Annotated in this window: 198 protein-coding genes and 3 pseudogenes (2 of these 201 only partly in view); 64 read left to right on the top strand and 137 right to left on the bottom strand. The window is 64.5% G+C overall.

The genetic code is table 11. The features are described from left to right. Both THL1_RS19355 and THL1_RS19360 read left to right on the top strand, forming a co-directional pair. Positions 1-355 carry the end of a patatin-like phospholipase family protein gene (locus THL1_RS19355; protein WP_069084743.1) on the top strand. It extends 1,826 nt beyond the left edge of the window, so 355 of the gene's 2,181 nt are visible here — the last part of the coding sequence; its start codon lies beyond the left edge, outside the window; its stop codon occupies positions 353-355. Between the two features lie 202 nt (positions 356-557). Then, positions 558-1,556 (top strand): sulfate ABC transporter substrate-binding protein, encoded by a 999-nt coding sequence (locus THL1_RS19360; protein ID WP_069084744.1) that lies wholly within the window; start codon positions 558-560, stop codon positions 1,554-1,556. 48 nt (positions 1,557-1,604) lie between these two features. On the opposite strand, the gene THL1_RS19365 is transcribed toward THL1_RS19360, so the two are convergent. The 3 genes from THL1_RS19365 to THL1_RS19375 all read right to left on the bottom strand — a co-directional run bounded on the left by THL1_RS19365 (position 1,605) and on the right by THL1_RS19375 (position 4,533). After that, positions 1,605-2,270: a hypothetical protein gene (locus THL1_RS19365; RefSeq protein WP_069084745.1), complete on the bottom strand. Its 666-nt coding sequence runs from the start codon at positions 2,268-2,270 to the stop codon at positions 1,605-1,607. 235 nt (positions 2,271-2,505) lie between these two features. Further along, positions 2,506-3,162, bottom strand: coding sequence for a P1 family peptidase (locus THL1_RS19370; RefSeq protein WP_069084746.1), 657 nt, complete (start codon positions 3,160-3,162; stop codon positions 2,506-2,508). A 15-nt stretch (positions 3,163-3,177) separates the two neighbouring features. Further along, complete coding sequence (locus tag THL1_RS19375) at positions 3,178-4,533, bottom strand: APC family permease (RefSeq protein ID WP_069084747.1); 1,356 nt, start codon at positions 4,531-4,533, stop codon at positions 3,178-3,180. A 201-nt stretch (positions 4,534-4,734) separates the two neighbouring features. Here THL1_RS19375 and THL1_RS19380 point away from each other — a divergent pair, with 201 nt between their 5' ends. Beyond that, positions 4,735-5,538: a helix-turn-helix transcriptional regulator gene (locus THL1_RS19380; RefSeq protein WP_069084748.1), complete on the top strand. Its 804-nt coding sequence runs from the start codon at positions 4,735-4,737 to the stop codon at positions 5,536-5,538. Between the two features lie 247 nt (positions 5,539-5,785). Beyond that, positions 5,786-6,436, top strand: a complete 651-nt coding sequence (locus tag THL1_RS19385; protein WP_069084749.1) for a hypothetical protein — start codon at positions 5,786-5,788, stop codon at positions 6,434-6,436. A gap of 34 nt (positions 6,437-6,470) precedes the next feature. On the opposite strand, the gene THL1_RS19390 is transcribed toward THL1_RS19385, so the two are convergent. The 11 genes from THL1_RS19390 to ccmA all read right to left on the bottom strand — a co-directional run bounded on the left by THL1_RS19390 (position 6,471) and on the right by ccmA (position 14,668). Continuing rightward, on the bottom strand, positions 6,471-7,013 hold the full coding sequence (locus tag THL1_RS19390; RefSeq protein WP_069084750.1) for a DUF4124 domain-containing protein: 543 nt from the start codon (positions 7,011-7,013) through the stop codon (positions 6,471-6,473). 316 nt (positions 7,014-7,329) lie between these two features. Next, positions 7,330-7,776, bottom strand: coding sequence for a hypothetical protein (locus THL1_RS19395; protein WP_069084751.1), 447 nt, complete (start codon positions 7,774-7,776; stop codon positions 7,330-7,332). Then, positions 7,773-8,984: a c-type cytochrome biogenesis protein CcmI gene (ccmI, locus tag THL1_RS19400; protein ID WP_069084752.1), complete on the bottom strand. Its 1,212-nt coding sequence runs from the start codon at positions 8,982-8,984 to the stop codon at positions 7,773-7,775. Before ccmI ends, THL1_RS19395 begins: the two co-directional genes overlap by 4 nt. Continuing rightward, the gene (locus THL1_RS19405; protein ID WP_069084753.1) at positions 8,981-9,469 is read right to left on the bottom strand and encodes a cytochrome c-type biogenesis protein; all 489 of its coding nucleotides are present in this window, start codon (positions 9,467-9,469) and stop codon (positions 8,981-8,983) included. Before THL1_RS19405 ends, ccmI begins: the two co-directional genes overlap by 4 nt. Further along, positions 9,466-10,002 carry a DsbE family thiol:disulfide interchange protein gene (locus tag THL1_RS19410; protein ID WP_069084754.1) on the bottom strand — a complete coding sequence of 179 codons (537 nt, stop codon included), beginning with the start codon at positions 10,000-10,002 and terminating at the stop codon, positions 9,466-9,468. The genes THL1_RS19405 and THL1_RS19410 overlap by 4 nt, the downstream gene beginning before the upstream one ends. Then, entirely contained in the window at positions 9,999-11,972 is a 1,974-nt protein-coding gene (locus THL1_RS19415) for a heme lyase CcmF/NrfE family subunit (RefSeq protein WP_069084755.1), read from the bottom strand. The genes THL1_RS19410 and THL1_RS19415 overlap by 4 nt, the downstream gene beginning before the upstream one ends. Positions 11,973-11,976: 4 nt before the next feature. Then, on the bottom strand, positions 11,977-12,423 hold the full coding sequence (gene ccmE, locus THL1_RS19420) for a cytochrome c maturation protein CcmE (RefSeq protein WP_069084756.1): 447 nt from the start codon (positions 12,421-12,423) through the stop codon (positions 11,977-11,979). Next, entirely contained in the window at positions 12,420-12,596 is a 177-nt protein-coding gene (gene ccmD, locus THL1_RS19425) for a heme exporter protein CcmD (protein ID WP_069084757.1), read from the bottom strand. Before ccmD ends, ccmE begins: the two co-directional genes overlap by 4 nt. Continuing rightward, positions 12,596-13,351 (bottom strand): heme ABC transporter permease, encoded by a 756-nt coding sequence (locus THL1_RS19430; RefSeq protein WP_177343862.1) that lies wholly within the window; start codon positions 13,349-13,351, stop codon positions 12,596-12,598. Before THL1_RS19430 ends, ccmD begins: the two co-directional genes overlap by 1 nt. A gap of 13 nt (positions 13,352-13,364) precedes the next feature. Next, positions 13,365-14,036 (bottom strand): heme exporter protein CcmB, encoded by a 672-nt coding sequence (gene ccmB / locus THL1_RS19435; protein WP_069084759.1) that lies wholly within the window; start codon positions 14,034-14,036, stop codon positions 13,365-13,367. After that, a complete protein-coding gene (ccmA, locus tag THL1_RS19440) occupies positions 14,033-14,668 on the bottom strand; it encodes a cytochrome c biogenesis heme-transporting ATPase CcmA (protein WP_069084760.1) in 636 nt (211 codons plus the stop codon). Before ccmA ends, ccmB begins: the two co-directional genes overlap by 4 nt. Positions 14,669-14,819: 151 nt before the next feature. Between ccmA and THL1_RS19445 the strand changes: the two genes are divergently transcribed. Both THL1_RS19445 and THL1_RS19450 read left to right on the top strand, forming a co-directional pair. Next, positions 14,820-16,358, top strand: a complete 1,539-nt coding sequence (locus tag THL1_RS19445; protein ID WP_069084761.1) for a flagellar hook-length control protein FliK — start codon at positions 14,820-14,822, stop codon at positions 16,356-16,358. A gap of 121 nt (positions 16,359-16,479) precedes the next feature. After that, a complete protein-coding gene (locus THL1_RS19450) occupies positions 16,480-16,809 on the top strand; it encodes an EscU/YscU/HrcU family type III secretion system export apparatus switch protein (protein ID WP_069084762.1) in 330 nt (109 codons plus the stop codon). Here THL1_RS19450 and THL1_RS19455 read toward each other — a convergent pair. From THL1_RS19455 to flgF, 49 genes are all read right to left on the bottom strand, one after another. Next, a complete protein-coding gene (locus THL1_RS19455; protein ID WP_069084763.1) occupies positions 16,790-17,227 on the bottom strand; it encodes a rhodanese-like domain-containing protein in 438 nt (145 codons plus the stop codon). The two genes, THL1_RS19450 and THL1_RS19455, sit on opposite strands and share 20 nt — an antisense overlap. Before the next feature lie 183 nt (positions 17,228-17,410). Beyond that, a complete protein-coding gene (locus THL1_RS19460) occupies positions 17,411-17,821 on the bottom strand; it encodes a DUF2802 domain-containing protein (protein WP_145928344.1) in 411 nt (136 codons plus the stop codon). Position 17,822: 1 nt separating this feature from the next. Continuing rightward, positions 17,823-18,302, bottom strand: a complete 480-nt coding sequence (locus THL1_RS19465; protein WP_069084764.1) for a chemotaxis protein CheW — start codon at positions 18,300-18,302, stop codon at positions 17,823-17,825. Positions 18,303-18,396: 94 nt separating this feature from the next. Further along, the gene (locus THL1_RS19470; protein WP_069084765.1) at positions 18,397-19,254 is read right to left on the bottom strand and encodes a CheW domain-containing protein; all 858 of its coding nucleotides are present in this window, start codon (positions 19,252-19,254) and stop codon (positions 18,397-18,399) included. Between the two features lie 87 nt (positions 19,255-19,341). Beyond that, on the bottom strand, positions 19,342-20,130 hold the full coding sequence (locus THL1_RS19475) for a ParA family protein (protein WP_069084766.1): 789 nt from the start codon (positions 20,128-20,130) through the stop codon (positions 19,342-19,344). 50 nt (positions 20,131-20,180) lie between these two features. Continuing rightward, positions 20,181-21,068 (bottom strand): flagellar motor protein MotD, encoded by an 888-nt coding sequence (gene motD, locus THL1_RS19480; protein ID WP_069084767.1) that lies wholly within the window; start codon positions 21,066-21,068, stop codon positions 20,181-20,183. A gap of 10 nt (positions 21,069-21,078) precedes the next feature. Continuing rightward, a complete protein-coding gene (locus THL1_RS19485) occupies positions 21,079-21,819 on the bottom strand; it encodes a flagellar motor protein (protein WP_069084768.1) in 741 nt (246 codons plus the stop codon). 16 nt (positions 21,820-21,835) lie between these two features. Then, positions 21,836-22,924 (bottom strand): protein-glutamate methylesterase/protein-glutamine glutaminase, encoded by a 1,089-nt coding sequence (locus tag THL1_RS19490; RefSeq protein ID WP_069084769.1) that lies wholly within the window; start codon positions 22,922-22,924, stop codon positions 21,836-21,838. Between the two features lie 44 nt (positions 22,925-22,968). After that, the gene (locus THL1_RS19495; RefSeq protein ID WP_069084770.1) at positions 22,969-25,176 is read right to left on the bottom strand and encodes a chemotaxis protein CheA; all 2,208 of its coding nucleotides are present in this window, start codon (positions 25,174-25,176) and stop codon (positions 22,969-22,971) included. A gap of 23 nt (positions 25,177-25,199) precedes the next feature. Next, the gene (locus THL1_RS19500; RefSeq protein ID WP_069084771.1) at positions 25,200-25,988 is read right to left on the bottom strand and encodes a protein phosphatase CheZ; all 789 of its coding nucleotides are present in this window, start codon (positions 25,986-25,988) and stop codon (positions 25,200-25,202) included. Between the two features lie 19 nt (positions 25,989-26,007). Then, positions 26,008-26,382: a chemotaxis response regulator CheY gene (locus tag THL1_RS19505; RefSeq protein ID WP_003083073.1), complete on the bottom strand. Its 375-nt coding sequence runs from the start codon at positions 26,380-26,382 to the stop codon at positions 26,008-26,010. Positions 26,383-26,464: 82 nt separating this feature from the next. Then, positions 26,465-27,211, bottom strand: a complete 747-nt coding sequence (gene fliA, locus THL1_RS19510) for an RNA polymerase sigma factor FliA (protein ID WP_069084772.1) — start codon at positions 27,209-27,211, stop codon at positions 26,465-26,467. Further along, on the bottom strand, positions 27,208-28,041 hold the full coding sequence (gene fleN, locus THL1_RS19515) for a flagellar synthesis regulator FleN (RefSeq protein WP_069084773.1): 834 nt from the start codon (positions 28,039-28,041) through the stop codon (positions 27,208-27,210). Before fleN ends, fliA begins: the two co-directional genes overlap by 4 nt. Positions 28,042-28,108: 67 nt before the next feature. Further along, entirely contained in the window at positions 28,109-29,446 is a 1,338-nt protein-coding gene (gene flhF / locus THL1_RS19520) for a flagellar biosynthesis protein FlhF (RefSeq protein ID WP_069084774.1), read from the bottom strand. Between the two features lie 15 nt (positions 29,447-29,461). Then, entirely contained in the window at positions 29,462-31,585 is a 2,124-nt protein-coding gene (gene flhA, locus THL1_RS19525) for a flagellar biosynthesis protein FlhA (RefSeq protein WP_069084775.1), read from the bottom strand. A gap of 270 nt (positions 31,586-31,855) precedes the next feature. Continuing rightward, entirely contained in the window at positions 31,856-32,992 is a 1,137-nt protein-coding gene (flhB, locus tag THL1_RS19530; RefSeq protein WP_069084776.1) for a flagellar biosynthesis protein FlhB, read from the bottom strand. Between the two features lie 44 nt (positions 32,993-33,036). Next, entirely contained in the window at positions 33,037-33,813 is a 777-nt protein-coding gene (fliR, locus tag THL1_RS19535; RefSeq protein WP_069084777.1) for a flagellar biosynthetic protein FliR, read from the bottom strand. Positions 33,814-33,815: 2 nt separating this feature from the next. Continuing rightward, the gene (gene fliQ, locus THL1_RS19540) at positions 33,816-34,085 is read right to left on the bottom strand and encodes a flagellar biosynthesis protein FliQ (protein WP_069084778.1); all 270 of its coding nucleotides are present in this window, start codon (positions 34,083-34,085) and stop codon (positions 33,816-33,818) included. Positions 34,086-34,098: 13 nt separating this feature from the next. Further along, positions 34,099-34,854: a flagellar type III secretion system pore protein FliP gene (gene fliP, locus THL1_RS19545; RefSeq protein ID WP_069084779.1), complete on the bottom strand. Its 756-nt coding sequence runs from the start codon at positions 34,852-34,854 to the stop codon at positions 34,099-34,101. Then, positions 34,854-35,294 (bottom strand): flagellar biosynthetic protein FliO, encoded by a 441-nt coding sequence (fliO, locus tag THL1_RS19550; RefSeq protein WP_069084780.1) that lies wholly within the window; start codon positions 35,292-35,294, stop codon positions 34,854-34,856. The genes fliP and fliO overlap by 1 nt, the downstream gene beginning before the upstream one ends. Before the next feature lie 4 nt (positions 35,295-35,298). Further along, complete coding sequence (gene fliN, locus THL1_RS19555) at positions 35,299-35,760, bottom strand: flagellar motor switch protein FliN (protein WP_069084781.1); 462 nt, start codon at positions 35,758-35,760, stop codon at positions 35,299-35,301. Positions 35,761-35,802: 42 nt separating this feature from the next. Further along, a complete protein-coding gene (gene fliM, locus THL1_RS19560) occupies positions 35,803-36,774 on the bottom strand; it encodes a flagellar motor switch protein FliM (RefSeq protein ID WP_069084782.1) in 972 nt (323 codons plus the stop codon). Positions 36,775-36,787: 13 nt separating this feature from the next. Next, positions 36,788-37,309: a flagellar basal body-associated protein FliL gene (fliL, locus tag THL1_RS19565; RefSeq protein ID WP_069084783.1), complete on the bottom strand. Its 522-nt coding sequence runs from the start codon at positions 37,307-37,309 to the stop codon at positions 36,788-36,790. A gap of 312 nt (positions 37,310-37,621) precedes the next feature. Continuing rightward, on the bottom strand, positions 37,622-38,899 hold the full coding sequence (locus THL1_RS19570) for a flagellar hook-length control protein FliK (RefSeq protein ID WP_069084784.1): 1,278 nt from the start codon (positions 38,897-38,899) through the stop codon (positions 37,622-37,624). 83 nt (positions 38,900-38,982) lie between these two features. After that, complete coding sequence (locus THL1_RS19575) at positions 38,983-39,336, bottom strand: Hpt domain-containing protein (protein ID WP_069084785.1); 354 nt, start codon at positions 39,334-39,336, stop codon at positions 38,983-38,985. A 32-nt stretch (positions 39,337-39,368) separates the two neighbouring features. Next, complete coding sequence (locus THL1_RS19580; RefSeq protein ID WP_069084786.1) at positions 39,369-41,063, bottom strand: ATP-binding SpoIIE family protein phosphatase; 1,695 nt, start codon at positions 41,061-41,063, stop codon at positions 39,369-39,371. 11 nt (positions 41,064-41,074) lie between these two features. Further along, positions 41,075-41,380, bottom strand: a complete 306-nt coding sequence (locus THL1_RS19585; RefSeq protein ID WP_069084787.1) for an STAS domain-containing protein — start codon at positions 41,378-41,380, stop codon at positions 41,075-41,077. Between the two features lie 202 nt (positions 41,381-41,582). Further along, the gene (gene fliJ / locus THL1_RS19590) at positions 41,583-42,032 is read right to left on the bottom strand and encodes a flagellar export protein FliJ (protein ID WP_069084788.1); all 450 of its coding nucleotides are present in this window, start codon (positions 42,030-42,032) and stop codon (positions 41,583-41,585) included. Between the two features lie 6 nt (positions 42,033-42,038). Further along, entirely contained in the window at positions 42,039-43,391 is a 1,353-nt protein-coding gene (gene fliI / locus THL1_RS19595) for a flagellar protein export ATPase FliI (protein WP_069084789.1), read from the bottom strand. After that, a complete protein-coding gene (gene fliH / locus THL1_RS19600; protein WP_069084790.1) occupies positions 43,381-44,178 on the bottom strand; it encodes a flagellar assembly protein FliH in 798 nt (265 codons plus the stop codon). The genes fliI and fliH overlap by 11 nt, the downstream gene beginning before the upstream one ends. Before the next feature lie 10 nt (positions 44,179-44,188). After that, positions 44,189-45,205 carry a flagellar motor switch protein FliG gene (fliG, locus tag THL1_RS19605; protein WP_069084791.1) on the bottom strand — a complete coding sequence of 339 codons (1,017 nt, stop codon included), beginning with the start codon at positions 45,203-45,205 and terminating at the stop codon, positions 44,189-44,191. Next, positions 45,198-46,988, bottom strand: coding sequence for a flagellar basal-body MS-ring/collar protein FliF (fliF, locus tag THL1_RS19610; RefSeq protein WP_069084792.1), 1,791 nt, complete (start codon positions 46,986-46,988; stop codon positions 45,198-45,200). The genes fliG and fliF overlap by 8 nt, the downstream gene beginning before the upstream one ends. Positions 46,989-47,002: 14 nt before the next feature. Next, positions 47,003-47,335, bottom strand: coding sequence for a flagellar hook-basal body complex protein FliE (gene fliE / locus THL1_RS19615; RefSeq protein ID WP_069084793.1), 333 nt, complete (start codon positions 47,333-47,335; stop codon positions 47,003-47,005). Between the two features lie 236 nt (positions 47,336-47,571). Next, a complete protein-coding gene (fleR, locus tag THL1_RS19620) occupies positions 47,572-48,966 on the bottom strand; it encodes a sigma-54-dependent response regulator transcription factor FleR (RefSeq protein WP_069084794.1) in 1,395 nt (464 codons plus the stop codon). A 6-nt stretch (positions 48,967-48,972) separates the two neighbouring features. After that, positions 48,973-50,178 (bottom strand): sensor histidine kinase, encoded by a 1,206-nt coding sequence (locus tag THL1_RS19625; protein ID WP_069084795.1) that lies wholly within the window; start codon positions 50,176-50,178, stop codon positions 48,973-48,975. Positions 50,179-50,288: 110 nt separating this feature from the next. Then, positions 50,289-51,761, bottom strand: coding sequence for a sigma-54 dependent transcriptional regulator (locus tag THL1_RS19630; RefSeq protein ID WP_069084796.1), 1,473 nt, complete (start codon positions 51,759-51,761; stop codon positions 50,289-50,291). Positions 51,762-51,979: 218 nt separating this feature from the next. Then, positions 51,980-52,276, bottom strand: coding sequence for a flagellar protein FliT (locus THL1_RS19635; RefSeq protein ID WP_069084797.1), 297 nt, complete (start codon positions 52,274-52,276; stop codon positions 51,980-51,982). 28 nt (positions 52,277-52,304) lie between these two features. Continuing rightward, a complete protein-coding gene (gene fliS, locus THL1_RS19640) occupies positions 52,305-52,685 on the bottom strand; it encodes a flagellar export chaperone FliS (protein WP_069084798.1) in 381 nt (126 codons plus the stop codon). A gap of 84 nt (positions 52,686-52,769) precedes the next feature. Continuing rightward, positions 52,770-53,168 carry a flagellar export chaperone FliS gene (fliS, locus tag THL1_RS19645; protein ID WP_069084799.1) on the bottom strand — a complete coding sequence of 133 codons (399 nt, stop codon included), beginning with the start codon at positions 53,166-53,168 and terminating at the stop codon, positions 52,770-52,772. Next, positions 53,168-54,610, bottom strand: a complete 1,443-nt coding sequence (gene fliD / locus THL1_RS19650) for a flagellar filament capping protein FliD (protein ID WP_069084800.1) — start codon at positions 54,608-54,610, stop codon at positions 53,168-53,170. Before fliD ends, fliS (THL1_RS19645) begins: the two co-directional genes overlap by 1 nt. Before the next feature lie 95 nt (positions 54,611-54,705). Further along, positions 54,706-55,071 (bottom strand): flagellar protein FlaG, encoded by a 366-nt coding sequence (locus THL1_RS19655; RefSeq protein ID WP_069084801.1) that lies wholly within the window; start codon positions 55,069-55,071, stop codon positions 54,706-54,708. A 77-nt stretch (positions 55,072-55,148) separates the two neighbouring features. Then, entirely contained in the window at positions 55,149-56,675 is a 1,527-nt protein-coding gene (locus THL1_RS19660; RefSeq protein WP_069084802.1) for a flagellin, read from the bottom strand. Positions 56,676-56,993: 318 nt separating this feature from the next. Then, positions 56,994-58,244: a flagellar hook-associated protein FlgL gene (flgL, locus tag THL1_RS19665; RefSeq protein WP_069084803.1), complete on the bottom strand. Its 1,251-nt coding sequence runs from the start codon at positions 58,242-58,244 to the stop codon at positions 56,994-56,996. An 11-nt stretch (positions 58,245-58,255) separates the two neighbouring features. After that, positions 58,256-60,328: a flagellar hook-associated protein FlgK gene (gene flgK / locus THL1_RS19670; protein WP_069084804.1), complete on the bottom strand. Its 2,073-nt coding sequence runs from the start codon at positions 60,326-60,328 to the stop codon at positions 58,256-58,258. A 10-nt stretch (positions 60,329-60,338) separates the two neighbouring features. Then, the gene (flgJ, locus tag THL1_RS19675; protein WP_069084805.1) at positions 60,339-61,493 is read right to left on the bottom strand and encodes a flagellar assembly peptidoglycan hydrolase FlgJ; all 1,155 of its coding nucleotides are present in this window, start codon (positions 61,491-61,493) and stop codon (positions 60,339-60,341) included. Between the two features lie 10 nt (positions 61,494-61,503). Further along, the gene (locus THL1_RS19680) at positions 61,504-62,604 is read right to left on the bottom strand and encodes a flagellar basal body P-ring protein FlgI (RefSeq protein ID WP_069084806.1); all 1,101 of its coding nucleotides are present in this window, start codon (positions 62,602-62,604) and stop codon (positions 61,504-61,506) included. An 11-nt stretch (positions 62,605-62,615) separates the two neighbouring features. Beyond that, positions 62,616-63,329: a flagellar basal body L-ring protein FlgH gene (flgH, locus tag THL1_RS19685; protein WP_069084807.1), complete on the bottom strand. Its 714-nt coding sequence runs from the start codon at positions 63,327-63,329 to the stop codon at positions 62,616-62,618. A gap of 18 nt (positions 63,330-63,347) precedes the next feature. Beyond that, on the bottom strand, positions 63,348-64,133 hold the full coding sequence (gene flgG / locus THL1_RS19690; protein WP_069084808.1) for a flagellar basal-body rod protein FlgG: 786 nt from the start codon (positions 64,131-64,133) through the stop codon (positions 63,348-63,350). A 45-nt stretch (positions 64,134-64,178) separates the two neighbouring features. Continuing rightward, the gene (flgF, locus tag THL1_RS19695) at positions 64,179-64,922 is read right to left on the bottom strand and encodes a flagellar basal-body rod protein FlgF (RefSeq protein ID WP_069084809.1); all 744 of its coding nucleotides are present in this window, start codon (positions 64,920-64,922) and stop codon (positions 64,179-64,181) included. Positions 64,923-65,283: 361 nt separating this feature from the next. Between flgF and THL1_RS19700 the strand changes: the two genes are divergently transcribed. Next, complete coding sequence (locus THL1_RS19700) at positions 65,284-66,423, top strand: IS481 family transposase (protein WP_069081451.1); 1,140 nt, start codon at positions 65,284-65,286, stop codon at positions 66,421-66,423. 143 nt (positions 66,424-66,566) lie between these two features. On the opposite strand, the gene flgE is transcribed toward THL1_RS19700, so the two are convergent. From flgE to THL1_RS19745, 9 genes are all read right to left on the bottom strand, one after another. Continuing rightward, positions 66,567-67,904 carry a flagellar hook protein FlgE gene (gene flgE, locus THL1_RS19705; protein WP_069084810.1) on the bottom strand — a complete coding sequence of 446 codons (1,338 nt, stop codon included), beginning with the start codon at positions 67,902-67,904 and terminating at the stop codon, positions 66,567-66,569. Positions 67,905-67,949: 45 nt separating this feature from the next. Beyond that, entirely contained in the window at positions 67,950-68,633 is a 684-nt protein-coding gene (flgD, locus tag THL1_RS19710) for a flagellar hook assembly protein FlgD (protein ID WP_069084811.1), read from the bottom strand. 16 nt (positions 68,634-68,649) lie between these two features. Then, on the bottom strand, positions 68,650-69,096 hold the full coding sequence (flgC, locus tag THL1_RS19715) for a flagellar basal body rod protein FlgC (RefSeq protein ID WP_069084812.1): 447 nt from the start codon (positions 69,094-69,096) through the stop codon (positions 68,650-68,652). A 14-nt stretch (positions 69,097-69,110) separates the two neighbouring features. After that, a complete protein-coding gene (flgB, locus tag THL1_RS19720) occupies positions 69,111-69,518 on the bottom strand; it encodes a flagellar basal body rod protein FlgB (protein WP_069084813.1) in 408 nt (135 codons plus the stop codon). A gap of 306 nt (positions 69,519-69,824) precedes the next feature. Beyond that, a complete protein-coding gene (locus tag THL1_RS19725) occupies positions 69,825-70,529 on the bottom strand; it encodes an NAD(P)H-dependent oxidoreductase (RefSeq protein WP_069084814.1) in 705 nt (234 codons plus the stop codon). A 16-nt stretch (positions 70,530-70,545) separates the two neighbouring features. Then, positions 70,546-72,183, bottom strand: coding sequence for an ABC transporter ATP-binding protein (locus tag THL1_RS19730; RefSeq protein ID WP_069084815.1), 1,638 nt, complete (start codon positions 72,181-72,183; stop codon positions 70,546-70,548). A 2-nt stretch (positions 72,184-72,185) separates the two neighbouring features. Further along, positions 72,186-73,016, bottom strand: a complete 831-nt coding sequence (locus tag THL1_RS29815) for an ABC transporter permease (RefSeq protein WP_069084816.1) — start codon at positions 73,014-73,016, stop codon at positions 72,186-72,188. A 3-nt stretch (positions 73,017-73,019) separates the two neighbouring features. Then, positions 73,020-73,979: an ABC transporter permease gene (locus tag THL1_RS29820; protein ID WP_069084817.1), complete on the bottom strand. Its 960-nt coding sequence runs from the start codon at positions 73,977-73,979 to the stop codon at positions 73,020-73,022. Between the two features lie 14 nt (positions 73,980-73,993). After that, positions 73,994-75,595 carry an ABC transporter substrate-binding protein gene (locus THL1_RS19745; protein ID WP_069084818.1) on the bottom strand — a complete coding sequence of 534 codons (1,602 nt, stop codon included), beginning with the start codon at positions 75,593-75,595 and terminating at the stop codon, positions 73,994-73,996. A gap of 253 nt (positions 75,596-75,848) precedes the next feature. Here THL1_RS19745 and THL1_RS19750 point away from each other — a divergent pair, with 253 nt between their 5' ends. Continuing rightward, positions 75,849-76,283 carry an RrF2 family transcriptional regulator gene (locus THL1_RS19750; protein WP_069084819.1) on the top strand — a complete coding sequence of 145 codons (435 nt, stop codon included), beginning with the start codon at positions 75,849-75,851 and terminating at the stop codon, positions 76,281-76,283. 69 nt (positions 76,284-76,352) lie between these two features. On the opposite strand, the gene THL1_RS19755 is transcribed toward THL1_RS19750, so the two are convergent. The 12 genes from THL1_RS19755 to THL1_RS19810 all read right to left on the bottom strand — a co-directional run bounded on the left by THL1_RS19755 (position 76,353) and on the right by THL1_RS19810 (position 92,595). Continuing rightward, entirely contained in the window at positions 76,353-77,651 is a 1,299-nt protein-coding gene (locus THL1_RS19755) for an MFS transporter (protein ID WP_145928345.1), read from the bottom strand. Further along, the gene (locus THL1_RS19760; RefSeq protein ID WP_069084821.1) at positions 77,533-78,951 is read right to left on the bottom strand and encodes an aldehyde dehydrogenase family protein; all 1,419 of its coding nucleotides are present in this window, start codon (positions 78,949-78,951) and stop codon (positions 77,533-77,535) included. Before THL1_RS19760 ends, THL1_RS19755 begins: the two co-directional genes overlap by 119 nt. Continuing rightward, positions 78,944-80,134 carry a pyridoxal phosphate-dependent aminotransferase gene (locus THL1_RS19765; protein WP_069084822.1) on the bottom strand — a complete coding sequence of 397 codons (1,191 nt, stop codon included), beginning with the start codon at positions 80,132-80,134 and terminating at the stop codon, positions 78,944-78,946. The genes THL1_RS19760 and THL1_RS19765 overlap by 8 nt, the downstream gene beginning before the upstream one ends. A gap of 21 nt (positions 80,135-80,155) precedes the next feature. Beyond that, positions 80,156-81,766, bottom strand: coding sequence for a 5-guanidino-2-oxopentanoate decarboxylase (locus tag THL1_RS19770; RefSeq protein ID WP_069084823.1), 1,611 nt, complete (start codon positions 81,764-81,766; stop codon positions 80,156-80,158). 105 nt (positions 81,767-81,871) lie between these two features. Then, on the bottom strand, positions 81,872-83,965 hold the full coding sequence (locus THL1_RS19775; RefSeq protein WP_069084824.1) for an acetate--CoA ligase family protein: 2,094 nt from the start codon (positions 83,963-83,965) through the stop codon (positions 81,872-81,874). A 154-nt stretch (positions 83,966-84,119) separates the two neighbouring features. Further along, positions 84,120-85,280: an acyl-CoA dehydrogenase family protein gene (locus THL1_RS19780; protein WP_069084825.1), complete on the bottom strand. Its 1,161-nt coding sequence runs from the start codon at positions 85,278-85,280 to the stop codon at positions 84,120-84,122. Between the two features lie 28 nt (positions 85,281-85,308). Then, positions 85,309-86,091 carry an enoyl-CoA hydratase/isomerase family protein gene (locus THL1_RS19785; RefSeq protein ID WP_069084826.1) on the bottom strand — a complete coding sequence of 261 codons (783 nt, stop codon included), beginning with the start codon at positions 86,089-86,091 and terminating at the stop codon, positions 85,309-85,311. A 458-nt stretch (positions 86,092-86,549) separates the two neighbouring features. Beyond that, entirely contained in the window at positions 86,550-87,947 is a 1,398-nt protein-coding gene (locus THL1_RS19790) for an amino acid permease (RefSeq protein ID WP_069084827.1), read from the bottom strand. Positions 87,948-88,125: 178 nt separating this feature from the next. After that, on the bottom strand, positions 88,126-90,372 hold the full coding sequence (locus THL1_RS19795) for an ATP-binding protein (protein ID WP_069084828.1): 2,247 nt from the start codon (positions 90,370-90,372) through the stop codon (positions 88,126-88,128). Next, positions 90,369-91,142, bottom strand: coding sequence for a substrate-binding periplasmic protein (locus THL1_RS19800; protein WP_069084829.1), 774 nt, complete (start codon positions 91,140-91,142; stop codon positions 90,369-90,371). The genes THL1_RS19795 and THL1_RS19800 overlap by 4 nt, the downstream gene beginning before the upstream one ends. A gap of 4 nt (positions 91,143-91,146) precedes the next feature. After that, entirely contained in the window at positions 91,147-91,860 is a 714-nt protein-coding gene (locus THL1_RS19805) for a response regulator (RefSeq protein WP_069084830.1), read from the bottom strand. An 84-nt stretch (positions 91,861-91,944) separates the two neighbouring features. Then, entirely contained in the window at positions 91,945-92,595 is a 651-nt protein-coding gene (locus THL1_RS19810) for a TetR family transcriptional regulator C-terminal domain-containing protein (RefSeq protein ID WP_069084831.1), read from the bottom strand. A gap of 151 nt (positions 92,596-92,746) precedes the next feature. On the opposite strand from THL1_RS19810, the gene THL1_RS19815 reads away from it, so the two are divergent. The 4 genes from THL1_RS19815 to THL1_RS19830 all read left to right on the top strand — a co-directional run bounded on the left by THL1_RS19815 (position 92,747) and on the right by THL1_RS19830 (position 96,696). Then, complete coding sequence (locus THL1_RS19815) at positions 92,747-93,841, top strand: polyamine ABC transporter substrate-binding protein (RefSeq protein WP_069084832.1); 1,095 nt, start codon at positions 92,747-92,749, stop codon at positions 93,839-93,841. 31 nt (positions 93,842-93,872) lie between these two features. Then, positions 93,873-95,291 carry an aminotransferase gene (locus THL1_RS19820; RefSeq protein WP_069084833.1) on the top strand — a complete coding sequence of 473 codons (1,419 nt, stop codon included), beginning with the start codon at positions 93,873-93,875 and terminating at the stop codon, positions 95,289-95,291. A gap of 43 nt (positions 95,292-95,334) precedes the next feature. Beyond that, positions 95,335-96,183: a helix-turn-helix transcriptional regulator gene (locus THL1_RS19825; protein ID WP_069086572.1), complete on the top strand. Its 849-nt coding sequence runs from the start codon at positions 95,335-95,337 to the stop codon at positions 96,181-96,183. A gap of 87 nt (positions 96,184-96,270) precedes the next feature. Then, a complete protein-coding gene (locus tag THL1_RS19830; RefSeq protein WP_069084834.1) occupies positions 96,271-96,696 on the top strand; it encodes an organic hydroperoxide resistance protein in 426 nt (141 codons plus the stop codon). Between the two features lie 45 nt (positions 96,697-96,741). Here the strand turns inward: THL1_RS19830 and cheR are convergent, their stop codons facing one another. Next, on the bottom strand, positions 96,742-97,569 hold the full coding sequence (gene cheR, locus THL1_RS19835; RefSeq protein WP_069084835.1) for a protein-glutamate O-methyltransferase CheR: 828 nt from the start codon (positions 97,567-97,569) through the stop codon (positions 96,742-96,744). Positions 97,570-97,608: 39 nt separating this feature from the next. Continuing rightward, complete coding sequence (locus THL1_RS19840; RefSeq protein WP_069084836.1) at positions 97,609-98,541, bottom strand: chemotaxis protein CheV; 933 nt, start codon at positions 98,539-98,541, stop codon at positions 97,609-97,611. Between the two features lie 76 nt (positions 98,542-98,617). On the opposite strand from THL1_RS19840, the gene flgA reads away from it, so the two are divergent. From flgA to THL1_RS19860, 4 genes are all read left to right on the top strand, one after another. Next, positions 98,618-99,379 (top strand): flagellar basal body P-ring formation chaperone FlgA, encoded by a 762-nt coding sequence (gene flgA / locus THL1_RS19845; RefSeq protein ID WP_069084837.1) that lies wholly within the window; start codon positions 98,618-98,620, stop codon positions 99,377-99,379. Between the two features lie 128 nt (positions 99,380-99,507). Further along, complete coding sequence (gene flgM / locus THL1_RS19850; RefSeq protein ID WP_069084838.1) at positions 99,508-99,846, top strand: flagellar biosynthesis anti-sigma factor FlgM; 339 nt, start codon at positions 99,508-99,510, stop codon at positions 99,844-99,846. Positions 99,847-99,893: 47 nt separating this feature from the next. Next, positions 99,894-100,361, top strand: a complete 468-nt coding sequence (locus tag THL1_RS19855) for a flagella synthesis protein FlgN (protein WP_069084839.1) — start codon at positions 99,894-99,896, stop codon at positions 100,359-100,361. An 89-nt stretch (positions 100,362-100,450) separates the two neighbouring features. Further along, positions 100,451-101,200 (top strand): flagellar brake protein, encoded by a 750-nt coding sequence (locus tag THL1_RS19860; RefSeq protein WP_069084840.1) that lies wholly within the window; start codon positions 100,451-100,453, stop codon positions 101,198-101,200. A 225-nt stretch (positions 101,201-101,425) separates the two neighbouring features. On the opposite strand, the gene THL1_RS19865 is transcribed toward THL1_RS19860, so the two are convergent. From THL1_RS19865 to THL1_RS19880, 4 genes are all read right to left on the bottom strand, one after another. Next, positions 101,426-102,046, bottom strand: a complete 621-nt coding sequence (locus THL1_RS19865; protein WP_069084841.1) for a TIGR04282 family arsenosugar biosynthesis glycosyltransferase — start codon at positions 102,044-102,046, stop codon at positions 101,426-101,428. A 99-nt stretch (positions 102,047-102,145) separates the two neighbouring features. After that, positions 102,146-103,465, bottom strand: a complete 1,320-nt coding sequence (locus THL1_RS19870) for an MFS transporter (protein WP_069084842.1) — start codon at positions 103,463-103,465, stop codon at positions 102,146-102,148. Between the two features lie 60 nt (positions 103,466-103,525). Continuing rightward, positions 103,526-104,767 (bottom strand): glutamine synthetase family protein, encoded by a 1,242-nt coding sequence (locus THL1_RS19875; protein ID WP_162493752.1) that lies wholly within the window; start codon positions 104,765-104,767, stop codon positions 103,526-103,528. A gap of 282 nt (positions 104,768-105,049) precedes the next feature. Further along, positions 105,050-116,248, bottom strand: a complete 11,199-nt coding sequence (locus tag THL1_RS19880) for a peroxidase family protein (protein ID WP_335720847.1) — start codon at positions 116,246-116,248, stop codon at positions 105,050-105,052. On the opposite strand from THL1_RS19880, the gene THL1_RS31210 reads away from it, so the two are divergent. Further along, complete coding sequence (locus THL1_RS31210; protein ID WP_335720848.1) at positions 116,174-116,635, top strand: hypothetical protein; 462 nt, start codon at positions 116,174-116,176, stop codon at positions 116,633-116,635. The two genes, THL1_RS19880 and THL1_RS31210, sit on opposite strands and share 75 nt — an antisense overlap. A gap of 693 nt (positions 116,636-117,328) precedes the next feature. Here THL1_RS31210 and THL1_RS19885 read toward each other — a convergent pair. Beyond that, the gene (locus THL1_RS19885; protein ID WP_083245951.1) at positions 117,329-128,761 is read right to left on the bottom strand and encodes a peroxidase family protein; all 11,433 of its coding nucleotides are present in this window, start codon (positions 128,759-128,761) and stop codon (positions 117,329-117,331) included. A gap of 949 nt (positions 128,762-129,710) precedes the next feature. Here THL1_RS19885 and THL1_RS19895 point away from each other — a divergent pair. Together THL1_RS19895 and THL1_RS19900 are read left to right on the top strand one after the other, a co-directional pair. Then, a complete protein-coding gene (locus tag THL1_RS19895; protein ID WP_069084846.1) occupies positions 129,711-130,370 on the top strand; it encodes a gamma-glutamylcyclotransferase in 660 nt (219 codons plus the stop codon). A 145-nt stretch (positions 130,371-130,515) separates the two neighbouring features. Continuing rightward, entirely contained in the window at positions 130,516-130,788 is a 273-nt protein-coding gene (locus THL1_RS19900; protein WP_069084847.1) for a hypothetical protein, read from the top strand. A gap of 95 nt (positions 130,789-130,883) precedes the next feature. Here THL1_RS19900 and nirD read toward each other — a convergent pair whose 3' ends face one another. After that, positions 130,884-131,258 carry a nitrite reductase small subunit NirD gene (nirD, locus tag THL1_RS19905; RefSeq protein ID WP_069084848.1) on the bottom strand — a complete coding sequence of 125 codons (375 nt, stop codon included), beginning with the start codon at positions 131,256-131,258 and terminating at the stop codon, positions 130,884-130,886. After that, positions 131,258-133,819 carry a nitrite reductase large subunit NirB gene (gene nirB, locus THL1_RS19910; RefSeq protein ID WP_069084849.1) on the bottom strand — a complete coding sequence of 854 codons (2,562 nt, stop codon included), beginning with the start codon at positions 133,817-133,819 and terminating at the stop codon, positions 131,258-131,260. The genes nirD and nirB overlap by 1 nt, the downstream gene beginning before the upstream one ends. 603 nt (positions 133,820-134,422) lie before the next feature. On the opposite strand from nirB, the gene THL1_RS19915 reads away from it, so the two are divergent. Then, on the top strand, positions 134,423-138,541 hold the full coding sequence (locus THL1_RS19915; protein ID WP_069084850.1) for a sulfite reductase subunit alpha: 4,119 nt from the start codon (positions 134,423-134,425) through the stop codon (positions 138,539-138,541). A gap of 322 nt (positions 138,542-138,863) precedes the next feature. Beyond that, positions 138,864-139,109 carry a hypothetical protein gene (locus tag THL1_RS19920; RefSeq protein ID WP_083245952.1) on the top strand — a complete coding sequence of 82 codons (246 nt, stop codon included), beginning with the start codon at positions 138,864-138,866 and terminating at the stop codon, positions 139,107-139,109. Between the two features lie 9 nt (positions 139,110-139,118). Here THL1_RS19920 and THL1_RS19925 read toward each other — a convergent pair whose 3' ends face one another. The 4 genes from THL1_RS19925 to THL1_RS19940 form a co-directional block, all read right to left on the bottom strand. Continuing rightward, on the bottom strand, positions 139,119-139,790 hold the full coding sequence (locus tag THL1_RS19925) for a class I SAM-dependent methyltransferase (protein ID WP_069084852.1): 672 nt from the start codon (positions 139,788-139,790) through the stop codon (positions 139,119-139,121). 196 nt (positions 139,791-139,986) lie between these two features. Continuing rightward, positions 139,987-140,196 carry a cold-shock protein gene (locus THL1_RS19930; protein ID WP_069084853.1) on the bottom strand — a complete coding sequence of 70 codons (210 nt, stop codon included), beginning with the start codon at positions 140,194-140,196 and terminating at the stop codon, positions 139,987-139,989. Positions 140,197-140,703: 507 nt separating this feature from the next. Then, on the bottom strand, positions 140,704-141,489 hold the full coding sequence (gene hisN, locus THL1_RS19935; RefSeq protein WP_069084854.1) for a histidinol-phosphatase: 786 nt from the start codon (positions 141,487-141,489) through the stop codon (positions 140,704-140,706). Between the two features lie 42 nt (positions 141,490-141,531). Beyond that, entirely contained in the window at positions 141,532-142,464 is a 933-nt protein-coding gene (locus THL1_RS19940; RefSeq protein ID WP_069084855.1) for a LysR family transcriptional regulator, read from the bottom strand. Between the two features lie 122 nt (positions 142,465-142,586). Between THL1_RS19940 and THL1_RS19945 the strand changes: the two are divergent. Next, positions 142,587-143,324: pseudogene (locus THL1_RS19945) on the top strand (SDR family NAD(P)-dependent oxidoreductase); the annotation flags it as partial. Between the two features lie 62 nt (positions 143,325-143,386). On the opposite strand, the gene THL1_RS19950 reads toward THL1_RS19945, so the two are convergent. Further along, entirely contained in the window at positions 143,387-143,944 is a 558-nt protein-coding gene (locus tag THL1_RS19950; protein WP_069084856.1) for a cysteine hydrolase family protein, read from the bottom strand. A gap of 105 nt (positions 143,945-144,049) precedes the next feature. Here THL1_RS19950 and THL1_RS19955 point away from each other — a divergent pair, with 105 nt between their 5' ends. Continuing rightward, complete coding sequence (locus THL1_RS19955; RefSeq protein WP_069084857.1) at positions 144,050-145,030, top strand: GlxA family transcriptional regulator; 981 nt, start codon at positions 144,050-144,052, stop codon at positions 145,028-145,030. A 118-nt stretch (positions 145,031-145,148) separates the two neighbouring features. Here THL1_RS19955 and THL1_RS19960 read toward each other — a convergent pair whose 3' ends face one another. After that, a complete protein-coding gene (locus THL1_RS19960; protein WP_069084858.1) occupies positions 145,149-145,526 on the bottom strand; it encodes a hypothetical protein in 378 nt (125 codons plus the stop codon). 117 nt (positions 145,527-145,643) lie between these two features. Between THL1_RS19960 and THL1_RS19965 the strand changes: the two genes are divergently transcribed. Continuing rightward, on the top strand, positions 145,644-146,300 hold the full coding sequence (locus tag THL1_RS19965; RefSeq protein WP_069084859.1) for a methyltransferase family protein: 657 nt from the start codon (positions 145,644-145,646) through the stop codon (positions 146,298-146,300). Between the two features lie 139 nt (positions 146,301-146,439). On the opposite strand, the gene THL1_RS19970 is transcribed toward THL1_RS19965, so the two are convergent. Beyond that, positions 146,440-146,760 (bottom strand): DUF2025 family protein, encoded by a 321-nt coding sequence (locus THL1_RS19970; RefSeq protein WP_069084860.1) that lies wholly within the window; start codon positions 146,758-146,760, stop codon positions 146,440-146,442. A gap of 165 nt (positions 146,761-146,925) precedes the next feature. Further along, positions 146,926-148,251, bottom strand: coding sequence for an MFS transporter (locus tag THL1_RS19975; protein WP_145928347.1), 1,326 nt, complete (start codon positions 148,249-148,251; stop codon positions 146,926-146,928). 173 nt (positions 148,252-148,424) lie between these two features. Between THL1_RS19975 and THL1_RS19980 the strand changes: the two genes are divergently transcribed. From THL1_RS19980 to THL1_RS20015, 8 genes are all read left to right on the top strand, one after another. Further along, positions 148,425-149,339 carry a LysR family transcriptional regulator gene (locus THL1_RS19980; RefSeq protein ID WP_069084861.1) on the top strand — a complete coding sequence of 305 codons (915 nt, stop codon included), beginning with the start codon at positions 148,425-148,427 and terminating at the stop codon, positions 149,337-149,339. A 198-nt stretch (positions 149,340-149,537) separates the two neighbouring features. Then, positions 149,538-151,628: an LTA synthase family protein gene (locus tag THL1_RS19985; RefSeq protein WP_069084862.1), complete on the top strand. Its 2,091-nt coding sequence runs from the start codon at positions 149,538-149,540 to the stop codon at positions 151,626-151,628. Between the two features lie 280 nt (positions 151,629-151,908). After that, positions 151,909-152,541 (top strand): maleylacetoacetate isomerase, encoded by a 633-nt coding sequence (gene maiA / locus THL1_RS19990; RefSeq protein ID WP_069084863.1) that lies wholly within the window; start codon positions 151,909-151,911, stop codon positions 152,539-152,541. 143 nt (positions 152,542-152,684) lie between these two features. Then, positions 152,685-153,761: a 4-hydroxyphenylpyruvate dioxygenase gene (gene hppD / locus THL1_RS19995; protein ID WP_069084864.1), complete on the top strand. Its 1,077-nt coding sequence runs from the start codon at positions 152,685-152,687 to the stop codon at positions 153,759-153,761. Positions 153,762-154,006: 245 nt separating this feature from the next. Beyond that, positions 154,007-154,528: an RNA polymerase sigma factor gene (locus THL1_RS20000; protein ID WP_069084865.1), complete on the top strand. Its 522-nt coding sequence runs from the start codon at positions 154,007-154,009 to the stop codon at positions 154,526-154,528. Further along, entirely contained in the window at positions 154,525-155,544 is a 1,020-nt protein-coding gene (locus THL1_RS20005) for a FecR family protein (RefSeq protein WP_083245954.1), read from the top strand. Before THL1_RS20000 ends, THL1_RS20005 begins: the two co-directional genes overlap by 4 nt. A 160-nt stretch (positions 155,545-155,704) precedes the next feature. Continuing rightward, entirely contained in the window at positions 155,705-158,317 is a 2,613-nt protein-coding gene (locus tag THL1_RS20010; protein ID WP_069084867.1) for a TonB-dependent receptor, read from the top strand. A 90-nt stretch (positions 158,318-158,407) separates the two neighbouring features. Further along, entirely contained in the window at positions 158,408-158,986 is a 579-nt protein-coding gene (locus THL1_RS20015; RefSeq protein WP_069084868.1) for a biliverdin-producing heme oxygenase, read from the top strand. A gap of 358 nt (positions 158,987-159,344) precedes the next feature. On the opposite strand, the gene THL1_RS20020 is transcribed toward THL1_RS20015, so the two are convergent. Then, positions 159,345-160,730, bottom strand: a complete 1,386-nt coding sequence (locus THL1_RS20020; RefSeq protein WP_069084869.1) for an MBL fold metallo-hydrolase RNA specificity domain-containing protein — start codon at positions 160,728-160,730, stop codon at positions 159,345-159,347. 174 nt (positions 160,731-160,904) lie between these two features. On the opposite strand from THL1_RS20020, the gene THL1_RS20025 reads away from it, so the two are divergent. The 7 genes from THL1_RS20025 to THL1_RS20055 are packed head-to-tail and all read left to right on the top strand — an operon-like array spanning position 160,905 to position 167,190. Then, positions 160,905-161,582: a thermostable hemolysin gene (locus tag THL1_RS20025; protein ID WP_069084870.1), complete on the top strand. Its 678-nt coding sequence runs from the start codon at positions 160,905-160,907 to the stop codon at positions 161,580-161,582. Continuing rightward, entirely contained in the window at positions 161,572-163,041 is a 1,470-nt protein-coding gene (locus THL1_RS20030; protein ID WP_069084871.1) for an AMP-binding protein, read from the top strand. Before THL1_RS20025 ends, THL1_RS20030 begins: the two co-directional genes overlap by 11 nt. Continuing rightward, positions 163,038-163,712, top strand: a complete 675-nt coding sequence (locus THL1_RS20035; protein ID WP_069084872.1) for a TenA family transcriptional regulator — start codon at positions 163,038-163,040, stop codon at positions 163,710-163,712. The genes THL1_RS20030 and THL1_RS20035 overlap by 4 nt, the downstream gene beginning before the upstream one ends. Continuing rightward, complete coding sequence (locus THL1_RS20040; RefSeq protein WP_069084873.1) at positions 163,699-164,505, top strand: SDR family oxidoreductase; 807 nt, start codon at positions 163,699-163,701, stop codon at positions 164,503-164,505. Before THL1_RS20035 ends, THL1_RS20040 begins: the two co-directional genes overlap by 14 nt. Continuing rightward, positions 164,505-165,146: a hypothetical protein gene (locus THL1_RS20045; protein ID WP_069084874.1), complete on the top strand. Its 642-nt coding sequence runs from the start codon at positions 164,505-164,507 to the stop codon at positions 165,144-165,146. The genes THL1_RS20040 and THL1_RS20045 overlap by 1 nt, the downstream gene beginning before the upstream one ends. Positions 165,147-165,154: 8 nt before the next feature. Further along, positions 165,155-165,817, top strand: coding sequence for a response regulator (locus THL1_RS20050; RefSeq protein ID WP_069084875.1), 663 nt, complete (start codon positions 165,155-165,157; stop codon positions 165,815-165,817). Then, the gene (locus tag THL1_RS20055; RefSeq protein ID WP_069084876.1) at positions 165,814-167,190 is read left to right on the top strand and encodes an ATP-binding protein; all 1,377 of its coding nucleotides are present in this window, start codon (positions 165,814-165,816) and stop codon (positions 167,188-167,190) included. The genes THL1_RS20050 and THL1_RS20055 overlap by 4 nt, the downstream gene beginning before the upstream one ends. 429 nt (positions 167,191-167,619) lie before the next feature. Here the strand turns inward: THL1_RS20055 and THL1_RS20060 are convergent, their stop codons facing one another. The 4 genes from THL1_RS20060 to THL1_RS20075 form a co-directional block, all read right to left on the bottom strand. After that, a complete protein-coding gene (locus THL1_RS20060; protein ID WP_069084877.1) occupies positions 167,620-168,909 on the bottom strand; it encodes a sensor histidine kinase in 1,290 nt (429 codons plus the stop codon). Continuing rightward, positions 168,896-169,588, bottom strand: coding sequence for a response regulator transcription factor (locus THL1_RS20065; protein ID WP_069084878.1), 693 nt, complete (start codon positions 169,586-169,588; stop codon positions 168,896-168,898). The genes THL1_RS20060 and THL1_RS20065 overlap by 14 nt, the downstream gene beginning before the upstream one ends. Positions 169,589-169,677: 89 nt before the next feature. Continuing rightward, entirely contained in the window at positions 169,678-170,199 is a 522-nt protein-coding gene (locus THL1_RS20070) for an ATP-dependent zinc protease (protein ID WP_069084879.1), read from the bottom strand. Positions 170,200-170,840: 641 nt separating this feature from the next. Next, positions 170,841-171,116: a metal/formaldehyde-sensitive transcriptional repressor gene (locus THL1_RS20075; protein WP_069084880.1), complete on the bottom strand. Its 276-nt coding sequence runs from the start codon at positions 171,114-171,116 to the stop codon at positions 170,841-170,843. A 67-nt stretch (positions 171,117-171,183) separates the two neighbouring features. On the opposite strand from THL1_RS20075, the gene dmeF reads away from it, so the two are divergent. From dmeF to THL1_RS29170, 3 genes and pseudogenes are all read left to right on the top strand, one after another. Next, a complete protein-coding gene (gene dmeF / locus THL1_RS20080; protein ID WP_069084881.1) occupies positions 171,184-172,125 on the top strand; it encodes a CDF family Co(II)/Ni(II) efflux transporter DmeF in 942 nt (313 codons plus the stop codon). Positions 172,126-172,264: 139 nt separating this feature from the next. Next, positions 172,265-172,615, top strand: a pseudogene (locus THL1_RS29165) (transposase); the annotation flags it as partial. A gap of 76 nt (positions 172,616-172,691) precedes the next feature. Then, complete coding sequence (locus tag THL1_RS29170; protein ID WP_083245955.1) at positions 172,692-173,093, top strand: GFA family protein; 402 nt, start codon at positions 172,692-172,694, stop codon at positions 173,091-173,093. A gap of 533 nt (positions 173,094-173,626) precedes the next feature. Here the strand turns inward: THL1_RS29170 and THL1_RS20090 are convergent. Both THL1_RS20090 and THL1_RS20095 read right to left on the bottom strand, forming a co-directional pair. Next, the gene (locus tag THL1_RS20090) at positions 173,627-174,541 is read right to left on the bottom strand and encodes a response regulator (protein WP_069084883.1); all 915 of its coding nucleotides are present in this window, start codon (positions 174,539-174,541) and stop codon (positions 173,627-173,629) included. A 4-nt stretch (positions 174,542-174,545) separates the two neighbouring features. Then, positions 174,546-175,850 carry an ATP-binding protein gene (locus THL1_RS20095; protein WP_069084884.1) on the bottom strand — a complete coding sequence of 435 codons (1,305 nt, stop codon included), beginning with the start codon at positions 175,848-175,850 and terminating at the stop codon, positions 174,546-174,548. 147 nt (positions 175,851-175,997) lie between these two features. On the opposite strand from THL1_RS20095, the gene THL1_RS20100 reads away from it, so the two are divergent. Continuing rightward, positions 175,998-176,888, top strand: coding sequence for a neutral zinc metallopeptidase (locus THL1_RS20100; protein WP_069084885.1), 891 nt, complete (start codon positions 175,998-176,000; stop codon positions 176,886-176,888). 116 nt (positions 176,889-177,004) lie between these two features. On the opposite strand, the gene THL1_RS20105 is transcribed toward THL1_RS20100, so the two are convergent. Next, positions 177,005-177,793, bottom strand: coding sequence for an IclR family transcriptional regulator (locus tag THL1_RS20105; RefSeq protein WP_069084886.1), 789 nt, complete (start codon positions 177,791-177,793; stop codon positions 177,005-177,007). 104 nt (positions 177,794-177,897) lie between these two features. On the opposite strand from THL1_RS20105, the gene hmgA reads away from it, so the two are divergent. Further along, entirely contained in the window at positions 177,898-179,193 is a 1,296-nt protein-coding gene (gene hmgA, locus THL1_RS20110) for a homogentisate 1,2-dioxygenase (RefSeq protein WP_069084887.1), read from the top strand. Between the two features lies 1 nt (position 179,194). Further along, complete coding sequence (gene fahA, locus THL1_RS20115; RefSeq protein WP_069084888.1) at positions 179,195-180,499, top strand: fumarylacetoacetase; 1,305 nt, start codon at positions 179,195-179,197, stop codon at positions 180,497-180,499. A 41-nt stretch (positions 180,500-180,540) separates the two neighbouring features. Here the strand turns inward: fahA and THL1_RS20120 are convergent, their stop codons facing one another. Then, entirely contained in the window at positions 180,541-180,990 is a 450-nt protein-coding gene (locus THL1_RS20120; protein WP_069086575.1) for a hypothetical protein, read from the bottom strand. Between the two features lie 275 nt (positions 180,991-181,265). Here THL1_RS20120 and THL1_RS20125 point away from each other — a divergent pair, with 275 nt between their 5' ends. Continuing rightward, positions 181,266-181,679 (top strand): anti-virulence regulator CigR family protein, encoded by a 414-nt coding sequence (locus THL1_RS20125; protein ID WP_069086576.1) that lies wholly within the window; start codon positions 181,266-181,268, stop codon positions 181,677-181,679. Positions 181,680-181,865: 186 nt separating this feature from the next. Here THL1_RS20125 and THL1_RS20130 read toward each other — a convergent pair whose 3' ends face one another. Next, positions 181,866-182,624, bottom strand: a complete 759-nt coding sequence (locus THL1_RS20130; protein WP_069084889.1) for a hypothetical protein — start codon at positions 182,622-182,624, stop codon at positions 181,866-181,868. Positions 182,625-183,051: 427 nt separating this feature from the next. Here THL1_RS20130 and THL1_RS20135 point away from each other — a divergent pair, with 427 nt between their 5' ends. After that, on the top strand, positions 183,052-184,218 hold the full coding sequence (locus THL1_RS20135; protein ID WP_069084890.1) for an HPP family protein: 1,167 nt from the start codon (positions 183,052-183,054) through the stop codon (positions 184,216-184,218). Between the two features lie 190 nt (positions 184,219-184,408). Here the strand turns inward: THL1_RS20135 and THL1_RS20140 are convergent, their stop codons facing one another. The 6 genes from THL1_RS20140 to THL1_RS20165 form a co-directional block, all read right to left on the bottom strand. Further along, the gene (locus tag THL1_RS20140; protein WP_069084891.1) at positions 184,409-185,269 is read right to left on the bottom strand and encodes a LysR family transcriptional regulator; all 861 of its coding nucleotides are present in this window, start codon (positions 185,267-185,269) and stop codon (positions 184,409-184,411) included. A 101-nt stretch (positions 185,270-185,370) separates the two neighbouring features. Beyond that, on the bottom strand, positions 185,371-185,814 hold the full coding sequence (locus THL1_RS20145) for a YybH family protein (protein ID WP_069084892.1): 444 nt from the start codon (positions 185,812-185,814) through the stop codon (positions 185,371-185,373). Positions 185,815-185,935: 121 nt separating this feature from the next. Continuing rightward, positions 185,936-187,159, bottom strand: coding sequence for an RNA polymerase sigma factor (locus THL1_RS20150; protein WP_145928437.1), 1,224 nt, complete (start codon positions 187,157-187,159; stop codon positions 185,936-185,938). Between the two features lie 31 nt (positions 187,160-187,190). Continuing rightward, on the bottom strand, positions 187,191-187,568 hold the full coding sequence (locus THL1_RS20155) for a YciI family protein (protein ID WP_069084894.1): 378 nt from the start codon (positions 187,566-187,568) through the stop codon (positions 187,191-187,193). A 193-nt stretch (positions 187,569-187,761) separates the two neighbouring features. Continuing rightward, complete coding sequence (locus THL1_RS20160; protein ID WP_069084895.1) at positions 187,762-188,289, bottom strand: SRPBCC family protein; 528 nt, start codon at positions 188,287-188,289, stop codon at positions 187,762-187,764. 62 nt (positions 188,290-188,351) lie between these two features. Next, positions 188,352-189,245, bottom strand: a complete 894-nt coding sequence (locus THL1_RS20165; protein WP_069084896.1) for a LysR family transcriptional regulator — start codon at positions 189,243-189,245, stop codon at positions 188,352-188,354. Positions 189,246-189,346: 101 nt separating this feature from the next. On the opposite strand from THL1_RS20165, the gene THL1_RS20170 reads away from it, so the two are divergent. Together THL1_RS20170 and THL1_RS20175 are read left to right on the top strand one after the other, a co-directional pair. Continuing rightward, positions 189,347-190,054, top strand: coding sequence for a CTP synthase C-terminal region-related (seleno)protein (locus tag THL1_RS20170; protein ID WP_069084897.1), 708 nt, complete (start codon positions 189,347-189,349; stop codon positions 190,052-190,054). Further along, positions 190,051-190,371, top strand: a complete 321-nt coding sequence (locus THL1_RS20175; protein ID WP_069084898.1) for an antibiotic biosynthesis monooxygenase family protein — start codon at positions 190,051-190,053, stop codon at positions 190,369-190,371. The genes THL1_RS20170 and THL1_RS20175 overlap by 4 nt, the downstream gene beginning before the upstream one ends. Positions 190,372-190,612: 241 nt before the next feature. On the opposite strand, the pseudogene THL1_RS20180 reads toward THL1_RS20175, so the two are convergent. From THL1_RS20180 to THL1_RS20200, 5 genes and pseudogenes are all read right to left on the bottom strand, one after another. Then, a pseudogene (locus THL1_RS20180) lies at positions 190,613-191,578 on the bottom strand (group II intron maturase-specific domain-containing protein). A 507-nt stretch (positions 191,579-192,085) separates the two neighbouring features. Beyond that, complete coding sequence (locus THL1_RS20185; protein ID WP_069084899.1) at positions 192,086-193,399, bottom strand: OprO/OprP family phosphate-selective porin; 1,314 nt, start codon at positions 193,397-193,399, stop codon at positions 192,086-192,088. A 282-nt stretch (positions 193,400-193,681) separates the two neighbouring features. Then, the gene (locus THL1_RS20190; RefSeq protein ID WP_069084900.1) at positions 193,682-193,915 is read right to left on the bottom strand and encodes a zf-HC2 domain-containing protein; all 234 of its coding nucleotides are present in this window, start codon (positions 193,913-193,915) and stop codon (positions 193,682-193,684) included. Next, on the bottom strand, positions 193,909-194,520 hold the full coding sequence (locus THL1_RS20195) for an RNA polymerase sigma factor (RefSeq protein ID WP_069084901.1): 612 nt from the start codon (positions 194,518-194,520) through the stop codon (positions 193,909-193,911). Before THL1_RS20195 ends, THL1_RS20190 begins: the two co-directional genes overlap by 7 nt. Next, positions 194,520-195,641: a beta-ketoacyl-ACP synthase III gene (locus THL1_RS20200; protein WP_069084902.1), complete on the bottom strand. Its 1,122-nt coding sequence runs from the start codon at positions 195,639-195,641 to the stop codon at positions 194,520-194,522. Before THL1_RS20200 ends, THL1_RS20195 begins: the two co-directional genes overlap by 1 nt. A 399-nt stretch (positions 195,642-196,040) precedes the next feature. Between THL1_RS20200 and THL1_RS20205 the strand changes: the two genes are divergently transcribed. Continuing rightward, positions 196,041-196,475 (top strand): HIT family protein, encoded by a 435-nt coding sequence (locus THL1_RS20205; protein WP_069084903.1) that lies wholly within the window; start codon positions 196,041-196,043, stop codon positions 196,473-196,475. Between the two features lie 99 nt (positions 196,476-196,574). Here the strand turns inward: THL1_RS20205 and THL1_RS20210 are convergent, their stop codons facing one another. The 4 genes from THL1_RS20210 to fadD2 form a co-directional block, all read right to left on the bottom strand. Beyond that, positions 196,575-197,102, bottom strand: a complete 528-nt coding sequence (locus THL1_RS20210; RefSeq protein ID WP_069084904.1) for a DUF3087 domain-containing protein — start codon at positions 197,100-197,102, stop codon at positions 196,575-196,577. A gap of 17 nt (positions 197,103-197,119) precedes the next feature. Further along, a complete protein-coding gene (gene hrpA, locus THL1_RS20215) occupies positions 197,120-201,133 on the bottom strand; it encodes an ATP-dependent RNA helicase HrpA (protein WP_069084905.1) in 4,014 nt (1,337 codons plus the stop codon). Between the two features lie 257 nt (positions 201,134-201,390). Beyond that, a complete protein-coding gene (gene fadD1 / locus THL1_RS20220) occupies positions 201,391-203,097 on the bottom strand; it encodes a long-chain-fatty-acid--CoA ligase FadD1 (protein ID WP_069084906.1) in 1,707 nt (568 codons plus the stop codon). Positions 203,098-203,441: 344 nt separating this feature from the next. Beyond that, positions 203,442-205,130 (bottom strand): long-chain-fatty-acid--CoA ligase FadD2, encoded by a 1,689-nt coding sequence (fadD2, locus tag THL1_RS20225; RefSeq protein ID WP_069084907.1) that lies wholly within the window; start codon positions 205,128-205,130, stop codon positions 203,442-203,444. Between the two features lie 184 nt (positions 205,131-205,314). Here fadD2 and THL1_RS20230 point away from each other — a divergent pair, with 184 nt between their 5' ends. The 3 genes from THL1_RS20230 to THL1_RS20240 all read left to right on the top strand — a co-directional run bounded on the left by THL1_RS20230 (position 205,315) and on the right by THL1_RS20240 (position 207,543). Next, positions 205,315-206,052, top strand: a complete 738-nt coding sequence (locus tag THL1_RS20230; protein ID WP_069084908.1) for a substrate-binding periplasmic protein — start codon at positions 205,315-205,317, stop codon at positions 206,050-206,052. 64 nt (positions 206,053-206,116) lie between these two features. After that, the gene (locus tag THL1_RS20235; protein WP_069084909.1) at positions 206,117-207,076 is read left to right on the top strand and encodes an alpha/beta hydrolase; all 960 of its coding nucleotides are present in this window, start codon (positions 206,117-206,119) and stop codon (positions 207,074-207,076) included. Next, positions 207,073-207,543 (top strand): MaoC family dehydratase, encoded by a 471-nt coding sequence (locus THL1_RS20240; protein ID WP_069084910.1) that lies wholly within the window; start codon positions 207,073-207,075, stop codon positions 207,541-207,543. The genes THL1_RS20235 and THL1_RS20240 overlap by 4 nt, the downstream gene beginning before the upstream one ends. 127 nt (positions 207,544-207,670) lie before the next feature. On the opposite strand, the gene THL1_RS20245 is transcribed toward THL1_RS20240, so the two are convergent. The 3 genes from THL1_RS20245 to THL1_RS20255 are packed head-to-tail and all read right to left on the bottom strand — an operon-like array spanning position 207,671 to position 210,718. Beyond that, positions 207,671-208,525 carry an HlyD family secretion protein gene (locus tag THL1_RS20245; RefSeq protein ID WP_069084911.1) on the bottom strand — a complete coding sequence of 285 codons (855 nt, stop codon included), beginning with the start codon at positions 208,523-208,525 and terminating at the stop codon, positions 207,671-207,673. 11 nt (positions 208,526-208,536) lie between these two features. Further along, the gene (locus THL1_RS20250; protein WP_069084912.1) at positions 208,537-208,743 is read right to left on the bottom strand and encodes a DUF1656 domain-containing protein; all 207 of its coding nucleotides are present in this window, start codon (positions 208,741-208,743) and stop codon (positions 208,537-208,539) included. After that, on the bottom strand, positions 208,730-210,718 hold the full coding sequence (locus THL1_RS20255) for an FUSC family protein (protein WP_069084913.1): 1,989 nt from the start codon (positions 210,716-210,718) through the stop codon (positions 208,730-208,732). Before THL1_RS20255 ends, THL1_RS20250 begins: the two co-directional genes overlap by 14 nt. Before the next feature lie 184 nt (positions 210,719-210,902). On the opposite strand from THL1_RS20255, the gene THL1_RS20260 reads away from it, so the two are divergent. From THL1_RS20260 to THL1_RS20280, 5 genes are all read left to right on the top strand, one after another. Further along, entirely contained in the window at positions 210,903-211,550 is a 648-nt protein-coding gene (locus tag THL1_RS20260) for a TetR/AcrR family transcriptional regulator (RefSeq protein WP_069084914.1), read from the top strand. Beyond that, complete coding sequence (locus tag THL1_RS20265; protein ID WP_069084915.1) at positions 211,547-212,509, top strand: HlyD family secretion protein; 963 nt, start codon at positions 211,547-211,549, stop codon at positions 212,507-212,509. The genes THL1_RS20260 and THL1_RS20265 overlap by 4 nt, the downstream gene beginning before the upstream one ends. Then, the gene (locus THL1_RS20270) at positions 212,496-213,443 is read left to right on the top strand and encodes an ABC transporter ATP-binding protein (protein ID WP_145928350.1); all 948 of its coding nucleotides are present in this window, start codon (positions 212,496-212,498) and stop codon (positions 213,441-213,443) included. The genes THL1_RS20265 and THL1_RS20270 overlap by 14 nt, the downstream gene beginning before the upstream one ends. Then, on the top strand, positions 213,440-214,519 hold the full coding sequence (locus THL1_RS20275; RefSeq protein WP_069084916.1) for an ABC transporter permease: 1,080 nt from the start codon (positions 213,440-213,442) through the stop codon (positions 214,517-214,519). Before THL1_RS20270 ends, THL1_RS20275 begins: the two co-directional genes overlap by 4 nt. 105 nt (positions 214,520-214,624) lie before the next feature. Next, positions 214,625-215,770 carry an IS110 family transposase gene (locus tag THL1_RS20280; protein WP_069082015.1) on the top strand — a complete coding sequence of 382 codons (1,146 nt, stop codon included), beginning with the start codon at positions 214,625-214,627 and terminating at the stop codon, positions 215,768-215,770. Positions 215,771-216,168: 398 nt separating this feature from the next. Here THL1_RS20280 and THL1_RS20285 read toward each other — a convergent pair whose 3' ends face one another. The 5 genes from THL1_RS20285 to THL1_RS20305 form a co-directional block, all read right to left on the bottom strand. Next, positions 216,169-217,299: a TIGR03364 family FAD-dependent oxidoreductase gene (locus THL1_RS20285; protein WP_069084917.1), complete on the bottom strand. Its 1,131-nt coding sequence runs from the start codon at positions 217,297-217,299 to the stop codon at positions 216,169-216,171. Between the two features lie 94 nt (positions 217,300-217,393). Beyond that, on the bottom strand, positions 217,394-218,413 hold the full coding sequence (locus THL1_RS20290) for a putative 2-aminoethylphosphonate ABC transporter substrate-binding protein (protein WP_069084918.1): 1,020 nt from the start codon (positions 218,411-218,413) through the stop codon (positions 217,394-217,396). Between the two features lie 40 nt (positions 218,414-218,453). Continuing rightward, a complete protein-coding gene (locus THL1_RS20295) occupies positions 218,454-220,175 on the bottom strand; it encodes a putative 2-aminoethylphosphonate ABC transporter permease subunit (protein ID WP_069084919.1) in 1,722 nt (573 codons plus the stop codon). Position 220,176: 1 nt separating this feature from the next. Continuing rightward, positions 220,177-221,238, bottom strand: a complete 1,062-nt coding sequence (locus tag THL1_RS20300) for a putative 2-aminoethylphosphonate ABC transporter ATP-binding protein (protein WP_069084920.1) — start codon at positions 221,236-221,238, stop codon at positions 220,177-220,179. A gap of 244 nt (positions 221,239-221,482) precedes the next feature. After that, positions 221,483-222,349, bottom strand: a complete 867-nt coding sequence (locus THL1_RS20305) for a LysR family transcriptional regulator (RefSeq protein ID WP_069084921.1) — start codon at positions 222,347-222,349, stop codon at positions 221,483-221,485. Positions 222,350-222,682: 333 nt separating this feature from the next. On the opposite strand from THL1_RS20305, the gene THL1_RS20310 reads away from it, so the two are divergent. The 4 genes from THL1_RS20310 to THL1_RS20325 all read left to right on the top strand — a co-directional run bounded on the left by THL1_RS20310 (position 222,683) and on the right by THL1_RS20325 (position 226,275). Continuing rightward, on the top strand, positions 222,683-223,192 hold the full coding sequence (locus THL1_RS20310) for a DUF2165 family protein (RefSeq protein WP_202969608.1): 510 nt from the start codon (positions 222,683-222,685) through the stop codon (positions 223,190-223,192). Between the two features lie 430 nt (positions 223,193-223,622). Next, positions 223,623-224,567 carry a chromate resistance protein ChrB domain-containing protein gene (locus THL1_RS20315; RefSeq protein WP_069084922.1) on the top strand — a complete coding sequence of 315 codons (945 nt, stop codon included), beginning with the start codon at positions 223,623-223,625 and terminating at the stop codon, positions 224,565-224,567. Beyond that, entirely contained in the window at positions 224,560-225,924 is a 1,365-nt protein-coding gene (chrA, locus tag THL1_RS20320; protein WP_069084923.1) for a chromate efflux transporter, read from the top strand. The genes THL1_RS20315 and chrA overlap by 8 nt, the downstream gene beginning before the upstream one ends. A gap of 30 nt (positions 225,925-225,954) precedes the next feature. Further along, positions 225,955-226,275, top strand: coding sequence for a rhodanese-like domain-containing protein (locus THL1_RS20325; RefSeq protein ID WP_069084924.1), 321 nt, complete (start codon positions 225,955-225,957; stop codon positions 226,273-226,275). A gap of 145 nt (positions 226,276-226,420) precedes the next feature. Here THL1_RS20325 and THL1_RS20330 read toward each other — a convergent pair whose 3' ends face one another. The 3 genes from THL1_RS20330 to THL1_RS20340 all read right to left on the bottom strand — a co-directional run bounded on the left by THL1_RS20330 (position 226,421) and on the right by THL1_RS20340 (position 228,604). After that, positions 226,421-227,086 carry a TraX family protein gene (locus THL1_RS20330; protein WP_414703762.1) on the bottom strand — a complete coding sequence of 222 codons (666 nt, stop codon included), beginning with the start codon at positions 227,084-227,086 and terminating at the stop codon, positions 226,421-226,423. Between the two features lie 78 nt (positions 227,087-227,164). Beyond that, entirely contained in the window at positions 227,165-228,310 is a 1,146-nt protein-coding gene (locus THL1_RS20335) for a nickel/cobalt efflux protein RcnA (protein ID WP_069084926.1), read from the bottom strand. 6 nt (positions 228,311-228,316) lie between these two features. After that, the gene (locus THL1_RS20340; RefSeq protein WP_036991877.1) at positions 228,317-228,604 is read right to left on the bottom strand and encodes a metal-sensing transcriptional repressor; all 288 of its coding nucleotides are present in this window, start codon (positions 228,602-228,604) and stop codon (positions 228,317-228,319) included. A 101-nt stretch (positions 228,605-228,705) separates the two neighbouring features. Between THL1_RS20340 and THL1_RS20345 the strand changes: the two genes are divergently transcribed. Further along, a complete protein-coding gene (locus tag THL1_RS20345) occupies positions 228,706-229,059 on the top strand; it encodes a hypothetical protein (protein WP_069084927.1) in 354 nt (117 codons plus the stop codon). 47 nt (positions 229,060-229,106) lie between these two features. Then, on the top strand, positions 229,107-229,409 hold the 5' end (the start) of the coding sequence (locus THL1_RS20350) for a HupE/UreJ family protein (RefSeq protein ID WP_069084928.1). It continues 435 nt past the right edge of the window; the window shows 303 of its 738 coding nt (coding positions 1-303); it begins with the start codon at positions 229,107-229,109; its stop codon lies beyond the right edge, outside the window.

The following is a 229,409-nucleotide window of genomic DNA, read 5'->3' on the forward strand; positions in this document are numbered from 1 at the left end:
CACCCTGGACGATGCCGAAGTGATCACGTCCAGCTTCCTGCTGGGTGGCGCGCGCCAGCTGTCGGGCTTCCGCCAGGATTCCATCGCCGGGCAGAACATCAGTCTGGCGCGGGCGATCTACTATCGTCGCCTGACCCAACGCTCCTTCCTGCCGCTGGATTTCCCGGTGTACCTCGGTGGCAGCCTGGAACGCGGACGTGCCTGGAACAACGACAACAGCTTCGACAGCGGCTACATCAACGCTGCCAGCGTCTTCATCAGCTTCGATACGCCCCTCGGCCCGCTGGACTTCAGCTACGGCCTGAACGACGAAGCCGAGCGAGCGCTCTACCTCAACCTCGGCCGGGTGTTCTGAGGAACTGCCGTAGGTTGGCGCAGAGCGAAGCGAAGCCCAACATTTCAAACCTCGGCTTCGCGTGTTGGGCTTCGCAAAGCTCAGCCACAACCTACAAGAGCTGACTGCGCGAATGGAAATAACCAAATGACTTTTCAGTATTAAAAGGAAATATGCCATTCCGTTATAGTCCAGCGCTCACACTGCCCAGAAGGAACGCCCAGTGAAACGACTGTTCTCCGCCTCCCTCCTCGCCGCCGGCCTCGCCCTGGCTAGCGCCGCCCAGGCCGCGCCCACCCTGCTCAACGTTTCCTACGACGTGATGCGCGACTTCTACAAGGACTACAACGCCGCCTTCCAGAAGCACTGGAAAGCAGAGAACGGCGAGAACATCACCCTGCAGATGTCCCACGGCGGCTCCAGCAAGCAAGCGCGCGCAGTGATCGACGGCCTGCCCGCCGATGTCATCACCATGAACCAGGCCACCGACATCAACGCCCTCGCCGACAACGGCGGCCTGGTGCCACAGGACTGGGCAGCCCGGCTGCCGAACAACAGCGCCCCCTTCACCTCCGCCACCGTGTTCATCGTGCGCAAGGGCAACCCCAAGGGCCTGAAGGATTGGCCGGACCTGCTCAAGGAGGGTGTACAAGTGGTGGTTCCCAACCCCAAGACCTCCGGCAATGGCCGCTACACCTACCTCTCCGCCTGGGGCTACGTGCTGAAGAACGGCGGCGACGAGAACAAGGCCAGGGACTTCGTCGGCAAACTGTTCAAGCAGGCGCCGGTGCTCGATACCGGTGGCCGCGCCGCCACTACCACCTTTATCCAGAACCAGATTGGCGACGTGCTGGTGACCTTCGAGAACGAAGCCGAGATGATCGCCCGCGAATTCGGCCGTGGCGGTTTCGAGGTGGTCTACCCCAGCGTTTCCGCCGAGGCCGAACCGCCAGTGACCGTGGTCGACAAGGTGGTGGAAAAGAAAGGCACCCGCGCCGCCGCCGAGGCCTACCTCAAGTACCTGTGGAGCGACGAGGGCCAGACCATCGCCGCCAACAACTACCTGCGCCCGCGCAACCCGGAAATCCTCGCCAGGTTCGCCGACCGCTTCCCGAAAGTGGAATTCCTCTCCGTGGAGAAGACCTTTGGCAACTGGCGTGACGTGCAGAAAACCCACTTCAACGACGGTGGTGTGTTCGATCAGATCTACAGCGGCCAGTAAGGCCGGTGGAAATGAAAGAGAGCAGCCTGGGCCGCTCTCTTTTTTTGGTCAGGAAGCCATCTGCCGGCTGGCGTCCGGCCCGGCCGCCATCGCGACGATCCGCTGGCGCCGCTGCGAAGCCCAGCCGACCAGCAGGCTCATGGCGACGTAACCGGCAAGGATCAGCAGCGGATAGGCCACCATCAGCTCGGCCAGGCTGTACTTCCACGCCAGCGGCCGGCCCACGCCCAGCATCGCGGCGTAGAACCAGGACACCGCAGACACGGTACCGGCGAACAGCGCCAGGCTGCGCATGGCCGGGGGCAGGCCGAGCAGCGAACCGGCGCGCGCCAGTGCCGGCAGGACAGCCTGGTGCAGCAGCATGCCGTTCAGGGTCAGCAGCGCAACGATCAGTACTTTGGCCTGCAGCTTGGGATTGAGCAGATAGGTCCAGCCCTTGACCGACATGTCGAGCAGGATGATGACGGCACCCGTCACCCAGAGCATCAGCAGGGCAAGAGAAATGGTGCGTTGCAGGGATTCCAGGTGGGACGGCCGGCAGTGCGCGGAGTCGTCGCCACGCAACAGTTGCCTGGCCATGGCCAGATCACTGGTCAGCACCAGGCCCACGGCGACGCAGCAGGCAATCAGATGCGCGTAGACGACGGCGAGTCGAACCAGCTCCTTGGTCGTGTCCTGCTCCAGAAGCGAATTGATCAGATGAAAGAATTCCACGATGGGTCCCGTTCGAAGTGGCTGTGCGGAGCCGGCGCCAGGCTGCAAGGGCAAACTAAAACACGAAGCCTTGGCGCCAACTGGTTGACGGCATGAAGAATGCAGGTCGCGTGTTTCAGTTGCGGGTAGCGCCATGCGCCACAGGTCCGATTCCGGGGACTCACCGACGAAAGGAAATGTGAATCAACAATGAGACAAAGGAGCCTGCGGGCTCCTTCGCTTCTCGCCACCGGATTCAGTGACCGGGCTTCCAGCCCGGGCCTTTCAGGGCTTCCAGCAAGACATCGCACCCCAGCGTCGGCACCCTCCGGCCATCCGCACAAACCATGTCGCGTCCAGCCAGCAGCGCGTTGACGATGGCCTCTTCCACCGCTTCCGCCGCCGCCGCGAACAACGGCGAGATGTGATCGTTATTGACCATGGCGAGCGGCGTGCTGAAGGGCAGGTCCTTGCGTCCGTAGTCCGCCGGCGGCAGGTCGCGGTTGCCCGTGGCGAAGGCCAGGAAGATGTCGCCGCTGGAGTCCTCGGTGCCGCCGCCGGTGCGAGCGATGCCGATGGACGCGCGCTGGGCCAGGCGCTGACACTGGTGCGGCAGCAACGGTGCATCGGTGGCGAGGATGACCACGATGGAGCCCATGCCGGGGGTATCGCGTTCGGCGAAGGGCGACTCGATTTCCTGCAACAGCCGCCCCACCGGATAACCATCCACCCGCAGCTCGCGGCGCACGCCATGGTTGGCCTGCACCAGGGCGCCCACGGGCCGAACCGGCTTGCCGCCGCGATCCTTGCGGAGGGTGCTGTGGCCGACGCGCACTCCCGGTACATCGGTGATGGCGTTGAATTCGCCCGGCATTCCGAGCCCGATGCTGATTCCCAATTGACGTGCGCGCATATCGAATCCTGTATTTCAGAGTTTCTGGAAAGCGGGGCTGAACTTGCCGCAGGTGCCGTAGAGGATCACCGATACCGCCAGCAGCCCGACGATGATCAGGAGGTCCTGGCTGGACGCTTCCAACGCTAGGTTCAGCAGCAGATAACCTGCGCCGGTCACCGCCAGCAGAGCCGGCAAGGGCCAGAGCGGCATGCGGTAGCTGTGCTCGACATCGCGCCGCAATACCCGGCTGAACAGGGCGCAGAGGGCGATGATCAGGTAGACCAGGACGATCAGCAGCACGGTAAAGGACGTCAGTTCCGCCAGGCTCGAACTGAAGCTGAGCAGGGCCGAGGGTACCGCGAGGAACAGAGTCGCCAGCCAGGGCGATTCCCAGCGCGGGTGGATGCGCGTGAAGGCGCGGTTCAACGCCGGCATCCACAACTCGTCACGGCCGCTGCTGAAGATCACCCGGCCGATCTGGATGACGATGGCGATGATGGCGTTGAACACTGAGAGGAAGATGCCGGCGCTGACCAGCCGCGACAAGGTTTCGTTGCCATGACTGGAAAGCAGGTAACCAATGGGGTCCGGGCTGGCGATCAGTTCGCTGAGCGAAGGCGCGCCGATCAGCACGGCTGTCAGCGGGACCAACTCGATGGCGACCACCAGCAACAGCGACCAGAGCACCGCCCTCGGAAGGCCGTGACCACCGTCCTTCATGTCTTCGGAGAGCAGCACGGCGCCGCCAAAACCATTGTAGGAAAACAGCGCGACACCGACCGCCCCGAACACCAGCGCCATGGGTGCCGCGCCCAATACACCGTTCTCCACCAACTGCGGCTGCAGCAGCACGCTCGCCGGCTGCTCCGCGTTGCCGAAGCCAAGGGTGACTATCACCAGAAGGGCCGAGACTTCCAGCAGCAGGCAGATGCCGGTGACCCAGGCATTGAGTTTGATATTGAGGATGCCCAAGAGGTAGCTCGCGGCTACGACCACCAGGGCCACCAGCTGTGAATCGAACTGGGTGCCCAGCGCGACATTGAGGTAGGTCGCCGCGCCGGTCGCCAGCACCGGAGGAACGAAAATCATCGCCGCCAGCACCATCAGGAAGGTGGCGTAGCCGGCCATGCCGCCGAACACGCGCTTGGCGTAGACGTACTCGCCGCCCGCCGTCCGGTGGGCACGACCAAGTTCGGCGTAGCACCAGGCGAACATCAGTGCGAGCACGGCGGCCAGGACGAAGGAGAGAAAGGCGCCGCTGCCGGCCTGCTGGATGGCGAAAGGAGCGATGACAAACACCGAACTGGCCGGGGTGACCGAAGAAACGGTGATGGCGACTACATCGAAGGTACCCAGGGTGGGTTTCAACGACCCAGTGGAAGAGCCCATATCCTGATCCTCTTGCTTGTTATTGGAGTGAGGCAGAAACGAAGCGGGAATCCGCCATGACGGCGGCAGATGTTGTTGTGGGACGCATTCTGGGAGTGGCCGACCGGGGCGCCAATCACCCTATTGGAGTACGCCCCTTGACGGGAACGGGCCCGGATAGGCCAAGCTTGCGCACCCTCCCCCACACAATCGGAGAACCGGATGGACAGTCTGTTCAGGGAAGTCGGCCTGCACGCCAGCCTGGGCCGCACCATCGAGCAGATCGGCGGCGATCGCTTCTGGAAGCAACTGACCCTGCTGTTGCACCAGTGGCTGCCCTTCGACAATGCCCTGGCCACCTTCTACCCGGCCGACGGCGCGCCACAGCCCCTGGAGGAATACGACGCCGAACCCCAGGCGGGGCCGGGCTCGATGCCCGTCTACCTGGACGGCCTTTACCTGCTCGACCCCTTCTACCAGGCCTGCCGCGAGGGCCTACCCAGTGGCTTCCATCGCCTGGAGGAAATCGCCCCGGACCATTTCCGCCAGAGCGAGTACTACCTCAGCTATTTCCACGACAACGTGCTGGAAGACGAGGTGCAGTTCATCGCCCAGTTTCCGGGACAGGGCAGCCTGTCGCTGTCGCTGGGCATGCGCCGGCGGTTCAGTGCCGACGAGTGCGGCATGCTGGGGCTGCTGGCGAGCTGGGTACTGGCGCTGATGCAGCAACACTGGCAGCAGCGCACCCGCTCGCCGCTACCACCGCGCCAGGACGAGATGGCCTCGCAGGTGCGCGATGCCCTGAGCCAGTTCGGCGCGGGCGTGCTGTCGGAGCGGGAGCTGGAAATCGCCCGTCTGATCCTCCGGGGCTATTCCTCCAAGGCCATGGCCGAGCGCCTGGCCATTTCCCCGGAGACGGTGAAAGTTCACCGCCGCCATCTCTACGCCAAGCTGGATATCTCATCCCAGCCGGAGCTGTTCTCGTTGTTCATCCAGGCCCTGGGCCATGATCCGGAGAACCCCTGAGATCCCAGCTCCGGCGCCCGTCCCTCATGCCTTCCGACCATTTGGTAACCGCTCGCTCTCGTCCGCACAACTTGGAACGAGCGTCACCCTATATTCCTTTGACATTAATAATTATTTACAAATAATATCGCCACCCCTGCGTTAATGATTCCGATTCTGCACGCCATCTCGTGCCGCACGAACCGCCGCAGCCCGCGCGCCCCACAGGCGGAACGGGGTGGCGATTTCATAGAACAAGAGATAAAACATGGAATTCTTTCACCTGGTCACTGCGCTACTGAAGCAGGAAGCCAACCTCGAGTTGGTGCGCCTGGCGGTCGTCTACATGCACCTGATCGCCTGCTGCGTCGCCGTGGGCCTGGTGCTGACCAGTGATCTGGCCATGGCCAGGCAACTGTTGCGTGGCGACGACTCCGCGCACTGCCGGCCGTCCCACCTGGAATCCCTGCAACGCACTATTTCTCTTGCCCTGCTGATGCTCTGGGTGACGGGTGCCGTCATCATCCTGCTCGACATGTCGGTCAAGGGCTGGACCTATCTGCTCAATCCCAAGCTGCAGGCCAAAGTACTGATCGTTGCGCTGCTGACCCTGAACGGCATGCTGCTGCACCAGGCTGTCCTGCCGGCACTGGCGCGCGCCGGTTCGCTGCTCGGCCTGCCCCCGGCCATGCGCAGCCTGGCGCTGTTCGCCGGCTCGGTCTCTGCGGTGTCCTGGTTCTACGCGGCCCTGCTGGGCGTTGGCCGGCCGCTGGCGTGGAAGTACAGCCTGTCCGAGCTGATGGCGGCATACCCGCTACTGATCGCAGCCGGCTACGGGGCCATGTGCCTGCTGGTGGCCACGGCCCGGAAACGCTGCAAGACAGAGGTCTCCGCCGCCAGCCTTTCCGAACGTCATTGACGAGCGCACCAGGCGCGGCTGCGCCTGGGGTCTCTTAGTTGAAGGTCTCAGCCCACTCGGCGAATTGCATGCACTGCCCGAAGCTGAGCACATCCGGGGTATCGGCCAGGCAATCGACGGAGTTACGCGCCTTCTCGCTGGCGACGTACTCGCTGACGCATTCGCGCTCGTTACGCTTCAGGCCCTTGTAGAAGTCGTCCATCTTGTACATGGCCTTGTCCAGCTGGTTCTGGCTGATCTTTTCCTGGCGTACCGCAGCGCGGCCCAGCTTCTGGGTCTCGTTGATCAGCGAGGGCATCCGGGCAATGGCGGTGGAACACTGTTGCAGGCCCTTCTGATGCAACTGGCCAGGATTGAGCGTGGGCTCGTGTGACTCGGCAGCAGGCTCCGGCTGCGGAGCCTGCACAGGCTGCATGCCATTGACCTGCAAGTCTTGCGTTTCGACCGAACGGCTCTGGGGTGGCGGAGTGTCGGTGAAATGCACCTTCCCATCCGCATCGCGCCATTGGTAGACCTGGGCGGAAAGGGGTTGAGCCAGCAGCAAGGCAAGGGTGACAAACGCAAGACGGGGCAGCATCCAGGACCTCCGAGATGGCTGAATGCCAGCACACTACAGAAGGCGTTTGCCAGGGGCAACCGGCGTTCAGCTTGAACGGGTAGGGTGCGCCGCGCACCGGTCGCTGAGCGCGGCGCCGTACCTGATACGGCTCGGTGCGCATGGCGCACCCTACCGCGGGCCTGGCGCGGGAATTGGGCCTTGATTGCCACCCCAAGGGTGGACATCGCTTTTCATGTCCACCAGACGGAGCTCAGGTCGGCACCGATGGTGGATGAAAGAGCGCCATCCACCCTGCAGACTGCGCTCAGTAACCATCCGCAGGCCCGTGCAGGGCTCAGTGGAACTTTCGCCCCAACCCGGCCGGTACGCCGCTGGCGTCGGTGGGTTGCCAGGGGCCTTGCGGGCCGTTGGAGTAGCTCCAGCCGTTGTCCCAGCGGTAGTAGACGCGCTCGCGATAGAACAGGTTGCGCTCGCCCTCGAGCACGTAGACGCCCAGGCCGGTATCCCAGTAGCAGTTGCCGCCCGGCGGCGGGGCGAAGCGCGGATGGGCCTTCATGCGCGGCGCCTGCTTCGGTGGTTGCGGCTGCACAGGGGGCATGGGGCGACTCTGCGGCGGGGGAGTCTGAACCGCTGGCGGCTTGTGGGAGGGCTCCCACTCGGGCTCGTCGGGTTCATGGTAAGGGCCCTGGCCGGCACAGCCGGCCAGGGCCAGGAGGAGGCAGATCAGGGGCAGGCCGAAGCGGGTGCTCGGCCCTGCCGGAAGCGCGGTGTGAGTGGTCATTTCTTGTCCGGGCTGTCGATGGTCAGTCGTTGGGTATCCGACGAACCAGTAGACAGCGGCGAACTGCTTCCTATCCATTCACCTGCGGTCGCATTGCCACTACGGGAGATCCGCGCGACCAACTGCACCTGCGGGAAATTGGAGATCTTGAGCTGCGGCATCATGGCGTCCGCGTCGCTCAGGCTGACTTCCACCGGGAGGTCGGCCACGGTCATGCGTTTGACCGCCAGCGGCATGGGCGGGCCGGAGGTGGCACGGGCGAATATGAACACGCTATCGCCCGGCTGCACCTTGTCCTTCAGCGCCGCCGCCAGGTCGACACGGACCTTGAGCTGCGCACCGGCCGTCGCGGGTGCGGCAGCCGGCGCTTCAACGGCCACGCCGCTCTCCTTGAGCTTCTCGCGGGCCTTGTCGATGCCACCCTGCAGGGCGCCACGGGACGGATCATCCGCCGGCAACTGGGTGATCAGGCGCGACCAGTAGGCGATGGCGTCCTGGAAGCGCCCCTCTTCGAAGCCTGCAATGCCCAGCAGGCCGAGGCTGGTGACCTCGTTGGGATCAGCCTTCAGCGCTTCTTCGGTCAGCGCCTTGACCTCGGGGGTCAACTTCTTCTGGCTGGCGAAGTACAACGCCTGGGCCCACTGGCCAAGCAATTCGGGTTCACGGCCACCGCGTTTGACGGCCTGCTCATAAGCACGCGCGGCATCAGCCGGGCGATCCTGCGCCATATAGGTACGAGCGAGGAAGTACCAGCCTTCAGCGGATTCCGGCTGGGCTTCCACGACGCGCTCAAGACGCGAGGTCATTTCCTCGATGCTGCGTGGTTGCTCACGCAGCTCACGGGCCAGTTCTACCTTGTCGCTAGCGCCCCAGTGCAGGTAGAGGCCGAAGCCGAGCAGCGGCACGATGATGGCGGCCAGCAGCGGCAGCGCCTTGCCCAGGCGGTACGAACGAGCGTTGTCGGTGCCTTCGGTATCGGCCAGGAGTTCGCGGGCAGCCTCGGCGCGGCCGGCTTCGAACTGCTCGGCGGTCAGGGTGCCGACACTGTGCTGGGATTCCAGCTCGTCCAGGCGTTCCTGATAGAGGGCAACGTTGAGAGAAGTGCGGTCTTCCTCGGTCTGGGCCTTGCGGCCGCGCAGCACGGGAATCAGCAGGAAAGCCAGGGCGGCCAGCAGAAGCAGGCCGGCGGCGAGCCAGAAATCGATCATGAGTCTTTCTTGTCCTGGTTCTCGGATTTCAGCAGGGCATCGAGACGCGCCTGCTCATCGGCGGAAAGCGACACCTGGGCCGGGTGGTTCTCTACCCGGCGACGGCGCACGACGATGATGCCCAGCACCACGAGACCACCCACCAGCAGGCCGGCAGGGCCGTACCAGAGCAGCAAGGTGCGAGCGTTGACCGGCGGTTTGTAGAGCACGAAGTCGCCATAGCGGGCGACCAGGAAATCGACGATGTCCTGATTGCTCTTGCCCTCTTCCAGCATGCGATAGATCTCGCGACGCAGGTCAGTGGCGATGGGCGCATTGGAGTCGGCGATGTTCTGGTTCTGGCACTTCGGGCAACGCAGCTCTTCGGTCAGGGTGCGGAAGCGCTCGCGCTCGGCTTCATCCTTGAACTCGTAGGTGTCGATAGCGGCGCGGGCGCCACCGGCCAGGGCCAGGCCCAGCAGGGCGGCGGCGATCAGGCGCTTCATTTGCCCGCCTCGTCTTCCAGGGAGTGGTAAAGCGGCGCCAGCTGCTCGCGCCAGACGGTCTCGTCGATCACGCCGACGAACTTGTGGCGGATGATGCCGTCCTTGTCGATCAGGAAGGTTTCAGGGGCACCGTACACCCCCAGGTCCAGCCCGAGGCTGCCCTGCTCGTCACGGATATCGAGCTGGTAGGGGTTGTGGAACTCCTTCAGCCATTTCAGCGCGGCGGCATTGTCGTCCTTGTAGTTGACGCCGTAGATGGTCACGCCCATCTGCGCCAGCTTGTTCAGTACCGGGTGTTCCACGCGGCAGGACACGCACCAGGTCCCCCAGACGTTGACCAGCGCGGGCTTGCCCTTGAGGTCGGCCTCGGTGAGGGTGCGCTCGCCGGTGACGCTCGGCAGGGAGAACGCCGGGAACGGCTTGCCGATCAGCGCCGAGGGCAGCTCCGCCGGGTCGAGGAACAGGCCGCGATAGAGGAATACCGCAATGGCCAGGAAACCCAGCAGGGGCAGGACGAGGATCAGACGCTTCATGCTTGGACTCCAGCCATGCCCAGCGCCTCACGGACGCGGGTCTTCACTTTCACGCGGTAGCGCCGGTCGAACGCGGCCATCAGGCCGCCCAGGCCCATCAACAGACCACCGAGCCAGATCCAGCGGACGAAGGGTTTCACGTGTACACGCACCGCCCAGGCACCGCTGTCCAGGGGCTCGCCAAGGGCCACATAGAGATCGCGGGTGAAGCCCGCGTCAATGCCGGCCTCGGTCATCACGGACTGCTGCACGGTGTAGAGGCGCTTCTCCGGGTGCAGCACCGACACTTGCTTGTCGCCGTCGAAGACGATGACGGTGCCTTTGTCAGAGGTGAAGTTCGGACCTTCATGATGCACCGCCCCCTCGAAGAGGAAGCGGTAACCACCCAGTTCTATCGATTCGCCCGGCGCCAGGCGCAGGTCGCGCTCGGCACTGTACTGGCTGGAGAGCACCACACCCAGGGCGCAGAGGGCGATGCCGGCATGGGCCAGTTGCATGCCCCAGTAGCTGCGGGTCAGGCCGGCGGCGCCCTTGAGCAGGCCCTTGTGGCGAGTCTTGTCGATCAGGTCGCGGACGCCGGCCAGCACCACCCAGGCGGACAGCGCGCCCACCGCCAGCACGGCCCAATGGAAGTCGCCGTAGAGGAAGGCCGCCAGCACGCCGAGCACCAGGCTGCCGATCAGCACCGGGCCGAGCATGCCCAGCAGCCACTTCAGCGGGGTGTCCTTCCAGCGCACCAGTACGCCCGCAGCCAGGGCCAGCATGAGGATGCCCATCAGCGGCAAGAACAGCGCGTTGAAGTACGGCGGGCCCACCGACAGCTTGGCACCGGTCAGGGCGTCCAGCACCAGCGGGTAGAGGGTGCCGAGCAGGATCATCGAGGCCGCCACCACCAGCACCAGGTTGTTCACCAGCAGCAGGGTTTCTCGGGACCACAGGGCGAAGCCCACCTGGCTCTTGACCACGGGGGCGCGCACGGCGAACAGCGCGAGGGAACCGCCCACCACCAACAGCAGGAACGCGAGGATGAAGACGCCGCGCTCCGGGTCGGAGGCGAAGGCATGCACCGAGGTCAGCACACCGGAGCGGACCAGGAAAGTGCCGAGCAGACTCAGGGAGAAGGCCGCGATGGCCAGCAGCACGGTCCAGCTCTTGAACACACCACGCTTCTCGGTGACCGCCAGGGAGTGGATGAGCGCAGTGCCCACCAGCCAGGGCATGAAGGACGCATTCTCCACCGGGTCCCAGAACCACCAGCCGCCCCAGCCCAGCTCGTAGTAGGCCCACCAGGACCCCAGCACGATGCCGATACCGAGGAAGGCCCAGGCGATGATGGTCCACGGACGCGACCAGCGTGCCCAGGCTGCGTCCAGGCGACCGCCCAGCAGCGCGGCGATGGCGAAGGCGAAAGCCACCGAGAAGCCCACATAGCCCATGTAGAGCATCGGCGGGTGGACGATCAGGCCGAAATCCTGCAGCAGCGGGTTGAGGTCGTTACCGTCAGCCGGCATGTTCGGCAGCAAGCGGTTGAAGGGGTTGGAGGTGACGATCAGGAACAGCAGGAAGCCGATGCTGATCATCCCCATCACCGCCAGCACACGGGCCAGCATCACTTCCGGCAACTGCCGGGAGAAGACCGACACGGCGAAGGTCCAGCCCCCCAGGATCAGCGCCCAGAGCAGCAGCGAGCCTTCATGGGCACCCCAGACGGCGCTGAACTTGTAGTACCAGGGCAGCGCGCTGTTGGAGTTGCTGGCGACGTAGGCAACGGAGAAGTCATCCACCATGAAGGCGTAGGTCAGGCAGCCGAAGGCGAAGGCCAGGAAGGCGAACTGCCCCCAGGCGGCCGGCTGGGCCAGGCTCATCCACTGGCGGTCGCCACGCCAGGCGCCGACCAGCGGCAGGCTTGCCTGCACCAGGGCCATGCACAGGGCGAGAATCAGGGCCAGGTGGCCAAGTTCAGGAATCATCAGATCAACCCTCTTTCCTGGGTAGCTGGCCGCTTTCCTTGAGGGCCTTGGTTACTTCGGGCGGCATGTAGTTCTCGTCGTGCTTGGCGAGTACCTCGTCGGCCACCAGCACACCGTCGGCATTCAGTTTGCCGAGGGCGACAATGCCCTGCCCTTCACGGAACAGGTCGGGCAGGATGCCGTGATAGCGGATGGTCACGCTCTTGGCGAAGTCAGTGACCACGAACTGCACGTCGAGGGAATCACCGGAGCGCTGCACCGAGCCCTTTTCCACCATCCCGCCGGCACGGATGCGCGTGTCCTGCGGGGCCTCGCCATTGGCGATCTGGGTCGGGGTGTAGAACAGGTTGATGTTCTGTTGCAGCGCAGACAGCGCCAGCGCCACGGCGATACCCACCCCCGCCAGGATGGCGATGATGATGTACAGACGCTTCTTGCGAACCGGATTCACTTCGACTCCTCCCGGCGCAAACGGCGCGCCTCGTCGTGCAGATAACGCCGCCGTGCGATCAGTGGCATGGCGACGTTGATGGCCAGTACCCCGAGGCTGATGCCGTACGCGGTCCAGACATACAGGCCATGGTCACCCATGGCGAGAAACTCGGTGAAGGAAGAAAAACTCATCAGACCTTACCCACTTGTGCCTGAATCTCGGCCTTGGCCCAGCTGCTGCGTGCTTCGCGCCTCAGCACTTCCAGGCGCATGCGCATCAGCACCACGGTGGTGAAGAAGCAATAGAAGCCGACCACCATGATCAACAGCGGCACCCACATCTCCGGGGGCATGGCCGGCTTCTCGGTGATCTTGAACGTGGCCGGCTGGTGCAGGGTGTTCCACCACTCCACCGAGTACTTGATGATCGGAATGTTGATCACGCCGACGATGGCCAGTACTGCGCACGCCTTGGCGGCGCTGTCACGATTGCTGATCGCCTGGCCGAGGGCAATGACACCGAAGTACAGGAAAAGGAGGATGAGCATCGACGTCAGTCGGGCATCCCACACCCACCAGGCGCCCCAGGTCGGCTTGCCCCAGATCGCGCCAGTGAGCAGGGCCACGAAGGTCATCCAGGCGCCGATGGGTGCGGCGGCCTGCAAGGCGACGTCGGCGATCTTCATCTTCCAGACCAGCCCGACCACGCCGCACACGGCCAGCGTGATGTAGCAGGACTGGGCGAGGAAGGCCGCCGGTACATGGATATAGATGATGCGGAAGCTGTTGCCCTGCTGGTAGTCCGGCGGCGCAAACACCAGGCCCCAGACCAGGCCAACGGTGATCAGGATCAGTGCGCCCCAGGCGAACCAGGGCAGCCAGCGGCCGCTGATCTCGTAGAACCACTTCGGTGAGCCGAGTTTGTGAAACCAAGTCCAGTTCATCAGGCAACTCTATTCTTTATTCGCCGACGCTGATGGTCAGGCCGGCGGCTATGGCAAAGGGTGTCAGGGTCACCGCCAGGGCGGTGAGGCTGGCCAGCCACAACAGGTGGCCGACAGCCGGCAGTCCTTGCAGGGCCGCTTGCAACGCTCCGCTGCCGAGGATCAGCACCGGGATATACAGCGGCAGGATCAGCAGCGCCAGGAGCAGGCCACCGCGCTTGAGCCCCACGGTCAGGGCGGCGCCCACCGCACCCAGCAGGCTCAGCACCGGGGTGCCGAGCAGCAACGAGAGCAGCAGCACCGGCAGGCAACGTGCCGGCAGGCCAAGCATCAGGGCCAGCAGCGGCGCCAGCAGCACCAGGGCCAATCCGGAAAAAAGCCAGTGTGCCAGCACCTTGGCCAGGACCAGAAGCGGCAGGGGGTGCGGCGAAACGACCCACTGTTCCAGCGAGCCATCTTCGAAATCACTGCGGAAAAGCCCGTCCAGCGAGAGCAGGACCGCCAGCAGGGCCGCCACCCAGACCAGGCCAGGGGAAAGGCTTTGCAACAATTGGGTCTCGGGGCCGACTGCCAGCGGAAACAATGCGACCACTATGGCGAAGAACACCAGGGGATTGGCCAATTCCGCCGGACGGCGTACCAACAGGCGGGCTTCACGGGCGACCAGCAAGGTAAAGACATTACTCATGCGCGGCGCTGCCCCAGGTCAAGTTCGCGGTAGCCGGAAGGCACGGTGCCCATACTGTGGTGGGTGGTGAAGACCACCAGGCCGCCCTGCTCGCAATGCCGCGCCAGGTGCGCTTCGAGTTGGGCGACGCCCTGTTTGTCGAGAGCGGTGAAGGGTTCGTCGAGGATCCAGAGCGGCGGCGCGTCGAGGTATAGCCGTGCCAGGGCGACGCGGCGCTGCTGGCCAGCCGACAGGGTGTGACAGGGCACATCCTCGAATCCACGCAAGCCCACGGCCTCCAGGGCTTCCCAGATCGCCTCGCGACCGGCGGGCTGATGCAGGGCACAGAGCCAGCGCAGGTTTTCCTCGGCGGTCAGCAGGCCCTTGATGCCAGCGGCATGGCCGATCCACAGCAGGTTGCGCGCCAGCTCGCTGCGCTGGCTGGCCAGTGGCTTGCCGTTCAGGCGCACTTCCCCGGCGGTGGGTTGCATCAAGCCGCAGAGCAGGCGCAGCAGGCTGGTCTTGCCGCTGCCGTTGGGGCCGGCGACCTGGAGCATCTCGCCACGGGCAAGCTGCAGGTCCAGCCGCTCGAACAGCAGACGCCAGTCCCGCTCGCAGGCGAGGGCCACGGTCTCGAGATAGGGACTGGTCACGGCATGGGTACCCGGGAAGCATTCAAGTCAGGGAGGTGCCGGCCGCTATACTGGAGAACTCCAAAGCTCGCGGTCGGCCCGGACGGGGCGGCATTATACATGCCATACCGCACCCCCGAAGTGAGCTTTTTCGACAGGTTGTAACCCCTCGATGACCGAAATCAGCGGCACGCGCCCTCTTCCCCCCAGCCAGCCCACTGTCCGTCCCGCGCAGAACGCCGTGGACATGGCGCTCAAGCTGTTGCAGCCCCTGGACGGCCTGCTGGCGGCAGGGGAAAGTGCCGACGCCGAAGTCATCGCCCTGAAAGAGACGGCACAGAGCTTCCAGTTGCTGCTGAAACTCACGCTGGGCAATGGCAGCCAGACCACGCTGGAGGCCAGCAGCCCGCGCCCCCTGGTGCAGGGCACCCTGCTCAACGTCACGGCCCTGTCGGACAACCGCCTGGCGATGGCCCTGAAAGGCGGCACGCGCGCCCTCGGCAGCCTCGATCTCGACCTCCTGCCCATCGGCACCCTGGTCCAGGGCAAGGTGGTCGCCAGCGAGCTGGCCACCCAAGGCAAGGTCCAGGCGGCGGTCTACAAGGTGCTGGTCAACCTCCTCAATACCCCGCTCGCCGGGAACCAGCTGAGCATTGAAAGCCCGCGTCCGCTGCCCATCGGCAGCCTGCTCAGCGCCCAGGTCCAGGGCAGCCAGATGCTGCAGTTCCTGCCTCTGGCCGCACAGCTGGACCAGCTCGAACTCACCCAGCAACTGGCTGGCCAGCAGAGCCGCCAGGGCTCGCTCGATGCGCTGATCGGCGCAATGCAGAGCGCCGGACGGGACAACCTGCCGGAGAACCTGCACGCCGCCATGGACAGGCTGCTGGGCGCCCTGCCCGACATCCGCCAACTGGGTGACCCCAAGATGCTGGCGCAGGCCCTGGAGAACAGCGGTGCCCTGTTGGAGTCGCGACTGCTGGCCGGCCAGACCGGCGCCCTGCCCCAGGATTTCAAGGCCAACCTGTTGCGCCTGGTCGCCCAACTGCTGCCGGCCCTGCCAACGCCCACCAGCTTGCCAACCACTGGTACCAGCAACGCCATGGCCCAGGCGCTGCCAGCCTTCATCCGCAACGCGCTGGGCGCCCTTGGCCAGGCCAACGCCCGCCAGCAGGCCCTGAGCTTCCCCCTGCCCTCGCGCCTGGCCCAGGCGGCCGAGGACGAAGGCGACCTGGAAACCCTGCTGAAACTCGCCGCCGCCGCCGTATCCCGGCTCCAGACCCATCAGCTCTCCAGCCTCGCCCAGACCCAGATGACGCCCGACGGCAACCTGCTCACCACCTGGCAGCTGGAAGTGCCCATGCGCAATCAGCAGGACATCGTCCCGCTGCAGATCAAGTTGCAGCAGGAGCAGGAAGGACGACAGGAAAAGAACGAGCGTAAGGAGAGCCTCTGGCGCATCGAACTGGCCTTCGACCTGGAACCGCTTGGGCCATTGCAGGTCCAGGCGCAACTGGCGCAGGGCAGCCTGTCCAGCCAGCTGTGGGCGGAGCGCGCCGACACGGCCGGATTGATAGACCGCGAACTGCCGAACCTGCGTGAGCGCCTTCAGGCAGCGGGTCTCACCGTCGGCGAGCTGGCGTGCATCCAGGGTCAGCCGCCACGCGGCCACCGCACCACACTCGAACAGCGCTGGGTGGACGATACCGCATGATTCCAACTCCCTTGCATGCGTTCAGCTTTGTCGGCTGCGCTCCCAGCTCCTCACCGTACTATTCGTACTGCCTCGTCGCTGCTCGCTTGCCTTCGCGCTGCACATTTGCAAGGAAGCCGGAATGAACAAAAAACCGCGCCAGGCCATCGCCCTCTCCTACGACGGAGTCAGCGCCCCCAACCTCACTGCCAAGGGCGACGACGAGCTGGCCGAAGCCATCCTCGCCATTGCTCGCGAGTACGAAGTACCGATCTACGAGAACGCCGACCTGGTGCGCCTGCTGGCCCGTCTGGAACTGGGCGACGCCATCCCCGAGCCACTCTACCGCGCCATCGCCGAGATCATCGCCTTTGCCTGGCACCTGAAAGGCAAATGCCCGGCAGGCTTCGACCCCGGTGCCGAGCGCGAGATCGCACCGGCCCTACCATTGCTCAGCGGACCGGGCGATTGAACACCACACGTTCGCCCTCCAGCCCCTTGCCTTGGGGGAAGTCCTGCAGCTGCCAGGCGAAATACCCTTCACGGAAGTAGAACACCTGCCGGTAGCCCCAGCTCACCGCCATCCTCACCGCCTCCGCGCCATGAGGGCAGACTTCGCTGTCGCAGTAGATCACCAGCGGAATCTGGCGCGGCCATTGCGGTTGCTCCAGGTCGCTGAAGCGGTCGAGCAGGTCGAGATGCAGGGCGCCATGGATATGGCCCCAGGTCCATTCGCGGGTGGGTCGCACATCGATGAATATCGCCCCGCGTTCATACAGGTAACGCGCCTGCAATACGTTGACCGTCATTGCGCCCTTCACTTCCATGGGGGCTTCCTGGGCGTGCAGAAGCGGCACCAGGCAGAAGAACAGCAGTGGAAGTAGACGCATCGCCGGACCTCCCCGGAGAGAAGCCCCGGAATTTCAGCTTAGGTCAGGCGCACACCTGAGAATTGGAACAATTGGAATGGGGCGGGGATGGGTTAAGAACAGCGGGTACTAAAACGGTTTGCAGGACTCAAGGTGGGCACTGCGCTCCACCTCTCCCACGGAATCAGGGAACAGGAACGAGCGTCAGCCGCGATCCTTCTGGGCCTGGTGCAGCTTGCTCACTAGCTCGGCCTCGGCCTTGGTCAGGCCGCAGGACTGGGTCAGGTCGTCGACACTGGCACCCAGCCCTACCAGACGCGCGGCCTGGCTGAAGGAAACGCTGTTGGGGTCGCGCTGTTCGATCTGGTTCAGCTTGTCTGGCAGCGGCGCTACTACGCGGCGCAGCTCGTGGAGCTCTTCGCCCATGCGCACGCTGCCAGCCAGGTAGGTATCCAGGCGTTTGCCCAGCTCCTTGAGCTTCTGGTCGCGCACCGCATCGCGTGTAGCCTGGGCCTCCACTTCCTGGCGCAAGCGCTTGGCGAGCCAGTAGCAGGCGCCCCCCAGGCCGATGCAGGCCAGGGCAAGCGCTGCCGCGAGCAGTGCGATGCCGATCAACTCAGATGCACTCCAGCTCCGACCACTCTTCCTCGCTCATCATCTTGTCCAGCTCGACGAGGATCAGCAGTTCGCCGTTCTTGTTGCAGACGCCCTGGATGAACTTGGCGGATTCTTCGTTACCGACGTTGGGCGCGGTCTCGATCTCGGATTGGCGCAGGTAAACCACCTCGGCCACGCTGTCGACCAGGATACCGACCACTTGCTTGTCGGCCTCGATGATCACGATGCGGGTGTTGTCGGTCACCGGCGCCGGGCCGAGACCGAAACGCTGGCGGGTGTCGATCACGGTGACCACGTTGCCGCGCAGGTTGATGATGCCCAGCACATAGCTCGGCGCCCCCGGCACCGGCGCGATCTCGGTGTAGCGCAGGACTTCCTGCACTTGCATCACATTGATGCCGTAGGTTTCGTTGTCCAGGCGGAAAGTCACCCATTGCAGGATGGGATCTTCGGCACCTTGAGCGGACGATTTCTTCATGTTCCCTAGCCTCTCTTGAGCCACCCGGGGCGGCATTCGCGGGTAAACCCGCTGTCATATTCACAGGGTCCCGCAGGCTGCGGGACCTCTCCCCTCAATTCAGCGACATGCGCTTGATGGCGCCGCTGGCGATCAGTTCGGCCAGTGCCGAGACATCCAGCAGCGCGCACATATGTTCGATGACAGTACCGGCCAACCAAGGCCGCTGGCTACGCTGGCTGCGCCACTTGATCTCGTTCGGGTCCAGGCGGATGGAACGGCTGACCTGGTGCACCGCCAGCCCCCACTCGTAACCTTGAACCGAAATCACGTACTGCAGGCCTTCGCGGAAGTCATCGCGGTAGCGCTCGGGCATCACCCAGCGCGCGGTGTCCAGCACCTTCAGGTTGCCAGCCTGACACGGCAGTATGCCGAGGAACCAGTCGGGCTGTCCGAACAAGGGTGTCAGTTCCTGCCCGGCCAATGGGTAGATGGAGCCCAGCGACACCAGCGGCACCGCCAGGGTCAGGCCCGCGACATCGAACAGCAGGCACTCGAAGGGCTCTTCGCCCCAGGCTGGCCGCCCCTCGGCGATCAGCGCGGGAATATCGGATTGGTGGGTGCCAGGAACGCTGAGCTCCACCAGTGGCTCGACCCGCATCAGCACGGGCTCGGCTGCAGGCTCGACCGGTGCCAGGAACTCGGGCTCCAACACCAGCAGCGGCTCTACCTCGAACGCCGGCTCGACCGCTGCCAGGACGGGCGTAGCCAGCGGCTCGGGCACCTGCACCGACACCTCGGCCAGCACGTGGGTCAGGCGCGCATCGCGGACCTGCTCTTCCAGCACCGCGGCTTCGAACTCTTCCCGGCTAATGCTTTCGGCCAGCTCGACCGACGCCTCATGCAGCAGCGCATCCAGGTACGACTGCAGGGCCAGTTGCGGGCGGGTAGCGGTGGCGAGGGGACGACTCATGTTGGGAACCCAAGGGATTGATCTGTAGAGCCTATCGGCAGACGACGCCTTTCACTTGAGCCCCTGCGGTCGGCAACGCAACGCATTTCAGGCCACCTGGGCAGCCAACTGCCGGCTGAGCAAATGCTTGAGCAGGGCCCGGTAGGCGATCACACCACGGCTGTTGGAATCGTACTGCGACGGCGTGACACCCGCGCGGCTGGCGTCGCGCAGGCGAGTGTCCACCGGGATGTAGGCCTGCCAGAGGTGATCCGGGTAGTTGTTGCGCAACACTTTCAGGGTATTGAGCGAGGCCTGGGTCCGCCGGTCGAACAGGGTCGGCACGATGGTGTAGGGCAGCGCCTGCTTGCGAGAACGGTTGACCATGCTCAGCGTGCTGACCATGCGCTCCAGGCCCTTCACCGCGAGGAACTCGGTCTGCACCGGGATGACCAGTTGCTGGCTGGCCGCCAGGGCGTTGACCATGAGTACGCCGAGCAAGGGCGGGCTATCGATGATGGCATGATCGAACTGCTGCCAGAGCTGGGCCAGGCTTTTGGCGATCACCAGGCCGAGACCGTTCTGCCCCGGCGACTGGCGCTCCAGGGTCGCCAGTGCGGTGCTGGACGGCAGCAGCGAGATGCGCTCATGGCTGGTCTGCAGCAGCAGCTCGCGCGGCAGGCCGTCTGGCACGCTGCCCTGGTTCAGGAACAGGTCGAAGCAGCTGTGCTCCAGGGTGTCCGGGTCGTGCCCGAAGTAACTGGTCATCGACCCGTGGGGGTCGAGGTCGACCACCACCACGCGCTTGCCGGCATCGGCCAGCAGGCCCGCGAGGGCGATGGATGTGGTGGTCTTGCCGACTCCACCTTTTTGGTTGGCTACTGCCCAGACTCTCATCTTCGTTCATCCTCCCGGCTGCGCGGTTGCACCGAGACTCTTCACCTACCCTACGGGGCAGGCGACAGGGAATTGACGGCACCCGTTCCGGGGGCCTGTGCTGGCGCTGGTGGTGCAGGTTGCGTGCCAGCCTTCTGCAAGGCGGCATCCGGCTTGGCATTGGCACTGCCAACGCCGCTGACGCTACGACGTACATCTAGGTTTCGGGAAACCACCAGCACCACGCGGCGGTTACGCGCGCGGCCTTCCGCGGTGGCGTTATCCGCTACCGGCTGAAACTCACCATAGCCCACGGCTGCCATGCGGCCTGGCGACACTCCGCCCATGGCCAGCATGCGCACGATGCTGGCCGCCCTCGCCGAAGACAGCTCCCAATTGGACGGAAACCGCGAGGTGGCGATGGGCAGGTTGTCGGTAAAGCCTTCGACGTGAACCGGGTTGCCGTAGGGTGCCAGAATCCTGGCAATCCTCTCGATCAGGTCAAAGGCAACATCGTTGGGAATGGCGTCGCCACTGGGGAACAGCAGGCTGGAGTTCATCTCGATCTCCACCCAGAGTTCGTTGCCGCTCACATTCAATTGATCGGCGTTGATCAGATCGCCAAAGGCATCGCGAACGTTCTGGGCGATCTGCTGCAACGGGTCGGCGCCCGAATCGTCGAGGGACGTCTGCGTGCGCTCGCTTTCCTCCGCCATGGAACGATCCGGCTCGGCAGTACGCGGTTTCTCTTCGCCCACCGGGATCGGCTTGATCGAACGATCAGGCTGGTTGAACACGCCCACCAGGGTGTCCGAAAGGATCTTGTACTTGCCTTCGTTGATCGAGGAGATGGAGTACATCACCACAAAGAAGGCGAACAGCAAGGTGATGAAGTCCGCGTAGGACACCAGCCAGCGCTCATGATTCTCGTGTTCTTCCTGATGCCGCCTGCGTGCCATGCCCAACTCCTCAATCCATGAAGCCTTGCAGCTTGAGTTCAATGGAGCGGGGGTTCTCGCCTTCAGCGATGGAGAGGACGCCCTCCAGGAGCATTTCGCGGTAGCGCGACTGACGCATGGCAATGGACTTCAGCTTGTTGCCGATCGGCAGCAGCAGCAGGTTGGCGAAGCCGACGCCGTAGATGGTGGCCACGAAAGCCACGGCAATGCCGCCACCCAACTGGCTCGGATCGGCCAGGTTGCCCATGACATGGATCAGCCCCATCACCGCGCCGATGATGCCGATGGTGGGCGCGTAGCCGCCCATGCTCTCGAACACCTTGGCCGCCTGCAGGTCGCGCCCTTCCTGGGTGAAGAGGTCGACTTCGAGGATGCTGCGGATGGATTCCGGCTCGGCGCCGTCCACCAGCAACTGCAGGCCTTTGCGCGCGAACGGATCGGGCTCGCTATCGGCCACCGGCTCCAGGCCCAGCAGGCCTTCCTTGCGGGCGGTCATGCTCCAGTTGACCACGCGGTCGATACCGCCGGCGAGGTCCACCAGGGGCGGGAAAAGAATCCAGCGAATGATGCCCAGCGCGCGCTTGAAGATGCTCATGGGCGTCTGCAGGAACGCAGCGCCCAGGGTTCCACCCAGGACGATGAGCGCCGCCGGCCCATTGAGCAGGGCCGCGGCGTGGCCGCCTTCGAGGTAATTGCCGCCGATGATGGCGACGAAGGCCAGGATTACCCCGATGAGGCTCAGTACATCCATTACCTGGGTTTCTCCATTACATGCACGCCTCGACCAGGTGCCGGCCGATATCGTCCAGGCCGTAGACGGCGTCGGCCAGGTTGGCCTTCACCACCGCCATGGGCATGCCGTAGATCACGCAACTGGCTTCGTCCTGGGCCCAGATCTGGCTACCGCCCTGCTTGAGCAGGCGCGCGCCTTCACGGCCATCCGCGCCCATGCCGGTCAGCACCACCGCCAGGACCTTGTCATTGTAGGCCTTGGCCGCGGAGCCAAAGGTGATGTCCACGCAAGGCTTGTAGTTCAAGCGTTCGTCACCGGGCAGGATGCGCACCACGCCGCGCGCGTCGACCATCATCTGCTTGCCGCCGGGAGCCAGCAGGGCCAGGCCGGGACGCAGCACGTCGCCATCCTCGGCTTCCTTGACGGAAATCCGGCACAGCTTGTCCAGGCGCTCGGCGAAGGCCTTGGTGAACGCTGCTGGCATGTGCTGGACCAGCACCAGCGGCGCCGGGAAGTTGGCCGGCAGTTGGGTGAGCACGCGTTGCAGGGCGACCGGCCCGCCGGTGGAGGTGCCGATGGCCACCAGCCGGTAGGCTTTACGCTTTGGGGCTGCGGACGCCGCCGGAGCCGCAGGGGCGGCGTGACTCGGTTGTGCCGCGGCATGGGCCGGGCGCACCGGAGCGCTGGAAGCCGGTGCCGGCGCGCTGAAGCTACTGTAGCGACGGTTACTGCGCGCGATGCTGTGCACCTTCTCGCACAGCAACTGCTTGACCTTCTCGGGCGTACGCGAGATGTCCTCGAAGTTCTTGGGCAGGAAATCCACCGCACCGGCATCCAGGGCGTCGAGGGTGACGCGGGCGCCTTCGTGGGTCAGCGAAGAGAACATCATGACCGGCGTCGGGCAGCGCTGCATGATGTGCCGCACCGCCGTGATGCCGTCCATCATCGGCATCTCGTAGTCCATGGTGATGACGTCGGGCTTGAGCGCCAGCGCCTGGTCAATGGCCTCCCGGCCATTGGTGGCGGTACCCACCACCTGGATATTGGGGTCGGACGAAAGGATTTCCGAGACACGGCGGCGGAAGAACCCGGAGTCATCCACCACCAGAACCTTGACTGCCATAAGAAAAAAGCTCCTAGCGGGCGGCCATTGCTGGCCGCCCCAGATCAGCCACGGCGCGCGTAATGCTTGAGCATGCTCGGCACGTCGAGGATCAGTGCGATACGGCCGTCACCGGTGATGGTGGCGCCGGACATGCCCGGCGTGCCCTGGAGCATCTTGCCCAGCGGCTTGATCACCACCTCTTCCTGCCCGACCAGTTGGTCGACCACGAAGCCGATGCGCTGGGTGCCCACGGAGAGAATCACCACGTGCCCCTCGCCCTGCTCTTCCACCGCCGCGTCGCGAACCAGCCAGCGCTTGAGGTAGAACAGCGGCAGGGCCTTGTCGCGGACGATCACCACTTCCTGGCCGTCCACCACGTTGGTGCGGGACAGGTCGAGGTGGAAGATCTCGTTGACGTTGACCAGCGGGAATGCGAACGCCTGGTCGCCCAGCATCACCATCAGGGTCGGCATGATCGCCAGGGTCAGCGGGACCTTGATGACGATCTTCGAGCCATGGCCCTTCTGCGAGAACACGTTCACCGTGCCGTTGAGCTGGGAAATCTTGGTCTTCACCACGTCCATGCCGACGCCGCGGCCGGACACGTCGGAAATCTCGGTCTTGGTCGAGAAGCCCGGGGCGAAGATCAGGTTGTAGCATTCCAGCTCAGTCAGGCGCTCGGCGGCATCCTTGTCCAGCAGGCCCTTCTCCACCGCCTTGGCACGCAGCACTGCTGCATCCATGCCCTTGCCGTCGTCGGTGATCATCAGAAGGATGTGGTCGCCTTCCTGCTCGGCGGACAGGACCACCCGGCCGGTACGCGGTTTGCCAGCGGCCTCGCGCTCCTCGGGGGACTCGATGCCGTGGTCGACGGCGTTGCGCACCAGGTGCACCAGCGGGTCGGCCAGGGCCTCGACCAGGTTCTTGTCCAGGTCGGTTTCCTCGCCCACCAGCTCGAGGTTGATTTCTTTCTTCAGGTTGCGCGCCAGGTCACGGACCAGGCGCGGGAAGCGGCCGAAGACCTTCTTGATCGGCTGCATCCGCGTCTTCATTACCGCAGTCTGCAGGTCGGCGGTGACCACGTCCAGGTTGGACACGGCCTTGGCCATCGATTCGTCGCCACTGTTGGCACCCAGGCGCACCAGGCGATTACGCACCAGCACCAGCTCGCCGACCATGTTCATGATCTCGTCCAGGCGCGCGGTATCCACCCGTACGGTGGTTTCCGCTTCGCTGGCCACGGCCGGGCCGGCGGCGCCGTTGCCAGTGGCAGGCGTCTGGCGTGGCGCGGGCTCAGCCTTGGCCAAAGGCTTGGGAGCCGGCGCAGCGGCCGGGCGGCTCGCCACCGCGGCAGTTGCGACAGCGGGTTCCTCGGCAGCACCGGAGAACTTGCCCGAGCCGTGCAGCTGGTCAAGGAGCGCTTCGAATTCGTCGTCGGTGATGTTTTCGCCAGCCGCTCCAGCGACCGCAGCGACCGGCGCGGCCGGAGCACTGGCAGCCACTTCCACGATGCCACCGAACTTGCCCTTGCCGTGCAGCTGGTCGAGCAGACCCTCGAACTCGTCGTCCGAGATATCGTCACCCGCACCCGCCGTGGCGACAGCCGCGGCTGCAGCCTGGGCGACTACAGGGGGTTGTGCTTCCGCAGCAGCGACAAACTTGCCCTTGCCGTGCAGTTGGTCCAGCAGCGCTTCGAACTCGTCGTCGGTGATTTCGTCGGCGGCCGCAGTGGACTCGGCCACCACACCGGCGTTATCGCCGAGGGCGTCCAGCAACTGTTCGAACTCACTGTCGGTGATGTCCGCGGATGCTGCGACTGGAGCAGGCGCTTCGACCATCGGAGCCGATGCAGCGGGAGCCACGGAAACGGGTTCAGCGCCATTCGGCTCGGCCAGCCGCGACAGCGCTGCGAGCAGCTCAGGTGTTGCGGGCGTCGGCTCGCTGCGCTCGCGCACCTCGCTGAACATCTCGTTGACCGCGTCCAGGGCCTGCAGCACCACGTCCATCAACTCGGCATCCACGCGGCGCTCGCCCTTGCGCAGAATGTCGAAGACGTTTTCGGCGATATGGCAGCATTCCACCAGGGTATTGAGCTGGAGGAAGCCAGCGCCGCCCTTCACGGTATGGAAACCACGGAATATCGCGTTGAGCAGGTCCATGTCGTCCGGGCGGCTTTCCAGCTCGACCAGCTGCTCGGACAGTTGCTCCAGAATCTCGCCGGCCTCTACCAGGAAGTCCTGGAGGATTTCTTCATCGGCGTCGAAGCTCATATGAGCGCTCCATAGGGTTTACCTTAAAATCCAAGGCTGGATAGCAGATCGTCGACGTCGTCCTGTCCGGACACTACGTCTTCACGTATATCGGCATGGATCTGCGGACCTTCACCCCTCGAAGGGTTTTTTTGTTGCTCCAGCTCGGCGAGCAGCGCGGCGTGGTCGTGCTCGATACCGGCGTAGCGATCCACCTGGCTGGCCATCATCACCAGCTTGACCAGGTTGCTTTCCACCTCGGTGACCAGTTGGGTCACGCGCTTGATCACCTGGCCGGTGAGGTCCTGGTAATCCTGGGCTAGCAGGATGTCGTTGAGCTTGCCGGACAGTGCGTCGGTATCGCGCTGGCTGCGGGCGAGGAACTGCTCGATACGGCGGGCCAGGTCACGGAAACCGTCCGCCCCGATTTCCCGGCGCATGAAGCGCCCCCACTCCTCGCCCAACTGCTGGGCGTCATCGCTCAGCCCATTGAGCAGCGGCGCGCTCTCCTCCACCAGGTCCATGGTGCGGTTAGCGGCCTTCTCGGTCATATGCACCACGTAGGACAAGCGATCCGTCGCATCGGCGATCTGCGACATTTCCTGGGCGTGGGGCAGGTGCGGGTCGATCTGGAAGTTGACGATGGCGTTGTGCAGCTCGCGGGTGAGCTTGCCCACTTCCTGGTACAGGCCGCGATCCCGGACGTGATTGAGTTCGTGGATGAGTTGCACGGCATCGGTGAAATTGCCTTTCTCCAGGCTTTCCACCAATTCCCGAGCACGGACTTTCAGGGTCGACTCGAAGTCGACCAGCAGGTGTTCGTTCTGGTCCATGGTGCCCTCGCGGCTGGCGTCAGCCGTTGACCCGCTCGAAGATCTTCTCGATTTTTTCTTTCAGCACCTGGGCAGTGAAAGGCTTGACCACATAACCGTTCACACCGGCCTGGGCCGCTTCGATGATCTGGTCGCGCTTGGCCTCGGCCGTCACCATCAGGACCGGCAGGTGCTTCAGGCGCTCGTCGGCACGCACGGCACGCAGCAGGTCGATACCGGTCATGCCGGGCATGTTCCAGTCGGTCACGAGGAAATCGAAGTTGCCGCTGTGCAGCATCGGCAGGGCCGTGGTGCCGTCATCGGCTTCGGCGGTATTGGTGAAACCCAAGTCGCGCAAGAGGTTCTTGATGATGCGTCTCATCGTCGAGAAATCATCAACGATGAGGATTTTCATGTTCTTGTCCAAGTCGACCTCCGTACAGTCTCAAACGCCCCTCTTGCCGGGTGCGCCATTCAATTCTGAAAGCGGTGTGCGTTCAGCGCGCGCGCCATTCGCCGAGCCGCGCGCGCAGACGGGCCGCGCACTGGCTATGCAACTGGCTGACCCGCGATTCGCTGACCCCCAGCACTTCACCGATTTCCTTCAAGTTCAGTTCTTCGTCGTAATACAGCGCCAGCACCAGGCGCTCACGCTCCGGCAGGTTCGCGATGGCATCGGCCAGCGCAGCCTGGAAGCGTTCTTCTTCCAGATCTTGGGAGGGTGAGAATTGGGTGACACCGGCGTCCTCGAGCGCACCGCCCTGCTCGCCGTCCTGTAACAGGTCGTCGAAGCTGAACAGGCGGCTGCCCAAGGTGTCGCTCAGGATGCCGTAGTAGTCTTCGAGACTCAATCCAAGTTCGGCAGCAACTTCCTGATCTTTAGCGTCGCGACCGGTTCTCGCTTCAATCGTGCGGATCGCGTCACTCACCATGCGGGTATTGCGGTGGACCGAACGCGGCGCCCAATCGCCCTTGCGGACCTCGTCGAGCATGGCCCCGCGAATGCGGATACCGGCATAGGTTTCAAAGCTGGCGCCCTTGCTGCCGTCGTACTTCTTCGAGGCTTCGAGCAAACCAATCATCCCGGACTGCATCAGGTCTTCCACCTGAACGCTGGCAGGCAGGCGCGCCAGCAGGTGATAAGCGATGCGCTTGACCAGGGGGGCATAGCGCTCGATCAGCTGATGTTGCGAATCCCTTGCCTGTGCCTTGCTGTACATACGCAGTCCAGTGGCAGGTGTCATACAGGCGTTTCCGCGCTCGACTGTCTGACCAGCCGCTCGACGAAGAACTCCAGGTGGCCCCGCGGATTGGCCGGCAGCGGCCAGCTGTCGACCTTCTGTGCGATGGCCTTGAAGGCCAGCGAGCACTTTGAGCGGGGGAAGGCTTCATAGACCGCGCGCTGCTTCTGCACGGCCTTGCGTACCGACTCGTCATAGGGGACGGCGCCGACATACTGCAGGGCGACATCGAGGAAACGGTCGGTAACCTTGGTCAGCTTGGCGAACAGGTTGCGCCCTTCCTGCGGGCTGTGGGCCATGTTGGCCAGGACGCGGAAGCGGTTCATGCCGTAGTCACGGTTCAGCAACTTGATCAGCGCGTAGGCGTCGGTGATGGAGGTCGGCTCGTCGCAGACGACCACTATCACTTCCTGCGCCGCACGGACGAAGCTGACCACCGAATCACCGATGCCGGCGGCGGTGTCGATCACCAGTACGTCGAGGTTGTCGCTGATATCGCTGAATGCCTGGATCAGGCCGGCGTGCTGCATGGGCGAAAGCTGCACCATGCTCTGGGTGCCGGAGGCGGCCGGGACGATGCGGATGCCCCCCGGCCCCTGCAACAGCACGTCGCGCAGGTCGCATTCGCCATTGATCACATCGGCCAGGGTGCGCTTGGCCGTGAGGCCGAGCAGGACGTCGACGTTGGCCAGACCGAGGTCGGCGTCCAACAACATGACGCGGCGACCGAGATCGGCCAGTGCCAGCGAAAGGTTCACCGACACGTTGGTCTTGCCGACGCCGCCCTTGCCGCCGGTCACCGCGATCACCTGTACGGGATGAATACTACCCATTTCAAATACCTTGCCTTAGGGGCCATTTGGCGGTACTGCACCGCCCCTTGGGGCGGCTCATGATTCTTCAACCGGCGCGACGCGCCGGATTCTGGTAGAGCCCGGCGAACAGATCGGCCATGGCTTCTTCACTTGGGTCTTCCGGCGCCTGGAGGCTAACCGCTCGGCTCACCAACTGGTGGCTGCGGGGAACCTGCAGATCATCCGGGATTCGGGGCCCGTCAGCCAGATAGGCTACCGGGAGATGCTGGCCGATAGCCAGCCCCAAAACCTCGCCCAGACTGGCCGCTTCGTCCGCCTTGGTAATGACGCAACCGGCCAAGCCACAACGCTTGTAGCTGTGATACGCGGCCTTGAGCACCTGGCTCTGGCTGGTGGCGGCCATCACCAGGTAATTCTTCGCGTTTATCGCACGGCTGGCCAGCGCTTCGAGCTGCATGGCCAGGGCCGGATCGTTGGCCGGCAGACCAGCGGTATCGATCAGCACCACACGCTTGCGGACCAGGGGCGCCAGGGCCTGGGTCAGAGACTGCCCCGGATCGACATGGGTCACCGGCACGTTGAGGATGCGGCCCAGGGTCTTGAGCTGCTCCTGGGCGCCGATACGGAAGCTGTCCATGCTCACCAGGGCGACGTTCTGGGCGCCGTACTTCAGCACGTAGCGCGCAGCCAGCTTGGCCAGGGTGGTGGTTTTGCCCATTCCGGCCGGGCCGACCAGGGCGATCACGCCGCCCTCCTCCAGCGGTTCGACCTGCGGCGTGCGAATGGCATGGGACAGATGCGCCAGCAGCATGCGCCAGGCCTGGCGGGGCTCATTGACCTTGGCCACCTTGTCCAGCAATGCGCGCCCCAGCTCGGCTGGCAGCCCCATGCGCTGCAGGCGGCGCCACAGGCTGGCCTGCTGGGGACGGCGGCTCTGCATCTGGCCCCAGGCGATGGAGCCCAGCTGCACTTCGATCAGTTCGCGCAGGCCACTCAGCTCGAAACGCATAGCGTCCAGGGCAGTCTGGTCCACGGCGGCGGGCTTCGGCGCACTGACCGGCTCCACCGGACGCGGGCGGCTCATGGCTGCGGCCAGGGCGAACTCGGGCAGCTCCGATTCGATAGCGGTCAGCGGCTCACCGGCGAACAATTGACGGTCCTTGCCGGCATCGGCCACGGCGCGGGTGGTCAGTTCGGCCTGAGCCTGGACGATGCGCGCCTGCGTCTTGCGCAACTCGGCTTCGAGGACCGGGTTGGGCTTGCTCGGCGCCGGGGCGGGCAACGGGTAATCCAGCGCGGCGGTCAGCTCGACGCCGCCGGCGACCCGACGATTACCGATGATGGCGGCATCCGCGCCCAGTTCATCACGCACCAACTTCATGGCTTGACGCATATCGGCGGCGAAGAAGCGTTTGACCTGCATGGTCTTTGACCTCGGTTAGTTCTGCCCCACAGTCGCAACTATGGTGACCTGCTTGTTGTCCGGTATTTCCTGGTAGGCCAGTACGTGCATGGTTGGCACGGCGAGCCTTGCGAAGCGCGACATCATCGCCCGGATCGGCCCAGCCACCAGCAGGATCGCCTGCTTGCCGAGCATTTCCTGGCGCTGCGCCGCTTCCACCAGGGAACGTTGCAGCTTCTCGGCCATTCCGGGTTCGAGGAGAACGCCATCTTCCGAACCCTGTCCGGCCTTCTGCAGGCTATTCAGCAATATCTGTTCCAACCTGGGTTCCAGGGTGATCACAGGCAGCTCCGGCTCTAGTCCCACAATGCTTTGCACGATTGCACGGGCCAGCGAGACACGCACCGCCGCCACCAGCGCGGCGGGATCTTGACTCTTGGGCGCCACATTGGCGATGGCCTCGGCGATGGTACGGATATCACGCACCGGCACCTGTTCCTGCAGCAACGCCTGGAGCACCTTGAGCAGGGTCGAGAGCGAAATCATGCCCGGCACCAGCTCTTCGGCCAGACGCGGCGAGCTCTTGGCCAGGTTCTGCATCAGTTGCTGGACTTCTTCGTGGCCCAGCAACTCGTGGGCATGCTTGTGCAGCACCTGGTTCAGGTGCGTGGCGACCACGGTACTGGCATCCACCACCGTGTAGCCGAGGGATTGCGCCTGGTCGCGCTGGCTGGCGTCGATCCACACCGCCTCCAGGCCGAATGCCGGATCCTTGGCGGCGACACCATTGAGGGTGCCGAACACCTGGCCGGGGTTGATTGCCAGTTCCCGATCCGGATAGACCTCGGCCTCGGCGACGCTGACGCCCATCAGGGTCAGGCGGTAGGCATTGGGCAACAGATCGAGGTTGTCGCGGATGTGCACCGACGGCATCAGGAAACCCATTTCCTGGGACAGCTTCTTGCGCACACCCTTGATCCGCGCCAGCAACTGGCCGCCCTGGTTGCGATCCACCAACGGAATCAGCCGGTAACCCACTTCCAGGCCCACCAGGTCCACCGGGGTTACGTCCTCCCAGCCCAGCTCCTTGGTTTCCTGGGCGCGCTGGGCGGGCAGCAGCTCCTGCTGGCGCTGCTCCTCCTGCACGGCCTCTTCCTTGACCTTCTTCTGCTTCTGCCAGATCCACCAGGCGCCACCGGCAGCCACCAGGCCAAGGCCGATGAAGGAGACGTGGGGCATGCCCGGCACCAGGCCCATGGCAATGAGGATGGCGGCAGATACCGCCAGCGCCTTGGGCGAAGCGAACATCTGCCGATTGACCTGCTGGCCCATGTCCTCGGAGGAGGACACGCGAGTGACCATGATGGCTGCCGCCGTGGACAGCAGCAGCGAAGGAATCTGCGCCACCAGGCCGTCGCCGATGGTCAGCAGGGAGTAGATGCGGCCGGCGTCGCTGAAGCTCAGGCCGTGCTGCAGCATGCCGATGGCCATGCCGCCGATCAGGTTGATGAAGAGAATCAGCAGGCCGGCGATGGCATCACCGCGGACGAACTTGCTGGCACCGTCCATGGAGCCGTAGAAGTCGGCCTCCTGGGAAACTTCGGAGCGACGCTTCTTGGCCTCGGCCTGGTCGATCAGGCCGGCATTGAGGTCGGCGTCGATCGCCATCTGTTTGCCGGGCATGGCATCCAGGGTGAAGCGTGCGCTCACTTCGGAGATACGCCCGGCACCCTTGGTGACCACCACGAAGTTGATGATCATGAGGATCGCGAAGACCACCGCACCGACCACGTAGTTGCCGCCCACGACCACGTCGCCGAAGGCCTGGATCACCTTGCCCGCGGCATCGTGGCCGTCCTGGCCGTGAAGCAGCACCACGCGGGTGGACGCGACGTTCAGCGCCAGGCGCAACAGGGTCGCCACCAGCAGGATGGTGGGGAAGACGGCGAAGTCCAGCGGGCGCAAGGCGTACACGGACACCAGCAGGACGACGATGGACAGGGCGATGTTGAAGGTGAAGAAGACATCCAGCAGGAACGGCGGCACCGGCAGGGTCATCATGCCCAGCATCACCAGCACCAGCAGCGGCACCCCGAGGTTGCCACGGCCCATGCCCATCAGGTTGTTGCGGACATTGCCGATCAGTTGCGTACGATCCACTGCTACTCCCCCACCCCTTTCGCGAAGCATTGCCCCGCACATCCAATCTTTTGACGCGCTTGCGCGTCCTGATTCTCCTTGTGCAAGAAGCTTTCCAACTTCGTTAAGGGACTGATCGAAAAGGATTAGTTCGGGAAATGCCGTGTAGGGGCGAATTCATTCGCCAAGCAGACCGCAGGTCTGCCCAGAAGACTCAGAAAGGGGCAGCTTCGCCGCCCTTGGCGAATGAATTAGCCCCTACAGGAAAGGCAAGGCAGGGCTGTCAGGCCGTCACTCGTCGCGCCGCAAATCCGGTGGTATCGGCAGGTTATTCAGCGGCGCCGGGCGTTTGCCGCGGCCGGCGCGGAACTGCTTGAGCTGGTAGACGTACGCCAGCACCTGGGCCACGGCCAGGTAAAGGCCGGCGGGGATTTCCTGGTCCAGCTCGGTGGAGTAGTAGACCGCCCGCGCCAGCGCGGGGGACTCCAGCACGGTGACTTTGTTCTCCTGGGCGATCTCGCGGATCTTCAGCGCGGTGAAGTCATTACCCTTGGCCAGCAAAACGGGCGCACCGCCCTTTTCAGCGTCGTATTTCAACGCCACCGCGAAGTGGGTCGGGTTGGTGATGACCACATCGGCCTGGGGCACGGCAGACATCATGCGGCGCTCGGCCATTTCCCGCTGCAGGCGGCGGATGCGCGACTTGACCTCGGGCTTGCCCTCGGAGTCCTTGTACTCGTCGCGCACCTCCTGCTTGGTCATCATCAGCTTCTGCTTGTTGTCCCAAAGCTGGAACGGCACATCGACCGCCGCGATCAGGATCAGCCCGCAAGCGAGCCAGACCGCACTCCAGCCCACCACCTGGACGCTGTGGAGGATGGCCATGTCCAGCGGCTCATGGGCGATGGCCAGGAGGTCGTCACGGTCGGAATTGAGCACCGCCAGGGCCACCAGCAGGATCACCGCAAACTTGGCCAGCGCCTTGAGCAACTCGGCCAGGGCGTGCATGGAGAACATCCGCTTGAGTCCGGACAGCGGATTCATCCGGCTGAACTTGGGCATCAGGGCTTCGGTTGAAAAGAGCCAGCCACCCAGGGATATCGGCCCGGCGATGGACACCACCAGCAAGGTGATCAGCAGCGGCGTCACCGCATCCAGGGCCATCTTTCCCGAGGCCAGCAGCAGCAGGCCCATGCTGCGCTCGTCCATCAGCATCGCACGCGTCAGGTCGAAGTTGGAGCGCATCATGTTCATCAGCATGTCGGCCAGGCCGCCACCACTGGCCAGCAGGCCGCCGGCCCCCGCCAGCATCACAGCCAGGGTATTGAGCTCACGGGAACGGGCGATCTGGCCCTTCTCGCGGGCCTCCTGCAACCGTTTACTTGTGGGCTCTTCGCTCTTGTCCGCCCCGCTCTCACTTTCCGCCATGGAAAACTACCTGCGTTGCCAATACTGCGTTGAGAAAGGTTTGTTCATCGCGCCCTCGCCAACTCACGCAGAATCTGCAGGGCGTCGCTGGCCAGGACCTGGTACTGCGCGAGGATGTCGGCCATGCCGATCCAGACGATCACCAGGCCCAGCGCCAGGGTCAGCGGGAAACCGATGGAGAAGATGTTCAGCTGCGGCGCAGCGCGGGTCATTACGCCGAAGGCGAGGTTGACCACCAGCAGCGCGGTGATCGCCGGCAGCGACAGCAGCAGGCCGGCCCCCATCACCCAGCCCAGTTTGCCCGCCACTTCCCAGTGATGGTTGGTCAGCAATCCACCGCCCACCGGCAGGGTGACGAAGCTTTCGGCCAGTATCTCGAAGACCACCAGGTGTCCGTTCATGGAAAGGAACAGCAGGGTCACCAGCATCAGGTAGAACTGCCCGAGCACCGGCACCGAAACGCCGTTGGTGGGGTCGACCATGGAGGCGAAGCCCAGGCCCATCTGGATGGAGATGATCTGCCCGGCGATGACGAAGGCGTGGAAGAACAGTTGCAGCACGAAACCGAGCAAGGCACCGATCAGTATCTGCTCACCCACCAGCAGGATGTTGCGCAGGTTGATGGCATCGACCTGCGGCATCGGCGGCAGCGTCGGCACCAGGACGACGGCGATGGCCAGCGCCAGGTAGAGGCGAACCCTGGTCGGAACCAGTTGAGTACCGATGATCGGCATGGTCATCAATAACGCGGCAATGCGGAACAGCGGCAGCAGGAAACTGCCGACCCAGCCACCGATCTGCGCGTCGCTGAGCTCGAGCATCGTCAGCCGATCAGCAACGGGATGTTCTGATAGAGCGCCTGGATGTACTCCATCAGTTGGCGGGTGAGCCAGGGACCGGCCCAGATCAGGGTGAGCAGCATCACCAGCAGGCGCGGCAGGAAGCTGAGCGTCTGTTCGTTGATCTGGGTGGCGGCCTGGAACATGGCCACGATCAGCCCCACTACCAGGCTCGGCACCACCAGGATGCCGACGATCAGGCAGGTCAGCCAGAGTGCCTCACGGAACAGGTCGACAGCGACTTCCGGGGTCATCGCGAGGCTCCTCCTATACGCCGCCGAAGCTGCCGGCGAGGGTGCCGATGATCAGCGCCCAGCCATCCACCAGGACGAAGAGCATGATTTTGAACGGCAAGGAAATGATCAGCGGCGACAGCATCATCATGCCCATCGCCATCAGCACGCTGGCCACCACCAGGTCGATGACCAGGAAAGGAATGAAGATCATGAAGCCGATCTGGAAAGCCGTTTTCAGCTCGGACGTAACGAAGGCCGGGACCAGGATGGTCAGCGGTGCGGCGTCCGGGCTGGCGATGTCGGTACGCTTGGACAGGCGCATGAACAGCTCCAGGTCGCTGGCGCGGGTCTGCGCCAGCATGAAGTCCTTGATCGGCACCTCTGCCTTGGCCACCGCGTCCTGCGCCGACAGCTGCTCGTTGAGATAAGGCTGCAGGGCGTCACGGTTCACCCGGTCGAACACCGGCGCCATGATGAACATCGTCAGGAACAGCGCCAGGCCGACGAGGATCTGGTTCGACGGCGTCTGCTGCAGGCCCAACGCCTGGCGCAGGATGGAGAAGACAATGATGATCCGGGTGAAACTGGTCATCAGCATGACGAACGCCGGAATGAAGCTCAGCGCGGTCATGATCAGCAGGATCTGCAGGCTTACCGAGTACTCCTGCTGACCTTCGGGATTGGTGGAGAGCGTGATGGCCGGTATCGACAACGGATTGTCGGCCCCCAGGGCCAGGGGCGCGGCCAGCGCCAGCAGCAGTGCAATAAGAAGGCGGTGCAGGGGCATCAATGCTTGTCCTTGCCGAGCAGTTCCATCAGGCGTTGGGCGAATTCCGGGCTGGCGGCTTCGGCGTCGGCCAGGTGCACGGGCTCTTTCAGCACATGCAGCGGCGCGATACGTCCGGCGCTGATGCCCAGCAGGATCTGCTCACCCCCCACCTGCACCAGCACCAGCCGATCACGCGGGCCCAGCGCCTGGCTGGCCACTAGCTTGATCACCTGGCCGCCTCGCGGTCCGAGCTGTTGCACCCGGCGCAGCAGCCAGGCGAGCAGGAAGATGAGCCCCACCACCAGCAGCAGGCCGATGGCGAGCTGGCCGAGCTGCGCGGCCATGCCGCTGCCCGCCAGGGTCGCTGCGGCAGCCGGAGTAACGGGGGTTGCGGCGGGTTCGGCGGCGTAGCCGGCCAGGGGCAACAGGAGCAGCCCCGCGACAAGAAGACGACGCATGGACTCAGCGCAGCTTCTTGATACGTTCGCTCGGGCTGATCACATCAGTCAGCCGGATACCGAACTTCTCGTTGACCACCACCACCTCGCCATGGGCGATCAGGGTGCCGTTGACCAGCACGTCCAGCGGCTCGCCGGCCAGGCGGTCAAGCTCGATCACCGAGCCCTGGTTGAGCTGCAGCAGGTTGCGGATGGTGATGTCGGTATTGCCCACTTCCATCGAGATGGACACCGGGATATCCAGGATCACATCCAGGTTGGGACCGTCCAGGCTCACCGGGCCGCTGGCCTTGGGTACGCTGCCGAACTCTTCCATGGGCGCACGTGGCGAACTGGGGGCGGCGGAGCCCTGGTTCATCAGCGCATCGATATCGTCCTGGCTGGCATCACCGGCCTCGGCCAGGGCCGCAGCCCACTCATCGGCCAGGGCCTGTTCTTCTGGGGTAGTGTCCATTTCGTTTGCCATCGGTTGACCTCGGCTGGCTCTGGATTCGTGGATAACGCGCAATCAGCGCTGGCGTTCGATCGGCTCGAGGATTTGCAGGGACAGGTTGCCCTTGTGCGATCCCAATTTGGCCTTGAAGGCCGGCACGCCGTTGGCGCGCATGATCATGTGTTCGGGCATCTCCACCGGAATCACATCACCCGGCTGCATGTGCAAGATGTCCCGCAGTTTCAGCTGGCGACGAACCACGGTGGCGCCCACCGGCACGCTGACGTCGAGGATGTCCTCGCGCAGGGCCTTGATCCAGCGTTCGTCCTGGTCGTCGACGTCGGACTGGAAGCCGGCGTCGAGCATTTCGCGGATAGGCTCGATCATCGAATAGGGCATGGTGATGTGCAGGTCGCCACCGCCGCCGTCCAGTTCGATGTGGAAGGTGGACACCACCACCACTTCACTGGGGCTGACGATGTTGGCCAGCGCCGGGTTCACTTCCGAGTTGATGTACTCGAAGTTCACATCCATTACCGCATGCCAGGCTTCGGCCAGGTCGACGAAGGCCTGGTCCAGCACCATGCGCACCACGCGCAGTTCGGTCGGGGTGAACTCACGCCCTTCGATCTTGGCGTGACGCCCGTCGCCGCCGAAGAAGTTGTCCACCAGCTTGAACACCAGCTTGGCGTCGAGGATGAACAGCGAAGTACCGCGCAGCGGCTTCATCTTCACCAGGTTGAGGCTGGTGGGCACGTAGAGCGAGTGAACGTACTCGCCGAACTTCATCACCTGCACGCCACCCACCGCCACGTCGGCCGAGCGACGCAGCAGGTTGAACATGCTGATGCGGGTGTAGCGGGCGAATCGTTCGTTGATCATTTCCAGGGTCGGCATGCGCCCCCGGACGATGCGGTCCTGGCTGGTCAGGTCATAGCTCTTGACGCTGGAGGGGTCTGCATCGGTTTCGGTTTCTACCAGGCCGTCATCGACGCCGTGAAGCAGCGCGTCGATCTCGTCCTGGGACAGCAGGTCTTGAACAGCCATGGTCGTACCTTGCCTACTGCAATACGAAGTTGGTGAAGAGCACTTGCTCGACCGTCATCGCGCCGGTCTCCTGCTTGGCCAGCTCCTGCACGGTGGCGGTGGCCTGCTGACGCAGCATTTCCTTGCCCACCGGGGTGGCCAGGGTCTCGAAATTCTGGCCGGAGAACAGCATGACCAGCTTGTTGCGCAGCACCGGCATATGCACCTTGAGCGCGTCCATCTGGGCCTGGTCGCGCGCCATCAGCGCGACACTCACCTGCATGTAGCGCTGGCGGCCGTTCTGGTTGAAGTTGACCACAAAGGCTGGTGCCAGCTCTTGGTAGAGGGCGGGCTGTTTGGTCGGTGCAGAGGCGGCGGCTTCTTCCTTGGCGGGCTCGGCGGACTTATCGCCGCGACTGAGGAAAAACCAGGTCGCCCCCACAGACAAGCCGATCGCCAGCAACAACGCGACCACGCCCAGGATGATGAGCTTCAGCTTGCTCTTGCCGCCTGCCGCAGCGCCCGCTGCCGGGGCCTTCGCTTCTTTCTTCGCCATGCCAATAATCCGTCGCCGAGCGGGGTTACCCCGCCTTTCCAGGGGAATGAGCAAGTGTTATGCCAGAACGCCGACCAATCGGCTGCCGAGGCAATTGCTTCAGGGCTGCGGATATACCAGTGTCGGGGGCGGCTGTCACGGGGTTCCCTCTCCCCCGGCCCCTCTCCCTGAAGAGGAGAGGGGTGACTCGCGCCTGATGTTTACGATCTGGTCGGAGTCTCCGAGTTCTTCTGAAAGAAGATGATTGGAGCGCGTGCGGACTAGCTCCCCTCTCCCTTCAGGGAGAGGGGTTGGGGGAGAGGGAAAGCGAAGTCAGGCGTAGTAATCCACCAACCCGCGATCACCACCGACGGAGGACGGGCGGATCTCGCTGTGGCTCACGCTGATCTCCTCATCACCCCCACCGCCGAAGTCGGCGCGCCCCCCGGCGGAACGGCGCTCGCCGTCACCGCCCTGCCCTTGCCAGCCACGATTGAGTGACTGGTCGGAGACGTTCACGTCCAGCTGATTCATGCCCTGCTGGGCGAACAGGTCGCGCAAGCGGTGCATCTGCCCTTCCAGCGCATCACGCACGTGGGCATTGGGGCTGGCGAAGGTCACCTGGGTCTGGTCCTGGGTCATGTTCACCCGCACTTCGAGACGTCCCAGTTCCTGTGGATCGAGCTGAATCTCGGCGGACTTCAGGTTCTGGCTGGACAGCCACATCACGCGGTCCACCACGGCCTCGCTCCAGCCCCCCTGCTGCATGGCTACCGGCTGGCCTGGCACCAGGGCCGACGCGCGCTGGACCTGGGCAGTCTGCTGGCTGATGGCCTGGCTCAAGGCATTGAGGCGGCTGGCAAGCAGTTCGTTGCGCACCTCGCCCTTGTTCTCCCCGAGGCCATCGGCCAGCTCGACCGAGAGCTCGGTGGAAGCCAGGCTGGTTTCCAGCTTGCCCTCAGCCGCTTCCAGGGGCTGGTCGGCAAACGCCGCCAGCGCACTGGCGAAGTCCTGGTCGGCGGTGGGCGCGGTCTGCGCCGCTTGGGTGGTGTTCTGTACCTGCTGGGCTGCCGCCTGGGCAGCCTGGGCCCCCTGCTCCAGTGCCATCTTCACCGCGGGCATGCCGCTGAGCGGGTCCAGGTCGGGGTCCAGGCTGGCCTCACTCAGGATCGCTGGCGCGGCGCTGTTCACCTGAGCAGTAGTGGGCAACCACTCAGTGCCCGCTTCAGGCACAGCACTGTCGGCCGGCAGTTGGCCGGTCATGGCCATGAGCAGCAGCGGGTCCATCACGGGCTCTTCGGACGCTTCCCTGGCCTCGCCCTCTTCGGCCGGCAAGGGCTTGCCGCTATCGGCAACGGCCGGCTGGCTGGCGGCAGGATCAGCCGTCGGCTGGTCCTGGCTTGCCGCTTCATCCGGCTTGTCCTTGGTCTGTTTGGCAGCCGCCTCGTTGCGCTCGGCGGCTTTGGCCTGGCGCTCTTTCGCGTACATCTGGGCGAAGCTGGAAGCCTCGCCCTTGTTGGTCTCCGCCGGTTTTTCCGGGGCTTTTGCGGCCGGTGCTTTCGGCTTCACGTCAGGCCTGGCCTGAAGAAGCAGATCGGGGGCAACGGGCATGGGCACTCTCCGCTCGGGTTGATTCGTGCCGGGGAGACTGCAAGGTGCGGGCCAACATACAGGCCGGAAGGAGGAACGACCGCTCAGAGGGAGAAGCCGCGGCGCTCGTCCTGCAACAAGTTTCGAACCACAAGGTATTCCCGCTCGATCTGCAGGATGACGGCCGGCGCATCGGCGAGCTGCTCGCGATGGGCGATATCTTCCAGCTGCTTGCACAGGCCCGCCAGTACGGGCGCGCCCATATTGCTGCAGCTGCCCTTGAAACTGTGGGCGGCCAGGCGCAAGGCCTGGCAGTCCGCCTGCGCGTACGCCTGCTGGATCTGGCGCATGCGCTCCGCAGAGTCTGCCTGGAAGGTGTCCAGCAGGACGGGAAACTCGTCTTCCATGACATCCCGCAGTGCAGACAGCACCGAATGGTCGAGATGGATATCTGACAAACCCGTTGCTCCCCGTGGTGAAGGTTCGAAAATTATGCCTGAACCGGCCAGCGGAACTCGACCTGTATGCCGTTGCCATCCTCGGCAGGCTCACAACGCGCCGCGAGCTGGCTGACCAGCGTCAGGCCACGACCGCACAGGCTGCCCGTTTCCGGCGCCGACGCGAGCGCCGCCCCTAGATCGAAGCCCTTGCCACTGTCCTCCACTTGGACCAGCAACCGCCCTCCCCGGCCTTCGGGGACCAGTTGCAGGTTGAACCGCACGTACCCTTCTTCCAGCCCGCCCAGACGCTCGGTCCGTTCCCGGTAGTAGCGGGCGAAACCTTCGGCATTGCGCTTGAGGGACGAATCCAGCCCCAGCACCCCGTGCTCCAGTGCATTGGAGTAGAGCTCGGCAAGCACGGTATAGAGGGCGCCGCCCTGGTCGCGCAGCCCCTGGACCTCCAGCAGCAACTGCAGGAGGAACGGCAAGGGATTGAAGCGTTTGAGGGTCTGGGCACGGAATTCGAAGGACGCCGACCAGTCCAGCGCACTGGACTGGCCGCTGTCGGTGAACGCCAGCTTGGCGCGCTCGTTGGAGTCATCGAGCATGCGCACTTCGATCATGCTCACGTCATCCTGGGCATGACCACGGAAGGCGCTCAACGCCAGCTGGATTTCATCGAACAGCCGATTGCCGTCACTGTTGGCGTCGAACACCGCACGCAGGCGCTGGTCGCCGAACACTTCGTCGCTGTCATTGCGGGTCTCCAGCACGCCGTCGGAGACCAGGAAGATGCGGTCCCCGGTCTCAATGGGGTAGGCCTCGAAATGCGCATTGAAGCTGCCCTGGTCAAGCACACCCAGCGGCAGGTGACGCGACACCAGGGGCACCCGTTCGCCGCCGTAGGCGCGACGCAGGTAACCCTCGGGAAGGCCGCCGTTCCACACTTCGACCATCCGCCGCTGGAAGCTCAGGTTGAGGAAGGTGGCACAGCAGAACACGCCCACCGGCAGGATGCGTTTCAGCTTGGCGTTCATCTCCCGCAGGATGTCGGCCATCGCATAACCCTTGGCGGTCATGCCGTAGAACACTTCAGCCAGGGGCATGGCGCCTATCGCCGCCGGCAACCCGTGACCGGTGAAATCGCCCAGCAGCACGTGCATGCCGCCCGACGGCTTGTAGGCCGCCAGCAGCAGATCGCCGTTGAACAGCGCGTAGGGCGATTGCAGATAGCGGATGTTCGGTGCGCTGAGGCAACCGGAGTGAGCCACCTTGTCGAACACCGCCTTGGCCACCCGCTGCTCGGTGACCAGGTGCTCGTTGTGCCGGGCGATCAGGTCGCGCTGCTGCAGCACGGTGTCCTGCAGCCGGCGCAGGCGGTCCAGGGCCTTGATCTTGGCCTCGAGAATGACCCGGTTGTAGGGCTTGGCGAGGAAGTCGTCGCCACCCGCCTCCAGGCAGCGCACCAGCGCTTCGTTCTCGGTGAGCGAGGTGAGGAAGATGATCGGCACCAGGGCCTCACCCGCCAGCTGCTTGATGCGGCGGGCCGCCTCGAAGCCATCCATCTCCGGCATCAAGGCGTCCATCAGAACCAGTTGCGGTTGTTCCTGCTGGAACAGCGCCACGGCCTCACGGCCGTTGGCAGCAGTCAGGGCGCGGTGGCCCTGGCGATTGACGATGGTCGACAACAGCAGCCTGTCCGCCGCGTTGTCCTCGGCAATCAGGATCGTGAGCGGCGACGGCATGGCGCAGGGCCTCAGGCGATCTGGAACAGTTGTTCGAAATTGGAGATGGCGAGGATCTTGCGAACGTCGGGGTTGCAGTTGGCCAGACGGATCTGCGCACGCTCGCCACCGGCGTGGTCACGCAGCAGGAGCAGCATGCCAAGGGCGGAACTGTCGAGATAGGTGGTGCCCTTCAGGTCCACGACGTAGCGCTTGGGCGTGGCGTTGACGCGCTCATAGGCGTCGCGGAACTCCTGGTGGGCGCCGAAATCGAATCGTCCCTGGATGTAGATGGTCAGCTCCTGCCCATCGTCGGAGGGCATCGAAGTGATGGCCATGCAAAGCTCCTTGTTCAAGTTCGGAATGCGCGTGGAGAAGATTTAGCACCCCCCTTGAGGCAGGGCAACTGGAAAGCGGCGCCACAGCAGAATTTATGGTTCTGAGATGACGCGCTGAAGAATGCATTCGCTCGCAAGCGTAGGGTGCGCTGCGCGCACCGGGATTCTTGCGCTGTTCGAGTGGTGCGAACGCGCGGCGCCCCTACTCCTCACCTCTGGCGGGCAGGCGCTGGACCAGTTCGTCCAGCAGCTTCTGCTCGCGCTTGTCTTCCGCCGCGCGGGCCTCGTCGAGATAGCGCTGCACCAGCTTGCGCAGCCCTTCCAGGCGCGCGTGGTGTTTCTGCCAGGCTGCGCGGGCCTTGTCGAGGTTGTCGCGGTGCCATTTGACGCTCTGCATCTGCTGGCCAATGGCGGATTCCAGTTGGGACAGGAAGCGCTGGTAGTTCATCAGCCACTGGCCGGAGACTCCACGTCGACCTTCCTCGATCCACTGCTGCTGGTAGTCGGAGCGGTAGCGCTCCAGCTCGCCGAGCTTCATTTCAGCCTGGGTCAGTTGGCCTTGGCAACGCCCGAGCATGCGCGCCGCCTCGCGTTCGGTGCGCTCGGCCATTTCAACGACGGGTGCCAGGCGCGCTGCGCGACTACGGGACATGCGCTATCAGCCCTGGACGCCGAGGGAGGCCGCCAGGCGCTGGGCGCTCTGGGTCAGGCGCTCGCTTTCGTCCAGGCCCTGCCGCAGGAAGGCGCTCATGGCCGGCTGGCGGGCGATGGCAAGATCGGTGTCCGGATCGCCGCCGGCAACGTAGGCACCGACGCTGATCAGGTCGCGGCTCTGCTGGTAACGCGACCAGAGCTGCTTGAAGCGCTGGGCGAGCTTCATGTGGTCAGGGCTGACCACCTGAGGCATGACCCGGCTGATGGAGGCTTCAATGTCGATGGCCGGGTAGTGCCCCTCCTCGGCCAGGCGACGAGACAGCACGAAGTGGCCGTCGAGCACGCCCCGCGCGGCGTCCGCGATCGGGTCCTGTTGGTCATCGCCTTCGGAAAGCACGGTGTAGAAGGCGGTGATCGAACCACCGCCCTGCTCCGCATTACCGGCACGCTCTACCAGCTTCGGCAGCTTGGCGAACACCGACGGTGGATAACCCTTGGTCGCTGGCGGCTCGCCGATGGCCAGAGCGATTTCGCGCTGGGCCTGGGCGAAACGGGTCAGGGAATCCATCAGCAACAGGACGTTCTTGCCCTTGTCGCGGAAGTATTCGGCGATACGGGTGCAGTACATCGCGGCACGCAGGCGCATCAGCGGCGCATCGTCCGCCGGGGAGGCGACGACCACCGAGCGCTTGAGACCTTCCTCGCCAAGGATGTGCTCGATGAATTCCTTCACCTCGCGGCCCCGTTCACCGATCAGGCCGACCACGATGATTTCCGCTTCGGTGAAGCGGGTCATCATGCCCAGCAACACGCTCTTGCCCACGCCGGTACCGGCGAACAGGCCAAGGCGCTGGCCGCGTCCCACCGTGAGCAGTGAATTGATCGAGCGGATGCCCACGTCCAGGGGCTCGCTGATGGGGTGACGTTTCAGCGGGTTGATGGTGGGACCATCCATCGGCACCCAATCCTCCGCCCTCATTCCGCCCTTGCCATCCAGGGCACGGCCGGCGCCATCCAGCACACGGCCGAGCATGGACATGCCCATGGGCAGGCGGCCGGTATCCGGCAACGGCACCACGCGGGCGCCCGGCGCAATGCCGGACAGGCTGCCCACCGGCATCAGGTAGATCTTGCTGCCGGAAAAGCCCATCACTTCGGCTTCCACTTGCACCGGGTGATAGCTGTCGTCGTTGATCACCAGGCAGCGGCTGCCCACCGGCGCACGCAGACCTTCGGCTTCCAGCGTGAGGCCCACCATGCGCAGCAGGCGGCCCTCCACCAGGGGTTGCGAGGGTAGATCGATGACGTCGTTGTAGCCCGCCAGGCGCTTGGCGAAGCTGGCCCGTTCAATACGCATGGTCGAGGCTGTCCTGGGCTTCCAGGTCCACGACCAGGTCGGCCGACGGTGGATGGACCTTCTGTTCGCGCTGCTGCTCGAAGAGCTGCTTCATGGCCTGGCTCAGGCGCGTCTCGATGCTGGCGTCGATGCGCGAATGCTCCGTCTCGACCCGGCAACCACCAGGTTCCAGGGATTCGTCTTCGAGAATGCGCCAGCTTTCTTCGTGGCGCTCACGCAGCAACTTCACCTGCTCGAAGTCCTGCGGGTTGATATGGATGCGCACGTTGCCTGCCCCCATGGGCAGCAGTTTCAGCGCCTCGCGCAGGACATGGCGGATCTGGCTGGAGTCCAGGCGCAGCTCACGCTGGATCACCTGACGGGTGATCAGGCTGGTGAGGTGCACCAGGGATTCCTCGATCTGCCGGTCCTGCTCGGCAATGGGCTCCAGCAGTTGGCCCATCAGGGTGTCGAGCTGGGCCAGGCGGGCGTTGATAGCCGCGTCGGCTTCCTGCCTGGCCTTGAGCTGGCCGGCATGGAAGCCGTCGCGCTCGCCGGTGGCAAAGCCTTCGTTGTAGGCGTCCTGGCGGATGGCCTCGAGTTCGTCCAGCGTCAGCGGCTTGACGTCCTCGACCGGGACCTCCTCGATCTGCGGCTCAGGCTCGGGGGCGGATGCCGTCTCGACCGGCGCCTCTTCCTGCTCGACGGGCGCGGGAGCGTCCGGGTCGAAGCTGGGCAGCGACCAGCGATCGAAGGCGTTGACGTCCTTGGCGCGGATCAGCTCGCTTGCCTGTTCCTTGTTGCCCATGGGTTGCGCCTCAGATCATTTCTTCGCCGCCCTTGCCACCGAGGGCGATTTCCCCGGCTTCGGCCATGCGGCGGGCGATGGTGAGGATTTCCTTCTGCGCCGACTCCACGTCGCTGACGCGGACCGGCCCCTTGGCTTCCAGGTCGTCGCGCAGCAGTTCGGCGGCACGTTTGGACATGTTCTTGAAGACCTTTTCCTTGATGGCGTCGTCCGAGCCCTTGAGGGCCAGCACCAGCACGTCGGAGGAGACCTCGCGCAGCAGCGCCTGGATACCGCGGTCGTCGACATCGGCGAGGTTGTCGAAGACGAACATCAGGTCTTCGATCTGGGTCGAGAGGTCGTCATCCACTTCACGGATAGAGTCCATCAGCTGGCCTTCGACCGAGCTGTCGAGGAAGTTCATGATGTCGGCCGCGCGCTTCACGCCGCCCATCGTGGTGCGGGTGGTACTGGCGTTGCCGGCGAACTGCTTCTCAAGGATCAGGTTGAGTTCCTTGAGCGCGGACGGCTGCACGGTGTTGAGCGACGAGACGCGCAGGACGATATCCAGGCGCACCTTATGGTCGAAATGGCTGAGCACTTCGGCCGCCTGGTCCGGGTCGAGGTAGGCGACCACTATCGCCTGGATCTGCGGGTGCTCGTAGCGGATCACATCGGCCACGGCGCGCGGTTCCATCCACTTCAGGCTGTCCAGGCCACTGGTGCTGCCGCCCAGGAGAATGCGGTCGATCAGGTTGTTGGCCTTGTCCTCGCCCAGGGCCTGGGTGAGCATCTTGCGAATGTAGCCATCGGCGCCGACGCCCAGGCTGGTCTGGTCGCCGACTATCTCGACGAACTCGCTCATCACCTGCTCCACCTGCTCGCGGTGGATGTTGCGCATCTGCGCCATGGCGACGCCGACCCGTTGCACTTCCTTCGGCCCCATGTGGCGAAGCACCTGGGCCGCGTCAGTCTCACCCAGCGACAGCAACAGAATGGCGGCCTTGTCGACCTTGTTCAGCTTGGCTTGGACGCGATTCTCACTCATCGGCGTTGATCCACTCTTTGACGACCAGGGCCACGCGGCCCGGATCTTCGGCTACCAGGTTCTTGATGGCGTTGAGCTGCGCATCATACCCATCGCTCGGGCTGGGCAGGAGAATGCTTTGCGGACCACCCAGGCTGACGCGGTCATCCGACAGCTCGCCAGACAGTCCCATCTCGCCCAGTTCGACGTCGCCGCCGCGGCCACCGTCCAGTTCCCTGGCCCTGTTCGTGCCACTGATGTTGTTCAGCACCGGACGCAACACACCGAACACCAGCACCAGGATGAAGAGCACGCCCAGCACCTGCTTCACCACATCCCAGAACCAGGGCTGGGTGTAGAACGGAATGTCGATGATTTCTTCGCCAGTGTCGGTCGAGAATGCGGTGTTGATCACGCTGACGCTGTCGCCACGGCTGGCGTCATAGCCCACCGAGTCCTGCACCAGCCGGGTGAAGCGGGCGATCTCGTCGGCGCTCCAGGGCACTCGGCTGGCTTCGCCCGTCTGCGGGTCCAGCTTGACCTGATCGTCCAGCACCACCGCGACGGAAAGCCGGCGCAGGCGGCCCTGCTGCTGCTTGGTGTAGCTGATGGAACGGTCCAGCTCGAAGTTGCGGGTGGTCTGGTCACGCTTGTCGGTGGGGTACGGCGCGAGCATCGGCTTGCCGGTGGCCGGGTCGATGATCTGCTGGCCGTTGTCATCCAGCAGCGGCTGACCCGGCTGTACGCCGGCCGGCGCTGAACCGGCGGCCTGCTGGGGGGCGGCGCCGGGCGCCGGCGGCTGGTTGGACAGCGCACCGGGTACGCCCTGCGGGCCGCCGTTGTTCTGCCGCTCTTCGGCGAGCTTCTGCTCGCTGCGCAGGGCCGGCTGGTCCGGATTGAACATCTCGGACGTGGATTCGACGGCGCTGAAGTCCACGTCTGCGGAAACTTCCGCCTTGTAGCGGCCATTGCCCAGAACCGGCTGCAGGATGCTATGCACACGCTGGGTGTACAGGGTCTCCATGCGCCGGGTGTAGTCGAACTGCTTGCCGGCCATGGTCAGCTCGGACAGCTCCTGCTGGTCGGACAGCAGGTTGCCTTTCTGGTCCACGACCGTGACCTGGGACTTCGCCAGCTCCGGCACGCTGGTGGCCACGAGGTTGACGATGGCCATCACCTGACTCGGCTCCAGGGCGCGGCCTGAATAAAGCTCGACGAGTACGGAAGCCGTCGGTTTGCGCTCGTCACGAACGAATACCGAGCTCTTCGGAATCGCCAGGTGCACACGGGCACCCTTGACGTTGTTCAGGCTGGAAATGGTGCGGGCCAGCTCGCCTTCCAGGCCCCGGCGGTAGCGCGTGGCCTCCATGAACTGGCTGGTGCCAAGCCCCTGTTCCTTGTCGAGAATCTCGAAACCGACGGTGTTGTCGCTGGGCGTGACGCCGGCGGCGGCGAGCTTCATGCGGGCGCGGGCCAGATCGTCGGACTTCACCAGCAAGGCGCCGGAGTTGGGCTCGATCTTGTAGGGGATGTCCGCAGCACCCAAGGCTTCCACCACCTGGTTGGCGTCCATCCCGGACAGGCTGCCGTACAACGGCCGATAGTCCGGCTGCTGCGACCAGAGCACCACGGCAAAACCGATGGCGACACTGGCGGCCAGGCCGACCAGCAGGCCGACCTGACGCAGCATGCTCATCTGCGAGAGGTTTTCCAGGAAAGACAAGCCGAACAGCGGCTTCTTCTCTTCCGACGCACCTTGCGCGTCTGCCTTGGCGGGGACCTTTGCAACAGCGGCTTCAGCCATTTCTCAATCCGTCCTCAAACCGGCATCTGCATGATGTCTTGGTAGGCCTGGACCAGTTTGTTACGCACCTGGGTCATGGCCTCGAACGAAACGCTGGCTTTCTGCGACGCGATCATGACGTCGGTAAGGTCCACACCTTTCTGGCCGACCTCGAATGCGGTGGCCATTTCAGTGGAAACCTTCTGGGTATCCGCGACCTTGTTGACCGCCTTGCCGAGCATGTCGGCGAAGCTCGGCACACCGGCCTCAGGGGCTGCTTCGGGGGCAGGCTTGGCACGGGCCATGGCATCCATCTGCATGGCTCGCATTTCCAACATCAGGCGATTGAACTCAACACCCTGGGTCATCACATTCCTCCAACTGCCGCGATTTTTTGACGCTACGCGGTCCGATGAAGGGGTATCTGCAACAAGGGTGCCAAAAGCTCAGGGACGGGTGTTTTGGGGGGGCTCTGGATTTGTAGGAGCGAGCTCTGCTCGCGAAAGATCGCGCTCGGGCTGTTCGCGAGCAGAGCTCGCTCCTAGGTAAAGTGCGCAGGATGGGTGGAGCGGAACGCCGCCCGCCCCATCCTACGGACTCTCCCTCAGCTGGCGTAGAGATAAGCCTCGACATCCATGCCGGCATCGCGCATCTGGGCCAGCTTGTAGCGCAGGGTGCGCGGGCTGATGCCCAGGCGCTCGGCGGCTTCCTTACGGCGGCCGCGCTCGGAACGCAGGGTGTCAATGATCATCTGGAACTCATGTCGACGCAGGTCATCGCCCAAGGCGCTGGGCGCCTCGACAGGAGCGCTGGCCAGCGGCAACGCGACCACCGGGGCGGGCGACGGAACCGGCGCCAGGGCCATGCCAATGGGCGAAGTCAGGCAGAGGTCGTGCGGCTGGATCAGCCCTCCCTGCTGCAGGATCAGCGCGCGCTGCACAGCGTTATCCAGTTCACGCACGTTGCCCGGCCAGCCATGCGCCAGCAGGGCAGCCTGGGCCTCATTGGAGAAGCGCACGGCAGCATGATTCATTTTTTTGACGTGCTTGCCCAGCAGGCGCTCAGCCAGGGGCAGGATGTCCGCCGGACGCTCACGCAGCGGACGCCAGGCCAGCGGGAACACCGAGAGGCGGTAGTACAGGTCTTCGCGGAATCGCCCGGCCGCGACTTCGCCGGCGAGGTCCCGGTTGGTGGTGGCAAGTACGCGGATATCGAGGTTGATCGGCCGACGCGCACCCACCCGCTCCACTTCGCGCTCCTGCAGCACGCGCAGCAACTTGGCTTGCAGGCCCAACGGCATTTCGGAAATCTCGTCGAGCAGGATGGTGCCACCGTCGGCCAGCTCGAACTTGCCCGGCGCGCTGGCAACCGCCCCGGTGAAGGCCCCCTTCTCATGACCGAACAGGGTGGCCTCGAGCATGTTGTCCGGAATGGCCGCGCAGTTGATGGCGATGAAGGGGCCAGAGGCGCGGTTCGACTGCTGGTGGATGTACTGCGCCAACACTTCCTTGCCCGTACCGGACTCGCCCGAGATCAGCACGGTGGAATCACTGCGCGCGACCCGCGCAGCCAGTTCGAGCAACTGACGGCTCGCCGGCTCCAGCGCCACCGGACCGCCACTGGCGGACTGGGCCACACGACCGAGCGCATGGCGCGCCACCAGATCCAGCAAGGTATTGGGCTCGAAGGGCTTCACCAGATAGTCGGCCGCGCCCTGGCGCATGGCTTCTACCGCGCGCTCTACGGCGCCAAAGGCGGTCATCAGAAGCACGGGCAATTGCGGGTAACGCCGACGCACGATCGCCAGCAACTGGTGACCGTCCATGCCGGGCATGTTGACGTCGCTGACCATGAGGCCGAAAGGCTCCTCGCCCAGCGCCACCAGGGCAGCCTCGGCGCAGTCCACCGCACGGAAGTCGTAGCCACCGATCAACAGGGTGTCCGCCAGGGCCTCTCGCAGGGCGCGGTCGTCTTCGACCAGCAGAATTTTGGCAGTCATCGTCCTTTACTCCTGTGTAACCGACTGAGCCGCGGGAATCAGCGGCAAGACCAGGGTGGCGCACGTACCGCGGCCAGGCCGCGAGCGCAGCCGCAACTCGCCCTGGTGGGCACGCGCCACCGCCTTGACCACCGCCAGTCCGAGGCCGGTCCCGGTGGTCCTGGTGGTGAAGAAGGGTTCGCCCAGGCGCGCCAGGGTGATGGCATCGACTCCGGGGCCGTTGTCGCTGATGGTCAGGCGCAGCTCACCGCCACGCCGGTAGAGATGCACCTTCAGCCGCAGGTTGCGACCGGCGGCCTGGTTCGCGTTTTCGATCAGGTTGAGCAACGCCCCGACCAGGGTGTCTCGGTTGCACAACAACTCGCCCCCGGCCAGGTCGCACTGCCAGCGAACGTGCTGGCCTTGTACATGGGATTCGGCCGAAGCGCGCAGCGCCCCAAACAGCGCTGACGGCGCCAGGCGGTCCGGCAGAGGCAGGTCGCCGCGGGCGAACACCAGCATGTCGCGAACCTGGTGTTCCAGTTCGTGCAGGCGCTCCTTGAGGCGACCGGCGAAGCGTTGCTGTTGATCCGTCGGCAGGACCTGCTGGGTCAGGTGGCCGGCATAGAGCAAGGCGGCCGAGAGCGGCGTGCGGATCTGATGAGCCAGTGAGGCGACCATGCGCCCCAGGGCGGAAAGACGTTCGTGGCGAGCGAGCTGATCCTGCAGGCGACGGGTTTCCGTCAGGTCGGTAAGGAGGACCAGTTGCCCCGGCTCGCCATTGAGGGAGCGAGTGGCGATGGAAAGCCGGCGGCCATTCTTGAGGGAGATCTCGTGGCCGTCGTCTTCGCGGGGAGCGAAATTGCGGGCGATCACTTCACGCCAGAGCATGCCGGCCAGGGGCTGGCCAAGCAGGCCGCGTGCCACCGGATTGGCTTCACGCACCACGCCCTGACCATCGATCACGATGACGCCGCCAGGCAGCAGGTCCAGCAGGCTCTGCAGGCGGTTGGCCAGACGTTCCTTCTCCGCCAGCTCCTGCATGCGCTGGGCACTGACCAGGGCCAGTTGGCCCTTCAGCTCAGTGACCCGCGCCTCCAGCATGCTGTAGGACTCGCTCAGCTGCGTCGACATCTGATTGAACAGCGCAAAGGCCTGTTCAAGGCCTGCGCGGCTGGCGTGTTCGGCGGGGGCGGTTTCCGCGTTCTGTGCGGGGGGGACGACTTGGCTCATGCTCTTCTCTCGCTCCATCGACCGTCAGCAGACGGTCGGTCGAGGGAGATAAAGCAATACCCGTGCCTAAAATTTAATCCTTACAAAACAATGACTTGGAAAAAACGGAATTATTCTTCCGCCAATTCCTCGTCGCGACGGCTCATGCCGTACTTGCGCATCTTCTCCACCAGGGTGGTACGACGGATGCGCAGGCGCTCGGCCGCACGGGCCACCACGCCGGATGCATCGTCCAGCGCCTGCTGGATCAGGCCCTGCTCGAGGTTACCGAGGTAGTCCTTGAGGTCCAGACCTTCCGGCGGCAGCAGCGCGGGAGCACTGACACCAGGCAGGCCGGCACCGATGGCCGAACGCTCCTCGATTTCCTCGCGCAGGCTGGCCTTGAGCTGCTCGTCCTCGTCGTCGACATGGCGGAACTTCTTCGGCAGCTCGCTGACGCCGATGACGCCGTACGGATGCATGATCGCCATGCGCTCGACGAGGTTGGCCAGCTCACGGACGTTGCCCGGCCAATCGTGGTTGCACAGGGACATGATGGCGGCGGAGTTGAAGCGGATGGAACCGCGCTTCTCATGCTCCATCCGCGAAATCAGCTCGTTGATCAGCAGCGGAATGTCTTCCACTCGCTCACGCAGCGGCGCCATGTCGATGGGGAAAACGTTGAGGCGGTAGTAGAGGTCTTCGCGGAAGCTGCCGGCCTCGATCATCTGCTCGAGATTCTTGTGGGTCGCGGCGATGATGCGCACGTCCACATTCTGCGTCTTGTTGCTGCCGACCCGCTCGAAGGTGCGTTCCTGCAGCACGCGCAGCAGCTTGACCTGCATCGGCAGCGGCATGTCGCCGATCTCGTCCAGGAACAGGGTGCCGCCGTTGGCCAGCTCGAAGCGCCCGGCCCGGCTGGTGATGGCGCCGGTGAAGGCGCCCTTCTCATGGCCGAAGAGTTCGCTTTCCAGCAATTCCGCCGGAATGGCACCGCAGTTGACCGGCACGAACGGCGCTTCACGGCGCTTGGAATGGTAGTGAAGGTTGCGCGCCACGACTTCCTTGCCGGTGCCGGACTCGCCGAGGATCAGCACGCTGGCATCCGTATCGGCCACCTGCTGCATCATCTGCCGCACCTGCTGGATGGCACGGCTGGTGCCGACCAGACTGCGAAACAGGTTGGGCTCACGCTGACGGCCACGCTCGCGCGCGTGGTCATACATTTCGCGGTAGACCTGGGCGCGGTGCAGGGAATCGAGCAGCTTGTTGTAGCTGGGCGGCATTTCCAGGCTGGCCAACAGGCGGCGGCGCAGGTCTTCAGGCCATTCCACCTGGATCTGATCGCCGATCAGCAACACCGGCAGGAACTCGTCCCAGGCCAGCAGTTGCTTGATCAGTTCCAGCGTGCCGCCCTTGGCGTTCACCTCGCCCAGCATGACGCACAGGACGTCGCGGCTGGCGCTCAGGGAATCGGTTGCGTCGCGCCAATCATCGCTGGCACAGGACAGGTACTCTTCCCCGAGGAAATTCAGGATCACCGCAAAATCGCGGCGGCGATCGCTATTGTCGTCGATCAGCAGAATCTTGGTTTCACGCCACATTGTCTGGTTCTTGCTTTTAGGGCTGAACGCCGCGTTTCGCAGCGCATGGGCAGACGGTGCATCCCTGGATCGGAGTTGACCGGCAATTGGCCACTAGTAAAGTGAAAAACCTTTGCCGAGTCAATTTTATGGCGTGCTTTTTTTGGTCTGGCCGACGGAATGGCTAAGCGGTTGTCGGGGCAGTATCGAACTGATATCAGAAGAGCATCACCTGGCCATCAGCCAAATAGCTTGTAGACCTTGGCGCCTTGCTGGGACTGGTTGAGCTGGATCAGTTCACTGGCGATGCGCTGCCGCTCGGCCTGGCAAATCGAGACCAACTCCTGGTAAAGCGCCAGCAGCTCCTGCAGACGGCTACCGAGTTGCTCGGTGTCGTCGCTGGCATCGACCATGGCGTCATCGACGGCCTGGCGGCAGAGCTGGTCCAGCTCACCGATGGCCGCCCAGTCCTGGCGGGCCAGCGCTTCGCGCAGGGCCACGCCTGTGACCTCTAGACGCTGGACTGATGCATTCATTGGAACTCTCCTGCCAACCCGGAAGGCATCACTGGGCGATGCCATCCCATCCGGTTTTTACGTTGCGCAGCAACCCTGCCACTTCATCCACTAGCGCAGCGTCGCTTTTCAGGTTCGCTTCGAGTAGGCGGGACACCATGTACTCGTAGAGTGAGTCGAGGTTGGCGGCGATTTCGCCACCCTGCTCGAAGTTCAGGCCATCACGCAGGCCGCCAATGATAGCGATAGCCTTGCCGATCAGCTCGCCTTTTTGCGCCGGCTGACCGCGCTCGATGGCACCACGGGCCTGGGCAAGGCGAGTCAGGCCGCCTTCCATGAGCATCTGGATCAGCCGATGGGGGCTGGCATCCACGGCCTGGGCCTGGGTATTAACGGACTGATACTGCTTGAGGGCCGCCATCGCGTTCATGTTCGCTCTCGCTCATGTGTCGGGCTGTGATACCCAAGGTATCGGCAGCACCAGCGAGAGCTTTAGCTCGCACCTTTGCAGAAATCAGGAAATTTCTGCGGCGACCGGCGCACCCACTTCCGGGCCGATGGAATCCCAGGCCTGCTTGATCTCCAGCAGCAACGCCTCGACCTCGTCGATGGGGCGCGGCGAGTTGTCCAGGGACACGCTGGCGAGCCGGCGGGTCATGTAGTCGTACAGCGCATCGAGGTTATCGGCAATCTCGCCACCAAGCTGCTTGTCCAGGCTGGCCTGGAGCACACCGATGATGCTGAGGGTGGAGCCGACCGCCAGCCCGCGCACTTCAGGGTTGCCGGTTTCCAGGCCGTGACGGGCCAGGGAAAGGCGTTCCAGCGCACCTTCCAGCAACAGCTGCACCGCTCGGTAGGGGGTGACTTCCTGACTGGTCTTGACCTGTTTGTAGGTATCGATCGGACTATTCATCAGCTTTCCTTTTTCACTACACCAGGAAGATTGCTAAGGGCTTGTGCAAGCCGGTCGCTGGTCTGATTCAACTGACCAACCAAGCTATCCATTGCGTTGAATTGCTTGTAGAGACGCGTTTGAATCTGCTGGATACGCAGAGTGAGGGATTCGCGCTGCTTATCGACAGACGTCAGCGTCTCCTGCAATCCACTGAGGCGCTGCTCGAGAATGCCGCCAGTCTGGGTAAACCCTTCCACCTTGCCATTCAGGCGGCTCATCAGCCCGGTATCGCCAGTAAAGAATCCCGCTACAGACTCGAAGTTCTCACTCAGCGCTTTGTCGAGCTTGGTGTCATTGATCTTTAGCGTGCCGTCATTCTGCGTGGTGATCCCCAGATCAGCCAGAATCCGGACCCCGTCCTGCTCGGCCGGTCTCACAAGCTCGTTACGCACGGTGCTAATCAATGAGCGCACTGACGAATCACCCACCAACGCCCCCGCAACAGGCGCCTTGCCTTCGCCAACCGAGACGACGGAGGTTAGCGACTTCGACACGCCCATCATCTTGTTGTACGCGTCGACGAACTTCTTGATGTTCGACTTAACACCCGTTCGGTCTTGATCGACGGTAACCGAGAACTTTTTGCCAGGTTCTGCAGAAAGAAGATTGAGAGTGACCTCGGGGATCGCATCCGACACGGTATTGCTGGCGCTTTTCAGCGACAGGCCGTCAATGGTGAATACAGCATCCTTGGCCTGGGTAATGAAGCCGCTGCTGCTTGAGCTAGCAGTATCGAGCGATGCCATGCTTCCAACTGGATTGGCCGGGTCGCTGTAGTCAATCGAACCGATTTTGAAGTCATCCAAAGCAGCGGTGGAAGATTCGATATAGATATCTTGCCCATCGCCTGTTTCCTTTCCGCTAAGCACCAGACGTGACGCGCCATCCGCGGGATTGCGGACGATATTGGCAGAAATGCCCTTACTACCGAGCGCAGCATTGATCGAGTCACGAATTTTGGTCAGGGAGTCGCCAGCAGCCACGTTCACCGACACACCCGCATCATCGGCACCCAACTTGATGGTCAAGCTGCCGTTACCACCTGCAACGTAATCATCTGCCACAGCCTTGGTCGCAACTTTGCTGGCAGTGGCCAAACTCTCTACGGTTAGCTGGTAGCTACCGGAAACCGCGCTTTTGGTGGCAGTGGCCGTTGCCAGCGTGGCATTGCTGGAGCTGGCTGTACGTTTTTCGAATAGCGTGGCGGAGTTGAGATCCTTGAGGGCTGTCTGAAAATCACCGATCGCGCTCTTGAACTGGCCAATGGCTGAAAACTTCTCAGTAGCCGATTTTTCAAGGCGGGCCAGCTGTGCCTCCTTGGGCGCCTTCTCAGCGTTCACCAAAGCCGTCACGATGCTGTCGATATCCATACCCGAGCCGATGCCCGTTATTCCTGCCATGACCTAAACCTCGCCAATGCTTTGACGTACAAATCTCTGAAACCAACCCCTATCAAGAAACGTGCCGGTGATCTCTCTGGCGGTCCGGTGATCGGCTATGCCTCCGCCCTGAACAGGAGGCTGCGCACTTCGGACAAGCTCTCTGCAAGCTTGAGCGCATCTTCAGAGGGGATCTGGCGAATCACTTCGCCCGAGGCAGAGTCAGTCACCTTAACCACAACTCGCCCGCTGACTTCGTCCATGGAGAAAGCGAGATTGCGGCGGATGGTCTGCACGAACTCCTGAATACTGGAAATAGCTTCCTCAACCGGCTTCAGACCAACTGTCTCACGTGCCTCATCGCTATCCTTCAACAGCTGATCAGGGTTCACCCCCCCATGGGTACTGGCCGATGGATCCGCAGTGGAAAGCCGCGTCACAGGAACGAGTCCAGTCACGCTATTCAGTGTTCCGATATCCATCTTTTCACCTCCCAAGGCAAGAAGGGGGAAGCGCACTGCGCTTCCCCCCACGTTTACGAGCTAACCCTCGTCCAGGCTTACTGCAGGAGGCTCAGTACAGCCTGCGGCAACTGGTTCGCCTGGGCCAGGATTGCGGTGCCAGCTTGTTGGAGGATCTGGTTCTTGCTCAGGTTCGCAGTTTCGGCAGCGTAGTCAGTGTCCTTGATACGACCGCGAGCGGCCGACACGTTTTCCTGAACGTTCTGCAGGTTGGAAATGGTGTTCTCGAAACGGTTCTGCGCAGCACCGAGGCCAGAGCGAACCTCGTCGATCTGCGCCAGGGCGCTGTCGATGACCGAAATCGCGTCTTGAGCACCGCTTTCGGAGGAGATATCGATGGCGCTTACGGCGGATTGCTTGGAGTTGACATCCGCCGCCGCAATGTAGGTCGTTGCGGAGCCAGTGACACTGAAGTTACCCAGGGCCGACATGGTGAAGTTGCCAACGACAGTAGTCGAGTCGAAAGCATCGGTACCACCCGATTCGTTCAGCACCTCGGTATTGGCCGCGTCACCGTTTTCATCAAACGCTGTCACGCTCACGATACTGTCGGTCGTTGCCTGACCCGCGCCATCGTTATCGACAAGGAAGTTACCGATTTCAATGTTGTAACCATCCTTGCTGCTCAGGGTCAGCTTGCCGTCACCTTTGCTTGCCTCGGCGACAATACCCGTGGATGCCGACTGAGCATTGATCACGTTGGCCAGCGAGGTCAGATCGGTCCTGTCGGCAATTGTTGCCTCGATGTTGATAGCCGTCGAGTTCGCACCTTTCAGGGTGAAGCTGACCACACCGGTTTCAGCCAGGCCACTCAATTGAGCCTTGGTGCTGGCCTGAGCAGTAACACCAGTATCCGTGGTGACTTCATTGATGGCTGCTGCGAGATCACGAGCAGAACCGTTAGCGGCAACGGCGGATTGTGTAGCTTTCTGACCTTCAGGACCGGTGATTACCAAAGCACCTGCAGCAACTGCGGGCAGTCCGCTGACCGGAACGGCTGCAGCATTAGTCACAGCACTCCCGGTCACGGTACCGGAAGACTTGATAGTGAACGAGCCGATGTCGTTCGCGCTTGCAGATTTGATATTGACACCGATGGTTTCACGCGCATTCGCGCCCACCTGGAAGTCCACGTTCGCCATGGAACCGTCCAGAACCTTGCGACCACCGAAGGTAGTGGTCTCGGCAATACGATTCAGTTCCGATTGCAGGGTGCTGACTTCTTTCTGCAGCGCTTTGCGGTCGGACTCATCGTTGGTGCCGTTGGCGGATTGCAGGGACAGGTCACGCATACGCTGCAGGATGTTGGTGGACTGCTGCAGGGCACCTTCAGCAGTCTGCGCCAGGGAGATACCATCATTGGCGTTGCGGACCGCCACGCCCAGGCCGTTGATCTGGCTGGTCATACGGTTGGAAATCTGCAGGCCGGCGGCATCGTCCTTCGCACTGTTGATGCGGCTACCGGTGGACAGGCGCTGCATGGTGGTGGACAGGGCGTTGGCCGAGGTATTCAGGTTGCGCTGGGTATTGAGGGACGCAATGTTGGTATTGACAGTCAAAGCCATGGTGTTGTCCTCCGAGGACTGCGTGTTTGCCTGAGCGTGCGACCTTGGGTGGGCAGTGCCCAGGCACCCTTAAAGTTCGCATTCGTGATTTGTATCGGCGCAGGTATCCGGACCTTTAGGGCAATTCGCGATTTTTTTCGTTTTTCCTAATTCACCACTATTGACAAGCACTTAGGCTTCTCATGTGGCGATCTGGAATTGGGCGACTGACTGCGTCACAGCGGAAAGCCTCGCCAGCAGGCTGACTCCTGCGGGGATGGGGAGTGTCTACGGGTAGGCTCTCCCCTCCCCCACCAGCGGGAGAGGGGAGCAAAGGCATCAGCGCAGGTTGTTGAACAGGTTCAGGCTGCTGATCTTCACATAGCTCTGCTGGGCGGCGTCCAGGATGATCGACTGGAACGACAAGCGTGAGAGCGCCTCGGGGTAGTCCAGCTCGCGCAACTCTGCCTGCACCGCCTGGTTGACCAGGCCCACGTCTTCGTTGTCGGTGAGGGTGGTTTCGACAACGTTGAGGCGCGCGCCAATATCCCCTTGCACCGCGTCGACCCGGACCATGCCGTGGTCAAGATTTGTCAGTGCTTCGGCAACGGCATCGCGGACATCCAGGTTGCCTGCAGGCGTGTCAGTCGCCGACTCCAGCGCCATTCGCAGCTTGGCAATGGTGTCGAGGATGCCTTGCTTCTGTTCGCTCGGCTGCGGCGTGACCTGGATGGTTTCCCCCCCTACCGGCACGCCATCGAACACGATGCTGACGCCTCGGAACACCAACTTGTCGGATTTGTCGGCGTCACCATCAAGGGTGCCGCTACCGAGTACAGGTGTCGTTGTTCCCAACTCGAACACTTCGTAGCTGTTTGCATCGGGGTTGCCGAAGACGATCTCGACGCCGGCACCCGGAAACAGCGGGTTGCCGGAAAACGCCACCTCGTCCTGCACCAAGGGCGCCGACGCGTTCAAGGTCGAGCCCGCCGGGTTGACGGTCAGTGCGCTGTCCAGGCGGCCCGCATTGATGACGTCCTGAAAGGTGCGCTTGCCATTGTCGCTGATCGGCACCTGCAGGGAGCTGGCGATCTGCAGCTCGCGCTGGCCATCGTCACCGTTGTAGCGGTAGGTGCCGTCAGGGTTTCGTTCGAAGGGCTGGGTCTTGCCCTGGAATCCGGAGAACAGGTACTCGCCGCGTGCATTGCGGGTGTTCATCAGGCTGAGCAGTTCATCTTCACGCTCGCGCAGCTCGGCGGCGATGGATTTGCGGTCCTCGGCACTGAGCGCGCCGTTGCCGGCCTGGCCGGCCAATTCCTTGACGCGCTGGAGAATGGTGGTGGCGGATTTGAGCGTCACCTCTTCCTGGGTCAGGCTGTTCTTGGCTGCCGTGAGATTGGAGCTGTACTGGCCCAGCATGCTCTGCTGCTGCTCCAGCTGCAGCAGGCGTACCGAAGCCACCGGGTCGTCCGCCGGGGTGAGGATGCGGTTGCCGGTACTGATCTGCTCCTGTGTACGGGTCACGTTTGCGTAGTTCCGCTGCAGGCCCGTCACGCCATTGTTGAATTGCTGAATGGTGGAAATGCGCATGGCGGGCTCCGTTAACGGAAGGTATTCATCAAGGTATCGAACAGGCTCCGCGCAACTTGAATGACCTGCGACGAGGCGTTGTAGTACTGCTCGAACTTGATCAGGTTGGCCGCCTCTTCATCCAGGCTGACGCCCGACAGGGAGTCGCGGTTGTCGGTAGCCTGCTTGAGGATCGCGGTGCTGGCCTCGCTGTCGATCCGCGCCTGCGCGGTGAGGGTGCCGACACGTTCGACCAGGTCGCCGTAACCATCGGAGAAGGTCATCCCCGTAGTGCCGGGCGAGTTCAGGTCGATGCCCACGGTCGACTTGGTTTGCAGCTCGGCAAGCTTGAGGCCGTTGCGGTTGTCCGAGACACCCTTGTCGTTGAAGGCAACATTGAAGGTATCGCCATTCTCGGGACGGCCGCTGAGGGTGAAGCGCACCCGGCTGCCATCACTGAGCTGCAACTCGTAGTTGTTCTGCTGTCCAGGCTGGAAGGTGGATGGCACGGCCGCGCTGCCGTCCGGATTGATCCGGCTCAGGGTGGTACCGGCCGGCACGGTGAAGTTGCCGGTGGCGGCGTCATAGGCCAACCCCACCGGCAGGGCCGCAGCCAGGGTCGCGGGGTTGATTGGGCCATTGCTTCCGAAAAGCTCCGGCTGGGTGATTGCGCCCGTACCGCGGTTCTGGGTGTTGGCCTCGGCACGCACCGGGGCAGCAAAGGCCAACTGGTCCGCCTGATCGAGCACGGCCTCGATATCCGCCGCGCCACGGCGGGTCGGTTGCAGCAGGAACACATCACCCTGAACGGCCTTGCCCAGCTCGATCGCACTGAAGGACACGTCAAAGCCCTGCCCACCATTGGGCGCGCGCGCCGGGTCAGCAAGGCTCAGCGAGTATCCGCCACCCGGTGGAGGGTTGGCGCTGGCAGTGACCGCCATGGACGCGCCGTCGGACAGGCGCCGGGCCTCGAAAGTCGGCGGCGTGGTGCTCGAATCGGTCAGCGTCAGGCGGTAGTCACTGGTACCCAGCACGCTGGTGTTGGTGATGTTCAGCAGCGGCTGGGCATTGCCGGTATTGGTGCTGAGGTTGCGGACACGCAAGGCTGCCAAGGCTGGGTCGTTGAAATTGCCAAACAGCGCCGCACCTACCTTGCCCTTCAGGTCCAGGCCCTGGCCGAGCTGGCTGTTCACCTGGTCGCTGATCGACAGCGCCAGGCGCCCGAGGGCGTTCATGCTGGCGTCGAGCGTTTCTTGCCGATAGCGAATCATCCCGCCCAACTCGCCCCCACTGAGTTGGGTGGTCACGCCCTGGCGCGAGTCGCCACTGACGAACTCGATCTCGAAGCGAGTGGGATCGCCCTTGCCGGGCACCGCTTCCAGACGGTTGGCGGTGCTGCCCACCACCAGCGGCTGGCCGGTACCGACGAAGACGCTCTGGGAACCGTCGCTCTGCGGCACAACGCTGACGCCGACGTAGGTCGATAGCTGGCGGATAGCCTCTTCGCGAGCATCCAGCAAATCGTTGGGTTCCTTGCCATTGGCAGCCGCAACGGCAATGGCGTCGTTGAGACTGGCGATGGAGCCGGCCAGGCGGTTCACCTGGTCACTGACCGCAGCCATCTGTTTGTTCAGTGAGTCGTTCTGGGCGTTCAGCCGGTCGTAGACGGTATTGAAACGCCGTGCCAGGCCCTCGGCCTCGGACAGCACCAGCTGCCGCGCCGGGATGTTGGCGGGGTCTTCGGCTGCGGTCTGCATCGCCGCGAAGAAACTCTTCAACGACGGCGTGATCCCGGTGGTGGAGCCGGCCAGCAGCGAGTCGAGCTGGTCGATCTGGCTCTTGTAGGCATTCACGTCGCTGCTCAGCGAGGTGGTATTGCGCAGTTGTGCGGTCAAGAACTCGCTGTAGCTGCGACGGATATCCGTCAGGGAGACGCCACTGCCGATATAGCCCGAACCGGAGAACTGCGGGAGGGTCGTGGACTGCGTCGCGCTCTGCCTGCTGAATCCGGGCGTGTTGACGTTGGCAATGTTGTGGCCGGTGACGGTGAGCTGAGTCTGGCTTACGCGCAGCCCCGACAAGCCAATATTCAGTAAGTCAGCCATGACTCAAGCCTCATGTCCTGGTGGTCGTGCCGTCGACAGCGGCAACGGCCTGATAAATCTGCATGCCGCGGGCGATCTGGGAGATCTTGCGGGCGTACTGCGGGTCGGTGGCGTAGCCGGCCTTCTGCAGCTCGCGCACGAACTGCTCGGGCTTTTCGGTGGAATCCAGCGCTTGCTGGTAGCGGTCGTTGTTCTGCAGGAAGCTCACGTAGTCATGGAAGCTCTGCTCGAAGGAGTTGTAGGAGCGGAACGACGCCGCTTCCTTCACGGCCTTGCCGCCCTTGTACTCGGTGGTGAGCACCCGTGCGGACTCGCCGTCCCAGCTCTTGTGGGCCTTGATGCCGAACAGGTTGTGACTGCTGTCGCCATCGCCCTGGCGAATGATCGACTTGCCCCAACCGGTTTCCAGCGCGGCCTGGGCCACCAGGTAACGCGGGTCGACGCCGATTCGCTCGGCAGCCTTTTCGGCCATGGGCAGCAGGGTTTCGATGAACTCGTTGCGCGAGGCGAACACGCGCTTGCCGACGCCCTGGGTGGCATCCGCGCCCACCGACGCACGTTCGGGAGCGGCATAGGCCTTGGCTGGGGCCCAGTCATTGCCGGCCAGTGGCGTGCCGGCAACCTGCTCGGGCGAAGGCACGATGCCCGCCACTTGGCGGTCGCTGAGTTTGCTCGGCAGTGCCAGGCGGCGCTGGTTGAGCAGCTTGGAATCGTCACGGCCCTCGGTGACGGCGGTGGTTTTCGCCACCGGCTTGCTGCCCTGCACCGGCCAGTTGGCCTCTGCGCCGGCCTGCACCCGGGCGAACGGATTGGGGCGCTCGGCATGCTGGGTCTTGGACAGCTGGCGGGTCAGCACATCGGCCAGACCAACGCCCCCCTGCTTGGAGAGGGTCACGGCCAGCTGCTGGTCGTGCATGTCCTGGTAGGTCTTGGTCTCGTTGCTGTTCAGGTAGTTGCCTTCGGCGAAGGCTTCGCCGGCCTGACGCATGGACTTCATCATCTCGTTGAGGAACAGCGACTCGAACTCCTGGGCCACCTTGCGGATGTTGGCCTCGCTGTCACGATCCTTGCCGGCCTTGAGTTGGCTGAGCCGGTTCAGGTCGGTATAGGCGCCGCTGTCCAGCTTGGCGCCCGAGGCGAGGCCTGCGGAGAGTTTGGAGTTCATCGCCCTTTCCTTAAATCACGATCAGGTCGGCTTGCAGGGCACCGGCCTGCTTCAGCGCTTCGAGGATGGCCATCAGGTCGGAGGGCGCTGCGCCCACCTGGTTAACCGCACGGACGATCTCGTCGAGGGTGGTGCCGGGGCCGAACTTGAACATGGGCTTGGCTTCCTGCTCGGCACTCACCTTCGAGCGCGGCACCACGGCGGTCTGACCACCGGAGAAGGCCTCCGGCTGGCTGACGATGGGGTCTTCGGTGATGGTGACGGTGAGGCTGCCGTGGGTCACGGCGGCCGGCTGCACGCGTACGTTCTGGCCAATGACGATGGTGCCTGTACGCGAGTTGATGATGACCTTGGCCACCGCCTGGCCCGCCTCGATTTCCAGGTTCTCGATCACCGACAGGTAGTCCACGCGCTGGTTCGGGTCCAGCGGCGCGCTGACCCGCACCGAGCCGCCGTCGATGGCCTGGGCGACACCCGGACCAAGCAGTTCGTTGAGCTTGTCGACGATGTTCTTGGCCGTGGTGAAGTCTGGACGGTTGAGGTTCAGGGTGAGGAAATTGCCCTGCTCGAAACCGCTCGGCACCGGCCGCTCGACGGTGGCGCCGGCAGGAATTCGACCGGACGACGGCACGTTGACGGTGATCTTCGAGCCATCGCTGCCCTCGGCGTCGAAGCCACCGACCACCAGGTTGCCCTGGGCGATGGCGTAGACGTTGCCATCGATCCCCTTGAGCGGGGCCATCAGCAGGCTGCCGCCGCGCAGGCTCTTGGCGTTGCCGATGGAGGAAATGGTGACGTCGATGGTCTGCCCAGGCTTGGTGAAGGGCGGCAGGTCGGCGTGGATGGACACCGCCGCGACGTTTTTCAGCTGCACGTTGCCGACGTTGGCCGGCACCTTGATGCCGAATTGCGCCAGCATGTTGTTGAAGGTCTGCAGGGTGAACGGCGTCTGGGTGGTCTGGTCCCCCGTGCCGTTGAGGCCGACGACCAGGCCGTAGCCGATCAACTGGTTGGTCCGTACGCCCTGGATGCTCGCCAGGTCTTTCAGGCGTTCTGCCTGGGCAGCGCCGACTGCGAACAGCAGGCAGAGGGCGGTGATCAGTCGCTTCATGGTCAGCCTCATCAGAACGGGAACAGCGGGCTTATGAAGAACCGGTCGAACCAGCCGGGCTGGCTGGCATCGGCGAAGGCGCCGGTGCCCGAATAGGTGATGCGTGCGTCGGCGACGCGGGTGGACGGCACGGTGTTATCGGTGCCGATGTCGTCGGCGCGGACCATGCCCGCAATGCGCACCAGTTCGTCGCCGGTATTGAGGGTCAGCCACTTCTCGCCGCGGACGGCCAGGATGCCGTTGGGCAGCACCTCGGACACCGTGACGGTGATGGAGCCGGACAGGCTGTTGCTCTGCCCTGCCTTGGAATCGCCCTTGGTGTCGCGGGTGGCGTTGTACTCGGCATCCAGGGACAGGCGCGCCGCATCCAGCGGATTGAGGCCGCCATTGGGGTTGTTCACCGATACGCCGCCGCCGAACAACGAGGTCAGGCCGATGTTGGCGTTGCTGTCCTTCTGGATCTGCGAGTTGGCGTTCTTGCTGGCCTGGGTGCGCTCGTTGAGGGTGATGGTGATGATGTCACCCACGCGATAGGCCTTGCGGTCGTCGTAGAGGTTGGTTTCGAAACCCGCCTGATAGATCGCGCCGTTGTTCTGCGCAGCCGGCAACGGCGTGCGCGGCAGCACGGGCGCGTAGTACGGATCGTTCGGCCGCGGAGCCGGCTGCACGCAGCCCTGGATAAGGGTGATACCGAGCAGCGGGAGAAGAATGATCAGCCGGTTCATGGCGACTACCTCAGGGCGTTACAGGTTCTGCGTGACGAAGGCGAGCATCTGGTCGGCCGTGGAGATGACCTTGGAGTTCATCTCGTAGGCGCGCTGGGTGGTGATCATGTTCACCAACTCCTCGACCACGCTGACGTTGGAGTTCTCCAGGGTGTTCTGCTGCACGGCGCCAAGGCCGGTGAGGCCCGGGGTGCCGACCTGCGGAGCGCCACTGGATGCGGTCTCCAGGAACAGGTTGTTGCCGATGGCCTGCAGGCCGCCGTAGTTGACGAAGTCGGCGGTCTGGATGTTGCCGATCACCTGGGCAGCGGGATTGCCCACGGTGGTCACGGAGACGGTGCCGTCCTCACCCACGGTGAAGGTCTGCACTTCGGCGGGCAGGACGATGGCCGGCTCCAGGGCGAAACCCTGGGAGGTGACGATCTGGCCGTCGGCGTTCAGGTGAAAGCTGCCGTCGCGGGTGTAGGAGACCGTGCCGTCAGGCAACAGCACCTGGAAGAAGCCGCGGCCGTTGATGGCCATGTCCAGCGGCTGCTCGGTGGTCTGCAGGCTGCCCTGGGTGAAGATTTTCTGCGTGCCGGCGATGCGCACACCGGTACCCAGTTGCAGGCCGGTGGGCAATTCGCTGTCCTGGCTGGTCTGGCCACCCGGCTGGCGACGGATCTGGTACAGCAGGTCTTCGAACTCGGCGCGATCGCGCTTGAAGCCGGTGGTCGAGACGTTCGCCAGGTTGTTGGAAATGGTGGTCAGGTTCATGTCCTGGGCGGACAGGCCGGTCTTGCTGACCCAGAGTGCCGGAAGCATTGTCTTCTCCTCGGGCGCCGGAATCATGGCGCCGCGTACTGGTGATTAGCTGAACTGCAAGACCCGCGCCATCGCCGAAGAGTTGTCTTCGGCAGTACGCATCATCTTCACGGAGAGCTCGAACTGGCGGGACAGCGAGAGGATCGCGGTCATCTCTTCAACGGCGTTGACGTTGCTGGCCTCGATGAAGCCGGACGTCACGCGCACATTGGCGTCGGCCTGCACGGCCTGCTGCGGGTCCTTCAGCCGGATCAGGCCGTCAGCGCCCTTCTCCAGTTGCTTGGGATCGGGATTGACCAGCTTGAGGCGATCCACCTCGGCCACCACATTGGGGGCCTCGCCCAGTGCGCGGATGCTGATGGTGCCGTCCTGGCCGATCTCGACTTTCTGCTCCGGCGGAATGGCGATGGGACCGGCATTGCCCATGACCGGCAAACCGTTGCCGGTGCGCAACTGGCCAAGGGCGTCGACCTGCAGGCTGGCGGTACGCACATAGGCTTCGCCGCCATCCGGGGCCTGAACCGCAACCCAGCCCTCGCCTTCGATCGCCACATCCAGGTCGCGGCCGGTTTCCTGCAGCGCGCCAGGGGTGAAATCAGTGCCAGGGCGTTCGGTCATGGCATAGACCCGCGACGGAAAGCTGTCACCGAACACCGGCATGGAACGCGCCTGCTCGAAATCGCGACGGAAGCCGGAGGTCGAGATGTTCGCCAGGTTGTTGGCATGGGCGCGCTGGGCCAGCGAGTTCTGGCTGGCTCCGCTCATTGCGACGTAAAGCATCTTGTCCATGAATGTCTCCGAGTGGGCGTTGCCGCCCTTGGCTCTTTGCACGCTATCCAGCAAGCGCCATGCCAAACTCGAAAACTATTAGTAAGGCATTGAAATAAAACAGATTTTTATAAAAAGAAAAGACCTCGCACGAGGTCTTGTCAAAGCGCTGACGGCGAGGGGCTGCCGCCAGCGGCAAGGGGATTTGCCGCTCAGGGGGGGGCGAGCTGGTGGGCTGAAGCGGAACGCCGCCCGGTCCGACCTACCGAACTCGACCGTAGGGTGCGCCATGTGTTCAGCCGGGGGACATAGGTAACGGGTGTCGGGAGACATGGGTAACGCATTTAGGCTTACGGAATCCTTCGACTCTGGAGTTCGAGCGATGCCGTGGCAGGAGTGCACCACCATGTCGATTCGACGCGAGTTTGTGCGGTTGGCCGAACAACCGCAGAGCAACGTGCGGGAGCTGTGTCGGCGCTACGGCATCAGCCCGAAAACCGCCTACAAATGGTTACAGCGCCACCGCGAGCACGGCGATGCGGGGTTGCAGGAGCGCTCACGCCGGCCGTTGCACAGCCCTGGGCGCAGCGACCCGGACTTGGAACAGGCGGTGGTGCAGTTGCACCACCGTTTCCCGTATTGGGGCGCCCGCAAGCTGCGCGGCCTGCTGCCGGCCGCGTTCGAGCGTCCCCACCACAGCACCCTCGACGCCATCCTCCGCCGCCATGGTTGCCGGGTGCGCTACCACGCCGAGGAGGCCGAAGCTCCGGCCACGCAGCGCTTCGAGCACTGCCAGCCGAACGAGCTCTGGCAGATGGACTTCAAGGGCCACTTCCCGCTCGCCGACGGCCGCTCGTCGCGCTGCCACCCGTTGACGCTGTTGGATGATCACTCACGCTTTGCCCTCTGCCTGGAGGCCTGCGAGGGCGAGCGCCTCGAACTGGTTCGACCGCACCTGATCCAGGTCTTTCGCCGCTATGGCCTACCGCGCCGGATCACCGCCGACAACGGTCCGCCCTGGGGCTCGAACATCGCGGGCGGCCTGTCCGCCCTGGAGGTCTGGCTGATGCGGCTCGGCATCGAGGTCAGCCACAGCCGCCCTCATCATCCGCAGACCCAGGGCAAGCTGGAACGCTTCCACCAGACACTCAAGCGCGAGTTACTGCAGCGCTCGTTTCGCGACTTGGCGCACTGCCAGCAGGCGATGGCGCACTGGCGGGAGCAGTACAACCACGACCGCCCGCATGAGGCGCTGGGCCAACTGCCACCGATCACGCGCTACCAGCCAAGCCGGCGCAGCTACCCGGAGCAATTGCCTGAGCTGGACTACGAACCGGGCGACCGGGTGCTCAAGGTCGGCCGCGTCGGCCAGGTCAGTTTCCAGGGACGCAGCCTGTTCGTCGGCGGGGGGCTGTACGGGGAACGCGTCGCTCTCCGCCCCACCGCCGTCGATGGCGTCTACGATGTGGTGTTCATCCACAAGACCCTGCGCCAAGTCGACTTGAGACCGGGCAAGACATGATCATCAACCCGTTACCCATGTCTCCCGACAAGCGTTACCCATCTATCCCGGCTGAACACCATGCGCACCAGGGCGAAGCAATGCCTGGGCAAAGACGCTACCCCGGCGCCGGTACCGGTGCGCGCAGCGCACCCTACGAACTATCAGCGGAGATTGATGATGGTCTGGGTTACGGCGTCCTCAGTCTGGATGGTCTTGGCGTTCGCCTGGTAGTTGCGCTGGGCGACGATCAGGTTCACCAACTGGTCCGACAACTCGACGTTGGAGTCTTCCAGGGCGCCCGCCTGCAAGGCACCCAGGGTGCCGGAACGCGGCGTGCCCACTACCGGCTCACCGGACTCGAAGGACTGCACCCAGCCCGTCTTGCCCACCGGGGTCAGGCCCTGGACGCTGGCGAAGTTGGCGAGGATGACCTGGCCTTGCACCTTGGACTGGCCGTTGGTGTAGCGTGCGAAGATCACGCCGGTGTCGTCGATTTCCAGGCCCGCTAGCTGGCCGGTGGTGTAGCCGTCCTGGCTGATGCTGTTGACGGCGAAGGCGCTGGAATACTGGCTGGAACCACGGATATCGATACTGACACCACCCGCATTGGCCGTGGCGCCGTTGGACGACCACTGCGCCGGGGTGCCGCCATCGGATACCGCCGGGACCCAGTCGTCCAGGTTCATCAGGCCGGTGGCCGGGTCGTAGTTCAGTTCGCCACCGGCCGCCATGCCGGCGGTATTCAGGCTGCCGTCGGCATTGAACAGCAGGTTGGTGGTGTGCGGATCGGTACTGGTGGGATCGGCCGGATTGCGCCCGTCCACCAGGACCGCCATGGTCCAGTTGTTGGTGACTGGCGGAGTCGCGGCCGGGTCCGAGTTATTGATGAAGTACTGGGTCATGACATGGGCGTTGCCCTGGGAGTCATAGATGTTGACCGAGGTGGACGAGGTGTAGGTGGTCGGGTCGGCCGGGTTGAACGGGGTATTGGTCGGCGCCTTGGTGGTGGAGTTCAGGTTGAACTTCTGCGCCATCTGGGTGGTGGCCTTGGGTGCCTGGCTCGAGGTCTGCACCTGCAGGTCGCTGACCACGCCGTTCTGCAGGTTGCCGTTGCCATCCACGCCGTAGCCCTGCAGGCGGTAACCGAAGTTGTTGACGATGTAGCCATCGCGGTCAGTGCCGAAGTAGCCGGCACGGGTGTAGCTGACCTCGCCATTGTTACTGGTCTGGAAGAAGCCGTTGCCATTGATGGCCAAGTCCAGGGCGTTCTGGGTGTAGTTGATGTTGCCCTGGTTGAACAACTGCGACACGTCGCCGAGGGCAACGCCACTGCCCTGGGGATTCTTGCCGGTGCCGAGCACCGAAGAGGCATAGACGTCGGCGAACTCCGCGCGGGACTGCTTGAAGCCCGCAGTGCCGGCGTTGGCAATGTTGTTGCCGGTGACATTGAGGTCGCTGGTCGCTGCCCGCAGGCCACTGAGACCGATGTTGAACGCCATTTGAATCTCCTTTGCCGGTGCTTCCCGGCGCTCTGAACCGGGAAGTTACTGACCGATGACCTGGACCTTGGACAGGCCGACGCTGCCGATGCCCGCGAGGTTGAGCATCAGTTCGCCGCCGTTCTGCCCCAGGGTGACGCTGTCGACGTTGGCCGGCAGCAGGGTGTAGAGGGCCTTGGTCTCGCCGCCGTACTGCGCCTGCGCTTCGAACTTGTAGGTGCCCGGCGGCATGAGATTGCCGCTGGAATCCTTGCCGTCCCACATGAAGCTGACGCTGCCGGCGGACTGCTGGCCCAGGTTGATACGGTTCACCAGTGAACCTGCGCCGTCGTAGACGTTGACCCAGACGTTGCTGCTGGAAATCGGCAGGTTGGCGCTGGCCTTGAAGGTTTCGCTGGTGTCCACCACCGCCTTCTCGGTGGGCACGATGACCTTGCGCCCCACCAGCGACGAGGCTTGCAGCGCCTGGGACGACTGGTAGCCGGAAAGCAGCGAACCCATGCTGGTGTTCATCTTTTCGATGCCTTCCACCTGGCTGAACTGGGCCAGTTGGGCGATGAATTCGCCGTTCTCCTGGGGCGAGAGGGGGTCCTGGTTGTTCAGCTGGGCCACCAGCAGTTCGAGGAACTCGTTCTTGCCGAGGTCCTTGCTGCTGGTGGTCTCATTCTTGATCGAGTACTGGTCGAGGATCGACTGGGTATCGGTGGTCGAGACGTTGCTGACACTCATGCTATTTCGCTCCCTGTTACTGACCCAGGGTCAGCACTTTCTGCATCATCTGCTTGGCGGTGTTCATCATTTCGACGTTGGTCTGGAAGGAACGGCTGGCGGAAATCATGTCCGCCATCTCTTCCACCACGTTCACATTCGGGTAGTAGACGTAGCCATCCGCGTTGGCCGCGGGATGGCTCGGCTCGTAGCGCGGAGTCAGGGTGCTCTGGTCCTCGATCACGCCGAGCACCTGGACGCCGGCGCCGGACTGATCCTGATCGGCGAACAGCGAGCCCTGGTCGCCATTACCCAGGCTGTCCTGCATCACGGTGGCGAACACCGGGTGGCGGGCGCGGTAGGTCTGATCGAGGCTGGAGGAAACGGTCTCGGCGTTGGCGATGTTGCTGGAGATGGTGTTCAGCCGAGTGTTCTGGGCACTCATGCCGGTTCCGGCGATGTTGAAGATGCTGGACAGGGACATGGCTTGGCTCTCCGTTATTCGCCGCGCAGGGCGCCGATCAGCCCTTTGAACTTGCTATTGAGGAAGGTGAAGCTGGCCTGGAACTGCATGGCGTTCTCGGTGTAGTTCGATTGCTCGAGCTGGGCGTCGACAGTGTTCTGGTCGACGGCCGCCTGGAACGGAATGCGGTACTTCAGCGAGGCATCGGCCATATCGAAGCCTTCGGCGGCGATGTGCTGCTCGTTGGTACGGGTGGCCTGGAAGCTGCCGCTGGCGGCTTTCTCCGACTGCTGGGCCAGTACGCTGGCGAAATCCAGATCACGAGCCTTGTAGTTCGGGGTGTCGGCGTTGGCGATGTTGTTGGCCAGCACCTCGCCACGCTGCGCGCGGAAGCTGAGGGCTTGCTGATGGATGCCGAGGGCCTTTTCGAAACTGATGCTCATGTCCGGAACCTTTGCCAGTGGCAATCTGGTTTGCTTGCCAGACATTCAGCAAAGGCCGTGCCAAATATATTTATCCTTTATTTTCAATATCTTAGTGAATAAATGAGCGGCAATAAGCGGCAATGGGGTTCCGCTGGAACTGCAGGAGCGGCAAAGCGGCAAGGATGTTTGCCGCTGGTTGCCGCCTTGCCGCTGGCACCTCGTAGGGTGCGCTGCGCGCACCAGGCTTCCTGCACGGGGATCTCGGTGCGCATGGCGCACCCTACCTGGAAATGAGAAGGCCGCCCTTGGGCGGCCTTGCGGTGCTCATCGCGCCAGCGGGTACAACCGGTCGTCAAACTGCTCCAGGCGAGGGAATTGCAGCGGCACATCCTGTTCCAGGTGCTGCAAGCGTTCCTGATAGGCACGCAGGAAATCCTGGCGGGCATCGTTGCTGATATAAGGCACATGCCAGGCCACGAAGGGCGGCAGCACGTCCAGGCCGACATAGGCCAGGGTGCCACGCAGCAGTGGGCGCAGCATGTCTTCCAGCGGGCCGTGGATGGCCCCCTCGCCGAACATGTGATCGCGCCCGCCCAGGGTCAGGGTGACCAGCGCCTTCTTGCCGGCCAGCCCGCCCTGGTCGTAGAAGCGCTTGCCGCCGTAGCAGACGCCCGATACCAGCACCCGGTCGATCCAGCCCTTGAGCATGGCCGGCACCGAGAACCAGTAGAGCGGGAAGTTGAAGATCACCAGATCTGCCCAGAGCAACTTGTCCAGCTCGGCCTGGATGTCCGCGGCGATCCGCCCGGACTTGACGCCCTCGCGCTGCTCCAGCGCGTAGACCAGGTAGTCCGGGTTGGTTCGCTCGGAAAAGTCGGAGGCCGACGCCACCGGGTTCCAGTTCATCGCGTAGAGGTCGGAGACCCGCACCTGATGCCCCTGCCCCTGCAGCGTTTCCACGGCCAGGTCGCGCAGGGCGCTGGTGAAGGATTGCGGCTCGGGGTGGGCGTGGACGATCAATACATTCATGGGATTACCTTCTGGATCAAGCGGAAATGGCGGGCTGGCCGCGCTGGCTGAGGATGGACTCGAGCCAGTCGGGGTCCATCTGCGGCTCGGACGAGAACAACAGGCCGGTGTAGTCGTGGAATGGCGGGGTGAAGATTCGGTTGCGCTCGCCCTGGTCGACCACCCTGCCCCGCTGCATCACCACCACCTGGTCGGCGATGGCGCGCACCGTGGCCACGTCGTGGGTGATGAACAGGTAGGCAACGCCCAGCTGCCGCTGGACCCGGTCGAGCAGCTTGAGGATGCCCTCGGCCACCAGCTGGTCGAGGGCCGAGGTGACCTCGTCGCAGATGATCAGCTCGGGTTCGGCGGCCAGGGCGCGGGCGATGCAGATGCGCTGCTTCTGCCCGCCGGAGAGTTCGCGCGGCTGGCGCTGCATGAACTTCGCAGGATCCAGTTCGATCATTTCCAGCAACTCCGCCACCCGGTTACGCAGGGCCTTGCCCTTGAGCCCCAGGTAGAAGGCCAGCGGGCGGCCGAGGATGTCGGCGATGCTCTGCCGCGGGTTCAGCGCGGTATCGGGAATCTGGTAGATCATCTGGATTCGGCGCAATTGCTCCTTGCTGCGGCGGCGGAAGTCCGCCGGCAGGGCCACGCCGTCGTACAGAACCTGGCCGGAGCTCGGCTGCAGCAGGCCGGTGATGACCCGTGCCGTGGTGCTCTTGCCGCTGCCGGATTCACCGATCACCGCCAGGGTCTGGCCGCGCTGGAGCTTCAGCGACACCTCATGCAGCACCGGCTGGTCGCCATAGCTGGCCGAGGCCTTGCGCAGATCCAGCAAGGGCTTCGCAGCCTGGACGCCGGCCTTGGGTTCGGTGTGGAAGCTGCGCACGGCCCACAGAGAGCGGGTGTAATCCTGTTGCGGGGCGGCCAACATCTGCCGGGTCTGTGCCTCCTCCACCAGGCTGCCGTGACGCAGCACCATGATGCGGTCGGCCATCTGCGCCACCACCGCCAGGTCGTGGCTGATGTAGAGGGCCGCCGTGCCATAGCGCGCCACCGCATCGCGGATGGCCGCCAGCACCTCGGTCTGGGTGGTCACATCCAGCGCCGTGGTCGGCTCGTCGAAGATGATCAGGTCCGGGTGGCAGGCCATCGCCATGGCGGTCATCGCCCGTTGCAACTGGCCACCGGACAGCTGGTGCGGATAGCGCTGGCCGATGCGCTCCGGGTCCGGCAAGCGCAGCACCCGGTACAGCTCCACGGCATCTCGCTCGGCCTGGGCACGCGAGATGCCGCCGTTCTGCACGGCGGTCTCGACATGCTGGTCGATCAGCCGTTGCGCCGGGTTGAAGGAGGCCGCCGCGCTCTGCGCCACATAGGCGATGCGCAGGCCGCGCAGCTTGCGCAGCGCCTCGGCCGAGCACTGCCGCAGGTCCTGGCCGTCGAAACGGATCGAACCACGGGTGATGCGGCAGCCATCGCGGGTATAGCCCATGGCGGCCAACCCGAGAGTGGACTTGCCAGCGCCGGACTCGCCGATCAGGCCGAGTACTTCACCGCGCTGCAGGGTCAGGTCGATGCCCTTGACCAGCGGGTGCCAGGCATCATCGAAGTGACCTTCGATGTGCAGGTCGTGGATTTCCAGCAGGGGGCGATTCGCTTGCTCGCTCATGCTCAGCACTCCTTGAGTCCGCTGGACTTGTGCAGCATCCAGTCGACGACGAAATTGACCCCGATCGTCAGCAGCGCCACCGCCAGGGCGGGAAGCAGCGGCGTGATGTCGCCGAAGGTGATCAGCACCGCATTGTCGCGGACCATGCTGCCCCAGTCGGAGGTCGGCGGCTGGATACCCAGGCCGAGGAAGGACAGCGCGCTGATGAACAGGAAGACGAAGCAGAAGCGCAGGCCGAACTCGGCGATCAGGGGAGCCGCCGCGTTGGGCAGCACTTCGCGGGTCACCAGCCACCAGATCCCCTCGCCACGCAGGCGGGCGGCCTCGACGAAGTCCTGCACCACCACCGTCATGGCCACCGCCCGCGCCAGGCGGAACACCCGCGTGGCATCCAGCAGGGCGATCACCAGCACCAGCGAAGTGGCCGTGGTGCCCACCACACTGAGGATCAGCAGGGCGAAGATCAGTTGCGGAATGGCCATCAGGATGTCCACCAGGCGCGACAGCCCCTGGTCGACCCAGCCGCCGCGAATGGCCGCCACCAGCCCGGCCAGGCCGCCGACCAGGAACGCCAGCACTGTGGTCAGGAAGGCGATGCCGAGGGTGTTGCGGGCGCCGTAGATCAACCGGCTGAGCATGTCCCGCCCGAGGTTGTCGGTGCCGAGCAGGAACTGCCCGCCCCAGGGTGCGAACCCTTCGCCCACCACCTCGGTTTCGCCGTAGGGCGCCAGGTGCGGCGCGAACAGCGCCACTACGAGATACAGGAGGATCACCGCGAAACCGAACTGCGCGCTCAGGGGCGCCCGCAGCAAGGCCTTGAGAATGCTGGTCATGGCCTACCCCTTCGGATGCATCAGGCGTGGGTTGCTGGCGATGGAGAGCACATCGGCCAGGGTATTGAGGAGGATGTAGGTGCCCGCGAAGATCAGGCTGCAGGCCTGCACCACCGGGATGTCGCGCTTGGCCACCGAGTCCACCAGCAACTGGCCGAGGCCGGGGTAGACGAAGACCACCTCGACCACCACCACCCCCACCACCAGGTAGGCCAGGTTCAGTGCCACCACGTTGACGATGGGCGCCAGGGCGTTGGGCAGGGCGTGGCGGAAGATGATCCGCGCCTGGCCGATGCCCTTGAGCCGGGCCATCTCGATATAGGGGCTGGCCAGCAGGTTGATCAACGCCGCGCGGGTCATGCGCATCATCTGCGCGATCACCACCAGGCTGAGGGTCGCCACCGGCAGGATCGCGGTTTGCAGCATGGTGGCGAAGGACGCGTCAGGCGCCAGGTTGGAGAGGCTCGGGAACCAGTTCAGCTTCACCGAAAAGACCAGGATCAACAGATAGGCGACGAAGAACTCCGGAAAGGACACGGCACTGAGTGCCGAGGTGTTCAGCAGGCGGTCGAACCAGGAGTTGCGGTACAGGGCCGCCAGCATCCCCAGCAGCAGGGCCAGGGGTACCGACACCAGGGCAGCGAAGGCCGCGAGGAACAGCGTATTGCCCAGCCGCGTGCCGACCAGTTCGGCGATGGGCCGCTGGTTGGCCAGCGACACGCCGAGGTCACCCTGCACGAAGTGCCAGATCCAGGCCATGAAGCGCGCAAGCGGCGGCTGGTCCAGCCCCAGTTGCGCGCGCAGGGCGGCCAGGGTTTCCGCCGTGGCGGACTGCCCGAGCACCGCCTGGGCGAGATCGCCCGGCAACAGGCCGACCGCCAGGAAGATGATCACCGACACCGCCACCAGCGACACCAGCCCGAGGGCCAGCCGCTGGGACAACAACTTGAGGATGCCATTCATGTTCCCGACTCCTCTCAGGCCTGCCACCAGCGCTCGATGACCCGCAGGCCATCCAGTTCGCCATAGGGCGCCGTGACGCCGCCGTGGGTGACCCGGTTGGAGCGCGCCGCCACGGAGTTGGCGAAGAGCGGGATGATGGTGCCGCCCTCGTCCCGGCAGAGCTGTTGCATCTCGTTGTACATTTCGCGACGCAGCGGCTCGTTGAGCTCGCCGCGGGCGGCATTGAGCAGTTCGTTGAAACGCGGATGGCCCCAGTGCGACTCGTTCCAGGCGGCACCCTTGGCGTAGCCGATGCTGAACATGCGGTCGGCGGTCAGGCTGCTGTAGAAGAACGACGTGGTGAAGGGCTGCTTGTTCCAGACGTTGGCAAAGAAGCCGTCTGCCGGCTCGCGCACTACGTCTATCTCGATGCCGGCGGCGCGGGCCTGCTCCTTGAACAGCACCGAGGCATCCACCGCCCCGGCGTAGGCGGCGTCGGAGGCCTGCAGGCGCACCTTGAGCGACTCCAACCCGGCCTTGCGCAGATAGAAGCGCGCCTGCTCGGGGTCGTACGTGCGCTGCGCCAGCTCAGTATTGAGGAAGCGGCTGCCGGGCTGGATCGGATGGTCGTTTCCGACCTGGCCATAGCCGCGCAGAACTGTATCGAGCAGGGCCTTGCGGTCGATGCCATGCTTCATCGCCAGGCGAATGTCGTTGTTGGCGAACTGCGCGCTGTCGCAGAGCATCGGGAAGGTGTAGTGCTGCGCGCCCTTGGTTTCCTCGATGACCAGGCCCGGATTGCGCTTGAGCAGGGCGACGGTCTTCAGGTCCACCTTGTTGATCACGTCCACCGCCCCGGTCATCAGGGAATTGACCCGCGCCGCGCCATCACTGATGCCGATCAGCTCGGCCTCGGCGAAGTGCGCCCTCCCTGCCTTCCAGTAGCCGGGGTTGCGCTCCAGCATCATGCGCACGCCAGGCTCGAAGGACTTGATCCGGTAGCCCCCGGTGCCGATGCCGGCGCGCCAGTCGGCCGCGCCATCCTTGCTCGGCATGATCGCCAGGTGATAGTCGGCCACCACATAGGGGAAGTCGGCGTTACCCGAGCGCAGCTCGAAGACCACGCTGTCCGTCCCCTGCGCGCGCACGGCTGCAACCTCGCCAAGCACCGCCTTGGCTGCCGAGGTGGACTTCTCCCCCAGGTGATGCTGGATCGAGGCCACCACGTCGTCGACTGTGAGCGTCTTGCCGTTGTGGAACTGCACGCCCTGGCGCAGCTTGAAGGTCCAGACCTTCGCATCCGGGGAGGACTCCCAGCGCTCTGCCAGCTCCGGAATCGCCGTACCGTCGACGGCGATCTCCACCAGGGTGTTGTATACCGCCGAGAAGCCGACGAAGGTGAAGGTGTCACTCCAGGTGCCCGGATCAAAGGAGTCGGAAGTGCTGCCACCGGCCAGGCCCAGACGCAGGACGCCGCCCGGCTTGGGCGTCGCCTCCCCTGCCCAGGCGCCCGGCGACAGGCCCATGGACAGCGCAGCGCCGGCCAGACCGGCCATGGCCCCGAGCTTGAGGAAGTCGCGGCGCTCCAGTTGGAAGTCCTGGATTGCCTGAGTGATCTTGTTCTTGTTATCGCTCATTGCATTTACCCCTGTTCTGGTCAGAAAGAACGATTGGCTGCAGGTGAGATTTCGCGTCCTAATTGTTATCGCCATCGCAACATTAACAATTGCCCAATGCGAACTCCAGTGATGGCAATTGCGTCTTTGTCGGTTCGTCCGCTGACTTGCCCTAGATTTGGCCGGCTGAAATGGCCCGAGGCATTTACTAATTGTTATCCGGTCAATAACCTTTCACGTTCGCCCACTGCCAGCTGCGCCCGGAGCCTCCTGCATGAGCCAGTCGACCCGCCTGATCACGGCGTCCTACATCCTCTCCTTCGTCGCCGCGAACGCGCCGCAGAAGCTGCGCACCGAAACCATCGCCAAATGGGTGAAGGTGCATCCCACACGGGTGCGCAACCTGGTGTCGCAGCTGGTCAAGGCCGACATCCTGAAATCCCAGCGTGGCGCAGGCGGCGGCCTGACCCTGGCGCGCCAGCCACAGCAGATCACCTTGCGCGAGGTCTACGATGCGGTGCAGGAAAGCTCGCTGATTGCCGAGAAGATCGACAACCCTTTCTCGGGTATGGAGGACCACTGCAAGGTCCATGAAGTCTTCACCGGGCTGTTCGCCATGCTGGAGGCCAACATCCGCCTGGACCTGGAAAAGATCACCGCCGACCAGTTGTTCGTGGCCTTCGATACCCCCCGCGACGCACAGGGCTGAGGCGCGCACCTCGGAGGCTGTGAAAAATTGAAGGCCGTCGCAGCAGGTTAGCGACATGTTCACAGCCGCTCAGCCCTCCCCCGCCGCGACCGGCTGCCGGCCCGCCAGACGCTCGCGCACCAGCAGCGCCAGGACCAGGCCGCAGAGCGCGGAAAAGCCGTAGAGCGCACGCCCACCGAAAACCTCCATCGCCGCCCCGGCCAGCAGCGGCCCGATGCTGGAGCCCAGGCCGAATCCCACCAGGAACAACCCCGCCAGGGACACTCGTTCTAAACTCTCGATCCGCTCGTTGGCCAACGCCAGGGCCAGCGGGTAGAGCGAGAACTGCATCAGGCCGATGACGAAGCCGCAGCCCAACAACAGCGCCAGCGGCACCGGTGTCCACAACAACGGCAGGCAGGCGACGGCCAGCAGCAGGGCGAACAGGCGGATCAGGCGCGGGCGCGCAAAGCGATCCGACAGCAGCCCCAAGGGGAACTGCGCAAGCAAGCCAGCCGCCAGGCAAGACGCCATGAACAGGCCGACCATGGCCGCATCCATCCCTTGCTGACTGGCATAGACCGGTGCCAGGCCGTGGAAGGCACCGGACAGCAGCCCGGTGACGACTATGGCCAGCAGCGCCTGCGGCACCCGCCGGATGAAGCGCAACGGCTGCAGGCTTTCCCTGGTCGCGACGGCCTGGGGCAGCGGAAGCCGGGTAAAGGCGACCGGCACCAGGCAGAGGGCGAAAGCGATGGCCACCAAGTCGAGCAACGCACGGCTGGCGCCGCCGCCGAGGCCCAATCCCAACTGGCCACCGATCAGGCCAAGGAAGGACGCGGTCATGTACCAGGCCAGCACCTTGCCGCGCGACGCCGGCTCGACCTGCTCGTTGATCCAGCTCTCCAGCACCATGTACAGGCTCATCAGGGCCAGCCCGACGATGAAACGCAGCAGCAGCCAGAACGGTAGCCAGGTGCTGAAGTCATGGGCCAGGGTAGCCGCCACGGCCAGCGCACACGCCAGCGCATAGGCCCGCACATGGCCGATGCGTGCGATCAGCCAGTAGCCGCTGAGCGCGCCCAGCATCAGGCCGAGGGCATTCACCGCCATCAGCGAGCCGATCAAGAAGTCGGCGGTACCGAGGGCCAGGCTGCGCAGGGCCACCCAGGAATTGAGCAGCCCCGCCGCCACCTGCAGCAGCAGGGTGGCGAGGTACAGGGCCATGAAGGCCTGGGGCCGGGACGCCATCACCTCAGCGCGGCCGGCATCAGAGCTGGATGGCCTTGGTTTCGACGAACTCCGCCAGCCCCTCCTCGCCCCACTCGCGGCCGTTGCCCGACTGCTTGTAGCCGCCGAAGGGCGCGCGGTAGTTGAAGGCAGCGCCATTGACGAAGCACTGCCCGGCGCGCAACTGCCGCGCCAGCTCCAGGGAGCGCGGCCTTGTTGCGGTCCACACCGCACTGGACAGGCCGAAGGGCGAATCGTTGGCGATGCGCACGGCCTCTTCTTCATCGGCGTAGGGGATCAGGCAGAGCACCGGGCCGAAGATTTCCTCGCGGGCGATGCGCATCTGGTTGTGTACATCGGCAAACAGGGTCGGCCGCACATAGAAGCCACGTTCGAGGCCGACGGGCGCATCGGCTCCACCGGTCAAGAGGCGGGCGCCCTCCTCCTGACCAATGCGGATGTAGTCGCGCACCGTGCGCCGCTGCCCGGCGGAACACATCGGGCCGAGGAAGGATTCCGGGTCCAGCGGGTCGCCGATGCGCAGCGCCTCGGTCTCGGCCCGCGCCAGCTCCAGCGCTTCGGCATAGCGGCTGGCCGGCAGCAGCATGCGGGTCAGCGCCGTGCAGGTCTGCCCGGAGTTGACCATCACGTCCTGCACGCCGTAGCGCACAGCGGCGGCCAGGTCGGCGTCGGCGCCGATCAGCAGCGGCGACTTGCCGCCCAGTTCCAGACACACGCGCTTGACCGTCGGCGCCGCCGCCTCGGCCACGCGCACGCCGGCGCTGGTGGAACCGGTAAAGGAAACCATGTCGACATCAGGATGGCGCGCCAGCGCCTCGCCGACCTTGGAGCCGGGCCCGCTGACCAGGTTGAACACCCCGGCCGGCAGGCCGATGGCCTCGATCAGCTCGGCCAGCAGGAAGGCATGCAGCGGGGTTTCCTGGCTCGGCTTGACCACCACGGTGCAGCCGGCGGCCAGGGCCGGCGCCAGCTTGCCGATCATCTGGTGCAGCGGGTAGTTCCAGGGATTGATGAACGCGCAGACGCCCACCGGCTCGCGCACCACCAGGGAATTGCCAACCTCGCGCACGGCGTCCATCTGCGCGGCGATCTCGACGTAGCTTTCCAACCCCTCGATCGGCCCGTCCACCTGAACCATGCGGCACCACTGCACCGGCATGCCCAGTTCGGCGGTGATCAGGCCGGCCATCTCATCGGCGCGGACCTTGAGCTGTTCAGCCAGGGCGCGGATGTAACCGGCGCGCACGGCAGAAGGTGTCCGCGACCAGGCGGCGAACGCCTGCCGCGCCGCCGCGACCGCACGTTCGACATCCGCTTCATTGCCCAGCGGCACGCGGCCGGCGACTTCCTCCGTGGCCGGGTTGATCACGTCGGCCAGGCCGCTGCCCTGTGGTGCGACCCAGGCGCCGCCGATGAACAGGTGACGATATTCACGCATAGCGTTTTTCCTCCATCAGTTCGGCGGCGCAGCGAGCGATGCGCCGGCAGGCTTCCTGCAAGGGCGCGCTGCCCAGCACCAGGCCCAGGCGGATATGCCCGGCGGCGCTGGGGCCGAAGGCTTCGCCGGCCAGCACGGACACGCCATGGTGATCCAGCAGGTAGTCGGCGAAGTCCTGGGCGGAAAGCCCGGTAGCGCGGATATCCACCATCACGAACATGCCGCCATCCGGTTTCAACGCACGTAGGCCGGGGCGGCCCTCCAGGCAGGCGCACACCAGGTCACGACGCTGGCGGTAGGCCTCGCGCATCGCCTCCAGTTCCGGCAGGCGCGCTTCCAGGGCCACGCATGCCGCGTCCTGGATGAAGTCCGGCGAGCCGTAGAGCATGCACAGGGCGAGGTTTTCCAGATGCCCGGCCAGCGCCTTTGACCCCACGACCCAGCCCACGCGCCAGCCGGTCATGGCATGGGACTTGGACAGGCTGTTGAGGGTGGCGGTGCGCTCAGCCATTCCCGGCAGGCTGGCCGGGCTGATGTGTTCGCCCTCAAACAGCAACTCGCTGTAAACCTCGTCGGAGATCATCCACAGATCGTGGGCGATGCACAGTTCGGCCAGGGCCTCCCAAGTGGTGCGCGGCAGGCTCGCACCCGAAGGGTTGTGCGGGCTGTTGAGTGCCAGGGCACGGGTGCGCGGCGTGATGGCCGCGGCCACATCCCCGGCCTGGATGCGGAAGCCGTTCTCCGAACGCACCGGCACTGGGATCACCTTGGCGCCACAGGCGCCGAAAACGGCTTCATAGGTGACATACATGGGCTCGGCCACGATCACCTCATCGCCTGGGTTGAGCAGGCACTGCACCACGCAGTACAGCGCGCACTGCGCGCCGGCCAGCACCGTCACCTGATCGGCACCGACGCCCTGGCCACTGCGCTGGTTGTGCCAGGCGGCGATGCGCTGGCGCAGGGCGAGTTTGCCGCGCACGTCGGAGTAGTGGGTATTACCGTTGAGCAGGCTGTCGATGGCCGCCTGGATGATGGGTTGCGGCGTGTCGAAATCAGGGTCTCCCACGGACAGCAGGAGGATGTCGTCCCCCTGCGCCTGGCGCTCCAGCGCGCGGTAATGGATGTTCCAGGCCGCCGCGCCGTCGCCGGCGATACGTTGGGTGAGGTCGGAAAAGCGCATGAATAACTCCTTGGCCCGGGCTCAGCGAGCGCAGGCGTGTTTCAGTTCGATCAGGGTGACGCCGGGATGGCCGAAGCCGCCGCGCAGGTCCTGCTCCAGTTCGTCGAGGCTCTGCGGCTGCTTCACCGTGCAGCCGAAGGCGCGGGCGAGGCCGGCGAAGTCCGGGTTGCGCGGCAGCACACCGAACGGCTCAATATCGAGGCCGATCATGTCGTCACGGATCTGCCCAAGGGCATCGTTGTTCCACAGGAGCACCACCAGCGGGCTGTCCAGTTCCTCCGTGGCGGTGGCCAACTCCTGGGCCGTGTAAAGGAATCCGCCATCGCCCACCAGCACGAGGCCGGGCCGCTGCGGTGCGCCGAACTTGGCGCCGATGCCGGCCGGCAAACCGTAGCCGAGCGTGCCGTAGCCGGTGGGATGCAGCCAGCTGCGCGGCGCCCGGCTGGCGAAGGCGTAGTTACCGGTGTAGGCCAGCTGGGTCATGTCGGTACTGATGAAGGCATCCGCCGGCAGCGCGGCAGTGATGCGGTCGAGGATGGCCTGGTGGATCGCCTGCAGCGGCCCATGCCCCTGGCGGATCGTCGCGCGCAGTTGCGCCACCTGGGCGACGGCCTGCGCTGTCGCCCTGCCCTGCTCCGGCAAACGCTGTAGCAAGGCGTCCAGGGTTGCCCGGGCATCGCCCTTCAGCGCCACGGCGCAGGGATAGAAGTCGTTGAACTTGCGCGGATCGATATCGATGCGGATCAGTTCGCCGGACAGCGGCAGGCGTTCGCGCCAGAAGTCGGTATCGGCCATCTCGGTGCCCACCGCCAGCACCAGGTCGGCCTGCTCGATCATCTCCCAGCCCGGCGCCACGCAGAGGCTGGCGCCGGCATTCAGCGGCGCCTCGGGCGGCAGCAGGCCCTTGCCGGCGACGCTGGTGAACACCGGCGCGGCCAGCCGCTCGCTGAGCGCCTGCACGGCTTCGGCGGCGTGCAGCGCACCGCCGCCGGCGATGATCATCGGCTGCTTCGCGGCGGCGATCTTGTCTGCCGCCGCGTGCAGCGCCTGGGCCTCGGGCAGGCCGCGGCCGGGGCGGCGTACCACCTCATGGCTCCAGTCCCGCGCGACCGGGGCGGCCAGCACATCCAGCGGTACCGAGATATGCACAGGGCGCGGTCGCTCGCTGTCGAACACGGCATAGGCGCGGGCGACCAGCTCGGGCAGGTCCTCGGCGGTCAGGGCCACGGCGGAGAAGGCGGTGATCGGCGCGGTGATTGCGCGCTGGTCCTGGGTCTCGTGCAGGCAGCCCCAGCCTTTGCCCAGGCTGGCGGTGTGGTTGACGCTGGAAATCACCAGCATCGGGATCGAGTCTGCGTAGGCCTGGCCAATGGGTGTCGCGGCATTGGTCACGCCCGGGCCGGTGATGATGAAGCACACGCCGGGTTTGCCGCTGACCCGCGCATAACCGTCGGCCATGAAGCCGGCGCCCTGCTCGTGGCGGGTCAGCACATGGCGGATGCCGCTGCCGGGCAGCCCGCGGTAGAGCTCCAGGGTGTGCACGCCGGGAATGCCGAACACGGTGTCGACGCCGTAGTTGGCCAGCAGGCGGACCAGAGCCTGGCCGCCGGTGAGGGTTTTGTTCTCTTGCATGGATTGATCTCCTTTGAAGGCTCTGCCATGCCGCGTAGGAGCGAGCTCTGCTCGCGAGGGCATACAGTGCGTCGTTCGCGAGCAGAGCTCGCTCCTACATCAGTCTCAGGGTTGTTGATCCAGACGGATCAGCGCATCCACCGCCACCGCGCCCTCGGCGTTGACCAGCAGCGGGTTCACGTCCAGCTCCAACAACTGGTCGGCGTGCTCGCAGGCGTAGTCGGCGACCGCACGGATGGCGTCCACCAGCGCATCCATCTGCACCGCCGGGCGGCCACGGAAACCCGTGAGCAGCGGCGCGCTGCGCAGGCTCTGCAGGGCCTCGCGGATCGCCGCGTCGGTGGTCGGTAGCAGCAGGCTGCGGCTGTCCTTGAGCAGTTCGACGAGGATGCCGCCGGCGCCGATCACCAGGGCCAGGGCGAAGCCGTTCTCACGCTTGATGCCGACGATCAGCTCGGCCAGCGGCGGGCTCGCCATGCGCTCCAGCAGGACCTGGTCGAAGGCCAGCTGCGGCGCATGCCGGGCCAGGCTCTCGCGCATGTCGAACAGCGCCGCTTCCAGGGCCGCTTCGTTGCGCAGGTTGAGCGCCACGCCGCCGGCTTCGGTCTTGTGCGGCAGGTCCGCGCTGACGGCCTTGAGCACCAGCGGGAAGCCGAGGTCGGCAGCCGCCTCGCGGGCCTGGCCCGGGGTACTCAGCACAGCCTGGGGCAGCGGCACGCCGAAGGCTTTCAGGGCCTGCTTGGACTGCCACTCATCGAGCAGCCGGCCCTGGCCCTCCAGGGGCAGCGGGCAGATCGGCACCAGCGCCGCGTCGCCACGGGCCAGCAGCGCCTCGCGGCGCTGGCGGTAGTGGGCGATGCGACCCCAGGCGGCGAGGCCATCCTCCACCCCCTGCAGCGCGGCGACGCCTTGGGCGTGCAGCAACTCGCGGGCGTGGGCCGGCAGCAGCTCGGGGAAGGCCGAGGCGATGAAACCAACCTTGCCGTGGCGCTTCAGCGCCGCGCAGTAGAGTTCCAGCAGCAGGTCGCACTGCGGCCGTTCGCCAGTTTCCTCGCCGGGGTAGTCGAGCACCAGCAAGGCGGCGTCGGCCGGGGTTCGCAGGGCGCTGTCGAGCATCTTCTCCAGCGCCGGACCGTCGCCCCAGATGGCGGTGGTGAAGTCCAGCGGGTTGGCGATGTTGGCATAGTCCGGCAGCACCTGGGCCAGTTCGTCGCGCTGCAGGCTGTCGAGCTTGGGCAGCGCCAGGCCGTTGCGCTCGGCGTAGTCGGCAATAAGCCCGGCGTCGCCGCCGGAGCAGGCCAGCGCGGCCAGGCTCGGGCCAGCCGGCAGGTTGCCACAGGCGGCGGCCTTGAGGGTTTCCATGAAACTCACCGGGCCGCTCACGCGGATCACCCCGAGGCGCTCGAAGAGGCTGTCGTAGAGGACGTCGGAGCCGGCCAGTGAGCTGGTGTGGCTAAGGGCGAGCTCGGCGCCGATCTCGGAGACGCCGGTCTTCAGGGCGATCACTGGCACGCCCTTCTGCAGCGCCTTGTAGGCGGCGCGGGCGAAACCGGGAACATTCTTCAGGCCTTCCAGGTGCAGGCCGATGGCGGTGACGCGCGGTTCGTCGAGCAGCACGTCCATCAGCTCGGCCACGCCCAGCTGGGCCTGGTTGCCCACCGAGGCCATGTAGGCCACCGGCAGGGATCGGTCGCTCATCGACAGGTTGTAAGCGAAGTTGCCGCTCTGGGTCAGCACCGCAACGCCCTTCTCCACCAGGTGCCCGCCATGGGCCACCGGCCACAGGGCGGAACCGTGCAGGTAGTCGAGCAGGCCGTAGCAGTTGGGCCCGAGCAGGGCCATCTCGCCGGCGGCGGCGAGCAGCTTCTGTTGCAGGACCAAGCCTTCCTCGCCGGTCTCGGCGAAGCCGGAGGCGTAGCAGATGGCGCCGCCCGCGCCCTTTGCCGCCAGGGCGGCGACGCTGTCGAGGGTCTGTTCGCGATTGGTGGCAATGAAGACGGCGTCCGGCCCGCACGGCAGGTCGGCGACGCTGGCTACGCAGGGCACGCCTTCGAGTTCGGCATGCTGCGGGTTGACCAGCCACATCTGCCCGACGAAGCCGCCCTCGGCGCAGCGCTTGAGGGCGCGCGCCATGCTGCGGCCGCCGATGAAGGCGAGGTGTTTCGGCGCCAGCAGGCGCTTGAGGTTTTCTCTTTTCATGTCAGGTCTCGGTACAAGGCTCATTACCCTCTCCCCCAGCCCCCGCTCCGCGCCCCGGTCTGATCGCTTCGAGATCAGTCGCTCATCGGCACCGGAAGCGATGCTTCCGAAAGCGTGCCTCTTCGCCCCGCAAGCGGGAGAGGGGAGCAAGGTGTCAGCGCAGCAGCGGCCGCAGCAGTTCGCGAGAAATGATGTGGCGCTGGATTTCCGAGGTGCCTTCCCAGATGCGTTCGATCCGCGCGTTGCGCCAGATACGCTCCACCGGACCTTCGTCCATCAGGCCCATCCCGCCGAAAATCTGCACCGTTTCGTCGGCCACCTTGCCCAGCACTTCGCTGGCGAACAGTTTGGCCATGCCGGCTTCGCCGTCGGTCATGCTGCCCTGGTCCATCTTCCAGGCCGTGTGCAGGGTCATCAGCTCGGCCGCGCGAATCTGCGTGGCCATGTCGGCGAGCTTGAAGGAGATCCCCTGGTAGGTGCCGATGGGTTGGCCGAACTGCTTACGGTCCGCCGCCCACTGCAAGGAGAGGTCGAGCGCACGCTGGGCCTGGCCGACGCAGTTGGCGGCAACCATCACGCGGCCGGCAGTGAGCCACGCGTTGGCCACCTCCCAGCCCTTGCCAACCTCGCCAAGGACCTTGGAAGCCGGCACGCGGCAGTCATCGAAGAAGATTTCGTAGGTGTGATAGCCCTTGTTGCTGACGCACTTGGGACCTCGGCGCACGGTCATGCCGGGGGTGCCTTTGTCCACCAGGAAGGCGGTGACGGCATTGCGCTTCTTGCCGTTGTGCTCAAAGGTATCGGTAACGGCGAACACAATCGCGAAATCGGCGTGCCCGGCATGGCTGATGAAATGCTTGCTGCCGTTCAGGACGAAGTCTTCACCGTCACGAACGGCGCGAGTCTTGATGGAATTGGCATCGGAGCCGGCGCCCGGTTCGGTGAGCGCGAAACAGTCGATCTTTTCACCCTGGATACTAGGCAGCAGGTATTGCTCAATCTGCTCACCCTTGCACGCCATGAGAATCTTCGAGGGCCGCGCGACGAACACATGCAGCGCCCAGGAGACTTTCGACAGTTCGCGCTCGATCAGTGCCTGGGACAGGTAGTCGAGGCCGCCGCCGCCGACTTCCTCGGGCATGTTGAAGGCGTAGAAGCCTGCTGCGATGGCCTTGCCGCGAATCTGCGCGGCGAGCTCCGGGGACACAGCGTCGGCGCGGTCCACTTCTTCCTCATAGGGCAGCAGTTCCTTCTCGACGAAGCTCTTCACCGCCTCGACGAGCATTTCCTGTTCCTGGGTCAGTTGGAAGTTCATTGCGTTGTCCTCTGTCGGGTTCGGCGCATCAGCGGCCGGAGAATTGGGGAGCGCGTTTCTCGGCAACGGCACGCAGGGCTTCAGCGGCATCGTCGCTGCGGCCGCAGAGCAGTCCGGCGCTCTGTTCCGCCACCAGTTGCTGGGCCAGGCTGCGACTGGCGCCATCACGGATCAGCGTTTTGGTCTGGGCGAAGGCGAAGGTGGGGCCAGCGGCCAGGCGTTCGGCCAGCTCTCCGGCCTGCGCCTGCAAGCGCTCATCGGCACACACTTCGCCCACCAGGCCAACGGACAAGGCCCGCTCGGCGCCCCAGAGTTCATCGAGGAACAGCAGGCGCTTGGCCTGCTCGGCGCCGATCAGGCGCGGCAGGTGCCAGCTGGCACCGGCGTCGGGCGAGTAGGCCATGCCGGTGTAGCCAGCCTTGAAGCGAGCCGATTGCGCCGCGATACGGAAGTCGCAACAGAGCGCCAGGTCCATCCCCGCGCCGACGGCAGTGCCGTTGACCGCGGCAATGGTCGGCTTGGTCAGGCCATGCAACCGGGTCATCAGGGCATGGGCGGTTTCGGTCCAGCCGTAGGTTTCCAGTTCGCCGCGGGCTTCGGCCGCGGCCCATTCGGCCAGGTCCGCGCCGGCGCAGAAGCTGCGACCCTCCCCACTCAGCACCAGCACGCGCACGGCCGGATCGGCTTCATGGGCGTCCAGCAGTTCGAGCAGGGCATTCAGGGTGGGGATATCCAGCGCATTGCGCTGTTGGGGACGGTTCAGGGTGATCCGGGCGATGCCGGCATCGACCTGGCTGAGCAGTTTGGTCATTGCAGCCCTCGTCTTGTTGTCGTTGATGATGAGGAAGTTGGAGCGATCCTAAACGACTGTTCAACAAGACGGCAATCCTGCCCGAATGGGGTATGTAACGGCCCCATAAATTACATATCTAATTGTTTTTATTTGATTTTTTATTTCTAAACGGAATGCGGTCGCGGGCGTTGTTACATCTTTGAACAACTCGAAACCGGGGAGGGTCGGGCCAGGGGAGATCCAGCGGGGGGTCGGCTGCCCTCACCCCTGCCCTCTCCCGGAGGGAGAGGGAGCAGTCCGCGCAGGCAGTTGGCTATGCGCTTTTCCTGTGGGGCGAATTCATTCGCGAAGCAGGCCGCAGGCCTGCCCTGGGAAGGGAGACGGAACAGTCCGCGCAGGCCGCTATGTCCTTCGCGAGGGTCCAACAAAAAAGCGCGGCAGATTGCTCTGCCGCGCTTTTGCGGGTACCGGCTGGATCAGGCCGCCGGGATCGGCGCAAGACTGCGCTGGCGCTTGAACTGCAGGAAGTAGTAGGCCCCGTAGCAGAGCGCAATGAAACCGAAGCCCCAGTAGAGCGACGGGCGCTGGGTTGGATCCAGGGCCAGGAAGACGAACAGCGAAACGCACAGCAGGACGCACACCACCGGGATCAGCGGGAACAGCGGTGCGGCGTACTTGAGGTCATGGACGGTGCCGCCGGCCTTGTAGTGCTCACGGCGGAAGCGGTACTGGGCCAGGGCGATGACGATCCAGGTCACGGTGCCGGCCAGACCGCTGATGGCGGTAAGGACCACGAACAGGGTGTCGGCCGCGACAAAGCTGGTCAGCAGCGACAGCAGCGCGAAGCACAGGGTGATGGACAGGGCGTAGACCGGCACACCACGCTTGTTGAGCTTCGCCAGCCCCTGCGGCGCCATGCCTGTCTTGGACATCGCCCAGAGGATGCGGGTACAGGCGTAGAGACCGGAGTTGCCCACCGAGAGGATGGCGGTGAGGATCACGAAGTTCATCAGGTCGGCCGCAAAGGGGATGCCGACCATGTCGAACACCTGGACGAAGGGGCTTTCCACCAGGCCGGCCTGCTGCCACGGCACGATGGCGGACAGCACGATAATCGCCAGCACGTAGAAGATCAGCACGCGGAATACCACGTTGCGCACCGCGCGCGGGATACTTTTCTCCGGCTGGTCGGTTTCTCCAGCGGCGACGCCCATGATCTCGCAACCCTGGAAGGCGTAGACCACCGTCATCATCACGGCGAGCACCGCGGAGATGCCATTGGGGAACAGGCTGTCGCCGAGCAGGTTGTTGAACTTCGGCGCCGGCTCGCCATTGGCCAGCGGCAGTCCGCCGAAGATGGCCAGGATACCGACGACGATGAAGATGAGGATGGCCGCTACCTTGATGCCCGAGAACCAGTACTCGGCCTCACCGAAGGCACGGGTGCTGAGGGAGTTGATGCCGAACAACAGGGCAACGAACAGCGCCGACCAGTACCAGACGGGGACATCAGGGAACCAGCGGTCCATCAGCATGCCGGCGGCGGTGAACTCCAGGCCGACGGTGGTGGCCCAGCTCAACCAGTAGACCCAGCCCACCATGAACCCCGTGGCCGGGCCGACGTAGCGGGTGGCGTGGGCCTGGAAGGAGCCGGAAACCGGCATCTGCACCGAGAGTTCACCCAGGCAGACCATCACCAGGTACATCAGCAGACCGGCGACCAGGTAGGCCAGCACGGCGCCGGCTGGCCCGCCCTGGTTGATGGTGAATCCCGACCCCATGAACAGGCCGGTGCCGATCACGCCGCCCAAGGACAGCATGAAGATATGGCGGCTTTTCAGCGCACGGGTGAGCTGGATTCGTTCTTCAGACATGACGCACCTCCGGATGGAGGTGGCGGGAGTGGTGGGCTTTGTAGGTCATTATTCTTGTCTCCAATAGGCCACTGAAACCACGCGAAACGCGGTTCGGACCGATTATTGGAAAGACTTGTAAGACGCCGTTGTATGCCGGGATCGAAGTTGTAAAAAGTCGTAAGGAATTTGTTCGATTTCAACCAGCCGTCTGCAGCAGGCCGTCCAGCGCGCGGGCGGAGCGTTGCAGCAGCTCTTCCAGACCCGGCTGCAGGGCCCGCAAGGCGGCGGCATCGCCGGCCTGGGCCGCCGTTTCCAGTTCCCTCAGGCAGGCGGCCAGGGCGCGCAGGCCGAGGGACTCGCTGCTGCCGGCGAGGCGATGGGCGAGGTGCCCGACTTCGGCGCAATCCTCGGCCACCAGCGCTTCCAGCAACCCGACGCGATGTTCTTCGAGCATACGCCGCAGCAGCTCTAGCAGACCGCGCACCTTCTGTTCGCCCAGCAGGCCGCGATGGGTGTCCAGCAGTTGCTGATCCAGCAGTTCAGCATCGTCCCCTTCTTCCTGCTTGCCCTCCTGCCCGGCCAAGGCCCGACGCAGATCGTCCAGCTTCAGCGGCTTGGCCAGCGCGCCGTCCATGCCGGCATCCAGGCAGCTGCGCACCAGGGCCGGTTGCAGGCTGGCGGTGAACGCGAGGATGCGGCTGCCGCGATTCATGCCCTGCATATCGTCACGGATCAGGCGACACAATTCGGTACCGGGCATGCCCGGTAGGTGCAGGTCGAGAAGGAGCAGGTCGAAGCGCCGTTGCCGGCACAGCGCCAGAGCCGGCTCAGCATCTTCGGCCAGGGTGACCCGATGGCCGTCGCGCTCCAGCAACCCGGCGACGACTTCGCGGTTGAGGGCGACGTCTTCTACCACCAGCACGTCGAGCGACCGGGACAGAGGCAGGACCATAGGGGCGACCGCCTGATCGCGGGCAGCCCCCAGCACCAGTTCGAACCAGAAGCAGCTGCCCTCGCCTTCAATGCTCTGGACACCGATTTTCCCGCCCATCAGCTCCACCAGCCGCTTGCTGATGGCCAAACCCAGGCCAGTTCCGCCATAGCGCTGGGCCACGGCCTCGTTGGCCTGAGTGAAGCGCTCGAAAATCTTCACCTGCGTTTCCGGGGCGATGCCGATGCCGTCGTCGCTAACGCTGATACGCAGGCGTTGGCCACCGGGCAGCTCCTCCAGCAGTTGCACTTCCACCAGGATTTCGCCGTCCTCGGTGAACTTCACCGCGTTGGCCAGGAGGTTGCTCAGCACTTGGCGAAGGAACTGCTCGGCGCCATGGCAGCGGCCATGTACCCCCGGATCGAGGCGTGAACGCAGGATGGTGCCGCTCTCGCTGGCCCGAGGCTCCAGCAGGGTAAGCACCTGGTCCAGCAGGGCCGGCAAGGAGAAGTCGACCAGCTCAGGCCTGCTTTCCCCCTCTTCCATGCGGGCGAAGTAGAGCACCTCGTTAAGGATCGCCAGCAACCCCTCGGCGGCCTTGTGCAGCGCTTCCAGACGCTGGCTGTCGCGCTCGCCGAGAGCAGCGCCGCGAAGCAGTTCGGCCATGCCGAGGATGCCATTGAGCGGGGTGCGGATTTCATGGCTCATGGTGGCGAGGAAGCGCGACTTGGCCAGGTTGGCCGCCTCGGCCTCTTCCTTGGCCCGCTGCAGGCTGGCGGTGCGGCGCTCCACCAGGCCCTGCAGGGCAGCGCGGTCGTCTTCGCGGCGCTGCATGTCGTCGAGGATGGCTCTGCGCATGTCGTCCAGCGCCTGGGCCACCGTGTCGATCTCGTCGGCGCCGCGCCCGGGGCGGCGGTTCAGCCGCAGGGCCTCGCGCCAGTCGCCGGCGGCGATGCGCCGGGCGAAGTCGGCCATCACCCGCAGGTGGCGGGTCACCAGTCGGTGGAACAGCCAGGACAGGGCCACCGCCAGGCCACAGAGGAATACCCCCATCCACAGCAGGCTGGTCAGGCCGGTGGCATAGAGGCGTCGGTAAACGGCGCCGAGGTCGACGACAACCTCCAGTTCGCCCAGTTGTCGCACTTCGCCGCCCTGCGGCTGGTAGGACAGCGCAAAACGCTCGCGGCGCAAAGGACCGGTGGGCTCGCTGCCCCCCTCCTGCAGGTCGAAGTCGCTGCTGGTCAGGCGCACCTGGGCGATATCGGGGAAGTCAGCCAACCCGCGCAACTGCATTTTCAGCTGCTCCTGGTTGAGGTCCCAGAGGCTGCGTTCGAAGCTGGCCAGGTAGCCATCCCGGATCAGCGCCAGGCGTCCTTCGATCTCGCGCATCTCGCGGCGATATTCGAGGTGCAGTTGCACGGCGCTGGCGACCAGGGTGAAACACAGGCTGAACATCAGGATGAACAGCAGCAGCCTGCGCAGCAACCCGCTGCTGGGTTGCTGCCGGCTCATGGCTGCGGCTCCGGCTGCACGACCATGTCGCGGTAGGTGGCTTCGCTCTCGTTGAGCCAACGCTCGATCTGGCCGGAGTCGGTCAGGCGTTGCAATTCCCGGTTGATCTCGTCCATGCGCGCGGCCAGTGGCGAGTGGCGCGATATCGCCATCCGCAGGTAGTCCACCGCGAGTGTGGTTGGCAAGCTGCGGATGTCGCCGCCGCCGGACAGGTACTCGACGAACAGGCGACCGGTCCGGCGTTCATGGGGTACGAAGTCGATGCGGCCACGGATCAGCTTGCCGAAATTCTGGTGGCTGTCGGAGACCCATTCGATATTGCCCGCACGGGCGACGGTCTGATCGAAGGCCTCGCCATAGCTCTCGCCGAAAAGCAGGCCGCCGCGAAAATGGGTCAGGTCCTCCAGGCGTTCGACCTTCAGCGGGTGCAGGCGGTTGTAGAAGATCGCCACTTCCTCGCGCAGTACAGGTACCGACGCAAACCGCAGGAAGCCCTCGCGTGGCTGGGTACGATAGGCCAGGACAACATCCACCCGCCCCTCGGCAGCGTCCAGCAGGCAGCGTTTCCAGTTCCCCAGCGTGACCAGTTCGACCTCGTAGCCCAGGCTGGCCATTACCGCGTTCACCACCTGGGGCGCGAGGCCGCGCATGTGCTTGCCGTCACTCCAGGAGATGGGGGGATAGACCGGATGATCGCAGTAGCGCACCGGCTGCGCGGCCAAAACCGTGGAGCCCAGCAACAGCGCTAGCAGCAGCCAGACACGGGCCATGCAATCAGGCTGCGGTCGCATTGGCGGTGAACAGGTAGCCCGCGCCGTGGATGGTGATGATCAACTGCGGCTCGGCCGGATCGTCGCGCAGCTTGCGGCGCAGGCGCCCCACCAGCACGTCGATGGAGCGGTCGTTGGGCAGCCATTCGCGGTTGCGGATCTGGTCCATCAACTGGTCGCGGCTGAGGGTGTGCCCGGCGTTGCGCAAGAACACGCTGAGCAGCTGGAACTCGCCATGGGTAAGCAGGGTTTCGCTACCGTCCTGGTCGATCAGGCGGCGGCGGTCGCTGTCCAGCAACCATCCGGCGAAACGCTTGAGCTGGGCGCTGGTAGCCGTAGCCGGCTGTTGCGCATGGCGCACCCGGCGCACCAGGTTCTTGGCGCGAGACACCAGCTCGCGGGGATTGAGGGGCTTGACCACGTAGTCGTCGGCGCCACATTCGAGGCCGACGATGCGGTCAACCTCGTCGTTGCGGCCGGTGATGAGGATGATGCCGACCTCGGAGCGCACGCGCAGCTCGCGGGTCAGGGTCAGGCCGTCCTTGCCGGGCAGGCGGATGTCGAGCATCACCAGGTCCACCGGGCTTTCCGCCAGCGCGGCTTCTGCCTGTTCGGCGGTACTGGCGCAACGCACCTGATAGCCCTCCTGGGCGAGGTAGGACTGGAGCAGTTCACGGATCAGCGGATCGTCGTCGACGATCAGCACACTGGGAGACATCGCGGTTGTCCTCTGCCTGCGCACATGGGCGAGGCGTTCTTATTGTTCGAAGTGGCGGGAGGTTATCGTCAGCAGAACGAACGATCAACGGCCCCCGACGGGGCGCAGGAAGCGCTGCATGCCACCCGCCTGCAGGCCGTCCACCCACGCTTCGCAGATCTGCACGCCCTGCTCCGGGGTGAAGGTCTGCGGATTCAGCCCGGACTCCAGCCAGAGGCCATCGAGCAAGGCGCTCAGGCTGATGGCTGCCAGCTCCGCATCAAACCCCTGCCAGCCCTCCTCCAGCGCGAGATGGGTGAGCGCCTTGGCGAGGATGGCGCGGTATTCGCCATAGGATTGGTCGTGGGCCGAGTTGATCGCCTGGGCGGTCTTCACCGCGCCCCAGAACGCCAGCCAGGCTTCCAGCAGTTGCGGGTCCAGCAGTTCAGCGCCGAAGGACGCCTGGAAGAACGCCGATAGCCGTGCACGTGGACTGGGCTGCGCCTCGTCGATGGCATCGCGCAGAAGCTTCATCACCCGGCCCGTCACCGCCAGGTAAGCCTCGGCCACCAGTTCGTCCTTGCCGGCGTAATGGTGGTTGATGAGTCCCACCGAGACCCCGGCTTCCGCGCAGATCTTGCGAATCGACGCGCCCTGGAAGCCATGGCGCTTGAGGCAGGTGAGAGTCGCTTCGATCAGGTGGGCCTTGCGCAACTCGGGGTCCAGACGGGAGTAGCGCACATCCTGGGTCGTCATGCCGAAAGCTCCTGTAGTGGTGCGGCGAATCTGAACGACTGTACAGGAAGGTACCGATTCCACCTACCCGTTCGGGTTATGGCCGCTGCCTCGCAAGGGGCACAAAGTAGGTAGCGAGGCGATTCGATAACAACAATAGAGGTGAACCGACATGTGCAAGCCCCTGGTCGCAGCACTCGGCGCGACGCTCATCCTGTTGCCGGCCCTGAGCCCGGCGGACGACGGCAATACCCTGCGCCTGTACAACTGGTCGGACTACATGGGCGAACGCACCCTCGCCGAGTTCGAGAAAGCCACCGGCATCCGGGTGGTCTACGACACCTTCGACTCCTACGAGACGGTCCAGGGCAAGCTGTTGCCGGGCCGCTCCGGCTACGACCTGGTGGTGCTCAACGCCGCCCTGGTGCCGCCGCTGCTCAAGGCTGGAGTCTTCCAGCCGCTGGACAAGGGCCGGCTGCCGAGCTGGGGCAATCTGGACCCACAGGTACTGGCCAGCCTCGAACACTTCGACCCGGGCGTTGCGTACTCGGCGCCTTACACCTGGGGCAGCAACGGCATCACCTACAACGTGGACATGATCAAGGCACGCATGCCTGATGCGCCTATCGGTTCTCTGGCGATGGTTTTCGACCCCGAGATCGTCTCGCGCTTCGCCGATTGCGGCGTGACCCTGATCGACTCCCCAACCGATGTGCTGCCACTGGCACTGGCGTATCTCGGCCGCGACCCGAACAGCGCAGCGCCCGAGGACCTCAAGGCTGCGCAGGACCTGCTGATGAAGGTGCGCCCTTACATCCGCAAGTTCGACTCCATGAGCTACCTCAACGGCCTGGCCAACGGCGACCAGTGCATCGCCATGACCTGGTCCGGCGACTACGCCACCGCCCAGGCCCGCGCCACAGAGGCCGGCGCCAAGGTGAAGCTCGACTACTTCATTCCCAAGGAGGGTTCGCTGATCTGGTTCGATGACTTCTACATCCCCAGGGACGCGCCCCATGTGGAGAACGCCCACACGTTCATCGAGTTCATGCTGCAACCCAAGGTGATCGCCGAAGTCACCGACTACATCCGCTACGCCAACAGCAACCAGGCGGCCACCCCCCTGGTGGCGGCCGAAGTGCGCAATGACCCGGCGATCTACCCGGACGACGCCACCCGCGCGCGCCTCTTCACCCAGAAGCCCCAGCCGCCCAAGGCCATGCGCCTGATTACCCGCACCTGGAATGCGGTCAAGACCGGCAAATGAATTGAACTGCCCAGTACCCGAGAACACGACCATGAACAAGCCAAACGCCGACTTCTTCGCCCAGTTCGACAACGAGCGCCTGATGGCCGCCGACAAGGCGCACTACATGCACGGCTACCACGTCTTCGACGACCACCGCGAAAACGGGGCACTGAACATTGCCGCCGGTAATGGCGCCTATATCTACGACACGGCCGGCAACCGTTACCTGGACGCCGTGGGTGGCATGTGGTGCACCAACATCGGCCTGGGCCGCGAGGAAATGGCCGACGCCATCGCCGAGCAGGTCCGCCGCCTGGCCTACTCCAACCCCTTCTGCGACATGGCCAACGTCACCGCCATCGAGCTCTGCGAGAAGCTCGCCGAACTGGCGCCCGGCGACCTCAATCACGTGTTCCTCACCACCGGCGGCTCCACCGCCGTGGATACCGCCTACCGCCTGGTGCAGTACTACCAGAACTGTCGCGGCAAGCCGGAAAAGAAGCACGTCATCACCCGCATCAACGCCTACCACGGCTCCACCTTCCTTACCATGTCGCTTGGCGGCAAGGCGGCGGACCGCCCGGCGGAGTTCGACTTCCTCAAGGACCGTATCCACCACATTTCCTGCCCCAACCCCTACCGGGCGCCAGCGGGCATGGACGAGGCGCAGTTCCTGGAGTTCCTGGTCAACGAGTTCGAAGACAAGATCCTCACGCTCGGCGCGGACCGGGTGGGCGCCTTCTTCGCCGAGCCGATCATGGGCTCGGGCGGCGTGATCATCCCGCCGGCTGGCTACCACAAGCGCATGTGGGAAATCTGCCAGCGCCACGACGTGCTCTACATCTCGGACGAGGTGGTGACCTCCTTCGGCCGCCTGGGCGCCTTCTTCGCCTCGGAAGACGTATTCGGCGTGGTGCCGGACATCATCACCACTGCCAAGGGCCTGACCTCCGGCTACCTGCCGCTGGGCGCCTGCATCTTCTCCGAGCGCATCTGGCAAGTGATTGGCGAGCCGGGCAAGGGACGCTGCTTCAGCCATGGCTTCACCTACAGCGGGCACCCGGTGAGCTGCGTGAGTGCGCTGAAGAACATCGAGATCATCCAGCGCGAGAACCTGCTCGCCCATGTGGACGAAGTCGGCACTTATCTGGAGGAACGCCTGCAAAGCCTGGCCGACCTGCCGCTGGTGGGCAGCGTGCGCTGCAAGAAGCTGATGGCCTGCGTCGAGTTCGTGGCCGACAAGACAAGCAAGGCGCTGTTCCCCGACGAACTGAACATCGGCGAGCAGATCCACCTGCGAGCCCAGAAGCGTGGCCTGCTGGTACGACCCATCGTGCACCTGAACGTGATGTCGCCGCCCTTGACTATCACTCGCGCCCAGGTGGACGAGATTGTCGAGACACTGCGAGAGGCTATCCTCGAAACCGCCGCAGACCTCAAGCAACGGGGTGCCTATGCGGGCAATTGACGGCGTCTGGCCGCTGCCGAGCGGCGCCAGTAGACTGCCGGACATGACCGAAGCCTCCCCCACCCACACCACCCCCGCCACCCTGCATGCCTGGCATGCGGGGTTGGCCCGGGCCATGGCCAGCGTCGCCGAGCCCACTTTCTGCGAGCGCCTGGCCGAAGCCTTGGCCAGCCTGGTGCCCATCGAATCGGTGCTGCTCGGCCTGGAGTGCAAGGGCCTGCCGCCGCGCCCGCTTTACCAGCGGGGCATCCCGGCGGAATATCGCGAAGCGCTGATCGAACGCTATTACGCCCGCGGCTACATGCTCGACCCGTTCTGCCTGGCGCTGGAGAACGGCCTGGCGGAAGGCTTCTACCACCTTTCGGAAATCGCCCCAGATGACTTCTTCAACAGCGAGTACTACCGCACCTACTACCTGAAGTGCGGCTCGGTGGAAGATGCCCACTTCATCGTCGACCTGGGCGGCCAGCGAAAGGTGTCGCTGTGCGTCTATCAAGGCCGCAGTGGCGCCCGTTTCAGCACTACCGAACTTGACCTGCTGCGGGCTGTGCAACCGCTGGTACACGAATTGATACGCCAGTTCGACGAGCGCGGCGGACTGATCCGCTGCCTCGACGGCCATGGCCCGTCGACCCTGCGCACCGCGGCTCCAGCAGCGCTGAACCAGCAGATTCGCGAAGCCTTCATGAACTTCGGCAACGACCGGCTGACCGAGCGCGAACGGGAAATCGCCCACCTGCTGCTGCGCGGGCACTCGGCCAAGTCCAGCGCCAAGGTGCTGGAAATCTCCCCGGAAACCGTGCGCATGCACCGCAAGAATCTCTACACCAAGCTGGAAATCAGCTCCCAGGCGGAATTGTTCGCCTTGTTCATCGACTGGCTGACAGCCTGACGCAGGGCCTTTTCAGTCAAACGGCAGTGGGCAGATCGGATCCTTTGACTAGGCTTGGTTGTCTCTTCCCCCAACCGGAGACGCGCCATGCCCATCGAGAAAGCTCTGTATACCGCACACGCCGAAGCCTACGGTGGCCGTGAAGGTCGCGCCGTGTCCTCGGACGGCGTACTGGATGTGAAGCTGACCACTCCCAAGGAGTTGGGTGGCCCTGGCGGCGATGGCACCAACCCCGAGCAACTCTTCGCGGCGGGTTACTCTGCGTGCTTCCTCGGCGCCATCAAGTTCGTCGCAGGCAAGGAAAAGATCAACCTCAGTGAAGACACCTATATAGAAGGTGCCGTTGGCATCGGCACCCTGCCGACTGGTTTCGGCATCGAAGTCGAACTGAAGATTTCCCTTCCCGGGCTGGACAAGCAGGCCGCCAAGGAGCTGGTGGACAAGGCGCACATCGTCTGCCCTTACTCCAACGCCACTCGCGGCAATATCAACGTGACACTGACCCTGGTGTAACGCGCGTTCGGATAAATGAAGAGGGAGGCCATTGGCCTCCCTCTTTCACTTCACCTTGTAGATGATCCCCGGACTGCACTGGACCATCTGGAAGTGATCCGGCAGGCCATTGAGCGCCTCGGATGCCCCGAGGAACAGGTAGCCGCCCGGTTTCAAGGTGGCGTGGATGCGGGTCAGGATGTCTTTCTTCACGTCGGCGGAGAAGTAGATGAGCACGTTGCGGCAGAAGACGATGTCGAACTTGCCGAGCGCCGCGTAGCTGTCCAGCAGGTTCAGCGGACGGAACTCCACACGACTGCGGATGGCTGGCTTCACCGCCCAACGCCCTGGCCCCTTGGCATCGAAGTAGCGCGCCAGGCGCTCCTGCGACAGGCCGCGCCCCATGGCCAGGCTGTCGTACTCGCCGGAACGGCAGGCTGCCAGCATGGAACTGGACAGGTCCGTGGCGACGATTCGCGCCCCCGCCTTGAGCTGGCCGAGGTTGACCTTCTCAAACTCGTCGATCGCCATGGAAATGGAGAAAGGCTCCTGCCCCGAGGAGCTGGCCGCCGACCAGATGCGCAGCGGCTGGTTCGGGCTCGCCTTGATCAACTCGGGCAGTACCCGGTTCTTCAGCACTTCGAAGGGGTAGGTGTCGCGAAACCAGAGGGTTTCGTTGGTGGTCATGGCGTCGATCACCTGCTCGCGCAGGCCGCCACGGGAGAACCCCTGGATGCGCTGGGTCAGCTCACCCAGGGACTTGATGCCGTTCTGCTCCATCAGCTTGTTCAGCCGGCTGGAGACAAGATACTGCTTGTTGCTGCCCAGCAGGATGCCGCAGGTCTTTTCCAGGAACACCCGGAACTGCTCGAAATCCACATTGCCTGAAGACACTAGGGGCGCCTCACCGATCTATATCCGTGTCAGGGGGCCTCAGCCCCCGTCCGTTACCTTGATGCGTTCCACGACTCGCGCCGCCAGGTCGTCCGGCTTGAACTTGGCGAGGAAGTCATCCGCCCCCACCTTCTTCACCATCGCCTGGTTGAACACCCCGGAGAGCGAAGTATGCAGGAGGATATGCAGTTTCTGCATGCGCGGATCGTTGCGGATTTCCGCCGTCAGGGTATAGCCGTCCATCTCGGGCATCTCGATGTCGGAAACGATCATCAGCAATTCCCGTTCCGGCGCCTTGCCCTCCTCCACCATCTCGCGCAGGTAGTTGTATGCCTGGCGCCCGTCGTTGAGGGCCTTGACCTCGACGCCGACGGTTTCCAGGCAGCGGATCACCTGCTTGCGCGCGACGGAGGAGTCGTCGACGATCAGGACTCGCTTGCTGACGGCCTTGCTCTGGGTCTCGATGTCGATCACGCCTTCGGACACCACCTCGGAAGTGGGCGCCACTTCTGCGAGGATCTTCTCGACGTCGATGATCTCCACCAACTGCTTGTCGACCCGGGTAACCGCCGTCAGGTAATGATCGCGACCGGTCCCCTTGGGTGGCGGATGGATCTCCTCCCAGTTCATGTTGACGATGCGTTCGACCGAACGCACCAGGAAACCCTGCACCTTGGTGTTGTATTCCGTGATGATGACGAAGCTGTTCTTCAGGTCATCCAGGCCTCTGCGCCCAGTCGCCATGGACAGGTCAAGAATCGGAATGGTACCCCCACGGATATTGGCGACCCCACGCACCACTGGGCTGGACTTGGGCATCAGGGTGAGACGGGGGCACTGCAGCACCTCCTTCACCTTGAACACGTTGATCCCGTAGAGCTGCGATCCGTCGAGACGGAACAGCAGCAACTCCAGGCGGTTCTGCCCGACCAGTTGGGTACGCTGGTTAACCGAATCCAAAACACCGGCCATGACCAGACTCCTATTACAAGTCGTTAGGCGCCCGCTTCAGACTAGCAGGCGGCACGAGCCTTGCTTCTCAGTTTGCATGAACACTATGACGACGCTTTTCCGACACTTGATGGCAAAACGCCGCAATCGCCTTGCGGCTGTTTTACCCGCTTTGTGTTGTCTCGGCTACAGCCCGGCGTCGAGTGCGACTATGACATCGCCTGAGGTGCTTATCGGCACAGCCGAAGGCTTTCTTGAGTACAGCGTCGAAGAATATCTGCGGCGTGGCAATATCCAGGGGCGCAGCGAAATCCAGGTCAATCGACTCGACCCGCGCTTGCGCCTGGCCGAGTGCGGCAGGGATTTGACGGCAAAGCTGGAAAGCCCGGCGCAGCCGCTGGGACGGGTCACTGTGCGCATTCGTTGCGATGGCAGCGCCCCCTGGACAGTGTTCGTACCGGCCCAGGTGAAGCTTTACCGCGAAGTGGTCGTCGTCACTCGGCCGATGCGCCGCGGCGCGCCTATCGAGCCCCAGGACGTCGCCCTGGCCGAGCGCGATGTCGGTTCGCTCAGCCAGGGTTTCCTGACCGATACCGGGCAGATCCTCGGCCAGAAGACCACGCGTGCCCTGATCCCCGACCAGGTATTGGCCCCCCTGCATCTGCAGCAGGCCGAAGTGGTGAGCAAAGGCGACCAGGTGGTGATCAGCGCCAGAAATACGGCGATCAACGTACGCATGCCGGGCGAGGCGATGGCCAATGGCGCACCCGGCGCACAGATCAGGGTGAAGAACCTGAGTTCCGGACGCGTGGTCAAGGCGCGCGTCAAGGGCCCGGGCCAGGTGGAAGTGGACCTGTAGAATGATTCCGCTGGCGCCCGAGCAGGCTGTTTTTCTACACTCAGCCGGTATAAAAGAATTTTCTAAAGTTATCCTGGACAGGGCCGATAAAACGGTAAGCGTCCAACTAGCGTCCGAGGTTCAGCATCATGGTCATCGACTTCAACCGGCCCAATAACGGCCCAGCGCCCGCCAACACGGGGCGTACTGGCAACACTCAGGCTGGCAAGATCGAAACCGTCACCAGCGGCCAGGCTGCTGCAACCCAGAACACCGGCGAGCAGGCCCCGACTGCCCGCAGCGGCGAATCCGTGCAACTGAGCAGCGACGCTCAGTTGCTGCAGAAAGCCGGCGAAAAACTCCGCGACCTGCCCGAAGTGGACAAGGAACGCGTGGAAAAGCTCAAGCAGGCCATTGCCGACGGCTCCTACCAGGTCGATAGCAAGCGCGTGGCCAGCAAGCTGCTGAACTTCGAATCCCAGCGCTAGTCCACGGGCAGCGCTGGGGAACCTGGACGCTAGGCCCCAGAGCGCGTATGCACGATACCAACCTGCTTCAGCTGTTCACCGACGATATCGGCCACGCCAAGCGTTTGCTTGAGCTGATGGACGAAGAATTCCAGGTTCTGGGTGAGCGCGACCTTGTCCGCCTCGAGAAACTGCTTGCAGACAAGCAGCCCCTGCTTGCCCAGCTCGACCAGCACGGCCGCCAGCGCAGCCAGTTGCTGGCCAGCCTCCAGCTCAGCGCCGATCGGGCCGGTCTCGAGCAACTTGCCGCACGCTCGCCCCTGGGCCGGGACCTGCTGGACCGCAGCGAGGAGCTCGGCCAACTGCTGGACCGCTGCCAGTCGATCAACGAGCGCAATGGCCGGTTGATCCGCGCCAACCGCGCATCGGTCGGCAACATGCTCGGCATCCTGCGCGGCGGCGACACGCCCGGCCTCTATGACGCCCGAGGTGCTACCGCTAGAATCGGCCAACAGCGCCCGCTCAGCCAGGCCTGACAAGACATTACAAGAAGAGCGCAAAGACATGGCGGCATGATGCCACTATGCTTTGAGCAGTCCGCTTTGCGTTTGGAGAGACCTGGACCGTGTCCAACCCATTCCACGAAGAGAACGGCCCCCAACCCCCCAAGGTGCTCAAGGCACCGGTAGAGATCCTGGCCAACCTTCGTCTGCTGCAGCAACACCACGATCCCCTGATCATCACCTTCCACGACCGTAATCAGCGCTTCCAGAGCTACCTGGTAGAAGTGGACCGCGACCGCGGACTGATCGCCCTGGACGAAATGATCCCGAACGATGGCGAGCGCTTCATGAAGAATGGCGAAACCTTCCGTATCGAAGGTTTTCATGAAGGCGTGCGCATTGCCTGGGAAACCCTTCAAGCCGCGACCGTCGGCGAGTTCGAGGGCGATCGCTGCTATTGGTGCGCCCTGCCGGACGAGGTGACCTACCACCAGCGCCGCAACGCCTTCCGCGCGACACTCAAGCAGACTCAGCTGGTGCCCGTCGAACTGGATGGCGACAAGCTGTCAACGCCGATCAAGGGCGTGATGCTGGATGTCTCCGCCACGGGCTGCAAGCTGCGTTTTGACGGCAACCTGAGCGGCCGCCTGCAGCCGGGACAGGTGTACGAACGCTTCACCGCCAGAATGCCGATCGGCCCCATTACCACACCGATCGAACTGCGCCATCTGAGTTTCGACGAGAAGCTCGGCATAAGCTTTGTCGGTCTTCGCTTCCACCAGATGAGCGGACTGGTGCAACGCAACATCGAGCGTTTCGTCTACCAACTGCAACGCGAGGCGCGACGGTTCGACAAGGACGAACTCTTCTAGGGTTTGTACGAAAAGTCGTCGAGCGAAGGTCAGGCAAGGCGCAACGACCATCGGGAGTAACAGCCGAAGGCTGGCCCGAAGGGCGAGCGCCAGCGAGTCAATCGGCCGAAGAAGCGCAGTTTACGCGTTGTAAATGAGCATTCTGATCGGACTCGCGCACGAGGCCGATTTCAACGCAGCATCACGCGCGAAGCCCGCAGGCACTTTTCGTACAAAGCCTAACGCTCAATCGCCCCCAAACTTGAACCCCAGCCGCCCCAGCCGCGGCAGGTGTTCGGGCCTGTCCAACACCCAGAGCGATGGCAACAGCCCATGCTGCCATTCCAGAGCCTGCAAACGTTCGCAGGTCAGGGCCAGCACCTGGTCACTGCCCCAGGGTATGGACTCGAACAGGCGCGGGTCGATGCAGCGCAGGCCAAGCAGCACGTAGCGTCCATCTTCGGTTGGCCCCAGCACTGCCTGGTGCCGGTCGAGCGCTTCGCAGGCGGCAGACAGGTAGTCGGCGTCCAGCGTCGGGCAATGCTGGCCGATGAGCACCACGGCATCGTTTTCGGAAAGTCCCAGAGCAGCGATGCGCCGCATTCGCTCCCCCAGGTCGCCGACTGGCTGGCCCACCACCATCCAGTCGTTGTCCTCGGCCAGGGCTTCCAGGACCTCGTCCGGTCCATCCTCGATCCAGAAAATCCGTTCGCTGAAGCCCAGGGGCGGCAGGTTGAGAACACGCGCCACCAGTTGCCTGTGCAACCGGCTCAGCCCCTCCTCCCCCAGCGCCGGAAGCAGCCGCTGGTCGAGCTTGCTGGCCTGCGGGGCGCTGGCCAGCAGATGCAGGGAAATGCTCAACGTCATGACCAGTTCCTCCTTGAAGTCCCAAGGCAGGCCTTGGGCTTGAAGCTCAGGTAGCCGTACTGGTCGATAATTGGGCAAAAAAGGCGTGGCGTTGGGCCACTATTTTTCGGCTAGCGGCTGCTCCGGCCTCTCGTCGGTAGGTGGCGGCGGGATATCTCCGTTCTGCATCTGGTCGTGCACCGACTTCTCATCGACGCGCGGATCGAGGGCAGCCACCAGCGGCGAACTGATCATGTTGTCGGGCGTCGGCACGTGATGAAGCGGCGCCTCGTCGACACGATGAAGACCGGTAACTGCATCCGGCCGCACGCGCAGTACCAGCACCACGGCGCAGAAGCAGACGAACGCATAGAGCATGTTCGGCCCCAACTGCTTCATCAAGGCGCCGGTCAGCAGCGGGCCGATGCTCGCCCCCACGCCGAAGGTGATCAGCAGCATCGCGGTGAGCGAAACCCGCCGCTCGGGTTCGATATGGTCGTTGGAGAAAGCCACCGCCAGTGGATACAGGCTGAACTGCAGCAGGCAGACCAGGAAGCCTACCGGGAACAGTACTTCCAGGGACGCCTGCGGCATGATCGCCAGCGGCAGAGCCGACAAGGCGAGCAAAGCCGCAGTCGCGCGGATGAGCACGGCACGATCATGGCGATCGGATAGCCAGCCCAGTGGCCACTGCACCAACAGGCCGGCCAGGATGCAGCTCCCCATGAACAGGCCCACCTGGTTGATGGGCAGTCCCTGGGCCGTGGCATAGAGCGGTGCCAGACCATAGAAGGAGCCGATCACCAGGCCCGACACCAGCACGGTGGTCATGGACTGCGGCACCCGTTTGATGAAGAAACGCGGCTCCAGCGGCGCCGGATGCAGGGGCGCCGGGTGCAACTTGCGAGTCAGCGCGACCGGCACCAGGCACAGCGCAAAGCACATCGCCACCAGCATCAGCAGCTCGGGCCCGAGGCCGGGGTGCAGGACCAGCACCAACTGGCCCAATACCAGGCCCAGGTAGGACGCCACCATGTAGCCAGCGAATACCTGTCCGCGCTGGCTCGCGTCGGCCTGCTCGGTCAGCCAGCTTTCAATCACCATGTACTGGCACATCATCCCCAGGCCAACGAGCATCCGCATGAACAGCCACGCCGGCAACAGATCAATCAACCCGTGGCCCAGCACAGCCGCCGTCACCACACCGGCACAGGCCACATAGGCCCTGATATGCCCGACCCGGGCGATCAACCGGTGCCCCAGCTTGCCGCCCAGGATCAGGCCGAAATAGTTGGCTGCCATCAGGGCGCCGACCCAGAGCCCGTCTACCTTGTCCGCAGCGAGCCGCAGGCCCAGATAGGTACTGAGCAGGCCGGAGCCGATCAGCATGAGCAGGGTGGCGAAATACAGTGCGCGAAACGACTTCCAGATCCGATGCATCGGCGCTCCAGGCGGCTCCTTGTACAGGGAGGACCGCCCGATCGGGCGGCCCTGGATCGATCACACCTGGGCAGCGAGGATGCGCCGTTCCCAGGGCGTGATCTCATCGAAGAAGCTACTGAGCTCCATCGTCTTTGTAGCAATGTAGCCTTCGATGAACTCCTTGCCGAACAGTTCACGCGCCAGATCGCTGTGTTTCAGACGCTCGATGGCCGCATGCAAGGTACAAGGCAGCAGCAGTTCGTCCGGCGCCTCGAATTCCCCCTGGATCGGCGCACTCGGTTGCAGTTGCTGCTCGATCCCGTAGAGCCCGGCCGCCAGGCTGGCGGCAATGGCCAGGTAAGGGTTGGCGTCGGCGCCCGGCAGCCGGTTCTCCACCCGCCTCGCCACCGGCGCGCTGGCCGGGATGCGCAGTCCCGCCGCCCGGTTGTCGTGGGACCAGCAGGCATTGTTGGGCGAAGCATAGGGGTGGCAAAGGCGCTGGTAGGCGTTCACGTTGGGCGCGAAGAGCGCCGTGAAATCCGCCATGGCCGCCTGCTGGCCACCAATGAAATGAGCGAAGGCTGCCGTCGGTTCGTCATCGGCACCGCTGAAGATGTTCGCCCCCCCGTCGAGGGTCACCACGCTCTGGTGGATATGCATCGAACTGCCCGGTGTGTGCGCCAGTGGCTTGGCCATGCAGACCACCTGGATACCGTGCTTGAGTGCCACTTCCTTGAGCAGGTGCTTGAACAGGAAGGTCTGGTCCGCCAAGAGCAGTGGATCGCCATGGAGGAAATTGATCTCGAACTGGCTGACGCCCATCTCGTGCATGAAGGTATCCCGCGGCATGCCGAAGACCTCCATGGCGCGATAGACCTCCTCGAAGAACGGACGCAAGCCGTTGTTCGAGGACACACTGAACGCCGAAGCCCCGGCTTCGCGGCGACCATCCAGGCCGAGCGGCGGCAGGAAGGCCTCGGTCGGATCGGGGTTGGGAGCAAAGACGAAGAACTCCAGTTCGGTCGCCACCACCGGCTTCCAGCCGTGTTCGGCATAGCGCTCAACGACCTTGCGCAGCAGCCCCCTCGTGGACAGCCCGGAAGGACGGCCATCGAGCTCCTGGGCATCGCAGATCGCCAGAGCGCGCGGCCGCTCGCTCCAAGGCAGGCGATGGACCTGGCCCGGCTCGGCGACCAAGGCCAGGTCACCGTCGTCACTGCCGTAGAAACGGGCGGGTGGGTAACCGCCCATGATGCATTGCAGCAGCACACCCCGTGCCAACTGCAAACGGCGTCCGGAAAGGAAGCCCTCCCCTGTCATCACCTTGCCCCGCATCACCCCATTCAGGTCGGGGGTAACACACTCGATCTCTTCAACGCCAGCCAGACGCTCGGCGAGCGGGCTGCGGACTTTGGTCGTCATGGTTGCTGTCCTTGTGCACGACAGCCGCTCTGGATGGCGGCTTGTACAAAATACGCACCGGGCGTTCGGAATATCAAGCAGGCACCAGGACGATTTTTCCAGTCATAGAAAAGGGGGTGAAGCGCCAGGCGCTTCACCCCCTTTTTTCTTTCTTTACCGCAGACGGCTGGCGATGCCTCCTCAGGTCGCCAGGATGAAGTCGGTCTGATCGACGTTAGCGCTCGCCACCCCCACCAGGGTGATGCTGTCCGTGCCGATGCTCACCAAGGTGTTCGCCCCCTGCGCCGCGATGCTGACACTGGCCACGAAGGTCGCCGCGGTGATGCCCAGCCCGGAGATATCCAGCAGGTCCTGGCCGTTCAGCGGATCGGCATCGAAGCCTGCGGCGATCTGATCGAGGCCAAAGCCGGCCGCGCCGAACACGAACACATCGTTGCCCGTCCCGCCGTCCAGGCTGTCGTTGCCGGCGCCGCCTTCCAGGCGGTCATTCCCCGCTCCGCCACTCAGGCTGTCGTTGCCGACGCCGCCGACCAGCGCGTTGCCCAGGTCGTTGCCGATCAGCGTGGCATTGCCGATGCCGACATAGCTCAGGCTCTCCAGGTTGGCGCCGAGCGTGTAGTTGCTCGTCGCCAGCACCGTGTCGAGCCCACCCGTCGCAGTTTCCACGATAACGTCCGCCACGCTGTCGACCCGGTAGGTGTCGTTGCCGTTGCCACCCACCATGCGGTCATTGCCCAGTCCACCGTCCAGGGTGTCGGCGCCATCGCCACCATTCAGCGTGTCGTTGCCGGCACCACCGAACAGACTGTCGTCCCCGCTACCGCCGGTGATCACGTTGGCCTGGGCGTTGCCCGTACCGCTGAACGGCCCACTACCGATGAAGGTCAGGTTCTCCAGATTGACGTTGCTGTTCAGGGTGTAGCTGGCCAGGCTGGTCTGCACCAGGTCGGTGCCTCCCCCCACTCCCTCGACCACCGTGTCAGCGACATCGTCCACCACATAGGTGTCGTTGCCGAGACTGCCGTTCATCAAGTCGGCACCAGTCCCACCATCCAGCCGGTCGTTGCCGATACCACCGCCGAGCGAGTCGGTACCTGCGCCGCCCTGCAGGGTGTCGTCGCCATCGCCACCACTGAGTTGGTCATTGCCCTCCAGCCCACCGAGGATGTCGTTCCCCTCCAGGCCTCTGAGGAGGTCGTTGCCGATATCACCCTGCAGGTTGTTGTTCAGCACGTTACCCTGCAGGGTGCCACCGACGGCACGCTCCAGCCGGCCGTTCTCCACGTTGGCGAGCAGGGTGTAACTGGCCGCCGTCGAGATCACCAGGTCGGTGCCGCGGTTAACGCCTTCGACGGTGTTGTCGCCCACGGTATCCACCCGGTAGGTATCGTTACCCGCCCCCCCCACCAGGGTGTCGTTGCCGGCGCCGCCGTCCAGGGTGTCGTTGCCGGATCCGCCGGCGAGGACGTTGGCCTGGGCGTTGCCGGTGCCGCTAAAGTTGCCGGTGCCGCTGAAGGTCAGGTTTTCCACGTTGGCGACGGCCGCCATCGAGTAGCTACCCAGCGCGGTCCGCACCTCGTCGACGCCCTGACCAGCCAACTCGGTGACCCCATCACTGAGGTGATTGACGACATAGATATCGTTACCGACGCCCCCCGCCATGGTGTCGATACCAGTGCCGCCATCGAGCAGGTCGTTGCCGACGCCACCGATCAGGCTATCACTGCCATTGCCCCCGAACAGCCGGTCGTTGCCGCCCAGGCCGCTGAGCGTGTCATCGCCCACATCGCCCCTGAGGGTGTTGTCCAGGCCATTGCCGGTGCCCACGTAGTTGCCACTGCCGATGAAGGTCAGAATCTCGAAGTTGGCGAGGAGTTGATAGTTGAGCAGCGACGTCCGCACTTCGTCGGTACCGCCTCCCACGCCCTCGGCCACGGTGTCGCCGGCATCGACCAGGAAGACATCGTTGCCAATACCACCGCCCATGATGTCGCTGCCGGCCCCGCCATCCAGGATGTCGTTGCCGTCGCCGGCACTGAGGATGTCATTGCCGGCACCGCCCGTGAGCACGTTGGTGCCGACATTGCCCCTGAAGACATCGTTGAAGGCGCTGCCGACCAGGTTCTCCATGCCGCTCAGGGTGTCGCTACCGGCGCCGCCGGTGGCTTGCGCCGTGGCGATGCCGAGATCCACCGTGACTCCGGCGGTGGCCGAGGCATAGGTCGCGGTATCGATGCCGGCCCCGCCGATCAGGCTGTCATTGCCCGCCCCCCCTTCGAGGGTATCGTTGCCGGCGCCGCCAGTGAGGACGTTGTTCAGCCCGTTGCCGCTGCCGGTGAAATTACCAGTACCGGTGAAGGTCAGGTTCTCGACGTTGGCGCCCAGGCCGTGGTTCAGCAGGCTGGTGCGCACCGTGTCGGTGCCCTCGTTGAGGAGCTCGACCGCTACGTCATCGGCGTTGTCGACGATGTAGGTGTCGTTGCCGAGGCCGCCGGTCATCCGGTCGGGCCCCGCACCGCCATTCAGGGTGTCGTTGCCGGCCAGGCCGAACAGCTCGTCCGCCCCTGCCGTAGTGCTGTCAGCGGCGTCGAGGACATCGACGCCCGGCGTGCCGGTGATCACCCTGCCGACCACGGTGCTGGCCGCGGAAATCACCAGCTCCGGATTGCCGAGGGCGTCGGTGTAGCTCACCAGCACCCGCAGGTGCTTGCCGACGTGGTCCGGCGCGATGGGCGTGAAGCTGGCGCTGGTGGCCCCGTCGATATTGATGCCGTCGGCCTGCCACTGGTAGCTCACCGACAGCGGATCAAAGCCATCGGCATCGGTGAAGGCGATGTTCGCGCTCAACGCATGGGTCGCGGTCGGCGTGGTATCGCTGAGTGTCACCGCGCCCACCGGCAGGTTGTTGTTGGCGTTGGCCGCCACCACCACGGAGGGTTCCGAGAACACGGTTTCCGGCACGCCACGCTGGTCCTGGTAGACGGACTTGACCCGGATCCTCAGTCCGTCAAGATCAGCCGTCACCGTGAAGTTGGGTCCTGTGGCCGTCTCGTCACCTAGCCCGGTGGCGATGATGATGTCCTCGAACACGCCCGAATCGGCAATCGATTCAAATTGCCAGACGAACTGGACGTTGCCGGGAATGGCGCCACCGGTGTTGGTATTGTCGGGGTCGATGAGGTCGGCGAGCGAAACGCTCAGGACCTGTCCGACCGCCGGGGTGGTATCACTGAGCCTCGGCGCCCCCACAGGACCACTGTTGAGTGCGGACAGCGGACCGGTCAGGTCGACCACCAGGTCGGAGAACTGCAGCCGCTCGATGCCCGTCAGCCGGTCGATACCGTCGATACCGACACCGATGATGTCGCCGGTCGCGGCATCCAGCAGGTTATGGGTGACGGTAGTCACGCCATTGGCACCGGTCTCGATGGTGTACTCGAAGAAGCTGCCCGAGAACACGGCCGTGTCGAAGTTGAACGCGTTGCTGCCGTCGAGGATCTCGCGAACGATGGTGAGCTGCCCGGGGTTGATGGTGCCGGCGAACACGGCGTCCTGCAGCGTCAATGTCGCCGGGGTGCTCGCCAGGGCCCCGGATTTGTTCTTCAGTACACCGTTCATGCTGTCGGCGCTGGCGATCTCGACGTTCGGATTGCCGGGATCGCGGACGCTTATGCGCACGTTCAGCCACTTGTCGCCATCGATCAGGTCATCGCCACCACGCCCTTCGATGATGTCGCTGCCGTCGCCGCCGAGAATGATGTTGCCAGCATTGAAGGAGGTCACCCCGACGCCGAGGAATTCCTGGAGACCATCGATCAGGCCGATGTTGGTCAGCGTGCTGCCAGTGGCGCCCGAGTTGGCGATGATCGCTGCGTTGGCATCATCGCCCTTCAGGACGTCGCTGAGTGCAGAGCCGGAAACCCCTTCCACCGACTCGAACCGGGCCAGGGTCGATGCGGTGGACGGCGGTATCGGCACTTCATTGAAGGCCCGCAGGTTCAGGTCGACGTTTGCCCCGTTGTCGTTCTTGAACACGGCCCAGTCGAAGCCCGAGGCGCCGATGTAACGATCCACCGGGCCGCCATTGCCGAGCATGATGTCATCGCCACCCTCGCCCAGCATCCGGTCGATGGTGCCTTCGCCGAGGAACACGTCGTTGCCCACGATCGAGTCCAGGCCACGAACGTCGAAGTTCTCTCCAGCACTGCCGTCGGCCATGCCGGCCTCGATCCAGTCATCACCTTCGTTGCCGAACACCATCTCGGCCGCCCGGGAACCCCGGATGAAGTCGTTGCCTGTACCGCCGAAGCTCTCCGCCTCATCCGCGCTATTGACGATGAAGTCATTGCCGAAGCCGCCGATTATCAGGTCGATGCCATTGCCGCCATGGATGGCATCGTTGCCGTCCCCCCCCTGGAGGTTATCGTCACCGCCCTTGTCGGTGATGATGTCGTCACCGGCACCACCGAAGATCATGTCGACGCCATCGCCACCCTCTAGCCTGTCATTGCCAGCATCACCATGGAGGGTGTCGTCGCCAATGCTGGAAATGAGAATGTCGTTGCCGGCAGTCCCCCCCAGGACCACATGGTCCTCTCCGGTGTAGCGCAGGTAGTTGGTATCGGCCCCCGGGGTTGCCGGGTTGTTGCGGATCACCAGCGGAAGCAGCGCACTGCCGCCTAGCGGGTCGGAATTGTTGGCCCTGCCATCGATGCCGAGCACATCATCGGCGGTTCCCTGCAAGCCATCCGCGCCAGCCTCGTTCAGGCCGGTGAACTGCTTGCTCTGATCCACCTCGAGGGTGAAGGCCGGAGTCGAGAACACATCACCCGGCAGGTGAGTGGCATCGGTGTTGGCCATGATCAGCTTGGCGAACGAGTTGTTCTCCAGTTCCGTCAGGAAGTTCAGGCCCGCCGTACGCTCCAGATAGTAGAAGCGGTCGCCGTTCTGCAGCTTCTCCATCTGGTTCTCGAACACGAAGTTGAAGGTGGAACCGAGCAGACCGCCAAAGGGCATCTGCCTTTCAGCAAGTCCACCAACCCAGAGGTCGATGTCATTGACGCCCGTGGTAGCCGCAGGGCCGTTCAGGAAGTCGAGCCGGTCGGCAGCCACCAGCCCGTCGCCATCCTGGTCGGTGCCGAAGACCAGTTCCATGGCCGCAAGGCGCTTGTCGGCCAGCGTTGTCGCGGCGGTAATGGTCGCGTGAGTACCGTAGGCCGCGATGAAGTTGATGATCGACGACTCGTGCTTCAGGTTCATCGCGAAATCCACCCAGCTCGAGTACGGCTTGAGCTGGGTGTCGCCGGTGGCGTTGTAGAACTGCTGGCGCGCCGCATTGAGGGTCGGCACCCCGGTGTCACGGCCCCGGGTGATGTTGATGGCAGCCAAGTCGAGCGGCAGGCCCAGCAGGTTGTTGCGCAGCGCCTCGGTGACGAACTCGTCGATCTCGTTGCCCTGCTGGCGGGTCACCCCGCGCACGATGGCACCGGCGGCCTGCTCGGCCGAGACGGTCGTGCCTCCGAGCTGGTCGAACGCCAGCGGGTTGAGGAAGCTCGCCACCAGGCCCATTTCACTGGAGGCGAAGTTGGGGTCGAGTCGGTCGACGGTTTCCACCAGCATCGAGTGGCCGAAGCGATACACGGCATGGGCGAACTCGGCGACGATCGCCGGGTCGATGGTCGTGTCGTAGCCCTGCCCTTCGCCCAGGAACACATCCACCTGAGGCTGGACCTTGCGGGCGAACTCCTCGAACACCAGGTGCTGGTATTGCATCTCGGTACCGAAACGCGCCGCCTGGAACAGGCGCTCGCCGTTCCACGAGCCGTCAGGCAGCTGCCATTGAGCGATGAAGTTCGGATCGTTGCTGGCCAGCACGACGTCCTTGATGTGCTCGACCAGGCGATTGTGCTCAGCATGGAACACATGGTGAACGGCGGTCAGGGCGATGTTCTCGTTGACCCGGCCGTCACCGGCCATGAAGTGCTCGCCCAGCAGTTCGTCATCGTAGGTGCCAGCAATGCCGTCATCGACACCGGCCTGGTCATCGGCATCCGCCGTGAGCGGGGCACCGAAGGCGCTGAACGGGTTGGCGCTGTGGGCGATGTCGGCGAGGAACATATGACCGGTGCGCAGCGCGCCGACATCCAGCGGGCTGATGGGCGCGGCCGGGTTGCCTTCCACGAGCAGGTCATCCTCCGTCTGGGCAATTCCATCCGGGCCGAGGCCGACCACGAGTTGGGCAAAGCCAGTCGGCCCCGGGACGAACTTCCCGTAGGCATCGACACGCACCACGGGCACATTCACGGCGTCATAGTCGCTGAGCTCGATACCCAGCAGATCGCGCGCCTGGGCCTTGACCACGGCCCAGGTGGCCATGCCGCCAAGCTCCACGTCGTCCGTTGTGCCGAACTTGCCATCGATCCCCAGGTCCCGATTGGTGATCAGTTCGCCAGTGGCCACCGGCTTGCCGGCGGCGTTCAGCTCATAGGCCCGCAGGAATACCTGGTGCGACGGGTTCGAGGTGTAGGTCTGGTTCTGGTCGACGAAGGGTGTGGTCTGGTTAGTGCCAGTCGGAGTGGCACGGGTCAGCAGCATGAACTGCTGGGCCGGGTTGGTCAGCTCGTCGCCCGTGTTGGCGATGCCATCGGCACCGTGGGTGATCAGCGGATCGTCCGCCTGCAGCGGAACGAAGACCGTGCCGTTCCCACCCTTTGCCACCAGGTCAAGACCGTGGTCGAAGAACTGGCCGAAGAAGGTGAACCAGGCGTTGAATGGCGCCGACAAGCCTTCGTCCGGGGTGGTGTTGGGGTTGCCCAGGGTCTGGCCGCGTGGAATCACGACACCATTGAGGTCGAGGATGATCGGCGTGCCATCGGCATTCACGGCCGGCAGGCCAGTGACCGGGTCCAGCACCTGGGTACCCAGCCCCGCATCAAGGAAGGCCTGCACCGCCGCAGGGTTGGTGATGGTCTGGTCGACGATCAGGTTGGAGATGGTTCGTGGATCGGAGTCCACCACATTCCCGGCGGTGGCGTAGTCGGTATTGGTGACGCCATTGAAGCCGGCGCCTTCGTCGCCCTCATTGCGAAACACCGGCGGTACCAGGTTCGGGAAGGGCTGGTCGGCCGCTCCGAAGTTGGTCTGACCCGGAACCAGGTTGTTGAAGGTCCCATCGACCGTCCGCATACCAAATGGCAGCCGCGAGTTCGGAATCAGCGACAGCAGCTCCTGCGAGGGCGCGCCATAGGCGCCGGAATGCGCTTCCGAGATCAGGATCTGGTCGAGGATGAACTGCAGGTCGCCACGAATCAGATGGATGCCTTCGCTGGTGGTTGCCGACTCGGTCGGTACCACGGGCGTGGTTGGGGCTGGCGCGGCTACCACCGGACCGGTGGGCGCGGAGAACACGGTCTCCAGTACACCATTCTGGTCCTGGTAGACCCCCCGGACCCGCAGGACCAGGCCATCAAGATCCGGCGTGACCCGGAAGCTGTTGCCATGAATCAGTGCTGGGCGGGCACCGTCGATGCCGACGATGTCCTGGAAAACGCCCGAATTGGGGGCGGTCTCCACCTGCCAGTAGAAGCTGACCGGACCGGTGAGGGTGCCAAGGGCGTTGGTAGGGCTGACATTGTCGCCATCGGTGATCCCTGCGGCCGATGCGACCAGCACGCCGGGAGCGGACGCAGTAATGGTCAAGGTGCCTACCGGGCCACTGTTGGCAGGAACGTTGTCAAGGATGACCACGCCTGTCTGCTCTTCGGGCACGGCACTCAGCGGGTTGGGCGCGAACTGCAAGCGCTCGACATTGACCACCCGGTCGATACCGTCGGCACCAAGAACGGGGTTCCCAAGCCCGTCAAGAATGATGACCCCATTGGCATCACGCGTGATGTGGGTGACAGTGGTGACGCTATTCGCGGCTGTCTCAATGAGGTAATTGGCGCGGAAATCGGAGAACATCGCCGTATCGAAACCGTCAGCCGCCGTGAGGATTTCCCGAGCAATACTCAACTGGCTGGGCGTGATTTCGCCCGAGAGCATATAGGGCACCAGCTCGGTCATGCTGTCGACCGAAGTGATGGTCGGATGGCCAGTCACTGCGATCCGCACGTTCAACCAACGGTCGCCGTCGATCAGGTCGTTGCCGCCACGACCCTCGATGATGTCGCTGCCACCGCCGCCAAGGAGGATGTTGCCCTCGCCAAACGACGTCACCACCGGTACTGCAGCCGTGCCCAGCATCTGATTGAGGAAGTCCTGAAGATTGGCAACCAGGCCAATGCCGACGGCATTCAGGGCGCTGTTCTGCGGACCCTCGACATTGATCTCCGCCGCGTCGGCATCGTCACCACGCAGGATGTCGCCCTGCGCCGATCCCGACAGGCCTTCCACCTGGGCGAACCGGTCTAGGATGCCCTGGTTGGAGGGTGCGACCGGAGGCTCGATGAAGTCGTTGACGTTCAGGTCAACGGCAACCCCCAACTGGTCGTTCTTGTAGTTCGCCCAGTCGAAGCCACCGCCGCCGTTGAAGTGATCCTCGGCATCGGACATGACCATGATGTCGTCGCCGCCCTCGCCATCCACCTCGTCAAATCCGCCGCCGGTGATGAAGACGTCGTGGCCGATCACCGTGCCGGCTTCCTGCGGATCGAAGTTGTCACCGCCGGCACCGTCCGAGGTGCCGATCTCGATCCAGTCGTCACCCTCGTTGCCGAAGGTCGGCAGGTTCATCTGAGCGCCGAGGATGAAGTCGTTGCCCTGGCCGCCGAAGGTTTCGGAAACGTCTTCGCCGGTGATGATGAAGTCGCTGCCATCCCCGCCCAGGATCAGGTTGAAGCCGTTGCCGCCGGAAATCACATCGTCCCCGGCATTGCCCTTGAGGACGTCGTCCCCGCCCAGGTCGGTGATGATGTCGTTGCCGTCGCCGCCTTCGATGTTGTCGACGCCATCGCCGCCCTCCAGCCGGTCATCGCCGCCATCGCCCCAGAGGGTGTCGTCGCCGATGCTGGAGATGATGGTGTCGTTGTCCGCGGTGCCGCCCAATACCACATGGTCTACGCCGGTGTAGCGCAGGTAGTTGGCATCAGGCCCGGCGGTTCCAGGGTCGTCACGGAGCACCAGGGGAGTCAGGATGCCGCCCCCCTCCGGATCGGCACGCCCGTCAACGCCCAGGCCGGTATGTTGCAGGGCCTGGGTGACCTCCAGGGTGAACGCGGGGGTCGAGAAGACATCCGCCGGCAGGTGCGTGGCATCGGTGTTAAGCATCACCAGCTTGGCGAATGAGTTGTTCTCCATCTCGGTGAGGAAGTTGAGACCGGCCAGGCGCGCCAGGTAGTAGAAGCGGTCGCCATTCTGCAGGGCCTCCATCTGGGTCTCGAAGACGAAGTTGAAGGTCGAGCCAAGCAGGCCACCAAAAGGCATCTGCTTCTCGGCCAGGCCGCCGACCCAGAGGTCGACATTGTTCAGGCCGGACTCCCGGGTGGCCCAGGTACCGGTGCTGCTGAGGAAGTCGAGCCGATCCGCCGGCGCACCGGTGCCGCCCAGGACCAGGGCGGCCGCGGCCGCCCGTTTGGCGGCGAGGGTTGTCGCGCCGGTGATGCTGGCGTGGGTGCCATAGGCGGCAATAAAGTTCACCAGAGATTCCGCGTGCTTCAGGTTGCCCATGAAGTCCACCCAGCTCACGTACGGTTTGAGCTGGCTATCGCTGGTCATTTCGTAGAACTCGCTGCGCGCCGCATTCAGCGAGGGAATCCCTGCGTCACGCCCCCGCGTCAGGTTGATGGTAGCGAGGTCCAACGGCAAACCGAGCAGATTGTTGCGCAAGGCGCCGGTGACGAATTCATCGATTTCGTTGCCTTGCTGGCGGGTCACCCCGCGCACGATGGCACCAGCCGCTTCTTCCGGGGTCGGCCCGCTGCTGGCGAACGCAAGCGGGTTGAGGAAGGCCTCGATCAGGCCCAGTTCGCTGGAGGCGAAGCTGGGGTCAAGGCGGTCCACCGTCTCCAGCAGCATCGAGTGACCGAAGCGATAAACCGTATGGGCGAATTCGGCGACTATCGCCGGATTGATGGTGGCGTCAAAGCCGTCCGGCGCCAGGAACGCGTCGACCGCGGGCTGGACCTTGCGCGCGAACTCCTCGAATACCAGGTGCTGGTACTGCATCTCGGTACCGAACTTGGCGGCCTGGAACAGGCGCTCGCCGTTCCAGACCAGCGTGCTGGTGTCGGCCGGAACACTTACGACGGGAATGGCCAGCCACTGATTGAGGAAGGCCACGTCGCCGGCGGCGGCGGCGTCCAGGGCCACCTGCTTCGTACGATCGACCAGGCGGTTGTGCTCGGCGTGGAACACGTGGTGTACGGACGTCAGACCGATGTTCTCGTTCACCCGGCCATCGCCCGCCATGAAGTGCGCGTCAAGCAACTCGTTGTCATAGGTGCCGGCTTCGCCCAACCCCAGCGCGCTGTCGGTATCGGCATCCAGCCTCGCCCCGGTCTGCGCGTTGAACGGGTTGGCGACATGCGCGATATCGTCCAGGAAGGCGTGGCCGGTGCGTACCGCATTGACCAGGCTGATGCCACGACCGCCATTGGCTGTCGGGTCGCCTTCGACCAGGAAGGTGCCACCTGCTCCATCGCTCATCACCACCTGCGGGAAACCGTTAGGCCCGGGTATGAAATTGCCATAGGCATCGGTCGCCAGGAGCGGCACGCCGACCACATCCGCATCGGTCAGTTGGATACCCAGCAGGTCACGGGCCTGGGCCTTGACCACTGCCCAGGTGGCCATGCCGCCGAGGACCGCGTCGTCGGCGGTACCGAACTCGCCGTCCGCGCCGAGGTTGCGATTCACGATGAGCCCGCCGGTCGAAACCGGATCGCCATTCGCGTTCAACGCATAGGCCCGCAGGAACACCTGGTGCGACGGATGCGAGCTGTAGGTTTGGTTCTGGTCGACAAAGGGAGATGTGGTGTTGGTGTGCTCGCGGATGTCGTCACTGGTGCCGAGAATTCCATCCGCTCCCGGCTGATTCGTGGCGCGGGTCAGCACCATGAAGTTGGTCTGGCCTCCGGGCACGTACAACGGATCATCCGGCTGCAACGGAATGAACACGGTGCCGCTGCCCCCCTTGGTCACCAGGTCCAGGCCATGGTCGAAGAACTGGCCGAAGAAGGTGAACCAGGCGTTGAACGGCGCCGACAACCCCTCGTCCGGTGTGGTGTTGGGAATCGTCAAGGGGGTATTCGGCCCGATGGGCGCACCATCCAGATCCAGCAACGTGCCATCGGGAGCCAGGGTGCCATGGCCCGCATCGACGAACGCCTGCACTGCCGCCGGATTGCTGATGGTCTGGTCGACGATCAGGTTGCTGATCATTCGCGCCTGGGCATCGAACACGGTTCCACTGAACTGCTGATAGGAGGTGAGTTGCGTGCCGGGAACGAATGGATTGTCGCCCGCGCCCCTGAAGAACGGGTCAAGCAGGCGCGGAAACAGGATATCGGCGGACCCGAACCCTTCCTGTCCCGGAACGACGTTGTTGAAGGTTCCGTCGAGTGTACGGAGGCCGAATGGGACGAACGAGTTGGGCAGCAGGTCGCTGAGTCGCTGACCCGATGCATGGGCTTCAGCGATCAGGATCTGCTGAAGAATGAATTCAAGGTCAGACTTGATGAAGTTGGCCATGGTGTTTTGTTCCTCAATCCGACAGCAATTAGTCAGGCTGAATCACGCCCACGCGGGTGCGATTCCACGTTTCGTTGATGGAAAGCGATCAAGCCGGGCAAATCGCAGTCGCAGCCGAACCCGCCAAGCCTTAGAAGTGGCTCAGTTCCGACTGAATGGATTTGTCCCTGTCAGCACCGCACGCGAAGGCGGCGCCCCTGCTCAGGTGAGAGGCGGTCCGTGGAGGCGGACCCGGGTGGAGGTGCAGATCACGGGGCCATCCGGCCCACTACGCAAGATTGAAGCGATGCTCATTGCGGTGTTCTCCCTAGCACTCTTGTGGCGGTCTCCACAGCAGCGTCCCTCAACGTAACTGCGTGCCAAAAAACAGTCATGCTTGTACACACCCTGACTAAAGCCCCGGCCCCACGCACTGTCAATAAAACGACGAAATATGTTTCTAAATGTTAAAACAATATAAACAATTGAATTGTAAGGAAAAATATCTAATAGCAGGCATGATCTCGAGTTCAATATGCGGCAGCACTCTTTCACCGCCTCTGGCACGCTCTTCTCCGAAAAGCTGAAACCCGCATTCCAGAGCGGCTACATCGGCCATTCCCACTTATCAGCGGAATACAACCGCTGACTCAAATGGGATATCCGGGCATTTCAGGGGCATCTTTCTTGCTAGGGAAAAGACTGTCTTCCAGGCATGAAAAAGGGGGTGAAGCGCCAGGCGCTTCACCCCCCTTTTTTCTTTCTTTACCGCAGACGGCTGGCGATGCCTCCTCAGGTCGCCAGGATGAAGTCGGTCTGATCGACGTTAGCGCTCGCCACCCCCACCAGGGTGATGCTGTCCGTGCCGATGCTCACCAAGGTGTTCGCCCCCTGCGCCGCGATGCTGACACTGGCCACGAAGGTCGCCGCGGTGATGCCCAGCCCGGAGATATCCAGCAGGTCCTGGCCGTTCAGCGGATCGGCATCGAAGCCTGCGGCGATCTGATCGAGGCCAAAGCCGGCCGCGCCGAACACGAACACATCGTTGCCCGTCCCGCCGTCCAGGCTGTCGTTGCCGGCGCCGCCTTCCAGGCGGTCATTCCCCGCTCCGCCACTCAGGCTGTCGTTGCCGACGCCGCCGACCAGCGCGTTGCCCAGGTCGTTGCCGATCAGCGTGGCATTGCCGATGCCGACATAGCTCAGGCTCTCCAGGTTGGCGCCGAGCGTGTAGTTGCTCGTCGCCAGCACCGTGTCGAGCCCACCCGTCGCAGTTTCCACGATAACGTCCGCCACGCTGTCGACCCGGTAGGTGTCGTTGCCGTTGCCACCCACCATGCGGTCATTGCCCAGTCCACCGTCCAGGGTGTCGGCGCCATCGCCACCATTCAGCGTGTCGTTGCCGGCACCACCGAACAGACTGTCGTCCCCGCTACCGCCGGTGATCACGTTGGCCTGGGCGTTGCCCGTACCGCTGAACGGCCCACTACCGATGAAGGTCAGGTTCTCCAGATTGACGTTGCTGTTCAGGGTGTAGCTGGCCAGGCTGGTCTGCACCAGGTCGGTGCCTCCCCCCACTCCCTCGACCACCGTGTCAGCGACATCGTCCACCACATAGGTGTCGTTGCCGAGACTGCCGTTCATCAAGTCGGCACCAGTCCCACCATCCAGCCGGTCGTTGCCGATACCACCGCCGAGCGAGTCGGTACCTGCGCCGCCCTGCAGGGTGTCGTCGCCATCGCCACCACTGAGTTGGTCATTGCCCTCCAGCCCACCGAGGATGTCGTTCCCCTCCAGGCCTCTGAGGAGGTCGTTGCCGATATCACCCTGCAGGTTGTTGTTCAGCACGTTACCCTGCAGGGTGCCACCGACGGCACGCTCCAGCCGGCCGTTCTCCACGTTGGCGAGCAGGGTGTAACTGGCCGCCGTCGAGATCACCAGGTCGGTGCCGCGGTTAACGCCTTCGACGGTGTTGTCGCCCACGGTATCCACCCGGTAGGTATCGTTACCCGCCCCCCCCACCAGGGTGTCGTTGCCGGCGCCGCCGTCCAGGGTGTCGTTGCCGGATCCGCCGGCGAGGACGTTGGCCTGGGCGTTGCCGGTGCCGCTAAAGTTGCCGGTGCCGCTGAAGGTCAGGTTTTCCACGTTGGCGACGGCCGCCATCGAGTAGCTACCCAGCGCGGTCCGCACCTCGTCGACGCCCTGACCAGCCAACTCGGTGACCCCATCACTGAGGTGATTGACGACATAGATATCGTTACCGACGCCCCCCGCCATGGTGTCGATACCAGTGCCGCCATCGAGCAGGTCGTTGCCGACGCCACCGATCAGGCTATCACTGCCATTGCCCCCGAACAGCCGGTCGTTGCCGCCCAGGCCGCTGAGCGTGTCATCGCCCACATCGCCCCTGAGGGTGTTGTCCAGGCCATTGCCGGTGCCCACGTAGTTGCCACTGCCGATGAAGGTCAGAATCTCGAAGTTGGCGAGGAGTTGATAGTTGAGCAGCGACGTCCGCACTTCGTCGGTACCGCCTCCCACGCCCTCGGCCACGGTGTCGCCGGCATCGACCAGGAAGACATCGTTGCCAATACCACCGCCCATGATGTCGCTGCCGGCCCCGCCATCCAGGATGTCGTTGCCGTCGCCGGCACTGAGGATGTCATTGCCGGCACCGCCCGTGAGCACGTTGGTGCCGACATTGCCCCTGAAGACATCGTTGAAGGCGCTGCCGACCAGGTTCTCCATGCCGCTCAGGGTGTCGCTACCGGCGCCGCCGGTGGCTTGCGCCGTGGCGATGCCGAGATCCACCGTGACTCCGGCGGTGGCCGAGGCATAGGTCGCGGTATCGATGCCGGCCCCGCCGATCAGGCTGTCATTGCCCGCCCCCCCTTCGAGGGTATCGTTGCCGGCGCCGCCAGTGAGGACGTTGTTCAGCCCGTTGCCGCTGCCGGTGAAATTACCAGTACCGGTGAAGGTCAGGTTCTCGACGTTGGCGCCCAGGCCGTGGTTCAGCAGGCTGGTGCGCACCGTGTCGGTGCCCTCGTTGAGGAGCTCGACCGCTACGTCATCGGCGTTGTCGACGATGTAGGTGTCGTTGCCGAGGCCGCCGGTCATCCGGTCGGGCCCCGCACCGCCATTCAGGGTGTCGTTGCCGGCCAGGCCGAACAGCTCGTCCGCCCCTGCCGTAGTGCTGTCAGCGGCGTCGAGGACATCGACGCCCGGCGTGCCGGTGATCACCCTGCCGACCACGGTGCTGGCCGCGGAAATCACCAGCTCCGGATTGCCGAGGGCGTCGGTGTAGCTCACCAGCACCCGCAGGTGCTTGCCGACGTGGTCCGGCGCGATGGGCGTGAAGCTGGCGCTGGTGGCCCCGTCGATATTGATGCCGTCGGCCTGCCACTGGTAGCTCACCGACAGCGGATCAAAGCCATCGGCATCGGTGAAGGCGATGTTCGCGCTCAACGCATGGGTCGCGGTCGGCGTGGTATCGCTGAGTGTCACCGCGCCCACCGGCAGGTTGTTAATAGCGCTGTCACCCGCCACCACTACGGGCTCGGTGGGCAGCGAGAACGCGGTTTCCAGCACACCCTTGGCATCCTGGTAGACCGCCATCACCCGCAGCCGCAGCCCGGCCAGGTCCGCCGTGGGCTGGAAGCTGGTGCCGACGGTCCGGGCGACTTCGCCGGCGGCCACGCCGACAATGTCCACGTACAGGCCCGAACCCGCCGCGGTTTCCACCTGCCAGTAATAGGACACCGGACCGGTGATCTCGCCACCACTGGCGCTGTTGTCGGGATCGACTAGGTCACCCAGCTCCACCGAAAGCGTTTGACCAGCGGCCGGGGTGAGATCACTGAACCGCGGCGTACCGACGGAAGCCGAGTTGGGCGTCGCGGCCGCCAGCAAGGGCTGGTCGACCGAGAAGACCTGGTCAGCAAACTGCAACCTTTCGATGCCGTGCAGGCGATCGATGCCGTCGACGCCGATACCAATGATGTTACCGGCGGCATCGATCAGGTTATGGGTGACGGTGATCACGCCATTGGCATCGGGGGCGGATATGTCGTATTCGCCGGCGGAACCGGAGAACACTGCGGTGTCGAAGTCGTTACTGCCCTGCAGGATCTCCCGGACTATCACCAGTTGCCCAGGGTTGTAGGTGCCGTTCACCATCTTCGACACCATCTCGGTCATGCTGTTGAAGCTGGCGATTTCCGGGCCCGTACCGTCGACGTTCTGGCGCACGCTGATGCGCACGTTCAGCCATTTGTCGCCGTCAATCAGATCATTGCCGCCACGGCCCTCGATGATGTCGCCACCGCTACCACCGAGGATGATGTTGCCGCCATCGAAGAAGGTGACAGGGGCTCCCGATGTGGCGCCGAGCATCTGGTTGAGGAAGTCCTGCAGGCCGGAAATCAGCGCGATGTTGGTCAGCACGCTGCCCTTGGCACCAGCGGTGGGCAGTGTGGTCGGATCGGCATCGTCGCCGCGCAGCACGTCGCCATGGGCCGAACCGGAAAGCCCCTCGACGAAGTCGAAGCGGGTCAGCACAGAGGCGCCGGAACCGGGCGCCACCGGCTGGTCGAAGAAGCGGTCGGTGAGGTCGATGGTCACTCCCAACGCGTCATTCTTGAAGGTCGCCCAGTCGTAGCCGGAGGCACCGATGTAACGGTCACCCTGGCCAGCGCTGCCGACCATGATGTCGTCTCCACCTTCAGCGTTGAACTTGTCGTTCTCGCCGCTGCCGATGTAGACGTCGTTGCCGGCGATCGGGTCGTTGCCGGCCGGGTCGAAGTTGTCGCCGGGTGCGCCGTCGGAAGTGCCGGCCTCCAGCCAGTCGTCGCCTTCGTTACCCATGTCCTGCTCGTTGGCCTTCGAGCCCAGGATGAAGTCGTTGCCTTGGCCGCCGAAGGCTTCGCTGGCGTCTTCACCGGTGATGATGAAGTCCTGGCCGAAGCCGCCGAGGATCAGGTTGACGCCATTGCCGCCCTGGATCACGTCGTTGCCGTTGTCACCCTTGATGTTGTCGTCGCCACCCACGTCCGTGATGATGTCGTCGCCGTCGCCACCATTGATGAAGTCGTTGCCGTAGCCGCCATCCAGGCGGTCGTTGCCGCCGTCGCCGTAGAGGGTATCGTCACCCTCGCTGGAGCGCAGGATGTCGTTGTTGGCGCTACCACCCAACACCACATGGTCGGGCCCGCGGTACAGCAGGTAGTTGGTATCCGCTCCAGCGGTAGCCGGGTTGTCGCGGTCCACCAACGGCAGCAGCGGGTTGTCGCCCAGCGGGTCGTCGCGGCCACTAACGCCCAGGCCGGTGTGCTGCAGCAGCGGGTTGACCTCCAGGGTGAAGGCCGGCGTCAGGAAGACGATACCCGGCAAGTGAGTGGCATGGGTGTTGGCCATGATCAGCTTGCTGAAGGAGTTGCCCTCCAGCTCGGCGTTGAAGTTCAGGCCGGCAGTGCGCTCCAGGTAATAGAAACGGTCACCGTCCTGGAGTTTCTCCAGCTGGTTCTCGAACACGAAGTTGAAGGTCGAGCCCAGCATGCCGCCAAAGGGCGTGACCTTCTCGGCCAGGCCACCGATCCAGAAGTCCACCAGGTTCAGGCCGGTCTCAAGGGTTGCCCAGGCGCCGGTACTGTTGAGGAAGTCCAGCCGGTCTGCGGGCGCGCTCGCTCCGCCGAGGACGATGGCAGTAGCCGCCGCGCGCTTGTCGGCCAGCGTGGTGGCGCCGACGATGTCCGCGTGGGTGCCATATGCGGCAATGAAGTTGATCAACGACTCCGCATGTTTCAGGTGCATCACCATGTCGGCCCAGCTGACGTAGGGCTTCAGGTTGCTGTCGCCAGTGGCTTCATAGAACTGCGCGCGGGCATGGTTGAGCGTTGCCACACCCGTGTCGCGACCACGGGCGATGTTCAGTGCGGCCAGGTCCAGCGGCAGGCCCACCAGGTTGTTGCGCAGGGCCTCGGTGACGAACTCGTCGATCTGGTTGCCCACGGTGCGGGTCACGCCACGGACGATGGCGCTAGTGGCGTCTTCCGGGGTCAGGCCGCTGGCGGCATAGGCCAACGGGTTGAGGAAGGCGGCGATCAGGCCCAGTTGCTGGTCATTGGTCGGGTGCAGCGGGTCGACGGTGACCGGGTTGAAGTTGGCGTCGAAGCGATCCACCGTCTCGGTCAGCATCGAGTGGCCGAAGCGGTAAATCGTGTGGGCGAACTCGGCAACGATCGACGGGTCGAGGTTGACGTCGTAGACCTGGGTCGGCGCGAAGAACGGGTCGACGTTAGGCTGGATGGTCCGGGCGAACTCTTCGAACACCAGGTGCTGGTACTGCATTTCAGTACCGAACTTGGCGGTCTGGAACAGCCGCTCGCCGTTCCATTGCAGTGCCGCGATCTCGGCCGGGGTGGTTGGGAAGGTGGTGACCGGGGTCAGCAGCCACTCGTTGATGAAGGCCACGTCATTGCTGGCCAGCACGGTGGTCTTGGTCTGTTCCACCAGGCGGTTGTGCTCGGAGTGGAAGATCGCATGCACGGCGGTCAGGCCGATGTTCTCGTTGACCCGGCCGTCACCGGCCATGTAGTGGGCGTCCAGAAGGTCGCCGTCGTAGGTACCGGCCGGCTGGGGAACTCCGGCCTGGCTGTTGATCACACCGTCGTTGTCCCGTACCAGGCCCGGCGCTGCCGACGGATCGGCGGCGTGGGCGATATCGATGAGGAACTGGTGCCCGGTGCCAACCGCACCGGCCAGGTTGATTCCCAGTCCGCCATTGGCTGCCGGATTGCCCTCAACCAGCACATCGTCACCGGTACCCGCCACCCCGTCCGGGCCTGGGAACACCACCTGCGGGAAGCCATTCGGCCCCTTGATGAAGTTGCCATAGTCATCGGTGGCCAGCAGCGGTACATCGAACACATTGGCGTCGGTCAGGTTGATCCCGAGGACATCACGGGCCTGGGCCTTTACCACCGCCCAGGTGGCCATGCCACCGATATCCACATCGTCGGAGGTGCCGAACTCGCCATCGGCACCCAGGTTGCGGTTGGTGATCAGCTCACCGGTGGCCTTGGGTCCAGTGGGCGTGGAGATGTACTCGCGCAGAAACACCTGGTGCGACGGGTGCGAGCTGTAGGTCTGGTTCTGGTCGACGAAGGGCGAGGTGGTGTTCTCGTTCTGCCCTGGCACGCCGCCCACCTGCGTGGCGCGGGTCAGTACCATGAAGTTGGTCGGGCTGCCGGCCACGAAGCGCGGATCATCCAGCTGCAGCGGGATAAACACGGCGCCACTGCCGCCCTTGGTGACCAGATCCAGGCCATGGTCGAAGAACTGCCCGAAGAAGGTCATCCAGGCGTTGAACGGCGCGGTCAGCCCGGCATCCGGCATCTCGTTGGGGATGAAGTTCACCTGCTGGTCGTCGGCGGTGCCGAACAAACCATCCAGGCCGGGACTGGTCACCAGGGTGGAGCCATCGGTACCGGCCGCAGCGGCCACCGCCGCCGGGTTGTTGTTGGTCTGATCGACGATCAGGTTGCTGATGGTGCGTGGAGCCGTGTCCACCACGCTGGTGGATGAGTTGTAGTTGGTATTGGTGATCGGGAAATTCGGATCAGCCTGCCCATTGGTGAACTCCGCAGGTAGAAGCCGCGGGAAGGCATTGTCGGCAGCGCCGAACTGGCTCTGGTCGATGCCGGAGAAGTTCAGCAGGTTGTTGAATTCACCGGTGACGGTACGCAGGCCGGCCGATGCGCGCACGTTGGGCACCAGGGACAGCAGGTCGGCACCATTGGCATGGGCCTCGGCGATGCGGATCTGGTTGAGGATGAAGTCCAGGTCCGAACGTACCAGTTGCACGCCAGGACCGCTCGCAGTGATCGCAGGCCCAGGATCGACCGCCGTAGTGGGCGGCGGCGGGGTGAAGGGATCGACCGCTACCGTCGGTGCCGAGAACACCTGCTCGGTCACGCCGTGGGCATCCTCGTAGATACCCTTCACACGGATGGCCAGGCCAGCGACGTCAGGGGTGATGCGATAGCGCAGCCCATTGGCGCTTTGGAAGGCCAGGTCGCCCGCCGGAGCGGCAATGATGTCCTCGAACACACCGGTTCCCGGATTGCGCTCCACCTGCCAGACATAGGTGACGTTGGTGATGGCGCCCGGATTGTCGGCGTCGGTGACACCAGCTGCGGAGACGGTCAGGAAATCGCCCACCTGCAAGGTGCCGCCATTGCTGTCAGCGATGCTCAGCGACCCCACCGGCTCGGCGTTCAGACCGGCCACCAGTACCTGGGTAGCGTCGGAGAACTGGATGCGTTCGACGTTGGTCAGGCGGTCGATGCCGTCACGACCCGCCACCGAGTCGGTCACCGTGAAGGAGCCGTCGGCGTTGGCCACCACTGAGTACTCGCTGGCCAGGCCCTGGTAGTTGGCGGTGTCGAAGGCGGTGCCGCCGTTGAGCAGTTCACGCACCGCCACCAGTTGGCCAGGGTTGTAGGTGTGATCCAGCATCCGCGGAATCAGGTCGACCATGCTGTCGAAGGTGGCGATCTCCGGACCGCTGCCGTCGACATTGGCACGCACGCTGATGCGCACGTTCAGCCACAGGTCACCGTCGATCAGGTCATTGCCACCGCGGCCCTCCATGATGTCGCTGCCGCCACCACCGAGGATGATGTTGCCACCGATGAAGGTGTCGACCAGGTCGTCCGCGGTACCGAGGATGGCGTCCGCACCGACGCGGGCCTGGTCGCCGAGGAAGGCGCGCAGGCCGGTGATCAGGTCGAGGTTGGTCAGCGCACCGCCGGTGGCGCCGCCATGGTCGACGATGGTGGTCGGGTCGACGTCGTCACCGCGCAGGATGTCGGCGAAGCCCGAACCGGACAGGCCTTCCACTTCAGCGAAACGGTCGAAGATCGAGGCCGGCGATTGCGCTACCGGGAAGGCGATGTGGTCACCCACTTCACCAATGCCGAGAAAGGCCGCCAGGGCCAGGTCGACGGTGACGCCGATGTTGTCGTTCTTGTAGGTGACCCAGTCATAGCCGGACATGCCGTCCATCTTGTCCTGGGCATCGCTGCCCACGAAGATATCGTCACCACCCTCCCCGATCATCTCGTCGAAGCCGCCACCCCCAATGAACACGTCGTGGCCGATCACGTTGTCAGCCAACAGGGGCGCGAAGTTGTCGCCGGGTGCGCCATCCTGGGTACCCCACTCGATCCAGTCGTCACCCTCGTTACCCGTGGGTGGCAGGCTGGTCTTGGCGCTGTAGATGAAGTCGTCGCCCTGCCCGCCAAAGGTGGTTGACATGTCTTCGACGGTGGCGATGAAGTCCTTGCCGTTGCCGCCGAGGATCAGGTTGCCGGCGCCGCCGGCCATCATGTTGCCAACTACGATCACATCGTTGCCGTCGCCACCCTCCATGCGGTTGTCGCCGCCCGCGTCGGAGATAATGTCGTCGCCGGCGCCGCCCATCACGGTGTCATTGCCGTAGCCACCCTCCAGCAAGTCATTGCCGCCGTCGCCATAGAGCGTGTCGTCGCCGTCGCCGGAGATGATGGTGTCGTCGAGCGCGGTACCGCCGAGCACCACATGGTCCTCACCGGTGTAGCGCAGGTAATTGGTTTCAATCGCGGCCGTGTGGGGATCATCGCGGATCACCAGCGGGGTGACTTCCACTCCGTTGATGACAATGCCGCCGGTGGGGTCGTCGCGACCGGTAGCGCCCAGGCCAGTGTGCTGGGCGGTCTGGTTGACCTCCAGGGTCCAGGTCGGGGTCGAGAAGATTGCGTTGGGCAGGTGGGTGACGTCGGTATTGAGCATCACCAGTTTGGCGAAGGAGTTGTTCTCCAGCTCGGTGCCGAAGTTCATCCCTGCGGTGCGCGACAGGTAATAGAAGCGGTCGCCGTTCTGCAAGGCCTCCAGCTGAGTCTCGAAGACGAAATTGAAGGTCGAGCCCAGCATGCCGCCGAAGGGCATCTTCTCTTCGGCCAGGCCGCCGATCCAGAAGTCGATGTTGTTCAGGCCCGACTCGCGGGTGGCCCAAGTGCCGGTGCTGTTGAGGAAATCCAGGCGATCGGCGGGTGCACCCGCGCCGCCCAGCACCAACAGGCTGGCGGCGACGCGCTTGGCGTCCAGGGTGGTGGCGGCGGCGACGCTCGCGTGAGTGCCGTAGGCCGCGATGAAGTTGATCAGCGACTCCGGATGCTTCAGGTGATCCATCATGTCGACCCAGCTCGTATAGGGCTTGAGCTGTTCGTCGCCGGTCATCCGGTAGAACTCTGTACGCGCGGCGTTCAGGGACGGGATGCCGGCATCGCGGCCACGGGAGAGGTTCAGCACCGCCAGGTCCAGCGGCAGGCCCACCAGGTTGTTGCGCAGGGCTTCGGTGACGAACTCGTCGATCTCGTTGCCCACCTGGCGGGTAACCCCGCGCACGATGGCGCCGGCCGCCGCTGCCGGGTCGACGCCGCTGTCGGCGAAGGCCAGGGGGTTGAGGAAGGCGGCGATCAGGCCGATCTCGCTGCTGACGAAGTTCGGGTCCAGCCGGTCGATGGTTTCGGTCAGCATCGAGTGGCCGAAGCGGTAAACCGTGTGGGCGAACTCGGCGACGATCGAGGCGTCGATGGTGGTGTCGTAGCCACTCGGCGCCAGGAACTCGTCCACCTGGGGCTGGATGGCGCGGGCGAACTCTTCGAACACCAGGTGCTGGTACTGCATTTCGGTGCCGAACTTGGCCGCCTGGAACAGGCGCTCGCCGTTCCATTGCAGGGTCGACAGGTCGGCGGGAACGGCCACCACCGGCACCAGCAACCACTGGTTGAGCACCGTCACATCACCGGCCGCGGCCGACCCCAGCGCAAGCTCCTTGGTCTGCTCCACCAGGCGGTTGTGCTCGGAGTGGAAGATGTGGTGCACCGTGGTCAGACCTATGTTCTCGTTAACCCGACCGTCGCCGGCGATGTAGTGCGCGTCGAGCAGTTCATTGTCGTAGGTGCCGGCTTCACCCAGGCCCAGCGCGGTATCGGTATCGGCGTCCAGCGGTACGCCGGTCTGGGAGTCCAGCGGGTTGGCGGCATGGGCGATATCGATGAGAAACTGGTGGCCGGTGCTGACGGCGTTGGCCAGGGAAATGGGCGCGGCGGGGTTACCTTCCACCAGGCTGCCATCCTTCATCACCACCTGCGGGAAGCCGTTCGGTCCCTTGATGAAATTGCCGTAGGCATCGGTGGCCAGCAGCGGCACGTCGGACACGTTGGCGTCGGTCAGGTTGATCCCGAGAATGTCGCGGGCCTGGGCCTTGACCACGGCCCAGGTGGCCATGCCGCCAAGTTCCACGTCATCGGCGGTGCCGAAGCGGCCGTCGACGCCCAGGTTGCGGTTGGTGATCAGCCGGCCAGTGGCTTGCGGGTCGCCGTTGGCATCCAGCGCGTAGGCGCGCAGGAACACCTGGTGCGAGGGGTGCGAACTGTAGGTCTGGTTCTGGTCGACGAAGGGCGAGGTGGTGTTCTGTGCTTCGTGCTGGGTGTCGTCGGCGGTGCCCAGGATGCCGTCCGCGCCAGGCCCGGTGAACTGGGTGGCGCGAGTCAGGAGCATGAAGTTGGTCGGGCTGCCCGGCACGAAGAGCGGGTCATCCGGCTGCAGCGGAACGAACACGACATCGTTGCCACCCTTGGTGACCAGGTCCAGGCCGTGGTCGAAGAATTGCCCGAAGAAGGTCATCCAGGAGTTGAACGGCGCTGTCAGCCCTGCGTCCGGGGCGACGTTGGGGATGAACAGCGTGGGGGTGTCGTCGAACGTGCCGAACACGCCGTCCAGACCGGGGCTGGTTACGGTGGCCGAACCGGGGGTCTGCGCGGCGGCGGCCACGGCAGCCGGGTTATTGGCCGTCATGTCGACGATCAGGTTGCTGATGATGCGTGGCTGGGCGTCGAACACCGTGCCGGTGGTCTGCGCATAGCTGGTGAGCTGGGTGCCGGGAATGAAGGGATTGTCGCCAGCAGTGCGGAACACCGGGGCCAGCAAGCGCGGGAAGATGTTGTCCGCAGCACCGAATGCGGTCTGGTCGGCAAACAAGTTATTGAACGAGCCATCGAGGGTGCGCAGGCCAAAAGGCACCTGCACGTTGGGTAGCAGGTCACGAAGGTCCTGGCCGGAAGCGTGGGCTTCGGCGATGAGAATCTGCTGAAGGATGAAATCCAGGTCCGACAGGTTGAAGTTGGCCATTTTGCTGATTCCTCAATTCCGACTGAGCAGGGGCGCGCGCCATGGCAGCAAGGACAGGGCTCCACGCTTTGACTTGACTTCGGGATTTGGGGGATTAGATGACGCCTACCTTGAAGCGACGCTGGTGCTAGCGCGATTCATGCTCTTCAGCAGGAGGTTCTATCCCTGACGGTGCCGGCAATGCGACGCCGACACCGGGGGTCATCGCCCCGGCGGACCGTGAAATTCGGAAAGGTGCAATGCGACGGGCGGGATCGCCCCCAGAAATGGAACTCGCGAAACAGTGCTCATGACGTTCTCCCTAGCTTTGATTGTTTCCCGGCTAAGGCTGCAGCGCCCTCACGATGCAGCCGCTCCAATGCGAAACAATTTCTTACACATCTGACTAAAGGTTCGGCCAGAAACACTGTCAAGCGACCGTCATGGCGGCTATTTTCACCCTCGACAACACTTCAACTTACTGTTTTATATTGAATTTATTATGAAATAAATTCTTACAAAGATGAGAATACGTGGCACTCCGGATCCATCCACACCCCACTTAAGGGGTCATCACAACTGCCTGAAATACCCATTCTAGAGCCATCCAAGCAGATACCTTCCGTTAATCCGCTGTTTGCCACCGCCCGGAAGAGCCCTCCCATGGCTTGCAAAACACGCGATTCAGTGAGTCAAAAAACCGTGATTTTTGCCTGATGTGCCCGGTGGGGGACGGGAGGGTCCGTAGAGTGGCCTCGAAGTACAGGCGCAGCATGTAATCCTTATCGCCACCGGCGATAACTCCATGAGAAATCATCCCTTTCCTTTATCAGAAAGCCATGCGCTGCTTCTGCTGAGGAAAAATGCACGGAATTCGACGACCGTCAGTTCGCCAAAGGCCCGCCACCTGATACAACAGGGGCGGGCCCTGGAATCGGCCCGAACCACCAGAGGAACCCGTAGTACTCCTATGGCCGGCAGCTCGCTCGACACGTCTTTCACGCCGTACCCACCCCTGCTCGATCAGCCGGTGCAGCTCACTCGCGCCGAATTGCTCGCCTCCCTGGACACCACCATGGCCCGCCACCGGGGTGGGCCGGTCTGGTTGTTCGCCTACGGTTCGCTGATCTGGCGGCCGGAGTGCCCGACCCTCGAGACCCGCCGCGCGCGCATCCACGGTTATCACCGCGGCCTTTACCTCTGGTCGCAGATTCATCGCGGCACGCCGGAAACCCCGGGCCTGGTGCTTGGCCTGGATCGCGGCGGTTCCTGCGCCGGCTTTGCCTACCGCCTGCCGGAAGAGCAACTGGAAGAGCACCTGTTCGCCCTCTGGCAACGAGAAATGCCCGATGCGGCCTATCAGCCCAAATGGCTCAATTGCCAGTTGACGGGCGGCTCGAAGGTGCAGGCCCTGGGCTTCGTGTTGCGCCGCAACATCTCCTGCTACGCCGGTGCCCTGCCGGATCACGTCCTGCGCCAGGTGTTTGACAGTGCCAGCGGCCACTACGGCACCACGCGCGACTACGTCGAGAAGACAGTGAGCATCCTGCGGGCCCACGCCATGCCTGATCGCAAGCTGGAAGAAGCCCTGGTGCGCTGCTGCAAACAGGGTGCGTTGAGCTTCAGCTGATCGCGCCGTGCCAAGGGCTCACGGCTTCGCGCGACATTCTCCCTACTCGCCAACACGAAGATTCGGACAAGGCGCTTGCCTTGAACCCTTACAAGGCGTCTGGGTAGCTTTCTAAGCCCTCCAGCCGCCCCGAGCGACCCCGCGCATGACGACCCCGCACCGTTTTCCCACCCTGGAAGACTTCCCCGACGACGTGCTGGATGTGCGCGCCGACTCCAGCCCCGAAGTCTGTCGCCGTCTCGGCGACTATCGATTGGTACAGGTGTCCCGCCTGATCGAGCGCCTGCGCCGCGAACAGGAAACCGGTAGCGCCGGCCACCTGCGCCAGGAGGCCCTGCTGGCGGGAATGGAAGCGCTGCTGATGGATGCCCATCTGATGTACGCCCGCGCTCGCGGGGCATTCGAGGGCAATGCGTAGTGGCATGTAGGGGGTAGGGTGCGCCATGCGCACCAAGTGCCTGCTGACCAATCACTGGTGCGCGCGGCGCACCCTACCGGCTCAAATTCGTCGCTCTATCCAAGCAACCCTATCTCCACCACATCCCCCGCAAGGCGCACCGGCCAGACCCGCAACTGTTGCTCCGGGAACTCCAGGCAGGTGCCGTCCTCCAGACGGTAATGCTGCTTGTACAGCGGCGAGGCGATCACCAGGTCGCCTCCCAGGTGGCCGACGATGCCGCGGCCAATGACGTTGGCGCCGGCCAGCGGGTCGTGGTTATCCACCGCGAACAGCTGCTGCCCCTCCGCCGCATCGGGCAGGTAGAACAGCGCAACCTGGGCGCCGTCGACCCAGGCCACCACGCCCGAATTGGGCACCAGGTCCTGGCGGGCGCACAGCGCCTGCCAGTGTTCGGATACGTCGATACGTTGTGCGCTCTGCTGGGCCATCAGACCACCTCCTCGGCTACGGGAATCAGGGTGAGCTCGGCCGCCTTCGCCGGACGGATCTGCCCACGTTCGTTGACGAAATGGATATCCGGATCGCCGCGACCATCGTTGACGAAGGTGCGGAAGCGCTTGAGCTTGTCCGAATCCTGAATGGCGTTGGCCCACTCGCACTCGTAGCGGTCCACCACCAGTTGCATCTGGGCTTCCAGCTCGGCTCCCAGGCCAAGGCTGTCCTCGATGATCACCGCCTTCAGGTAATCCAGGCCGCCCTCCAGGCTTTCGCGCCAGACCGAGGTGCGCTGCAGCTTGTCGGCCGTACGGATGTAGAACATCAGGAAACGGTCGATGTAGCGGATCAGGGTTTCGTCATCGAGGTCGGTGGCGAACAGCTCGGCATGGCGCGGGCGCATGCCACCGTTGCCGCAGACATAAAGGTTCCAGCCCTTCTCTGTGGCGATCACGCCCACGTCCTTGCTCTGCGCCTCGGCGCACTCACGGGTGCAGCCGCTGACCGCGAACTTCAGTTTGTGCGGCGAGCGCAGGCCCTTGTAGCGGTGCTCGATATCCATGGCCATCTTCACGCTGTCCTGCACGCCGTAGCGGCACCAGGTGCTGCCGACGCAAGACTTCACGGTACGGGTGGACTTGCCGTAGGCATGGCCGGTCTCAAAGCCGGCGGCGATCAGTTCGCCCCAGATATCCGGCAGCTCGTGGAGCTGTGCGCCGAACAGGTCGATGCGCTGGCCGCCGGTGATCTTGGTGTAGAGCTTGTACTTCTTCGCCACTTCACCGATGGCGATCAGTCCTTCCGGGGTGATCTCGCCAGCGGGGATGCGCGGCACCACCGAGTAGGTACCGTTCTTCTGCATGTTGGCCATGAAGGTGTCGTTGGTGTCCTGCAGCGGCACCAGCCACGGGTCCTGGATCGGCCGGTTCCAGCACGACGCGAGAATGGAACCGATGGCCGGCTTGCAGATCTCGCAGCCCACATGGCCGCGGCCGTGCTTGGCGAGCATTTCCTCGAAGGTCTCGATGCCTTCCACGCGCACCAGCGCATAGAGTTCCTGGCGGGTGTAGGCGAAGTGCTCGCAGAGGCTCTTGTCCACGGCCACGCCACGGGCCGACAGCTCGTGTTCCACCACCTGTTTGAGCAGCGCCGCGCAGCCGCCGCAGCCAGTGGCAGCCTTGGTGCAGGCCTTGACCCCGGCGACGTCGGTGCAGCCGCTGTCGATGGCCGAGCAGATCGCGCCCTTGCTGACGTTGTGACAGGAGCAGACGGTGGCGGTGGCCGGCAACGCATCGGCGCCCAGGGCCGGAGCGCCCTCGCCCGCCGGCAGGATCAGGCTGGCCGGGTCGGCCGGCAGCGCAATGCCGTTCTGCACGTACTGCAGCAGGGTGTCGTAGTAACTGTTGTCGCCCACCAGCACGGCGCCCAGGGCCTGTTTGCCGTCGGCGGAAACCACCAGGCGGCGGTAACTGGAGGTGGCTTCGTCAATGAAGCGATAACTGCGCGCGCCCGGCAATGCGCCATGGGCGTCGCCGATGGAGCCCACATCCACGCCGAGCAGTTTCAGCTTGGTGGACATGTCGGCACCGATGAAGGGGTCAGCCTCTTCGCCACACAGCTGCGCGGCAACGCTGCGGGCCATCTGGTAGCCAGGCGCGACCAGGCCGAAGATGCTGCCGTTCCACGCCGCGCACTCACCGATGGCGTAGATGCTCGCGTCAGAGGTCAGGCACTGGCCGTCGATGGCCACGCCGCCACGCGGGCCCAGCTCCAGGCCGCACTGGCGGGCCAGCGCATCCTGCGGGCGAATGCCGGCGGAGAAGACAATCAGGTCGGTTTCGAGGAAATCTTCTCCGGCGAAGTTCATCCGGTAGCGATAGTCCTCACCGGCACTGATGGACTGGGTAGCTTTTGAGAGGTGCACCCCCACGCCGAGTGCTTCGATGCGCGCCTTGAGGGCCAGGCCACCCTGGTCGTCAAGCTGCACCGGCATCAGGCGCGGGGCGAACTCCACCACATGGGCGTCGAGACCGAGGGATTTCAGCGCATTGGCCGCTTCCAGGCCCAGCAGGCCACCGCCCACGACTACGCCACGGCGTGCATTGGCCGACGCCGCGCGGATGGTGTCGAGGTCGGCCAGGGTCCGGTAGACCAGGCGCGAATCGCCTTCGGCGCCTTCGATGGGCGGCACAAAGGGATAGGAGCCGGTGGCCAGCACCAGCGAATCGTAGGCCACGCAACCATTGGCGGTGATCACTTCGCGACGCTCGCGATCGATCTCCAGCACCGGCACACCCAGGTGCAGGGTCACGCCGGGCGTCTGGTAGAGGCTGGCCTCGCTCAGGGCCAGGGACTCGGCATCGCGGCCAGTGAAATATTCCGACAGGTGCACGCGGTCGTAGGCACGCAGCGGCTCTTCGCTGAACACCTCGATGCGGTAGCGGTCCAGCGCGCCGCGTTCGATCAGTTGCTCGACGCAATGATGGCCGACCATGCCATTGCCGATGACGATCAGCGTTTGCATATCAGAAGTGGAAGCGACGTTGGAGTTCATAGGTAGCACCCGGCCCAAGCCAATCACGTTTTCTGGGGGCAAAAAAAAGCGCCTGGGACTTATCGTCCCAGGCGCCTTTGCCTGTTCATTCATGGGTGACACCGGGCCACTCTGCCTGGAGCACCTGTCAACCCGGGGAAGTGATCGCCATTGATCTGCCGGGCCGCCCGTCGCGTTGTTCACGATGGGCCTGGTCCTGCCTATGCAGTGGCTGTGCCAGTTCCGCCTACGGGCCAACGAAAGCCCCCTGCATGCAGCGCTTCGGCCTAGCGCCGGCGCGGCCTGCAGCGATTCACGCGGTCTTCCCGCCCGCCCCCTGAGTCAGTTGCGATGCCCGCCCCGCCGGGAACCAAAACGGTGCGTACGCACCCCGCGCGCCCCATCCTGAAGCCGCCTTGGGGCCGCCGAAATCCTCCGGATAATCCGCGCAAGTGCCGTCACACAATGGCTGCAAGGGAATCCGGGCAACTTGGCATGTGCCTTGCGATATCACGGGCAAGGCAATCAATGCCGATTGCCCATCCCACGACAAAGGCGCCGTGTCTCCCCCGTTACGACGGAGGGTGGCATGGCGCTTTTGCGTTTCTGCGGCAGGTGTTGGAAATGGCGAACAAGACAGTACGAAGCGTGTGCCCTTATTGCGGCGTCGGTTGCGGCATCGTCATGGAGGTGGCGGGCAACCGCGTGGTCAAGGTGACGGGCGACAAGGCGCACCCCAGCAACTTCGGCCGCCTCTGCACCAAGGGCAACACCTGCGCCCAGCCACTCGCCGACTCCGGCCGCATGGAACATGCCTACCTGCGCCACGAGCGCAGCCGCGATCCGGTGCGCACCGGCATTGACCAGGCCATCCAGGACACCGCCAGCCGCCTGCGTGAACTGCTCGACCGCCACGGCCCGGACGCCATTGCCTTTTATGTGTCCGGGCAGATGTCGCTGGAAGCACAATACCTGGCCAACAAACTGGCCAAGGGCTTCATCCGCACCCGCCATATCGAATCCAACTCGCGGCTGTGCATGGCCAGTGCCGGCAGCGGCTACAAACTCTCCCTCGGCTCCGACGGCCCGCCCGGTTCCTACCAGGACTTCGACAAGGCCGACCTGTTCCTGGTGACCGGCGCCAACATGGCCGACTGCCACCCGATCCTGTTCCTGCGCATGATGGACAGGGTCAAGGCCGGGGCGAAGCTGATCGTGGTCGACCCGCGCCGCACCGCCACCGCCGACAAGGCCAGCCTCTACCTGCCGATCAAGCCGGGCACCGACCTGGCCCTGCTCAATGGCCTGCTCCACCTGCTGCACCAGAACGGCCACACCGACCCGGACTTCATCGCCGCCCACACCAAGGGCTGGGAAGCCATGCCGGCCTTCCTCGAGGGCTACTCGCCGGAGCGGGTGGCCGCCATAACCGGCCTGCCTGAAGCGGATATCCACAAAGCCGCCCAGTGGATCGGCGAAGCGCCGGAGTGGATGAGCTGCTGGACCATGGGCCTGAACCAGAGCACCCACGGCACCTGGAACACCAACGCCCTGTGCAACCTGCACCTGGCCACCGGCGCCCTCTGCCGCCCCGGCAGCGGCCCCTTCTCCCTCACCGGTCAGCCGAACGCCATGGGCGGCCGCGAGATGGGCTACATGGGCCCCGGCCTGCCCGGCCAGCGTTCGCTGCTGGTGGACGCCGACCGCCAATTCATCGAAGACCTGTGGCAACTGCCGCGCGGCCATCTGCGCCAGGATGGCGGCAACGGCACCGTCGCCCTGTTCGAGGCCATGGGCGCAGGCGAGATCAAGGCCTGCTGGATCATCTGCACCAACCCGGTGGCCTCCGTTTCCAACCGCCGCCAGGTCATCGAGGGGTTGCAGGCAGCCGAGCTGGTGATTACCCAGGACGCCTTCCTCGATACCGAGACCAATCGCTATGCCGACATCCTCCTGCCCGGCGCCCTCTGGGCCGAGGCGGAAGGCGTGATGATCAACTCCGAGCGCAACCTCACCCTCACCCAGAAAGCCGTGGACGCCCCCGGCGACAGCCTGCCGGACTGGCAGATCATCGCCCGCGTCGCCTGCGCGATGGGCTTTGCCGAGGCCTTCAGCTACACCTCTGCCGCCGAGGTGTTCGAGGAAATCAAACGGGCCTGGAACCCCAAGACGGGTTACGACATTCGCGGCGCCAGCTTCGAGCTGCTGCGCCAGGGCCCACTGCAATGGCCCTGCGCGCCGGGCACCGAAGCCAACGCGCGCAACCCCATCCGCTACCTCAACAATGGCGTCAGCCAGGCGCTCAAGCTGGGAACCGATGGCGCACGCCCGGCCATCGCCTTCGCCACCGAGGATGGCAAGGGCGTGTTCTTCGCCCGCCCGCACATGGCCCCGGTGGACATGCCGGACGACGCGTTCCCGCTGGTGCTCAACACCGGCCGCGTGCAGCACCAGTGGCACACCCTGACCAAGACCGGCAAGGTGGTCACGCTGAACAAACTCAACCCCGGGCCATTCCTGGAAATCCATCCGAGTGACGCCAGCCGCCTCGGCATCGCTGACAAGGGCCAGGTAGAAGTGCGCTCGCGCAGGGGGCGCGCAGTACTGCCGGCCGTGGTCACCGACCGCGTGCAACCGGGCAACTGCTTCGCGCCCTTCCACTGGAACGACCTCTATGGCGAGGACCTGGCGATCAACGCCGTGACCAGCGACGCCATCGACCCCATTTCGCTGCAGCCGGAATTCAAGTACAGCGCCGTTGCCCTGGCGCCTGTGGCCCCGGCCAGCCCCCAGCTCATCCCCTTGCTAGAAGTCGAGACGGCCACGGCCAGCGCCGCGGCCGGTTCTCCGGAGGAACGCGCCGACATGCCGATCAATGCCTTCGCCCGCCTGCTGAACCTGGACACCAGCGCCGACCTCAGCCTGGCCCCCAACGAGCAGCTCTACCTGCAGGGTTACCTGCTCGGCCTGCGCAGCGAGGAAAGCCGCAGCCTGGGCGGCGTGCCCACCCTGCCCGCCAGCGCGCCCCTGGCGCCGGACACCCGGCTGCTGCTCGACGGCATCCTCGCGGGGCTGTTTTCACGTAGCTGGACGGTGGAACCAGCCCCGGCTGCCGAAGTGCAAAAGCCGCTGCTGGTGCTCTGGTGCTCACAGACCGGCAACGCGGAGACCTTTGCTGAGGCCTGCGCCGCTGCACTCAAGTCTGAAGGCCGCGCAGTGACGGTGCGCGCGATGGATGCCATCCAGCCCACTGAACTGGCCAACGCCGGCACCGCCCTGCTGATCGCCAGTACCTTTGGCGACGGCGATCCTTCCGACAATGGCGCATCGCTCTGGAGCGCCCTGAGCGCGGACAACGCCCCGTCCCTTGGCGGCCTGGACTTCGCCGTGCTGGCCATGGGCGACTCCACCTATGGCCAGTTCTGCGGCTTCGGCCGCCAGCTCGACGCCCGCCTCGAAGCCCTCGGAGCGCGACGCCTCGCCCCGCGCGTGGACTGCGAACCCGAGTACGAGGAACCCGCCAACGCCTGGCTGGCGGCCGTCCGTGCGGCACTGGCCGGCGCCAGGGTTTCGCAGCCGGTACTGGAAACCATCGGCGCGCCCACCGAGGAGGTGGAGGCTCCGGTCTACAGCCGCCAACGTCCTCTCGCCAGCCGCCTGCTGCGCAGCCCAGTGCTGAATTCCGCGGGCTCCAGCAAGGAGACCCGGCAGATTGTCCTCGACCTCAAGGGCAGCGGTCTCCGTTATCAAGCTGGCGATGCGCTGGGCGTGTGGCCGAGCAACTGCCCGGCGCTGGTGACTGAAGTCCTGACCGCGCTGGAACTGGAGGGCCACCAGACGGTGGACGTGAAGGATCAGGGCGCCATGCCGCTGGCGAGCGCCCTGGGCCGGCACTTCGAAATCGCCCGGATCACGCCCGACCTGCTGCGCTTCGTCGCCGAGCGCTCCGGCAGCGCGGAACTGGCGCGCCTGCTGGAACCCACGAACAAGGCGGAGCTGGACGACTGGCTCTGGGGCAGGCAACTGGCCGACCTGCTGCGCACCTTCCCCATCCGGGCCAGCGCGGACGAATTGCTGAGCGGCTTGAAGCGTCTGCAGCCGCGCCTCTACTCCATCGCCTCCAGCCCCCTGGCCACGCCGGATGAAGTGCACCTGACCGTGTCCACCGTGCGCTACCAGTGCGACGGGCGTGACCGGGGCGGTGTCTGCTCGGCCTTCCTCGCCGACCGCGCCGACCAGGGCGAAGTGCCCATCTTCATCCAGAAATCCGCCCACTTCCGCGTACCCGCCGACCCGCAGCGGCCGATGATCATGGTCGGCCCCGGCACCGGAATCGCCCCGTTCCGCGCCTTCCTCCAGGAACGCGAAGCCTCCGGCGCCCAGGGTCGCAACTGGCTGTTCTTCGGCGAGCAACGCGAAGCCACCGACTTCTACTTCCGCGAGGAACTGCAAGCCTGGCAGGCGTCCGGCCACCTGCACCGCCTGGACACCGCCTTCTCCCGCGACCAGGCGGAGAAGGTGTACGTGCAGCAGCGCATGCTCGAACAGGGCGCCGAACTCTGGCGCTGGCTGGAGGATGGCGCGCACTTCTACGTCTGCGGCGACGCCAGCCGCATGGCCAGGGACGTGGATGCCGCCCTCAAGGCGGTGGTGCGCGAGCATGGCGGACTAAGCGCGGCGGACGCCGAGGCCTATGTCAGTGCCATGGTTCGGGACAAGCGTTATGTGAGGGATGTGTATTGAGGGCAGGCCTGCTTGGCGAATGAATTCGCCCCAACAGAAAGAGCACGGCGATTCGACACCGCACGGACAGCCCCCTCTCCCTTCAGGGAGAGGGCTGGGGAGAGGGAAACCACAGCCCACCCCGGTGCTTTCGCGGGGATAGGACATGGCATGGCGCTCGACAATCTCAGCCAGTGTAGATAGCCATCGCAAACACGCTGCACAGGGCGCCTGGACACAGGGCCTTCTGTCGGCTTCATCGGAGAAAAACCACCACTCGCCGGAAAAACAGGCGGATAGTGAATCGACAACCCCAACGAGCCCCCCACGTCGGAGGCCCTCCATGAAAGAGCGCAATTTCCCTGCACACGTTGCCTGGAGCGAAGCGTGCATGAATGGTGATCACGCCCTGGCCTTCGTGGCCGTGCGGTCGCACGCTCCGGAAGCGGAAGCCGGTTTCCACCTCGTCTACGGCGAACATCATTTCCCGCGGCTGTCAGAGGCTGTCGCTGCGGCCGAGGACGCCCTCAACAAGCTGGTGCGGATTGACGAGAACGACGCACCGGTCTTCAGTTCAGGCGTCTGCTGAGACTGCCACCTATTGGTTGAAGCGTGCCTCGTTGCGCTGGAAATGCAGCAGCGAGCCTTTGTATGCATCGCCATTTCCCAGGGTGCAGTCCGCCCGACTTCGACTTCCCTCGTACTCCAGTTCAGCCATTTCCCGGCAGAACGACGCGCGATTGGGACGGTTGGGGTCAACGATTAGCACCTCAACCAGATCGGCCGAATGACGATCGATGAAGGTCGCAAGCACCGCCGGCTGGCCGTGCTCATAGATGACGTCGCTGCCGATGATCAGGTCGAACACGCCCAGATCGTCATCGAGGACAGACCAGTCGGCGAACTGATATTTGATCGGGCCAAGATCGTTCAGACGCAGGTTTTCATCGAGGAACGCCGGGCTCAGCGGGTGATAGTCACTGGCGGTGATATCACCCCCACGCCGGTGCACCACCAGGCTCGCCAACCCCAGGCCGGCGCCCAGCTCGAGCACACGTTTTCCTTGCAGGTCCATCGTCAGCATGGCGTGCGCCAGGACCTGGCTCGACGGCCAGACCTTGCCGAACAAGGGCCAGCTTTCCGGGGAAATTCCCAGGCGCTCGGCTACCCGTTCTGGGTCGTGATATTGCTGAAGATCGAGCAGTGAGCGGATATGGAAATCCATATCGCCTATGGATATATCCTGATATTTGACCTGATAACCAGGCATGCTGAACTCTCCAGATTATTGGGCGATGCCGCCAGGAGAGCTGCGCCGGATATTCACTGATGAAATATCGACAACGCCAGGGGGCGATGAGCAACGAATACCCGGCAAGAACTAGCAATTGAACCAAGCATTCGAAGTTTTCGGTGCGCAAAATAAAAAGCCCCGCAATGCGGGGCTTTTCGAGTCGATTAAAGTCTCAGGCTACCTGGACTTTATCCGCCTGCAGGCCTTTCTGGCCACGAACGACTTCGAAAGTCACTTGCTGGCCTTCGCTGAGGCTTTTGAAGCCGGCGCTCTCGATCGAACGGTAGTGAACGAAGAGGTCAGCGCCTTCAGCCGGAGTGATGAAGCCGAAGCCTTTTTCATCGTTGAACCACTTGACGGTGCCGGATTGACGATTGGACATTTTATATCTCCAAGATTAAACAAAATAATCCTGAAACCAGTTCAGGGGATACTGAGTTGCGAATTATTACGAATCCAGGAGATGAAACGATATCAATCAGAGCATCGAGCCAAGTATCACGGAAACAATTGCAGAACAGTGGGGCGACTATACGCGGTTCGGTCGAGATGTACAGGTTTATTTTCGGCGTGAATTAATCGCTGAGTGAATACGCTTGTTATTCATGCATTTAGCCGGGAAAAGCAGAAATAGCCGCAGCGAGGATCTGCACGAAAAGTCGTCGAGCGAAGGTCAGGCAAGGCGCAACGACCATCGGGAGTAACAGCCGAAGGCTGGCCCGACGGGCGGCCAATCGGCCGAAGAAGCGCAGTTTATGCGTTGTAAATGAGCATTCTGATCGGACTCGCGCACGAGGCCGATTTCAACGCAGCATCACGCGCGAAGCCCGCAGGCACTTTTCGTACAGAGCTAGGATGCCGGATCGCCGGCACCCCGCCCGGCACCGCATCAGCTCGTGCGCATCAGCTCCAGGATCTGCGCATGCAGGCGCGGGTCGCCGCAGGCGATGACGTCGCCGCCATTCTGCGCGTCGCCACCGTCCCAACGGGTAACCACACCACCGGCGCCCTGGATGATCGGCATCAGTGCCTGGATGTCGTAGGGCTTGAGGCCCGGGTCAAGGACGATATCCACCAACCCCAGGGCCAACATGCAGTAGGCGTAGCAATCGCCGCTGTAGCGCACCAGACGCACATCGCCGGAGAGCTTCCTGAACAGGTCGCTGTAAGGCGGCTGCAGGAAGTGCTCGGGACTGGTGACCATCAGGGTGGCGTCCGCCAGCTTGCCGCAGGCGCGGGTCTGGATCGGCCGGCCGTTGAGCGAGGCACTGGTGCCGTCGCCGATGAAGCGCTCACGGGTGAAAGGCTGGTCCATCACGCCCAGCGCCGGGCAAGTACCGTCGTTGAGGGCGATCAGGGTGCCCCAGAGCGGGATGCCACTGATGAAGGAACGGGTGCCATCCACCGGGTCCAGTACCCAGGTCCAGGGTTCCTCGCCCGCGATGTTCTCTTCCTCCTCGCCCAGCACGCCGTGGCCGGGATAGCGCTCGCCGATCAGCGCGCGCATGGCCCGCTCGGCGCCCTTGTCGGCCAGGGTCACGGGGTCGAAGCGCTCCGCTTCCTTGTTCTCCACCTCCAGCGGCAGGCGGAAGTAGGTCAGGGTTACCCGGGCCGCCGCGTCAGCCAGCTCTTCGGCGAACTCCAGGTACTCGGGAGGAAGGGTTTGATCGTTCATGGGGGCTCCAGTTCAGGAGGATCAGCAAATGTCCAGCATAGGTCAGGTGCGTAGGCTTCCCGCGAAACGCCTGTCCAATCGCTCACGCTCGACGTGTTCGATGAGAAAGTCGATGAAGGCGCGGGTCTTGGCCGGCAGCAGGCTGCGGCTGGGGTAATAGAGGGAAATGGCACCGGCATCGGCATACCACTGGGGCAACAGCCGCATCAGTTCGCCGCGCTCCAGCCAGGGCAGCACATCGGGCACCGCCAGCATCGCAACGCCGAGCCCCAGCAGGGCCACCTCGCGCATGGCGGCGGGGTCGTTGAGCATGATGGTCTCGGCCAGCGGCGCGGCCACTTCGTTGCCGGCGGCGTCGCGCAGGGTCCAGTGACGCGCGCGGCCGGTGCGCGACGAGCGCATGACAATGCCATCGAACCCGACCAGCCCGGCCGGGTCGGTCGGCAGGGTCTGCCCCGCCAGGTACGACGGTGCAGCCACGGGGATGACATGGGCCGGTGCCAGCGGGCGCGCGACTATGCCCTGGGCCAGCTCGAAGCCGCCGCCGATGGCCAGGTCGTAGCCTTCGGCGACCAGGTCAACCGGGCGGTTTTCCAGGTGCCATTCCAGACGCACCTGCGGGTAGCGCGCGCGGAACGCCGGCAGCAGCGGGAGGATGTGGGTCATGCCAAGGCTCGGCGGCATGCTCAGTTTGAGCACCCCGGCTGGCTCACCCTGGTCGTTGCCAATGGCAGCAATGGCCGCCTGAAGGGCTTCGAGGCTGCCGCCGATCGCTTCGAGGAAGCGCTCGCCGGCTTCGGTCAGCGTGAGCTTTCGGGTGGAGCGCTGGAACAGGCGCACACCGACGTTGCGCTCCAGTATCGCGACGTTGCGACTGACCGCGGCGGGGGTCAGGGCAAGGCGGCGCGCGGCGGCGGAGAAGCTGCCGGTCTCGGCGCTGCGCACGAATGATTCGAGGTTGGCGAGGGTTTCCATCGGCCAACTTTATAGCAACACTTGAAAATCATTCAAACAATTACTCACTAATCAAAGAACAATCCGCAGGGGATAGTGCTTCCACACACACCAAACCCGGAGCACACCAACATGACCCCCCCCTCCCTCTCGCCGGCAAGGCAGCCCTCGTCACCGGCGGTTCCCGTTCCATCGGTGCCGCCATCGCCAAGCGCCTGGCCGCCGACGGTGCCGCCGTCGCTATCACTTACAGCGCCTCGCCCGACAAGGCTACCGAAGTGGTTCGCGCTATCCAGGCAAACGGCGGCCGCGCCGTCGCCATCCAGGCCGACGCCGGCGACCCGGCCGCCGTACGCGCCGCCGTAGCCGAAACCGTGGAAGCCCTCGGCGGGCTCGACATCCTGGTGAACAACGCCGGGCTCGGCCTGGGCGGCGCCATCGACGAAATCCCCTTCGAGACTTACGAGCGCATGCTGGCGGTCAACGTCACCGGTGTGTTCGTCGCAACCCAGGAGGCCGTGCGCCATATGCCGGCCGGTGGTCGCATCGTCCATATCGGCTCGTCCATGACCCACTACGCGGCCTTCCCCACCGCTTCCCTCTATACCCTGACCAAGGGTGCCATCGCCGGCTTCAACCGCAGCCTGGTGCGTGACCTCGGCCCGCGCGGCATCACAGTGAACACCGTGCACCCTGGTCCCACCGACACCGATATGAACCCGGACGGCGGCCCGGTAAGCCAGATCGTCGGCCCCGGCATCGCCATCGGTCGTTACGGCAAGCCGGAAGAAATCGCCCATGTGGTGGCCTTCCTCGCCAGCCCGGAAGCGTCCTTCGTCACCGGCGCCGACATCATTGCCGACGGCGGTTTCACCGCCTGACTCCAGGCCGCCAGCCTCGATCGGCACGGCCTGGTCGTCGTCATGCAGGATCGGCGATGGAGTCACTGCCCCTGCTGGTCGAGGTACTCGTCAGTGGAGATCACGTTGGCGTAGGCGAAAGCCAGGGCGGCCATGAAGGCGCCGTGGACCTGTTCGGCGGGGACGACCTTGCCGTTGAACTCCAGGTCCCGCGTGGCGCAGGCATCGTGGATCACCGTGACCTCGTAGCCATAGTCAGCCGCCGCGCGGGTGACGCCGTCGACGCACATGTGGCTCATGCTGCCGACCACAGTCACCTTTTCCACGCCGTTGCTGTCGAGGATGTCCTTCAGCCCGGTTTCGCGGAAGGCGTTGACGAAGTGCTTGAGGACGACGGGCTCGCCAGGCGCGTTCAGCACCTTGGGATGGATGTGCGCCCCCTCCGTGCCGGGGCGGAAGAAGGGAGCGTCCGGACTGGTGAACTCGTGACGGATGTGTACCACCAGGTCGCCGGCCTCGCGGGCACCGGCGATGATCCGGACCGCCTTGTCGGCCGCGGCGTCCGCGCCGTGCAGCGTCCAGAGGCCACCGGGGAAATAATCGTTCTGAATGTCGACTACGATGACGGCTTGCTTGCTCATGATGTTCACCTCGGGTTGTGGGAGTGGAGACGTGGAGCCTAAGGTGAACCTCCCGGCGCCGGATGAGGATCGGCGCAACCGACAAAATCGCAGGAAAAACTGACAATGAAGACCATGCTGGAGATCGGCCTCCTGCTCTATCCCGGTGCCCAGCTCGCAGCGGCCCACGGCCTCTCCGACCTGTTCACGGTGGCCAATCGCATGGCCGCCGAGCACGCCGACGCCGACCTTCCACTCTTGCGGGTGCGTCACTGGACAGCCGACGAGGACGGCGAAATCCACTGTTCCCACGACAGCCACCCAGGCGCCGAGAGCCAGCCCACGGTGGTGGTGGCGCTGCCCTGCATCGGTGCGCTGCCTCCCGCCGAAACCCTGCAACCCTTCGCCAACTGGCTCAGCCGCCAGCATGCAGCGGGCGTGACCTTGAGTTCGGTATGTGCCGGGGCCTTCGTACTGGCGCAAACGGGCCTGCTCGCCGGTCGGCCGCTGACCACCCACTGGAGCCTGGCCAGGGACCTGGGCGAGCGCTACCCGGAGGTGAAAGTGGATGCCGATAAACTGGTGGTGGACGACGGCGATATCATCACCGCCGGCGGCGTAATGGCCTGGACCGATCTTGGCCTGACCCTGGTGGATCGACTGCTGGGACCGACCATCGCCGCCAACACCGCGCGTTTCCTGGCGCTCGACCTCACCCGTCACTCCCAGCAGTATTTCCGCCGTTTCACCCCGCGCCTCACCCACGGCGACGAGGCGGTGCTCAGGGTGCAGCGCTGGCTGCAACGCCAGGACGCACGCCACGTCAGCCTGCCCGTCATGGCCGCCGAGGCCGGGCTGGGCGAGCGCACCTTCCTGCGGCGCTTCCAGCAGGCCACCGGCCTGCGCCCCACCGAGTACTGCCAGCAGCTGCGCGCCGCCAAGGCCCGTGAACTACTGGAACTTACCAACCGCTCGGTGGACCAGATCGCCTGGGAAGTCGGCTACCAGGACCCGGCAGCGTTCCGGAAGGTGTTCAACAAGATGGTCGGGCTCTCGCCCACGGATTACCGGCGGCGGTTTGGGCGGCGGAGCCTGGGGGAATCGTGAGGCTTTTCTACTGTGGAGCGAATTCATTCGCTAAGCAGACCGCAGGTCTGCCCTGCAATTGCAAAGGGGGCGGCTGCGCCGCCTTTAGCGAATGAATTCCCCCACAACAATTTCCAGGTCAGCGCATATGCTCTTCACCACACCCCCAACCCTCACACGCTTCTTCGTCCATCACCCGTTCCCTATCCCGCACCTCGGCATCCCGGTACACCCCCAGCGCCGGGTCGAAGGTGCGAATCAGCACCTGCGGCTTTTCGGTGCTGACCCGAGGTAGCTGGGCGTCGCGGAACGGGTGGTAGTCGGGCACCACCACGAAGGGTTGTGGCGGCAGGTCGGCAAAGGGCTGGGGCGGCGGCGAGACATAGGGTTGCAGCGAACGGCTGGGAGCGTACGCGGTTCCCAGGTAGGGGCCGAGCCCGTAGTACGAGTCGCCATAGCCGGCGGCCCAGGCGCCTGAGGTGACCAGGGCCAACAGCAGGATTCCGCGGCGTCCCATCACGGCGCCCTCCACGGTGAATCCCCCAAGGTATTCAGTTATAGCACCGTGCTCCGCACCCGCCGCGAGCCCGGCGGTCCAATGCCTTGTCGACGCAGCTCGAAGAGGTGATGCGCCATGTCCCGGTCCAGCCTGCTGCTCATCACGCTTGCCAGCACCTTTGCCTATCTGGGTCTGACCATCCTCGGCTGGGGCGGACTCGGCGCGTTCTTCAGCCATCCACCGCTGGTGGCGTTGACCCTGGTGCTCTTCGCCCTCACCTTCCTGGCACCTTTCTCCGGCGGCAACCTCAGCAGCGGCATCCGGGAAGACCGCCGCAATCGCTGGGTGCTGGCGGTATTCGGCGTCATCGGCGTGCTCAGCGCCTTCCTTCCGGCCTACACCGATCGTCTCGATGTCTGGACCTTTGGCGGCAATGGCGTGCGTTGGCTGGGTGTGTTCCTGTTCGCCGCCGGCGGTGCCCTGCGTCTGTGGCCGGTGTTCGTGCTGGGCAACCGCTTCAGCGGCCTGGTCGCCATCCAGCCCGGTCACCAGTTGGTGACCGACGGAATTTACGGCCTGATCCGTCACCCCAGCTACCTGGGTCTGATGGTCAGCTCACTCGGCTGGGCCCTGGCCTTCCGCTCCGGCGTCGGCCTGCTGCTGGTAGCGCTGACCCTGCCGCCGCTGCTGGCCCGTATCCATGCAGAAGAGGCGATGCTGCGCACCGAGTTCGGCGAGGAGTACGAGGCCTACTGCGCACGCACCTCGCGGTTGATTCCCGGAGTCTACTGAGATCCTCGGCCCTCGCGGGCCTTGATGCAGTTGCGCCCCCTGGCTTCGTAGAGGCCCTGGTCGGCACGCTCGACCAGGTGCCGGGCGGCGTCGATGCGCGCCCGCTCGACAAATTCCGTCAGGGTGGAACCGGCCCACGTCAAAGCCGCCGGCGCTCCGCGCTGATCTCCGGCAAGTCCGTGCGGCGCAGGTAGACCAGCAGCGCGTCGCACAGGTTGAGGCGGTCGTTGATGTTCTGGTCAAGCAGGATCTGCAGGCACTCGCGGCTGAGGGTCATCAACTGGTCGGTTCTTGCTGCCCAGACGAACTCGCAGGCCGGAATGATGCTGTCGTCCGGCACGTCCATGCCGAACGAGTCTTCGCTGAAACGGACGATGTACTTGCCCAGCTTGCGGTTGAAACCGACGAATCCCTTGAGGGCGTCGGCGGCGTTGCAGATGTCGGCGGATGTGATGCTCATGCTGTACTTCCCTGGTCGTATCGAAGCGGGTTGTGCACGCATGAAAGGCGGGAATGTTCCCACTCTGACCGGTGGGTAGGCGGGCATTCTGCCAGTCCCGGTTGCCAGCGGTGGGAGGCGTGTTGTCGCACCCCCTGGGCCGCCAGGCGGCCCAGGGTGAAATCATCAGTGCGCCGGCTGGACGATGGCGTTGCCCGGCAGGGCCGGCAACCGCGCCAGGTGCAGCGCAACGGCTACCGCCAGCACCAGCAGCCCGCCGATGAACAGGCCGACGCCCTCCCAGCCGTAGTGGTGCCAGAACAGGCCACCGAGTGTGCCGGCCAGGCTGGAGCCGACGTAGTAGCTGAACAGGTAGAGGGACGAGGCCTGGCCCTTGGCGCGCTGGGCGCGGCGGCCGATCCAGCTGCTGGCCACCGAGTGGGCGCCGAAGAAGCCGAAGGTGAAGATGGCCATGCCGGCCAGGATCACCCCCAGCGGGCTGAAAAGGGTCAGCACCAGGCCGCCCAGCATCAGCAGGATGGCCGCCCAGAGCACCTTGCGCCGCCCCAGCTTGTCGGCCAGGGAACCGACCCAGGCCGAGCTGTAGATACCCGAGAGGTAGACCACTGAAAGCACGCCCACCAGGGCCTGGCTCATCTGGTAAGGCGCGGCCAGCAGGCGGTAACCGATGTAGTTGAACAGGGTGACGAAAGCGCCCATCAGCAGGAAACCGGTGAGGAACAGCCAGGGCAGGCCGGCGTCACGGAAATGCAGGCGATAGCCTTCCAGCAGGGTGGACGGCTTGAGTGGCGCCGGGCGGAAATGCCGGGACTCGGGCAGCACCCGCCAGAACACCAGCCCGGCCAGCAGCGCCAAGCCGCCGAGCACCGCCAGTGCCGCATGCCAGGAAACGAAATCCACCATCACGCCGCTGATCAGGCGCCCGCTCATGCCACCAATGGCGTTGCCGCCGATGTACAGCCCCATGGACAAGCCGAGGTGGTGCGGATGGATTTCCTCGCTCAGGTACGTCATGGCAACGGCGGCCAGGCCGCTCAGGGCCAGCCCCACCAGGGCGCGCATGACCAGCACGCCTTCCCAGGTCGGCATGGCCGCGCTGGCCAGGGTGAAGAGCGCGGCGGCAATCAGCGAGACGACCATCACCGGCTTGCGGCCGATGGCGTCTGACAACGGGCCGGTAACCAGCAGGCCGAGGGCGAGCATGACGGTGGACACCGAGAGCGCCAGACTGCTCTGGGCGGCGGTGATGGCGAAGGCCCTGGACAGCACCGGCATCATCGGCTGGATGCAGTACAGCAGGGCGAACGTCGCGAAGCCGCCGGAGAACAGCGCCAGCGAGGTACGCATGAACTGCGGCGTGCCCTTGCGGATGTAGGTGGGGAGTTCAGGATCATTGGCGGCGGCGTCCGGCAGCGCTTCGGCTGGGTCACGGGCCGCCTCGCTAAACGCAGGCTCGTCTTCGGTCTTGAGTACTGCCAGGGGTTTGCTCACGGGGCACCTTTAAGCGTTTGCGGCGAGCAGGCACAACGAGGCCGTGCCGCCTTTAACAGGGGCTGGAAAATTCGTTGTTGGGGTTATGGGGCGAAGGATAGCGAGCGGTTTATATTATCTCCAATATATTGTTCGACACATTTGATACACAAAAGATATCAATAGGCCGTCCTATGGAATTGAGACACCTGCGCTACTTCATCGCCGTGGCCGAGGAACTGCACTTCGGTCGCGCCGCCGAGCAACTGGGCATCTCCCAGCCGCCCCTGAGCCAGCAGATACAGGCACTGGAAGAGGAAATCGGCGCGCGCCTACTGGAGCGCACCAATCGCCGGGTGGAGCTGACCGAAGCCGGTCGCCGCTTCCTCGACGAGGCCCGCCAGGTCCTGGTGCAGGTGGACAAGGCCGTGCAGCTGGCGCGCCGCGCCCACCGGGGCGAACTGGGCGAGCTGAAGGTGGGTTTCACCTCCTCGGCGCCCTTCACCTCCAGCATTCCCCGCAGCATCCACGCCTTTCGCCAGGCCTACCCGGACGTACACCTGGAACTCACCGAGGGCAGCAGCGCCGAAACGGTCAAGGCGCTGCTGGAAGACAGCCTGCAAGTGGGGGTGATCCGTCCCCTGAACCTGCCGGATAACCTGCTGGCGGTGGAACTGTTCAGCGAACCGCTGGTGGCCGTCCTGCGCGCCGACCATCCACTGGCTGCCGGCAGCGAGGACGGCATCCCGTTCAGCGCCCTGGCCGATGAGCCCTTCGTGTTCTTCCCGCGTACATTCGGCACCGGACTCTACGACCAGATGCTCGCGCTTGCCCGCGAAGCCGGCTTCACACCACGGGTCGCCCAGGAAGCCAGCGAAGCCATGACCATCATCGGCCTGGTATCGGCCGGGCTTGGGGTGTCGGTGCTACCCGCCTCCTTCCGCCGGACCCGCGTCGATGGCGTGGTCTATCGCACCCTGCTGGACCCGGGCGCCACCACCGCCGTCTGGCTGGTACGCAAGCGCAGTGAGCGCTCGCCCCTGGCGCTGTCGTTCATTGAACTCGTAACCCGCGAAGCCGCTGCCATCCGGGAACGCAGGGCCGAGTGAAAAGAGGGCTGGCCCGACAGGGAACCCACCCTGCCCTCCCCCATTCGACGTTTTCTTCACATGTCCTCTGGCAATGTCCCTCGCTTTCGGCAGCGCCAACTGGAACCAATGTGCCATCAGGTGATCTACTTACCCCCGGCATCGTTAACCTCCACAGGTGCCGTCCCGTCTTGAGTACACCAATGGATGCTTGATCGCATGACCGCACAGGAACCCGTAGCCACCCGGCAGTCCTCGTTCAACCTGGACCGCCCCACCGTCAAGAGCCACCTCACCTTCACCCTGTTCAGCGCCTGTGCGCTGCTGGTGATGTACAGCCTGCTGCGGCTGGCCCTGCTGGTGTACAACAGCGACCAGATCGGCGACAGCCCGGCGTCTGTCTTCGTCGAGGCCTTCTACAACGGCCTGCGTTTCGACCTGCGGGTCGTCGTGTTCGCCTGCGTTCCCCTGCTGCTGTCCCTGCTCAGCGTCCATGCCATGGCCGCCCGTGGCCTGCACCGGATCTGGCTGACTCTCTTCGCCAGCCTCACCCTGTTCCTCGGCATCAGCGAACTGGACTTCTACCGCGAGTTCCACCAGCGCCTGAACAGCCTGGTGTTCCAGTACATGCAGGAAGACCTGGGCACCGTTGCCAGCATGATCTGGAACGGCTTCCCGGTCGGTCGCTACCTGATCGGCTGGGCCCTGGCCACCGCCATGCTCTACCTGCTGTTCCGCAGCCTGGACCTGCTGAGCCGTCCGCGCGCGTCTGTCGCCGCGAGCATCCCGCCCACCAGGCGCACCACCGCCCCCTGGTTCAGTCGCGTGGCGATCTTCATGGTCTGCCTGGTAGTCGCGATCGTCGCCGTCCGTGGCCATCTGCGCCAGGGCCCGCCGCTGCGCTGGGGCGACGCCTTCACCACCGACTCCATGTTCGCCAACCAGCTCGGCCTGAATGGCACGCTGACCCTGGTGGACGCCGCCAAGAACAGCTTCTCTTCCCATCGCGACAACGCCTGGAAGGCCACCCTGCCCGAGGATGAGGCGCTGGCCAGCGTGCGCGAAATGCTGTTGACCCCCAACGACAAGCTGGTGGACGCCGACACGGCCGCCATCCGCCGCGATTTCACCCCGCCGGCCGAAGGCACGCTGCCGATCAAGAACGTTGTGGTGATCCTGATGGAGAGCTTCGCGGGCCGTTATGTCGGTGCCATGGGCAGCCCGGAGGGCATCACACCCTACTTCGACAATCTGGCGAAGGAAGGGCTGCTGTTCGACCGTTTCTTCTCCAACGGTACCCACACCCACCAGGGGATGTTCGCCACCATGGCCTGCTTCCCCAACCTGCCCAGCTTCGAGTACCTGATGCGCACCCCCGAAGGCGCGCACAAGTTCTCCGGCCTGCCGCAGTTGCTCAGCGCCCGCGACTACAACGACCTGTACGTCTACAACGGTAACTTCCAGTGGGATAACCAGTCCGGCTTCTTCAGCAACCAGGGCATGACCCGTTTCGTCGGCCGCGAAGACTTCGTCAATCCGGTGTTCATGGACCCGACCTGGGGCGTGTCCGACCAGGACATGTTCGACCGTGGCGCCGCCGAACTGGCGAAGATGCCCACCGACAAACCTTTCTATGCCCTGCTGCAAACCCTCTCCAACCACACGCCCTATGCACTGCCGACCGACCTGCCGGTTGAGCGGGTGACCGGTCACGGCGCCCATGACGAGCACCTGACCGCCATGCGCTATGCCGACTGGGCCCTGGGCCAGTTCTTCGAAAAAGCACGCAAGGAACCCTACTTCAAGGACACCCTGTTCGTGGTGGTCGGCGACCATGGCTTCGGCAGCGACAAGCAGCTCACGGAAATGGACCTGTTCCGCTTCAACGTACCGCTGCTGCTGATCGGCCCCGGCGTGCAGGAAAAGTTCGGCAGCCTCAACCACAACGTCGCCACCCAGATCGACATCGTGCCCACCATCATGGGCCGCCTCGGCGGCGAAGTGCGCCACCAGTGCTGGGGCCGCGATCTGCTGAACCTGCCGGAAAGTGATCCGGGCATCGGCGTGATCAAGCCCTCGGGCAGCGACCAGACGGTGGCCATCGTCAGCAGCGATCGCATCCTGATCCAGCCCAAGGACTTCCCGGCGCGCCTGTACCAGTACCAGCTGGGCGCCGATGCCAAGGCCGAACGCATCCCCGGCGACAGCGACCCACGGCTGCAGAAATACCTGGAAGCCTTCCTGCAGACCGCCACCGGCAGCCTGCTGAACAACACCGCAGGTGTTGAAGACAGCAAGCACAACCAGTGATGAACCTGGCCCCGCTCAATGCGGGGCCTTCTTTTTGTGGGCTCCATTGTGGGAGCGAATTTATTCGCGAAAGGTCGCGCAATGGTCCTCCGCCACCCCAGTCGGGCCTGCGGCCCGATTCGAGATTAAAATCGCTCCTGCACGGCACTCTTCACCCATAGCGTCGTGCTTGACACCATCGGTCGAAGCGAACAAATTACGCAAAGTGTAAATTGATTACGAAAATAACAACGCCGGCATCCGGAGCCCTCCCCGGACCGCCAGCCGCCGAGTGATTGCCATGGACCTCTACACCTATTACCGCTCCACGTCCTCCTACCGGGTGCGCATTGCCCTGGCACTGAAAGGACTGGATGCCCAGCACATCCCGGTGAACCTGATCCAGGACGGCGGCCAGCAACACACACCCGAATACAAGGCGGTCAATCCCCAAGGCCGCGTACCCAGCCTGCGAACCGACGACGGTCAGGTGCTGATCCAGTCCCCCGCCATCATCGAGTACCTCGAAGAACGCTTTCCCCAGCCGGCCCTTCTTCCGCACGACCTCGAAGCACGTGCCCGCCAGCGCGCCGTAGCCGCCATCATCGGTTGCGACATCCACCCGCTGCACAACGTCGCGGTGCTCAACCGCCTGCGTGGCCTGAAGGTGGAGGAGAGCGAGGTGATGAACTGGATTCGCCACTGGATCGCCGAAGGCTTCAACGCAGTCGAAGCCTTGATAGGCGATGAGGGGTTCTGCTTCGGCGAACCGGGCTTGGCCGACGTCTACCTGCTACCGCAGGTCTATGCCGCACGCCGCTTCGAACTGGACCTGTCACACTATCCAAAGATCGCCCGGGTAGAACGCCTCGCCCTCAAGCATCCGGCGTTCATCCAGGCGCACCCCGACCAGCAAGCCGACAAACCGGCCTGAGGCCACGCCCATGAGAAGCCTCGGATTCAAAGTCACCATCGGCGACTACCTCGCCCGCAGCGTACGCGGCATTTCCTGCGCGCCACCAGTTGCCACCTCGCATTGACCTATAACTTCCAATCAAATGCTTGAGGTGCCAAAAAATGGCTGACATCTTCGAAAACCCCATGGGCCTGATGGGCTTTGAATTCATCGAATTCGCGTCCCCCACCCCCAATACCCTGGAACCCATCTTCGCCATGATGGGCTTCACCAAGGTCGCGACCCATCGTTCCAAGGACGTGCACCTGTATCGCCAGGGCGAGATCAACCTGATCCTCAACAATGAGCCCAGGAGCCAGGCTGCCTACTTCGCCGCCGAGCACGGTCCGTCCGTCTGCGGCATGGCCTTCCGCGTGAAGAACGCCCACCAGGCCTATGCCCGCGCCCTGGAACTGGGTGCCCAGCCCATCGAGATCCCCACCGGCCCGATGGAACTGCGCCTACCGGCGATCAAGGGTATCGGCGGCGCGCCGCTGTACTTGATCGACCGTTTCGGCGAAGGCTCCTCGATCTACGACATCGACTTCGAGTTCATCGAAGGCGTCGACCGCCACCCGCAAGGTGCCGGCCTGAAGATCATCGACCACCTGACCCACAACGTGTATCGCGGCCGTATGGCCTACTGGGCGGACTTCTACGAGAAGCTGTTCAACTTCCGCGAGATCCGCTACTTCGACATCAAGGGCGAATACACCGGCCTGACCTCCAAGGCCATGACCGCGCCGGACGGCATGATCCGCATCCCGCTGAACGAAGAGTCCTCCAAGGGCGCGGGCCAGATCGAAGAGTTCCTGATGCAGTTCAACGGCGAAGGCATCCAGCACGTGGCCTTCTTCACCGACGACCTGATCAAGACCTGGGACGAACTCAAAGCCTTAGGGATGCGCTTCATGACCGCGCCGCCGGCCACCTACTATGAGATGCTCCAGGGCCGCCTGCCGGACCATGGCGAACCGGAAGGCGAGCTGCAATCACGCGGCATCCTGCTGGACGGCACCACCGAAGGCGGCAGCAAGCGCCTGCTACTGCAGATATTCTCGGAAACCCTGATGGGCCCGGTGTTCTTCGAGTTCATCCAGCGCAAGGGTGACGACGGTTTCGGCGAGGGCAACTTCAAGGCCCTGTTCGAATCCATCGAGCGCGACCAGATTCGCCGTGGCGTACTGAGTACCGAATAAGTCACCAATCGCTGCGAAAAACCCGGCTTCTGCCGGGTTTTTCATTTTTACTGGCCCTGTGGGAGATTCCATGTCAACGCCTTAGCCTCAAGGGTGGATGGCGCTTTTCCATCCACCAGCGGCGCTCTGCCGGGCCTCGAATGGTGGACCGGTGAAGCGTGGTCCACCATACGCGCAAGATTGTCAGTTGCCACACAAATAAAATTAATTATCATTCGCGACCAGACTGAGCCTGGACGCCCCTCGTGACCACCTCCAACCTCGACGCCGTATTCATCGCCCAACGCACCCCGCTGTTGCGCACCCTGATCCGGATGGTGAAGAACCCCAGCGTGGCCGAGGAACTGGTCCAGGAAACCTACTTGCGGGTGGCCACGACCCTGCGTGAGCGGCGTGTCGATCACCTTGAACCTTTTCTCTTCCAGACCGGCCGCAACCTCGCGCTGGACCACCTGCGGCACATGCGCATGCAGTCGCGGACCATGCTGGACGACATCCCCGACGACGTGATCCAGGCCGTGCCCGCCGTGACTTCCAGCGCCGAGGACAGGCTGCACGCCGACAAACTGCTGGAGCGCCTGGGAGCCAGCCTCTCGCGCCTGACCGAGCGCCAGCAGCGCATCTTCATCCGCAGCCGCCTGCACGGCTGCGGCCACGCCGAAATCGCCGAGGAACTGGACGTTTCTCCGAGCACGGTTCAGAAGGAACTGAAACTGATCATGGCCATCTGCGTCGAAACCCTCAGCCGCCTGGAGACATCCCAATGACGGGCTTTCGCTCGCCTCGTCATTGGTCAAGAATATCGGCCCCACGCCGCGAGGAACCGTCAGTGCCCCACCCCGCCCCCGGGAGCGCCATGCTCGAAGACGGCCCCATCGCCGAAGCCCTCGACTGGCTGATCCTCCTCGATGGCGCCGACGAAGCCTGCCGAGCACGCTTCGACGCCTGGCTGGCCGCCTCCACGGACAACCTCGCGGCTTTCCAGAAAGCCCAGGCCATCTGGCAATCGCCCCTGCTCACCGAGGCCGCGCGCCGGCTGGATGCCTCCCCGCAGCCAGCCACCCGCCCGCCGCGTCAACGTCTCAAGCCTCTGGCCATGGCCGCCGCCCTGCTGCTGGCCGTGGGTGTCGGACTGCAGAGCGACCTGCTGCTGCGCCTGCGCGCCGACCACCTGACCCAGGTGGGCGAGCGGCAGAACCTGCACCTGGCGGATGGCTCGCGGGTGCTGCTCAATACCGACTCGGCGATCTCCAGCCGAATCGACGAACAGCAGCGGGTCGCCCGCCTCTACCGCGGCGAGGCCTACTTCGACGTCACCCATGACCGCAACCGCCCCTTCGAGGTGGAAGCCGGACCGGTGCAGGTATCCGTGCGCGGTACGGCCTTCGCCGTGCGCTACCTGGGCGATGCCGCGGAGGTCAGCGTGCGCCATGGCAGCGTCGATGTCAGCAGTCGCCAGGACAGCGCCCGCGTCAGCCTCGGTGCCGGCGACAGCATCCGCATCGGCCCCGACGGTTTCTCCGACCTGCGCCATGCCAACCTCGAGCAGGAACTGGCCTGGGTTCGCGGCCGCCTGGTATTCGAGAACTGCCCGCTGAGCCAGGTGCTGGCCGAACTGCGGCGCTACTACCCGGGCTGGATCTACAGCGCCAACGAGCAGCTGGAAGCGGTCAAGGTAACCGGCAACTACCGCCTCGACGATCCGGTGGGCGTGGTGCGCTCTCTGGCACAGGTCACCTCCGCCCAGCTCCACGAATACCCTTCCCTGCTGATTCTGAATTGATCCGCAGCGCCCGGCTGACACCGGACGCCTCCTCCTCAACGCCTTTACAGAGCGTTTGCAGATTTTTTTACGCGTTCCCGTGTGCTCGTTCGTCCCGTCAAAAGCAAATGCAATTTATTCGCATTAAAACCATACGACGGACTGACAAGAGAGCCCCCCAATGACCCAGCAACCCCGACGCCCTGCCGAGCGCCGGCTGTCCCCTTTCGCACTGTCCCTTCTGGCCTTCTCCATCGCCCTCGCCGGGCTGCCCATGGCACCCGCCGTGGCCGCCGGCAGCGATGCCGCCCAGGGCAGCCACAGCCAGCAGTCGGGTTACGCCTTCGCCATTGCGCGCCAGCCACTGGTCGCCGCGCTGAACGAGTTCAGCAGCGTCACCGGCTGGCAGGTCGGCTTGCCGGCGGAGCTGGCCGAGGGTGTGATGTCCCCTGGGATTAATGGTCGCCTGCCGGCACAGCAGGCCCTCGCGCGCCTGCTGGCAGGCACCGGGCTGGAGTACCGCAGCATCGGCGAGCGCAACGTGGTGCTGGAAAAGAACCCGACCCTGGGGCTGGAGCTGCAACCCCTCACCGTCTCCGCCACCCGGCATGCGCAAAGCGCCAGCCTGGTGCCCAGCAGCGTCAGCGTGAAGAGCCGTGAACAACTGGATCGCGCCAACGTCAACAGCATCAAGGATCTGGTGCGCGACGAACCGGGCGTATCCGTGGGCGGCACCGGCCAGCGTGCCGGCCTCAGCGGCTACAACATCCGCGGCATCGACGGCGACCGCGTACTCACCCAGATCGACGGCGTGGAAATCCCCAACGGCTTCTTCAACGGCCCCTACGCCCAGACGCGCCGCAACTACGTCGACCCGGAAATCGTCAAGCGCGTGGAAATTCTTCGCGGCCCGGTCTCGGCGCTCTATGGCAGCAGCGCCATCGGCGGCGCGGTGAGCTACTTCACCCTCGACCCGCGCGACATCATCAAGGACGGCCAGGACGCCGGCGCCCGCCTCAAGGCTGGCTACAGTTCCGCCGATGACAGCTGGCTGACCTCCGCCACCGTGGCGGGCCGCGAGGGTGAGTTCGACGGCCTGCTGCACCTCAGCCAGCGCAACGGCCACGAAGTCGAGTCCTACGGCGAAACCGGCGGTACTGGCCTCAAACGCACCGAAGCCAACCCGGAAGACGTTCACACCACCAACGTGCTGGCCAAGCTGGGCTGGAACTACGCCGAGGACGCGCGATTCGGCCTGGTCTACGAGCACTATAAGGACGATGTCGATACCGACCAGAAGAGCGCCTACGGCGGCCCCTACTCCAACGGCCAGCCGGCCCTGCCACCGAGCATCCTGCCCGGCGGCATGTACCAGTGGCGTACCGGCAACGACACCATCACCCGCGAGCGCTTCGGCCTGGAGCACCAGTTCGCCCTGGACAGCGCCGTCGCCGACAACGCCCGCTGGACCCTGAACTACCAGGAAGCCAAGACCGACCAGAGCACCGAGGAGTTCTACTACCCCATCACCCGCAAGGTGCTGCGCACCCGTGACACCCTCTACAAGGAACGCCAGTGGGTCTTCGACCTGCAACTGGACAAGGGCTTCACCCTTGGCGATACCGATCACCTGCTGACCTACGGCGCCACCCTCAAGCGCCAGGAAGTCACCGGTTATCGCGAAGGCACCGGGACCTGCCTGGCGGTCGGTCGCGGCTGCACCCGCATCGGCGCCCCCAGCGCCGCCGACGGCCTAGCGCGCTCCAGCGACTTTCCCGACCCGACCATCGACACCTACGGTCTCTTCGCCCAGGACGAGATCCGCTGGAACGACTGGACCTTCCTGCCCGGCGTGCGCTACGACCACACCCGCCTGAAGCCGCACATCACCGAGGAATTCCTCAACACCGTGCAGCAGAGCAACACCGATGTCGTCAGCAGTGAAGAAAAAACCTGGCACCAGCTCTCGCCCAAGCTCGGCGTGACCTACGCCTTCAACGACAACTATCTGTGGTACGGGCAGTACGCCGAAGGTTTTCGCACCCCCACCGCCAAGGCCCTCTACGGCCGCTTCGAAAACCTCGCCGGCGGCTACCACGTAGAGCCCAACCCCAACCTCGACCCTGAGCGCAGCCAGGGCTACGAGACCGGCCTGCGCGGTAACTTCGAGCAGGGCTACTTCGACATCGCGGTGTTCTACAACAAATACCGCGACCTGATCGACGAAGACGCCATCGCCCCCGGCAGCAGCGAGCTGACCTTCCAGACCAACAACATCGCCAACGCGGTGATCAAGGGCGTGGAAGTAAAAGGCCGCCTCAACCTGGATACCTTCGGCGCCCCAACGGGCTTCTACGCCAACGGCTCGGTGGCTTACGCCTACGGTCGTAACAAGGACAACGGCCAGCCGCTGAACAGCGTCAACCCGCTCACTGGCGTGTTCGGCCTGGGCTTCGACGATGACGCCAGCCGCTACGGCGCCTTGCTCAACTGGACCCTGGTCAAGCGCAAGAGCCGTGTGGACGACAGCGCCTTCAACGCCCCGGATGGCACCAGCAGCCAGTTCAAGACACCGGGCTTCGGCATCCTCGACCTGAGCGGCTACTACAAGCTCACCGACGACCTGACCCTCAACGCCGGCCTGTTCAACCTGACCGACAAGAAGTACTGGCTGTGGGATGACGTACGCGGCTACGACAGCGTCGGCGAAGCCTCCGTGCTGAGCCCGGCCAACCTCGACCGCCTGACCCAGCCGGGACGCAACGTCTCGGTGAACCTGGTGTGGGACATCTGAGGCCGCCGCCCCTCTCCCGAGAGGGGCGTTTTTACGCACGGCGCCCACTGGTTCGTCTCGTCTACAGAACCCTATCGAACAGGCATTCCCATGACCCCACTTCGCTCCCAACGCATCAACCAGATCACCCACGAACCTCATGCCCGCCTCGATGCGGCCGTGAAGGCGCATGCGCCGTTCTCCAGCCGCGAGCACTTCGCTCGCTTCGTCGAAGCCCAGTACCTGTTCCAGGCCGAACTCCAGGCCCTGTACCAGGACCCGGCACTGGTCGCGATCATCCCCGACCTGCCAGCCCGCTGCCGCGCGCGGCAGGCCCGTGAAGACCTTGCCGACCTTGGCAGCGCCGTCCCCGCCCCGGTGGCTGGCGCCCTGGCCAGCCCCGGCCGGGCGGAAGCCCTAGGCTGGCTGTTCGTCTCCGAAGGCTCCAAGCTCGGCGCCGCCTTCCTGATCAAGCGGGTAGCGGCCCTGGGCCTCAGCGAAACCTTCGGCGCACGCCATCTGGGTGAACCGGAAGGCGGTCGCGCCGAGGGCTGGAAACGCTTCACCCGCACCCTCGACTCCCTCGAGTTCAGCCCCGAGGAAGAACGCCAAATCGACGCCGGTGCCCTGGCCGCCTTCGAACGCTTCGGCATGCTGCTCCAGCACAGCTACGCCACCGAACAGGCCTGATCAACGCTCAATGCCTCCAGCGGCAGCCCTTCGCGAATGAATTCGCTCCCACAGGCAGAGGGCCGGCTGTTGTAGTTCGGGTGGGCTTCAACCCACCAACGGAGGTCAGCGTGGGCTGAAGCCCACCCTACCAGGCACCCACGAGGCCGGCGGTGTTCCACTGGAGCGAAGCGAAGCCCAACGCCCCCCATCAACGATGATCGAAAACCGGGGGCGTCTGTAAATCGCGCGCAAAAAAAAGCTGCCATCGCCGGCAGCTTGAGATTGCACCCTGGCACGTCCTGTGCCCTTTCTGCTCCTGCAGGCAGGATGCCCGTTCGAAATGACCGCCCCATGACCGGATCACTGCAAGTCGATGTCAGTCGCCCTCGTCCTCCAGCGCATCGAGGGACGCACGCTGGCGGTGCTCGGCGACAGATACCGACCAGCCCAGCTCCTGGCGAATACGCCGACGCAGGCAGTCAGCCGCATCCGGTTCGCCGTGGACCACGAAGGTGTGTTTCGGCACGCGACTGAAAGGCCGCAGCCAGTCGAGGATCTCGCCGGCATCGGCATGCGCCGACAGGTTTTCCAGGGTCACCACCTCGGCACGGATGGGAATGTCCTCGCCGTGGATGCGCACCTCGCGGGCACCGGAAGCGATCAGCGCGCCACGGGTGCCACCCGCCTGGAAGCCGGACAGCAGGATGGTGTTGCGCGCGTTGGGCGCCAGTGCCTTGAGGTGATGCAGTACCCGCCCGCCGGTCGCCATGCCGCTGCCGGCAATGATGACCGCCGGCTTGCGCAGTTGCTCCAGTTGCCTGGCCTCGTCCACCGTCCGCACGAAGTGCGCCACCCGGCACATGCCTTCGCAATCCGCGCGGCTCAGGCGGTGTTCGCTATGGAAGCGCTGATAGAGCGTGGTCACGTCGGTGGCCATGGGGCTGTTCAGGTAGACCGGCAGATCCGGAATCATCGCGTCCTGCTTCAGGCGGTACAGCAGGTACATCAGCAACTGCGCACGCCCCACCGCGAAGGACGGCACCACCACGATGCCCTGGCGCAGGGCCGTGCGGTTGATCACATCGGCAAGCACTTTCCGGGTGTCTTCGGCCGGATGCAGGCGGTTGCCGTAGGTGGACTCCACCAGCAGGATGTCGGCGCCCTCGACGGCCTCCGGCGCCACCATCAGCGGGTCGTCCGGGCGCCCGAGATCGCCGGAGAAAAGCATCCGCCGGCCACCCGCCTCAAGCTCCACCATCGCCGCGCCGAGAATGTGCCCGGCCGGGCGCAACTGCAGGCGGATACCGCTGGCGATCTCGGCTGGGCGATGCAGGGCCAGGGGCCGCAACTGTTTCAGCGCACGTTCGGCATCCGCTTCGGTATACAGCGACTTGGCCGGATGGTGCCTGGAGTAGCCCCGGCGATTGGCGTACTCGGCCTCTTCTTCCTGCAGCCGGGCGCTGTCGCGCAGGAGGATTTCCGCCAGTTCGCAGGTCGCCTCGGTGGCGTAGATGGGCCCGCGATAGCCGTCGCGGACCAGTGCAGGCAGGTAACCGCTGTGATCCAGGTGGGCGTGGGTCAGCACCACCGCGTCCAGCCGGTGCGGGCGGATCGGGAAGGCATCCCAGTTGCGCAACCGCAACGCCTTGTAGCCCTGGAACAGCCCGCAATCCACCAGTACGCGCTGGCCGTCGTGCTCCAGCAGGTACTTGCTGCCGGTCACGGTGCCGGCGCCGCCAAGAAAGCTGATGTGGGTACCCATCGCGACAGTCGTCCTTCAGAAATTTCCTATCGGAAACTCTAGTCAGCGACGCCAGCGCGGCCTTGTCCTGGGTCAATCGCGGCGACGGACGATCACCAGCCGGCCCATCTTCAGGGTGCCTTAAGACTTCCCGCACATACTGCCATCCATACGCCAAACGCCTGGAGGGCACCGATGAACAGCGCCGAGTGGAACGCCCTGTTCCCATTCCGTTTCGGTCACAAGTCGCAGCAACATTCCCTGTCCCTGCTGCTGGCCGGTGATGCCGGACGCGGCCAGATCGAGGACTTCGTCCACCGCCGATTCCTCAGCGCCCACGGCGCCGATATCCGCCAGTTCATGCCGGAGCTGCTGAGCATGCGCAATTACCACGGGGCACTCAGCGCCGTGGCCGGCATCCGCCTTGCCGAGCAGGGGCCACTGTTCCTCGAACAGTACCTGGAGGGGGCGCCAGAAGCGCTGATCTCCGACCTCGCGGGCCACCCGGTGGTACGCGAACAGGTGGTGGAAGTCGGCAACCTCGCCTCGATCAATGCCGGCAACGCGCGACTCATCATCGTCGCCGTCACCTGGCTGCTGAACCTGCGCGGCCTGGAATGGGTGGTGTTCACCGGCGCGCACAGCCTGATCAACAGCTTCCGCCGCCTCGGCCTCGAACCCCTGCGGCTGGGCGAGGCCGCCCCCCACCACCTGGACGAGGAAGTCCAGGAGCAATGGGGCACCTACTACGAGCAGAAACCCCAGGTGTTCACCGGCAACATCCGCCACGGCTTCGAGCAGTTGCAGCGCAGCGGCATGATCGCGCGTCTGGGCTTTCCCGAGGTTGATGGAGCCGCGCACCATGCAGCCTGAAGCCCTGCGCGATCGGTTGCGCGACTACGCCAGCCACCTGCCACAGCCCCTGGCCCTGCGCGGCGATACCCGGCGCTACACCTATGCCCAGTTGCTGGCCGAAGTGGAACGGCGTGAAACCCTGCTGCGCGGCGAGCCCGAAGGCGTGCTCGCTATCGGCCTGGACAACGGCCCCGAGGCGCTGCTCTGGGACCTGGCCGCGCTTTTCGCCGGGCGCCCCTGCCTGACCCTGCCGCCCTTCTTCAGCCCGCAGCAACGCGCCCATTGCCTGGCGCAATGCGAGGTCCGCCTGGCTGTGGTGGATACCGGTTTCACAAGCGAGCTGGAAAGCACCGGCTTCCACGCGGACGGCACCTTCTGGCGCAAGGCTGGCAGCACCCGCGCCGCCCTGCCTGCCGGCACCGCCAAGGTCACCTACACCTCGGGTACCACCGGCCAGCCCAAGGGTGTCTGCCTGGGCGCGGACGCCCTGCTGCGGGTCGCCCAGGAACTGGAAATCGCCAGCCGCGCCACCGCGCCGGCGCACTACCTGGCCGTGCTGCCGATGGCCGTCCTGCTGGAGAACCTCGGGGTCTACGCCGCCTTGCTGGCCGGCGCCTGCATCACCCTGCTGCCGCAACGGCAGATCGGTGTCCAGGGCGCCAGCGGAGTGGACTGGCAGAAGCTGATCGCCACGCTGGTGCTCAGCGGCGCCCAGAGCCTGATCCTTGTGCCGCAGCTGTTGCTGGGCCTGGTCACGGCCCTCGAACGCGGCCACCTCGGACCCCAGCAGTTCCGCTTCGTCGCCGTGGGCGGTGCGCGCGTATCAAAGGACCTGCTGGCCCGTGCGGCGCGGATCGGCCTGCCGGTGTTCGAGGGCTACGGTCTCTCCGAATGCGCGTCGGTGGTCTGCCTGAACCGCCCCGGAGCGAACCGCCCCGGCAGCGTCGGCCGGCCCCTGCCCCATGTGCAGGTCCGCCTCGCGGACGACGGTGAAGTAGAGGTCAGCGGCTCCACCCTGCTCGGCTATCTGGGCGAGGCGCCCTTCGCAGGCGACTGGTGGCCCACGGGCGATCTGGGGGAGTTCGACAGCGAGGGTTACCTGCGCCTCAAGGGCCGCAAGAAACACCAGTTCATCACCAGCTTCGGCCGCAACGTCAACCCGGAGTGGGTGGAGGCCGAACTGACCCAGCGCGGCGTGATCGCCCAGGCCTTCGTCCAGGGCGAAGGCCTGCCCGGCAACCTTGCCCTGGTCTGGCCGCTGGACCCGCACTGCGACGAACAGACCCTGGCCGATGCGGTAGCCAGCGCCAACGCCGCGCTGCCCGACTACGCACGGGTCAAGGCCTGGCATCGCCTGGCAACCCCCTTCAACGCTGCCGACGCCCTGCTCACCAGCAACGGCCGCCTGCGCCGCGAGGCCATCCTCGCGCGCTACCGTGGCACCCTGCTCGAACTCGAGAACGAGGTACATCCATGAGTTTCTTCGAACAACTGCAAATTGCCACCGCCCGGGAGCGTGAGGCCCTGTTCAGTGTCCCGGTCATTCGCGAAGCGCTGGCCGGGCAGGTCAGCCTGGAGGGTTACCGCGCCTTTCTCGGCCAGGCCTACCACCACGTGCGCCACACCGTGCCACTGATGATGGCCTGCGGTGCGCGCCTGCCGTCACGCCTGGAATGGCTGCGTGGCGCCGTCTGCGAATACATCGATGAAGAATATGGCCACGAGCGCTGGATTCTCGACGACATCAAGGCCTGCGGCGGCGACGCGGTAGCAGCCAGCCGCAGCCGCCCTTCGCTGGCCATTGAACTGATGGTCGCCTACCTCTACGACCTGATCGCCCGAGGCAACCCGGTGGGCCTGTTCGGCATGGTCAACGTACTGGAAGGTACCAGCATCGCCCTGGCGACCCAGGCCGCCAGCACCATTCGCGAAAGCCTCGGCCTGCCGGAAGGAGCGTTCAGCTACCTGGCCTCCCATGGCGCCCTCGACCAGGACCACATGGCCAGCTACCGCCGCCTGATGGATCGCCTGGAGGACGAAGACGACCAACAGGCGGTGATCCACGCCGCCAAGGTCGTCTACCAGCTCTACGCCGACATGTTCCGCGGCCTGCCCCGCGCCAGCGAGGTGAGCCATGCGCCTCACTGATTGCCGCGTGCTGCTCACCGGCGCCAGCGGCGGCATCGGCCTGGCACTGGCCGAGCAGCTCTGCATGCGGGGCGCCCAGGTGTTGGCGGTCAGCCGCCACCCGGAAACCCTGGCCCGCTTGCGTCAACGCCATCCCCAGCAACTGTCGTGGGTCGGCGCCGACCTGCGTCAGGCCCACGGCCGCCAACAGGTACTGGAAGCCGCCCGCGGCATGGGCGGAATCAACGTCCTGGTGAACGCCGCCGGGGTCAACGCCTTTGCCATGCTGGAACAGGTAGACGAAGGCCAGATCGAGGACATGCTCGCCCTCAACGTCACAGCCACATTGCAACTGACCCGTACCCTGCTGCCCGTGCTGCGTCAGCAAAGCCATGGCCTGGTGGTGAATGTGGGGTCCATCTACGGTTCCATCGGCTACCCCGGCTACGCCGTCTACTGCGCCAGCAAGTTCGCCCTGCGCGGCTTTTCCGAAGCCCTGCGCCGGGAACTGGCCGACACACCGGTGAACGTGCTCTACGTTGCGCCCCGCGCCACCCGCACCAGCATGAACAGCCAGGCCGCCATGGCCCTCAACGCCGAGCTCAAGGTGGGCGTGGACGAACCGGAACAGGTTGCCAGCGCGGTGATCGCCGCCATCGAGAAAGACCTCAGCGAGCTCTACCTCGGCTGGCCGGAGAAATTCTTCGTCCGCCTCAATGGCATGCTGCCGGGCATAGTGGACCGTGCCCTGCACAAACAGCTGCCGATCATCCGCCGCTTCAGCGCCGCCCACCACAGCAAGGACCACTCCTGATGAACAAGCTCTTCTGCGCCCTCGGTCTGTTCCTGGCCCTCAGCCTCCCGGCCTGGGCCCTGGACGCCGGCGGCAACCAGCGCCTGGCCGCCATCCAGCAGCGCTGGGCACAAATCCAGTACCAGCTGCCGGAGAAACAGCGCGCTGCCGAATTCGAGAAACTTGCCGCCCAGAGCAGCGCCTTCACCCGCAGCGCCCCGGAGGCCGCCGAGGCGTGGATCTGGCACGGCATTGTCACCAGCAGCTGGGCCGGCGCCGAAGGCGGCCTGGGTGCGCTGGGCAAGGTCAAGGATGCCCGCGCCGCCCTTGAACGTGCCCTCCAGCTCGACCCGCAGGCTCTGCAGGGTTCGGCCTACACCAGCCTGGGGGCGCTGTACGACCGCGTGCCCGGCTGGCCCGTCAGCTTCGGCGACGAAGACAAGGCCGACCAGTTGCTGCGCAAGGCCCTGGAGATCAATCCGGCAGGTATCGACAGCCTGTATTTCTGGGGCGATCACCTTTACCGCCAGGGCCATGCGGAACAGGCCCGCGAAGCCCTGCTCAAGGCAAAGGCCGCCACCCCACGCCCCGGTCGCGAGCTGGCCGACCAGGGCCGACGCCAGGAAATCGATGCTTTACTGCAAGAAATCCAGACCCCTTAAGGAGCGCCATGCGACTGCTTCTCGTCGAAGACGACAATGCCCTGGGCGCGGGCGTGCGCACCGGTCTGCGCCAGGAGGGCTACACCATCGACTGGCTCACCGACGGCGCCAGCGCCCTGCACGCCTTGCAGACTGAAGACTTCGACCTGGCCATCCTCGACCTTGGCCTGCCACGCCTGGATGGCGTGCAAGTCCTGCAGAAGCTCCGGGCCGGCGGCTCCACCCTGCCCGTGCTGGTACTCACCGCCCGCGACGCCCTTGAGGACCGCATCATCGGCCTGGACGCCGGCGCCGACGACTACCTGGTCAAACCCTTCGACCTCAATGAACTCAAGGCCCGCCTGCGCGCCCTGCTGCGCCGCAGCGCGGGTCGGCCGCAGGTGCTCATCGAACACGCCGGCGTGGTACTCGACCCGACCAGCCAGCAGGTCAGCTACCAGGGCAACCCCGTGCAGCTGACGCCCAAGGAGTACCAGCTGCTCCACGAACTGCTCTCGCAACCGGGCAAGGTACTCACCCGCGAACGTCTGGTGCAGACGCTCTACGGCTGGGATGAAGAGGCCGAAAGCAACACCCTGGAAGTGCACATCCACCACCTGCGCAAGAAGCTCTCCAGCGACCTCATCCGCACCGTGCGCGGCATCGGCTACCTGGTGGATGCGCGCCCATGACCTCACTGCGTCGCCGCACACTCTGGCTGGTGATGGTCCTGCTGCTGCTCGGCACCTTGCTCATCGTCTACCTCAACTACCGCGACAGCAGCCACGAGGTGGAAGAGATCTACGACGCCCACCTGGCACAGAACGCCCGCCTGCTGCTGGGCGTGATGCACATGCCGATGGCCAGCGCCGAGCGGGATGGGCTCTACCGCGCCTTCAACGCCGCCCTGAGCAGCGCCGAGCCGCACAAGGTCGGCCACCCCTACGAAAGCAAGCTGGCCTTCCAGGTCTGGGGCAAGGACGGCCAAAGCCTGGTGCAATCACCCAGCGCCCCGCCCTTCGACCACGCGCCAGAACGGACCGGTTTCCACAACATCAAGCTGGTGGGCCAGAACTGGCGCGGCTTCACACTGCCGGACAGCGAACAGGGCCTGCTCATCTGGGTGGGAGAGCGCGACGACGTACGCCAGGACCTGGTGAAACGCATCGTGCGCCATACCCTGTGGCCGAACCTCATCGGCATCCTCATCCTCGCGGTGCTGGTCTGGCTGGCCATCGGCTGGGGCTTGCGGCCCTTGCAGAACATGGCGCGGGTGATCCGCAGCCGCCACGCCGAATCACTCGCTCCCCTGCAGATCATGCCGCTGCCCAAGGAGCTGGAGCCCATGCAAGCGGCAATCAACCGGCTGCTGGCACAAATCGAACTGATGCTCCAGCGCGAACGCCGCTTCATCGGCGATGCCGCCCACGAAATGCGTACACCGCTGGCCGTACTGCGCCTGCATGTACAGAACGCGCTGGAAGCCACCAGCGACGAGCAGCGCGCCGAGGCCCTGCGCTTTCTCACCGTGGGCGTCGACCGCCTGACCCGCGTCGTCCACCAGCTGCTCACCATGGCGCGGGTGGAGCCCGAACTGGCCCGGCAGAAATGGCAGCGGCTCGATCTGGAGCCCCTGGTACGCGAGCACCTGGCCGAACTGACGCCCCTGCTGCTGGACAAGGACCTCGAACTGGCCCTGGAAGTGACCGAGGGCGACTTCCACACCACCAGCGACGCCGCCGCCATCGGCATCGCCCTGCAGAACCTGGTGATCAATGCCACCAACTTCTCCCCGGCCGGCAGCGAAGTGAAGGTCAGCCTGCTACCAGATGGCCGCGACTACCTCCTGCTGCGCGTGGAAGACCAGGGGCCGGGCATCGACGAAGCCAAACTGGAACGCCTGTTCGAACGCTTCTACAGCCAGGACAACCCCCAGGGTGCCGGCCTCGGCCTCGCCATCGTGCAAATGATCGCCAGCCGCCTGGGCGGCAGCATCGTCCTGCGCAACCGCGAAGGCGGTGGCCTTTGCGCCGACCTGAAACTGCCACGCTCGGCGCCCAGCTGACCGCGAGTAAGGTGCGCCGCGCGCACCAACGCCACCGCGCCAGGATCGCGGTGCGCGCAGCGCACCCTACGCCACCGATTGCCTGGTAGGAGCGAGCTCTGCTCGCGATAGCCCGCGCCATGGCTGTTCGCGAACAGAGCTCGCTCCTACGACAGGCCCCATAACGCCCAAACTACCTATCGCCCCAGCCAAACAGCACGAGTCATTACAGGAAGAACCAGACAACCAACGCTCCAGGCTTTGCTTGGCAACGCCTCGATTGGATGCTTCTAAGGCGTCGTGCGAGTGGGCTGAAGCGGCACTGTTTTTTCAACAGAATTGGCCGGAAGCGAAGGGTCAACAACCTCCTCCACTGTGAGGCCAAATCCAGCGCACTCTACCCAAAGCAGCCTGCAGATTGATGCAAGTAGTGGTTCGGAAACCTGAGGTTCAAGGCACTGTGGAGCCCGCGTGGGTCATGCGACAACGCTCTAACACACGCTTGTCGTTGTCCCGATGGAACTGCAACAAGAACCGGCTACCACCCGCCGCGCCATGTGTGTGCGCCACCGTCCATCCCAAGTGGTCGACAACCCGCTTGACGATGGACAGGCCCAGCCCCGAGCCATTCGACGCATCATCGCGAGCGTGCATGAAACGGTCGAATAGACGAGCTTTCACTGTCTCGGGCAAGCCGGGACCATTGTCCTCGACAGCGATGGCGCCGGCGTCCAGGTGAACCGTGATGACCCCTTGCTCGGTATGCAGGCAGGCATTGCGCAATAGATTACTGACGGCGATGGTTACCAGGTCCGGGATGGCCTGTACCGTCACCTCCTCCGGCGCAACTACTTCAATGGTCAGGGGTTTGTCTCGCAGCAACGGCTGGCAACGCTCCACCTCATGCTCGATCAGTTGTCGCAGCGGTACGCACATGAGATGGCCGCTCTCCGGAACCCTCGCCAACTGCAGCAATGCGGCAACCTGCTGAGCCGTATCGGACGCATTGCGCCGAATGCGGTCGGTCATCAGCAACAGGTCCGGCTGATCCTTCAGGCGCCTTGCCAGTACTTCGGCGGCCCCAAGCATGATTGTCAGAGGGGTGCGCAGCTCGTGACTGACATCGGCGGTGAACCAGCGCTCGCGTTGCAGGGCCAGGCTCAACTGGTTGGTGCGATCCTCGATGGCACGTGCAAGCACCCCGATTTCGTCCCGCGAATCGAGTCCTGGGAGCGCTTCTTCACGCTGATTTTCCTCGACAGCACTCGCCAGATTGGTCAAAGGCAGAATCACGCGGCTCGCGCTGGCCCGACCGATCAGAAGTGCCAAGGCGATGCCGCCGAGAAAGGCGACGCTCAAGGCGACATAGGTCGAGATTTCGATGTCTTCGAAGTCACTCTGGTCGTCCACCACCGCATGGCGCACACCGTTCGTTTCACGGATGAGCACGTGCAGTGCGCGGCCGCTCAAGCGCAGCTCATGAATGCCAGGAGGGAGCTTCTGGAGAGCGGGTGGCAATTGCGTACCGGTGAGAAAGCCAAGCTCCGTCGGCTGCTGTGCTGACTGATACGCGCCTGCTTCCCAGGCATCGGCGGCACGGGCCAGGCGCTTGTCGATCAGCTGGATCTCAATCTCGTTGATCACGAAGAACGCAGAACCGGCAAACACGCCGCCGATAATGACGGCAAGCAGCACGTAAGCCGCCACCATTCGCCCACGTATCGAGTTACTGGTGCGCATCGGTTTCCACCAGGCGATAGCCAATGCCCGCAACGGTGATAAGCATCGGCGGTGAAGAGGGGAATGATTTGTCGATTGCCTGCCTCAATACATGAATATGGCTACGCAGGGCGTCACTGAGCGGCGGCTCATCCTGCCAGAGCTGATGCTCCAGCTCCTCCCTCGTCACCAGTAGGGGCGCCGCCCGCATCAACGCGGCGAGCAACTTGTAACCGATGGGTGTCAGTTCCAGCCGCTGTCCATCGCGAGTTGCCTCGAATGTCCCAAGGTTGAACACCAGCCCGCCAAAACGCAGCACCTGATTGGAGCATGGGGCTCCCGCACGCCTGACCAATGCCTCCAGTCGGGCCTCCAGTTCGATCAACGAGTAGGGCTTGACCAGATAATCGTCGGCGCCGGCACGTAATCCGGTGACCTTGTCGTGAATCGTGTCGCGAGCGGTGAGCATGAGAATCGGCGTGTCGCATTGATGCTCTTCCCGCAGACGTCGGCACACTTCCAGGCCATCCAGGCCGGGAAGCATGCCATCCAGCACGATGACATCGAAACGCTGGGCTGTAGCTTGAGCCAGTCCTGCCTGGCCATTCCGGGCGTTGTCGAGCTGATGCCCCAACGGCTCGAAATACTCGTACAGGTTGGCGACGATATCCGGATTGTCTTCGATGATCAGAATGCGCACGGTCCTGGTTCCCTTCTGGGTACATGCCGGGAGCGCCCCGTGGTTTCCCAGTATGGTTCAGCGTTAACAGCGTGTGATGGTGATGAGCGTCATGCGCCTTCGTCGCACTTGGGCTCGGTGGTGAAGGTGCGGGAAACATCCACCGCGCCCAGGTGCTCAAGGGTGCGACGGCCAATGAGTACCGGATAGAGCATCTTGCCGCGATTTTTCAGGGAGAACTCTTCGTCGTAGACGTGATCGCCGATGCACATCTTCAGCTTGACCACCGGACGATGCTCGGCGCCACCAGCGCCTCGAACCTTGACGCTCCGCTCCACGGGGCGTTCGAAGGGAATGCTCACCATCTCACCGGTTTCGCTGTCCTTCACCTCTACGTTGAAGCGCACCCATTTCTCACCCTCCTTCTCGAAGCGCTCCAGATCCTTGGCATCCATCGAGGACGTCAGGGCACCGGTGTCCAGCTTGATCTTGACGGACACTTTCTCGGGAAGGAGCAGGCCTTCCTCCACCCACCCGAACACTTTCGCCCGGTCCTTGGTGGCCGGATATGCGGCAGGGATCAGCATGAATGTCGAGAGTGCAAGCAGCAGAAATACAGGTTTGCGGGCCATGACCAGGCTCCTTCAGTGGCGATGGCCGCACTCTGTACCGATCAACGTCAAGAACGCGTTAAGAAGCCGCATCACTGGCGCACGGGCAAGCGGCCTGGACGTTGACGCGTTCTTCACACTCGCCCGCGTAGCGTTCATGAAACGACCCACCGCGTCTGGGCCAGGCTAACCGCCGGACAATGAAGATCGAGGTGCGTATGAGCGAGCGCCAGTGCAGTTGCCGCGAATCCCAAAGTAGGCGAAGTGCCCTCTCAGCTTGCGAACCAGTTGAACGTGCTGGTCTCGCACGAATTGATGCCGATTCGCACGGCGCCATCGACTGATCTGCTTGATCGCTCGCCGGAGACTGTCCTGGGCAGTTTTCCGATAAATCGTCCAACAGCCTGACCTGGATCGCCCCCAGCAGTGAGTGAATCCCACCAGATCGAAGCTTCTGCCTCGACCTGGTAGAACGGGCTTGAAACCCACCAACCGCGTCTTCTCCGGGTGCGACTCCAGAGCAACCCTCATGCGCAACGGCTTGCGCCATCAATCCCAAGGCGACCAAGCTTCGTCTGGCGCACATAAACCTCTCCCGTTTCCGGGTCCCCTTTCCGGTCACTGCGGGGCTGACTGCACCTGATCCATTACTACCCTGCAGATCACTTGAGGTATGACCGAAGCAGCGCCGCAATCTGATCAACCTCTGCCTCCCTCTCCTTAGCGCTGAGGTCCTCTGCCCCCAGATGCTCACGGATGTGGCCCTCCATCACCTCGGCCATGAGGCCGTTGACCGCTCCTCTAATCGCAGCAATTTGCTGAAGGATGGCAAGGCACTCCGTTTCCTGCTCCAGTGCCGACTCCAAGGCGGCAGCCTGCCCCTTGATCCTGCGTATCCGCGTCAGCAGCTGCTTCTTTCCCTTGAGGGTGTGTGCCATGACTTTTCTCCCTTGTTAGTATACTGGGGTATAGTATGATCAACGTTTGATTTGGAGCATGATAACCATGACCGCCCGAACTCCGGAACATTGGGTCCACTCCCACCACTTCCACCAGGGCAACCTGTCCGCCGAGCGCAAAACGCGGTTAGCCGTGTCACTCACTGCTGCGATGATGCTGGTGGAGATCGTCGGCGGCTGGCACTTCAACTCGATGGCGCTACTCGCCGATGGCTGGCACATGAGTTCGCATGTGCTCGCCCTCGGGCTCTCGCTGTTCGCCTACGCGGCGGCGCGGCAACTGACCCACGACAGGCGCTTCGCCTTCGGGACCTGGAAGATCGAGATTCTGGGCGGGTATACCAGCGCAATCTTGCTGCTAGGGGTGGCGGCGCTGATGGTGTTCCAATCAGTGGAGCGCCTGCTCTCGCCGGGCCCCATTCGTTACGACCAGGCTATCTCCATCGCAGTGGTGGGACTGGTGGTCAATCTATTGTGCGCGTGGCTGCTGCGGGATGACCACGATCACCATCACCACGATCATGGACCCGGCCATCAGCATCACGGACATCACCACGACGATCTCAACCTGCGTTCCGCCTATCTACATGTGATGGCAGATGCCGCCACGTCGGTGTTGGCAATCATAGCGCTGCTGGCTGGCAAGCTCTGGGGCGCGGGCTGGCTCGACCCTGTAATGGGGCTGGTGGGGGCGGTGCTGGTAGGGCTCTGGGCCAAGGGGCTGCTGCGCGACACCTCGCGCGTCCTGCTGGATGCGGAGATGGACACTCCCGTGGTGGAGGAGATCCAGCAGGTCATCGCAGAGCTGCCGGTGCCCACCACCATCACCGACTTGCATCTTTGGCGGGTCAGCAAGGACCAGTACGCCTGCTTGCTCACACTCGCGACTATGGGAACGCTGGATGCCGATAGCGTGCGGCAAGCGCTTAGGGTCCACTCGGAACTGGTCCATGTAACGGTTGAAATCAACCAACTGCATACGTCTTAGGTCGCGTAAAGGGCCTCTTTCTGCGCAGTGCTGGTTTGGCAAATGGCAGCCTCCTCTGGCGCCATTTCCAAAGTTGCCAGGTGATAGTTAACTGGGAGCAATCCATATGATGGGACAGCTACCGGGTGGACAGCAGTGACTGTTCTACTCGTTCGACCTGGAAGAGCACGTCCCGCCCCATCACCTCCTGCGCTGCATCGACCAGTGCGTGGACCTCAGCGATCTGCGCGGCCACCTGGCGGACTCCTACGGCCCCACCGGCCGCCCTTCGATTGATCCGGAGTTGATGGTGCGCATGCTGGTCGTCGGCTATTGCTACGGCATCCGCTCCGAGCGGCGATTGTGCAAAGCAGTGCACCTGAACCTGGCTTATCGCTGGTTCTGCCGGCAGGGCCTGGAGGACGAAGTGCCCAATCACTCGACCTTCTCGAAGAATCGCCACGGCCGCTTCCGTGACAGCGGCCTGTTCCGCTGGTCGTTCAATGAAGTGCAAGGAGCGGCCTTTCGACATTGTCAACGCCGGCTGTTTAAATTTGCGGCCTTCCCGTTTCAAGGTTTACCCCTAAATGACTGACGCCTTCCAGGGCAGCTGCCTTTGCGGCGCCGTCAAATACCAAATCTCGTCGCGACCTAAAGCGCTTTCACACTGCCATTGCAGCCAATGCCGCAAAAGTCATGGGGCAGCATTCGCCAGTTATGGCAGTGTGTTGCGTGGCGACCTGCACCTCATTCACGGTGCCGATAGCATTAAGTCTTACCAGTCTTCCGAATCAGTACTCCGTCAGTTTTGCTGCCAGTGCGGTTCGTCTCTGTTCTGGTCAACAAGCCGAGGTGAATACTCAGACTGGATCTCGATAGCGTTGGGCACCTTGGATACAACATTCACCTCGAATAAACAAAAGCACATTCAGGTGATGTCCAAGGCTTCGTGGTACGAGATCCAAGATCATTGGCCACAGCACCATTGACCTCAATGGGTCGAAAGCCACCCATAGCCCGCCCCACCATCCCTATCCTGCCCCGGCCACGGTCAATCCCGTGGCCGGCGACCCAATAGCAGCAGGCGCGATTGCGCCACAAGGTGCATGCGAGAAACGGCGGACGTTTCTTGCAGGCCTGCATACGCATGCAGTTTTTAACTGCTCTGCTTTATGGCAGATCGCGCGGGGAGACCCCTCGTGGTCTGCCGGCTCCTGTTGCCCGGTTCACCAACCCCGCGCGGTCTGCCACCCTTCGTTTGGCGACGTCTGGTGGCAGCTCCTCAATCAATGCAACAGGAGTTTCACCATGCATTCGGAAGGGTCTGTTTCACCGGATCAGTAAACATCCACGTTCGTAGAACCTGGACTTGCCATAAGCCCCTGGAAGGGGGCGAGAGGTCGAGTCCAAACCTCGGCATAACATCGCTGCACGCCCTACCGCAAGGTGCGCTATGTGCGCACCAGTGCCTGTGGGAGCAAATTCATTCGCGAAAAGAGCCGCCACGCGGCCCCTCCCTCTTTCAGGCGATCACCCGTTCCCGCAATCGCGCCAGCATCCCGAGGAGACTGCCGACGCGCTGTTGTTCACCGGCTTCCTTGGGCATTTCGGCGGCGCGTGGCATGACGTCCAGCGGCTGGGTGCGCCAGAGGAAGGCCTGCTCGGCCGCGGCCTTCAGGCCCTTCTCGAACAGGCCGCGGCGGATCGGTTTGGGCAGGTAGCGGAAAATCTGCGCCTCGTTGATCAGTTTGAGCAGCGCCTGGGTATCGCGGAACGGCGTCACCACCAGGCTGAGCAGGCGCGGATGGGCCTGCGCCAGGGATTTGAGCAGTGGCGCGATGTCCTCGCCGCCCAGCTTGAGGTCGCTGACCAGCAAGTCCACCGGCTCCAGGTTCAGCGCTACCAGGGCTTCGCTCAGGCTGTGGGCGCGCAGCAGGCGGTGACCGCCTGCCTGGCAGAACGCCTCGACGCAGTGCCGGGTTTCCGGGTCGTCATCCAGCAGCATCAGGGTGAGCGGCGCGGCCAGGCCGCTGGTGGTGGCGGTGACCGGTGCCGCAGCCTGGCGCTCGGCGATTTCCGCCGCCTGGCGCAGGGTGAAGGCCATTTCCTGTGGGTCCCAAGGCTTGGTCAGGTAACGGAAGATGCCGCCGTTGTTCAGGGCGTCCACCGCGGCATCCAGGTCGGAGTAGCCGGTGAGCAGGATGCGCAGGCATTCCGGGGCAATCTCCCGCGAGCGGGCCAGCAGTTCGGCGCCGTTCATGCGCGGCATGCGCTGGTCGCTGACGATGACCTGCACCGACTCTTCCTTCAGCCGCTCCAGTGCCCGCAACGGGTCGCTTTCAGTGATCACGTCGTACTGGCGACGGAACTGCAGCGCCAGGCTGCGCAGGATACGTTCCTCGTCGTCGACGAAGAGGATGCGAACGGGTGTACTCATGGGCTCAGGCGCTCCGTTTCAGTTCGACTGCCTGGCTGCATGGCAGGCTGATGAGAAAGCGCGTTCCGCGCCCTGGCTCCGAGGCCACGCGGATGCTACCGCCGTGGTCGCGGACGATCTTGTAGCTGATGGACAAGCCCAGCCCCGTGCCCTCGCCCACCGGCTTGGTGGTGAAAAAGGGATCGAAGATGCGCTGCATGACCTCAGGCGGCATCCCGCGGCCGCTGTCCTGCACCGAGATGCAGACGTTGCCTTCGTCGGCCCAGCTCTTCACCTGGATGCGCCCTGGTGCGTCCATGGCCTGGGCGGCGTTGGTGAAGAGGTTGAGCAGCACCTGGTTGATCTGTGATGGCGCGCAGGTGATGCGCGGCAACTCGCCCAACAACTGGAAGACTTCGGCCTTGTCCTTGATGTGGTTACGCGCGATCAGCAACGCACTGCGGATGCAGTCGTTGAGGTCCACGGCTTCGCTCATGGCGCGGTCCAGGCGGGCGAAATCCTTGAGCCCGGACACCAGCTCGGCGATCTGGCCAAGGCCATACAGGGTGTCGCCGAACAGCTGGCGCAGGTCGTCCGCCAGCAGCTCCGGGGAGGCGCCTTCGCGTGCGGCGGCTGCGCACGACAGGGCATCGGCCAGCCGCGCTTCGTCGCAGGTCGGGTCATCCAGGCAGGCGGCCAGGACAGCCTGGCTCTCGGCGAGGGCGAAGAGCGGCGTAGTGAGTTCTTCCATCAACTGCACGTTGTTCTTCACGTAACCCAGCGGTGTGTTCAGCTCGTGGGCAACGCCGGCGACCATCTGGCCGAGGGACGCCATCTTTTCCGATTGCACCAGCTGGGCCTGGGACTCCTTCAGGTCAACCAGTGCCTTGCGCAGTACCCGGTTGCGCTGGGCGATGCGCAGCTCCATGGCCTTCAGCAGGTCCAGCACCGTAGCGAGTCCCAGGTAGCGTCCCTGCTCGTCCACCAGGATGAAATCTTCGGTAATCGGGTACTGCAATTGCGCGGTGACCTGCTTGGCCGCCAGTTCCAGGCCGGAAGCCAGGGCGACGGTAAGCGGTGCCGGGTTCATCACGTCAGCCACCGGACGGCGACCCCAGAGGTCGCGGCCGAAGCGCTGCATGAAGATGTCCTGCAGCGTGTAACGGCTGACCAGGCCGAGCGGCAGCCCTTGTCCGTCCACCACCGGCAACGACAGGAAAGCCTTGTGCTCAGTAGTCAGCAGGCGATCGGCCACATCACTGATGCTCATGTCGGGAGCCAGCGGCTCCACGGTCTTGAGCAGGCGAGCCAGACTGCTTTCGGCTGCCATGATCGGTACTCCGGGCGACTGTTGGGTGCCGGGCATTCAAGCAGCGTCAGGTTGCCATCATGTGACAGGTGTCTCATGAGAGAAACAAATGGCGAGGTTGCCCGGAAGCGACAACACTCAATCTCGACGCCTTCAGGAACCGACGCCATGCCCGAGAAATCTGCCGCCCCGCTGCCTCGCAAGGGCCTGCTGCTCCGCCTGTTGCGCATCCTGGCCTGGCTGCTGATCCTCGTCGCGCTGGTGTGTGTGAGCCTCTACCTGCTCTTCGGTCCGGCGCACCTGATCGATCGCCTGAAGCCCTCATCGCCTGCATTTCCCGAGCAGGTCGTCGAGGAGCCCACCAGCACCGCGGCACCCACGCCCGTGCCGGCACCGATGCAGGCCCCCGCCGACTCGCGGGAGCTGGTGATGCTGACGATGGACAGCATCGAAGACATCTGGGGTGAGTTCCTGGCCCGTGGCGACTACGCCTACAAGAAGCCCAAGCTGACGCTCTACGAAGGCCGCATCGAAGCGCCCTGCCAACTCACCGGCTTCATCAGCGGGCCCTACTACTGCCCGAAGAGCATGCGCATGTACCTCGACCTGGCCTACCTCGACGAACTCAAACAACGCGCCCCGGAATTAGGCGACCTGGCCCGCACCTATGTGGTGGCCCATGAGGCGGCCCACCACATCCTGAACATCGTCGGCGTGGCGGGCTGGTTCCGGGAGTACAACATGGACCTCGATCCGTCGAAGCGAACCTCGACCCTGCAACTGGGCCAGGAGCTGGTGGCGGATTGCCTGGTGGGCAGCTGGATCACCTACGCCCAGCACAAATATGCCTGGATGAAACCCAAGGACCTGGAGCCGGCCTTGAAAGTGGTAATTGCCTATGGCCAGGAACGCACCAAGGCCCAGGGCAACGGCCAGCCCGTGGTCCCCGACCCGATGACCCTGGGCCGCCTCGAAACACGTCTGCACTGGCTGCAGGTAGGTGTGGAAACCGGCGATCCGCGGGAGTGCAGCCAGTTGTTCACGGGGGAGGAGGAATAGGGGAAGGCGAAACCAGAAACATCCCCAGAACTCGGCAAGCAGCTTGGCTCAGGACGTTCCAGCAGCACTCAATGCTGACCGAGCCATTGAACAGCTTGCCCGCCAACACGCGAGGATCAGAACGATTCCGGCGGCTGCCCACCCATCCGCAGGCTGATGGCCTGGGCCGCCTGGTGCAGGCGCTCGGCAGCCGAACCCTGGGTATCGGCGCGGAACACGCTGGCGGCGCCTACCACCGTGATGACCCCAGCCAGCTTGCTGCCAGTGGCGAACAACGGCGCCGAGATCGCATTCACGCCCGGCATCAACAGGCCATGCACCGGATGCAGGCCGGTGGCGCGGATCTGCGCCATCTGCGCTTGCAGTTCCGTGGTTGCGGGCGCGCCTGGCTGGGCCAGTTCCTCGTCGCGCAGGAAGACCGTTTCGGCTTCAGGCAGGTAGGTGTTGAACACCAGGCCCGTGGAGGAACCCAGCAACGGCAGCACCGAACCCACCTGGGTCACCAGGGTCACCGCGCGCAGGGCCTGCTCCACATGGACCACGGTTGGCCCCTTGTTGCCCCACACGGCAAGGAAGCAGGTTTCGTTCAGCGCGTCGCGCAATTCCACCAGGTGCGGCATGGAAACCCTCACCACATCCAGCCGCCCAATGGCGGCCAATCCCACCAGCAGCGCTTCACGACCAAGGCCATAGTGGTTGGTGGTGGCGTCCTGTTCGGCGAAGCCGCTGGCGATCAGCGCCTGAAGGTAGCGATGTACCTTGCTCGCCGGCATGCCGACGTGCTCGGCCAGTTTCGACAGCGAGGTAGCCGGTGCCAGTTCCGCCAACCCCTTGAGGATGTCGGTGCCCACTTCCGCGGCCTGCACCTTCTGCCGGCGCGGTGCGCTGTCGTTGTCGTTCGTCATGTCCTGGCCTTGGTCGGTATGGAGGGCGCTGTTATAGCTTGACCCCTTTTGGCTTTCAAATTACGTTATGCGTAATCAAATTACAAAAAAACATAGAGGTCGCCATGGTCTCCCCCACCCCGCTCAGTTACCAGTCCGGTTTCGACAACGAGTTCAGCAGCGAAGCGCTGCCCGGCGCCCTGCCCGTTGGCCAGAACTCCCCGCAGAAAACGCCCTACGGCCTCTATGCCGAACTGCTTTCCGGTACCGCTTTCACGGTCCCGCGCAGCGAGGCCCGGCGAACCTGGATGTACCGCATCAAGCCTTCGGCCAACCATCCGCAATACCAGCGCCTGGAGCGCCAGATCGCCGGCAATCGCCTCGGTCCGGTGACACCCAACCGCCTGCGCTGGAACCCGCAGGACATTCCAGCCGAACGCACCGACTTCATCGACGGCCTGGTGACCATCGCCGCCACCAGCGATGCCGAGCAGGCATCGGGCGTCAGCGTGCACCTGTTCCGCGCCAATGCCTCGATGCAGCGGGTGTTCTTCAATGCCGATGGCGAGCTGCTGATCGTTCCCGAACAGGGCCGCCTGCGAATCGCCACCGAACTGGGCCTGCTGGACGTGGAGCCGCTGGAAATCGCGGTGATTCCGCGCGGCATGAAGTTCCGCGTCGAACTGCTGGATGCCACCGCCCGTGGCTATATCTGTGAGAACCACGGTGCCGCCCTGCGCCTGCCAGACCTCGGTCCCATCGGCAGCAACGGCCTGGCCAATCCGCGCGACTTCCTCGCTCCGGTGGCCCACTACGAAGACCTCGATGCGCCGGTCGCCCTGGTACAGAAGTTCCTCGGCGAACTCTGGGCCACCGAGCTGGACCACTCGCCCCTGGACGTGGTCGCCTGGCACGGCAACAACGTGCCCTACAAGTACGACCTGCGCCGCTTCAACACCATCGGTACGGTGAGCTACGACCACCCGGACCCGTCGATCTTCACCGTGCTCACCTCGCCCAGCGACACCTTTGGTCAGGCCAACGTCGACTTCGTGATCTTCCCGCCGCGCTGGATGGTGGCGGAGAAGACCTTCCGTCCGCCGTGGTTCCACCGCAACCTGATGAACGAATTCATGGGCCTGATCCAGGGCGTCTACGACGCCAAGGCTGAAGGCTTCGCCCCGGGTGGCGCCTCCCTGCACAATTGCATGAGCGCCCACGGCCCGGACAACGCCACCACCACCGCCGCCATCGCCGCCGATCTGAAACCGCACAAGATCGACAACACAATGGCCTTCATGTTCGAGACCTGCCGCGTACTGCGCCCCAGCCAGTACGCGCTGGAATGCCCACAACTGCAGAGCGACTACGATGCATGCTGGGCCGGCATGACCAAGACTTTCGACAAGGGCAGGATTTGATATGACCCAAGCAGACCACCGCCGCAGCTGGATCGCCTCCGCCAACGGCCACCCGGACTTCCCCCTGCAGAACCTGCCGCTGGGCATCTTCAGCCCGGCCGGCGCCTCGCCGCGTGGCGGCGTGGCCATCGGCGACGCCATCTTCGACCTCAAGGTGGCCAGCGATGCCGGCCTGTTCAGCGGTGAAGCCGCTGAAGCCGCGCAGTCAGCCTGTGGCGACAGCCTCAACGCCTTCTTCGCCCTTGGCAGCTCCGCCCGCCGCGCCCTGCGCGCCCAGCTGCAAGAGCTGCTGGCCGAAGGCAGCAGTGCCCAGGAGCGCCTGGAAGCCATGGGCCAGGCCCTGCTGCCAGCCGCGTCCATCTGCCAATTGCACCTGCCGGCCAAAGTGGGCGACTACACCGACTTCTATGTAGGCATCCACCACGCCAACAACGTCGGCCGCCTGTTCCGCCCGGACAACCCGCTGCTGCCCAACTACAAGTACGTGCCCATCGGCTACCACGGCCGCGCGTCCACCGTCTGCGTCTCCGGGACCCCGGTGCGCCGCCCCATCGGCCAAACCCTGCCGCCGGGCCAGGACGTACCGAGCTTCGGCCCCAGCAAGCGCCTGGACTACGAACTGGAACTGGGCATCTGGATCGGCCAGGGCAACGAGATGGGCGAGTCCATCGCCATCGCCGACGCCCAGCAGCACATCGCCGGCTACTGCCTGCTCAACGACTGGTCGGCACGCGACGTTCAGGCCTGGGAATACCAGCCGCTCGGTCCCTTCCTGGCGAAGAACTTCGGCACCACGGTGTCGCCCTGGGTGGTCACCGCCGAAGCCCTGGAACCCTTCCGTGCCACCCAGCCGGCACGCCCCGAAGGTGATCCGCAGCCTCTGCCCTACCTGCTGGACGAGGCGGACCAGGCCAAGGGCGCCTTCGATATCGAACTGGAAGTGCTGATCCTCACCGCCGCCATGCGCGAACAAGGCCTGCCGCCCCACCGCCTGGCACTGAGCAACACCCTGAACATGTACTGGACCGTGGCGCAGATGGTCGCCCACCACAGCGTTGGCGGCTGCAAGCTGCAACCTGGCGACCTGTTCGGCTCCGGCACCCTGTCCGGCCCCCAGCCGGAAGCCTTCGGCAGCCTGCTGGAAAGCACCTTCGGCGGCAAGCAAGCGATCAGCCTGCCAGGCGGCGAGCAGCGCACCTTCCTGCAAGATGGGGATGAAGTGATCCTGCGCGCTCGTTGCCAGCGGGAGGGATACCCCGGCATCGGCTTCGGCGAATGTCGCGGAGTATTGCTGGCGGCACGCTAAGAGGAAGACGGGGGCAATCGAATGGTTGCCCCCAGTCGTTTCTAGCGGTGGCTCTTGCCGTCGTTCTTGCTCGAAGAAACGCCTGCCTTGCCCAGACCATCGGAGTTGTGGTCGCCGGGAGTGGTATCGGCAACTGCTCGGGCGTTAGCCAGACCGCGACTGTCTTTGTCACGGGCGACGGCGGACGTCGCTACGCCATGGCCGTTGTCATCATTGCGCAGGCTTCCGTAGTGGTTGCCCTTGTCCTCGCCATTGCGGGTGGCCTTGCCCGCGTGATCGGCGCTCTTGCCGTAGCCGTGGCCTTTGCCGTCGTGGCTGCCGGCATGACCGCCGCCAACGCCGCCACCGAACCCGCCGCCATGGCCACCACCATGCCCGCCACCGTTGCCACCGCCATTACCGCCACCGTTCCCGCCACCATTGCCTCGGGCGTAGGCGGAGTCGACCAGGGATGCACCGCCTGGCAGGACGGTACCCGCCGCAAGGACCATCGCGCAGGTGGCCGCGGCCAACAGGGTTTTCTTATTGATCAATTTGGAGCCTCCAGAGGCTTTCTTTCACGATACGTCCTGAGACTCCGGCACCGTGTGCCGGTTCACCCGCGGACGACGAATGGAGGCATCTGCCGATACCGGGTTGCCGGGATTTGAAGCTGTTCATGTTTCGGCCAATTCGCAACACCGGAAACTCTGCAATAGTGGCGGCACTCGCCCCTGCTTTCGCAGTCCACCAGCAAAGGGAACAGTCCCTCATGGAGACCACGGACATGACCAGAACCCGCACGCTCATCGCAACATTCACCAGCCTTGTCCTCATCGCCGGCTCGCCCGCCCTGCTGGCCGACCCTGGCAAAGGCAAGGGACACGACAAGGGCCACTCCAGCGCGCAAGGCAACAACTGGTCCGGGGGCCCGCAGGTGGATATCGGCGGCATCCGCATCATCCTCGGCGATAACCGCGAATACTGGGGGCCCGCCCAATCCCTGCCGCCGGGTATCCAGAAGAACCTGGCACGCGGCAAGCCGCTGCCGCCGGGGATCGCCAAGAAACTCGACGGCCGCCTGGTCAACCGCCTGCCCCATTACGAAGGCTACGACTGGGTCCGCGCCGGTACCGACCTGATCCTGGTCGCGGTGGCCACGGGGATCATCCATGAAGTGCTGCAAGACGTGATGGATTGACTGCCACACCTCGCCCGTGCCCATCCTGTGGGAGCGAATTCATTCGCGATTGGCCGCCATTGTCCCGTAGGTTGGTCCGAGCGAAGCGAGGCCCAACGAAGCACGCTCCACCCCGCACTGTTGGGCTTCGCTCCTCTGCGGAACGCCGCCCGGCCCAACCTACAAAGGCGCGTTCATTGCCTGGCCTCAGGCCAGTTCCGCTGAGGTTTCGCCGGAGCGGTTGCGGGTAGTGCCGCGCATGGCAACCACCACCATCACCAGCAATACAGCAGCCAGGATCGCGGAGGAGCCGACGGTGCCAAAGCCCAACCCGCCCTTGTCCGGCATCTTGGTCAGTACATCGCCCAGGGTCGCGCCGAAGGGCCGGGTCAGGACGAAAGCGATCCAGAACAGCGCCACCGGGGAAATTTTCGTGGCGTAGCGCGCCACCGCCACCAAGGCAATCAGACTGCCCACCAGCAGCGCCCCACCGGCAAAGCCAAGACCGGAGTCATCCGCCAGGTAGTCGCCCAGGGCGGTGCCCAGGGTGTTGGAGAAGAGGATGGCCACCCAGTAGAAGAGCTCGCCCTTGCGGTTGGCGATGCGCTCCACCGACAGGGAACCTTCGCTGAAGCGCCAGACCGCGAAGACCGTCAGCAGGATACCGATCAGGATCGCCGAGCCGGTGGCGTAGCCCAGGCCCAGGGTGCGGTCCATGAAGTCCGACATGGTGGTGCCGGCGGTGCTGGTGGCGAGGATCACCAGCCAGTAGAGGGCCGGGTTGTAGCGACGGGACATCAGTTGCCCAGTCAGCGCGACCAGGAACAGGCTGAAGAGGATCAGCGAACTCATGGCATAGCCGACGTCGAGGGTCATGGACAACAGGTCGCCGGCGGTTTCCCCCAGGGTAGTGGCGCAAATCTTCATCACCCAGAAGGCCAGGGTGATCTGAGGCAATTTGTTCATTGGTTTGGCTCCTTAAGCCGTCGATGAGCCGGTGCCAGCCTTCCACCCATCCCCCGGCGGCGCGGCTGCATCCAGCGATCAGGCACCTGCCTGCGCGCCAACCCTAAGCAGCGACAGGTGAAAAAGGAGTCAAGAATTCATCACAAGAACGTTCAGCGCCTCAGTTGGGCCAACACGAGCATTGATGCAATTTTTTTGCACTGGAACAGCAATAACATTCATTAGCCTTCTACTTTTTCACCCCTTAGCATGCGTCCATCCCCGACGCCCGGCCCGGCCCGGCTTGCGCAAGCAGGCCTCCCGAGGAACCGTGCGCGAGAAAAAGACGTTTCCATATCCAAGGATGGAGCCCCCACCCCAGTGGGGTTGAGAGGTCAGCTGGCCTAACCGGCGCCTCTCCTTTTATCAACTGCCCAGTGTCATACCCATGCCCAAGAACCCTCTGCGTCTCGGGTGGCAGCGCCTGTTGCCGGACGCCAGTAACGCCCCTCCCCGGGAGTGGCTGCGCGCCGCCATCGGTGGCTGCATCGCCGTCGCCCTGGCCACCCTGGCCTGCATCCAGCTACTCGGAGCCGACCTGGCGTTGCGCCTGGCCGCACCTTTTGCCGCATCGTCCGTGCTGCTTTTCGCCGTGACCTCCAGCCCCGTGGCCCAGCCTTGGCCGGTAGTCGCTGGCAATGTGCTGTCGGCCGCCATCGGCCTGCTGGTCGGTCATTGGGGACTGCCCCCGCTGGCAACGGCCGCCCTTGCCTTCGGTCTGGCTCTGGTGGCGATGCAGGCGCTGCGCTGCCTGCACCCGCCAAGTTGTGCGGTAGCCCTGGGTGCCGCGTTAAGTGGACCGGTACTGGCTGCGCAAGGTTGGCACCTGCTGTTGCCGGTGTTGCTGGGATCGCTGGTGCTGGTGGGCACGGCGTTGCTGTTCAACAACCTCAGTGGCGTCCCTTACCCGCGCAAGCTCGCCCATCCGGCCAGTAGCCCGCACCTCACCGCCGACCCGTTGCCAGGCGAGCGCAATGGCATTGCCGAAGTGGATCTCGACCACGCGCTGGCCGAGTTCGGCAGCTTCGTCGATGTGACCCGCGATGACCTCCAGCGCCTGCTGCAGCTCACTGAAAAGCACGCCCTGCGCCGTACCATGGGCGACCTGCGAGCGGCGCGAATCATGTCCCGCGACCTGCGCACGATCGGCCCGCAGGCACCGGTCAGCGAGGCCTGGCGCCTGCTCGACCAGCATCATCTGAAAGCCCTGCCGGTACTGGACGACAAGCAGCATCTGGTGGGCATCCTGACCCTCTCCGACCTGCTCGGCCACGCCGCTGGCGCAGCGCCCCGCAGCCTCGCCGAGCGCTTCCGTGCCCGCCGCGAAGCGCCGGTATCGCGCTTGATGAGCCGCCCGGTGCGCTGCGTGACCGTGGACACACCGGTGGTGGAACTGGTGTCGCTGCTGTCCGACCAGGGCCTGCATTGCCTGCCGGTGCTGGACGACAGTGGCCGCGTGGTGGGGATCATCAGCCAGAGCGACCTGATCGCCGCGCTCTACCGCAACTGGCTGCAGGACCTGCACCAGCAGCCGGTGTTGCAGTTGGCGAGTTGAGTCCCGCACGCACCTGTGGGAGCGATTTCAATCGCGAATGAATTCGCTCCCACCGAAACACCGTGGTAAATCCGTGGTGCGCACCGACCTGCACACTTCACCGTAGGGTGCGCCGCGCGCACCGAAACACCGCGCGGAATCTGTGGTGCGCACACGGCACGCCCTACCTGAGCACCGGGCGGTTACGGGCTCAGATCGGGTCCCAGCGCCGGGACCAGTCGATGTCCTCGACCACCACTTCGCGCAGTATCTCGATGGCTTGGCGCAGGGCCGGTGAATCCTTCTCACGGGAATAGACCAGGTAGGTGGGATAGGTGAACTCCGGTGCCTTCTCCACCCGTTCCAGCTCGCCGCTGTCCAAATGCCCCTGCACCACGCGGGTCCGGAAGTAGCCGGAACCACCACATTGCAGGATGTAGTGCAACGCCAGCGGGCCGAGGTTGGTGGCCAGCACTGCGCTGGCCTTTTCCGGCAGCGCGGCGTCGTGGCGTTGGCGGAATTCCGGCCCCCAGTCGTTGTAGATGTAGGGCTCGGGGTTGGCGGACGAACGCACTTGAATCAGCTTCTCCTCCAGTAGCAGCTCCACCTGCAGGCCCGGCCAGTAGTCCGGGCGGTAGACCAGCGCGGCATCCAGCAGGCCGCTTTGCAGTTGCTGTTGCAGATGCCCCGCTTCGCCAACTTCGGCACGTACCGCGTGGGACGGCATGCGCTCGCGCAGGCGAATCACCCAGTTGAGCACCAGCGGGCTGCACAGGCTCACCTCGCCTCCCAGGTTGAGTACATCGCGATAACCCTCGGGCAGCGGCAGATCGCGCCGGGCCGCTTCCCAGGTCTGCACCAGTTGGTTGGCATAGGCGACGAACACCTCACCGTCGGCGGTCAGTCGTGCGCCCGCCCGGTTGCGCACGAAGAGCCGGCAGTCCAGCTGCTGCTCCAGGTTCTGCACCCGCGCTGTGATGGTGGTCTGGGTCACATGCAGGCGCTCGGCGGCGGCGACGAAGCTGCCAGTGCGGACGATCTCCAGGAAGGTGCGCGCCAGGTCGATATCCATGAGGGTACTCAAGGGGAACGGGAAGGCCGATTCTAGCGGCTAGCGGCGCTACCCTCACCCCCGGCCCCTCTCCCCAAGGGAGAGGGGAGAAAGGCACCGACTCAGGGCTGGAGGTCGAACAGGGCGTTGCCGCTTTCCACATCGAAGGGGGTGGAGAAGTGCTCGTGGATGATTTTCCACTGCCCGCCGCGCTTGACGTAGCACTGAGTGCCGCGCATCCAGCTGGTCTTCACCACGCCGTCCTGCTCGCCGCCGCAGCGGACCAGGCAGTGCAGGAAGGCAACGCTGGCGTCGGCCTGGATGGTCGGCTCTGCCGGCTCGAATATGCCGTCGCCACCACACATTTCCATGCAATAGCGCCAATGCTGCCCGTAGGCCTGGAGGCCGTTGAACTGCAGTTTGAGGATGGCGTCGTAGGCGATCACGTCATCCGCGTAGCACGCCAGGATGGCATCCACATCCTTGGCACGGGCCGCTTTCAGCCACTGGTTGAAGACTTCGTGCACTTCCAGCTTGGTGGTGGCCTTGAGGGTTTCACTGCTCATGGTGCATCTCCTTGGTTCCGGAAAGGGGTTCCGCCCGGCGCCTGGCCGGCAGGTTCACCCTTGGTCGTGGGCCGTCGTGCGGTTTCGACATCGCCTTCGTCACGGGCGACGAACGGGGCCGTCAGGTTTCCAGTTCGCGCAGGCGCTTCTCGATGAAACGTCGCTCGGGTTCCTGGCGTACCAGCGCCAGGGCGCTGCGATAGGCCTCAGCCGCTTCTGCCTTGCGTCCGAGGCGCCGGCAGAAGTCGGCACGGGCCGCGTGGGCCAGGTGGTAGTCACGCAGCTCGCCCCCCTCCAGCAGGGCATCGACTTCCTGCAACCCTGACGCCGGGCCGTCGCGCATGGCGATGGCCACGGCACGGTTCAGCGCCACCACGGGCGACTGCACCAGGCGCAGCATGACGTCGTAGAGCCCGACGATCTGCCCCCAGTCGGTGCGCGCGGCATCCGCTGCCTGGGCATGCACGGCGGCGATAGCCGCCTGCAGCAGGTAGACGCCGACACGCCGGCTGGCCAGGGCCTGGGTCACCAGCGCAAGGCCTTCGGCAATCTGCGCCTGGTTCCAGAGGCTGCGGTCCTGGTCGTCCAGCAGAATCAGCTCGCCGTCCTCGGTGGCGCGGGCGGCGCGGCGCGAGTCGTGCAGCAGCATCAATGCCAGCAGGCCCATGACTTCCGGATCGGGCAGCAGTTCGAGCAGCAGCCGGGCCAGGCGGATGGCCTCCGCCGACAGGTCGGTACGGGTCAGGGAGTCGCCGGAAGATGCCGAATACCCCTCGTTGAACACCAGGTAGATGACCCGCAGGACGTTATCCAGCCGCTCCGGCAGTTCGGCCAGGGCCGGCACCTGATAGGGGATGCGCGCGTCGCGGATCTTCGCCTTGGCGCGCACGATGCGCTGGGCAATGGTGGACGGGGTGCTGAGAAAGGCGCGGGCAATTTCCTCGGTCTTCAGGTCGCAGACCTCGCGCAGGGTCAGGGGTACCTGGGCGTCGGCCGGCAATGCCGGGTGGCAGCAGGTAAAGATCAGCCGCAGGCGGTCGTCCTCCAGATCCTCACCCCCCTCGAAGGCGCTGGCGGCCTCCTCCAGTTCCTCCACCAGATGGCGCTTGGAGGCATCGAATCGGGCACGCCGGCGCAGGCCGTCGATGGCCTTGAAGCGACCGGCCGACACCAGCCAGGCGCGCGGGTTGGTAGGGATGCCGTCCCGCGGCCATTGCTGCACGGCGGCGATGAAGGCGTCGTGCAGGGCTTCTTCGGCCAGGTCGAAATCCCCTAGCAGGCGGATCAGCGTGGCCAGCACGCGACGCGAGTCGCTGCGGTAGATCGCCTCGACCTGCTGGCGCAGTCCAGCCTCGTCCATCAGGCCCTCCGGTGAGTCATGACGCCACGCCCAGGGTTGGCCGCACCTCGGGCTCGCGCACCGGCCGCACCTCGATGCAACCCAGGCGTGCCGGCGGAATCTTCGCGGCGATCTGCAGGGCCTCGTTGAGGTCGCGGGCTTCGATCAGGTAGAAGCCGCCGAGCTGCTCCTTGGTTTCAGCGAAGGGGCCATCGGTCATTGAAACGCGGCCACCCTGCAGGCGCAGGGTGGTGGCGGTGCGCACTGACTCCAGGGCATTGGACGCCAGGTAATGGCCGCTGGCGGTGAGCTGCTCGGTGTAGTCCACGCATTCGCCGGCGATGGCCTGGTAGTCGGCATCGGTCAGGCTGGCCAGCTTGGCCTCTTCGATATAGATCAGGCACAGGTATTTCATGACGGGTTCCTCGGGTGGCAGTGGAGTAATGACACCCATTGGTCGTTCGGCCGCAGCGAAAATCGACAGGGGCGCGAGAAAATGTCTGTGGGAGCGAATTCATGCGCGAATGAATTCGCTCCCACGAGGAGAGGATCAGGATAGCGTGCCCTGCTCGCCCAGCCCGCCAGGGGGCCGAGTGGTCCATTTCAGGCTATTTCTCGGCGGCGGCCTTGAGGTTTACCAGGCCCTGGTCGAACTTGCTGCCGACCATGTCATCCATGTCGAAAAACACCTGCATGAGCCGGTGCATGTAGGGCGAAGGCCCGTACATGGCCCAGGTGACCTGGGTGCCGCCGTCCTGCGGGCGCAGGATGAATTCGGCGGTGTTGTGGGCTTCGAAGGGCATCTGGAAGTCCAGCTTGATTTCCACCTTCGATGCCGGCTCGCTGTGGGTGATTTCCATGCTCCCCGTGCCCACTTCGTTGTTGCCCTGCCAGGAATAGACCGCCCCCACGCCCGACTTCGGGCCGGAGTAGGTACGTTTAAGCGCCGGGTCGAGCTTTTCCCAGGGCGACCAGGCGGTCCATTGGTGCAGGTCGTTGATCAGCGGGAAGACCTTCTCCGGCGGCGCCGCAATGGTGGTGGTGCGTTCGATGCGGAAATGGTCCGGGCTGATCGCGGCGTATCCCAGTACGCCGAGAATTACGATGACGATAATGGCGACGATGGCTTTGAACATGGCGCCCTCCAGGGGCATTCAGGCAGGTTGGCTGGCAGGTGGGCATTACGGTCTGAACAAGGTTAGCCGCTCCGTGATGCCGTGCCTGGCAAGTGGATATGCCGGCCCAGTTCCTCGAACAGGGTGGTGACCGCACGCAGGGCGCGGCAGTCCGGTCGAGTCAACAGCCAAAGCGCGCTGGCACAACCCGGCAGGTCGCTTTCCAGCACCTGGATTCCTTGCTCGCCTCGTACCAGGAACTCCGGCAGTGCCGCCACGCCAAGCCCCGCGCGTACCAGTTGCGCCACCGAGAACACGCTGTTGCAGCGGTAGCTGGGCTGTACGTCGGGGAAGCGCTGACGGCGCCAGACCACGCTGGGCTGGTTGGGTAGGAAATCGTCCGGGGCGATCCAGGTCATCCGTGCCGGATCAGCTTCAGTCTGTCGGGCCAGGTAGTCCCGAGACGCACAGAGCATATAGGGCACCGCGCCCAGGGAGCGCCCCACCAGATGGCCCGGCGGCGAGGTCGTCAGGCGCAGGGCGACGTCGGCGTCGCGGCGGCTGAGGTTGGCGAAGTCGTTGGACGTGGTCAGCTCCAGTTCCAGTGCGGGATAAGCCGGCATGAAGTGCGCCAGGGCGGGCAACAGCAGGCCATGCAGGACCGCATCGGTGCAGGTCAGTCGCAGGGTACCGCTGACCGCCTCGCGGCCCTGTTCCAGGCCCAGGCGCGCCGCTTCCAGCGCCTTCTCCGCCAATTCAGCCTGCTGGGCCAGCAGTTGCGCTGCGGCATTGGGCAGGTAACCTGCGCGGCTTTTCTCGAACAGGACGCTACCCAGCGCCTGCTCCAGGCGACGCAGGGAGCGGAATACCGTGGAGACATCCACCCTGAGCTGCCCGGCGGCTCGCGCCAGGGTGCCGCCACGAACCAGCGCCAGTACCAGGGCCAGGTCGGCGTGGTCGATCTTGTATTGCGTCATTGCAATCCTGCCTTGCCAAATCGCCAATGTTGATTGCCTTAACGCAACTATATAGTCCGCCTGAACGGGCGCAAGACGCGTCCCACAAAGGAGGACAGCACATGAAGCAACCCCGGCAGTTGCGCATAGGCCTGGTGGGTGACAGGGACGATGCCATCACCGCACATCGCGCCATTCCACGAGCCCTGGACCTGGTGGCGCAGGCCACGGAGCTGGCGCTGGAAGCACTCTGGCTGGCCACTGACCAGCTCGACCCTCGCGCTCTGGGCGACTTCGACGGCCTCTGGTGTGTACCCGGCAGCCCGTACCGCGACACCCACGCGGCGCTGCTGGCCATTACCCATGCGCGACGCAACGCCCTGCCCTTTCTCGGCACCTGTGGCGGCTTCCAGCATGCACTGCTGGAACATGCACACAACGTGCTCGGCTGGACCGACGCAGAGCACGCCGAAACCAACCCGGATGCCCCCCGCGCGATCATCAGCCCATTACCCTGCGCCCTGCGGGAAACCCTGGAACGGGTGCAACTGCAGGCCGGCTCACACCTGGCCGAAGCCTATGGCGCCCTTGAGGCCTTCGAGGGGTATCACTGCGGGTATGGCCTGAATCCCGCCTTTCGCGAGCAACTGACCCAGGGGCCGCTGAAGGTCGTCGCCACCGACGCTGCCGGTGCCGTGCGAGCCGTGGAGTTGGAGGGGCATCCCTTCTTCGTCGCCACCCTGTTCCAGCCGGAGCGCGCCGCGCTGATCGGCCGCCTGCCGCCGCTGGTGGTGGCCTTCGTCAACGCTTGCCAGAGCGACACCCCATGATCGCCCACACACCCGAGCCGCCCTATTACGCGGTGATTTTCACCTCCCAGCGCAGCGAAACCGAGCAGGACTACGCCACCACCGCCGAACGCATGCTGGAGCTGGCAAGGGGCTGGCCAGGCTTTCTCGGTGTGGAGTCCGCCCGGGGCAACGATGGGCTGGGGATTACCGTGTCCTACTGGGCCAGCGAAGAGGACATCCGCACCTGGCGCGCCCAGGCCGAGCACCGGGAGGCGCAACGGCGCGGCAGGGAAGAGTGGTACCAGGCGTTTCGTACACGGGTGGCCCATGTGGAAAGGGATTACGGGAAGGCGTGAGTTCGGGGTATCGCACGGGCCACCTCCATCACGCTGGCGGCATGACTCGCGCATTCGCCCCGTCGTAGGGTGCGCCATGCGCACCGACTGCTGGATCAGCCCGTGCGCCACACCCAACCGCTAGAACACGCGGCGCACCCTACGTCGCTCAAAATCGGCATAGGGGACGGCCTTCACAGGCCGTTCCCCTGCCACACCACCCGGCATGCGGGTCCGCACCGGGCGGTTCGAGAGATTGAGGTTAGGAGAGGCGTGGCACGCCGAGACGGTCAAAGTAGGCAATCGTCAGTACGCGGTGTACGGCGGAAAGGCTGTTATGCCACCAGCGGCGGCTCAGCGCTGCTACCGACTGCGCCACCCGGCGGGTGGCTCCAAGCCGGAGCAGCTCCCGGTAGGTCGTCTTGCCACGACGCCAGTGCTTGAGGTGCAGGGCTCGCTGACGGCGGCGTACCCACTCGTCCAGCTCTCGCCAGATGCGGGGGGTTTGGGCCAGCCCGAAATACCCTTTCCATCCCAAGAGGTAGCTGCGCAGTTTCCCCACCACGTCGGCAAGGCTGCGGCCACCGGATCGGCGAGTCAGTTGCCGGACCCGTTGCTTGAGCGTTTACCGCGCCTTCGTCGACACCCCGCGCCGAACCTCGTCATTCGAGGCCAACCAGAGGGCATAACCGAGGAACTTGCGGCCAAACACGCTGACCACCGCACTCTTGCTCTCATTGACACTCAAGTGCAGTCGTCCATCCACCACGATTCGCCGCCCTGAAGCGACATACCGCTGCGCCGCGAGAATCGCGCCGTGGGCGTTACGACCCGGACGGAAACCGTAGCTGTGCTCACTGAAGGTGGGATCGAGGAGCGGCTGTAAGTCTTGCAGCAGTGCTTGCTGGATCAGGCGGTCGGTGACCGTCGGAATACCCAGCTCGCGCTCGCCACCGTCCGGCTTGGGAATCACCACGCGGCGGACCGGGCTGGGCCGGTACACTCCTGACAACAATTGCTGGCGAACCCCGGCCCACTCGGTCAGCAGGTGTTCGGCCGTCTGCTCAATGTCCAGACCGTCGACTCCCGCCGCCCCTTTGTTGGCCTTGACGCGCTTCCACGCGCGTTGCAGGTTGCCTCTCGCAAAGGCGCGTTGCAGCAGCCCTTGCCCTGCGCTTTCGGGATCACCTTGCGGGCGCAATGCCTCGTCGCTGACGGAGCGATTCACGGCTTCACCGTTTCTCGTCGGCGTCCGCCCCGCGTTTGGCGGGCATCTGACTTCCGGTCATGTCGCATCAAGATGGCCTATGGCGCTCTCTCTCGTTCGGCCCTTCGTCGAAAAAAACGACTACTACGGCCTCTGCTGACTTCTCGCTCCGGCTGGCGCCGTCGCCCTTTCAGGCATGAGGCGAGATCTCCCCAGGTAAGGACGCACTCCTTCACTGCACAACCGCCGGATTTACGCCACTTCGCCTTGGCCACGAGAGCTTCGCGGCTTCTTGCCCGCTCGCCCTGCTCGGCAGCGCCTTGTATCCGGTTCTTGTCCATCGGCTCGCAGTTTCGCTCCACGCTTCCTCCCCACGGTCGGTCGCCCTTCCGCAGTTGCGCTTCGCTTCGTTCGCTGTGGCCAGCTCACGGGAGGACTTACACCTCCAAGAGTGCGCCCATGCTGGGCGCACAAAAAAAAGCCCCGCCAGATGGCGGGGCCCAAGAAAGGAGCGGAACGCGTGTCGTCTTAGAACACGTACTGGGCACGGAAGACCATGCCGTCGCCGTCGTCGTCGCCGACAGCGTTGGTGGCGTTGTCCACCTTGCTCTTGACGAAGTAGCCGCTGAGCTTGACGGCTTCGTTGGCGTACCAGTTCACACCAAGGTTGTGCACCTTGGCTTCAACGTCGTCGCGAGTGGCGAAGGCGCCGTTGTCGTCTTCAGCGCTGATGTTGTCGTAGCGGTAGAACACTTCCCAGGCGCCGAGGCTCTTGTTGGCCGGCTTGATCTTGTCGAACTTGCCGAGCTTGTAGTCGCGGGCTTCGCCGGTCAGGGTGTAGGCAACCTGCACGTAGTAGCCGTCCGCTTCGATGTCCTGGCGGTTGACAGCCTTGGCTTCGACTTCGCGTTTCAGGTATTCGCTCTGGATGGAGAGCGGGCCGGTGGCGAAGGCGGCTTCCAGGCCCCAGGTGCTGTCGTTGTCGTAAGCGCCGACCGGGGTGTTGTTGGCACCGGCCAGAACCAGGCGGTTGCCGTTGGCGCCGGCGTCCTGGCCACCGTCGGTGCTCACACCGCGGATGCCCAGACGGCTGCGGATACGGCCGTCGAAGGAAGTGTCTTGCAGGTCGCGGGCAGCATAGTTGACGCCAAAGTGCAGGACATTGCCGGCTTCGTGCATGGGCGCGAACACACCGCGCAGGTTGAACTGCTTGACGCTGTCGCCGTCTTCGTCGCGGTTGGTGGCGTCGTTGGCCATGAGGCCAGCGGAGCCGTACAGGGAAGCGCCGTAGGTGCCGGATACCTGTACGCCCATGCCGCCGTTGTGGGCGTTGACATAGTCAGCCAGGTCGTAGGCAGCGGTACGCTCCTGGGCGGTGACCCACTTGGAGCTGGTGGCTTTTTCCAGACCGAAGTCGGGGTCGAAGCGGCCCATCTTGATCACAACCGGCTGGAAGCCGGTGTAGGCGATCGAGGCTTCGTCGAAGTAGCCGTCGTCAGCCTTGGCATCGCCACCGGCGTTGTGGGAGAAGTCGTAGTTGATCTGGTAGGCCCAGTCGCTGAAGGCAACACCGCCCAGTTCCAGGAAGGCACGACGGAAGTAACCGGCATCAGCGGTGTCACCGTTCACGGTGTAGAAGCCATCGAAGCGGCTGTAGTCAGCCTGCAGGCGACCGCCGAGCTTGAAGCTGAAAGCCTTGTCGGTGGTACCGACTTCCAGGCCGCCTTTGGTCTTGACGACGATATCGGCCCCGTCAGTGGTAACGGTACCGGCGAAAGCCTGGGCGGAAATGGCCAGAGCCATGGCGCTGGCGGCAAAACCGGCGAAGTGCTTACGGATCATCGAAGGGTTCCCCTATTGGTCTTTAGCGTTAGAAAACACTCGAGCGGTGGGCTCGTCGGTGCTGGAGGGGAATCTTGGCGGCGGGTTATTTCAGCTCAGTTGCTTATATATAAATATTTTGTGACAGAGGAACTTTTTTACTTCGAATATTTATAAGTCACGAACCGCTCTGGCACGCGGCTTACAGCCGTTCCAGACAGGCCAGCCGGATGAAATGGAAAGCAAAGGGGCGGCTTGCGAATTCGTTGATTCGCGACTACCAGGGGCAGGAGGAGCAGGCTGCTAGCGCAATTCGCGACGCTGCTGCGCCATCTGTGCGGACAGGTCATCCACTTCGGCGCCCTGACCGTCCGGCATAAGCCGGACTACGGCCTGGGTCAGCTTCATCTGCTTGATGAAGCGTCGGCAGTTGCGGCAAAGCATGAGATGACGGCGCACGGCCATGCGCTCGCGGAAACTCAGTTCGCCGTCGAGTAGATCACTGGAACGGGCAACCAGCTCCTTGCAGCTCAGCATTGGCCTGTCTCCTCGAAATGTTCCAGCGTGGCGAACAGTTTCAGGCGTCCACGGTGCAGCAGCACCCGGACATTGGAGAGCGAAATCTCCAATACATTACAGATCTCCTCCAGCTCCAGGCCCTGGCGCTCGCGCAGCAGGACGACGCCGCGTTGCATGTCCGAGAGGCTGAGCAGGGTCTTCTCCAGGCACTCACGCAGTTCCTCTTCGGTCAAGAGGGCCTCGGGCGAGTCTTCGTGCCAGGCGGGAACCGTGGCGGCCCAGTGGCCGTCCTCGGCAAAACGTGCTTCGCCCACCGTCCCGTGAGGCGCCGCCAGGTCGTCGAGCAGGACTTCGCGGCGGCTCTGCTTGAGCCGGCTGCGCGCAGTATTGGCGACGATGGTCAGCAGCCAGGTCTTGAGGCTGGAACGCTGCTGGAACCCATCCAGGTTACGCACCACGGCCAGCCAGGCGTCCTGTACCACTTCGTCGACATGACGCTGGCCCGCGATGGCATAGGCCACCGCGCGCATGGCGCCCTGGTAGGCGCCGATCAGCTCGCGAAATGCCGCCTGCTCCCCGGCCAGGAGCCGGGGCAGCAGGTCGGCATCGGCCGGCTGGTTCATCACCGTTTGCGCAGGATCACACTGCCGATGGAATAACCGGCACCGAAGGAGCTGAGCACACCCAGCGACCCGCTGGGCAGGTCGTCCTGATGCTTGTGGAAAGCGATCACCGAGCCGGCGGAGCTGGTATTGGCGTAGGTGTCGAGGATCACCGGCGCCTCGTCCGGCTCGGCTTCGCGCCCCAGCAGCTTGCGGGCTATCAGCAGGTTCATGTTGAGGTTGGCCTGGTGCAGCCAGAAGCGCTTCACGTCGCTGACGTTGAGCGTGTTCTCTTGCAGGTGGGCGGCGATCAGCTCGGCCACCATCGGGCAGACATCCTTGAAGACCTTGCGGCCTTCCTGCACGAACAGCTTGTCGCGGCTGCCCACGCCTTCTTCCGCCGCGCGGTTGAGGAAGCCGAAGTTGTTGCGGATGTTGTTGGAGAACTGGGTCAGCAGCTTGGTGCCAACCACGTCGAACTGGTGCCTGGAAGTGGCCTGGTCGGCGCGCTCGATGATCACCGCGGTGGCGGCGTCACCGAAAATGAAGTGGCTGTCACGGTCACGGAAGTTCAGGTGGCCGGTGCAGATTTCCGGGTTGACCATCAATATGGCGCGCGCCTGGCCGGTCTGGACCGCGTTGGTGGCGGCCTGGATGCCGAAGGTGGCCGAGGAACAGGCAACGTTCATGTCGTAACCGAAGCCGTTGATGCCCAGGGCGGCCTGCACCTCGATAGCCACGGCCGGGTAGGCACGCTGCAAGTTGGAGCAGGCGACGATCACGCCGTCGATATCGGCCGGAGTCTTGCCAGCACGCTCCAGAGCCTGCTTTGCAGCGGCCACGGCCATCTCGCAGAGGATGCCCCAGTCATCGTTGGAGCGTTCCGGAATGCGCGGCACCATGCGCTGGGGATCGAGGATGCCGTCCTTATCCACCACGAAACGGCTCTTGATGCCGGACGCCTTCTCGATGAACGCGACGCTGGATTCGGCCAGGGCTTCGATCTCGCCGCGCTCGATTGCGGCGGCGTTTTCCGCGTTGAAGGCCTGGACGTAGGCATTGAAGGAGGCCACCAACTCTTCGTTGGAGATGCTATTGGGCGGGGTGTACAGGCCGGTGCCACTGATCACGACGTTGTGCACGGTCGATCCTCTCGATACTGGGCCGCTCGCTCGAACGGCCGGTTTAGGCAGTCAGCCGCCGGCCCTTGCGGACCCACGGCGGAAATGGTCGTCCCGCCAGGCGGGATGGAATAGCGAACAGGGCGGAGCCGGTCCTCTTCGCGGGTGCTCCACTGCTTATACAGATGCGAAGGGTAACGCCAGAAACGGCCGCTGGCGACGGGGACTTGTGCCAGAACGTCGGCAAAAATGCAGAACCACTGGTCCACTTTCGACCCTGTGAACACTAGACGTTCACAGACGCTTCCGCTCGCCTGTTCACACCAGATGATGGGGGTTGTCACAGCGTTCCGGGGTTTCGTCACGACTCATCGGGCGCTATGGTGCGCAACTCGCAATCGGTCAAATGGAGAATGCTCGATGAGCTTGCACGGCACCTACGACCCGCAGAACGTCTTCGCCCAGATCATTCGCGGCGAAGCCCCCTGCTACAAACTCTTCGAGGACGAAGATGTGCTCGCCTTCCTCGATATCTTCCCGCAGTCGTTCGGCCACACCCTGGTGATCCCCAAGCGCTCCGCCGCACGCAACATCCTGGAAATCGAGGCCGACGCCCTGGCCAAGGTGATGGCCGTGGTGCAGCGGCTGACCCATGTGCTGGTCAAGGAACTGGAGCCGGCCGGCGTGCAGGTCGCGCAATTCAACGGCGCGCCCGCAGGCCAGACGGTCTTCCATATTCACATGCACATCGTGCCGCGCTTCGAAGGCGAATCGCTGGGCATCCACGCCAGCAAGAAGGCCGATCCGAACGAGCTGGAAGCCCTCCAGGCACGCCTGCTGAAACACCTGCAATAGCTAACGGTTGGCGTAGGGTGGAAGTCGCTTTCTACTTCCACCCAGTCGCTCCGTATTGATGCAGGGCGCGGCGACACCCGGCGGCCCGTGGTCGGGTCGCTATTTGCCGTACCCCTTCACCGCGTCCAGCCAGGCCGGGTCCAGGCGGTTCTGCTCCACCTCCAACCCCAGCGCTTGCATGGTTTCGCGGTGCTGGTCGATCTCGCACACATGGTGGCTGAGGTCGGCGCTGTTGCCGTCCAGCTGGTGCATCTGGGTCAGGCCCAGGTGGTAGAAGCGCAACAGCTTCATCGCCGCCGGGTCTTGCGCGGTGACGCCCGCCTTGACCTTGTGCATGACGTTGGTAACGCGCATCAGGTTGCGTTTGAGCTGCCAGCCGTAAACGGCCGGGGCCATCCACGGGCGCGGCCAGAACTGGAAGCGCACCACGGCGACGGTGAGCGCCAGCCCGGCCAGCACACCGATCAGGTTCCAGCGGAAGTTGTCGCCACCGGGCGTGCCGAACAGCTGCACGCAGAAGGTGGAGAACAACAGCGCCAGAACGATGAACAGGCCGGCGATGACCAGGGTGATGCGCCGGGTCTGCTTGCGGTACTGCTCCGGGTTCATGGGACGGATTTCGAACATCGCGTGCACTCCCTCAATCAGGCCTCGACCTGAGTCCATTGCTTGTTCAGTCGCTTGTCGGAAACCGGCATGCGCGTCCCCAACTGCTGGGCGAACAGCGAGACGCGGTATTCCTCCAGCATCCAGCGATAGAGCACCAGCTCCGGATCGCGCTTGCCCTCCTGGGCATGCTTGGCCAGGCGCGCCTGGTACTGCTCCCAGTAACCCGCCAGTTCGCCGGACCAGACGCGGTCGCGCTGCAATTGCGCGGCGATCTTGTCGAAGCGCTGTTCGATGGCCTTGAGGTAGCGCGGCAGTTCCTTCAGCCACTCGGCCGGGGTTTCACGGACGAATCCCGGGTAGACCAGATTGCCCAGCTGCGCCTTGATGTCGTTCAGGGCCACCGCCTGGGCCAGGTCGATGCGTCCCTTGAAGCGCTTCTGCAGGGCATGCCAGAGCTTGAGGATATCCAGGGTCAGGCGCGCCAGGCGCTCGGCATGCTCGGCCCAGGCACCGCGCTTCTTCTCGGCGAGGGAAGCCAGTGCCGCGCCATCGCGAGGCAGGCTGGCTTCGCCGTCGAGGATACAGCTGTCCAGGCTGGCCAGGAGGATGTCTTCCACCAGCGCATCGACGCGGCCCATGTCGCGGTAGAGCAGACCCAGGTCGGTGAGGCCCGGTAGCTTGCCGCGCAGGAACTTGGCGGTGTCCGCCAGTTGCTGCAGCAGCAGGCGCTGCAGGGCGCGACGGTGTTGCCAGTCAGCTTCGGCCTGGGTCGGGAAGCGGCTTTCCTTGACGCTACCGCCCTCCTCCACCAGCGCCGGGTAGACGGTCATGGAGAGGCCGGCGACCTTTTGCTGGGTCTTTTCCGCGACCTGGGCGAAGCCCGAGGCTTGTACCGGTTTCTGTTCCTGCTGCGCCTGCGGGATGGCCAGGGCTGCCTGGCTGGCTTCGGCGAAGCGCGCGGTGATTTCGGTCAGGTCGCGGCCTTCGCCAAGGAACTTGCCACGGGCATCCACCACTTCCAGGTTCATCTTCAGGTGGTTTTCCAGCTGGGCGGCCGCCTCGATCCAGGACTCTTCCGGCACACGGGCGCCGGTCATACGCTGTAGCTCGCGGCCCAGGGCCTCAGGCAGCGAGCCCTGGGCGAACACCAGTTTGGCCAGCGCGGCCTTCACGAAATCCGGTACCGGCACGAAGTTCTTGCGGATGACCTTGGGCAGGTTGCGCACCAGGGCCACACACTTGGCTTCGAGCAAGCCCGGAACCAACCACTCCAGCCGCTCCGGCGGTAGTTGCGGCAACAGCGGCGCGGGCACCCGCAGGGTCACGCCGTCGCGCGGGTGCCCCGGTTCGAAGTGATAGGTCAGCGGCAACTGCAGTTCGCCCAGACGCAGTTTGTCCGGGTACTGCGCGGCAGTGACCTCGCTGGCTTCGCGGGCCAGCACATCTTCTTCGCGCATGATCAGCAGGTCGGGATTGCTGGCCCGTTCGCGCTCGTACCACTTCTCGAAGCTGGCGGTCTGGTAGATGTCCTCCGGCAGGCGCGCCGCGTAATAGGCGAACAGGGTTTCCTCGTCAGCCAGGATGTCGCGGCGACGAGCCTTGGCTTCCAGTTCGTCGAGCCGTTCCAGCAATTGGCGATTGGCCGTCAGGCACTTCGCCTTGCTGTGGATTTCGCCACGCACCAGGCCTTCGCGGATGAACAGCTCGCGGGAGACCTCGGGGTCCACCGGACCGTAGTGCACCGCGCGGCGGCCAACGATGATCAGGCCGTAGAGGGTGATCTGCTCGAAGGCCACCACCTGGCCCCGGCGTTTTTCCCAATGGGGCTCCAGGTGGTTCTTCTTCACCAGGTGGCCGGCCAGGGGCTCCAGCCAGTCCGGTTCGATCTTGGCCACCATGCGGGCGAACAGCTTGGTGGTTTCCACCAGTTCGGCCGCCATGATCCACTGTGGGCGCTTCTTCGCGATGGCGGTGCCGGGGTGAATCCAGAAACGCCGCTGGCGCGCGCCGAGGTAGTCGCCCTCTTCGGTTTTCTGGCCGATCTGGCTGAGCAGACCACAAAGAATCGCCTTGTGCACCTTGGCGTAGTCGATGCTGCGCTGTTGCTGTTCGGCCTTGTCAGTTGCGGCCTGAACGGACTGCCTCGCAGCAGCATGGGTATCGCTACGCTCCACCCATCCTACCTGCGGCTTGGACTTGCCTCCGTCCGGGAACAGTTTCAGTTCGCGGCAGATCAGCACCAGCTGGCGGTGCGCATCGCGCCATTCGCGCAGGCGCAGGTAGTTGAGGAAGTTCTTCCGGCACCAGGTACGCAGGGCGTTGGAGCCCAGCGCCTGGCGCTGTTCCTCGAAGCCGCGCCAGAGGTTGATCAGCGCGGCGAAGTCGGAATCCACATCCTTCCATTGGGCATGGGCCTGGTCGGCGGCCTGCTGGCGATCCATCGGGCGTTCGCGCGGGTCCTGCACGGAGAGTGCGGCCGCCACGATCAGGACCTCGTCGAGACTGCCCTGGCGGCCACCTTCGAGCACCATGCGGCCCAGGCGCGGGTCGATGGGCAGGCGCGCGAGCTGGCGACCAATGGGGGTGAGCTGGCCCTCGCGATTCACCGCCGAGAGTTCCTGCAGCAGGGTGAAACCGTCCTTGATCGCCTTGCCGTCCGGCGGCTCGATGAAGGGGAAGGCCTCGATATCACCCAGGCGCAGGTGCAGCATCTGCAGAATCACCGCCGCCAGGTTGGTGCGCAGGATCTCCGGGTCGGTGAAGGTCGGACGGGAGAGGAAATCGTCCTCGCTGTAGAGGCGCACGCAGATGCCCGGCTCAACCCGGCCGCAACGGCCCTTGCGCTGGTTGGCGCTGGCCTGGGACACGGCTTCCACCGGCAGTCGCTGAACCTTGGCGCGGTAGCTGTAACGGCTGATGCGCGCGGTGCCGCTGTCGATCACGTAGCGGATGCCCGGCACCGTCAGCGAGGTTTCCGCGACGTTGGTGGAGAGCACGATCTTGCGGCCCGGCATCGGCTGGAAAATCTTCTGCTGCTCGGCGGGCGTCAGACGCGCGTATAGAGGCAGCACTTCGGTGTGTTTGAGCTGGGCCTTGCGCAACACCTCGGCGCAGTCGCGGATTTCCCGCTCGCCGGGGAGGAACACCAGCACATCGCCGGGGCGCTTGCCCGCTTCGCGCTCAAAGGCGGCGATCTCGTCCAGGGCGCGGAGGATGCCCTGGTCCACGGAGAGGTCGTCGAACAGCGCTTCGCCGTCTTCGTCCACCTCGGCGGCCAGCGGCCGGTACCAGGTGTCCACCGGGTAGGTACGGCCGGAAACCTCAATGATCGGCGCGTCGCCGAAATGTTTCGAGAAGCGCTCCAGGTCGATGGTGGCCGAGGTGATGATCAGTTTGAGGTCGGGGCGGCGCGGCAGCAGGGTCTTGAGGTAGCCGAGCAGGAAGTCGATGTTCAGGCTGCGCTCATGGGCTTCGTCGACGATCAGGGTGTCGTAGCGTTCGAGGAAGCGGTCGTGCTGGGTTTCGGCCAGCAGGATGCCGTCGGTCATCAGCTTGATCAGGCTGCGCTCGTTGGACTGGTCCTCGAAGCGCACCTGGTAGCCCACCAGTTCGCCCAGCGGGCTGCCAATCTCTTCCGCCACGCGGGTCGCCACGCTGCGTGCCGCCAGCCGACGCGGCTGGGTGTGGCCGATCAGTCCGTGGCTGCCGCGGCCAATCTCCAGGCAGATCTTCGGCAACTGGGTGGTCTTGCCGGAGCCGGTTTCGCCGGCAATCACCAGCACCTGGTGCTTTTCCAGCGCGGCCTTGATCTCGTCGCGCTTGGCGGCAATGGGCAGGGCGTCGTCATAGCGCATCGCCGGCACGCTGGCGCGCCGCGCCTCGACCCGCGCTATCGAGGCCTGGAAGCGCTCGGCCCACTGCGCCAGCTTCGCGGCATCCGGCTTCTTGTGCAGCTCATGAAGCTGCCGGCGCAGGCGATGGCGGTCGGCACCCATGGCCTGGTCGATACGTTGCAGGAGTTGTTCGGGGCTGGGGGATTGCTCGCTCATCGGGTCCGCTGATTCTGCTGTCGTTTTCGGCAAGGGCGGAATTGTCGCAGATTTCCCCCGACGCGGGCTCGGGCCTGTGGGGCGAATTCATTCGCCAAGCAGTGCGTAGGATGGGTAGAGCTTGCGAAACCCATCAACCGTGGTCCGGCATGGGTTTCGTGCCTCAACCCATCCTACGGCTCTTTCGCGAATGAATTCGCTCCCACAGAAACGACAAGGCCCCGCGAGTGCGGGGCCTTGTCCAGGGCGTCGCGGGATCAGGCCTGGGCCTTCTCCTGCTTCGCCTTGAGCTTCTTCAGCTCTTCGTCGCGCAGTTCGCGGCGCAGGATCTTGCCAACGTTGGTGGTCGGCAGCGCGTCGCGGAACTCGACGGCGCGCGGCACCTTGTAGCCGGTGAGGTTGCCGCGCATATGCTCCATCACCTGCTCCTTGGTCAGGCTGACGCCGGGCTTGGCGACCACGAACATCTTGATGGCCTCGCCGGATTTCTCGTCCGGCACACCGATGGCGGCGCATTGCAGCACGCCCGGCAGGGTCGCCAGCACGTCTTCCAGCTCGTTCGGGTACACGTTGAAGCCGGAGACCAGGATCATGTCCTTCTTGCGGTCGACGATGCGCATGAAGCCGTCGTCCTGGATCACCGCGACATCACCGGTCTTCAGCCAGCCATCGGCGTCGAGGATTTCGTCGGTGGCTTCCTGGCGCTGCCAGTAGCCCTTCATCACCTGCGGGCCCTTCACGCACAGCTCGCCGGGAGCGCCCAGGCCAACGTCCTTGCCCTCGTCATCCACCACCTTGCACTGGGTGGAAGGCACCGGGATGCCGATGGTGCCGATCTGGTTGTTCTCGAAGAGGTTCACCGATACCACCGGGCTGGTCTCGGTCATGCCATAGCCTTCGCAGATGGCGCAGCCGGTGACCTGTTCCCAGCGCTCGGCGGTGGCCTGTTGCAGGGCCATGCCGCCGGAGAAGGTGGCCTTCAGCGAGGAGAAGTCCAGCTTGCGGAAGTCCTCGTTGTTGCACAGGGCCACGAACAGAGTGTTCAGGCCAACGAAGCCGGTGAACTTGAACTTCGCCAGCTCCTTGGTCATGGCCGGGAGGTCGCGCGGGTTGGAGATGAGGATGTTGTGGCCGCCGATCAGCATCATCGCCATGCAATGGAAGGTGAAGGCGTAGATGTGATAGAGCGGCAGCGGAGCGATGAGGATCTCGTTGCCCGCTTCCATGTTGGCGCCCATCAGCGCCTTGACCTGGAGCATGTTGGCCACGAGGTTGCGGTGGGTCAGCATTGCGCCCTTGGCCACCCCTGTGGTGCCGCCGGTGTACTGCAGCACGGCAATATCGCCGCTCTGCGGAGTGACTTCCTTCACGGCGCGGCCGCGGCCCTTGGCCAGGGCGTCGTTGAGCTTGACCGACAGTGGCAGGCTGAAGGGCGGCACCATCTTCTTCACGTGCTTGATCACGGCATTGACCAGCAAGCGCTTGAAGGTGGGCAGCAGGTCGCCCACTTCGGTGACGATGACGTGCTTCACGCCGGTCTTGGGCAGCACTTCCTCAGCCAGGTGGGCCATGTTTGCCAGACAGACCAGCGCCTTGGCGCCGGAGTCGTTGAACTGGTGCTCCATTTCCCGCGCGGTGTACAGCGGGTTGGTGTTGACCACGATCAGGCCGGCGCGCATGGCACCGAATACCACCACGGGATACTGGAGAATGTTGGGCAGTTGCACGGCGATGCGGTCGCCGGGCTTGAGGTCAGTGTGGTTCTGCAAGTAGGCGGCGAAGGCACCGGACAACTCGAACAGCTCACCGTAGGTGAGGGTCTTGCCCAGGTTGCTGAATGCAGGCTTGTCGGCAAAGCGTTGGCAGGACTCCTTCAATACCGCCTGAACATTGGGGTATTGATCGGCGTTGATCTCGGCAGGAACGCCCGCTGGATACTTGTCCTTCCAGAAGTTATCGGTCATGGAAGCCCACTCCTAAGCAACAGCTGATTTCACTGCCCTCGAGGGCAGTTGTTTGTTGTGTTCTGTGCAATTGTGCGCCCGAACGGGCAAAAAAACGCGCCGAGAGTAGCAGCTTTAAAAGAGGCCCACCAGCACCAAACCAGCCCCATCCAGTCAAATTAATGACCAAAACAGCTGCATTCAGTCACATTTGGAGTCCAGACTCTAAATTACCGACAAACGGCGCAGGACGGGGCTTTCGCGGGTCATGGGGCAGGTGCCAGGCGGAGCGGGAGGGGAATTCGAGGCGTAATTCAAGGAGAAGGCGCGCGGGCAGGACGGAGGCCCCGCCCTGCCCTTTCCGGTCAGGCGATGTCGCGCAATTCGCGACGCAGGATCTTGCCCACCGGCGTCATCGGCAAGGCATCTTTCAGCACGATGTGCTTGGGCACTTTGTAGCCGGTGAAGTTTTCCTTGCAGTAGGCCTTCAGCTCCTCGACGCTGACGCCGCCATCGCGGGCGACGACGAAGAGTTTCACCGCCTCGCCGGACCTCTCGTCCGGCACACCAATGGCCGCGCAGCTGGCGACCTTCGGGTGGGCCATGACCACGTCCTCGATCTCGTTCGGGTAGACGTTGAAGCCGGACACGATGATCAGGTCCTTCTTGCGGTCGACGATGCGCACGTAGCCGTCCGGATCGATCACGGCGATATCGCCGGTCTTCAACCAGCCCTCGGCATCCAGCACCTCGGCGGTGGCCTCAGGACGCTGCCAGTAGCCCTTCATCACCTGCGGGCCCTTGATGCACAGTTCGCCGCGCTCGCCCAGCGGCAGTTCGTTGCTCGCATCGTCGATGGTCTTGAACGCGGTCCCCGGTACCGGAATGCCCACGGTGCCCAGGCGCGCCTGGCTGCCATAGGGGTTGGTGCTGGCCACGGGCGAGGTTTCAGTCAGGCCGTAACCTTCCACCACTGAGCAGCCGGTGAGGGACTGCCAGCGTTCGGCGGTGGCCTTGACCAGCGCGGTGCCGCCGGAATTGGTGACCTTGAGGTTGGAGAAGTCGAGGTGCTTGAACTCGGGGTGGTCCATCAGCGCCACGAACAGGGTGTTCAGGCCCAGCAGCGCGGAGAAGCGCCACTTCTTCAGCTCCTTGATGAAGCCGCCGATGTCACGCGGGTTGGTGATGAGGATGTTGTGGTTGCCGTTGACCATCATGCACATGCAATTCGCGGTGAAGGCATAGATGTGGTACAGCGGCAGCGGCGCGATCATGATCTCCTGGCCCTGCTTCATCAGTGGCGCACCGTCAGGGCCGAGCTGCGACAGGCAGGCGTCCACCTGCTGCATGTTGGCCACCAGGTTGCCGTGGGTCAGCATCGCACCCTTGGCCACGCCCGTGGTGCCGCCGGTGTACTGCAACACCGCGACATCGTCCAGCCCGACCCGCACCGGTTTCAGTGCATGGCCCTGCCCCTGCTTCAGCGTGTCCTTGAAGGACACGGCCTGGGGCAGGTGGTAGTCGGGAACCATCTTCTTCAGCGTCTTCACCACAGTGTTGACCAGCCAGCCCTTGAGGCTCGGCAGCAGGTCACCCATGCGGGCTTCGATCAGGTATTCGATCTCGGTGTCGGGCAGCACCTCTTCGACCAGTTTGCCGAACAGGTTGATGTAGACAAGTGCGCGCACCCCGGCGTCCTTGAACTGGTGACGCATCTCGCGGGCGGTGTACAGCGGGTTGGTGTTGACCACGATGAGCCCGGCACGCAGTGCACCGAACACGGCGATGGGGTACTGCAGGACGTTGGGCATCTGCACGGCGATACGGTCACCGGGCACAAGATCGGTGTTCTTCTGCAGGTAGGCAGCGAAGGCGGCGGACAGGCGATCCAGCTCGGCGTAAGTCAGGGTCACGCCCAGGTTGCTGAAGGCCGGGCGGTCGGCGAACTTCTTGCAGGATCGCTCGAAGACCTCGATCACCGACTTGTAGGCGGCCAGATCGATTTGGTTGGGCACGCCGGCCGGGCGTTTGTCGCTCCAGAAATCAGGTTGCATTGTTCTTATCCTCTAAGCCCTGAAATAGTCTGGCCCGCGCTGCGGGGCTGCCCGGAACTTAGCAGCTCCCTGGCATGGCGCAAATATGCGACCGGCGTCATTGACCACGTGAATCTTGCCGATAGTCCAGTTAGATTCGCCTAGCATCAGAACAAGAACATGACATCCGGATTACCTATTGCCCATGCGTTTCCCTCCGGCCCTGTGGGCACTGCTGTCCTTCCTGCTCCTCAGTTGTGGCGTCCGCGCCGACCTCCGCCTGGCGACCCTGGAATATCCCCCCTACTGCTCGCAGCACCTGCCGCAAGGCGGCAGCATCGTCGAACTCACCACTCGCGCCTTCGCTACCCAGGGCTACAAGGTCCAGGTGGACTTCCTCCCCTGGGCCCGTGTCCGCGCCGCCCTGCACAACGGCCACTACCAGGGCGCCCTGGCGCTCTGGCCGCGGGAGGTGATCGAGGAGAACCTGTACGCCTCGCGCCCGCTCTTCTACAGCGAACTGGGATTCTTCGTGCGCAAGGACACGCCGGTCAGGTTCAACGACCTCGCTGAACTCAAGGGGCGCAAGGTCGGCGTGGTCAGGGGCTACGGCTACCCGGACAGCGTGATGCGCTCAGGATTCAGCGCCGAGGAAGCGGTGGACGACATTTCCAACCTGCGCAAGCTGGAAGCCCGGCGCTTCGACCTGGTGCTGCTGGAGCGCGCAGTGGGCGAGTACCTGATTGCCACGGACGAGCAGTTGCGAGGCAAACTCCAGTGGCAGTCCCCTGCCCTGGAACGCATTCCGCTGCTGGCGGGATTCACCGCGCCGCGCCCCGCCCAGCCCGACTGGGCGCAGGTCTACGAGAACGGGCTCAAGGCCCTGCTGGCCAGCGGCGAATATACCCGTATCCTCGAACGCCAGAATATCCCGCCCCGCTGAGCAGGCTTTGCGCCACCTCCGCGCCCGTGCACAATGCGCCGATTCTCCGGCAAAAGGATCGGCCATGCGCCACGACGCCTTCTGGCTCGACGCCAGCGATGAAGTGCCCCTGTACGTCAATCACTGGTCCGGCGAGGCGTCGCCCCGCGCGGTGGTCATGCTGTCCCACGGCATGGCCGAGCACAGCGGACGCTATGCCCGACTGGGCAAGGCGCTGGTAGCCGCCGGCTTCGAGCTCTATGCCCTCGATCAGCGCGGCCACGGGCGCAGCGCCGAGCATGGCGTCCTCGGCCAGTACGCCGCGGACGATGGCTGGAACAGGGTGATCTGCGACCTCGCCAGCCTCAACCACCACATTCGCCAGCAGCACCCGCAGGCGCCCATCTTCCTGTTGGGCCACAGCATGGGCAGCTATATCGGCCAGGCCTACCTGATGCAGCACAGCTGCAGCCTGCAGGGCGCCATCCTCTCGGGCTCCAATTACCAGCCGGTGGCGCTGTACAAGATGGCCGCACTGGTCGCCCGCCTGGAGCGCTGGCGCCAGGGCAAGGACGGCCGCAGCGCAGTGATCGAGTTTCTCTCCTTCGGCTCCTTCAACAAGGCCTTCAAACCCAACCGCACGGCGTTCGACTGGCTCAGCCGCGACCCGGCGGAAGTGGACAAGTACGTCAACGACCCGCTCTGCGGCTTCCGTTGCACCAACCAGCTGTGGCTCGACCTGCTCGGCGGGCTTCAGACCATCACCCCGCCGAAGAACCTGGCGCAGATCGACCCCGACCTGCCGCTGCTGGTGATCGGCGGCGAACGCGACCCGGTCAGCGACGGCCGGCGTCTCCAGGACCTGGCCAACGCCCTGCGCCTGGCCGGTATCAAGGACGTGCAACTGAACCTCTACGCCAACGCCCGTCACGAGCTGCTCAACGAGAGCAACCGCGACGAGGTGACCCGCGACCTGATCGACTGGCTGGAGCGGGCCCTTGCCCACAGCCGGCACCACCCAACGCAAGCCAAGGAGACCACATGAGCCAGGTAACCAACTTCACCTACGACGCCCTGGAAGTTGGCCAGAAAGCCACCTTCACCACCACCGTCGAAGAGCGCCACATCCAGCTGTTCGCTGCCGTCTCCGGCGACCGCAACCCGGTGCACTTGGACGCCGAATACGCCGCCGGCACGATGTTCAAGGAGCGTATCGCGCACGGCATGTTCACCGGCGCCCTGATCAGCGCCGCCATCGCCTGCGAGATGCCAGGTCCGGGCAGCATTTACCTCGGCCAACAACTCAAGTTCACCCGTCCGGTGAAGCTGGGCGACAGCCTGACCGTGGAACTGGAAATCCTCGAGAAGCTGCCGAAGAACCGCGTGCGTATCGCTACCCGCGTGTTCAACCAGAACTCGGACCAAGTGGTGGACGGCGAAGCCGAAGTGCTGGCGCCCAAGCAGCAGCTGTCGGTGGAACTGCCGGAACTGCCGCCGATCACCATCGGCTGAGGTTCAGCAGGTTTGAAAGAGCCCGGATGAATCCGGGCTTTTTTGTGGGGCGAATTCATTCGCCAAGCAGGGCGCAGCCCTGCCGTAGGTTGGTCCGAGGAACGAGGCCCAACGACTCAGCCCTGCCCTACTCCGCCACCGTCACGCTCGCGGTCATCCCGGCGCTGAGGGTCACGTCGTCCGGCACCTTGTCCAGCTTGATCCGCACCGGAATCCGCTGGGCCAGGCGCACCCAGTTGAAGGTGGGCTCGACATTGGCCAGCAACTGGGCATCCGGGCTGGCGTTACGGTCGGTGATGCCCCGGCTGATGCTTTCCACCTTGCCGGCCAGCGGCTCGCCCGCGCTCATCAGCCAGACCTTCACGGGGGCACCGACCCTGATGCGGGGCAGCTTGGTTTCCTCGAAGTAGGCCTGGACATAGAAGGACCCATCGTCCACCAGCGCCATGACCGGCTGGCCGGCGCCCACATAGTTGCCTTGAGCCAATCGCAGGTTGGTGACCTGCCCGCTGCGTGGCGCACGTAGTTCGCTACGGGTGAGGTTCAGCTCGGCCACCTTGACTTCCGCCTGGGCTTCACGGAATTCGGCGCGGGCCACTTCCGCGGTGATCAGGGCGTTTTCCCGCAGCTCCGCACTGATGGCCTGGGGCCCCAGATGCTCGCGGCGCGAGGCTTCGTGTTCGCGAAGGCGCAATTGATGCTGGCGCGTGTCAGCCACCGCGCGGGCCTTTTCCAGGGCAGCCTGGTAGCGCTCGCGGTCGATGCTCAGCAGCACGTCACCCGCCTTCACCTGCTGGTTGTCCTGGACCTTGAGATCCATCACCCAGCCGGACACGTCCGGCGAAATCACCACCACGTCGGCGCGCACTCGCGCGTCTCGGGTCCAGGGGGCAAGCATGTAGTGCTGCCAGAGACCATAGCCGGCCACAAGGGCCATCACGACCAGGGCAAGGGTTACCAGCACGCGCAGCATGGAACGCATCATTTTCTCCTTCACCAGTGCCCGGTCAGCGCGACGAGCGCGGCCAGCACACAGACATACAGGGCACAATCGAACAGCGCTTCGTGCCAGATCCAGCGCGTCAGCCCGATACGCGCCAGGCCGAAGCGCAGCACGCCGGTCACCAGCAGCGCCAGCAGTGCATAAAGCAGAAAGGGGCTGAGCAACACGCCGCCCAGGGACCATTCACGCAAGCCCATGGCTCGCCTCCTGTTGTTCACACCATTGCCGCCAGCTTTGCTGCAATTGCAGCAGCGCCGCCAGGGCCAGACGGCGGTCGATGCTGCGCCCCGCCCCACGCAGGGCGTCCAGCAATTCGCTGGCGGGTTCATCGAGAGCCTGGGCACGGCCCGGCGCCGGGCCTTGCAACACAATGCGCTCCAGTTGCCGCAGGAAGCGGCCCTCCGAGGCACCCAGCGGTTTGTCGGCCGCCGCCAGGCAACGCCGCAGGTGCAACAGTTCATCGCCCAGGTCGAGGCTGGCGATGCCATCGTCCCAGCGGCTGCGGCTCTGTTCCGGCAGCACCGGATACAGCCGCGCCAACTGCAACAAGCGGTCGGCCATGCGCCCGCCGAACCAGTTCTCCGCACCGGTGAGGCTCACGCCAGTCAGGCGCGCCAGGTCCGCCAGGGTGGCCTTGAGCAGGCGCCGGCCATGCCAGATCGGATTGCGCAGCGGAATCAGGCGGAATGAAAGCACCGCGAAGCCCACTCCCAGCAGCATGGAAATCGCTTCGTTGAAGAACAGTCCGACATCGAAACGTATAAGGTTCTGCGGCGCACACAGCACGATGAAATGCAGGCAGAAGGACGTTGCCGTCGCCCCCAGGGCAGGTTTGGCCATCCCCAGGGCACCGAAGAACAGCGGCACGCCCAGGGCCATGCAAAGCATCGGGAAGCCGCTGAGCTGTGGCAATAGCACCTGGCCGACGACGAAAGCCACCGGCAGCGCATAGACGATGCCACGCAGGAAGAGGATGCCGATCTGCTCGGCGTTTTCACGGCTGGCGAACAGGCCACAGATCACGCAGGTCAGCGTCAGGGCGCCGACCGCCGAGGTCCAGGCGGTGGCCAGCCAGAAGGCCGAAAGCCCGAGGAACGCCAGGGCACTGCGCAGGCCGTAAATGGCGGCCGTCTGCACATCGCGATGGGCCGACAGCGGCGGCGGAGCGTCCGGTGGCGCTTCACCACGCTCCACCGCATGCATGCTGCCCACAGCCGATGCGGCCTGGCGCATGAGAACGGCCATGCGCCCCAGGCAGTATTGCTGGACGGTCGACAGCGACTCGTCTTCGGACGCCAGCAACAGGCGGTCGCGCAGGTTGTCCAGGCGCGGGACATCGGGCTCGGCCAGGGCCTGCTCCACCTCCTCCACCCAGGGCCGCAGGCGCTCGGCCTCACCCTCGCCCAGTTGGCGCCATTGGCGAGCTACACCACGCGCCAGGCGCAACAGGCTGAGCAGATCATGGCTGAGCACACGCAGGGCCATGGCGCGCTGGCGACCGCGATTGCCTTCGAACCAGGCATGTTCGCGCTGAGCATCCACCGCCACGATGCGCCCCAGCACGCCGAGCAGGCCCTGGCGCTCCTGGCGTTCGCTCTTGAGCGCAGAGATCGCGGCTTGCACACCGCACTGCCAGGCGTCCCGCGCCTGGCGGGCCAGCTGGCGTTCCACCCGCTGCGGCCAGAGCAGCGCACTGGTGAGGGTGGCGCAGAGGATGCCGAGGCAGATTTCCGTGGAGCGCGCTACCGCCTGGTCGAACACCGTCAGCGGATGGGCGATGGCGGGCAGGCCGATGATGGCGACCGTGTAGCCGGCCAGCACGAAGGAGTAGGACCAGGCGCTGCGCGTCATGGTGGAAGCGGCGGTACAGATACCCAGCCAGGTGGCCAATGCCAGCAGGAACAGCCAGGGCGTCTGGGCGAACAGCCCGACGATCGTCACTGACATCACCGTGCCCACCAGGGTGCCGAGCAGTCGCGCCAGGCCCTTCTGCACCACCATGCCGGACAGCGGCTGGGCCACGATGAAGGCGGTCATCAGGGCCCACTGCGGTTGTTCCAGGTCGAGACGAAAAGCGCACCAGAGCGCGATGGCGCCACCCAGCAGGGTCTTGATCGCGAACTGCAGCGCCGGAATGTCGGGCGCAAGGAAGGCACGCAAGGTATCTCGCACAGGCAAGGTCCAGATGATCCAGGTAGAGAATGAAGATAGCCCGTCGGAACCGGCGAGCTATACGCAAGGCTTATTATTAGCTTGCTAACATATTATCGTCCAGAGCTGCTCGCACGCTCGTCAGCTTCTCGTTGTTAATTAATTAAATGAGCATTTAAATAAATTCATCCGCATCCGTCCGGAGATGGTTACCGTGACCCGCCCCCGCTCCCCCGGCCGCCCCACCGGCGACTCCCAGCTCCAGCGCGAACGCTTGCTGGACGCCGCCCTCGAGGCCTTCGCTCACGTCGGCATCCAGGCCGCCAGCCTGCGCGGTATCGCCCAGCAGGCCGGCGTGACGCCCGCCCTGGTCAATTACTACTTCGGCAGCAAGGACCGCCTGGTGGATGCCATGGTGGAAGAACGTCTGCTGCCGTTGTTCCAGGCCATGGCCGAGCGCTTGCAGCACGCGGGCGACGACCCGCTGGAACTGGCCAGCGCCTTCGTGCGCGGCATGAGCGCCAACCTCAGCAGGAACCCCTGGCTACCTCCGCTCTGGGTTCGCGAAGTGCTCTGCGAGGGTGGCGTGCTGCGGGAGATGCTCAGCACCCGCTTCGCGCCCATGGTGCCCATGCTGCTGGCCCAGCGCTTTGCCGCAGCCCAGGCGAACGGCCGCCTCAACCCCGATCTCGACCCACGCCTGCTGGTGGTCTCGCTGGTCGGCCTGGTGATGTTGCCCTACGCCGCCGGGACGATCTGGCGCGGCATCTTCGCCAGCCCGGAACTGGGCGACGAAGCCATGACGAAACACATCCTCGCCCTGCTGGAGCGCGGTCTGGAGGTGAAACCATGAAGCGCCTGCTCGCCGGCCTGCTGGCTTGCGCCCTCCTGGCCGGCTGCGAAGACCCGGCCGGGGAACCGCTGCTCGGCACCCTTGAATGGGACCGCATCGGCCTGCCCGCCGAAGCCTCGGAAACCATCCTCGCCTGGCGCGTGGCCGAAGGCGACCCCGTACAGGAAGGCCAACTGCTGCTGGAGCTGGACCCGCGCCGCACTGACGCCCGCGTCAAGGAAGCCGAAGGCGATGTCGGCCAGGCCAAGGCGCGGCTCGACGAACTCAACAATGGCGCCCGCAGCGAAACCCTGGACGCCTCCCGCGCCACCCTCAGCCGTAACCGCGCCGAACTCACCGACGCCGAACGCAACTTCCAACGCATCGCCGCGCTCTACCAGCGCCGCCAGGTGGCCATCGCCGAACTGGACCGTGCTCGCGCCGCCCGCGACCAGGCACGCGCAGCGGTGAACAACGCCGACGCCCAGTTGCGCGAACTCACCAACGGCACCCGCCCGGAACAGATAGAGCAGGCCACTGCGGTGCTCCAGGCCGCCCAGGGCCGCCTGGCGCAGCTGCAGGTCACGCGCGAGCACCTCAGCCTGCGCGCACCCCGCGCCGGCCGGGTGGACGCCCTGCCCTTCAAGCCCGGTGACCAGCCTCCGGTGAACGCCGAGCTGGTCAGCCTGCTGGTGGGTGCATCGCCTTACGCGCGGGTTTACGTGCCGGCCTCGGTGCGCCCGCAGATCGCCATCGGCGATGCGTTGAAAGTGAAGGTGGAAGGCGTCGCCGAGCCCTTCGATGCCACTGTGCGCAGCATCGCCAGCGAATCCAGCTTCACCCCCTACTTCGCCCTGACCGGCGACGACGCCAGCCGCCTGGTCTACCGCGCCGAACTGGTGCTGCAGGGCGAGGCGGCACGCAAGCTGCCCGCCGGCCTGCCGGTGCAGGCGGAGCGAGTGCCCCATGAACAGCCATGACGCGGTGATCCGCGCCAGCGGACTGACCAAGCGTTTCGGCCAGCTCACCGCCGTCGACGGGCTGAACCTGCACGTCAACCGCGCCGAGGTGTTCGGCTTCCTCGGCCCCAACGGCAGCGGCAAGTCCACCACCATCCGCATGCTCTGCGGCCTGTTGCTGCCCAGCGCCGGCGAGATCGAGGTACTCGGCTGCCGCATCCCGCAGGACGCCGAAGCGCTGAAACGGCGCATCGGCTACATGACCCAGAAGTTCTCTCTCTACGAAGACCTGACGGTGAGCGAGAACCTGGAATTCCTCGCCACCGTGCAGGGACTGGACCGCCGCGAAGCGCGCCAGCGCATCGACGAGCTACTGGAACGCTACTGGCTGGCAGACCGTCCCAAGCAGCTCGCCGGCACCCTGAGCGGAGGCCAGAAACAGCGCCTGGCCCTGGCCGGCGCCGTGCTGCACAAGCCCGACCTGCTGCTGCTCGACGAACCCACCAGCGCCGTCGACCCGCAGTCGCGCCGGGAGTTCTGGGACTCGCTGTTCGAGCTGGCCGAAGCCGGCACCACCCTGCTGGTGTCCACCCATTACATGGACGAAGCCGAACGCTGCACCCGCCTCGGCATCCTCGACGCCGGCCGCCTGGTGGCCGACGGCAGCCCCGCCGAACTGATGGCCGCCCTGCCCGGCCGGCCGCTGGTGGTGGAGTGCGCCCAGCCACGCCAGGCCCAGCGCGCCCTGCAAGGCGCCGGGGAAATCATCGCCGTGGCGCAGATCGGCGCCTCGCTGCGGGTGCTCAGCGCCGTCGGCGATGCCCGCGAGCGCATCGCCCGGCACCTCTCCGCCCAAGGCATCGACGCTGAAGTGAAAGACACCGAGGCCAACCTCGAAGACGTGTTCGTCGCCGTCACCCACCGTCCGCTGGAGCGGACCGGAGCGCCGTCATGAACCTGCGCCGCCTGGGCGCCATCGTCCTCAAGGAACTGCGCCAGCTGCGCCGCGATCGCCTCACCTTCGCCATGATCGTCGGCATCCCGATCATGCAGCTGGTGCTCTTCGGCTACGCCATCAACATGGACGTGCGCGGCCTGCACGCCGCCGTGCTGGACCAGGCCGACACGGCCCGCTCCCGCGAGGTGGTGGCCGAACTCGGCGCCAGCCAGGTGCTGGACTTCCGCTACCAGCTCGCCACACCGCAAGAGCTGGACAAGCTGCTGCGCGAAGGCAGCATCAGCGCCGCCCTGGTGGTGCCGTCGGACTTCGAGGCGCGCCTGCAACGCAAGGACCGCCCACCGCTGCAACTGGTGGTGGATGGCTCCGACCAGGTGGTGCAAGCCTCGGCGCGACAGCTGGCGGCCTACCCGCTGCCTGGCTGGCCGAACCTAACCGGCGTGCAGGTGGTGAACTTCTACAACCCGGAACGCCTCGCGCCGCTGAATACCGTGCCGGGGCTGATCGGCGTGATCCTCACCATGACCATGGTGCTGTTCACCGCCATCGCCCTGGTGCGCGAACGGGAACGCGGCAACATGGAGCTCTTGATCACCACGCCGGTTTCACCCTGGGAGCTGACCCTGGGCAAAGTGCTGCCCTTCGTCGGTATCGGCCTGGTGCAGGTGACGGTGATCCTGCTGGTGGGGCTGTGGCTGTTCGAAGTGCCGGTGCGCGGCTCGCTGCTGGAACTCTACGCGGCGTCCCTGGTGTTCATCTTCGCCAGTCTGACCCTGGGGGTGTTCATCTCCACCCTGGCACGCAGCCAGTTCCAGGCGATGCAGATGGCCTTCTTCACCTTCCTGCCGCAGATCCTGCTGTCCGGCTTCATGTTCCCCTTCGCCGGCATGCCGAAGGCGGCACAGTGGATTGCCGAAATCCTGCCGCTGACCCACTTCCTGCGCCTGACCCGCGGCATCATGCTGCGCGGCGCGGGCCTGGCCGACCTCTGGCTGGAGCTGGCGGTGCTGGCGGTGTTCACCCTGGTGATGCTCAGCGTTGCGGTGATGCGGGTGCACAAGCGGCTGGATTGATAAGCGACCACCCGGGGCGCTTCTCTGTAGATCCTATGCAAAGGCCGCCCGCACGCCGATTCTTAATCCGGGGGATAGAAGGTTTGGCCCAGAGGAGGAATCGACATGCGAACGGCCTACGTTGAACAGCATAGTGCGAACGAACCGGTCTTGGCAGTGGCGCTGGAGTTGGCCAGGGCCAGTTGGAAAGTGGCGCTGAGTGATGCCCGGCGCGCCCCCCGGCTGAAGACAGTCGACGCACCGCAACCCCTGGCGCGCCTGGAGCAGGTGGTGCAAACGATCGCGGAGACGCGCGCGCTCTGGGCGTTGCCAGCGTCCGCCAGAGTGGTCGTGGTGTATGAAGCGGGCCAGGATGGCTTCTGGCTACAGCGCGCCTTGCAGGCGCGTGCGCTGGAGGTCCTGGTGATCGATCCAGCGAGCCTGCTGATGGCGCGGCGGAGGCGTCTGGCCAAGACTGACCGGCTGGACGCCTTGCGCCTGGTGGAGGCCCTGCTGGCCTGGCTGCGTGGCGAGCAGCGGCGTTTTCAGGTGGTGTGCCCGCCCAGCGTCGAGGACGAGGATCGCCGGCACTGGGGGCGCGAGCGCCAGCAGTTGCAGCGCGAGCTGCAGCAGCACCGCAACCGGATCGAGAAGCTGCTGGCGACGGTGGGCTGCTGGACCCGGCTGGATCGTGCCGGCCGCCAACAACTGGCCGAGGGCACGCTGCAGGACTGGGCTGGCCAGGCGCTGGGGGCGGCGCTGCAGGCCCGCCTGCAGCGGGAGCTGCAACGCTGGCAGGAGGCCCGGACCCAGCTGCGGCGGCTGGAGCACGAACACGCGCAGCGCTTCGGCACCCGCCAGGCCGAACAAGTGGCGCGACTGAGCCAGTTGCGCGGCATCGGCACCGTCGGCGCCCGGCAACTGGTACTCGAGCTGTTCTGGCGGCAGTTTCGCAACCGCCGTCAGTTGGGGGCCTGCGTTGGCCTGGTGCCCTCGCCCTACGACAGCGGCACGCTGCGGGTCGACCAGGGCATCAGCAAGCAGGGTAATCCCCGGGTCCGCGCGCTGCTGGTCGAACAGGCCTGGCTATGGCTGCACTACCAGCCGAACAGCGCCCTCAGCCACTGGTTCGCCAAGAAGGCCGGCGGTGATTGCCGTCGCAGTCGACGGGTAGCGATCGTGGCCCTGGCGCGACGCCTGGTGATCGCCTTGTGGCGCTACCTGGAGCGCGGTGAGCTGCCGGCGGGTGCAACACTGAAAGCCGTGCCCTGACACCACCACTCAGCCAGCGAGCCGCGACGAAAGAGTTACGCAGTCAACACGCCCGTAATTCGCCCGGGTCATCAGCGCGATGACCGATCTTGTAGAAAGGGTGTGGTGCAAAGGGGTATGCCTGAGCGCAACGCGCAAGCAGGATCGTGTTGGTCCTCGTGACCAGCGGATAGAAGGTGGTGAGACGCTAGGTCTCACGAGCAGCATGCCCCGCTGCCTTGATGCGTGCCCCAAGTCATGAATCGGAGGAACAGGCCTTGACACCGAGATCTTCATAGAAGGGGCGAATTCATTCGCCAAGCAGGCCGAAGGTCTGCCGAGAATTCACTCAGGGGCAGCTCCGCCGCCCTTGGCGAATGAATTCGCCCCTACACAGGCATTCCCATTCGTTACCCGGCTCAGCCCAGCAACCCCGCCATGGTCCGCTCACCCAGGGCCGGGCCGATGCTCATGCCCACGCCACTGTGCATCAGCACGGCGGTCACGCCTGGCGCGGCCTTGAGCACCGAGAAAGGCCCGGGCCCGCGGGCGCCATAGACGCCCTGCCAGCGCTCCACTACCTGAAGTCGCGTGCCCAGGGTGTGTTCGGCCAGCGCCAGCATGAGCTCGTCCACCGCTTCGGCGTTGAAGGGCGAAGCGTCACTGCCGTAGTGGTGGGAGTCTCCGACGATCAGCTCGCCATGGGGCGTCGGACTGACCAGCAGGTGAATGCCGTGTTCTTCCAGCTCCGGCTGCTCGTTCTGGATCTGCTCGCGGATGGCCTCGGCTTCCGGCAGGTCGGCGAACGCGCCGTAGTGCACGCAGCTCAGGCCCGTGAGCACCGCCTGGTTCAGGCCGAAATCGCGTTCGGGTCGCACCCGCAGCATCTGCAGGCGGCACACCTGCGGCTGCAGCGGTGCGATTTGCTCGGCCAGCAGGGTCTGGTAGTCATGCCCCGAGCAGACGACGATCTGCTCCGCGCGGCAGCTGCCCGTCGTGCTGTGGATAACCCCGGGTTCAACATCGCGCACCAGGGTGGAGAAATGGAATTCGACGCCATGCTCGCGGCGCAGGTAGTCCACCAGCGCGGGAATGGCCTCGCGGGAATAGATCTGCTGGTCGTCCAGCCCCAGCAGCGCAGCGCGGTGGTGGCTGAACTGGCCCTGGTAAAGGTCGTGCAGGGGTTCACCACGCAACAGTTCGACGCGATAACCGTGCTGGGGGGCGCGTACTTCGCAGAAGGCTTCCAGCAGCTCTTCTTCGGCGCGAGTACGAGCAAACAGCAACGAACCGTTGCGGCGGATCTGGAAACCGGCGGCCTCGGCCCAACCGGCCCAGATTTCACGGCTTTCCTTGGCAAGCGCATGCATGGGGCCTGGCGGCTGGCCGGTGACCAGGGCCTGGCCGAAGTTGCGCACCGACGCGCCCAGCGGCGTGGCGCTGCGTTCGAAGACGCTGACGCGCAGGCCGCGACGGGCGGCGGCGTAGGCGTGGGAAAGGCCGAGGATGCCGGCGCCGACGATGGCGATATCGGTGTCTTGGAGGGGCATTGGGTTCTCCTGAAAAGAGGAGCCCACCCCGTTGCCCTCTCCCCGGCCCTCTCCCTGAAGGGAGAGGGGGAAAAGCACGGAGTGGGCGCGGGTGTTACTGCGGCAGCTTCTCGGACTTGCCGTCGTAGCGCTTGCGCCATTCGGCGAGGATCTGGTCGCGGTTCTGCGAGGCCCAGGCGAAGTCGTTCTTGATCAGGCGCTGTTCGTAGTCAGCCGGCAGTTCGGTCTGCGGCTTGGCGATGCCTGGGGCTGCGAGCACGGCGAAGTTTTCCTTGTACAGCTCCATGGCCGCCGGGCTGGCGGAGAAGTCGGCGAGTTTCTTCGCGGCTTCAAGCTGGTCGGTGCCCTTGACGATACCGGTGGCTTCGATTTCCCAGCCAAGGCCTTCCTTGGGCAGGACGATGTCCAGCGGGGCGCCCTGGCGCTTGAGCTGCACAGCCGGGTACTCGAAGGAGATGCCGATGGGGAACTCGCCGGCGGCGGCCAGCTTGCACGGCTTGGAGCCGGAATGGACGTATTGGCCGATGTTCTGGTGCAGGCCATCCATGTAGGTCCAGCCCTGCTTCTCGCCGAAGGTCTGCAGCCAGGCGCTGACGTCGAGGAAGCCGGTGCCGGAGGACGCCGGGTTCGGCATCACGATCTTGCCCTTGTACTCGGGCTTGGTCAGGTCTTCCCAGCTGTTGGGCTTGCTCAGGCCCTGCTTCTCGGCTTCCACGGTGTTGAAGCAGATGGTGGCGGCCCACACGTCCATGCCCACCCAGGCCGGCGGGTTGGCGGCGTCGCGGTAGTTGGCGCCGATGGTTTCCAGGTGCTTGGGCGCGTACTTCTCCAGCATGCCCTGCGCATCGAGGATGGCCAGGCTGGAAGCGGCCAGGCCCCAGACGGCGTCGGCCTGCGGGCGGTCCTTCTCGGCCAACAGCTTGGCGGTGATGATGCCGGTGGAGTCACGTACCCACTTGATCTCGATATCCGGGTTCTGCGCTTCGAAGGCCTTCTTATAGGCCGACAGCTGCTCGGCTTCCAGGGCGGTGTAAACGGTCAGCTCGGTAGCGGCCTGGGCCTGGAGGCTGAAGCCGGCCATTACGGCGGCGGCGAGGGCGAGGCGTTTGAACATGGAAAGCTCCTTGTCGGGATTGGCTAGCGGTTGTGGTTATTCAGGAGGTGGCCGGTGTGCCCTGGCGCCAGGCCTGGGAGCGGCGCAGCAGGCCGCGCGAGGCCCAGGCCAGCAGCAGGGAAACAGCAGCCGAGGTGAGCAGGATCAGGGTGGACATGGCGGCCGCACCGCCGACGTTGCCGGCGTCGTCCATGTTCAGCACGGCCACGGCGGCGAGGATGCTGTCGGGGCTGTAGAGGAAGATGGCGGCGGACACCGTGGTCATGGCCGATACGAACAGGTAGCGGATGATGTCCAGCAGCGCCGGCAGGCAGATTGGCACCGTCACCCGCAGGTAGTGGCGCCAGAGCGGAGCCTTGAGCGACAGCGCGGCGGCTTCGAACTCGCCATCCAGCTGGCGCAGCGCGGTGGTGGCGGTCATCTGCGCGGTGGTGAGGAAGTGCGCGATGGAGCAGATCACCAGCAACGTCATGCTGCCGTAGAGGGCGTGCAGCGGGTTGCCCGGCAGGTTGAAGAAGAACACGTAGCCAAGGCCAAGCACGAGGCCGGGTACCGCCATGGGCACGAAGCTGAGCAGGCGCAGTGCCTGGTTGAGCCACTGCTGGCCACGGGTCTTCTCCATCAGGTAGGCGCCGGTGAAGATCAACGCACTGCCAAAGATCGCGGTGCAAGTGGCCAGGGTCAGGCTGTTGCGATACGCCAGCCAGCCGCCACCGGCGGTCTCCTCGAAGGCGTAATGACGCAGGGACAGCGACAGGTTGTAGGGCCAGAACTTCACCAGCGACGAGTAAACCGCCATGCCAAGTACCAGCAGGAGGACGGCGCAGACGACCAGCACCAGCGCCAGGAAGCAGGCATCGCGGCCCCTAGACGGCGCCGGGTGGAAGACCTGGGCACGGCCGCTCATGGCCTCGCCCTGGCGGCGGCGCAACCAGGCGTCGACGCCGAAGCTGAGCAGCGCGGGAAGCAGCAACACCATGCCGATCAGGGCGCCACGGCCGAACTGCTGCTGGCCGACCACCGCCTTGTAGGCTTCCAGCGCCAGCACCTGGTAGTCGCCACCGACGACCACAGGCACGCCGAAGTCGGTGATGGTCAGGGTGAACACCAGGCAGAAGGCGGCGAACGCTGCTTGGCGCGTGGCCGGCCAGGTGATGCTGCGGAAGGCCTTCCACGGACCGGCGCCCATACTGGCGGCGGCGTCGAACAGGCGCGCGTCGGCCATCGACAGTGCCGAGAGCAGCACCATCAGTGCGTGGGGGAAGGTGTAGATCGCCTCACCGAGGACGATGCCCCAGAAGCCATAGATGTTGTCCGGCAGCCAGTCGCGCAGCAGGCCCTGATTGCCGAACAGGTAGATAAGCGCGATGCCCGGCAACATTGACGGCGCCAGCAGCGGCAGCAGGGAAATCCCCCGCCACAGGCCCTTGGCCGGAATCAGCGTGCGCTGCAGGGCATAGGCGAACAGGTAGGCGGTGGGCACCACGATGGCGGCCACGCTGAGGGACACCTTCAGGCTGTTGCCCAACAGCCAGTGGAAGTTGGCGCTGGCCAGCAGTTCCTTCGCCGCCACCAGACCACCGCCCTGCCCCGCCTCGCCACTGAACCCGCGCCAGAAGATCGCCAGCAGTGGCAGCAGCACCGCGAGAATCAGCAGGCCGAGGAACAGGTACTTGCCGCCGGTCACGAAGAGGCGGTCGCCCAGGTCGCTGCGTGGCGCTCCGTTGATTCGGGACTTGTCCTGCTTGATCACGGCATCCATCTCAGGCGAACACCTGCAGGCTGCGGGACGGCAGGGCCACCCAGATATCCGGGGTGCCGAGGCGCGGCAGGCTTTCAGGGGCCAGCTCGGCCAGCAGCGGATGGCCCGGCAGTTGCTCCAGCTCGAAACTCATGCGGCAGCGGTTGCCGAGGAAAGTGATCTCCCGCACCTGGGCACGGAAGCGATTGTCTTGCTGCTCAGAGGGGTTGATGGCGATGGCCTCCGGGCGACAGAACAGGCGGCCACTGGCGGCGCTGTCGGCCGAATCGGGCAAGCGCAGATCCAGGCCACCGACGCGGGCGTGCCCGTCCTGGCGCGACTCGAAGGGCAGCCAGTTGCCCTGGCCGACGAACTCGGCCACGAAGGGCGTGGCCGGCTGGCGATAGATGTCCTGCGGGGTGCCGTACTGTTCGACGCGGCCCTGGTTCATCACCGCGATGCGGTCGGCCATCAGCATGGCCTCGTCCTGGTTGTGGGTCACCATCAGCGTGGTGATGCCCAGGCGCTTCTGCAGCTGGCGCAGCTCGGTGCACAGATGCTCGCGGACGCGGGCGTCCAGCGCCGACATCGGCTCGTCGAGAAGCAGCAAGGACGGTGCCGGCGCCAGCGCGCGGGCCAGGGCCACGCGCTGCTGCTGGCCACCAGAGAGCTGGCCGGGGAACTTCTTCTCGCTGCCGGAGAGCCCCACCAGCTCCAGCATCTCGGCAACCCGGGAACGCACCTGGTCGCGGCCGCTGCCGGACAGACCGTAGGCGATGTTCTGCTCCACCGTCAGGTTCGGGAACAGCGCATAGGACTGGAACAGGATGCCGTAGTCACGAGCCTGGGGCGGCAGGCGCGAGATATCCCGCGAGCCGATGTGAAGCGTGCCGCTGTCCTGCTGTTCCAGGCCGGCGATGCAGCGCAGCAGTGTGGTCTTGCCGCAACCGGACGGCCCCAGCAGGCACACGAGCTCGCCTTCGGCGATATCCAGGGACACACCGCCCAGGGCAGTGAAATGGCCGAAACGCTTGTGGATATCTCGCACCCGCATATGGGGGGCGTGCTGGTCGGCAGGGTTCATGGCGGGACCTCGTTAAGCGGTTGGCGTGCACGGGGGCACGGCTCGACGAGGGTGATGCTAGGGAGGCAATGCGAACGCCAGATGGCGGTTGGGCAAATTACACCGATAGTGTCATTGGCGGATTTGGGATGCGGGATGGGACGACGGTCGGCTCGCGTAGGGTGCGCTGCGCGCACCATGATCGGTCGCGCGGTGGCTGCGGTGCGCGTGGCGCACCCTACCCGGGACTCCGGCCGGGCCGCCGCTACGTCTGCTCGGTACCTTCCCGCGCCAAGGCGAGGAAGGCAGCCGGCAATCGCGCCTGCCGGCGTTCCTTGAGGCAATAGAGGTATTCGTCGATCAGCGGCGCACCCTTGAGTTCGATGACCCGCAGCTCCGGGTTATCCGGCACTTCGTGGCGGGCGATGATGCTGATGCCGAGGTTGCGGATCACCGCTTCGCGGATGGATTCGCGGCTGCCGATTTCCAGCAGCGGGCCGATGACGATGCCGGCATCCCTGAGCATGTCCTCGGTGAGCTGGCGAGTGGTGGAGCCGGGTTCGCGCATCAGCAGGCAGTGCCCTTTGAGGTCTTGCAGGCTGACCGACGTGCGCCGCGCCAGCGGGTGTTCGCGGTGCACCGCCAGCACCAGCGGGTCGCTGCCCAGCACCATGCGGGTCAGGCGCGCGTCGTCCAGCTTCTGCGAGGACGCGGCGAGATCGACGCGGTACTCCTCCAGGGCTTCGATCACCTGCTGGGAATTGCCGATATCCAGGGAAACATCGATCTGCGGGAAGCGTTCGCGGAAGCTGCGCACCAGGTCGAGGATGTAGTAAGGCGCCGTGGCACCGATACGCAACGTGCCCTGCATCTGCCCGCAGTTGCGCAGGAAGAACTCGATATCGGCCTCCTGCTGCAGCAGCACCTTGACCATGGGCAGCAACTTCGCCCCTTCCTCGCTCACTGTCAGACGGCGGCCGCCACGGTGGAACAACTCGACGCCGTACTGACCTTCCAGGTTGCAGATCTGCGTGGTCACCGTGGGCTGGCTGAGGCCGAGCTTCTTTGCGGCCTGGGTGATGCTGCCCAGGCGGGCAACCATGTAGAAGGCCTTTAGCTCAGCGCTGAGCATGGTGTTCTCGGCGAATGCTGGGCATGGTTCTCGGATTCCGTGGAAATGGGGGCATTCTGCCTACGACATCCGTCAACGCAATGACCTTCGTGCCGGGACATCCTCTCATGGACGCCCCCCACAAATCTCTCGAGAATGCCTGCCACCCGCCCGCGCGGCTTTTCCGTCCAGCCTGCCGCCAGGCTTCCCCGCCCGGCGCTGGCCTCAGGTCCTCTAGCCCCGATATCCGCGCCCCTCACTCCGCCCTCGTGGCGATCACTCCCTGAAATCCACACCGCGTGCCCGGCCCGCACATGAACGGGACGCGCACGCCTGACTCGAAGGACCCGATCCATGACGATGATCCGTCTCTCCAAGGCCGCCCTGGTGATGGCCATGGCTTTCTTCGCCACCCTGGTGGTCTTCAACAATCTCACCGACTACGGCTCCAACTTTGCGTTCGTCCATCACGTTTTCCTGATGGACTCCCTCAACGCCGGCGACGGTCTGATGTACCGCTCCATCTCCGCGACTTGGACACACCACGCAGGTTACATCGCCATCATCTCGCTGGAAGGCGCCACTGCCGTGCTGTGCTGGATTGGCGGTATCCGGTTGCTGCGCGCGCGCCATGCCGGCAACCGGGACTTCCATACGGCCAAGGCCTGGGCGGTGGCGGGTCTGACCCTGGGCTTCCTCACCTGGCAGGTAGCCTTCATGTCGGTGGGCGGAGAATGGTTCGCCATGTGGATGTCGGAAAAATGGAATGGCGTGCCCAGCGCCTTCCGTTTCTTCATCACGCTGCTGATGGTGCTGATCTATGTGACACTGCCCAATGACGGGATGGAGCCCAATCAGCCCTGAATGGATAGGGGCCAATCCCACCACTGGCCCCAACCGTAGCGTGAACACTGCGCGCACCGACTCCGCGCGGGAATAGAACCCGGGAGCAAATTCATTCGCGAAGCAGGCCTGTGTGATCCCATCGCGAATGAATTCGCTTCACAGTCAGAAGCATCAAGACAACAGGCTCACCACCGCATAGCGGCCGAAGTTGGCCGGGGCGACCACAATCTGGGTGACGGCGTCGTAACTGCCGGGCTTTTGCGCATCGGCAGGCAGTGCCTCTTGAGGTCCAGCAGTCTCCCAGCCTTGCGTGCACAAGGGGGGTGTTTACGGTGTACCGCCATCGCTGCGAAGGACGGCGAGCCCATCCGTAAGATAGAAGGCGCTTCCCTGTTTCCCCAAACAGGAATAATGTTGCGCTTACTACATTTATTGTTATTTACGCTGCATGAAAAATTGGCTGAGCTTGATCATCGGTCTACCCACGGCGAACGCGACCGCGCGCATGCGCGCCTGGCGTGCCCTCAAGGCAAGCGGCGCTGCGGTGTTGCGCGATGGCGTCTATCTCCTGCCGGACACCTCAGGGTGCCTCGAGGCCCTCTCCTCCATCGAGCGCGACATCCTCTCGATCAACGGAACCGCCTATCTGCTCCCCATCCAGGACCCGCAGGGTGAACGCTTCATTCCGCTGTTCGACCGGAGCGAGGACTACACGAGCCTGAGCGCCGAAATCGACGCTTGTCGCGATCAACTGACGACAGACAACGCCTTGGCCTCCACCAAGCAAATCCGCAAGCTGCGCAAGGCGTTCGCCCAGCTGACAAGCATCGACTTCTTCCCTGGTCCGGCACGCCAGCGTGTCGATACGGCACTGCAAGAGCTGGAGTCCGCCGTCAGCCTTGCCCTGTCGGCAGACGAGCCGTGCAGCCATGACCAGCCCATCCCCGCACTCATGCGGCAGGACTATCAGGGGCGTATCTGGGCCACCCGCAAACGCCCTTGGGTCGACCGCCTCGCCAGCGCCTGGCTGATCCGCCGTTATATCGACCGGGACGCCCGCATCCTCTGGCTGGACACTCCCCAGGATTGCCCAGCGAATGCCCTCGGCTTCGATTTCGACGGCGCGGCCTTCAGCCATGTCGGCAACCGCGTCACCTTCGAGACCTTGCAAGCGAGCTTCGCGCTGGACGCACCGTCCCTGGGAAAAGTCGCGGCACTGGTGCATTACCTGGACGTAGGCGGCGTCCAGCCGGTGGAAGCGGCAGGCGTCGAACGGGTGCTGGCCGGTCTGCGGGCAAGCATCCTCGACGATGATCAACTCCTGGCCGCTGCCAGTGCCATCTTCGATGGCCTGCTGACAGCCTTCGTGCACGAAGAGAAAAACGATGAGTGAATCCAGCCTGCGCTCCGCTGACGAACCGCAATCGGGCATCGCCCCCGTGGGCCTGTTCCAGGCATTCCTGTTCTGGCTAAAGCTCGGCTTCATAAGCTTCGGCGGTCCGGCCGGGCAGATCGCGATCATGCACCAGGAGCTGGTGGAACGGCGGCGCTGGATCAGCGAGCGGCGCTTCCTCCACGCGCTGAATTACTGCATGTTGCTGCCCGGCCCGGAGGCCCAGCAGCTGGCCACCTACATCGGCTGGCTGATGCATCGCAGCTGGGGCGGCATCATCGCCGGGGCCCTGTTCGTACTGCCATCGCTGTTCATCCTGATCGCGCTGTCCTGGGTCTACATCGCCTTCGGCGACGTGCCAGTGGTGGCCGGACTGTTCTATGGCATCAAGCCGGCGGTGACCGCCATCGTCCTCCAGGCAGCCCATCGCATCGGCTCACGGGCGCTGAAGAACAACTGGCTATGGGGCATTGCGGCTGCCGCCTTCGTCGCCATTTTCGCCCTCAACCTGCCTTTCCCCCTGATCGTGCTTGGCGCAGCACTGCTCGGCTATGTCGGCGGTCGAATCGCGCCAGACAAGTTCGCCCTAGGCGGTAGTCACGGTGCGGCCAAGGCCGACTACGGCCCGGCACTGATCGATGACCACACGCCGACGCCCGAGCATGCGCGGTTCCGCTGGTCGCGCCTGCTGATGCTGGCAGTCATCGGTGCCCTGCTCTGGCTGCTGCCCATGGGCCTGCTCACCGCCGCTTTCGGCTGGCAAGGCACCCTGACGCAGATGGGCTGGTTCTTCACCAAGGCCGCCCTGCTCACCTTCGGCGGCGCCTATGCGGTGCTGCCCTACGTCTACCAGGGGGCAGTCGGGCACTACGGCTGGCTGACCCCGACCCAGATGATCGACGGCCTGGCCCTGGGCGAAACCACGCCCGGACCGCTGATCATGGTGGTGGCTTTCGTCGGTTTCGTCGGCGGCTACGTGAACCCGATGTTCGGCGCCGACCAGGCCTTCCTCGCCGGCGCCGTGGCCGCCAGTCTGGTCACCTGGTTCACCTTCCTGCCGTCCTTCCTCTTCATCCTCGCCGGTGGGCCGCTGGTGGAGTCCACCCACAACGAGTTGAAGTTCACCGCACCGCTGTCCGGCATCACCGCCGCCGTGGTCGGCGTGATCCTCAACCTGGCACTGTTCTTCGGCTACCACGTGCTCTGGCCGGAAGGCTTCGGCGGCCGTTTCGACTGGCCTTCGGCACTGATCGCCCTGGGCGCGGCCGTAGCGCTGCTGCGCTTCAAGCGCGGCGTCATCCAGGTGCTGGCGGCCTGCGCCCTGGCCGGGCTGGTGGTGCATTTACTGCAGATCTGAGTAAAGCCCCACGGGGCTGGGAGGTGAGCGATGAGCCGGATCACCCGTTGCGAATTGATGGAATGGCAAACGGCAGGACGCAGCTTCACCCTCCTGGATGTGCGCCGCGCCGCCGTGCGCACCGCCGATGCAGCGGAGATTCCCGGCGCGCGCTGGCTGGACCCGGAGTCGGTGTTCAGCTGGAAGGACTCGGTGCCACGGGAACGGCCCGTAGTGCTCTATTGCGCCCATGGCCATGAAATCAGCCAGGGCATCGCGGCCACCCTGGACGTGATGGGGCTCGATGCCCGCTACCTGATCGACGGGTTTGCGGGTTGGCGCGATGCCGGCCAGTCCACCCAGGGCCTGTAGAAGCAGGCGGGAGGCGCTCCATGAAATGGGTTACCCGCGAACGTCCATGGCCTTCAAATCCTCCTACTCCATCAAACAGGGCGGGCTGGGCATCGGCTTGATCATGGTGAAACAGATCATGGAGCGCTTCGGCGGCCGAGACTCGCTACAGCGCAATCCGCAGGACTTGAAGCACCGCAAGATGGCCGGGGTAGAAAAAGTATCCCCAGCGCCGGACAGGCCAGATATCCACGGCAATTCTCTGGCGAAGCAGCCAGAGCCCCCAAAGCGGCGTGGCGAATGCTGTGGTGAGTATGGCCACGGTCTCAAAGGTGAGTCCCGAGTCAGCCAACCAGCGATTGCGGCTATTGGCCAACAGCGCCAGCGTCGCCGGGAGCAGCCACCACCAGTAGGAACGCTTGATCGCCAGTAGCAGTGCGGCGGGCAACAGCACCCCGACAGCGCCATACATCAGGCGTGAATGGAGGGCCGTGACGATCAGCAAGGTCGCCGTCGCCAACAACAAGCTCGTGCGGTCGCGGTGATGTACGCCCCACGCCAGCAGAAGTCCGAGCATCAGGGTTGGCATCACGTTGAGGGTGCTGCTCAAAGGGGATAGCAGGCGGTAGGGCAATTCGGACATAACCGAGAAGACCATGAGCCAGCCGAGGTAACGAGTATTGCCGTCGTTGAACAGATCCCCAGGACGGGTGCGGGCGACGTTGGCTGCGATTCCCAGGCAAAACAGCGGAAAGGCTGCCCGACCGACGACGAACAACCAATCGGCATCAGTCCAGAGATAGCGAAGGTGATCCGCCAGCATGGTCAGCATGGCGGCCCATTTGATGAGATCCAGGCTGCCGTTTCGTGCCCCCTTCAAGCTGGGCTCCTGAAGCTCAAGTGCCATGTATCAGCCCAGCTGGGCGCTCAGTCCCATCCAGCCATGGATGCCGACGTAGATGCCCACGCCGATGATCAACAGGCTGGACAGGTAAGGCGCACGACGCGCCACGGTGCCCAGCCAGGGCCAGCGGTTGGAAGCCCGCCGTGCACCGATAGCCGCTGCCGCCCCCACGCTCACCAGGGTCAGGGCCAGGCCAATGCTGAAACACAACACCAGCACGGCTCCGAGGGCGACTTCCTTCACTTGCAAGCAGAGCAGCAGCACGGTGATCGCCGCCGGACAGGGGATCAGCCCTCCCGTCAGGCCGAACAGGATGATCTGTCCCGTCGTCACGCTCCGATTGGCAAAGCGCTTGCGGATATCGTTCGCATGGGCGCGCTCGTGGGCGTCCTGGTAGCCCTCCAGCGACAGCTCCAGCCCGTCCAACTGGGCATGACTGTGGTCGTGCCCATGTTCGCGGAAGTCCAGGTCGTAGTCGTGGGAGTGATTGCCGTGACCCAGGCTCAGCCGCACGCCGAACTCATGAGGCTCTGGAATCTCATCCACGGACTCCAGGTAGCCGCCGCGATCTGCGAACGCAAAACGCCGCATGCGTCCATCCGCTCGGGTGGTCTGCAAGGTCACCTCGCCAGCCGCCCAGGCGTGACCACTGAGTACGTTCAAGCGCCAGCGTGGCGGTACCCCTTCCTCGAAAATCGACACCTCGACACGCCCGTGGCCAGTGTCGATGCGGCGGGTTTCGTCATGATGGTGATCGTGCGAGTGATCGTGGTGATGGTCGTCGCCCTGCTCGAAGCGCCACATCTGCTCGCCGCGCCAGGTGCGCCAGAGCATCCACAGCGCGATGGCCACGATGATCACCGCAGACGCCAGTTGGAAATACGGCTCGGAGGTCTCAGCGTCGAGGTTCTGCCCCAGGTACATACCGCCCAGGGCGACCAGCCAGACCACGGCGGTATGCGAAACGGTGGCGGCCAGCCCCAGCAGGACCGCCTGCTTCACAGTGCCGCGTACCGCCACGATGAAGGCCGCCATCATCGTCTTCGAATGGCCTGGTTCCAGGCCATGCAAGGCCCCCAGGAGGATGGCGCTCGGGAAATAGAGCCAGGCGTGAGCCGGCCCCTGTTGCAACAGTTCGGCGAAAGTGGACATGGCAGGTCAGAGGTATTTGGTGATCTGTTTGAATTCTTCCAGCGGAGCGCGCTCGCCGCTGGTGAGCGCACCCACGGTGTGTTCCAGGCAATGGTCGATATGGTCCTGGATCAAGGTGCGCTTGGCCTGGCAGACGGCCTTCTCCACCGCGTGCAATTGCTGGGCGATGTCCACGCAGGCGCGACCGTCCTCAATCATGGTGACGATGCTGCGCAGATGGCCTTCTGCCCGCTTCAACCTTTTGACGATTTCGCTATGACTTTGGTGCTGATGACCGTGTTCGTGCTTGCTCATCGCAAGACCCCGTGCAACGATAGTGACCGTCGCATCCTATCCCCCCGGGGGGATATAGCAAACACACCCAACAAACACTCTTCGGGTCTGGTAGAGCGGAAATGCTTGGCAACGCTGTCAGAACACAGGTGGTAGTCGTGCTGCTCCTGGCCATGCTCATGGGCTGGGTCGGACACGCCTCCGCTCTGCTGTCCAATGCCAACCAGTCCGTCTCCGATGCTACGCATGGCCATCCGCACGACGACTTTGAGCCGCTGAGCTGCCAGGCCTGTAGCGGCCACTTCCACGCGCCTTACACCGCCGATCACCTGCACGAAACCCCGCACCTTAACGCGCGACTGGAACTCCCTGCGCAACCAGGCCACAGCCTCCCCGCAGCCCTTGCGCAACTACCCCTGCCCAACGGCCCAGTGTTCCTCATCGAGCGGCCCCCACGTACCCGGTTCGTGCTCTGAACGCAGCCGCAATGCGGCTCCAGACCATTACAACCAGGACTGACTCAATGCAATCGCAATCCCAAAGCGGAGTGGGCGCTGTCATCGCGCGCCTGCGTCGACCGCTGCTCCTGCCCCTGCTGGCAATCGCCCTGCTCTTCGCAGCCATACCCGACGCGCTCGCCCACGGCGTGCCCGAAGGCGACAAGGGCTTCATCCAGGAAAGTACCGGCGTACTGCTGCTGCCCTTCATCTACATGGGCGCCAAACACATGATCACCGGCTACGATCACCTGCTGTTCCTCTTCGGCGTGATCTTCTTCCTTTACCGACTCAAGGACGTGGGGCTGTACGTCACCCTGTTCGCGGCT

It is taken from the genome of Pseudomonas sp. TCU-HL1 (assembly GCF_001708505.1).
GTDB lineage: Bacteria > Pseudomonadota > Gammaproteobacteria > Pseudomonadales > Pseudomonadaceae > Metapseudomonas.

What these genes read in the sequence shown, in the direction of transcription:
- THL1_RS19370 (WP_069084746.1), bottom strand. Translation starts at nt 3,162, where the DNA reads ATGCGCGCACGTCAATTGGGAATCAGCATCGGGCTCGGAATGCCGGGC.
- THL1_RS19375 (WP_069084747.1), bottom strand. Translation starts at nt 4,533, where the DNA reads ATGGGCTCTTCCACTGGGTCGTTGAAACCCACCCTGGGTACCTTCGAT.
- THL1_RS19380 (WP_069084748.1), top strand. Translation starts at nt 4,735, where the DNA reads ATGGACAGTCTGTTCAGGGAAGTCGGCCTGCACGCCAGCCTGGGCCGC.
- THL1_RS19385 (WP_069084749.1), top strand. Translation starts at nt 5,786, where the DNA reads ATGGAATTCTTTCACCTGGTCACTGCGCTACTGAAGCAGGAAGCCAAC.
- THL1_RS19390 (WP_069084750.1), bottom strand. Translation starts at nt 7,013, where the DNA reads ATGCTGCCCCGTCTTGCGTTTGTCACCCTTGCCTTGCTGCTGGCTCAA.
- THL1_RS19395 (WP_069084751.1), bottom strand. Translation starts at nt 7,776, where the DNA reads ATGACCACTCACACCGCGCTTCCGGCAGGGCCGAGCACCCGCTTCGGC.
- ccmI (WP_069084752.1), bottom strand. Translation starts at nt 8,984, where the DNA reads ATGATCGATTTCTGGCTCGCCGCCGGCCTGCTTCTGCTGGCCGCCCTG.
- THL1_RS19405 (WP_069084753.1), bottom strand. Translation starts at nt 9,469, where the DNA reads ATGAAGCGCCTGATCGCCGCCGCCCTGCTGGGCCTGGCCCTGGCCGGT.
- THL1_RS19410 (WP_069084754.1), bottom strand. Translation starts at nt 10,002, where the DNA reads ATGAAGCGTCTGATCCTCGTCCTGCCCCTGCTGGGTTTCCTGGCCATT.
- THL1_RS19415 (WP_069084755.1), bottom strand. Translation starts at nt 11,972, where the DNA reads ATGATTCCTGAACTTGGCCACCTGGCCCTGATTCTCGCCCTGTGCATG.
- ccmD (WP_069084757.1), bottom strand. Translation starts at nt 12,596, where the DNA reads ATGAGTTTTTCTTCCTTCACCGAGTTTCTCGCCATGGGTGACCATGGC.
- ccmB (WP_069084759.1), bottom strand. Translation starts at nt 14,036, where the DNA reads ATGAGTAATGTCTTTACCTTGCTGGTCGCCCGTGAAGCCCGCCTGTTG.
- THL1_RS19445 (WP_069084761.1), top strand. Translation starts at nt 14,820, where the DNA reads ATGACCGAAATCAGCGGCACGCGCCCTCTTCCCCCCAGCCAGCCCACT.
- THL1_RS19450 (WP_069084762.1), top strand. Translation starts at nt 16,480, where the DNA reads ATGAACAAAAAACCGCGCCAGGCCATCGCCCTCTCCTACGACGGAGTC.
- THL1_RS19455 (WP_069084763.1), bottom strand. Translation starts at nt 17,227, where the DNA reads ATGCGTCTACTTCCACTGCTGTTCTTCTGCCTGGTGCCGCTTCTGCAC.
- THL1_RS19465 (WP_069084764.1), bottom strand. Translation starts at nt 18,302, where the DNA reads ATGAAGAAATCGTCCGCTCAAGGTGCCGAAGATCCCATCCTGCAATGG.
- THL1_RS19470 (WP_069084765.1), bottom strand. Translation starts at nt 19,254, where the DNA reads ATGAGTCGTCCCCTCGCCACCGCTACCCGCCCGCAACTGGCCCTGCAG.
- THL1_RS19475 (WP_069084766.1), bottom strand. Translation starts at nt 20,130, where the DNA reads ATGAGAGTCTGGGCAGTAGCCAACCAAAAAGGTGGAGTCGGCAAGACC.
- motD (WP_069084767.1), bottom strand. Translation starts at nt 21,068, where the DNA reads ATGGCACGCAGGCGGCATCAGGAAGAACACGAGAATCATGAGCGCTGG.
- THL1_RS19485 (WP_069084768.1), bottom strand. Translation starts at nt 21,819, where the DNA reads ATGGATGTACTGAGCCTCATCGGGGTAATCCTGGCCTTCGTCGCCATC.
- THL1_RS19490 (WP_069084769.1), bottom strand. Translation starts at nt 22,924, where the DNA reads ATGGCAGTCAAGGTTCTGGTGGTGGATGACTCCGGGTTCTTCCGCCGC.
- THL1_RS19495 (WP_069084770.1), bottom strand. Translation starts at nt 25,176, where the DNA reads ATGAGCTTCGACGCCGATGAAGAAATCCTCCAGGACTTCCTGGTAGAG.
- THL1_RS19500 (WP_069084771.1), bottom strand. Translation starts at nt 25,988, where the DNA reads ATGGACCAGAACGAACACCTGCTGGTCGACTTCGAGTCGACCCTGAAA.
- THL1_RS19505 (WP_003083073.1), bottom strand. Translation starts at nt 26,382, where the DNA reads ATGAAAATCCTCATCGTTGATGATTTCTCGACGATGAGACGCATCATC.
- fliA (WP_069084772.1), bottom strand. Translation starts at nt 27,211, where the DNA reads ATGACACCTGCCACTGGACTGCGTATGTACAGCAAGGCACAGGCAAGG.
- fleN (WP_069084773.1), bottom strand. Translation starts at nt 28,041, where the DNA reads ATGGGTAGTATTCATCCCGTACAGGTGATCGCGGTGACCGGCGGCAAG.
- flhF (WP_069084774.1), bottom strand. Translation starts at nt 29,446, where the DNA reads ATGCAGGTCAAACGCTTCTTCGCCGCCGATATGCGTCAAGCCATGAAG.
- flhB (WP_069084776.1), bottom strand. Translation starts at nt 32,992, where the DNA reads ATGGCGGAAAGTGAGAGCGGGGCGGACAAGAGCGAAGAGCCCACAAGT.
- fliR (WP_069084777.1), bottom strand. Translation starts at nt 33,813, where the DNA reads ATGCTCGAGCTCAGCGACGCGCAGATCGGTGGCTGGGTCGGCAGTTTC.
- fliQ (WP_069084778.1), bottom strand. Translation starts at nt 34,085, where the DNA reads ATGACCCCGGAAGTCGCTGTCGACCTGTTCCGTGAGGCACTCTGGCTG.
- fliP (WP_069084779.1), bottom strand. Translation starts at nt 34,854, where the DNA reads ATGCCCCTGCACCGCCTTCTTATTGCACTGCTGCTGGCGCTGGCCGCG.
- fliO (WP_069084780.1), bottom strand. Translation starts at nt 35,294, where the DNA reads ATGCGTCGTCTTCTTGTCGCGGGGCTGCTCCTGTTGCCCCTGGCCGGC.
- fliN (WP_069084781.1), bottom strand. Translation starts at nt 35,760, where the DNA reads ATGGCAAACGAAATGGACACTACCCCAGAAGAACAGGCCCTGGCCGAT.
- fliM (WP_069084782.1), bottom strand. Translation starts at nt 36,774, where the DNA reads ATGGCTGTTCAAGACCTGCTGTCCCAGGACGAGATCGACGCGCTGCTT.
- fliL (WP_069084783.1), bottom strand. Translation starts at nt 37,309, where the DNA reads ATGGCGAAGAAAGAAGCGAAGGCCCCGGCAGCGGGCGCTGCGGCAGGC.
- THL1_RS19570 (WP_069084784.1), bottom strand. Translation starts at nt 38,899, where the DNA reads ATGCCCGTTGCCCCCGATCTGCTTCTTCAGGCCAGGCCTGACGTGAAG.
- THL1_RS19580 (WP_069084786.1), bottom strand. Translation starts at nt 41,063, where the DNA reads ATGCCGTCGCCGCTCACGATCCTGATTGCCGAGGACAACGCGGCGGAC.
- THL1_RS19585 (WP_069084787.1), bottom strand. Translation starts at nt 41,380, where the DNA reads ATGGCCATCACTTCGATGCCCTCCGACGATGGGCAGGAGCTGACCATC.
- fliJ (WP_069084788.1), bottom strand. Translation starts at nt 42,032, where the DNA reads ATGTCCCGTAGTCGCGCAGCGCGCCTGGCACCCGTCGTTGAAATGGCC.
- fliI (WP_069084789.1), bottom strand. Translation starts at nt 43,391, where the DNA reads ATGCGTATTGAACGGGCCAGCTTCGCCAAGCGCCTGGCGGGCTACAAC.
- fliH (WP_069084790.1), bottom strand. Translation starts at nt 44,178, where the DNA reads ATGGGCAACAAGGAACAGGCAAGCGAGCTGATCCGCGCCAAGGACGTC.
- fliG (WP_069084791.1), bottom strand. Translation starts at nt 45,205, where the DNA reads ATGAGTGAGAATCGCGTCCAAGCCAAGCTGAACAAGGTCGACAAGGCC.
- fliF (WP_069084792.1), bottom strand. Translation starts at nt 46,988, where the DNA reads ATGGCTGAAGCCGCTGTTGCAAAGGTCCCCGCCAAGGCAGACGCGCAA.
- fliE (WP_069084793.1), bottom strand. Translation starts at nt 47,335, where the DNA reads ATGACCCAGGGTGTTGAGTTCAATCGCCTGATGTTGGAAATGCGAGCC.
- fleR (WP_069084794.1), bottom strand. Translation starts at nt 48,966, where the DNA reads ATGACTGCCAAAATTCTGCTGGTCGAAGACGACCGCGCCCTGCGAGAG.
- THL1_RS19625 (WP_069084795.1), bottom strand. Translation starts at nt 50,178, where the DNA reads ATGAGCCAAGTCGTCCCCCCCGCACAGAACGCGGAAACCGCCCCCGCC.
- THL1_RS19630 (WP_069084796.1), bottom strand. Translation starts at nt 51,761, where the DNA reads ATGTGGCGTGAAACCAAGATTCTGCTGATCGACGACAATAGCGATCGC.
- THL1_RS19635 (WP_069084797.1), bottom strand. Translation starts at nt 52,276, where the DNA reads ATGAATGCATCAGTCCAGCGTCTAGAGGTCACAGGCGTGGCCCTGCGC.
- fliS (WP_069084798.1), bottom strand. Translation starts at nt 52,685, where the DNA reads ATGAACGCGATGGCGGCCCTCAAGCAGTATCAGTCCGTTAATACCCAG.
- fliS (WP_069084799.1), bottom strand. Translation starts at nt 53,168, where the DNA reads ATGAATAGTCCGATCGATACCTACAAACAGGTCAAGACCAGTCAGGAA.
- fliD (WP_069084800.1), bottom strand. Translation starts at nt 54,610, where the DNA reads ATGGCAGGAATAACGGGCATCGGCTCGGGTATGGATATCGACAGCATC.
- THL1_RS19655 (WP_069084801.1), bottom strand. Translation starts at nt 55,071, where the DNA reads ATGGATATCGGAACACTGAATAGCGTGACTGGACTCGTTCCTGTGACG.
- THL1_RS19660 (WP_069084802.1), bottom strand. Translation starts at nt 56,675, where the DNA reads ATGGCTTTGACTGTCAATACCAACATTGCGTCCCTCAATACCCAGCGC.
- flgL (WP_069084803.1), bottom strand. Translation starts at nt 58,244, where the DNA reads ATGCGCATTTCCACCATTCAGCAATTCAACAATGGCGTGACGGGCCTG.
- flgK (WP_069084804.1), bottom strand. Translation starts at nt 60,328, where the DNA reads ATGGCTGACTTACTGAATATTGGCTTGTCGGGGCTGCGCGTAAGCCAG.
- flgJ (WP_069084805.1), bottom strand. Translation starts at nt 61,493, where the DNA reads ATGAACTCCAAACTCTCCGCAGGCCTCGCCTCGGGCGCCAAGCTGGAC.
- THL1_RS19680 (WP_069084806.1), bottom strand. Translation starts at nt 62,604, where the DNA reads ATGAAGCGACTGATCACCGCCCTCTGCCTGCTGTTCGCAGTCGGCGCT.
- flgH (WP_069084807.1), bottom strand. Translation starts at nt 63,329, where the DNA reads ATGAACCGGCTGATCATTCTTCTCCCGCTGCTCGGTATCACCCTTATC.
- flgG (WP_069084808.1), bottom strand. Translation starts at nt 64,133, where the DNA reads ATGCTTCCGGCACTCTGGGTCAGCAAGACCGGCCTGTCCGCCCAGGAC.
- flgF (WP_069084809.1), bottom strand. Translation starts at nt 64,922, where the DNA reads ATGGACAAGATGCTTTACGTCGCAATGAGCGGAGCCAGCCAGAACTCG.
- THL1_RS19700 (WP_069081451.1), top strand. Translation starts at nt 65,284, where the DNA reads ATGCCGTGGCAGGAGTGCACCACCATGTCGATTCGACGCGAGTTTGTG.
- flgE (WP_069084810.1), bottom strand. Translation starts at nt 67,904, where the DNA reads ATGGCGTTCAACATCGGTCTCAGTGGCCTGCGGGCAGCGACCAGCGAC.
- flgD (WP_069084811.1), bottom strand. Translation starts at nt 68,633, where the DNA reads ATGAGTGTCAGCAACGTCTCGACCACCGATACCCAGTCGATCCTCGAC.
- flgC (WP_069084812.1), bottom strand. Translation starts at nt 69,096, where the DNA reads ATGTCCCTGTCCAGCATCTTCAACATCGCCGGAACCGGCATGAGTGCC.
- flgB (WP_069084813.1), bottom strand. Translation starts at nt 69,518, where the DNA reads ATGAGCATCAGTTTCGAAAAGGCCCTCGGCATCCATCAGCAAGCCCTC.
- THL1_RS19725 (WP_069084814.1), bottom strand. Translation starts at nt 70,529, where the DNA reads ATGAATGTATTGATCGTCCACGCCCACCCCGAGCCGCAATCCTTCACC.
- THL1_RS19730 (WP_069084815.1), bottom strand. Translation starts at nt 72,183, where the DNA reads ATGAGCGAGCAAGCGAATCGCCCCCTGCTGGAAATCCACGACCTGCAC.
- THL1_RS29815 (WP_069084816.1), bottom strand. Translation starts at nt 73,016, where the DNA reads ATGACCAGCATTCTCAAGGCCTTGCTGCGGGCGCCCCTGAGCGCGCAG.
- THL1_RS29820 (WP_069084817.1), bottom strand. Translation starts at nt 73,979, where the DNA reads ATGAATGGCATCCTCAAGTTGTTGTCCCAGCGGCTGGCCCTCGGGCTG.
- THL1_RS19745 (WP_069084818.1), bottom strand. Translation starts at nt 75,595, where the DNA reads ATGAGCGATAACAAGAACAAGATCACTCAGGCAATCCAGGACTTCCAA.
- THL1_RS19750 (WP_069084819.1), top strand. Translation starts at nt 75,849, where the DNA reads ATGAGCCAGTCGACCCGCCTGATCACGGCGTCCTACATCCTCTCCTTC.
- THL1_RS19755 (WP_145928345.1), bottom strand. Translation starts at nt 77,651, where the DNA reads ATGGCGCTGCCTTCAACTACCGCGCGCCCTTCGGCGGCTACAAGCAGT.
- THL1_RS19760 (WP_069084821.1), bottom strand. Translation starts at nt 78,951, where the DNA reads ATGCGTGAATATCGTCACCTGTTCATCGGCGGCGCCTGGGTCGCACCA.
- THL1_RS19765 (WP_069084822.1), bottom strand. Translation starts at nt 80,134, where the DNA reads ATGCGCTTTTCCGACCTCACCCAACGTATCGCCGGCGACGGCGCGGCG.
- THL1_RS19770 (WP_069084823.1), bottom strand. Translation starts at nt 81,766, where the DNA reads ATGCAAGAGAACAAAACCCTCACCGGCGGCCAGGCTCTGGTCCGCCTG.
- THL1_RS19775 (WP_069084824.1), bottom strand. Translation starts at nt 83,965, where the DNA reads ATGAAAAGAGAAAACCTCAAGCGCCTGCTGGCGCCGAAACACCTCGCC.
- THL1_RS19780 (WP_069084825.1), bottom strand. Translation starts at nt 85,280, where the DNA reads ATGAACTTCCAACTGACCCAGGAACAGGAAATGCTCGTCGAGGCGGTG.
- THL1_RS19785 (WP_069084826.1), bottom strand. Translation starts at nt 86,091, where the DNA reads ATGACCAAACTGCTCAGCCAGGTCGATGCCGGCATCGCCCGGATCACC.
- THL1_RS19790 (WP_069084827.1), bottom strand. Translation starts at nt 87,947, where the DNA reads ATGTCTGAAGAACGAATCCAGCTCACCCGTGCGCTGAAAAGCCGCCAT.
- THL1_RS19795 (WP_069084828.1), bottom strand. Translation starts at nt 90,372, where the DNA reads ATGAGCCGGCAGCAACCCAGCAGCGGGTTGCTGCGCAGGCTGCTGCTG.
- THL1_RS19800 (WP_069084829.1), bottom strand. Translation starts at nt 91,142, where the DNA reads ATGGCCCGTGTCTGGCTGCTGCTAGCGCTGTTGCTGGGCTCCACGGTT.
- THL1_RS19805 (WP_069084830.1), bottom strand. Translation starts at nt 91,860, where the DNA reads ATGTCTCCCAGTGTGCTGATCGTCGACGACGATCCGCTGATCCGTGAA.
- THL1_RS19810 (WP_069084831.1), bottom strand. Translation starts at nt 92,595, where the DNA reads ATGACGACCCAGGATGTGCGCTACTCCCGTCTGGACCCCGAGTTGCGC.
- THL1_RS19815 (WP_069084832.1), top strand. Translation starts at nt 92,747, where the DNA reads ATGTGCAAGCCCCTGGTCGCAGCACTCGGCGCGACGCTCATCCTGTTG.
- THL1_RS19820 (WP_069084833.1), top strand. Translation starts at nt 93,873, where the DNA reads ATGAACAAGCCAAACGCCGACTTCTTCGCCCAGTTCGACAACGAGCGC.
- THL1_RS19825 (WP_069086572.1), top strand. Translation starts at nt 95,335, where the DNA reads ATGACCGAAGCCTCCCCCACCCACACCACCCCCGCCACCCTGCATGCC.
- THL1_RS19830 (WP_069084834.1), top strand. Translation starts at nt 96,271, where the DNA reads ATGCCCATCGAGAAAGCTCTGTATACCGCACACGCCGAAGCCTACGGT.
- THL1_RS19840 (WP_069084836.1), bottom strand. Translation starts at nt 98,541, where the DNA reads ATGGCCGGTGTTTTGGATTCGGTTAACCAGCGTACCCAACTGGTCGGG.
- flgA (WP_069084837.1), top strand. Translation starts at nt 98,618, where the DNA reads ATGAACACTATGACGACGCTTTTCCGACACTTGATGGCAAAACGCCGC.
- flgM (WP_069084838.1), top strand. Translation starts at nt 99,508, where the DNA reads ATGGTCATCGACTTCAACCGGCCCAATAACGGCCCAGCGCCCGCCAAC.
- THL1_RS19855 (WP_069084839.1), top strand. Translation starts at nt 99,894, where the DNA reads ATGCACGATACCAACCTGCTTCAGCTGTTCACCGACGATATCGGCCAC.
- THL1_RS19865 (WP_069084841.1), bottom strand. Translation starts at nt 102,046, where the DNA reads ATGACGTTGAGCATTTCCCTGCATCTGCTGGCCAGCGCCCCGCAGGCC.
- THL1_RS19870 (WP_069084842.1), bottom strand. Translation starts at nt 103,465, where the DNA reads ATGCATCGGATCTGGAAGTCGTTTCGCGCACTGTATTTCGCCACCCTG.
- THL1_RS19875 (WP_162493752.1), bottom strand. Translation starts at nt 104,767, where the DNA reads ATGACAGGGGAGGGCTTCCTTTCCGGACGCCGTTTGCAGTTGGCACGG.
- THL1_RS31210 (WP_335720848.1), top strand. Translation starts at nt 116,174, where the DNA reads ATGGCCCGCATCGACGAACGCCTGCACTGCCGCCGGATTGCTGATGGT.
- THL1_RS19880 (WP_335720847.1), bottom strand. Translation starts at nt 116,248, where the DNA reads ATGATCAGCAACCTGATCGTCGACCAGACCATCAGCAATCCGGCGGCA.
- THL1_RS19885 (WP_083245951.1), bottom strand. Translation starts at nt 128,761, where the DNA reads ATGGCCAACTTCAACCTGTCGGACCTGGATTTCATCCTTCAGCAGATT.
- THL1_RS19895 (WP_069084846.1), top strand. Translation starts at nt 129,711, where the DNA reads ATGGCCGGCAGCTCGCTCGACACGTCTTTCACGCCGTACCCACCCCTG.
- THL1_RS19900 (WP_069084847.1), top strand. Translation starts at nt 130,516, where the DNA reads ATGACGACCCCGCACCGTTTTCCCACCCTGGAAGACTTCCCCGACGAC.
- nirD (WP_069084848.1), bottom strand. Translation starts at nt 131,258, where the DNA reads ATGGCCCAGCAGAGCGCACAACGTATCGACGTATCCGAACACTGGCAG.
- nirB (WP_069084849.1), bottom strand. Translation starts at nt 133,819, where the DNA reads ATGAACTCCAACGTCGCTTCCACTTCTGATATGCAAACGCTGATCGTC.
- THL1_RS19915 (WP_069084850.1), top strand. Translation starts at nt 134,423, where the DNA reads ATGGCGAACAAGACAGTACGAAGCGTGTGCCCTTATTGCGGCGTCGGT.
- THL1_RS19920 (WP_083245952.1), top strand. Translation starts at nt 138,864, where the DNA reads ATGAAAGAGCGCAATTTCCCTGCACACGTTGCCTGGAGCGAAGCGTGC.
- THL1_RS19925 (WP_069084852.1), bottom strand. Translation starts at nt 139,790, where the DNA reads ATGCCTGGTTATCAGGTCAAATATCAGGATATATCCATAGGCGATATG.
- THL1_RS19930 (WP_069084853.1), bottom strand. Translation starts at nt 140,196, where the DNA reads ATGTCCAATCGTCAATCCGGCACCGTCAAGTGGTTCAACGATGAAAAA.
- hisN (WP_069084854.1), bottom strand. Translation starts at nt 141,489, where the DNA reads ATGAACGATCAAACCCTTCCTCCCGAGTACCTGGAGTTCGCCGAAGAG.
- THL1_RS19940 (WP_069084855.1), bottom strand. Translation starts at nt 142,464, where the DNA reads ATGGAAACCCTCGCCAACCTCGAATCATTCGTGCGCAGCGCCGAGACC.
- THL1_RS19950 (WP_069084856.1), bottom strand. Translation starts at nt 143,944, where the DNA reads ATGAGCAAGCAAGCCGTCATCGTAGTCGACATTCAGAACGATTATTTC.
- THL1_RS19955 (WP_069084857.1), top strand. Translation starts at nt 144,050, where the DNA reads ATGAAGACCATGCTGGAGATCGGCCTCCTGCTCTATCCCGGTGCCCAG.
- THL1_RS19960 (WP_069084858.1), bottom strand. Translation starts at nt 145,526, where the DNA reads ATGGGACGCCGCGGAATCCTGCTGTTGGCCCTGGTCACCTCAGGCGCC.
- THL1_RS19965 (WP_069084859.1), top strand. Translation starts at nt 145,644, where the DNA reads ATGTCCCGGTCCAGCCTGCTGCTCATCACGCTTGCCAGCACCTTTGCC.
- THL1_RS19970 (WP_069084860.1), bottom strand. Translation starts at nt 146,760, where the DNA reads ATGAGCATCACATCCGCCGACATCTGCAACGCCGCCGACGCCCTCAAG.
- THL1_RS19980 (WP_069084861.1), top strand. Translation starts at nt 148,425, where the DNA reads ATGGAATTGAGACACCTGCGCTACTTCATCGCCGTGGCCGAGGAACTG.
- THL1_RS19985 (WP_069084862.1), top strand. Translation starts at nt 149,538, where the DNA reads ATGACCGCACAGGAACCCGTAGCCACCCGGCAGTCCTCGTTCAACCTG.
- maiA (WP_069084863.1), top strand. Translation starts at nt 151,909, where the DNA reads ATGGACCTCTACACCTATTACCGCTCCACGTCCTCCTACCGGGTGCGC.
- hppD (WP_069084864.1), top strand. Translation starts at nt 152,685, where the DNA reads ATGGCTGACATCTTCGAAAACCCCATGGGCCTGATGGGCTTTGAATTC.
- THL1_RS20005 (WP_083245954.1), top strand. Translation starts at nt 154,525, where the DNA reads ATGACGGGCTTTCGCTCGCCTCGTCATTGGTCAAGAATATCGGCCCCA.
- THL1_RS20010 (WP_069084867.1), top strand. Translation starts at nt 155,705, where the DNA reads ATGACCCAGCAACCCCGACGCCCTGCCGAGCGCCGGCTGTCCCCTTTC.
- THL1_RS20015 (WP_069084868.1), top strand. Translation starts at nt 158,408, where the DNA reads ATGACCCCACTTCGCTCCCAACGCATCAACCAGATCACCCACGAACCT.
- THL1_RS20020 (WP_069084869.1), bottom strand. Translation starts at nt 160,730, where the DNA reads ATGGGTACCCACATCAGCTTTCTTGGCGGCGCCGGCACCGTGACCGGC.
- THL1_RS20025 (WP_069084870.1), top strand. Translation starts at nt 160,905, where the DNA reads ATGAACAGCGCCGAGTGGAACGCCCTGTTCCCATTCCGTTTCGGTCAC.
- THL1_RS20030 (WP_069084871.1), top strand. Translation starts at nt 161,572, where the DNA reads ATGCAGCCTGAAGCCCTGCGCGATCGGTTGCGCGACTACGCCAGCCAC.
- THL1_RS20035 (WP_069084872.1), top strand. Translation starts at nt 163,038, where the DNA reads ATGAGTTTCTTCGAACAACTGCAAATTGCCACCGCCCGGGAGCGTGAG.
- THL1_RS20040 (WP_069084873.1), top strand. Translation starts at nt 163,699, where the DNA reads ATGCGCCTCACTGATTGCCGCGTGCTGCTCACCGGCGCCAGCGGCGGC.
- THL1_RS20045 (WP_069084874.1), top strand. Translation starts at nt 164,505, where the DNA reads ATGAACAAGCTCTTCTGCGCCCTCGGTCTGTTCCTGGCCCTCAGCCTC.
- THL1_RS20050 (WP_069084875.1), top strand. Translation starts at nt 165,155, where the DNA reads ATGCGACTGCTTCTCGTCGAAGACGACAATGCCCTGGGCGCGGGCGTG.
- THL1_RS20055 (WP_069084876.1), top strand. Translation starts at nt 165,814, where the DNA reads ATGACCTCACTGCGTCGCCGCACACTCTGGCTGGTGATGGTCCTGCTG.
- THL1_RS20060 (WP_069084877.1), bottom strand. Translation starts at nt 168,909, where the DNA reads ATGCGCACCAGTAACTCGATACGTGGGCGAATGGTGGCGGCTTACGTG.
- THL1_RS20070 (WP_069084879.1), bottom strand. Translation starts at nt 170,199, where the DNA reads ATGGCCCGCAAACCTGTATTTCTGCTGCTTGCACTCTCGACATTCATG.
- THL1_RS20075 (WP_069084880.1), bottom strand. Translation starts at nt 171,116, where the DNA reads ATGGCACACACCCTCAAGGGAAAGAAGCAGCTGCTGACGCGGATACGC.
- dmeF (WP_069084881.1), top strand. Translation starts at nt 171,184, where the DNA reads ATGACCGCCCGAACTCCGGAACATTGGGTCCACTCCCACCACTTCCAC.
- THL1_RS29170 (WP_083245955.1), top strand. Translation starts at nt 172,692, where the DNA reads ATGACTGACGCCTTCCAGGGCAGCTGCCTTTGCGGCGCCGTCAAATAC.
- THL1_RS20090 (WP_069084883.1), bottom strand. Translation starts at nt 174,541, where the DNA reads ATGAGTACACCCGTTCGCATCCTCTTCGTCGACGACGAGGAACGTATC.
- THL1_RS20095 (WP_069084884.1), bottom strand. Translation starts at nt 175,850, where the DNA reads ATGGCAGCCGAAAGCAGTCTGGCTCGCCTGCTCAAGACCGTGGAGCCG.
- THL1_RS20100 (WP_069084885.1), top strand. Translation starts at nt 175,998, where the DNA reads ATGCCCGAGAAATCTGCCGCCCCGCTGCCTCGCAAGGGCCTGCTGCTC.
- THL1_RS20105 (WP_069084886.1), bottom strand. Translation starts at nt 177,793, where the DNA reads ATGACGAACGACAACGACAGCGCACCGCGCCGGCAGAAGGTGCAGGCC.
- hmgA (WP_069084887.1), top strand. Translation starts at nt 177,898, where the DNA reads ATGGTCTCCCCCACCCCGCTCAGTTACCAGTCCGGTTTCGACAACGAG.
- fahA (WP_069084888.1), top strand. Translation starts at nt 179,195, where the DNA reads ATGACCCAAGCAGACCACCGCCGCAGCTGGATCGCCTCCGCCAACGGC.
- THL1_RS20120 (WP_069086575.1), bottom strand. Translation starts at nt 180,990, where the DNA reads ATGGTCCTTGCGGCGGGTACCGTCCTGCCAGGCGGTGCATCCCTGGTC.
- THL1_RS20125 (WP_069086576.1), top strand. Translation starts at nt 181,266, where the DNA reads ATGACCAGAACCCGCACGCTCATCGCAACATTCACCAGCCTTGTCCTC.
- THL1_RS20130 (WP_069084889.1), bottom strand. Translation starts at nt 182,624, where the DNA reads ATGAACAAATTGCCTCAGATCACCCTGGCCTTCTGGGTGATGAAGATT.
- THL1_RS20135 (WP_069084890.1), top strand. Translation starts at nt 183,052, where the DNA reads ATGCCCAAGAACCCTCTGCGTCTCGGGTGGCAGCGCCTGTTGCCGGAC.
- THL1_RS20140 (WP_069084891.1), bottom strand. Translation starts at nt 185,269, where the DNA reads ATGGATATCGACCTGGCGCGCACCTTCCTGGAGATCGTCCGCACTGGC.
- THL1_RS20145 (WP_069084892.1), bottom strand. Translation starts at nt 185,814, where the DNA reads ATGAGCAGTGAAACCCTCAAGGCCACCACCAAGCTGGAAGTGCACGAA.
- THL1_RS20155 (WP_069084894.1), bottom strand. Translation starts at nt 187,568, where the DNA reads ATGAAATACCTGTGCCTGATCTATATCGAAGAGGCCAAGCTGGCCAGC.
- THL1_RS20160 (WP_069084895.1), bottom strand. Translation starts at nt 188,289, where the DNA reads ATGTTCAAAGCCATCGTCGCCATTATCGTCATCGTAATTCTCGGCGTA.
- THL1_RS20165 (WP_069084896.1), bottom strand. Translation starts at nt 189,245, where the DNA reads ATGACGCAATACAAGATCGACCACGCCGACCTGGCCCTGGTACTGGCG.
- THL1_RS20170 (WP_069084897.1), top strand. Translation starts at nt 189,347, where the DNA reads ATGAAGCAACCCCGGCAGTTGCGCATAGGCCTGGTGGGTGACAGGGAC.
- THL1_RS20175 (WP_069084898.1), top strand. Translation starts at nt 190,051, where the DNA reads ATGATCGCCCACACACCCGAGCCGCCCTATTACGCGGTGATTTTCACC.
- THL1_RS20185 (WP_069084899.1), bottom strand. Translation starts at nt 193,399, where the DNA reads ATGATCCGTAAGCACTTCGCCGGTTTTGCCGCCAGCGCCATGGCTCTG.
- THL1_RS20190 (WP_069084900.1), bottom strand. Translation starts at nt 193,915, where the DNA reads ATGCTGAGCTGCAAGGAGCTGGTTGCCCGTTCCAGTGATCTACTCGAC.
- THL1_RS20195 (WP_069084901.1), bottom strand. Translation starts at nt 194,520, where the DNA reads ATGAACCAGCCGGCCGATGCCGACCTGCTGCCCCGGCTCCTGGCCGGG.
- THL1_RS20205 (WP_069084903.1), top strand. Translation starts at nt 196,041, where the DNA reads ATGAGCTTGCACGGCACCTACGACCCGCAGAACGTCTTCGCCCAGATC.
- THL1_RS20210 (WP_069084904.1), bottom strand. Translation starts at nt 197,102, where the DNA reads ATGTTCGAAATCCGTCCCATGAACCCGGAGCAGTACCGCAAGCAGACC.
- hrpA (WP_069084905.1), bottom strand. Translation starts at nt 201,133, where the DNA reads ATGAGCGAGCAATCCCCCAGCCCCGAACAACTCCTGCAACGTATCGAC.
- fadD1 (WP_069084906.1), bottom strand. Translation starts at nt 203,097, where the DNA reads ATGACCGATAACTTCTGGAAGGACAAGTATCCAGCGGGCGTTCCTGCC.
- fadD2 (WP_069084907.1), bottom strand. Translation starts at nt 205,130, where the DNA reads ATGCAACCTGATTTCTGGAGCGACAAACGCCCGGCCGGCGTGCCCAAC.
- THL1_RS20230 (WP_069084908.1), top strand. Translation starts at nt 205,315, where the DNA reads ATGCGTTTCCCTCCGGCCCTGTGGGCACTGCTGTCCTTCCTGCTCCTC.
- THL1_RS20235 (WP_069084909.1), top strand. Translation starts at nt 206,117, where the DNA reads ATGCGCCACGACGCCTTCTGGCTCGACGCCAGCGATGAAGTGCCCCTG.
- THL1_RS20240 (WP_069084910.1), top strand. Translation starts at nt 207,073, where the DNA reads ATGAGCCAGGTAACCAACTTCACCTACGACGCCCTGGAAGTTGGCCAG.
- THL1_RS20245 (WP_069084911.1), bottom strand. Translation starts at nt 208,525, where the DNA reads ATGCGTTCCATGCTGCGCGTGCTGGTAACCCTTGCCCTGGTCGTGATG.
- THL1_RS20250 (WP_069084912.1), bottom strand. Translation starts at nt 208,743, where the DNA reads ATGGGCTTGCGTGAATGGTCCCTGGGCGGCGTGTTGCTCAGCCCCTTT.
- THL1_RS20260 (WP_069084914.1), top strand. Translation starts at nt 210,903, where the DNA reads ATGGTTACCGTGACCCGCCCCCGCTCCCCCGGCCGCCCCACCGGCGAC.
- THL1_RS20265 (WP_069084915.1), top strand. Translation starts at nt 211,547, where the DNA reads ATGAAGCGCCTGCTCGCCGGCCTGCTGGCTTGCGCCCTCCTGGCCGGC.
- THL1_RS20270 (WP_145928350.1), top strand. Translation starts at nt 212,496, where the DNA reads ATGAACAGCCATGACGCGGTGATCCGCGCCAGCGGACTGACCAAGCGT.
- THL1_RS20275 (WP_069084916.1), top strand. Translation starts at nt 213,440, where the DNA reads ATGAACCTGCGCCGCCTGGGCGCCATCGTCCTCAAGGAACTGCGCCAG.
- THL1_RS20280 (WP_069082015.1), top strand. Translation starts at nt 214,625, where the DNA reads ATGCGAACGGCCTACGTTGAACAGCATAGTGCGAACGAACCGGTCTTG.
- THL1_RS20285 (WP_069084917.1), bottom strand. Translation starts at nt 217,299, where the DNA reads ATGCCCCTCCAAGACACCGATATCGCCATCGTCGGCGCCGGCATCCTC.
- THL1_RS20290 (WP_069084918.1), bottom strand. Translation starts at nt 218,413, where the DNA reads ATGTTCAAACGCCTCGCCCTCGCCGCCGCCGTAATGGCCGGCTTCAGC.
- THL1_RS20295 (WP_069084919.1), bottom strand. Translation starts at nt 220,175, where the DNA reads ATGGATGCCGTGATCAAGCAGGACAAGTCCCGAATCAACGGAGCGCCA.
- THL1_RS20300 (WP_069084920.1), bottom strand. Translation starts at nt 221,238, where the DNA reads ATGAACCCTGCCGACCAGCACGCCCCCCATATGCGGGTGCGAGATATC.
- THL1_RS20305 (WP_069084921.1), bottom strand. Translation starts at nt 222,349, where the DNA reads ATGCTCAGCGCTGAGCTAAAGGCCTTCTACATGGTTGCCCGCCTGGGC.
- THL1_RS20310 (WP_202969608.1), top strand. Translation starts at nt 222,683, where the DNA reads ATGACGATGATCCGTCTCTCCAAGGCCGCCCTGGTGATGGCCATGGCT.
- THL1_RS20315 (WP_069084922.1), top strand. Translation starts at nt 223,623, where the DNA reads ATGAAAAATTGGCTGAGCTTGATCATCGGTCTACCCACGGCGAACGCG.
- chrA (WP_069084923.1), top strand. Translation starts at nt 224,560, where the DNA reads ATGAGTGAATCCAGCCTGCGCTCCGCTGACGAACCGCAATCGGGCATC.
- THL1_RS20325 (WP_069084924.1), top strand. Translation starts at nt 225,955, where the DNA reads ATGAGCCGGATCACCCGTTGCGAATTGATGGAATGGCAAACGGCAGGA.
- THL1_RS20330 (WP_414703762.1), bottom strand. Translation starts at nt 227,086, where the DNA reads ATGCTGACCATGCTGGCGGATCACCTTCGCTATCTCTGGACTGATGCC.
- THL1_RS20335 (WP_069084926.1), bottom strand. Translation starts at nt 228,310, where the DNA reads ATGTCCACTTTCGCCGAACTGTTGCAACAGGGGCCGGCTCACGCCTGG.
- THL1_RS20340 (WP_036991877.1), bottom strand. Translation starts at nt 228,604, where the DNA reads ATGAGCAAGCACGAACACGGTCATCAGCACCAAAGTCATAGCGAAATC.
- THL1_RS20345 (WP_069084927.1), top strand. Translation starts at nt 228,706, where the DNA reads ATGCTTGGCAACGCTGTCAGAACACAGGTGGTAGTCGTGCTGCTCCTG.